Here is a 230,686-nt window from a genome sequence, read left to right as displayed (position 1 = left end):
TAGAAGTCTGCCTGATCGTACTCGTCGTCGGCGTTTTCATAGGTTGGATAAACGGGCTGCTAATCACCAAGCTGAACGTCGCACCTTTCATTGCGACGCTTGGCACCCTTTATGTGGCGCGTGGCGCAGCACTCCTGTTCTCTGACGGCCGCACCTTTCCCAATCTCTCTGGCAATCCGGAATACGGCTCCGACACGTTCCGAGTGATCGGTTCGGGCACCTTGCTCGGCCTTCCGGTATCCGTATGGATCATGGTCGTCGTGGCGCTGATTGCGGCCTATCTTGCGACACGGACACCGCTTGGACGGCACATTTATGCAGTCGGCGGCAACGAACGCGGCGCAGCTCTGTCCGGTGTGCGCGTCGACCGCATCAAGCTTTTCGTCTATATGTTCTCCGGCGTCTGCGCGGCGCTCGTCGGCCTCATCATTTCCTCCCAGCTTCAGGCCAGCCACCCAGCAACCGGTGAAACCTTCGAACTGAACGCGATCGCCGCGGCAGTACTGGGTGGAACATCAATGTCTGGTGGGCGCGGACGCATTGCCGGAACGATCGTAGGTGCCTTCGTGATCGGTATCCTGGCTGACGGCCTCATCATGATGGGCGTCTCCTCCTTCTGGCAAACCGTCATCAAAGGGCTCGTCATCATTGCCGCTGTCGTCGTGGATCAGGTTCAGCAGAAGCTGCAGGCCCGCGTGGTCTTGCAGCAGAATGCCAATTGAGCATTTGATGCGGGAAACCGATACTGTAAGGGTTGGAGGAGAATCGATTAGCTTCGATTGATAGCGAATTGCGACTTCAGGCAGGACGATATGGAAGCGAAAAACGAGCAAGATACGTCGGAATCGATGATCGGACTTTTGTCCGAGCCCAGGCGACGGCGCATCCTCGAATGGCTCCAAGAAGAAGGATCGGCGCGTGTGCGGGAACTGGCGAGCGCCTTCCATGTCTCGGAAGCCACCATTCGCCAGGATCTTGAAAGGCTTGAAAACGAAGGTTTCATAACCCGTGAACACGGCGGAGCCTATCTGAACACTTCGGCGCCGCAGACCGGGACCATGACGCTCCACCACCAGGAGAACATGGACAAGAAACGCCGTATCGGCACGCTGGCAGCAAGCCTCGTCAGAGATGGCGAGACCCTGATCCTCGACGCGGGAACAACGACGACCGAAATTGCGACCCGCCTGACGAGCCGCCGCGACCTGACATTGATCACCAATGCTCTAAATATCGCGATCATTCTGGGCTCGGTTCCGAGTTTCGCGGTTCATATGCCCGGCGGCCAATTCAAATCTCCCACCCTCTCGCTTTCCGGCGACAAGTCGGTAGAATATTTCCGCAACATCTTCGCTGGAAAGCTGTTCCTGGCCACTGCCGGAGTGGCCCTCGACGCGGGGCTTACCTATCCAAGCTTTGCCGATCTGCAGCTGAAAGAAGCGATGATAAAGGCAGCTGCGCACGTGTATCTTGTGGCGGATTCCACGAAGATCAATCGCTCGTCATTTACACGGCTTGGATCACTGGATGTCATCAACTCGTTCATCACCGATGACGGAATCTCCGATCGCGACGCCAAGGAATTCGAAAAACGAGGCATCGAGCTGCTGATAGCAAAATAGATCATGTTGCTGCCTGTGGGCGCAATACTTTCGTAAAATCGGGCAAATTGCGGCACGATTAGCCGTTGCAATTCGAGCAATTGTTGAAATACATTCCATTTGTTCTCAGGGCGGGGTGAAACTCCCCACCGGCGGTATCGGGATTTTCCCGGAGCCCGCGAGCGCTTCCCCAAAAGGAAGGTCAGCAGATCCGGTGAGATGCCGGAGCCGACGGTTAAAGTCCGGATGGAAGAGACCAAACACGCGGCGGCCTTTGACCAGGCTGCTCGTGGTGCTTGTTCGCCCAAGGGAAAGTTTATCGGTGCGAACCGATGCAACAGCCTTAACTGGCTTAACCCTTGAAAGACTTGTAAATGACGATTTCCACAATTGAAGATGCCATCGATGCCATCTCCCGCGGGGACATGGTGGTAGTGGTTGATGACCAGAATCGCGAAAACGAAGGCGACCTGGTCTTTGCGTCCGAGGATGCGACGGCGGATAAAATTGCATTCATGATGAACAAGGCGCGTGGACTGATCTGCGTGTCGATGGCGCAGGAGCGTCTTGATGAACTCGATATCCCGTTGATGGTGCCCAACAACACGGAGTCTATGAAGACAGCCTTTACGGTCTCCGTCGATTACATCCCCGGAACGTCGACCGGCATCTCCGCAGCAGACCGCGCTGCTACAGTCAAGGCGCTTGTTGATCCGGCCGTGAAGCCCGATGATTTTGCTCGTCCGGGCCATATATTTCCCCTTCGAGCTCATCCCAATGGCGTTCTCGGTCGCGCTGGGCACACGGAAGCAGCGGTCGACCTTTGCCGCTTGGCCGGAAAATTTCCGTCCGGCGTAATTTGCGAGGTTGCCAAAGATGACGGCACGATGGCCCGGCTAGCCGACCTAGAAGATTTCGCCGAGGTGCACGGCTTACTAATCGTAACGATTGAAGACTTGATCAGTTATATGGGCGAGCCAACGCGTTGGGCAACAGAAGCCGCCTAGGCGCGTCGCGTTCGCATCGACAAATGGCGTACAGGTGTTCATGGCTAAGCAGCGGCGAGGGACTTTGCCGCTGTTTGGCCGGAACGGCGCGATTGTACAAGCTGCGCCCCCAGACCGTGAACCGCCCTTGAAATTTTGCATCACAGCGAAAAGGCCATAGAGCTGCTTCGTCTACGAGCGGTTTTGCCATTATGAAAGCCCGGACAATCGGGCGGACGCTGTCACGCGTATCGAGCCACTGAAAAAGCTTCTATCAATATGATGACATCAAGGTGGAAGTTACACCCACGAGATCATCTCTCCCTGGAAATGAAGCTGTTCGAAGTCGTGCATCAGCTATTGCGCTGCAAATCCGCAGCGCTTTTTCCAGCTTGAAAAGATTTCTTGCATCGGAGCCGCTTTACGCGCCTCCGATAGCGCACGCCGGGTTTCACTCCGGCGTGTTCAATTTACATCACTCTTCGACGCCCTTTAAAACAGGGTTGGCGGAGCGAATTCCGCGGAGGCTGTCGCTTAGTAGTGGACCGAAAGGAATCGATTGGCGTCGTCTTTGGTGGCGCGAACTTCGTCAGGTTGATGCCTTCGACAGCCACACGATACTCCTCAATGCTCGGCGTACGACCGAGGATCGCGGATAGGACTACGAGCGGAGTGGAAGCCAGCAGCGATTCACCCTTCTTTTCGGCAGTGTCTTCGACAACGCGGCCCTGGAACAGACGGGTGGAGGTCGCAAGAACCGTGTCACCCTTTTCTGCCTTTTCCTGGTTGCCCATGCAGAGGTTGCAGCCCGGGCGCTCGAGATAAAGGATGTTTTCGTACTCGGTGCGGTTGGCAGTCTTCGGCTTCAGGTCGTCGAACTCGAAGCCTGAATATTTCTGCAGGATTTCCCAGTCACCTTCGGCCTTCAGCTCATCGATGATGTTGTAGGTCGGAGCGGCAACGACGAGCGGCGCCTTGAACTCGACCTTGCCTTCCGCCTTCTCGATATTCTTCAGCATCTGGGCAACGATCTTCATGTCGCCCTTGTGCACCATGCACGAGCCGACAAAGCCGAGATCTACCTTCTTGGTGCCGCCATAATAGGACACAGGGCGGATCGTGTCGTGAGTGTAACGGCGGGAAACATCAGCATTGTTGACGTCAGGATCGGCAATCATCGGCTCATTGATGATGTCGAGGTCGACGACAACTTCCGCAAAATACTTGGCGTTATCATCCGGCTTGAGCGCCGGCTTTTCGCCTGAGCGGATTTCAGCAATGCGGCGATCTGCCTTGTCGATCAGGCCCTGCAGGGTCTTGGCGGCATTGTCCATGCCCTTATCGATCATGATCTGCATGCGCGACTTAGCGATTTCCAGCGACTCGATCAGCGTCTCGTCTTCAGAAATGCAGATCGAAGCCTTGGCCTTCATCTCGGCCGTCCAGTCGGTGAAGGTGAAGGCCTGGTCGGCGAGCAGCGTGCCGATATGGACTTCGATGATGCGGCCCTGGAAGACGTTGTCGCCATGCTGCTTGAGCATCTGCGCCTGCGTGGCATGCACGATGTCGCGGAAGTCCATATAGGGCTGCATCGTGCCTTTGAAGGTGACCTTGACCGACTGCGGGATCGGCATGGTCGCTTCGCCGGTGGCAAGCGCCAGCGCCACGGTGCCGCTGTCCGCGCCGAAGGCAACGCCCTTCGACATGCGGGTATGGCTATCGCCGCCGATGATGATGTCCCAGTCGTCAACGGTGATATCGTTCAAGACCTTATGAATAACGTCCGTCATCGAATGATAGACGCCCTTCGGGTCACGGGCGGTTATAACGCCGAAATTGTTCATGAAGGACATCAGCTTCGGAATATTGGCCTGGGCTTTTTTGTCCCAGACGGATGCCGTGTGGCAGCCCGACTGATAGGCACCGTCGACCAGCGGCGAGATAACTGTGGCCGCCATTGCTTCCAGTTCCTGCGCGGTCATCAGACCGGTCGTATCCTGGGAACCGACAATGTTGACCTTCACCCGAACGTCGGATCCTGCATGCAGGACCTTGCCCGGAGTGACACCAACAGCATTGCGGTTGAAGATCTTTTCGACAGCGGTCAGGCCCTGGCCTTTGGTTGAAAGCTCCTTGTTTGGAGCGAAGACTGGAAGAGCCTCGACACCCAGCGTCTGGGCGGCAAAAGTCTGTAGCTTCTTACCGAAGACGATTGCGTAGGACGAACCTGCCTTCATGAACTCCATCTTCTGCGGAGTGAAGGCTGCAGCTACGTCGACCAGTTCCTCGCCGTTCTCGTCGCGCAGCTTCTTGTTCTTCGCGTCGATCTTCAGGACGGTGCCGGTCTCAACGGAATATTTCTGCTCTAGGATCGGATTGCCATCATTGTTGAGGATCGGCTTGCCGTTCTCGTCGAGCTTTTTGACCCAGTTCTTCAAGTTGATGCCAATGCCGCCGGTGACGTCGACGGTGGTCGCGAAAATCGGCGAAATGCCATTGGTGCCGGCGACGACCGGGGCGAAGTTAACGAAGGGCACATAGGGGCTCGCCTGCTTGCCGGTCCACAGCGCCACGTTGTTGACGCCAGACATGCGCGATGAGCCTACGCCCATCGTGCCCTTCTCAGCGATCATCATCACCCGCTTGTCCGGATGCTGCTTCTGCAGCGCGATGATTTCCGCCTGTGCTTCAGGCGTGATCATACACTGGCCGTGCAATTGGCGGTCGGAGCGCGAATGCGCCTGGTTGCCTGGGGACAACAGGTCGGTGGATATATCGCCTTCGGCGGCGATGAAGGTGACGACCTTGATTTCGTCTTCCACGTCCGGCAGTTTGGTAAAGAATTCGGCCTTGGCGTAGCTTTCCAGCACGTCCTTTGCGACCGCGTTGCCGTCCTTGTAGGCATCGCGCAGCCGGAACATGTCGGCGTCATAGAGGAAGACCTGCGTCTTCAGCACGTCACCTGCTAGCTTTGCGATCGCCAAATCGTCGCTGAGCGCTATGTCCAGCAGCACTTCGACCGACGGCCCGCCCTTCATATGCGACAGCAGTTCAAGAGCGAATTCGGGAGTGATCTCCGGGACTATCGTTTCGCCAAGAATGATCTTCTTCAAAAGGAGGCTTTGACACCCGCTGCGCTGGTTGTCCCCGGCAACGTATTGTAGATGAAGAACTTCAGGGCATCGGCTCGGTACTCACTACCAGCGTCTGCGATCAGACCGATGATTTCGCCGATAAGCGCGCCGTCATCAATAGGCTTGGGAGCGAGCTGCTGAGTTTCTCTGCTTTTGATCTCGGCCAGGTAATCCAAGTAAAGGTTCATCTCAGTCCCATGTCATCCGGTTTATGGCGCTCGGAAGCAGCACCATTTCACGCTTTCGTTAATCGGCCCAAAGGCGCTGGCGTACGGAGTACGTCAACCAGCGCCGTGTGACAAGATACCGCATTTCACTAAAAAAATGGTTTTCAGCAATGCTGCGATAACGGCTTGATCTTCGCGGCTTGGTTCGTGATGGCTATCCCAATCCATTCTCGAAAAGATTGAATCGGATGTGCATCGAGATATGAACCTTGGCTATTGGGGTCACACTCAGCCGGCTTTTATGTATGAGAGAAGCGATGCGGGCCGCTCACGACCATATCCAGGATCGTCCGGGAGGACAGCGATTGTGGGTGCGGCATGCGATAACTGGTTGAGACAAGGCCCAGCTTCGGCCGCCTGAGGCGGATGCATATCTTCATCCCCCATGCCTTGGATTTCCTCCTGCCTTAAGAGGAAAGAACGCAATTGGCTCCAGACTTCCCAGCTGACGATGATTGCGATCCCCAAGGCGAAGCCTGCGGCGGCGGCGACGCCGAGAAGCGCTTTCTTCTTTGGCCAGGACGGGTTCTCTGGCGGTTGCGCAGGACTTATGATGCGCGCTATGGGCATCGTCACCTGATCGAGATTTGCCAGCTCCTTGGCACGCCCGAGAACGTTTTCGTAGACGGCCCGGGTTGAGCGTGCTTCGGCCTCCAGCTCGCGCAACTCGATCAATTCCTCTTCGCCGCTGTCGGAGGATAGCCGAACGGTTTCCATCTGGCGCTCCAGATTCTGAACCCTTTGCCGCGCAACCTCTAACTCGACTTTATTATTGTCACTGACGGCGCGCAGCTCATCGCGGATCAGCGAGGATAGGCGTTGGAGTTCCGACTGAAGGCGGCGTATAGAGGGATGTTGCGGCAGCATGGAGGAACCAAGCGAGGCCTCCTGTTTGGACGTCCGCGCAAATTCGTCAAGGAGTTGAAGCATTCGCGGCGAATTGACCACATTGCTGAGTGACGTTGGCTCAATCTCTCGGCGCAAATAGCGCTGAATCTCCTCGTTCGCAGCCGTGGCTGTAGCAAAAGCACTGCGGGCTTCTACGAGCTGAGCGTTCAGCCCCGATAATTCCTGTCCGGCAAGCAAGGTCCCGTCGGCGGAACCCTGCAACCGCTTGGCGGCACGATATTGCTGTACTTTCTCTTCGGCTGTTCGCAATCGGTTGCGAAGGTCGACAAGCCGCCCGTCGATCTGCTCGGCAAGTTGTTCGGAGTGATGGAGCTGAGATTGCTGCTGTTCGTGGACGTAGGAATCGGCGATCGCGCTTGACAGCCTCGCGGATTTAGCAGCGTTCTGAGACTTCACGCCGATGGAGATGACGTAAGTTGCGCCCTCGCGCGCCACGGTGAGCGCCTTCGCAAGGTTTTCAATTGCTTTCGCCCTAGTTCCTTCTGAAGGTCCCGCAGCGGAAGCTTTGTTGAATTCCGGATCTTCAGCTAGCGCTTGGTCCGTAACGACCGGGCCAAGCACTGCAGCCGAGGATATTATCAATAGCTGGGTATCGACAGCGAGCGCTTCATTGCCAAGCAGCGACGGCGCATTCAGATCATCGAACGGTTTGCGAACACTCGGATCGATGACAATTCGCGTCCAGGCGGTGTAGACGGGAGGCACCGTAAACACATAGGCGGCTGTTAGCACAACGACGGTAGATGCGATGAGACCGATCAACAACGCTCGCTCACGAAGCTTGCGCACTATTGCCAGAGGATCTACTATACCCCTGCCGCCTCTCGTCATATTCGAGGTATTCGCCATCGATCTTGCAAACCTCGCCAGTTGGGCCGCGTCCACATATACCGCGATCTGGTCTTACTTCGGTCTAGTCGATCAGTATTAAGAGTTCCTCAAAACGAACCGTTATTCTCGCTCTTGATCGGCGCCTTCAACGCTATTGTGGGACAAGGCCTGAGCCCAGGCGCCAATCAAAAGAAAGACCATCCAGACAACCGAGTAGCCGCGAAACCAGCTGCTCTCCAGCATGTTGTGACTGAGGCCTATAAGAGCGCAAGTCATAAAGAGCCAAGCGAGGGCAAGATTACCGCCCTCACCGCTGGCAACCCGTCCAACGTTAAGAATGACGCATGTCAGAAATACCAAAAGGACGCTGAAGCCGCAGAAACCAAGCTCGACAGTGACGTCGACGAAGCCATTATGTCCCTGCAGCAAATAAGCAACAAAGCCAGGCGCCTCCCGTTCAACGATGGAGCCTTGGCCTATATCCCAGAAGGAACCGTAGCCTTGACCTAGCACCGGCTCACGGCCGATGACCTCCTCAAGGAACTTCCAGATAACTGTGCGGCCTGTGAAGGTCGTATCGTCGAAGAGCAGGATTGACAGGTCGGCTAATGTTATGTCGGCGAGCAGGGCAACAAACAGGCTTGCCGATATACCGGCAAACAAAAAAACAACGTCGGGTAGAGCGCGTTGATGCGAATGAGGCGACTTGTCGCGACCACGAAAAATGCAATCAGCGGCATGACGACAGCAAGCCCGAGCGAGGTCTTCGACTGGCTGAGAACGAGCTCAAACATCGCCGCAACGGCACATGCCATCGCCAGCAGGCGAAGAATACCTTCATACCTGACAATGCCATAAAGGCAGAAGACGAATCCGTAGGCGGCCACAAGCCCAAGCTCATTCTTGTGGCTGTAAATACCCTCATGGCCGAGCCGTCCGGCCGGCAGAACAAGTACAGCAACCAGATTTATACCGATCGTCAAAAGGAAGACCATTACCAAGCGGTTGAGTTGCGCTAAGTGGTCATCTGCGAGGAAGACCGGGATCACCACCGTTGCCAGCACGATCGCCTGCAAAATCGCCCGTCGGAAGGCCACGGATGGAGCCGGTGACCAGATTATGCTGGCGAAAGCAAGTACCATATAAACAGCGATGATCAAGAAGAGTGGCTTTTTCACCACGTCCAGCAGTCGAAACAGTCGATTACGACTCGCATAGCCGGTCAAAAAAGGATTAAAATCCAGAAGATCTGGTTGGCGAGATTGGATCCTTGCGTCTGCGCAGCGGTGGACGGATCGCCTACGGCAGAAGCTGTTTGCTGCAGAAAAAGCGGTGTAAGGATGGTTGCGTAGCCGAGGACGATGGCCGGCATCCAACCAAGCAAACCATCTCGCGCTACGGCTGCCGGCCTGATATCCTCAATCGTCGATATGCGATTTGTAGCTTCGCTCACGTTTGTTCCTGTGCCAAACCGCGCCGCATGAACCACAGCTTAAGACTGCTGGTTCTTCTCAGGGATCATCGGCTGCCAACGCTATCCCGATCAAGGCCCAACGCATCTACCATACCCATATCGATTTTGCGTGATTCATTGTCAAAAACCAATCCGAAACCAGGATATCCGTCGCCCGCATTGTAGTCCCATAACGCCCACCCAAAACCATTGGTTTCGGCGGCAACGCGCACGTCTCTCAGCCATAGCAGACGCCCTGGGATGTCAGGCATAGTGCTGGGCGCACGGGCAGTACCGAATTCGCCAATGATGATCCGCTCAGGTGCTACATTTTGTTCTTCAGCCCAGCGACGGATAGCGGCGAAATGGGAGGGCACATAGGCTTCGTCAACAAACGGTGGATTGTCGTAATAATCGTCGACGCTCTTCTGCACCAGGCGCAAGGCATCGCTGGGTACATCCGCCCCCTCAACCTCTCGCGCCTTGATCAATTGCATAGACCGAAACATCGTGAGGTTTTTGTCTGCGCCGACACCGGGATAAGCCAGTCCAGACAAGTAGCGTGTCGGCACATTCGCAAACGGCAAACCCTGATGGGTAAAAGCATGCGGACGATAATAGTGGAGGTCAATCAACGTGTTTGTGTCATAGGGCCGCATACTAAGATACGGCAGCGCATCAGGTGAGGACCAGCAGCCAGTCGTGAGAACAATGGCAAGATCAGGCGCTTTTTCACGCACAGAAGCGTAGAGCTGGCGCTGAATTTGGGTCCAGTCGCCAGGGGCTTCCACCGAGCATTCTTCCTGAGGCTCGTTCATCAGGCCAAGAGCGGTTTTAGCGACGGGTCGGTTGCGCAAAAAAGCGCAATTTCGCCAAGCCAGATCGAATAGGTATCGAAAGCCTGGCGATCGGTTTTGGCGAGAATGCGTTGTGCAGACCAGTTTATGTCAGAATGATCTGGATGGGCGTCGACAAGCACGCCGAATCCGGCATCCTGCAACCGCCGCACGGTGGCAAAAAGCTCATTCATCAGAATGCGACGACGGCGTTCAGGCTGGACGAAAAACGGGGCCGGAGCGACAGGAAGACGTATAAAGTCAAATCCCAGAGCTCGTAGGCGTGTCAACTCCGCATCGTCAATCGTAGCGAGTGCGCCGTCAAATGGCGGCCATGCGAATGCGCCAGGCGTCGATTGATCCGCGATAGGAAGGTTATGAATCCGGGCAAGATTAATGCCGCGGCGGAATATTGGGGTGTCGGCGAATGCTGACGACGCAGCGACTGTCATCGCAACGGTAAAATTGAGGACAAGCCTGGATAAAGACCGCATGTCAGAGCAGCTTCAGCTGCGTCATCATTGATGAAGAAGGCGACACAATTCCTTCGAACACGAGGTGGGAGGCAGGTTGTTTACGACCAAAGCTGTGCGACAGCCAGCCGAGCTTTCTGTCCTCGACGGCTCGGCAAATCCTTGCGCTTAGACCTTGAGGACCGGTAAGCCGCATGAGCACTGCTCCATCAGCGACGAAGTTGAAACTTCCGGAACAATCGGCTTCCACAATCTCTATACCGTCGCCAGCAACAAACCCGATCATGACGGGCAATTCGGAGCGACAAGGTCCATCCAACCGATCTTCGATTGTAAAGGTGTCAGAAGAAATTCGCTTCAGGATGCGGCCGTGTTTGACACCGAACCGCGCCAAGTAACCATCATGAGTTGCCTGGCATCGGAAACTATCCAGGTGGCAATCGACATCAACATCGTGGACGTCAGCCTTCGCCTTCCAGTTGAAAGCTCCGGAGACTAGGCTGGAGCTTTGGCCACCTATCGACAATGTGTTGTGCAGTTGCGTTCCACGAAACGCATCTCGCCAGGCACCGCCTGAATGATAGAGATACGTTCCGGCGTCGCCGAGAAGAGATTTTCCACCGTAGGATAGCCAGACGGAAAGCGTATCCGCATGGCCGTGGGCGGCGATCGAAAGATAACCCAGTGGCGCGTGATCCATGATGAGAACGACACGCTTTTCGTTAATGCGTTCGCGCAGGACCGTGTAGCCCCCGTCGGGAAAATTGCGGGCGCCAGTTCCTCTTGCCTGCCTGGATATCTTCGCTTCGCTGCGGCGAAAGACGAGATCACGCAAATGCGCAGGCGCTACAGGCGGAGCAAGGTAGGCCCTCTTGCAGATGGCAGCTGTCGCCTGCAGGATCGATGCGACATAGAGCCGATCGGCTTGCAGGTCACTGACGATCACCCTTCCCTCATCGTCATCGCCGATGCGTGGAACCTGGCCGTTTTCGTCCATGAACCAGGAGAGCGCATCCCCAACCACTGCAAGTCTGTTGATGACAGCACTCGGGAGTGGGTTACCACGTCTCTCCGCAACACTCGCTGCCGTCAGATAGAGTTCCAAGGTAAAAGCAGTATAGGTCGGTGACTGTTCGGCGCCGATCCCGTCTGCATGAAACTGACGCTCGACCTCATCTATGAGGATCTCGACGACCCCGCTCATACCACTTTCTGGCGTCCGGCAGATCGGGACAAGCCGTAGCAATGACGAAGAGCCCCACTGCCTCGGCAATCAGGTGATTGTTGGCAGACGAGAAGCGTGATGGGTAGCGACTGATCCACATTCCGGTCGCAGCCAGGAATGCGCGAATAGCCGCCCGTTGCTTGTCTGAGAATGCCCCCTCACCCAATATTCGGGTGGCGATCAGTACGCTGATCGCCCTTAAGGCGAGCTCAATGCCTGATGACCAGTTGACGCCAAGAAAAGGCGGGTTCTCCGCGATCCAGCTGTCAATTTCGCTGGTAACGAACGCCGTGATCTTTTCATTATTGGTGACACGCGCCAAGGAAGCAAGCGGCTGCAAATGCTGTAGTCGATTGACCTCCCAGACATATTTGATATCGCCAAAAGTTTTGCTGTGGCGATAATTGATTTCGAAACAGTAATTGTCTTGTGGCCATTGCCGCTTCGAGACAGGGTCGAAGTGCCAAATCGATTTGCCGGCGGATGGCGGCCAGTCGATACCGAGTAGGTGGAACCGACGGCTCATCGCCTTGTCTGCAAGATCTTGCCAACGCGCAATGAGCGCGTGATCGGCACCGTCTAGATTGATCTCCACCGGAAAGAGGGGAGAATTCCGATCCCAACATCAAACCGCGACGAGCCTGAGGTCGCAAGGCGCGCTGACTGCTTTTGTGCGAACTCGCCAAACCTATGTACAATTTCGGCGGTCGACATAGATGACAAGCGCCGCCCATACCATAGTAGGCGAGTAGAAAGAGTAGCGGCGCTCATCCTCATGCCCTCACGCGAATTTTGTCATCGGCGACATAGGTGGGTTCGTCTTTAATAGTTTCAGTCTGGACAGGCTCGATCGTGCGGAAAATCCGTTCATAGGCTGCGAGCAAGACTGGTGCTGAGTGTTCCCATGAAAAAGACGATAGGATGCGCTGGCGTCCCACCTCGCCCATAACATGCCTCTTTAGGGGATCATCCAGCAGAGAAACGATCTTTTCACCAAAGTCGCGAGCGTCATTTTGGGTCGCATAAAGCGAGGCGGCGCCGGCCGAGACCTTACCCTCCCGCGTCTCGAATTGTACGATTGGCTTCTTCAGTGTCATGTATTCCAGGATCTTGTTCATCGTCGACAGATCGTTCATCGGCGTGACACGATCCGGATTTATGCAGACCTCGGCCGTATTGAGCATATCAAGCATCACATCGTCAGATGCTCGCCCGGTAAACGTAAAGAACTGTGAAAGACCACGTGCCTCGACGTTGCGGATGATCGTCGGAAGTTCTGGGCCACCGCCGACAATACCGAAATGAATATCGGTGCGTTTCAAGTTGTTGACTATATGGTCGACGGCATCGACCAAAAGATCCATTCCCTCTTGCTGGCCGATTACGCCGACATAGCCGACCAGATGAGCAAAACCTTTCTTGAGCGCAGGCTTCGGCGGCCTGATCTCAAGCTTCTCAATCTTTGGCCCGGAGCGAACGATAAAGACGTCATCGAGATCCATCCCTCCACGACCAACGGCGATATCGCGGTAGGAGGCATTGGTGGCGATTGAAATGGCGGCCGATCTGAAGGTTAGTTTTTCAAAGAATCGCGTCATTCTGTAGAGAAAACCACGCTTTCCGAATTTTGCCTCAAACAGCTCCGGGCAGATGTCGTGGTGATCGAAGAGGAACTTGACACCGAATGGCTTGAAGACCCATGCGATCAGAAAGATCAGATCGGGCGGATTGCAGCCGTGAATCACATGAAATCCATGCGTTCGACGGATTTTCATGGCCAGACGTAGTTCATGGTAGAGGGCGGCAGAGTATTCTCGCAGATAACCAAGCAGGCCACGCGCATCGAGCGGAAGCGGATGGCGGTAAATGTGAATTCCGTCAACTTCCTCGTAGAGAGCTTCAAACCCTTTTCCCGTCGGGCAGATCACCGAGACAGTGTAACCTGCCGCCCGTAACGTTGTTGCCTCCGACCAGACACGCCGGTCGAAGGGGACAGGCAAGTTCTCGACAATGATTAGGACACGCCGGTCGAACGATCGGTCAATAGCGGCATCGAAGTCCTTACCAGTTAACACCTGCATAGCGCCCTCCCAACTCTTCAACATTGTTCAGGCGGACGAGATCATAGAGCTGTTGATCGTCCCTCAAGGTCGCAGGCAACGTGTGAAATTGCGGATCTGAATTGCCGACAACCAGAATGTCGCCATGGGCGGAGACCCGGTCGAAATCGTCGACGAGAATGCTCGATATATGCGGAATAACGTTCAGAATGTGCTCACGGTTGGCGCCGTGGAGCCTCGCGAAGTTGACGAAGCGATCGTAGATCAGGATATCCATGCCCTTGCCCAGCAGTCGCTCGACTAAGGTTACCTGCGGGCTTTCGCGCAAATCGTCGGTTCCGGATTTGAAACTGATACCAAAGAACGCGATTTTGCGCTTGCCATAAGCCATGATGTCGTCAAACGCTCGCGAGATCTGCTCCTCGTTTGAGCGCAAGACACTGTTGAGAAGTGGCAGAGCCAGATCGAGTTCACGCGCCTTATAAGAAAGCGCTCGCACATCCTTTGGTAGGCAGGATCCACCGAAGGCAAAGCCCGGCATCAGATAACGTGATGAGATATTGAGCTTCTCGTCCTTGCAGAAGATGCTCATCACCTCGTGGCTGTCTATGCCGACTGCCTTGCCGATGTTGCCGATCTCATTACCGAAGGCGACCTTGACCGCATGCCAGGCGTTGTCTGCATACTTGACGAGCTCGGCAACCTCGACCGAAGTCAGGAAGCATGGAGCATCTATCCCGCCGTAGATTGATGCGATCTGACGCGCCACATTCTTGCTTTCTGCGCCAACGACAATTTTCGGCGGGTTGTCATAGTCATAAACGGCGCTCGCTTCACGCAGGAATTCCGGATTGTTGGCGACATGAATTTCAGCATGCTCGCCCGCGGCTTTGCGTAGAGTGGGAATCACGAGAGACCGCATCGTTCCCGGCAGGATTGTGGAGCGGATAACGACAGTGTGCGGGCTCTTTTTCTCAGCAACCGCCGCTCCGATCTCTTGGCAGACGCGCTCGAGGATATCGGTATCAAGCGAGCCATTTTTGCGGCTTGGCGTGCCAACGCAAACGAACGAGATATCGGTCGCTTCTATTGCATCTTGAACACTTGTTGTCGCCCGTAACCGACCGCTTTCGATAGAGCATTTGATTAGCTCGGCGACCCCTTCTTCAACAACAGGCGACTTGCCGCCGTTGATGATATCGACCTTTATCTGCTGATTGTCGACCCCGACGACGTAATGGCCGTCACGAGACAAACAGGCAGCAGTTACCGCGCCGACATAGCCCAATCCAAAGAGTGAGATTTTCATTTGACCCCCATAGATGACCGCACCGCGCCCCGGTCAACGACACGTGTGGATGCTCCCAAGTCTGACGTGCCGATGTGTGGGGCACGCATGACGAGTGGCAGTTTTCCGCTTTTTTCCCGTTCAATCGCTTCGCAGAAGCGGACCTCGATTGTCATTGTTTGCGGCAGGCGTGCACGCACTTGTGTGGTAATTGCCGTCTTCAGCGTGTGATTTGGCAGGCCGTCCGGAACCGCCAGTACAACGACGCGGTCTGTCTCGATCTGTCTTAGTTGCATCTGCAACAAGCCCGGGATCGAGCGCGGTATGTGGTTCATGCCAATGAGGCGGCTGCCGTCCGGGGCAACAAGATAATCGCTCTCACGCCCATCGACGCGTAGGAAAGGCATGCACCCAAACGCGACTTCAGTTTCGCCGGATGTATCCAGGCTGTTTCGCATGACGATAACATCACCAGTGTCATAGCGAATAAGCGGTTGAGCGCCGTTTCTGAGATTGGTTGCGATCAGGCGGTAACGAAATGCATCATCGCTATCGATCGCATGTAGTTCGACACGACCATATGCCGGCATGAAGCGCCAGGCGCCGGCCTCTAATGCATAAGCGAAGCAGACCCGCTCAGCCTGGCCGTAATAGTCAACCACACAGGCGCCGAATAGACTCTCGGCCCTCGCTCGGACGTTGTCGGCAAGCACTTCGGATGAGGACAAAACAACGGGCACATGCATGCGCCGGCCATCCCGTTCGAAACAAGCAATAAGCATCTCCAAGGCAGACGGATAGACCCAGAGAACCTTCGGCGAAAAGGCTTGCAGAGCATCAATGAAGGCGCTTGCTGTTTTTGCGTTGAGATGGGCGACCGAAAATTGAAGCGTCCGGCCATTTCCGTCGATACGCCAAAAAGGAGGGCTCATGTCCGAGGGATCCTTGATCGCGCCACCGCGCAAGACAGCGATCCGATCGCGGCTGAAGTCGGCGCCGGCTAGCTCGACCACATGATCGAGCGCGGCTTGCTCGAATACAACAGATGAAAAGCTGCGCCTGAGCGACAGAGGGACACCGGACGAGCCGCTGGTGGCGGCCGCTACAGTCAGGAACTTGGATCCCGCCAGATGGTCATCCGGCTTCGAGCGGAGTTGTTCTTTGGCTAGGATTGGAAAGGCCCCAATTTCCTGGCCTATCAAGCTCGCGTATGCGGGGCTGCGTGTGGCATCCGAAAGCGCATGTCTCAAAAGGCCCTGCTGCAGAGCCTGCCTTGATGCCAGATCACTCTCTTCGAATAGCCGCAACTGCTTGCGAAAGCCGCGATAAAGAGGCGGAAAGCGGCGAACCAGCGCATCACCGAGCGATGCCGTTTTCAGAGGCGCAATAACTCCGTTCATCGACGTCTCCCGACGGATGCGACAACTTGGTTAATGAAGCTGTCATAGGCCTCCACCATGTAATCCATCCGCAACGTCTCGCGGCGATCCGCCGCGTTCTCCGCGAGCCGCTTCTGCTCGATGGGAGAGGCGAGAAAGGCTTTCAGTCCGTCATGAAAGGCAGCTTCATCGCCGGCGATGATAAGACCGTCCCGACCATCGGTCAGATATTCGATTTCCGGGCTGTGGAAGTCGTGGGCTCTGGTGATGACAGGCCTTCCATGAGAAAAGGCGTGATTGACAGCCAGCCCAAGATAACCGGGGATGACAACTGCGCGGCAAAGCTTCATTGCTCTCGCCAGGCGGATATCGGTTGGATCGATAGCCCCAAGAAAGCGGATATTAACGGCGCCATCAGCAAATGCTTCGAGCCGTTCACGCTCCTCGCCATCGCCGATGATCAAAATGTCGACCGGTGGCCCCGATATGGTTTGGTTTATTTTCGCAAAGCGGATCAGGCTGTCGATGTCCTTGCGTGGCACAAGGCGTCCGACATAAAGCAGCACTTCAGCATCGGAGCGCAGGCCGAATTCGCTGCGGATCGCCTCATCGTCTTCGTTGGCAACCCGAAGTGACAGCGCGATCTGTTCCTCGACATCGATCGTGTTACGCACAACCCCGATGCGTTCGGCCGGCACACCGATCGACAGTAGGTGAGCTCGTCCCGTCTCCGTATAAGCGATATAGCCGTCACCCAGGAGGGCAAGCCTGTCGGCTGCCCAAAGCGCCAACCGATCCCACAATCCCGATTTGCTGCCGCGATCCCACGAGCCATAGGCTTTCCTATAGCCAAATCCCCACAGGAAAACCGGTCGACGCAGGAGCTTGGAAGCTAAGAGGATGACGAGACTAGACAGGAACTTGAATTCATGGCCGATGACAACGCTATCGAAACGGCCCGATAGATATCGGAACACCGACGTCTGCCAGACGAGGAGCGATTTTTTCACCCTGAACTCTATCGTCTCGACTTCGATATTGTCGAAGGAGAACGGTGGTTCGGCAGCCTGCAACGACGTGTTCGACGGCGGTTTTCCGTGAAAGACCACGTACGTGTTCTCAGAAACTCGAGCGAGCCGATCAAAGAAGCTGCGGCGATATACTGGCACGCACCCCTGATGTAGAATGGCGACCTTATAGTTCTGCGATGGAGCCTGTCCGATGGGAGAATGGCTGGCAGGAATGAGAGACGTCATGTACGCTCTCCGCCCTGACCGTAGTAACCCACACGCAGGAAAAAGGTTAGCTTGCCAAGCGCCGACATGACTTGCATCGCGCAGCGCGCATAAAGTTGCCGGTTGATCAAATAGCTAACAGCGGCCAGTGGCGAGAAAAGCAAAAGCTGAATAAGCGCTTTCGCCGACATTACCATAGCGGCCCGAAGTGGGCGCTCTTTGCGACTTATCCTGACTAAGGTTGTGTTGCGTGCTGTGACAAGCTTTCGGCGCAGAAACGCAGGCAAAGTGGCCTTTTCGTTCGGCCAGAATTCGTGAATGACTGCGTTCGCCACCCAGATAATCTTAAGGCCTCTTAAAAAAGGCCATGGGTGAAGTCTGTATCTTCTCCGCCTGAACGACCAAACCGCGGATTGAAAGGCTGCGTTCCATCAAAGCAGCTTGCTACGCGCAGGATTATATTGCCGGTTCGGGCGGATTCCAGCTGTCCACCTGTCGGCATAGCTTCTCTTTTGCCGTAGAAGAACGGCAATGGATCCCATCCCAGCGAGCTTTTGTTCTCGAAAATGGGATGAACCGGTCCGGTACCCACATCAGCCTGGTGCTCGATTATCGCGCGGTAGAGGTTTCCAAGCCATTCGGGCTCAGCGATTTCATCGTCATCGATGAACGCGAGGAAATCCCCCGTGCGGTCGCGACACCTGCGTTTCGGGCGTGGGAAATGCCGGGTGATGGTGCGTGTATGTAGCGCGGAGCGGGTTCAAGGTCGCAAAGTGACGCTACCCATTCGCGAGCATCGCCAGCGCCAGTATTGTCGACGACAATTACTTCGAAATCGACGTCGACGGGTAGGATTTGAGCATAGACGGAAGCTATGGTCCGTCTGGCCATTGCCTCTCTGTCGAAAGTGCACATGACTATGGAAATCAGTGGCACAGCGCCTGCCCTCCTCTTGGCTCACGCTGACGCTCCCGCGATTCTACGCAGTCAGAATGCCAATCTGAAACAAGTTTAATTGCGTCAATGTAATGTGGAATTGATGGCGTAACGCGTCTAACAGAAAGTAAATTTCTGTATTTTGTTGAGAACCTTGTGTTCTGGGAATAAATATCAGGTTAATGAAATGATCATATGCCAAATACAATTAAATATTAGAGACTCTTGCTATACAGATCAGCAAAATGCCAAATCTCCATTTGATTTTTAAAAATAAATCAACATGAAGATACTACCACTGAGAATAGCGCAACCGCCGAGCCACATCATAGAATGCGCCTCTCAGCTTCTCGTCCGAATTAGCCAGAGAGGCGAGCTCCATATTTGGATCGAAGCTGCTGGTTAGCGAACGGCGGGGACAGAGAAAGCCTCTATCGCAGGTTAAACCCGTCGAACTCGTAAATACCCGCGCATAGCCTAGCGCTTTCAAACGGCGTAACAACTGCCTGTCGAAGCGCCCAAAGGGCACTGAAGCAGTAGTAACTGCGGAACCGAGCACATCCTCGATCTTCTTACGTGCGAAAACGAGTTCGCGCTCAACACCTGCCTGGTCAAGATACCGCCAGTCGACGTGATCATGACCGTGCGTGCCTATTTGCATATGTGCCGCTGCGATCTCGCGGATTTGTGCTGCGGAGAGATAGCCCTCTCGGCCGATGCGATCGGCCAAAACAAAGAACGTGCCACGGCGGCCGTGTTCAAGCAGCGCGGGCAGTCCCACTGTATAGTCGGAGAGATTGCCGTCATCAAAGGTGACATGGGCACTGATCGCGGTCTGCTTTTCGAGAAATTCGAGCATCTCGATTGTGCGGCGGTAGACATTAGCCGAAACAAAGTACTTAAGCTCACCCTGTGCCGGCTCGACCACAGGCGCACCAATTCCATGAAAGGTCAGGTAGAGTGTATTGGCAAGCATTGCTGCACCGATCGGATAAATCTGCTTTATTCTTTAAAAATAAAATATCAAGAAACGGTTTAGCTTATAAATCGTTCAGAGTTGCGGGGTTCTCGCGGATTGAAATAGGATGTTTCACTGCGAAACACGAGATAACGCAATTTATCTGAAGCTGACGTCGATATTTAGATTGATTGGTATCCGAGGGCATTATGCAAGCGATCGTTAAATTTGCGCGCAGACTGCGCGGCTCTCTGCTTGCCAGGAATACGGTCGTCTATACTTTCAACTTCGGCATTCAGTTGGTCATCCAGTTTGGCTACTTCATGTTGATCTCGCGCTATCTCGGTGCATCTGACTATGGTGTGTTCGTCACGCTTTCGAGTATCAACGGCATCGGTGTGCTTTTGGTCGGCCTAGGCAGTGACCATGTCATGATCCAGCGCTCGGCAGTTGATCCGGCGAATTTCAGCCGCTATCTCGGACATAGCGTTGCGATGTCCGGCCTGACGATGCCGGTTGCCGGTGCAGCTGCAACGATCATTGGTTACGCTCTTATAGGCGAGCACCTCGCCATATCGTCACTGGTTGCTTTTGTCGGTGCGCATCTCATCTTCGGACGCGTCGTTGCCGTTTGCGCCAGCACGTTCATGGCCCGCGACAGGGCGGACCTGCAGTTTCTTGTCAATGTAGGGCTCGCAATCCTGCGATTACTCTTCCTTACGATGGCGATCGTGATGGAGCCAGATCTGACACTCGACAATTGGGCTTGGTGGTATCTCTGTGCGTCAGCGTTGGGCGCCACCGTTGCGGTCGCTCTCGTCCGTTTCACCTGCGGGCTGCCTACTCCGGCCGTCATCCGGAGGGACATCGCGCTTGGCCTTCAATACTGTTTGGAATTCGTCGCCGTCGGCAGCGTTGCTGACATCGACAAGCCGGCTGTCGCGCATGCGTTAGGTCCTGCCGTCGCAGGTCAGTATGCAGCAGGGTTTAAGATCGTCGATGCAGCCTCCGCACCCGTGCGGGCGCTACTTTACGCGACCTATACCCGCCATTTTCGCAACGCCTCGGCAAGCTCAAGCGAAAGCGTGCGCTTTGGGCTGCGTTTAGTGCCACTCTCGCTCTTACTCTCGGTACCGATCGCTGTCTTTCTCTATTTCATCGCCGATTATCTGCCTTTCTTAATCGGTCACGAATATGACGGGACACCAGACATAATCCAGCTGCTCGCGCTCCTACCGCTTCTCATGGGGCTTTCGGGCATCGGAGCCGATCTTTTGCGCGCAGTCGGGAAACAGAATATCCGCATTGCTCTTCTCACGATTGCCGCCCTTATCATGGTGCCTGCCGTCTGGGCCGGCGCATTGCTCGGCGGCCTGATGGGTGCTGGCCTAGCCCGGCTTCTGGTTCAGGCCACCCTGGTAGCTGCGACTTGGCTCGTCTTGATGAAGGTCGAGCCGGTTGAGGGAAAGCCGGAGGAAACGGTCGCAGCCTAGGAGAGCTTCCTGTCAAGGTAGATCAGGGCTGCTGACGGTCTATTCTATCAAGATATGGTTGTCGTCATCTTGTTTTGGCCGTGGTGCAGGTCGCGTCATCGCCCATAAGGAAAGGGAATATTGTGGGGATTGCTCACAGCACCATCACCCTTGACCGGGCAGACGGAATTGCATCTCAGGCACCCGCTGCAGCTTGCCCTGTCAGCTTTTCAGGCAATCCTGGACTGTTCAAACCGGTTACCACTGGTTGCGCAGGTCGCGACATAAGCGTGCTGTTTCTAAGTCCATGGGGCATTGACGAGCTTGGCACGCGCCGCTTTTTCCGGATCATTGCCGAAGATCTTGCGAACGTCGGTATCGCCAGTTTGCGTTTTGATTATCCGGGCACGGGCAACGCGCTGGATCGAGCGGATACCTCGATTGACATTGATTGCTGGACAAGGGCTGCATGCCAAGGCGCAGACGCCTTGCTCAGCCTGTCCGGCGCAAGGACCGTGGTTCTCGTCGGCTTCGGGCTCGGTGCAGCTATTGCGGTAAAGGCAGCACAAACGGTGGAGAATCTGGCCGGTTTGGCTTTTTTGCTCCGGTCGTCGTTGGCAAGCGCTACCTGCGAGAACTGTCTGTTTGGTCGACGATGATTGACGAAGGCGTTGGCGTCCCAGCACATAGGCGCGACCCGATGCCGGGATCAATTGCAGGCCTGACGCTGCCGGCGGGAATCGTGGCTACCCTTCAGGAGTTAAATGCGGAGCTGTTTGAGGCGGCGGCAAACGTGCCGATATTCCTCGCAGCGCGTCCCGAGAGCGCGTCCGATCGCCAGTTGCGTGAGCGGCTTTCGACACTTGGCGCAACGCTTCAAGACTGCGCTTTTCCGGATTATGATAGGCTGGTCGAAAATCCGCACGGCCAGCGTTTTCCGAAGACTTTGATGAAGGATTTCATCGAGTGGATAAAAGCCGTTCCTGAAGCAACCAATCTGATCGACGAGGTACCCGCACCTCCAGCGGCCAGTGCCGTTGTCACCGATGGCACAGTGCGTGAGACTGCGGTCAGAATAGGAGAAGGAGATAAGCAGTTAATCGGCACCATGTGCGAGCCCGAGAATAATGGGACGATCGTGACGGTAGTGCTTTTGAGTACTGCTTACGACCACCAGGCAGGATGGAGCCGGTCGGGCGTGGAGCTTGCCCGTCGTCTTGCAGGGAAAGGCATCGCGTCACTTCGTTTCGATAGCGCCGGCGTAGGCGACAGTCCGCCATTTTTCGGTCGGCGCGATCAGGTCGTCTACGACGATCAGCAGATCGCCGACCTGGAAATTGTTCGCTCCTTCCTCGATACGGTCGGCCGAACCGGACCGGCCCTGCTTTACGGCCGCTGCAGCGGCGCATATGTCGCGTTCCGAGCGGCGGCCCAGGACATGAGATGGGCAGGCTGCATAGCCGTCAATCCCTACATCTTTCGATGGCTTGGCACTCCCACTGAAGAAGTTGCACGAAGTGCGCCGCGGCCGCTTTCCGACTATTCACAGAGGGCCTTACGGATTGATACGTTCTACCGACTAATCCGAGGAGATATTAATGTCGGCGCAGCAGTCCGCCATATTCGTACCCGTCTTGCCCAGCGCCTTTCCAATCTCCTAGCGCCTTTGCTTGGCCCGTGGATGCCAACCGAACGACTTAACAAAGCAGTGCATGCTGATTTCCGGAGCCTGTCACGGCGGCAGGCGGGCACCCGCCTTGTCTATAGCGCCGGCGATGTGGGCCTCGACAATCTCTACGCCCATTTCGGGAAGGGTGCAGTGAAACTAACGGCCTTCCCCAACACAGAACTGCATATCATAGAGGACACCGATCACAACATCACCCCCAAAGCCAGCCGCGATGTGCTCTACGGAATTGTCGAACGCGCCGCACTCGACGTGGCATATGGGAGCCCTTGAGTAACGTCGTTATAAATACTTTTATCAGGCTCATTATTCATTTCATTTACCGTATTCACGCGAGAATTTCGCTAGGATCATTCCATTTAAACTTTCTGAAGAGGTGACAGATAGAGATTTCGGAGATGAGGGGCTCAGACGAAATCCATGCTTAAGTTGCAAGCGATAGCTCATGACGGACTGGACTCGGCAGCCGAGCTTCTGTGCCAAGGATTTCCATCGCGTTCACCTGGCTTCTGGCAGCGAGGCCTAAAACGGCTGTCCGACTATCAGGAAACCGCGCGGGAAGGACCGATTGGCAGCCTGCTGATGGCGGGCGAAGTGCCGGTTGGCGTGCTCTTGACGATTCCGCGACGCGATGCCGATACGGATCGCAGAATCGTCAATTTGTCGGGTTGGTATATACGCGAGGAGCATCGCTGGTTTGCACCGCGAATGCTGCTTGCGGCGTTATCCGATACGAACGCTGTCTATACCGACCTAACTCCATCGGCTGCAGCCGCAGCACTAAATGATCGCCTCGGCTTTAAGACAATAAGCTACGACGTTCATCTCCTGCCGCTGCCCGCACTCGCAGTTGTCGGTCGTGCCCAAGGGCGCCTCTTATCGCTTGAAGAGCTGCCGTCGGGAGTAATCTCGAACGGCCAACAGAGAGACCTTGAAACGCACCGCGACCTTGGCTGCATAGTCATCCTCTTGGAGATCAACGGTAGGTGCCATCCCTTGGTGTTTGATACATTCAAGCGTAAGGGCATCTCGATCGCTAGGGTTATTTACGCCGAGAGCAACGAGCTCATCATCGACAATCTTCGGTTACTGGCGCGCCATCTCATCGGCCGCGGCGTGCCGCTTCTCAGCCTCAGAATGCCAGAACATTTGAAGCCTCCCCTATCCTGGATCTGGAGACGTGGGCTGCGTTACCAGGTCAAGGGAGATTGGGACGAACATAAAATCGATGAGCTCTATTCCGAGCGCGTATTGCTTAAAGTCTAGAACCGACCGAATTTGAGGAGAACATGCCATGCCGCATGATGCGATTTCTTCTGCCAGCTTTATAGAAGCCGAGGTGTACGGGTACCTCAATACGCGGTTTCCCGCGCTCGCACCTCTCTTGCCCGACACCGCATTGCTCGAAGGGGCGATCGATTCCTCGGCTTTCTTGAATTGATTATGTTTCTCAGCGACCGCTTCAAGATTTCGATAGAGGACGACAATTTCGATTTTCAGGATCTTGCAACACCTGCAAGCCTCATCGATTTCGTATCGCGTTCAGCATCATGACTGACGCACCAGTTTTGCTACATCATCTGATCGTTGCTCATGCACAAAGCACGCGGCTGGCGCTGATCGATGGCGAGCGCCAGCTTGACTATAGAGCAATGTATGCTGGCGTCCGCCGCTTTGCCTCGGCACTTGTCAGCACAGAGCTTGAGCGTGGAGATCGGGTCGCGATCTTCCTGCCGCACGGCATCGAGCAATGCCTGACGATCTTTGCCGTCAGCCAAGCAATGGGGGTGTTCGTACCTATCAACGCTCTGTTGCGAGGTAAGCAGATCAGCCATATCGTAGCCGATTGCGGCGCACGGATCGTTGTCACCAATCGTAAGCTAGCACCCATTGTCGCCGAATGTCTGGCCGACGCGCAAGTTGCCATTGTGATGCTGACAGTCGAGGATATGTATGAGGCAGAGCCTCACGCGGTGCCCACTGATACAAATATCGGCGAGGACCTCGCGGCCATCCTATATACCTCGGGTTCCACAGGACGGCCGAAAGGGGTGATGCTATCGCATCGAAACCTATTGGCTGGAACGCGCATCGTTCGAACCTATCTTTCGATCTCCCCACTGATCGCATTCTCTCGGTTCTGCCTTTCAGTTTCGATTACGGCCTCAACCAGCTTCTGACTGCGTTGGAGCAGGGCGCCTCGCTTGTCATGTTGAGCTTCCGTTTCGGTGACGAAATCGTCCGTGCGCTGCGCGATCACCGCATTACTGGGCTCGCTGGCGTCCCGACAATCTGGGCTATCCTGACCAAGGCATCACCACTGCTTTCCAAGACCGAACTGCCGGATCTGCGCTATATCACCAACTCCGGTGGCGCAGTGCCCTCATCGACAGTGGGAGACCTGCGCAAGGCATTTCCCCACACCAAAATATTCCTTATGTACGGCCTGACAGAAGCATTTCGCTCCACCTTTCTGCCACCCGAAGAGCTTGATCGGCGCCCAACATCGATCGGCAAGGCCATTCCCGAGAGCGAAATCTTCATTGTCGGACAGGACGGCAATCGCGCCAAACCAGGCGAGGCCGGGATTCTCGTTCATCGAGGTCCGACCGTTTCGCTGGGATATTGGAATCGGCCGGAGGAGACGGCGAAAGTACTTCGTCAAAACCCACTGCGCACGCGAGACAATGGTGGCGAGATCGTTTGTTTTTCCGGCGATCTTGCCGTCGAAGACGAGGATGGTTTTTAGCTTTATCGGCCGCAATGACGCGATGATCAAATCGTCAGGGTACCGCATCAGTCCGTCTGAAGTCGAAGAGGCAGTGATGGCGACCGGCCGTTTTCGTCAAGTTGCGGTTATCGGTCTGCCCGATGAGTTTGCGGGGCAGAAGGTTCATGCCGTTGCCATCCCTCTTGATTCCGGCGTGGACAGGGCAGTGATCCTGCAAGCAATATCGGCATCACTTGCGCCTTTTATGGTGCCGCGTGACCTTGAACTGGTCCTAAGCCTGCCGGTGACTCCGAACGGTAAGGTTGATTATCGCGAACTAGTCAGGGAGCGGATAGAACGTGGCTGATCTTATCCATGCGGCCGATCACGGCCAGGTGCTCGCTGCCAACCTTTTTGAAGTCCATGGTGATGACCTTGTCGCCGGCGGGCTTCATGTGCGCCAGATCGTCGAGCAGACGGGCTCACCTGTCTATATCTATGATGGTCGCATCATGCGCAACGCCTATCGCAATCTCTCCGTTGCGCTCGATGGTTTTGCGTCCATCTACTACTCGGCAAAGGCCAATCCGGCCAAAGCGGTTATCGGCCTGTTTGTGGCGGAAGGAGCAGGCGTTGAGATTGCGTCGCTCGGCGAATACCGGTCCGCCATTTCAGCCGGTGCCTCACCAGATAAGATCATCTTTGCTGGTCCGGGTAAACGGCGCCAGGAATTAGAGACCGTCATTGCAGAAGGCATCGGCGAGATCCATGTCGAAGGTTTCGACGAGATCGAGCGACTTCGCTCAATCAAAAAGCCTGTGCGGGTGTCTATCCGTATCAATCCGGTGCCAGCTGTCCAGGCTGGTGCGATGCGAATGGGAGGAAAGCCGACCGCATTCGGTTTTGACGAGGAAGATCTTGATGCCGTAATTGCAGCGATTACGCAGGTGCCGAATGTTGAGTTGGTAGGCATTCACGTCTACGGCGGGACGCAGATCCTCGATGCATTGGCGTTGATTGGTCAGTGGCGACATTCAATCGATTTGGCGAGCCGCGTTGCACGCATGCTGGGACGCCCCCTCGCGACGATCGATCTCGGCGGGGGACTTGGAATTCCGTATTACGCCATCGACACACATCTTGATCTAGACGCCATCGCCGCAGCCATACCTGATCTGAGAAGTTTGATGGCCGCCGACCCGCTTTTAAGCCAGGCACATGTCATCGTCGAACCCGGCCGATTTCTGGTCGGAGAGGCTGGTCTTTATGTGAGCGAAGTGAATGCGGTGAAGGTCTCGCGAGGGACGCGCTTCGTCGTCATGGAAGGGGGAATGAACCATCACCTTGCCGCCTCCGGCAATCTAGGACAAGTGATAAAGCGCAATTATCCGGTCGTGGCTCCTGCACGCATGAGGGATGCTGTGCACGCACCCACCACCCTTGTCGGCCCGCTATGTACACCGCTTGATACGCTCGCTCGTGATGCCCTCATGCCCGACCTAAAGGTTGGAGACCTCGTAGCCGTCCTGCAGTCGGGTGCCTATGGCGCAACCGCCAGCCCCTCCAACTTCCTGTCTCATCCGCCTGCTTATGAGGTTTTGGTGGAAGATGGACAAATTACGCCTATCAAGCGGAAACGTTGTTAGACGGCCGGTTAAAAAGGAGCGGAGGTCGCTATGATGAGGAATTTCCGCCGTTTCAAGCGGATGCTGAGAACGGATTTCGTTCTCTATCTGAGAACGCCTGGCAAAAAGTCTCTTATTCGACAGTTTCGTGAGATCTATAGTCTCTATCGCCTTTATGACTATCTTCCGTATCAGTATCTAAAGCACGGTCTTTATCTGCGCAAATTCGGACCCGAGATCGATAATTATCTCCCGACCGAGCTTTTGCACATGACGCGGGATGCGGCCAATGGCCGAGCTGACCTACGGAATGTCGAGGACAAACTGATCTTTGAAAAGACGATTCTGCGCGGCCGACCTTTTGTCGACAAAAACTCTGTTTCGTGTAGAGCGCGGCCATATCGCCGACATGGCGGGAAATCCCCTTACCTACACCGAATTTGTCACCGCTCTTGATCTAGAGCGATTGCCGGACGGCGTCATCATCAAACCGATGACGGGAGGCTCCGGCAGCGCGGTCTTCAAGTTGCATGTTGTCGAGGGTAAGCTCACGCACAAGGGAGAGCATCTTGATCAGTTCGGGTTTGAGCATTTGATCTTTTCGACCAATAACGGAGGCTACTGGACGGAATTCGCCGTTCAGGAGACGATCAGCCAGCATCCCGATATTGCCAATTTTAACCCAACCTCCGTCAACACGGTTCGCATCGATACATTCATCGATGCCGAAGGCGTGGTTCAATGCAATGCGGCGGCGCTCAAGGTCGGCACCAGGGGCAGCATCGTGGATAACTCCAGCGCTGGCGGCTTCATGATCTCGATTGATCTGGAGACTGGTCGATTGATGAGCGGCGCCAAGCAAGAGGCGCAATTCGGTGGCCAGTATCATGACATTCACGATGCTTTCCGGATCGAGCCTGAAACTTTTATCATTCCCTTCTGGCCGCAAACGCGCGAAGCGGTGACGAAAGCGGCCGAAGCCCTCGCTCCGTTACGCTCACTCGGCTGGGATGTGGCCATTACCCCGATCGGGCCGCTCATCATCGAAGCCAATGCGGATTATGGGATCGATGTCCTGCAGGAACTCGCCGGCGGCTATCTCGGCAAGCCTCTCGGACAGGCATATCTGCGCCAAACGAGATGACTGATGTCCCAACGCCACGATGCTAGCTACCTTCCGGGAGGCACATCTCGCGGCATGCGACCACTCCGGCTCCTCAGGAAAGCGTCAAAGCGGCCGCACAAGTACGACACCGGCGTCCGGCTTGTCGTAAGCCTCAGCGGGAAATGAACCAGTCTTCGATATGTCGCAGCAGAAGCTCGATATCGCTTTCGCCGCGGATCACCATCTTGATCAATTGCTCCGCCGCCTCGGTCGCGGTGTCGTCGAGCAGCGGAAGGTCGTGATATTCGCAGAAGGCATTGAGCGCCGTTCGTACTAGTCTGAATGCTGCTCCGTCGAGAGCCATTTTTCTTCTCTTCTCGGTATTCCAAGCACCCGATTGCTTCTGCCAATCGGGCGCGGTTTTGCCGTTTGCTATCGTGAAAAGGGCTGCGGCGGCTTAGATGCCTTTCTCTCCCTCGATGACGCTGACGCTTGCGGTGCGACCGGCGACCAGGACGGTGCCTGCCGGAACGTCGTCGAGTGCGATGCGTACCGGAATGCGTTGTGCCAGCCTTACCCAGCTGAATGTCGGATTGACGTTCGCGAGTGAGCCGCTGCTGTCGGACCGCTCGCGGTCGGCAATCCCCGCGGCTATGCCGACGACATGCCCCTTGAGGATGCCGGACGTGCCCATCAGGCCGACATGAACCTGATCGCCGAGCTTGATCCGGTCGAGCTTGTTTTCCTCGAAATAGCCGTCGACGTAGTAGGAATCGCTGTCGACCAGCGCCGAAACGGCCGAACCTGCCGAGATATAGTCGCCGGGCTGCAGCGAGAAGTTGGTGATCACACCATTAACCGGCGCCCTCACCGTCGAGCGCTCAAGATTTAGCCTAGCGGTATCGAGAGCAACCAGCGCCATCTGATAGGCGGCCTCTGCCTGATCGGCCGATGTCTGCGCCTGATCTATCTTCTGGCGTGTGACTGACCCATCCCCCAGGCGCTGATAGAGCGCGAGATCGGCGCGGGCCTGACGCAGCGTCGCGGCGTCGCTTCCCAACGCGGCTTCGGCCTGGCGCTCGGCGAGCGTGAAACGCGCGTTGTCGATCTTGAAAATGACGTCACCGGCCTTGACCGTCTGGTTGTCATGGACGCGAACGTCGCTGACGATGCCCGAGACGTCGGTCGTCAGGCCGACGACATCCGCCCGGACCTTCCCGTCCCGGGTCCAGGGCAGGTTCATGTAATAGTCCCAGATATGCATGCCCAGAACGCCGGCAATGCCGACGACGACACATGTGAGCAGGATGCGGCCTGATGCAGCAGCGAGAGTTTTCATAGGATCACCTTGTCAGCCGTCTCGACGAGGCCGGCCAGAATGCAAACGAGAATCGCCATGTCGAACAGTGGCCGATGCCAGACGAGCGTGTAGAAGCCGACCCGATCGAGAAGCCTGCGCACGAGGACGCTGATGACGTAGGCGACAAGGCCGAGCATCGCGACCGTCGGAACGAACACGCCGTAGATGTCGAGTTCGGGGTTCATGCTGCCTGCTCCAGGGATTGGCGCCGCGGGGTCGGGTCAAAATCCTCGGCGGCGGGAAAGAGGGTGTAGCGCAATGCGGCGCATGCCCGCGACGCGTCGGCCGCAGCACCCGATCGCGCGTCGACAAGCAGGTCGAGGCATCGATCCAGTGCCTGAAGCAGGCGCATGTCGGGGAGTATCGGAGCGGCACTGCGCACCTTTCGGTCGTAGTAGCCGGCCATCTCTTCGACAACCCGTCCGACCAGCGCCCGTTGCTCCGTGGTGAGCGAGGCGATAGCCCGCTGCAGCTCGATGAGATTGAAGCCCGCCCTGAGATCCCTGAGGATGTCCTCACCGTGAATATGTGAGCTTTTCGGCAGCGCGTTGATCCGTGGCGAGAGCAACGCTAGCCGGTCGAGCATCTTGTGCAGCAGCCGGGTGAAGTCGCTTTTTGCATCGGCACGCGCGACTTCACGAATGTCGCTCCAGCCGGCGCGCAGCAGCCGCTTCGCGCTCCACTCTGTGCCGACCGTCTTGACCAGTACCGTGACAACCAGCGCCAGCAGCATTCCGGCAATCATTGATATGTTCGAGTTGATGAAACTGGCGGCATCGAATGTCGGCCGTGCGGGCAGGCCCAGCATGTTGGGCAGGCTGGTGCCGATCGACATGCCGATGAGGAAGGTCTGCGGCTTTGCCGCGAGCAGGCCGACCGGAATGCAGACGATGGCAAGCACGGCCATCATGGCGCTAAAACTGGTGATCATCGGTGTGACGGCGAACTGGATGACGAAAGCGATGATGGCCGTAAGCGTGCTGGTCGCGATGAAGGTCGCAATCACCGGTCTGGCATTGTCCATCGCCGCGAAGAAGCTCATCATGATGGCGCCCATCAACACCATGCCCGCGCCTGATGACCAGCCCGTCACGATCCAGATGAAACAGCCAAGGCTGGTTGTCAGCGCCGCCGTGACGCCCGAGAAAAGCGCCATCGTCGTGTCGGTGTGCATCGGTTGTTCACGGCCGGTAAAGCCGAGGCGGGCAAGTAGGCGAGTTCGGGTTCGCTGCGGTTCTATGCCATTTTTCAGGTCAATGCAGTCGCTCCAGGTCTGCACGAGGTCCTGCAGGCGGAAGGCCAGGTTGCGCGACAAGATACCCGACCACGTGCCTTCTGCCGCACCCGTTCGGGCGACGCTGTCCAGACGGGCCCAGAGCGCTTCGCGGGCTTCTTCCGAAAGCGCGGTCTCCGTCTTCATCCAGGTCGCGACATCCTCCATCGCGCCGCAGACCTCGGCAGGAATTCCGGGGCGTGCTTTGCGGAAGGCGGCGAGGACGTCGCCGATGCCGGAAATTACCGGCAGAAGCGCCACCATCATACGCTGCAGTTCCCGCGACAGATAGGCTGCCCTGCGGGAGTTTCCCGTGTCGAAAGCCGCATGCGTCGTAAACAGCCTGATATCCGTTGCTTCGGCCGCGAGTTTTCGCGACAGGGATGTCACGACATCCGGCGCTTCGTTGTGGTTTAGGACCTGGCCGGCAAGCTTGCCGACATCGGCAAGCCAGCCATCGACGCGTCGCGACAGAACGCCATTGGCGGATTTCGGGAAGAAGGCCGTGTTGAAGAACAGTGTGCAGATGATTGCGACGCCGATCTCGACAATACGCGCCGTCGCATAAGTGAAGGCTGTGTCCGGCGCATCGACCACCGGGAAACTCGTCAAAGCCACGGTATAGCCGGCAAGCATGAAGGCGTAGCCGCGCGGCGACCGGTCAAACAGGCTGACGAAAAGACAGGTGCCGATCCAGAGAGAAACGACGATCGTCAGGATTTCGGGGGAATTGACGAGGTTGGGGACGAATACGACCGTCGCGGCACCTCCGACAGCCGTGCCGACAAGCCGGTAGAGCGCCTTGGACCCGCTGGCGCCTGCGAGCGGATTGGCGATGATATAGACACTCGTGAATGCCCATTGCGGCCCCTGCAGGTCGAACGTGTAGCAGATCAGCAGCGCAAGAACGCCGGCCGCAAACGTCTTCAGTGAGAAGACGACGTCTTCACTTGCAGGATTCAGCAATTGCGATTGCCAAGCCATCTTACTTGCTCGTTACTGTTTTTGCCAAAGACCTTGCCGGGCATTGGCCGCGGGCCAAACGCAAATCGGGTCGCAGGGATGATATCCGCGACGGGTTCGCATCGGTCTGGGCGTGAACGGCAGAGGCGACAGAGGTCACATGGCCTCCGCATGGTCGCGGATGCCTGCGTTTTGTCAGTTAAATAGTTCACATGTGTACTATCATCAAGTCACTAATTTGCGTAAACCGATGATAGAGATAACGGTATGAATGCGACGGATCGCCGCAATGCGACCAGGAACGGCAAGATGGACGATCAGAAAGCGGTCAAACGTGGCGCCACCTCAGCCCTGCTCCAGGGGGCGATCCTCTGGCGAAGACTGGCGGAACGGGCGCTGGTGGCGGAAGGAATTTCGGCTGCGCGCGCGGATGTGCTGATATGGGTGGGAAGGCTCGGAGGCGGCTTGCGGCAGGTGCAGCTTGCCGATGCGATCGGGTCTTCGAGCAACGCCCTCGTGCGGCTTCTGGACGAGTTGAGCGCAGCAAACCTGATTGAACGGCGGGTCGATGGAAGCGATCGTCGGGCCAATCTCATCTGGCTGACATCGGAAGGTCAGGCGATGGCGGCAAGAGCGGAGAGCGTGCTGGATAACCTGCGCGAGGACATTCTGAGCGACGCTCCCGCTGATGATCTGAAAGCTCTCGTTCGAGTTCACGAGATCATGACCGCGGCTCACGTGAAGCGTTCGGGCGATTGATCCTCGCCGCATTTGGAATGGCGCTTCCGGCCGGAATAGAGTTCCAGCGTCCGTTAGGGCCACCGTTTATCAAGGCAGCACATCAAATTTTCGTGGCAGCTTGACCATTGGAGGCCAGTAGGAGCACGATGGATGGGGCATGACTCTGGCGGCGTTAGATTGGGCGTCGGGCATGCATATTCTTCGCAGTCGCAGCAGTGATCAAGCGTCCCCTGCCCGCGGAATGACTTGGCGACGACCGTGACGGATCGAGCGTGAAAATCATATCTGGTTATCCAAGGTTGTGCTCGTGCGAGCAAACCCGGCGATTGATGAAGCTGGTTCATAACTTCTATCGGGCACGACCGACTAAACAAATCGTCCAAAAGACAGGATGATTAAGTTTGGTGCGCCATATGCGTTTGAATGGGGCCCGAGTTGGTTCGGTGCGAACGAACTCGTCCAGCCGGCAATTTTCGAGGAGAGCTTCCTATGCAACTTCGTATCAACAACACGATACACGAGGTCGATGCCGATCCGGATACGCCACTTCTGTGGGTAATCCGAGACGATCTCGGCATGACGGGCACCAAATATGGATGCGGGTTGGCGCAATGTGGCGCCTGTTCCGTGCTCATCGATGGCGAAATCGTCCGTTCCTGCGTGACGCCCATCCAGAGCCTCGCCGACCGTTCCGTCACCACGATCGAAGCGATCGAGGCCGATCCGGTCGGTGAAAAGGTCGTTGCAGCCTGGGTGAAGCATCAGGTTCCGCAATGCGGATACTGTCAGTCCGGCCAGGTGATGGCCGCAACCGCCCTCCTCAAGCAGACACCAAACCCGACCGCGGACGATATTGCCGCTGCGATGGTTAATCTCTGTCGATGCGGCACCTACAACTTCATCAAGACCGCGGTCAATGAAGTTGCAGGTATCGAGGAGGCCTCGCTATGAACGAGATCTTCCGCAAGGACACGTCTTTGAACGTGTTTCCGGACGGCGAACCGGTCAACCTCTCCCGTCGAGGCTTTCTGCTCGCATCGGCCGGAACGGCTGCAGGCGCGCTGGTCATCGGCTTTGGAATGCCGGTGCGCCCCGCGCGCGCAGCAGGCAGAGGCAGCGATTGTACCCGGCACCCGCGTGCCGGCGTTCCTTGAAATCCGTCCGGACAATACGGCCCGGCTGATGAGCCCATTCATCGAGGGTGGTCAGGGCGTCATGACGGCGATGGCGCAAATCGTCGGCGAGGAAATGGACATGGATCCAGCTTCCTTCACCGTCGATCATGCCCCGACCGGACCGGACTATCTCGTCGTCTTCGGCAAGATGCGTATCACCGGCGGCAGCATGTCGGTCCGCACCAGCTACGACACGATGCGCCACCTCGGGGCCTCGGCTCGCCAGATGTTGCTCCAGGCGTCGGCGACACGGTTTGGCCTTCCCATCGAAGAACTGACCACCGAGCCGGGCAAAGTCATTCATGCGGCTTCCGGGCGCTCGCTTTCCTATGGCGAAGTCGCAGCCGAAGCGCTCGACCTGCCCATCCCGGCTGCAGGCAGCGTCAAGCTTCGTGATCCGAGCAAGTTCCGCTGGATCGGCAAGCCCGTGCAACGGCTCGACGTCCTCGATAAGTCGACCGGGCGCGCGCAATATGCAATCGACGCCAAGGTGGATGGCATGTTGCATGCCGCCGTCCAGCATGCGCCGCGTCTCGGCATGACGGTGGGACTGATCCGCAACGAAGACGCGATACGGGCAATGAAGGGCGTTCATTCGCTGCATCGCCTGCCCGGCGCGGTAGCGATCGTCGCCGAGCGTTGGTGGAACGCCAAGCGTGCCGCCGAGGCGCTGCAGGTCGACTGGCAGGAAGCTGACGGCAAGCCCATCGTGGCAGGATCAAGGATCATGCCTGCGGACTTTTCAACCGAAGCCTTTGCCCAACGTCTCGCGACCGAGCCCGGCACGGGCAAGGATGCCGAAGTCGAGGGCGATGCAGCCGGCGTGCTTGCATCGGCGGAGAATACGGTGTCTGCCACCTATCACAGCCAATATCTCCACCACGCTCAGCTTGAGCCGCCATCCACGCTTGCACGGTTCAACGACGATGGAAGCCTCGATCTCTGGATGCCCAATCAGGCGCCCGAGATGTTCCAGGCCGATATCGCCAAGACATTCGGCATGGATACCTCGAAGGTCAACATTCGCAGCCCGCTGCTCGGTGGCTTTTTCGGTCGCCATTTCCTTTATGCCGCCGCCAATCCCTTCCCCCAGGCAATTCAGCTTGCCAAGGAGACGGGCCGCCCCATCAAGCTGATCTGGAGCCGCGAGGAAGAGTTTCTGCGCGACCCGATGCGGCCGATGGCGGCCGTGCGTTTCAGAGGTGCGCTTGATGGCAACGGCATGCCGGTGGCGATCGAGGCGATCAGCATCTGCGAAGGTCCCGCCGAAAGCATTTCCGGCCACAACCCGGACAAGATCGACGAGACGGCGGTCGAAGGGCTGACGGGCAAAGCCTATGCGATCCCGAACAAGCGGATTGCCCAGATCTATGTCGAAAACCCGACCATGCTTGCCTACTGGCGTTCGGTCGGCAATTCGATGAACGACTTCCTCTACGAGTCCTTCCTCGACGAACTGGCGGACAAGGGCGGCAAGGACCCTTATGAGCTGCGCCTGCAGCTTCTGAAGGACAATGCCCGCTTGACCACTCTCCTGAAGTCGGCCGGAGAACTCTCCGGCGGCTGGAAAAGAGGGCCGTTCACGGCGGAAGACGGCACGAGGCGAGCCCGCGGCGTGGCCATGGCATCGCCGTTCGGCAGCCATACCGCAGCGATCGCGGAAGTTTCGATCCAGGCCGGCGAAGTGGTCGTCCACGATGTGTGGCAGGCGATTGATCCCGGCAGCATCGTCAACCCGGCAATCATCGACGCACAGATCCATTCCGCAGCCGCGCTGGCCGTCTCCCAGGTTTTGCTGGAAGAGGCGGTCTATGAAAAAGGACAGCCTGTCGCCCGCAATTACGATCTCTACCCCATCCTCCCGCCAAGCCGAATGCCGCGTGTCCACACGCGGATCGTCGAAAGCGGCGAGAAAATGGGCGGGATCGGCGAGCCCGGTCTTCCGGCGGTGCCGCCGGCTGTTGCCAACGCGGTCTCGACCCTAACGGGTCAGCGCGTCCGCAGCATGCCCCTCTCCCACTATACGTTCGAAAGCTAGGACGGTCCCTGACCGAACTGTCTTGCCAGCCTGGCCGGAAACAATGCGTTTCCGGCCAGGCTTCCAGCAAGGCACGCACCCGTAATCCCACCATCTACAGAGGATGGACTGTCCTTGAAAAAGCTCCTTCTTTCGCTTCTCGTCATCATTGTCGTCGTTGCGGGCGGACTGACGTGGTTCGTCCGCCACGCTCCCTCGTCACCTTTCGACGACAACAGCACGGCTACAAGCGCTGCGCCCGACCTGATCGTCCGGGGTGAAATGGTTGCCCGCCAGGCCGATTGTGTCGCCTGTCATAGCCTGCCCGACGGCAAGCCCTTTGCCGGCGGGCTCGAGATGGGCACGCCGCTCGGCTCGATCTTTGCCACCAACATCACCCCTGATAAAGAGACCGGAATCGGCAACTACTCGCTTGCCGATTTCGACCGTGCGGTCCGCCATGGCGTGACACCGGATGGCAGGCGCCTCTACCCGGCCATGCCCTACCCGTCCTACGTCAAGATATCCGATGATGATATCGAGGCGCTCTACGCCTTCTTCACGAATGGCGTGCAGTCGGTCAACGAGGCCAACAGGCAAAGCGGTATCGAATGGCCGCTGAACATGCGCTGGCCGCTGGCATTCTGGAATGCCGTCTTCGTGCCCTCGGGCACCTATCAGCAGAAGCCGGGACAGGACGAGCAGTGGAACCGTGGCGCCTATCTGGTTCAGGCGGCCGGTCACTGTGGCGCCTGCCACACGCCACGCAGCATCACGATGGCCGAAAAGGGACTGGACGAAACAAGTTCCCGCTTCCTGTCGGGCGCGCTTCTCGACGGCTGGTACGCACCGAGCCTGCGGCAGGACCACAATACCGGCCTTGGCCGATGGAGCGAGGACGACATCTTCGCCTTCCTAAAGAACGGCCGCAACCAGCATGCCGTTGTTTTCGGTTCGATGACGGAGGCCTATAACAACTCGCTGCAATTCATGACAGATGAGGACCTCCGCGCGATCGGTCACTATCTGAAATCGCTGCCAGGCGATGCTTCCCGGGACGGCACGCCATGGACCTATGCCGCGGCCCCTGCCGGTGCGGCACGCAGCGCACCCGGCGCCCAGACCTATGCCACGCGGTGCGGCTTCTGCCACGGACCGGATGGCCGCGGCCAGAACCAGTGGATTTCTCCGCTGGCCGGTGCCGCTTCCTCGCTCATCGAGCATACGGATTCGCAGATCAACGTGACCCTGAACGGATCAGGCCGCGTGGTCACGGATGGTGTCCCGGATGCCTATCGCATGCCGCCTTTCCGCCAGCAGCTGTCGGACAAGGAGATCGCCGACGTGCTCACCTATGTACGCTCCGCCTGGGGCAATCATGGCGGGCCGGTTAAGCCGGAAGACGTCAGCGCGATGCGCGAGCATACCGATCCGGCCAGCAGCAACCCGATCGTGCTGCAGATGCGCTGAGGTCGCAGAACAGACTTTGAGATGCCCGGACGATATTCGTCCGGGCATCTCAGTTATGTTGAAGGCTTCTCAAGCCTTTACGTGAAAAACCGGTTCGACGGACGCGGCAAGCCGAGGTGGTCGCGAAGCGTCGTTCCCTCGTAATCACGTCGAAAGAGCCCGCGCCGCTGCAGCTCCGGAATGAGCCGTTGCGCAACGTCGTCCAACCCCTGGGGAAGGTAGGGGAAGACGACGGTGAAGCCATCCGACGCCCCTTGCGAGAGCCAGGCCTCCATCTCGTCCGCGATAGTTGCCGGCGTGCCGACGAAAGCAAGACCGGCGTAACCTCCGTAGCGCTGCGCAAGCTGGCGGACCGTCAGGTTCTCCTCGGCAGCCAGCCGCAATGCCTGCGCTCGCCCCGTCTTGCTGGCGTTGGTATCCGGAATGTCCGGAAGCGGGGCATCGGGATCGAGGGTCGATACATCGTGTCCGAGCGCGATGGAGAGCGACGCGATCGCGCTGTCATAATGGACGAAGCTGTCGAGCCTCGAGCGTTTCGCTCTGGCCTCCTCGACCGTGTCGCCGATGACGACAAGGGCGGCAGGCAGAATCTTCATGTGCTCAGGCGCACGGCCGAATGCCGGCATTCGCCCCTTGATGTCGGCATAAAGCGCCTTGGCGGCATCGAGATCACGCGGCGAACAGAAGACGAGTTCGGCTGTTTCTGCAGCAAGCTGGCGGCCGGGTTCCGATTGCCCTGCCTGCACGATGACCGGCCAGCCTTGAAACGGGCGGGCGATATTGAGCGGGCCGCGTACGTCGAGCTCGTCACCCTTGTGGTCCAGCACATGCATCTTCGCCGGATCGAAAAAGATTCCGCTTTCCTGATCTCGGATGAATGCATCGTCGGCGAAGCTGTCCCAGAGGCCTGTGACGACCTCATAGAATTCCCTTGCCCGCTTGTATCGTTCCCCGTGCTCGACGTGGTCATCCAGGCCGAAATTGCGCGCCGAGTCCGGGTTGGAGGTGGTGACGATATTCCATGCGGCACGGCCGTTGCTGATATGGTCCAGCGATGCGAAGCGCCGGGCGACATGATAGGGCTCGTCGAATGTGGTCGATGCGGTGGCCGCAAGACCGATCTTTTCCGTGACTGCGGCAAGTGCCGAAAGAAGCGTGAAAGGTTCGAACGAAGTAACCGTATGGCTGCGTTTCAGCGCCTCCACCGGCATGTTGAGAACCGCCAGATGATCGGCCATGAAGAATGCGTCGAATTTCGCCGCTTCGAGCTTCTGTATGAACGACTTGATATGGCCGAAATTGAAGTTGGCGTCGGGATAGGAACCGGGATAGCGCCACGCGCCCGTATGCAGGCTGACAGGACGCATGAACGCGGTGAGATGCATGGATTTGGCCATTTGCTGCGCCTCATGGATGTCGATAGGCAATGGTAGGCGTTTAGAAATAAAGGTGGCGGGAGGTCGTCACCCCTTGGATGCGAGGCTGAAAACCTCCGGAGGGAGCAGGCAACCGATTTGCGAATGGCATATCTGCGTGCCGGCTGATTTCGAGATAGTCATTCTCTCTCGGCATGTGAAGAAATGCCCTTGCCGTTTTTTCAGCACGAAAGAAACGCCTTTGCGTTGGGCGGCGCGAGTGACCGGTCGGCTGCTTAGCTTCTAGCCTCTGAAGGGCCGTCCCGCGGTCCTTCCAAACGGTGCGAACTGCGCCACATTCATTGGAGTGCCCTGCCCTACCGCCGCCCTTCTCGCCGAGCCAGGAGACCGTCATGACCTCGCCCCATCCGTCCAGGACCAGCATCGGCAATCACCCACTGCATCCCGAAACGCAAATGCTCAATTACGGCTATGACCCGGAACTTTCCGAGGGGGCGGTGAAGCCGCCGGTGTTTCTGACATCGACCTTCGTGTTCAAGTCGGCCGAGGATGGCCGCGATTTCTTTGATTACGTATCGGGCCGCAAGACGCCGCCGGAAGGACGGGGCGCGGGCCTCGTCTATTCGCGCTTCAATCACCCGAACAGCGAGATCTTCGAGGACCGCCTCGCCGTCTACGAAAAGGCGGAGAGCGGCGCGGTCTTCTCGTCAGGCATGGCAGCGATCTCGACGACCCTGCTTGCCTTCGTTCGCCCGGGCGACGCGATCCTTCATTCCCAGCCGCTCTACGGGGGACGGAAACGCTGCTTTCAAAGACTTTCGCCAATCTCGGCGTCTCTGCAGTCGGATTTGCCGACGGGGTCGACGAGAATTCAGTGCTGGAGGCGGCGGAAGAGGCGATGGAGAAAGGTCGCGTCTCCGTCATTCTCATCGAAACCCCGGCCAATCCGACCAACAGCCTTGTCGATGTCGCATTGATCAGGCGGATCGCGGACATGATCGGCGATCGACAGGGGCACCGGCCGATCATCGCCTGCGACAACACCCTCCTCGGGCCGGTCTTTCAACGGCCGCTGGAGCATGGCGCGGACATATCGCTCTATTCGCTGACCAAATATGTCGGGGGGCATTCGGACCTGATTGCCGGGGCGGCCCTCGGTAACAAAGCGCTCATTACGCAGATACGCTCGCTGAGGGGATCGATCGGAACGCAGCTCGATCCGCATTCCTGCTGGATGCTGGGACGCTCGCTGGAAACCTTGCAGATCCGCATGGAACGCGCCAACAGCAATGCGGCCTCGATTGCGGATTTCCTGCAGGCCCATGCCAAGGTCGAGAAGATCCACTATCTCACCTATGCCGACCCGGCTTCCGCCGTCGGCCGCGTTTTTCCACCCAGTGCAGCGGTGCCGGATCGACGTTCTCGTTCGACATAAAGGGTGGGCAACCTGCCGCCTTCCGCTTTCTGAACGCGCTGCAGATCATCAAGCTCGCGGTCAGTCTGGGCGGCACGGAATCGCTTGCCTCCCACCCCGCAACCATGACCCATTCCGGCGTGCCGGTCGAAGTCCGCCAACGTATCGGCGTGCTGGACACGACGATCAGACTGTCGGTCGGCATCGAACATCCCGACGACCTGATCGCCGATCTGGCACAGGCGTTGGAGAGTGTTTGATGCGCCTAGGATTCAGAGGCTAACGCGGTAACAAATCCGCGGCGGTCTAGCCTTACATTCGCCTACGGCTGCGGAAGCCGCGTGACATCACCATCAGCGATGGTTTCGATAGCCAGCCTGTTGTAACGTTGAAGGAGAACTTGTGAGGACGCATGGAACGCCGCCTCGCCACCATATTGATTGCGGATGTCGTCGGTTACAGCCGCCTCAGCGAAATCGACGAAGAGCAGACCCGTGCACGCTTTCGCTCCGATATGGACACTATCTTCACCCCTGCAATTGAAGCCAATAGCGGTCGCATCGTAAAGGCTCTGGGAGATGGGCTTCTCGTCGAATTTCACAGCGTCGTCGATGCCCTGCGGTGTGCGATCGATGTTCAGCGGCAGAAGAAGGAACAGGGCAAGGCGATTGCCGGCACTGTGGAGCTGAAATTCCGCATCGGTATCAATCTCGGAGACGTGCTTGTCGAAGGTGATGATATCCACGGCGAGGGCGTGAGCATTGCAGACCGTATCGAGGCGCTGGCAGAGCCCGGTGGCATTGCGATATCGGGCTCCACCTACGATCAGGTCAAATCCAAAATCAATGCGGGATACAAGTCGCTGGGCAGCCGCAAGGTCAAGGGTTTCACCGAGCCGGTCAGGGTCTATCGCGTCACGCTGGAGCATCTGCCCGCCGGCAGATCTGTCATTCCCCGCCGGTTCCCGATCAGGCGACTTGCCATCATTGCGGCAATTGTCGGCGGACTGCCCGCGGCGGCGGCTTTATCGTGGTGGTATGCATGGCCGATATTCTCTTCAGCACAAACGACCAACCAATATGCTCATCCGCTGCCCGACAAGCCATCGGTCGCGGTCCTGCCCTTTATCAACGTCAGCGGCGATACAAGCCACGATCATCTGGCCGAAGGTTTGACGGATGACCTCATAACCGAGTTGTCCAAGATCTCGGGCCTCTTCGTGATCGCTCGCCATTCAGTCTTCGCCGTTCGCGACAAGCCTGCAACTATTCAGGAGATCGCATCCGAGCTGGGCGTTCAGTATGTGCTTGAGGGAACGGTTCAGCGCGCCGGGTCGCGCTTGAGAATCAACGCAAAATTGATCGAGGCCATGGGCGGTCTATCGATATGGGCGGAAGGTTATGACCGACAATATGCTGATCTTTTTGCTGTCCAAGACGACGTGATCGGGCGGATCATCTCGGCCCTTGAAGTGAAACTGAGCAAAGGCGAGAAAAGCCAGCTGGCGCGTCTGCCCACCGACAGCCTGGAGGCTTACGACTATTACATGCGAGCCGAGCATGAAGGGTTTATCTACGGCGACGTCGATACCTACCGGCGGACATTGTCGTACTATCAGAAGGCAATCGATCTGGACCCGCGCTTCGCCAATGCTTATGCCGGGATCGCCAGGGTCGCGGTCGACGTATGGCGGAACGACTATAACAATCTATGGTCGGCCGCGGTCGCTCGAAAAATTGCCTATGATGCGGCGGGACATGCTTTGAAGCTGGATCCCGGCAACTCGCGAGCGCACACCGTTCTAGCACTGCTGCAATGGGTGGATGGAAGAAGTGACGAAGCTCTCGCATCCGCAAACAACGCCATAGAAGCCCAGCCCAATGATGCCGAGGCGTTCGGCAATCTCGCGCTAATCCTGGCGCATACCGGCTCTCATGATCAGGCGACTTCAGCAATCGAAATGGCCCTGCGGCTTGATCCGTCCCCCGCGCCCGGTTTCAACATGCTCGCCGGGATCGTATTTTATTCCGCGAGAGCGGACAGTCGAGCGATACCGCTGATCGAGGCTGCTCTCCTGAACCTGCCGAAAACGGAACCGGCGCGCGAGTATCTCGCGGCGGCCTATGCCAACATAGGCAATCATCCCCGAGCGCAAGAGGAAGTGGCGAAATTGCTCGCACTCTTCCCCGAAAGCAATCTGGCCTATTATCGGTATCTCTACGACTACTGGTCCGGCAGCGACCTCGATCATCACCTAAACGCCTTGAAGTCTGCAGGTATTCCCGAATGGCCATTCGGCTTCCAGGGGAATGATGCGGATCGCGTCACGGGAAGGGATCTAGAGGCGCTGATCAACAATCAGACTTGGGCGGGCAAGCATAAAAACGGCACCGACTTCATGCAATATTTCGGTCCGGGCGGCCAGACAGCCTATCGTAGCGCCAATACCAGCATCACCGGTATTGCCGAAATCCAAGGGGATCGACTTTGCGAGAAGTTCGAGGGGTACTTTCTCGACCGCCTAGTGTGCGGGACTGTCTATCGGAACACCGATCCAGTCACAGGCGACTTCGCCTATGTTCACGTTACGCCACGTTCTCTGCAGTATTTTTCCCCTACCGGCGAGGCGCGTTGATCGACCTATTCATTGCCACTGCGTCCGAGCTTTCTCGGAGATGAGTGTTTGCTGGACGTCGGCCCAGTGCTTCTGCGATTCTGGCACCTTGGACGCGTTCTTTTCCATGCCCTCGGCAGCGCCCGGATCGTAGCTGATATAAAGCTTGCCGTCGATGATACGCCAGGCGCGCGGATCGACATTGGTGGTTACCGTGCCAAACGATACGCCATCGGCACAATAGCCGCCATACTGCGGCGCATAGCGAGACGGGTCCTTGATGAAGAGATCCCGATGCTCCGCGCTGGCGAAATGCCATGTCGCGCCAAGCCAGCGATGCGAATACTGATTGCTGCCTTCGATTGCCTTGCCCTCGACAAAATAAGCGACAGGGTCATATCCCTTGATTGCAACGTCGCCGAAATATCCCGTGTTGACGAAGTCATCGCCGGCAGCCTGATGCGACAATGACAAGAATACTGCCATCGCAGCAGTCGCAACGGCAAATTTGCTTCTGTTCGTGGACATGCTTTCCTCCCGTCCATGTCGCAACGAATGATCAGAGCGATTTTCGCTTCATGCACTCGTTGTAAAGCGGCTCACCGACAAGTTCGGATTTCTGGCAAACTGCGCCGGCCTTCAGAAGAATATTGCCGACGTCCCAGTATCCGCGCCATCCGGCTTGAGTAAGGGGCGTGTAGCCATTCCTCTCTGCCGCCTCGATATCTGCCTTGTTCGCCACAAGGAATGCAGCCACGTCAGCGTGACCTTCCTCTGCTGCCGCATGCAAAGGCGACATCTTGTAGAAATTCCTGGTATCGTTGACCAGCGCACCCTTCGCGACAAGAAGCCTCACCACGTCGAGTTCACCTGCATAGGCAGCCGCATGAAGTGCCGTCAGCCCGCCTTTGTTTCTCACCTCGATATCTGCGCCCTTCTCCAGGATCAGCTCCACTGCATCGGCATGGCCTGCCAGGGATGCCAATATGAGAGCCGGATCACCGGCCTCGTCCGCCTCCGACAAGTTGGTTGTCTCGGCAAGTGCCTGCCTGAGCAGCACCAAGTCTCCGCTTTTCGCGGCCTCCTGGAGTGGTCCGGCGACCGAGAAACTGGCCGCCAGACAAAAAATCGCGAATGTCGATTTGGCAAGAAGCACGGCACCCCCTACCCCGGGAGATTTTCAAATGGCCCCGGACCGCACGCCGCTTTCACTAATTCACCAAGAGAAAATATAGCACCTATCATCTTTTGAGGCAACCTAAGCGGGAGAGGCTAGGCTTTATCCGGTTTGGGACAGGCTGCGATCAACGTGTGGTGTAGGAGATCCGGGCATTGGCGAGCTCAGCCGTAGTCCGGCTCAGCCGCGTAGCGAGCGTGCGCATGATCTCGGTGGCAACTTGCGGGAACTCGCTTGTCAAAGCCAGGAAATGATCCTTGCTGATACGCAGGACCTCCAATTTCGACACAGCGCGTACAGTGGCAGTGCGAGGAATATTGCAGAGAACCGCCATCTCTCCGACGACGGCGTTCGCGCCGATGACTGCCACCTTCACCTCGCCCGCGGCGGATGACACGATCACGTCTGCCACGCCGGACAGAAGCACGTAGGCAGCATCGCCCTGGTCACCCTGGCGACATATATCCTGGCCCTCACGGTAGGTCATGCGATCGCAAGCGAAGGCCAGAAGCTTCAGCTTCGCCGGCTCAATGCTGGCAAAGATCGGCACTTCCCGCAAAGTCTCCACCTCATCGCTGAGCATGTTTCCCACTCTCCCGAAGGCCCTACTTGGCGCACATGAGGTCTATTTTACCAAGCGAAGCAACTCCCTGAAAACCGCATTTGACCGCGACAGTTCCAGATAGTCACCGCAACCTATCAAGGATCCACGCTGGAAAAGCAGGACCCTGTCAAAAATCCCTGCGACATGCGGATCGGAAACGACCCATACAAGTGAGTTTGATTGCCCCGCTTCATTCCGCTGCCGGATGATGGACCGCATGATCTCCTCCTCGACACGCTGGTCGAGCGCCGAAAGTGGTCGGTTGAGTATAGTCAGGTCCGAATGCTTCAGCAATGCGCGGGCAAGGTTGAGCTTTTGTCTCTGCCCCATCGTTAGGCGCTTTCCACTGGCGCCGACGTCGAACTGAAGACCGATCGCCATGGCGCCCTCATAGAGACCCGCCTCACAGAAGAGATCCTTCATTATGATCCGGATGTGATCCGCAGCGTCAGCCACCTGATAAGCGACGCGGCCGAAGAGCACGTTATCCAACAGACTGGCGGAATTCGTAAAGTGTTCCGGGTCATGACGATCTATCAGCCCTCCCATGTCGTCGGGAAGGTCCGCGTAGAAAAGCTTGCGTGCCTTTACAAGTCTGTCCATGAGATTTTCGCTCAAGAGACCGAAACGGTGACTGGGCTCTATATACGAGAGACTGAGCGCGGTGATCGAGGCGCGTTCCTCAGTCTGAACCTGGTCAAGACGCAGGCCGCGGCATCGCGATAGCATTGCTTGGTAGACGGGAATGTCATCGGCGGACATGAATGTCAGCCGGCCGAAGAACGAGTGCTGGGGGGCAAGATCGTGGAAGAGTTCGACTGACGTCTCAGCTATCGCCAGGCCCATCTGGTACAGCTCATGATCCAGCCCGGTGTCCTCCAGGAACTCTTGGAAATATGGAGAGACGATCAGGTCCCGATCGCTGAGACCTGGTTGCGTCCTCGTGCCAAACAACAGATTTTCTCCGACGCTAGCCTGGATGTTGTAAAGATCGAAGTCGAACGGCACGAGCACGTCGTCACGATGCTCGGCCGCCAGCCGATGACGCAGCGAGCGGCGCAATTCGACTATTCGTTCGCAGATGGTTCGATGTGCCTGCACATCTACGCTGGAGCGCAACGTGAGATCGAAAATATCCTCCGATATCTGCACCGCGTCGAGTATCGGCTGGATTGCTTTGAGCAGATCGCTCGGTCCGTTCGCTCCGGCGGCTTGGTAGTCCACCCAGTCGCCATGCAGGTCGAATTCGACATTGCCGGCTCTACGCGCTTCCGCCGCGTAGCGCTCGAATTCCGCGAGATGCTCTTCGTCCATCGTTGCGTTCGCCTGAGGCGCGTGCTTCAGCCCATAGAGCAGATTGTCCATCAGCGTGCCGTGCAGGAAGAATGGCTCCCCGGATACGTAGGAGATGCGCCGTCCGGTGATGGATTCCGGCATATCGAGCAGGTTCTGGCCATCGATTGTAATGCTGCCGGCCTCTGGCCAGATGAGACGGCCGAGGGCTTCTGCAAACGCCTCGGCTCCGCTTCCGGTGGTGCCTACCAGTGCAATGGTCTCGCCTGCCCCGACCTCGGCTGAGACATCATCCAGCAGTCGCGCGCCGCTGTCGTCGAGCAGCGTCAGATTTCGAACGATAACCGATGCCTGAAGCGGCGGGACAGGGCCATTAGCAAGCTCGTGAACCGATGGCGCGATGAGCGGCTCGATGCTGAACTGGTCGCATACAGTCGCATATTTGACCTGCACATCCTGCCGCGCCTGATCCCAGTCGATGAGATCCTTCAGGGGCTCGGAAGATCCTTGTAAGCGGCGATGACGGCAACGAGCTGACCAAGATCGAGCTTTCCCAGGAGAACAAAGTAGCCACCGAAAGCATAGAAGATGAACGGAGTGACCTGAGCGAGAAGGTTATTGATGAATTTTACCAGAAATTTCCATCGGTAAAGATCATAGCGGATCGAGAAGATCTGTCCGAGCCGCCAAGCGATATCGGCACGCTCGAGATTGGAGGTGTCATTGCTGTGGACGGCGCTGATGCCGTCGACAATCTCGCTGACCCTTCCCGAGAATTCGCGTGCCGTCAGTTGGCGCAGGCGTCCAAGCTCTAGCAATCTTCGGCGCATCCGCGGGATGATGCTGAGCTGGACGGCAACTATGCTGGCGGTAATCATGCCGAGCCAGACATTCTGAACGATGATGAAGCCCAGCGTCGTGAGAGCCTGACCGCCGAGAAGCGCGGGCAGAATGAATGCGTCGCCCGTAAAGCCGCCCAGCGGCTCCACCTCGTCTTTTACCATGGTGGCTATTTCGGCCGACTTCAGCTGCTTGAAGTGTTTAGGCGGGAAGCGAAGAATGCGGTCGACGAGTTCGAAGCGGATCCGGCGCAGCATTCGTTCGCCAAGTTGCCCCTTGCAGGTGTTGATGTAGAATTTGAACAACCCGTTGATCAGGACCAACGCCAGGAACACTGTGCTGAACGCCATCAGCGTCTGCTGCCGATCAAGGTCGATCCCGCTGAAAAGCTCGACATGGCCGACTACCGGGAGATCGTAGGCCAGTCGAAAGAATGGCTGGCGTGCATTGGCTGCTTCAAAGCCATTGCCCTGGATGGGCCCGTTGACGATCTGCTTCGGGAGATCGAACGAGAGGAAGTACGGAACCATGGACACTGCCACGAGGAGCAATATCCACAATTGCTGCCTTCGGGTATGACGCCAGATGTAGCGCAGAAGGTTCTTTTCCATCGCGTCGACCTGTTCGAGGCTGATGGTCACAACAGGAAGGTGATTTTAACACGCATTGGTCACCGCGAAACAGAGCATTTGGCTTAGTAAAAGACGCCAAGCTGCGAACGACTGCACAGATCTGCGATTATTCTCAGCGAAGAAATATGTGTTAGCGGGCCCACACCACTGGCTGCAATCGTGCCTTCGCTTCTAATGTTCAGCGGAAGAACAACCGTCGCGCACTACAATTGTCGCAACCGTCTATTTTTCGTATCAAAGAACTCGGAGCGAGGGCGAGATAAGCAGCAGTTTTTTGGGAGAGTTCGGTGGATAAGCGATCAGATAGCCTCGCGGAAGCTGTCGCCAGTATTGGAGACGGTGCCGTTGTTATGATTGGTGGCTTTGGAGGATCGGGGGCGCCGATTGAACTCATCCACGCGTTGGTCGACAGACGCCCAAGATATCTCACGGTCATCAACAACAATGCCGGCAATGGGCGGATTGGAATTGCCGCAATGATAGATGCGGGCATGGTCGCCAAGATGATCTGCTCATTTCCGAAATCATCCGATCCGCGGGCATTCACCGACAGATACCTTGCGGGTGAGATCGAACTTGAGTTGGTGCCACAAGGTACACTTGCTGAACGTATCAGAGCGGGGGCGCTGGTATTCCTGCCTTTTACACGCCAACCGCCTACGGGACTGAACTTGCTATCGGCAAGCCGACAGCCGAGTTTGATGGCAAGCATTATGTGCAAGAGCGCTGGCTGAAAGCGGATTTTGCGTTAATCAAGGCCCATACCAGCGATACGCATGGCAACCTGACCTACAACAAAGCAGCACGAAACTTCAATCCAATCATGTGCATGGCTGCCGCGAGGACAATCGTCCAAGCTTCCAAAATCGTTGATGCCGGTGCGATTGATCCCGAACATGTCGTGACGCCCGGGATCTTTGTCGATCGTGTGGTCGAAGTGCCAGAACCGCAACAGGAAGAAGCGATGATCCGGGCTGGCTTGCACTATGAAAGAGGTATCTAAGCATGAGCAACGAGGCGCTGAGTACTCACATGTTCGGCGAGATCAAGCTCTCCAACGCCCAGATCGCCTGGCGGGCAGCGCAGGACATCGCGGACGGCGCCTATGTGAACCTCGGCATCGGCTTTCCCGAAATGGTCGCCCGCTATCAGCCGCAGGGCCGGCAGATAGTCTTCCATACAGAAAATGGTATTCTCGATTTCGGAGAGGCGCCGAGATCCGGTGAAGAGGACTGGGACCTCATCAACGCGGGCAAGAAGGCTGTGACGTTGAAGCCTGGCGCGTCTATCTTCCATCATGCCGACAGCTTCGCAATGGTGCGCGGTGGCCATCTTGATGTGGCCATCCTTGGAGCGCTACAAGTGGCGGAAAGCGGTGATCTCGCGAACTGGCGCGTTGGTTCCAGGGGCGTACCAGCCGTTGGCGGTGCGATGGATCTGGTACACGGCGCACGCCAAGTATTCGTCATCACCGAACATCTCACAAAAAATGGTGATCCGAAGCTAGTGGAAAGATGCACCTTCCCGCTTACCGGCATCGCATGCGTCACCCGCGTCTATACCAGTCATTCGGTAGTTTGCATCAAGGACGGCCATTTCGTGCTCCTTGAAAAGCTGCCGGAGATCAGCTTTGACGATTTGCAGGCGATTACCGGCGCCAAGCTATATGTTGAAGGTGAAATTGCCGAACTCGTGGTGCCTAAGCTTTGAGAGAGTAGGATTGGTGCAACTCTATCGTTCGGGCCCTCGGCGGACCTAAACGCTCAGGTGGCCTTGGGGAAAAGAGAACCTCCAGCCCAACGGGACGTTTGCCTTCGAAGACGAAATGCTCGACTACGCTTCTGTCAGCACCGTCAAGCTGGCCGTGGCATAAGCGGTCGGACATAAAACGCAAATACGAATCCGCGCTTGTCATCCCGGACGCGCAGTTCGGCGATAGACGCGCTCCCGACGCTCTTCATCATCTCACCGTTGGAATGTCGTAAGCGGGGATGTTCGATCGGCCCGCCCGCCCCCAAATGATCAGGATAAATCTCACTTCCAGACACGCTGCCGGCTTTACGAAGCTTCGACTCTGCGTCACAAATCGCCAGTCGTAACTATCTGATAAGATTATGAACGCTAGGCGAAATGAAACCCAGTCAACGAATAAGTTTCTCTACAGACTGTTAACCATATTTTTTATATTAAGGACCGTATGGTCGTGACAGCGTCTCCGGCGAGACGGGTCTGCAGTCGACTCATTTGAGCGTCGTACGAGCGAATTATTCACTTCCGAGTTGACGGCTGTCAACCGCCTTCGCTTATCTTTACAGCCGGTCACGCGGCTTCCACACTGCATTTTTCTCCTGCCTGCCTCTAAGCGTAGCCACCTGATCTACCGATAAACCGCTACCCTAAAGAAATTCGGATCTTGCGACGTAAAGAATAAATTTGGGTCAGATGGTTTGGTGATGCCGAGAGTTCTCGCAGCTCGAGTTAGCATCGTTGAGTTTTGAGAACGCCGTTTGGGCCATGACCCGCCGCGACTAGACGCATGGGAATGATAGACGAGTTTCTTTCGCCCCGACCACTCGCCTGCTCTCAAGTTTTGATAGGCCACGGTTCTACACACTAGTCCACGCCCGCACACTATCGGGAGAAGTTTGGTGGCGAGACCCACAGCACCAGGTCTACCGAGTTGGCGACGGCTACGCAGCCATGGCACCAATGAGTGTCGGCATACCGGAACGGTGCGGCCTTCATAAAACGATAGGCGCCCTTTGTATTGGACGATAGCGGTGCTGCTGGCGTTAACGCGCGGGATTACGAACCGCGGACATCCGCGATAAAGCATACCGTTGATGATGGTATTTATCTCGTCGACCAAATCCTGATTGGCTGGCGCCCTTCCCCGTGCTTGACAATGATGCCTCATAGGTCCGCCACGCTCGATTGCATAACACTAAGGTTGCGCGCCCCGCTGTCATCGCAGACCATTCTCCAGTAATGCGCGCGAGCACGATAAGTCTCTTCTTGCTAAGGTCTCATCTCGATCACCGGAGATAAGACTGCTGGAGATCGTCTGTGTTGCCGAGGGAGGCGCCGCAGCTCTTTCCGCTAGTTCTGAACAGCCTTACATCCCGAACGGACGCCCCTTCCCGCTGCGCACTAGCAATCATCGTGCCCGGGGCTGTAAGCCTGGATCAGGTCAAACTGTCTCAACCAATACCATGACCTCCAGAGATCATGACCACCGTATCATTATGCGTGCGCCACATGGGACGACTGCCAGCTTTCCTACCGCCGAGCAACAGGGTGCGCGGGGCTGGAAGGAGGGCGACAATTGCGATCAAAGGATTGGCTGAAAAGCGGTGGAAGATTTGCGGTTTGCGCGTGATGGTCTAAGTCGTCCTGGTTACCCGACATCCATCCGAGAGTCGGTTGACAGCTGTCAACAGGGAGGCGAGCCACAGAAAGATGCTTCGGCGAATAAGCATCGCGCCACATTGAGCGGTCAAAAACCTCGATCTCGCCGCAAGTCCGCGATCGGGATAAAGCTATTTGAATGCTATCCGATCCGGCATCCAATACAGGGAGGCCCAGCGCTCTGCGCGCCGATAGGATAGGGATGCGAATAAACAAACGTTGTCCTGCTCACCTTAAACGCCGCAAGTCACCAAGCGTGGCTGGGGGATCAAACCCCTGTTCGAATACCTGTGTCGAAGGTGGCGCCAGTCTTATCGACACTTCACAATGCAGGGACCGCAGCCGTAGATGAGAGATAACCCAGCATACATGGAAGATATGTTCGGTCGTGATCGCAGCTAACGTGGGTCACAGCGAGGTCTTGCCTCCAGCCTGTAAACCAACGGCTAGAATATTTCGTGTCTCCGGAGAACTGCCATCCTCACGCCTGACTATGCGTCCGCTAGCCCCCATATCCAAATAGGGCACTGTAGCGGCGGCATGTCCCCTGTCGGAATTTGGCTTTCTTGTTTCCTAAGCGAGGCCCGCAGAGCCGTGTGCACCCGGCTGCGGACCTCTAACCGACATCATGGCGGCTAAGACAAACGGTAGGAACCGCCCTGCGCCATCGTCAAATGAATAATTTGTAACTCACAATCAGATAAGGTTGCGATGCAGCAATGTCACATCTTCCAGTGGATAAGCACTCACAGTGGGTATTTCGCTACCGCAACGCTCGAGATCGCTTGATTGCATGTTTCCCACCTAGGGTATCCGACGAATCAAGCACCTTTACCATCTCGCCCCACAGACTCTACGACGTCCATGGGGCGGCGGTCTGAAGCCGATTCGGTTACATCCGATTTGCGCGCATCGCTTCAATAAACTGCTGCGCTTTCAAAGATACGGTCGAGACGTCTGATTTCGGCTTGTAGATTGATCCGCCGATGCCGAAGCCGGCAGCGCCAGCCTCCGTAAAAGCTCTCATGTTTTCTGGAGTAACGCCGCCAACTGCAAGCACCGGGATCTCTCTGGGTAGCACAGCCTTCCATGCCTTGATCACGACCGGCGGAATAGCCTCAGCCGGGAATGCTTTCACACCAGTGGCGCCAGCACCGATCGCGGCGAAAGCCTCGGTGGGTGTGGCAACGCCCGGAAGACTGACCATCCCTCTGGCAACACTCGCCTCAATGACCGAAAGATCCGCGTTGGGCGAAATGATAACATTGGCACCGGTTGCCGCGACATCGGCGACTTGGGCCGGTGTCAGGACAGTACCAGCACCGATAAGCGCCTTGTCGCCAAAACGTTTCTGTAGCGCTTCGATACTTCTCAAAGGGTCAGGCGAGTTGAGCGGTACCTCGATGATACGCCAACCTGCCTCAATCAGTGATTCAGCAACAGGCTCTGCTTCCTCCGGCGTGATACCGCGAAGAATGGCGATCAGATTACATTCCTTGAGGGCCTCATGAAAGTTCATGGGAAAAGTCCTTATGTTATCAATTGCAATTGGTTGGCAATGAACTGTACGCCGCGTTTAGCGGCATCAACGGGGCTCGGCTCGACAGCAACGTTGAAGAGCGGCGCTATACGACTGTATCGGCTATTCAGGATATTGTTGCCGACAATGGCGATCGCCTCGCCCGGCACCAGCCAGCCAGCAGCGCGAGCTTGGCGGAATTCCGATCCGATAATCAGACCGGAGACATAGTCGCCGATGTCTTCTGGTTTCAAGATTCCGGCAAGCACGCCGGTTCGCGCGCTGAAGATCGCGGACAAAAGTGCATCGGCTGCACTAGCATCACTGGCGGCGAATTCGCCACCGCGATCGAAAGCAGGCCAGATAGGCTCGGTCCCAGGCGCCGTCTCCACAGCTCTCGCTATGAAGGAATGTTTGGTAAGCAATGCAAAGATTTCACCCGTCGCGAAGGTTTGGAAGCCGCAGATGCGGCCGTCCTTGACGCGCGCCCATTTGCTGTGTGTGCCGGGCAGGACAACCGTTCGGTCTCGATCCAGCCCGCAGCCCACAATCTGAGTTTCCTCACCACGCATAACATCCGGGAAAGGCTTTGCGGCTGGATCACGCATTCCGGGAAGGAAAGTAACTGTTGCGCCGTTCACGAGCGTGAACTGTCTAGTGCCGGCGGCAAGCTCGACGACACCCGCCGGGGCGTCGACATAAGGGACTTCCACCCAACCGTTGCGACTGGTGATCATGCCGCTCGCGAATACGGGGAGGGGGCCATAAGCGGAAAACCACTCACCGACTGTATCACTCAAGGCAGCTTCGAAGACTCCATTTTGGACGAATTGGATGCCGCCGTTCATAGTGTCACGCGTGTCAAGCGTTTCGCCCGCTCCCGACACGAGCGCTGCGCGCAGTGAACTCGTGCCCCAATCAAGGATGACCGACACAGGCTTTGACATTCCAGATTTCCTCCCGAGATCATTGCGCTCTTCGATAACGCGCGCGCAGCCATCCTGTCGAGAGCGACACACCAAAAGTCATACTTTTTAGATCAAATGCGACAAATGGGGCGAAAAGCGATAGCATCTTCCCGGGAATTTCTTCAATCAGGCGCCGAACTGTTTGGCTCACAGGCCGGATAGAGGTTACGGGATGCAAAATACGCTCTTGTAACACGAGCCTCACCCGTCGCCTCTAAAGCATGTCGCGCAAAAGTGTGCGTCGGTTTTGGACAACGACATGCGAACGATCGCGACACGCTTGGGAAAAGGCATGCTCGGGATGGCGAGGGGGAGGCGATTCATTCAACCGCAAGAATACATCGCAGTCAGATAAGATCACGAATAAGCGCGGGAGGAAAATTCGGAATCCGTAAAATTATATAGGGCGTTTCTTTTTACATCCACGCCATTAATGGCAACCAATATCTCAGTGGTGCGTGAGCCTCTCAGATGCCTTAGATTCAGTTCAACTGCGCGCCTGTTTATTGTCGCCCAATCAACGATCATCAGAGTTCTGTCAACCAGTGTTGACAGCTTGGTGGCCTCCGGCGCGTGAGACGCGGGGGCGCTGGTGAAGACGGCAATCTGCCCCCGTGCACGCGCCACGGCGATAATTTCTGCTAGACCCGTGATGGTTGGGCGCAGGCTGGGGCTGACCTTGCCTGAAGGAATAAAGTCCAGGCCATTTTGAAGGTCATGGTGAACAATCTCGCTAATCGCAGCCTGTCCATTCAGGAAATCATTCAGTCCTCGCTTCAGCCCCGACTTAAAGAATGCGTCAAGGTTTCCGCGACCTAGGTTACCATCAACGAGAAGAACCGAGCAGCCAGTGGAGACCAGTTCCATCGCCAGCGATCTGGCAACAAGCGAGCCGCTATCTCCGCTACGAGTCGGTGTCACGACGATGCTGGCGGGCATCGAGCCGCCATTCGATTGCTTTAAAAAATTTGCCAAGTCGTGGATCGCGCCATCAAACCCGTCGTTATTCCTAGCAAGCGGATTTCTGAGACCTCTCCTCTTCTTGCGAGGAATGTAGCCCGCGGGTATTATTCGCGTTATGCCAGTCAGCTGGTCGAAGCTCCTAATTTTCTTGTCAATCAGTTCGGCCAGAAAGGCGGCGGTTATAGCAAGCGAGGTAGATGCTATTAAAGCACTCACCAGATAGAAAAGCCGCCCGCGGCCCTGCGGCCCAATCGGGACTGCGGCAGGTGACAGTACTTCCACTTCGGTCCCCGGCAACATGGCTTCTCCTGCAAGGCTCCGCCTCTGACCCTCCAGCTTGTCAAGCGCTGTCTGCTCCCTATCAAATGCCCGCTCAAAGCGAACGAGCTCTGCCTGCGCAATCACAGAGCGCGAGCGCTTCTCGTCTGCAGTCGCTAGGTCAGAGTGTACTGCGGCATATTCCTGGTCAAGCGCGATAAGCCTCGCGCGAAGAGACTGTAGATATCGCTCAACCGCAAGCCCTAGGGCGGCGCGTGATTTAGCGATCGACACACGCCGGTCAATCACAACTTGAGCACCGTCGTCGTATGTATCGAGAAGCCGGTCCAGATCTCGCTGCTGCACGCGAAACTCCTCGGCCACCTCACGGACATTTTCGGGAAGCGATAAGGTGTTTAAAGCAACCGGCGCATCATCTGCCTTTTCAAGGACGGTAATCGCGGCTGCTACATCTGCGCGGTTTTGCGCGATTGTGACTTGCCGCTCGTTAAGCTCCGCCAAAGACTTAAGCTGTTCTCCCGGGGCCTCTAGGCTCAATAATGCGCCCATCTCTTCTCGATAAGCATCACTCGCGAGGCGAGCTGCGTCGGTGATTTTTTGCTGCTCTTCGATGCGCTGCCTTATCCACACTTCTGCGGCGTCAAGACGATGGCGAATGCTCTCGTTGCGCTCTTCAAGATAGACACTGATGAGCTTGTTCGGCGCAGCAGCAGCGAGTTGGGGATCGGTTGCCTCGAATCCGATATGAATGACATCGCCAAGCCCATCGCGCCAGACACGAAGAGCCGCGTAGTATTCCGGAATTATGAGCTCAAGGCTGTTCTGTTCCGTTGTTTCTCGCTTATGGCGATCCACTAGACCGCGTAAAATCTTACGAACCTCACCGATAACCGAGGTTCCGCGTAAAGCCGGGTTGAATTCGATCAACTCATCTAGGCGCAGGTCATGGATTATACGTTCCGCGATGCTTCGAGATAGAAGGCGCTCCGTTTCCGACTTCAGATCTAGTGGTTCATTGCGACCGGCCTCTTCTGCGCTGAGCGTCGTCGCCAGCGGCTTGTGGATGATAAGTCGGGATTCAGCACGGTAAATCGGCTTCATATCCCATATTGCTATAAGGGCAGCGGAAGTGAGGAATGCAACTATCACCACCACCATGGTAATCCGGCGTCGTAGAATGCGCCAGAATGAGTCGAGATCGAACTCATCCGACTTGGCTTCTACTTCAAAGCGTGGTTCGTGATGCATTGACGAAAGCGACAGATGCCGGTCTGGCGGGAACGTAGAGATGGTCATGACCGACCACCGGCGTCTTGAGGTAGCGTGAGGATGGCCTCGTAGAGCTCATTCAAGGCGCGCATATACGCTTTCATGCTGAAATAATTAAGATAATGAGCGCGCCCTCTGGCAGAAATATGTACCATGGTGGCTGGATTCGCCAGCAATCCTGCCAAAGCGGCTGCCAAAGCATCCACATTACCAACCGGTACGAAGACCCCGGTTTCCCCGTCCGTGATGACCTCTTCATGAGCCCCGACGCGGGTAGTGACTACCGCCAACCCATGAGCTAGCCCCTCGACCACCGCCATAGCCATGCCTTCCGCATGTGAAGGAAGGACGAGAATACTTGCGCTAGCACAGAGCGCGCGCGTCTCGCTTTCAGCCAACCAACCGGGCATTTCAACCCGATCCGCTAGGCCCAACGCAATGATCTTATTGCGATAGTGGTCCACAGGGCCGTCCCCTGCAATTACGGCCTTCCATGCTATATTCTTCATCGTCGGATGACTAAGAGCGAGGAGGAGTTCGGGAACCCCTTGCGCTCGCTTAATCGGCCGAGGAAGACTATCAGAGGTATAGTATCACGCTGACCACAGCTTACTCCGGGGTCTGGTACGCAATTGCGAGCGACAACGATGCGGCTCTCGTCAACGCCCAGCAAGGTTGAGAGCGTCACACGATCACGCTGCCCTAGTACGATAACGCGATTGGCGCGTTGGAACATGCGACGGATAAGCCGCTGTAGGCGCGGTGAACGCATTGAAAAATCAGCAGCATAATCATAGTCGTGCAAGTGTAGTATATAAACGCAACCAAACAATCTTGCAGCATTCGCCAAGACGAGCTTTCGCGACGTACTGCCTCGACCTGCAACATGAATGTGGTGAATGCGCATCGGAGCGAGAAGGCGATCCCCGGCCATGGTCAAGATCGACCCGAGCAGTCGGGCAGGCGATTTGGCAGGAGACCACCGAGCTCCCCTTGTGTCGGTGACGATATGCTCTTCACCCGACACCTTGGCGGTATCGGCGATGTAACCAACCAGTCGACCAATACCTCCACCATTCTCGCGCCCCCGGGCACATAATGCCGAACTGCGGCCATGCCTGCTGCTGCGATCCGACTGTCCTCGTCCGGCGTCTTCATCAGCATGTTCCGACTACCTCTCTATAAACTGCAGCAGCCTGCGCTCCGACGGTTTCAGGTGAGTTTGGCCCGGTTGCCCATTCGAGAGCTCTGTTGCCGAAATCGCGTCCGAGATCACGGTTCTCAGCCAATAGGCGAATGGCTTGAGCCAGTTGTTCGGCGTCCCCGGGTGGAACAACCAATCCCAGACCGTTGGGCTGGACAGTCGCGCGCAATTCGCCGACATCTGTCACGATTACCGGCTTTCCGAAGGCTGCAGCGAGATTGAGAACACCACTCTGGGATGCTTCAGTGTAAGGAAGTACGACTATGTCTGCATCCAGGAATAGCTGCGCCACCTCGGCATCTTCGATAAAGCGATTGCGGATGTCATAATGGCCAGCGTCACCCATTAGGGGCTTGAATATCCATGGATCATCGCCTCTTCCTGCTACGATCACCTTGAGGTTGGGAAGCGCCCCTCTCAGCATCGCTTCGGCACGAACAAGTTGCTCCAGCCCCTTGTAGGCGAACACTCGTCCGAAGAGCAGAACGCGCAGGCTGCCATCCTCCGGACGCCTGACCATTTTATGTCGCCGGGCGAGATCGGCATAGCGATGAATAGCCGGATGAGAAAGCACGTGAACGCGGTCGGGTGATTTAGAGTACTTGTCGAGAACTCTGCGCTTTAGCCCTTCACCGTGCACAACTAGATGTTCCGACTGCCTGACCATCAGCTCCGGCGCCCAGCTGGGCAAGGTCCGGGTGTCGGCGTCACCGGGATGCGTCTCCACGTCATGAACGGTTGTCACCAGCGGAATCGGACGCCAGAATGGAACAGCTAGGTTTAGCCAGAGCGTGGAATTACTTAGAAGGTGAATTATCTGGGGGCGCTCCTGCCGGATGAACCGGGTGAGGTTATGCAAAAACCATGGATTGGCGAGTGAGCGATGCCGCGGCCAGTCCAGGAGATGCAAATCGATCGTCGGATCAAAGAAGGACGCGAGGTGTGCGTAACGGCGACTCGGTACGCCGAGCACGACGTCCAAGTGTCGTGCAACTCCGCCGGCGAACGAAATCGTATAGTCTTCTAATTCGGAAACAAGCAACAAGGCCTTCATTGCTCGCTCTCCGCAAGGCCCGTTCCTACGCCAGAGCGAGGAAGCGTGAGTGCCGTGCGCAACGCGTCACGCACTCGCCTCAGGAAGTTAGGTTCTCCGGGGAAACTAAACCCGTTCATGCCGAGTTTGAGGCGAGTGAGCATATCCGCTCCACCAAGCATAGCCGATGCCACTTGATAGGGATGGTGGTCGACGAGCCGCAGCCCATTCGCGAGGTTATGCATAACCAGGAATCGGTTTGTTGCGTCCAGCGTAGCGCGCCAGTGAGCCATTCGCTTTTTCAACATGGCCGTATCATCAGTCGACCGATACCAATTATTGTTATGGATACGGTAGAACCCGAGAGGATCTGGCAGAGCTGCGACTTTTCCAAGAAACGGATAGATACCCACCAGCCAAGCATCCGCGGAGATACGAAAATCCTCCGGAATATCGCCAGCGGTAGCCCATGCGCTACGTCTGACGGCGAGGGAGGATGTCATGGGGAAGGGCCACCATCCCGCGGACTTGGTAAGCCTTGGTGTAATATTTCCCGAGCACAAGCTACGAGGAATTGGTTTCATCACTGGCGAGCCGTCAGACAGCACAGGTTGCAGTCGATGATATGCTAGCGAGACCCCAGCATCCGCCTGAAACTTCGCTATTATCGCCGAAAGTTTCGATGGTGCCCACCAGTCATCCGCATCCAGAAAACAAAGTATGTCTCCCGTGCTCGAATGGACGGCGGCATTTATCGCAGCAGCTTGCCCCTTGTTCTTTTGGAACAGAACGTTCACCCGATCGCCGTAGCTCTTCAGGACAGCAGGTGAATGGTCGCTAGACCCATCGTCAACCACTATAATCTCGACGTCCTTGGCATCCTGGCTCAGGGCGCTATCAATCGCACGACCGACAAAATGGCCGTAGTTGTAGTTATTTATCAGGACACTGATGGCCGCCCGATCCATAAAACCTCACAAGCAATGCGGAACAGCCTGCACTAGGTTCGACGCTTGACGTCAACTGAGCGACGGAGCTTGCGCACGATGTCCGATGTGGCGTGAATTCACTGCAAGCTAGCGGTGAACGGATACGCAAAACATCTGGCCTTATGGCGGGTGAGCATTAGCCTGAAGTGCGACTTTCGACGGCTAGGCTCCGTCGACGGGAGATGAGGATTATCGCACTTGCGGGATACACCCGCGCAAAAGCGTGATCCTCATCATCATTTTCGTCGATTGACCAGCGAGGCCGCCAAATGATTGTTTGCCGGGCAAGCACAGCTGTGTGAGGAGCAATGCGTCCTGAATTCCATGAACCGATTACAGATCTATTACCCGTTTAAGCAGGTGAGATCGACATGAAGGCTAACAGTCTTGGGAGGACGATTTCTCCGGCCATCAACTGGCGAGCCTTGGAATGCTGGAGCGCTGGGTTGGCAGTTTTTCTGCAAACTGGAGCCCTTTTCCCACTCTTGCTGACGGATTCAAACGGAGACCTCGGCGACGCGGCGAGGGCGAAACTGCGACTTCTGTCGCTCCCCGTATATGCTTTCACCGCATTGAGCATAGGGCGGAACATCCCACATTTTCTCGCCGCGCTAAGGCGAGATCTCATTTTTCCTCTTATTCTGGCTCTGCCATTCCTATCAATTTTCTGGTCCGTCAGTCCGTCAATTAGCCTGAGGCGTGCTGTCGGCCTGCTCTTCACCGTGCTTCTAGCCTATGCCCTGGCCATACGCTTCACCCCGCGGCAACTGCTCCTGATCGTCTTCATGACTGTTGGCATATGCATTTCTCTCAGCATCGCCGCCATGATCGCCTCGCCAAGTCTTGCCCGAATGCCATTGGATGGCTCCATAAGGGGCATCTTCATCCACAAAAACAGCCTCGGCTGGTACGCCAGCATAATGATCATGACTGCGATGGCCGTGCTGATCGATAGAGCTCTAGGTTGGCGCCGAACCGCTTTCATACTTCTTGCAGCAGGCACGCTTTGTCTTGTGGCCTCAGGGTCCATGACAGCGATGATTGCAACAGGTTCCGCATTCTGCCTTATCGGCTTCTATTCTATCCTTCAACGAACGCACGGCATTGCCCGCGCCTTCATCATCTTGCTTTTTATCCAAATACTGGTCGGGCTTCTGGTTTTACTGCATGAATTCCTGGTCCCGGTGCTGGAGGCACTTGGGAAGGATGCCACCTTGACTGGCCGGGTGCCGTTATGGGAGTTGGTCGACCGTCAGATTGCGAACCACGTCATTTTCGGCTTCGGGTATCAAGCTTTTTGGACTGAAGCGAACCCGGATGCTTGGACGATATGGGGAGAGATCCAATGGATTGCACCCCACGCACACAACGGTTTTCGCGATACGATGTTAAGTTTTGGAGTAAGTGGAACGGCACTCTTCACCCTAGTGCTCCTGCGCGCATTGCGCCAAGGTGCAGCCCTTCATTGCCGTGACCCACATTATGGCTGGCTCTGGCTGAACGTATTCTTTGTGATGATCCTGGTTATGAATCTAACCGAAAGCATGTTTCTGATCCAGAACGACACCATCTTCGTGCTCTTTGCCACGAGCATCGTCATGTTTTCGCTTTATGCACCCGTGGCGTCGACATACCCAACTCCGCAAAAGCCGATACTTATGCCCAGCGCGATCAAAATCCCGTCGACATCATGAAGGCGCATCTTGCTCCATTTTTATGCATGCTCCTCACGACATCGGCTGCCCTGTCAGCTCAGTCGGCGAGCGACCAACCGGATGCGGAAGAAATTCAGCACGTTCAGAAAGCGATAAGGGAAGCGACCTGCGCCGAAGCTCCCACGGTGCCTTCGCCTATTCAGCTGGGTGGATACACATCGAGCGAATTGTTTAAGTCCCTAGTTGCACGGCATATATACTACGTCTCGCCGGATGGCGACGACGCTTGGAGCGGACGTCTTCCGGATCCGAACACCGCGCACACTGACGGGCCTTTCGCAACCATCGAGCGGGCTCGCGACACGGCACGCACGAATGGCTTGAGCATTATTGCCCTGGCCGGCGGTGACTACTATCTCGATCGATCAATAGTTTTCGATGCGCGGGACACTGGCTTAATCGTGACAGCCAGATGCAATGAGGCTCCGATATTGCATGGTGGACCACTGGTATCGGGTTGGGCGATGGAAAACGGTACACGCTGGACTGCACCGCTGAAGTTACGCTCCGATCAGCGGGTGGGAGATCTTTTTGTAAACGGCATTCCGCAAATCTTGGCACGCCTCCCAAATGCGCCTCTCGACCGAGATCCCCGAAAGGGTTGGCTTTTCGCGGCAAGATGCCAGCCAGAGATCGACAGTTGGGAGGGAAATACGCGCTTCTGCTTCCACGCCGGTGATATTCCTGCTTCGACAGACATAAATGGCCTCGTGGCCCACATTGTGGGAGGTTTCTACCCCGGTACACAATGGGGTAGCGACACACTTCCCGTGACGTCAGTCGACGAGGGAGGTCGAATTGTCGACACCAGAGGCACGGCCTACTTCTTCACGGCAGAAGGTAGCCGATATTTTCTCGCTGGGTCCTCCTCTTTCCTAGATGCCCCTGGCGAATGGTGGCATGACGCCAAATCCGGTCGACTCAACTACATCGCTACCGATAACCAATTCTCGGGCTCCAAGGTGGTTGCCGGGGTGCTTTCAACCTTCTTCCTGTTGGAAGGGGCTGACGATATGGTTATCTCTGGGCTCAAATTTACCGACGGCGCACCGCAAGGCAGTGGTAAGGTGTGGACAGACACCAGAGGTTTCGGCGCCGTTCGCTTGGAGCAAGCAGATCGGGTTCACCTCCTCGGCAACATCGTGGAAGATGTCGGTGTCGGCATTCATGCGTCTGAAAGCAAAGACGTGCTGATCGCTGGCAATCTCATCGGAAACATCGCCGGCAACGGCATCTATATTGGGACGGAGTACGGTAAATTCGGGAAATCCGATGGCGCCAAGATACTGGCGAACCACATCCACGATATCGGAAGGGTCTATTTTGAAACCGCCGGAATCTGGTTTCAGGCGGCCGACAGCGTCAGAATTGCTGGAAACCTGATCGAGAATGCTGCGCAGTTCGGCATTGCTGGCGGTTCTTTGTGGGGACCGCAGGACGCCGTGTATGATGCGATCATCGAACATAATTTGGTCCGCAACACGAACCAGCAGACCGCTGACGGCGGCGCCATCAAAATGATGGGTGAGCAACAGGCCCCTCTCAACAGCACAATTCGCTACAATATCATAACGGGGACCGGCCATCTAATGAATCGGCAGGATGGAACGTTCTGGCCGAGTGGATACGAAAATGTCGATGAGTGGCCGTCACCTATTAGCTGGGCAATCTACACCGATGGGAAAGCAAGCGGCGTCCTGATTGAAGGGAACATTCTATCCGGCAATGTATCCGGCATCGGTATCAACGGCGGATGGGGCAACGTAGTGATAAGGAATATCATTGCGCATGGATCCGGGGCCGCGTTCCGTGTGGACGATGCAACAGGTGGAGAATGGCATCCGTCGTGGGCGAACCCAAATCGGATAGAGGAAAACAGCGTATCAATAGACCGCGAGGATGGAATTGCTGCCTTTGTCTATGCTCCAAACCACGGATCTGGATATGTTCACTTCGCGCGCAATCGCTATCTGGGCAATCTAAATAGCCAAAGCTTTCGGGTACATCCCGAGATCATGCCTTCTGGTAAATTCGGCAGCTTGGCGGATCTTCAGAAAGGCGGAATGGACGAAGATAGCACCGTGGGTGCTCGATAAGCCAACGGCACGAAGATCTGCAGCTCCAACACGCTTAGGAGTGTTCGCTACCTAGGCTAGATTTACCCGCCAAAGCCTATTTGTTTTTGCGGCGGGAGCCAACAGAACTACCTCGAAGTCGAATTCGATGGTGGCTATCGCGACGGGCCGTTCCGTGCCGCTTCGATATGAGTGAGATCGAAGACGCTGACCTCATCCTAGACTAGAAGGCGCAAAGGACAGATCGCTGACAGTCCTGGTCCTCATACTATTGGCGCAGCGCCCTAACCAAATAGCGCGGTGACAAACCTGACCATCTAACCGGCCTGCCTATCATCAAGTCAGCTTAGCGGTAGGAATGCTGAATTCCCATGCGGCGGACACGCGGGCCGCGTTCTCTGGCGACAGGAATAGATAATCGCTTAGTGTCCTATCCTCTGTACAAACTCGAATAGGCGCTGTGGATTTTAGCGTTGCTTGTGTTGAGGTTGCGCCGGCGTATAGCCCATAACCTTAGCGATTCAATTGCTTCAAGAGTTGATACGGATCGCCACAAGGCAGCAATTTTAAAGAAACCATCATCAAAAAGATGAACCGGGCGGATAGAATCCGCATGTTTTTACCTCCAATACTGTAGGATATTTCTTTCCGAATACATAAATGCTGAGCCCTCCCTACGTCTATTAGCTGGAACGCAAGATATGGAGGCCGTCGGCGCGTCCGCGTATCCTCATCGCGAATTCAACTCGCGAGAGCGTAGGTAATGACACAGTCGGCGGCGGGCGATAGGCAGAACTCCATTAATGATCCGAATGGCCCGTTGGCATGGACCAACGTCCTCGGAGTACGTGTTTCGGCAGTCAATCTCGAAAGCGCGACTGGTCTTATCCACCAGGCAATCGAGAATGGCAGAAGGGGATATGTCTGTGTACGGGACGCGCACGGCGTGGTTCGGTGTCAGAGTGATCCGAAGCTCCGATCCATCCACAATCGCGCGTTCTTGGTCACGCCCGACGGAATGCCTTTGGTATGGGCGTTGAAGCATGCGGGCCACTTGGAAAGTGACAGGGTTTACGGCCCCGACCTGATGTTATCCGTCTTCGATACTGGGCGGAAAAAGGGGTTCGTCACTTCTTCTATGGCGCGACATCGGCGACCCTCGCACAGTTGCAAAAGAGGCTACTGGCGAAATTTCCGGATGCGCAAATAGTCGGCTCATACTCGCCCCCTTTCCGCGACCTGACACCTCAGGAGGAGGCTGAGGCTGCGGATCTGATTAACAAGTCAGATGCGGATATCGTATGGGTCGGACTTAGCAGTCCCAAGCAGGAGCTCTGGATGGCTCGCATGCGCGATCGTCTGGAACCATCCATGTTGATTGGCGTCGGAGCGGCGGTCGACTTTCATGCCGGTCTCAAGCGGCAGGCCCCGAGAATCATTCAAAGAAGCGGTTTTGAGTGGGCGTTTCGCCTCCTGTGCGAGCCGCGAAGACTGTGGCGACGTTATGCCGTCGTCGTCCCGACCTTCATATCACTGACCGTACTGCAGAGGCTGGGGCTTCGGAAGTTTCCGATCGAGGACGAGGTTTATGCATCGGTCGCGTCATGAAAATTCCGCAGGGGGATTACCATCATGTCATCATTAGCGTCACCAGCCATGACGCCTGGCCCGGCAAAGGCAACCAACACGAATGAGACGGCCATTCGATCTGCTTTGACGAGTCCCGCGGCACTAGCAACCAGTTCCGCAAACAATAACGATTACGTCCAGAAGTCCGCGTTCCAAAAAACCTTGCTACAGGGTGGATCTCGTCACGGCTCGCAACGTCTTCACTTTTGATTGCCGGTGACGTTGCAAGCTATTTTGCCGCGTATTTTATTTTCTTGCCGTTTCTTCCGGACAGCCAAGCCGGCACACTCTCGGAACGAGTCTTTGCGCTGGCGGCGCTGGCGGCGATCATCCTTTACGCGTCGGCCTCGCTCTATCCGGGTTATCGGCTTCATGGCCATGAACATCTTCGTCGGCGCTCGACGGCTTCGGTAAAAATTGCCGCTCTCGTCGCGGTCGGGGCAGTCGCGCTGCCGGGGGAGGCCCAGCTGTTGCTTGCAGTCTTAGGCTTTCTTGGCTTGGCATTGGTTTTGCAACCTGCCGTGCATTGGACGATCAGGGAACTATGCCGAAGGCTTGGTATATGGGGAGATAGAGCCGCGATTGTCGCAGGAAGCAACCGCATCCAGGCGCTTATCGCACATTTCACCGACAATTGGCAGTACGGCATTCGCCCCGAGGCCTTTTCGTCCGAGATGCCGGAAACGCCCTCCGTGCGGAGGCCGTCGATCGCGTTGATTGCAGGAGATACGGCGTCACCGGTCGCCGAGCTGGCGACGCTTCGGCGGAAGTTTTCCGAAGTCATTCTCCTTTCGGATACGCCCAACCTCAAGGTCACCGGCATGCGGCCTGCAGATGTTGGCGGCGAGATCGGTATCCGCCTGGCCATGGGCGAGAGGTCGGCAGATTTCAGCCTGCTGCGTCGGGCTCTCGATCTCGCAATTGCGGTGCCCGCCATGCTGATGGTCACGCCCTTCATGCTGGTTGCCGCGGCTGCGATCTATGCCATCGATCCGGGACCGATCTTCTTCAGGCAGGCGCGGGAGGGGTTGTCCGGCAAGACGCTGTACGTGCTGAAGCTGAGGACGATGTATACCGACGCTGAGCAACGTCTCGAAGAATTGTTCAGAGAAAACCCGGCCATGCAAGCCGAATGGTCAACGCATTTCAAGCTGAAGCGGGATCCTCGCATCCTGCCGTTTATTGGCAATGCCCTCCGCTCGACGAGCTTCGACGAGCTTCCACAACTGATCAACATCATTCTGGGCGAGATGGCTATCGTCGGTCCGCGACCCTTTCCCGAATATCATCTGAGGGCGATGGATGGGGAGTTTCGCGACAAACGGTGCTCGGTGACACCGGGTCTCACAGGCCTTTGGCAGATATCCGGACGCAGCAATACCGACCTCGAACTGCAGCAGCAGCTCGACGAGTTTTACATCGACAACAAGTCCCTCTGGTTCGACTGGCACATCCTGCTGAGCACGATCCCGGCAGTCTTCAAACGCAGCGGCGCCTACTGAGCTGTTTCTCCTCTTCGTGCCGCAGAACACCAACAATGGAGCATATCGATGCATGGATATAAGCGAGTCATGGTCACGGGTGGCGCCGGATTCCTGGGGTCATTCCTCTGCGAGAAGCTGCTGGCCGAGGGTAACGACGTCCTCTGCGTCGACAATTATTACACAGGTTCGCGCAGCAATGTTTTGCATCTTCTTGATGACCCTCATTTCGAGATCATCCGGCACGACGTAACCTTCCCACTCTATGTCGAGGTCGACGAGATCTACAACCTGGCTTGCCCAGCATCTCCTGTCCATTACCAGATCGATCCGGTGCAGACCGTAAAGACCAATGTGCACGGCGCGATCAACATGCTCGGCCTGGCGAAGCGCACCGGCGCGAAGATCCTGCAGACGTCGACAAGCGAGGTTTATGGCGATCCGACAGTCCATCCCCAGCCGGAAGAGTATCGCGGAAGCGTCAATCCAATTGGTCCGCGGGCATGCTATGACGAAGGCAAGCGTTGCGCTGAGACGCTGTTCTTCGATTATCATCGCCAGTATGGCGTGGAAATCAGGGTGGCTCGGATCTTTAATACATACGGCCCGCGCATGCACCCCAATGACGGCCGCGTCGTCTCGAACTTCATCGTCCAGGCGCTCGGCAACCAACCGATAACGATCTTCGGAAATGGCAGCCAGACCCGATCATTCTGCTATGTCGATGATCTGATCGACGGTCTGATGCGCCTGATGGGCGCATCGAATGGTGTGACTGGACCGATCAATCTCGGCAATCCCGGTGAATTCCAGATCCGTGAGCTGGCCGAAATGGTTGTAGAAATGACCGGGTCTCGATCGGAGATAGTCTTCCATCCACTCCCTGTAGATGACCCGACGCAGCGCAAGCCGGATATCAGCAAGGCAAAGCAGGATTTGGGGTGGCAGCCGACGATAAGCCTGCGGGAGGGGCTGGAGAAGACCATAGCCTATTTCGAATGGGCGCTTTCCAGTGCAGGCGAAAAATCAAAAATGTCCTTTGCGCAAGCTGCCTACGCGCATCGCGCATCTTTGAACACCGGCATCACGCCAGAGGCCGTGCGATAGGCCATGGATCGCGAGACAGAATATCGCAAGCCGAGGCTGGTGTTCTTTCAATGGGATCATCAGCCCAACGCGAGCGCTGCGGGCTACCTGCTGCTCCATATGCAGCAGCAGGCAAAGTGCCTCGCTACGCATTTCGAGGTTGTGGTGGTGAATCGCGACTGTGACTACGCAGAAATATGCGACAGGTATGAACCAGATCTCACACTTTTTGAGAGCGGCTATCGATCACACGGCTCCCGTCGCATAAAGATCGACAATACCAATGCGCATCCGGGAGTGCCGAAACTCGGCCTTCATAACGCCGATCCATGGTGCGACCGGCGCGCCGGCTTTCTGTCCGACATGCAGCAATGGGGAATTGAAACCTATTTCGCGATCGGGACGATGACGCCGGAATACATGCCCGAAGTGAAAGATAACCTCTTCGTCTGGGCAAATTTCATCGATCCCGACATCTATCGTGATTACGGCCAGCAAAAGATCATTCCCGTCACACTCACAGGTCAGGTCTACGGCTTATATCCTTGGCGTCAAAAGGTCCTGCCGTTGATCCAGGATCGCTATCCCTGCCTGGTCTCGCCGCAACACAGCTACCAAAGCAAGCTGGCTGCACAGTTGCTGTCGGGCGAAGCGTATGCCCGCGTACTCAATGCAAGCTTTGTCGTCCCCACCTGCGGAACCCAAGCCGGCGAGGTCGTAAGGAAGCACTTCGAGATTCCCGGAGCGAATGCCTGCCTGGTCACCGAGCGCACGGCAGCGGTAGAGACTGCAGGCTTTGTCGACATGGAAAACTGCGTCTTTGCGGATGACCGCGATGTGATCGACCGACTGGAATATCTCTTCTCTCGCCCGGACGAAATGCAACGCATCACTGCGGCAGGCCACGAACTGGTGCATTCACGCCATACCCTCAAGCACAGGCCGCAGATATATCAGTGGTTCACGCTCAGAAATGGTCTGAAATCCGGCGAACGCATTATTCAGCCGCAACCTTTCGGTGATCTCATGAAGGTTGAGAGCGTGTCCCGGCGCACCAGCGGTCACATCGTTGGAAAAGCAAGTGACCGCGAACTGCTGAGACAGGGCGACATGCTCCTGTGGCAGGGCAGAGCCGAGGAGGCCAAGCAAAGCTATGCCCACTGCCTGGATTACGTATCTTACCTTCCGGAAGCCAACTTCCGACTAGCCATTTGCGCCTTGCAGGAAGGAAACGCGGACCGAGCTTACGCTCTTCTGGTCAAGCTGGTCGATACAACGATAAATGGCTACGGGGCAACGGCCCCGGATCCCGTCGAATGGGCATATTTCCTTCTTGCCATGGCATGCAAAGGCGACTTCGAGCAGGCAAGAAAACTGCAGGCCTTCTATCCATCGCTAGGTCACGACGAGCTGAGGCGCGTGCGCAGCATTCTCAAACGAACCGGGCATAATGAGCCGCCGCTGCTCCCCTTGTACCGGAAAAGCATTCACACAATGCCAGTTCGCAGCGATACGGATTGGCTTGAGTGGTGCGCCGGTCTTTTCGAGCGCTGCCGGCAGCCGGAACTCGCGCTCGCCGTGCGCGCGGGTGTTCCGGCTGACAGTAGCCGATCCAAATCTGCTGCGGGTTTTGGACTGAATATCGATTGGCGCCGCCGGTTCTACTCTGTTTTAGACGGCATCATGACCAAGCTGCGTCTCGACAAGCTCAGGCCAAACGTGCCTCCGCTGCCGGAGTTCCAGTATCTGCGACAGCTTGCGCGATGCATGATTCCGCAGTCACACAGAGCTGCATTGCACAGATTGAGATCAACGCTTTTTGGATCTCCCTCGTGAGAGGCAGAGCGAGGCATCAAAACGGAGATCGGTTTGCTCTGTGGCCTGCAGCGCTGTCAGGAAAGAGGTCGTTTATCTTGAACACGACCTCTGTCCTATTGGTTGCTTTGACTTTCTTCATGATGTTTCGGACGTGAACCTTGACTGTGCTTTCGCGCAAATTCAGTTCATGGGCGATGATCTTGTTCGCCTTACCACGACGAAGGGCTTCTACCACCTCCGCCTGACGATCCGTGAATACGCCGATCAACGGGCGGGCGCCTTGGTTGTTCGATTTCATCAGATGGCGCATCGCAAGGAGTACACTGGCCGGAACGAAGATCCCTCCGGCGACGGAGAGCGAGATGACCTCCATGCATACACCGATATCGACGGATGTCGGTATGTAGCCTTTGGCTCCCAGGTCAAGCGCGGTCACGATTTGAGCAAAATCCTCGCTGTCTGCGAGAACAATGACGGGCGTTGTCCCAAACTTTGCTGCGAGAGTTCTGATTTGCTCCGAAACTGCGGGCTCTTCTACTCTCTTGCCGCCTATATTGAGGAGGATTGCGGAAAGCGGAGGATACTCGTCACGCCGTTTTTCCCACTCGGCCGCCGAGCCGAACGGGAGGATGAGTAGATCCGATTTGTAGGCGGCCATACATTGCGCAAGGCATTGGCGATCGAGCGCGCGGTCATCAAGAATAACAAGCGAATGCTTCGGCATCTGAGGCGGTGCATTCGCAGCAGCGACATTTTCCATTTTCATCGCCAGAGCAATATTTTCCGGCTTCTGGCTCGAATTCTGCAAAAGTATTGATTCCACTGGCTCATCCCCCACCGAATTTTTCGAGTTTAAATCAAGTGCGAAAAACCTGCTCATGGTGAAAAATAAATTCCATTAAGCATCACCTTCGGCAAATACCATGTAGCTCAAAACGTTACATCAGCAATTTAGGCTAACTCATCCATATGGCGTTGGTCAGGACGTACGGTCGGCGAATTTCTTGAAGTATTCCTCGACAACAATAAGCCGTTTGCATAATCACGATCATCACCGATCTTTACTCCCTTCGCTATTGTAAGCATAAGAAATAGATGATCTTTATTTTAATATTAGAATTTTATTATATTCGTAGCGCTCCACGCTCCGCCATCTATTTTAGGTATTAGGGACGTAATATGGTATTAGGTGTATTTCCTATCTAAGCCTTTGGCGGCTTAGACGTTTTGCTTCTTTACTCGGTTGGTCAAAACAATTCTCATGGCGGGAGAAAGAATTCTCCGTGCCGAAATGAAGTCGCGGATCCCGATCCGGTCGACACAGGCGCTCATCGGCACTCTCAAAGCATTGAAGTCGAGTGAAAAGCAGGGGCTTGGACGGGATGATTTCGTCGAGTGTTAGGATGGGTGAGGGGACTGTCATCCATCATCCGGATCTGGTGAATCTCTATGGCTGCACGATAGGGGCGGGGACACGCGTCGGCACCTTTGTCGAGATCCAGAAGAACGTTCATGTTGGAAAGAACTGCAAAGTCTCCAGCCATTCGTTTCTATGCGAAGGGGTTACGCTGGAAGACGGCGTATTCATCGGCCACGGGGTGATGTTCACCAATGACCGATATCCACGTGCCGCCAATCCGGATGGAAGTCTCCAGACGGAAGCCGATTGGATCGTCATTCCCACCTTGGTCAAACGCCATGCGTCGATTGGCAGTAATGCGACCATCCTACCCGGCGTGACCATAGGTGTAGCAGCGCAGGTGGGAGCCGGGGCAGTCGTCACCAAAGACGTCCCCGATCGGGCCATCGTCGCCGGTGTTCCCGCCGTAATCGTCGGTCGCGTCAATGATGTGCCGGTGGAAATCAGGTCATTGGAGGAGACGCGATGATAGGCATAGCTGTCGTCGGATATGGGTATTGGGGGCCGAACCTTGTTCGCAACATCTCCGAGACGGGAAGGGCACAGCTCGTCTGCGTCTGCGATCTCAACAAGGACCGGCTGTCTGCGGTTCAGGGACGGTATCCAGCGGTTAAGGTCACGGACAATTTCGAAGACGTCCTGCGCGATCCAAGCGTCGATGCCATTGCTATCGCTACGCCTGTGTCTAGCCATTTTAGGCTCGCGATGCAGGCGTTGATGGCCGGAAAGCATGTGCTTGTCGAAAAGCCGATGGCAGCGACGACCGAGGAAGCCATGCGTATGGTGGAGGAGGCGGCACGCCGCCGTCTTGTGCTCGCCGTGGACCACACGTTCGTCCACACGGGGGCCGTTCGCAAGATGCACGAGCTCGTCGAGAGTGGCCTTGGCGATATGTACTACTACGACTCGGTCCGCGTTAACCTCGGGCTCTTCCAGCACGATGTCAGCGTCATCTGGGACCTGGCCGTGCATGACCTTGCCATTCTCGACTATGTCCTGCCGGAAAAACCGGTTGCCGTCTCCGCAACCGGAATGAGCCATGTGCTCGGCGAGCCTGAGAACATCGCCTATCTGACGCTGTTCTTCGAGAGCAAGATGATCGCTCACATCCACGTAAACTGGCTGGCGCCGGTGAAGGTGCGCCGGACGCTGATCGGCGGCAGCAACAAGATGATCGTCTATGACGATCTGGAGCCCAGCGAAAAGATCAAGGTCTATGACAAGGGCATCACGATGAACCCGAGTTCCGCCGCTTATGGCGAGAAGGTTCATCAGATGCTGGTCGGTTATCGCAGCGGCGACATGCATGCGCCGAAACTCGATATGACCGAGGCACTGAGCCGGGAACTCAACCAGTTCATCGACTGCGTCGATCAGAATACACGACCGGTTTGCGACGGATATGCCGGCCTCCGTGTCGTTCGCACCCTCGAAGCAGCAAGCCGATCTCTGGCACAGCAGGGCCGTGTCATCGAACTCGAAGAAGCAAGGCGCATTGCATGATCCCGTTTCTAGATCTGAAGGCCCAATATGCGTCCATCAAGGACGAGGTCGATGCCGCAGTGCTCGGCGTCCTCGCATCGGCGCAATATGTGCTCGGCGACGAAGTCGCACAACTCGAACAGGAGTTCGCGGACTATTGCGGCGTCCGGCATGCAATTGCAGTCAATACGGGCACGAGCGCGTTGCATCTTGCTCTTCTGGCAGCGGGCGTCGGCCCGGGCGATGAGGTCATCACCGTTCCCTTCACCTTCGTCGCAACCGTCTCAGCGATCTGCTACACGGGAGCGCAACCCGTTTTCGTGGACGTGGAGCCGTCGACGCTGACGATGGATGCGCGCCAGCTGGAAGCGAAGATCACCTCTCGTACCAAGGCCATCGTGCCCGTCCATCTCTATGGCCAGATGGCCGATATGGACGAGATCAAGGCGATTGCGGGCAGCTACGGCATCCCTGTGATCGAGGATGCCTGCCAGTCCCATGGTGCGGAATACAAGGGCGCCCGCGCCGGCAGTATCGGGTTGTCCGGTTGCTTCAGCTTCTATCCCGGCAAGAACCTCGGCGCATGCGGCGAGGGGGAATGGCGGTCACGAATAGCGATGAGCAGGCCCGTACGATGCGCATGCTGCGCGATTGGGGGCAGGAGCAGCGCTATCACCATACTCTCAAAGGCTTTAATTACCGCATGGATGGCATCCAGGGCGCCATATTGCGGGTCAAGCTCAGGCATCTCGAAGACTGGACCGAGGCCCGACGGGCAATTGGCCAGCGTTACTCGGCTCTGCTTGGCGGATCGGCAGTCTTGAAGACACCGGTGGAACTGCCGGGGCGGCGCCACGTCTATCACGTCTATGCCGTTAGAAGCCCGGATCGTGACGGGCTTCGACGAGTCCTCGATGCCGAAGGCATCCAGTCGGGGCTGCATTATCCCATCCCGGTCCATCTGCAGAAGGCGCATGCCGATCTCGGCCATCAGGCCGGTGATTTCCCGGTCTCGGAAGCCGCGGCACAGGAAGTCATATCGCTGCCGATCTATCCGGAAATGACGATGCGGCAGGTGGAGATGGTCGCAGAAGCGCTGGAGCACGCCTATGTCGACTAGTCTCGCAGGGGAACCCCGGCTCGTCCGGGCGATTCATGGTCGTAGCGAAAAACCGGCGGATCCGCCGTATCAGTCCGGTTTGGCGGATCAACTCAGAGAGAGCTACGGCCGCTCCGGCCTTTTGGACCTCTATGGCCGCTTCGCCACGGGTGACGGCTTCGTTGACGCAATGATGCGCAAGGCCATCTGGCAGGCCATCAGCCGAAGCTGCGGAACGGAACTGCAGGTCGCGAGCGGCGTGGGCTTCAAGCATCCCGAGACGTTCGAAATCGGTGATCGTGTGTTCATCGGCGCCCAGGCCTACATCCAGGGACGTTATGACGGCCGTTGCGTGATCGGTGACAATGTCTGGATCGGCCCCATGGCCTATATGGACGCCCGCGACCTCGTGATCGAGGAATTCGTCGGCTGGGGGCCGGGCGCCAAGATCCTCGGTTCGACCCATACCGCCATCCCGGTCAATGAGCCGATCATTCGTACCGATCTCGAAATCAAGCCCGTACATATCGAGGCATGGGCCGATATTGGTACGAATGCGACGATTTTGCCCGGTGTGCGCATCGGCAAGGGGGCGATTGTGGGAGCTGGCGCCGTGGTGGTTTCGGATGTCGAGCCGTTCTCCGTGGTAGCTGGCGTGCCCGCCAAGTTCATCCGATGGCGTATGGACGCAGATCCGATGCTCGACGTTGCGAATGGGGGAGATCATGAAAGACAAGCGCGTTCTCATTACGGGTGGAGCCGGGCTGATCGGCTCGCATATCGCCGACCTTGTCGCGCTGGAAAAGCCGCGCGAGATCATCATCCTCGACAATTTCGTGCGTGGCACTCGGGATAATCTCACCACGGTGCTAAGCACCGGCCCGGTCACCATCATCAACGGTGACATCCGCGATCGAGCACTGCTGGCCGATGCGTTCGACGGTGTCGATATCGTATTTCACCAGGCCGCGATCCGGATCACGCAATGCGCCGAGGAGCCGCGACTTGCCTTCGACGTACTGGCGGAGGGCACGTTCAACGTTCTCGAGGCGGCGGCAAAAGCGGGTGTCTCTAAGGTCGTGGCAGCTTCATCCGCATCCGTGCTCGGGCTCGCCGAAAGCTTCCCCACGACCGAGGACCATCATTCTTACAACAATCGGACGATCTACGGTGCGGCGAAGACGTTCAACGAGGGCCTGCTACGCAGTTTCGCCGAGATGTATGGCTTGCGTTACGTCGCGCTCCGCTATTTCAACGTCTACGGTCCGCGAATGGATGTCTACGGCGCCTACACGGAAGTCTTGATCCGCTGGATGGAACGCCTTGCGGCGGGAGCCCCGCCGCTCATTTACGGCGACGGCAGCCAGACGATGGACTTCGTGCATGTCCATGATATCGCCCGCGCGAACGTGCTGGCTGCGAAGTCCGACGTGACCGATGAGGTGTTCAACGTCGCCAGCGGCACCGAAACGAGCCTTCTTGAGCTTGCTCAGGCGCTGAGCGGGATCATGGGCTCTTCAATTCCGCCGCAGCATCAGGCTGCGCGCACCGTCAACGGCGTAACCCGTCGTCTTGCCGATACGTCCAAGGCTGAGCGGTTGCTGGGATTCAAGGCCGAGGTCTCGATCGAGGAAGGACTTCGTGGCCTCGTGGACTGGTGGCGGCAGAAGACCGCAGCCGGAGGTCAGGCCGCATGAGCACGCTACAGACCTCAATTCCCGTCGCCAAACCTGTTCTCGGAGAAGAGGAGGCCGAGGCCACGCGTCGCGTCATCCTGTCGGGATGGGTAACGCAAGGGCCGGAAGTCGCTGCCTTCGAGAACGAATTCGCTGCCTATGTCGGTGCCGAGCATGCCTGTGCCGTCTCCAACTGTACAACCGCGCTTCATCTCGCCTTGAAGGCCGTCGGCGTAACTGCCGGTGACGAAGTCATTACGGTCAGCCACTCATTCATCGCGACCGCAAACGCCGTTCGATACTGCGATGCTGTGCCGGTTTTCGTCGATATCGAAGCGGATGGGTACAATATCGATCCGGCCTTGATCGAAGCGGCGATAACGCCCCGCACCAAGGCGATCCTGTGCGTTCACCAGCTTGGCATGCCCTGTGACCTTCGCGCGATCGTGGAGATCGGCAAGCGTCACGTCATCCCGATCATCGAGGACGCGGCTTGCGCGACGGGGAGCGAGATCCTGCGGGATGGCCATTGGGAGAAGATCGGCAGGCCGCATGGCGACATTGCCTGCTTTTCCTTTCATCCACGAAAGGTGGTGACGACCGGTGACGGAGGCATGCTGACCACCGCCAATGCCGAATACGACCGGAAATTCCGGCTGTGGCGTCAGCACGGCATGAGCGTCACCGATGCAGTCCGCCACGGATCTAAACAGGTGATCTTCGAGGACTACGACGAGCTGGGATACAATTATCGCATGACAGACCTTCAGGCCGCCGTAGGACGCGTTCAACTGCGGCGTCTGCCCGAGTTGATCGCCCATCGGCGGCGGCTTGCCGAACAATATCGCAGGGAGTTGGCAACGATCCCGGATATCACGGCGCCGATCGAACCCGCCTGGGCCCGCAGCAATTGGCAGAGCTTTTGTGTCAGGCTGCCAGACTGGATCGATCAGCGGGCCATGATGCAGGCGCTGCTCGATCAGGACATTTCCACGCGGCGCGGCGTAATGAACATCCATCTGGAAGCGGCCTATGTCGGTCGCAATTCCCATCGCAGCGCAACGAGCCTTGGGCGAAGCGTCTTGGCGCAGCACCAGACGATCATCCTGCCGCTCTTCGCGCAGATGACAGAGAATGACGTGACAAGGGTCGTCGATGCGCTCCGGGATGCTGTCGCCGCAGCGGAGACGGATGGTGCCGGCGCAATCGCGCACGCGGTATAGCAGCGATCAAAGATATACCAGGGCCCGCGGCATGCAGATGCCGCGGGCTTTTTTACACTACTTTCCGTCAGGCGAGCTTGGTTATCCAGCCCCTGATGACTGCCATGGCGGCCGGGGGCAGAATGCCGAGCAGCATCCGCAGGGAGTAGATGCCGCACAGAGCTGTCGCGATACATCCGATCGCAACGGCTGGCCAAAGGGGCAGAACGAGAAACGCCGCGAAGACCAGTCCGGATGCGGGCAGAAAAAGTAGGGCATGTCTGCGATTGGCGGCCGAGAAGCGGAATCCGGTGAGACGCTGGACGAGAAAGTAAATCAGCACGCCGTGCCAGACATAGAGGCCGAAGAAGGCCATGCCCGCTCCTTTCGTGCCGTAAGTCGATACGAAGAGCCAGGCGAGGCCCACATGCACGATGGTCGCTGCGACCTCCGTCCAGAAGAAGATGGCTCTCGCATTCTTTGCCAGCACGATGAAGCCCATCGGCCAGGCGACGATCTCTCAGCATCATGCCGAGGCAGATCCAGCGCAGAAGATCGACGGCACCACCGAATTCGGAAGAATAAAACAGGCTCATCATCAGCGGTGCCAAAGTCAGTGTGGCAAGAAGGCCGGGACCGGCCAGCAGCATGCTGATTTCGGCCTGCTCGTTGACCAGTCGGTTGCACTCGGCATGATCGTTTGCGGCTGCCGTGAGGCGCGGATAGAAATCCGTACCCATCGCCTGCAGGATGAAGCCGGCATAGAGGCCGCCGATCGCCCAGGCCGCCTGATATAATCCTGCCGCAACGACGCCTTCCTCCTTCAGCACGATGAGGCGGATGGCGTAGGCTGCGCCGAAGGTCAGGAGCCCGCTTGCCATGAAGACGACACCGAGCCTGAGCAGGGTCACTGCCTCCTCGCCGAACTGGCGTGTGGACATCGACCGAGGGTTGGCCTGTATCTGCCTGCTGTAGTGCCAGCTGGCGAGCGTCGCAACCGCAGCAATCGCCACCACGGACGGTACGATTGCTTGTTCACCAAACAAATAGATGAGCGGGATGCTGACGATCGTCCCCAGCAGCGCGGCCAGAACATTGATCCGGGCGAGGTTTCCGATGCCGCGCAATCCCTGGATAAGCGCCAGTTGCCCGGCCGATATGACCCGGAAGAACACCGCCAGAGAAAGCAGTATGATGCCGCCTGCATGCTGATGATCGCCGAAGGTGAAGCTGGAAATCGGCAGCGCCAGTGCCGCGAGGCAGAGCGCTCCGACCAGGCCGAGGATCATCGACAGACGTCTCAGCGCTGTCGCCGATTGTGCGATCCTTACCTCGTCACCACTGCCCGCTGCCTCGGCGATCTGGCGCACGCCGCTGCCGCTCGCTCCAAGGCCGGCCACAGCCTGTGCCATGTCGACGATCGATCCGTAGAGCCCCATCAGGCCTACGCCTTCCGGGCCGAGCAGGACCGCCATGGCCTTGTTGCGGATGATGCCGAGCGCGACGTTCACGAGCGAGGATCCGCCCATCAGCACCGTCGATCTGAGGATCTGGGTATAGGTCTGGCCAGCAACGGGCCTCATATGCAGGGTCATCAAACGCCTCGAGGTTTACTGGCTTTGTTGGGTGACGTCGATATTCGCCACCGCCCCTGTTTCCGAGGCAGGCGCATTATCGGACGAGCGGAGCTGTATGACCCTGACCACATCGCCCGGTACCAATGCCGTTGTTTCGGACGCCTGGAATTCGTTGACCTTTCCCTTGTCTCGTCGGCTGACGCTGAAGGTCAAAGGGAGCGGATCACTGCCGACTGCACGCCCACCACCACTCGACAATTCCTCGACAAGCAGCTTTTGCGTCATCTCCCGCTTAAGCTTAAGCTGATCGACAGCGGCCTTCTCTGATTGTATTTCCGTGGCAATTTCACTGCGCTGCGTGTCGTGAAGCCCTTCCAGGTTCCGCGTCGTCTCGCTGATCGCCTGACGCCCCCGCATGATGGCGGTGACAAGATCGAGCCGATCGGAACGATAGGTCGTGAGCAACCTCTCCAGGTCCAGTTGTCGCGAGGCGACCGCAGCACCTTTCTCGACCAGCGTCCTGACAATCGCGAGCTGCTCCTCGGCCGACTTAATATTTTCGTCCGAGCCCTTCAGCTTCTCCTCAAGGGTGCTGATCTCTGCCGTCAGAAGATCACGTAACTCGGTTAGAGCATTGGATTGCCTTTTAAGAGCATTTTCCCGCGCTTGGGCGATGACCTTTTCCTCTTCATAGATGCCCCTGGCATATTGTTGATCGACGCCGATGGGAGGCTCGAAGGCAATTTCCTCTGCCCCGGTCATCTCTGCCTGAAGCCGGGAAAGCTTTGCTGCACTGCGCAGGAGCGAGTTGTCGATATCCTTCAATTCCGCTCCAAGTCTGATCACCTGCGAACCCTGTTGGCCTGTGGCACGAGACGGCCCACCGCCCATCGCGAGGGACTGCAGCACGGTCAATCCAGGGCGAAACTTGTATTCGCCGGGTCTTGTCACATCCCCCACGACATAGATTGGTGGGTAGTCGAGTATCTCGATGGTTACCGCAGGCATTCGGACAAGGCCGATTTTTTCCTGAAGATGCTTAGCGATCTCACTGGTGAGGCCAGCACTGTCGAGATTTCCGACAGACAGAGAGCCGAGAAATGGCAAGATGAGTTCACCATCATCCGAAACCGTAAACTCGCCACCAAGCGCGTCCCACCGTTCGTACTCGCCTTTCGCAGGCAGCCACTGAACGATGGTCATGCGGATTTTCGTTTGTGGTGTAAAAGGTGGGCCATCCGCCCGTACAGCCGAGGCTATGCCGCCGATCAGGGCGAGCGCAATGAAGGCGAAACCCTTACGGCAGGTCGCGCGAAAGAAGGCGTGGAGCGCGGGCCCCGAAAGCTTCATGTGCATGCTCCGCCTGTGGCGCATCCGCGGTGGATGCAGGTTCAGTGACCCTATCGAAATTCTGACTATCGTGTTCCGATCGGAAGCCGCCTCGCCAGTGTGCAATGGGGGAGTACCCAGGGAAAGGTGGCGTCAGTCTACTGCCCCTCATTAATATTGATTAGGAGGAGCGTGACTTTCACCTGATGAGGTACCCCCGGTTTCCAAGTCGGACGGGCATTGGCAGCCGGTTCCAGCATGGCCTATGGCTCCCTGAGTGCGCTGTCGAGGCCCTTCATTATCGGATACAGAATGTATGAGATAATCGTGCGGCGGCCGACATTGATCTCAGATGTCACCGTCATGCCGGGTAGCAGCTGCACAATATCAGTCGGCGCGTTGAGGCGTATATCGGTCAGGGCCACGCGGGCCCTGAAAAAGGAATCGGTGACTGTCCCGCCGCTATCTCTTCTTGCGTCGGGCTGAAAGTATCTCTGCTGATGACCCTCACCTTACCAGTGGCCGTGCCGAATTTCTGGAATGGATAGGCGTCGAGCTTGACGCGAGCAGCCATATCGATGACGACACGTGCGATGTCGAGCGCACTCACCGACACCTCAGCCTCCAATGGTACGTTGAGCGGCACGAGTGTCACGATCGGTTCGGCATCACGTACGACTGATCCGACTGACCGCTGGGCGAGATCGAGAACCACCGCGTCCGCCGGTGCCGTGAGAGTGACCATGGTTCGCCGCAGCGTCATTTTCTTGAGCTCTTCGGCTGCTGTGTCGCGCTGGTCGCGCAGTTGAACCAACTGCTCCATGACGTTGCGATGAAAATCCTCGATGAAGGCCTGCTTTTCTGCCCTTAGCTTCCTGGCAGCATGCTCTGCCTCAGCTCTCTTGCCGCGGATGGCCGAGAGGTCCGCATCGACATCCAGACGTGCGTCCTTCGCACCGAGATACAGGACCAGCGACCCGGCGTCTTTTTGATAAAGACCTTCCCGAGCAGTTTCGATCCGAGCGAGTGTGTCGAGGCGATCGGCTAACACTCCGGCTTGCTCGGCGCCGGCAGCGATTATCGCCGACTGCACGGCAATCTGCTCGTCGAAATTCTGCATCTGCGCATCGAGATAGGCCTTGCGCTGGCGCAGGAGGGAGACTTGGAGCTGCTCGTCTCGCGACGGGCCAGCTATCGCCAGGTAGTCCTGACCGGCGATCTCCGCCTCAATCCGCTTTACCTGCGCATCGAAAGCCTTGAATTTGGCAAGTTGCTGGTCTGCATCGGCCTGGCTGAATGTCGGGTCGAGCGTGGCAAGCCTTTGCCCCTCATGGACGATCTCCCCGACGCTTACATCGAGTGAGCGGATGATCGACGTCTCCAGTGGCTGAACAACCATCGTCGGCTGGCTCGTAATCAGCTTGCCTGTAGCGATAACGACTTCATCGACCTCCGACACCGAGGCCCACAGGATCACGCCACATATCAATGCCGAAAATGCATAGAGCGTTACATTGGCTATCCGCGGTGGAGGACGCTCCTCCAACTCGACTGCATCAGACTGGAATTCGCTAATGACCGCGGAGAACCGGTTTTTGCTGACGATCGTAATGTCCTTGGTGACGCCGGTCGGAGAAGTATCTGATCGCGGAACTGGCAGCTGCGTCATGCCACCTGCCTCATCTGTTGTGACCACAGATGCCGGTAGGTCATGCACCGTGAGACCAACTGATCATGGGGGCCGACATCGGCAATCTTACCCCGCTCCATTACGAGGATTGCATCAGCATCCATCAGTGTAGAAAGGCGGTGAGAGACGATGATGACGGTGCGCCCCGCTGCAATTCTGGTCAGGTTCTGTCTGACGATCGCTTCGCTGTCTGGATCAAGCGCACTCGTCGCCTCGTCAAAAATCAGCAATTTTGGATCGGTGATCAGCGCGCGGGCAATGGCGAGACGCTGCTTTTGTCCGCCGGAAAGATTGCCTGCATTCTCTTCCAGCAGCGTGTCGAAACCACGCGGCAGGCGCTCGATGAACTCCTCCGCTCCGGCCATCTTGGCAGCTTCAATGACCTCCTCGATCGTGGCATCCGGCTTGGTCGCTGCGATATTGTCCCGCACCGTGCCGCGAAACATGAAGTTGTCCTGCAACACGACGCCTATATTGGTGCGCAGATGGACAAGATCGATCTCACGACTATCGTGACCGTCCACCCGAATAATTCCCTGCTGGTTCTGATAAAGGCCCTGGATTAGCCGGGTCACGGTCGTTTTTCCCGATCCGCTCTTGCCCACGATGCCGAATACAGATCCAGGCTTGATGGTGAAGGAGATGTCATCGAGTGCAGGCGCTCCATCCGGCCCGTAGCGGAACGACACCTTGTCGAATTCAATCCGGCCGGTGAGCGTCGGGCTGATCCCCTGCCACGGCCGGATTGCTCCGGGCGCTGGTTCATGATCTCGCCAAGCATGCGCACGGACAGCGCCACCTCCTGGTATTCGTGCACCATGGTTACGATCTGCATGAGAGGGCTCGACACCCTCCCGGCCAGCATGTTGAACGCGACGAGCGTCCCAATCGTCATCGTATTGTCGAATACCGCAAGCGCCCCCAGCCCGATGATTGCGACGCCCATAAGCTTTTCCAAAAGGCCCGTCAGAGCTTGTGCGGCAGTCGAAATCTTGTCGACGCGGAAACGAAGCGAGATGGAGAGCGCGGACTGGTTGTCCCAGACCTTCCGCTGGCGTGGCTCCAGCGCCAGCGATTTCACCGTTCGCATGCCGTGTACGGTTTCGACAAGCAGAGCCTGCCTTTCTCCCTCGGCCTGATAGAGCGCCTGGAGGCGCCGCTGGAACGGCCCGACCAACAGAACCACGACCAACGAGACGAGGGCTGTGAACCCGAGAACCACAAGCGTCAGCTTCACGCTATAAAAGATCAGGATCGGCACGAAGACGAGCAGGGAGAGACTGTCGAGAAGTGTCAGGAATAGTCGGCCGGTCAGGAATTCTCTTATCCGGCCGGTCTGCTGCATGTGTTTCACCAGCACGCCTGCCGACGCCTGCTCGAACAGTGCTATCGGCAGGAAGAGCAGATGCCCGAATGTCTTGGTGGCGACACGGATGTCTATCCTGTTGGTCGCATAAAGCAGGATGTATCGGCGTAGAAAGGTGAACACGGCATCGAAGACCAACGCGATCGCGATCCCGACTGTCAGGACCGCCAAGGTCGCGTAGCTCTGGTGGATCAGAACCTTGTCGATAACGAGCTGGAAGAAGATAGGCGTCGCAAGCCCCAGCCCGTAAAGGATGATAGCAGCTATACCAACGTCGCGGAAAAGGCTGCGCTGGCGGATGATGTCCGGCACGAACCATCGCAGGCCAAATGGCTGGTTATCGTCTAGAAGGCTGTAGTTGCGCTTCACCAGGATCACGTGCCCGGCCCAGCTTTTCGAGAATTGCTCCTCGTTCAAGGTAATGAATTCGGGACGCTGCGCCAGAGGATCGAGAATGCTGATGCTCTCGTTCCCTTCGTGCACGGATGTGCCGGCGATCACGATCCAGTTGCCGTTCCGCAGTTCTGCAAGAACAGGAAACGCCTGTCCAAGCTTGATCAATGCCTGCCAGTTGAGGTTCAGGCTGCGTGCACGCAATCCAGCATCCCTAGCCATGCGCAGTAGCTGACGGGTCGTGACACTGGCCTGCCCAACATCATAGTCGTGGAGAAGCCGATCGGGCGAAAGGTCTACCCCATGATGGCGACTGACCAGGGCAAGACACTGCAGACCTGTATGTGCAACACCGCCCATGGCATCAGCCGCAATACTTGCCATCTCCGGTCAATTGAAATTGGGCGAGCTATTGGTCGGTGCCGGCTCAAGGATCTCGCCATTGACTGTCGGGATCTTGGTGACCGGCGCCCCTCCTCGTCTGACCGCACCCGCTTCCACGAGACCGCCCAGAGCCTTCTGCATCAAGTCGACAGCATTGGCGAATGCGTCTACGGGCATGATAATCCGCTGGCGGAAAGCCGGCTGGGGATTACCGTTTACGTCACGCTTGGTAGGTGAAAGAGACATCATGTCGAGCCGGACGATCGTGCCTGTCACGGTGATCTCGCCGATGCCGTCGCAATAAAGTTCGTCTGTCATACCAGCCTCCGTAATGTGAGAAATCCAAGTTATGAGATGGCGTGAGTGTGGCCGTGATGATGACCATGCTGCCAAGGTGGAAATGGATCGCGCAGCTCTACCCAACGGTCCGGTTCGAAGCGGCGTTCGTCACCGACCAGACAAGTGTCGAGCATGTAGCGAATATCATGTTCGGGGAGATCTACGCCGATGAAGACGATTTCCTGCCGGCGATCACCCCAGATGCTGCTCCAATGGTTGTCAAGCAAACGACGGAATTGTGCATGAGGCGGCCATAACGCCTTCGGCACGGTAGCCCACCAAAAGCCCTTTGCCTCGGTGCGCCGCTGTACCCCGGCAATGGAGAGAAGGCCTATGCAGTCGGGACGGGTTGCCAGCCAGAAATGCCCTTTTGCGCGAAGAAGCCCAGGCCATTCTTTCCGCAGGAACTGCTCCAGCCTGGAGGGATCAAATGGCCGCCGCGCCCTATAGACGAAGCTGTTTATGCCGTATTCCTGCGTTTCTGGAACATGGTCCTGCCACCCGTATAGCTCCTTGTGCCAAAGGGGATGGCGGGCAGCTTTCGCTTCACTGAAAAGGCCAGTATTCAGAATGGCGTCGAGCGGGATGCGGCCAAAGTCCGACTCCAGGATGCGGGCATCTGGGTTAAGTGCCGCAATGACGCACCGCACGGCGCGGCGCGTATCTGCATCAACCTCGGAAACCTTGTTGATGACAACAACATCGCAGAATTCGATCTGCTCGACGAGCAGGTCTATAAGCGAACGCTCGTCATCGCGGTCGCGCGTCTCGCCCCTGTCGCTCAACAGTTCGTCGCTTGAGTAAAGGTTGAGCAGATTTTCCGCGTCGACGACGGTGACCATCGTGTCGAGACTGGCAATATCGCATAGTGCAGCACCTGAAACGTCCCTAAAGGAAAAGGTCGCGGCAATCGGCAAAGGTTCCGCAATGCCGGTTGCTTCGATCAACAGATAATCAAAGCGGTTCTCATCCGCGAGGCGGCGCACTTCACCGAGAAGGTCGTCGCGTAGCGTGCAGCATATGCAGCCATTCGACAACTCAACCAGCGTTTCCTCTGTCATAGACAGATTGCCGCCACCCTCCCGCACGAGATCGGCATCAATATTGACGGAACTCATGTCGTTGACGATGACCGCGACGCGCAAGCCTTCCCGATTGCACAGGACATGGTTGAGTATCGTCGTCTTGCCGGAGCCGAGAAAGCCGGTGAGCACGGTCACGGGCAGCTTTTCTTGTGTCATCGTCGCCCTTCCCGCTAGGCAGCCAGTTGCGGCCGGAATGTGACGTCCACGTAGTAGTTCGTGCTGTTATAGGTGGCCTGCGGAAACAGACCACTCGAACCATAGGCGTAGACACCGTTGCCGCCACTGAGCGCCGACGACAAAGCATGCAGATTTCCGCTATCCAGCGAATTGCTGAAGAAGTTCTGCGTCGCCGAGTAGTAGCCGTTAGTGCTGTAGGAAACGACGTAGGTCGTGTCGGCGGCAATCGCCACGTCCGATGCCAGATCGACGGTCTGCCAGCCGCTGGCTGTCTCGTTTGTGAAGGTCGCGCTGGAGAGCAAGACACCATCGTCGGTCCATAGATATCCGGTATGCGGCCCTGTATTCGTGCTGCTTTTGTAGAAGCGGATGCTCTCGATCCAGCCCGCCGTATCGGCCTGGAATTTCATGCCGAGATTGACGGTATTGTAGTCGTCGACGGCGATCACCGAGGGAATATCTGCCGCGGTGAAGAGAGACTGCGTATTGCTGGGCGGATTTACGGTCAGCGATACCTGCGCCGACGATGTGCCGCCTTGTCCGTCCGAGATCGAGTAGGAGAAACTGGCCGCACCGGAATATCCGGCATCGGCAGTGAAGGTCACCGACTGGGTCGTGCTGTTGTAGGAGACGGTACCATTCACCGCATTGCCGACGCCCGTTATGACGAGCGGATCGGCGTCAGGATCATTGTCGTTGGCAAGCAACGTGGCTCCCGCAATCGTAAGCGCAGTGCCGGTGGTGGTGGAGAAGCCGCTGTCGGCAACAGCAACCGGCAAACCGTTCGCGGTGGAGGGCTCATAGAGAACATCGACCCAGTAGTTCGTCGAATTGTAGCTTTGTGTCGGGAAAAGGCTCGACGTTCCGTAGGCAAAGAGACCGTTCCCACCGGCGCTCGATGCGGATGGGGCGGAGATATTGCCGTTGGTCCGTGTCGTGTCGAAGTAGTTCGCCGTCGCCACATAGTTGCCATTGGAATGATAACTGACGACATAAGTCGTGCCCGCCGAAATCGTGACCGGCTGCGAGAAGGTCGCCTGCTGCCAGCCGCTGACGGTTTCCCCAGTGAAGGTGACGGTGGCGAGAAGTGCCCCCGTGCTCGACCAGAGCGAGCCTGTATGAACACCTATGTCCTGGGCGCTCTTGTAGAAACGTATCCCAGTCACCTGACCTCGCGTGGATGCGACAAACTTCATCCCTAGCTCGACAGAGCCCGGATCGTCTTCGCCGGAGGTAGGTGGCGTGTCAGCGGTGGTGAATAGACCCACTGCGGTCGGCGGAGGCCGAACGTTCAATTGCACGGTTGCGGATGACGTTCCGCCATTGCCATCCGTGATCGTATAGGAAAAGCTCGCCACGCCATGAAAGCCGTTGGTCGGCTTGAAATTGAATGTCTGGGTCTGCGCATTGTACGAGACCGTACCATTCGTGGCGCTGCCGGCGGAGAGCACCGAGAGCGGATCCCCATCCGGGTCATTGTCATTGGCAAGGACATATGAAGCGGCAATGCCTGCCGATATGTTCTGGTCGATCGAGATGCCACTATCGTTATTGGCAACTGGTGCTGTGTTGACGGTCGAGGATTGGAAGACCACGTCGACCCAGTAGTTGGTATCGTTGAAGCTGGTATTGGGAAAGACGTTGTTTCCGCTCCCATATGCGTAAACACCCGCTCCCTCGGAGACGCGGATCGGGCCACTGCTATGGCTCGTGCTGAAATAGCCGTCGGTCGAGGAATAAAACCCGTCGCTATGATAGGAGGCGACGTAGGTCACGCCAGCAGCGATCTGGACGGGACTTGAGAATGTTACCGTTTGCCAGCCGCTAAGCGATTCTCCGGTCGATATTCCCGTGGCGAGGCGTGTGCCATCCGCGGTCCACAGGCTGACCTGATGGTCGCCGATATTATAAAACCCCTTGTAGAAGCGGATGCCCATCACCGCGCCGGCAGAGGTCGTGTGAAAACGCATTCCGAGCTCGACGCTATCGCGATCCATCGTGGTCTCGACGAGAGGCGTAACCGCCTGTGTCCAGAGACTGGAGGTCGTCGGCAGGGAAACGCTGACCTGCTTGCCTGCGGAGGGCGCTTCCAGATTGACGCTGTCATCTACAGCACGCGACATGATCGTATAGGTGCCGCTGGCCTGTACGACCCAATTGAAGCTCCAGTTTTCGCGACCTGTGGCCTTGAACCAATGCAGGCCGCCATCCGTGGAAACCTCCACCCCTGCGACGATCCCGCCACCGAGATCCTGTGCTGTTCCTGTGATCTGCACATGCTGACCTTCTACGAAACTCGCGCCGATTATAGGCGACGTGATCGTCGATGTGGGTTTCAGATTGTCCATCGACTGGGTTGCGAGCACGAGGCTTGCGTCAATCGTCGTGGGCTGGATCCCCATGTCCGCAAACATGTTGATCATCGCTTGTTGGACATTGGGATCCGTCGGTGTCTCTGCTCCCTCGTGGTTGGTACTCAACCCCCAAGACCAGAAGACTGTGCCGGCACCGAAGACGAGGGCGCCGCTTTCCGCCCGATACATGGTCAGGCTATGAGCCGCCACGGCGCTTCCGACGCTCGTGCCATAGTCGCGCAGATAGGTGTCGACGGATATGCTGGAAAGCGACAGATTGACCAGGCCGGCGGGCCGGAAGCCATTCTCGACATCGGAATCCCACTCATATCCGAGAAGATTTTCCGTCAGCGTAAAGGTCTCACCCGGCAGAAGGTCCGCTATGTCCGTATTGCGCCAGAAGCGCAGATTGGAAAAATCGTAGGGGATCGAAATCGCGTCCTGACGATAGCTGTCCACGGTGAACATCGTGCCGGTCAGGGAGTTCTCCGGCTCCTGACCGGGATCGGCATAGCGAGGGTCGCGCCAGGTACCTGTCCCGATATCGCTAGGGTCGGTGCTTGTGCCCCAAGTCTCCTTGTAACAGACCATGGTCCTGTAGGGCGTGCCATTGCCGTCAATGCTGTTTTCCCAGCGGATCTTCCAATAGCATTCGTTGCCGCTCCAGAACGCGAGGTTGACGCCAGAATCGCGCGCGGCCTCGACATTCTCGCGCTGCTCGGCAGACCAGTATTCATCGTGCCCGACCGAAAGAAAGGCCTGGTGATTGAGCAGTTGGGCACCGTCACGCGTGGCGTCCACGCCTGAAATGTAAGAGACGTCATAACCGTTCTGCTCGAGCCACGAGATCGCAGCACTCTCGGCGCCGAAGATGAAATCGTGGGTGCCGCCGACAGGGCTCGTATTGGTGATGATCGGCCGGTTATAGCTGACCGCGGACGCCCTACCGATCGCTGTCAGGCCGCAACTACAGTTCGGCGGCATGTAGCCGACCATGTCCGCGGGATCGACGGGCACCTCGCCGTAGTAAAGGCTTGCCCCACCCCAGGCGTTATAGGCCTGCCAGGTCGTGTCGGAAGTCTGGAATACGATATCGCTGGTGGATCCGTCGTCGCGCACAATGAACGGAATTATGCTCTCACCACTTGTCCCATCTTCTCGGACCAGCTTGGCGAAATAGACGCCGGAAACCGCATCCTCCGGTATCTCCCAGCTTGCCGACACATCCCAGTTCCCGCAGTCGATAAGGCCGAGAGACATGTCGACGATGGGATGATCCTGTATCTGCGCCGTTTCAAGCGACTTCTCGATCGTTGCCACCTTGCGGGCGCCGTCGCCGCCATAGTAACCCATCCGGTAGATATCCAGCCGGTACTGGGTGGAGTCGGTGGCGATCTTGAAATCGACAGTCCCGCCGATATTGGTACTGATCTCGGTGGCGAAGCCCTGGATGTTGCCGTCACCGTCACCTTCGATACCCCACTCGCTCTTGGGATTGCCCTGCTTGAGGTTTTCAAGCGCGATCTTGTTGAGTGGCTCCGCTGCTGCCTCATTCACCTGAACAGACGACGAAATGGTCACGGCGTTGAACCCTCGGTTGTTGGAGTTCGTTGGGAAGGGGAGCCAGCCCGTCCGATGCTCCGAACCGCGCGCATAGCGTCAGCTGAAACCACCGGCCAAAAACCAGTACTTCAGCTACGTGCTAATTCGTCGTTCGGGATTTGGAACAAAGACTTACTGCCCAGATGCAGATATCTTGCCCGAGAACTCACGCAAGGGGGCGTTGGCAGTTCGGATGAGCAGGTGCTTTGCACATCCTCCAATGTGATAAGGCGTCTTTGTCTTAAAGCTATAGCTCCACCCGGTCCTACGGCAACTGATCACAACCAGCCCGGATGGGATCATCAATGCGCATCTCAGGCGTGCTTCCAGCAGACGATATGGATATGTCATCGGCATGGGTTGGCGATGATGGAGATAACCGACGTCAGAACCCCTGGAACAGGAAATCCGTCGCTGCGGTGATCTCGTCCTGGCGAGGGCTGAGGTCAACGATGGTCTCGCCTAGGAACCGTTTCGGTATCGATGCCATGGAAGGTATGAGGATCAGGTAGAATTGCCCATCGATTTCGACGCGCGGGCTGAGCCTGACGAAAATCGGTCCGATGTCGCTGGCCGGCATGACTGGTGCCACCACTCTCGTCTCGAGTGAATCCAATAGATCGGCCTGGAGATCCAGCACTAGGCCGTCTCTGCCCTTGAGTTTATGAACGTGAAATCGCGCCATCAGAAGCTGCGATACTCGTCGAGCGGGAGCCCATTCTTTTCGATGTAATCGTTATAGGCCCTGATCGCCTCAGAGTTTTCTTCCAGCCAGCGACGTTCGCGTTCAGCCTTCACGGCCTTCGCGATGCCGTCTTCGGCGGCGCGGGACAGGTTGATGTCCAGGTCACGGGCCTGAGACAGAAGCTCGCTGTCGAGCGAGAGATTGGCGGCTTTTCGGGACGCTGAGGGCATATTTAAAGGCCTCCATTCATGCGCAGATGATATGCGCATGAATGGAAAAGGCAAGAGCCTTGATGGCCAGCTTCAGTGGGTCTCAGCCGAAGGGCTTGTCGATCGAGTGGGCCGGTTCGGTGAAGAAGACCGGGCCGGTTTCGCTCATGTAGATGATGTCTTCGAGACGCACGCCGCATTCGCCGTAGATGGCGAGCATCGGCTCATCGGAGAAGACCATGCCGACTTCGAGCGGCGTCTTGTTGCCCCGAACCATGTAGGGGTCCTCGTGCATGTCCATGCCGAGACCGTGGCCGGTGCGGTGGGGAAGGCCTGGCACCTTGTAGTCCGGGCCGTAACCAGCATCGGTCAGCACCTTGCGGGCGGCGAAATCGACTTCTTCGCAGGGCGTGCCGAGCTTGGCTGCATCGAAAGCCGCACGATGGGCTTTCTGCTCCAGTATCCAGACCTCGCGCTGGCGGTCGGTCGGCTGGCCGAAGACATAGGTGCGGGTGATATCCGAGCAGTAACGATGGATATGGGCGCCGAGATCGATCAGCACCATGTCGCCGGTCTTCAAGGTCTGCGCATAGGGCACGCCATGGGGATAGGCGGTCGCTTCGCCGAACTGGGCAGCCGCGAAGATATGGCGCATGCCGAGCTTCTGATGGGCGGCGGCGATGAAGTCGGTTACTTCGGTCGTCGAGACACCTTCATAGAGCCCCTGCCAGACGGCCTTGTGGACGCCGAGGCTGGCGGTCATTGCCGCTTGAATGATTGCGATCTCGGTCTTGGACTTGATCTGTCGGCACTGGGCGATCATGTACTTGGCGCCCTTGACCTTCAGGCGGCTGCCGATATGGGCGGTGATCGGGCTCGAGAAGACGAAGGGCGTCGCCGGATCGAGGGCCAGCGTGTCGCCTTCGGCGACCAAGCCGCAGATCCGGTCGGCGACGAGCAGGGCCGGGTCCTCATGTTCTTCCCAGACGGCGATTTCGCCCGGAATGGTGATCAGTGTCTCGGTCTTCGGTTCCTCGAAAGCCGGGCTGATATAGATCGGCGCGCCGGAGGACGGGATGATCGCGCCATGCAGGCGTTCGCTGGCGCCGAGCGTGATGGCGGTAAAATAAGTGAGGCTGGTCGAGGTGTCGAGATAGACCGCCTTGACGCCTTCATCCTTCATCAGGCCCTGCAGCTTGGCGATGCGCGCGTTCAGTTCATCGACCGAAATCGGCGGAATGGCGGCGGCGATGTTTTCGAATTCGCCGAGCGACTGTTCGAAGGACTTGTAGACGGGGGCACTCATGCTGAAGCATCCTGTTGTAATCCTGCGGCGCCATCAAGCCACGCAGCGGTAGAATCGATGACCACTTATTCCGAATAATTGTAGTGTTTGGCAATGAAGATGCTGTGGCAATCCCAGCATCGCGGAAACCGCCTTGCAGATGGGCAGTAGGCGGCTTGAACGCCGGATCATGGCCAGAGGTACCCAAGGAAGGTCTTGAATGGGCGGTGGCTGCCTGGGAAGAAGAAGAGGCGAGAAGCTCCTTCTACGCGAGGTTCCCTTGTCACCTTCAATTTTCCCGCGCAGAATGCCTCATGTCTCCAGCCGCCGCAAATGAGCGGAAGCGCATAAAGCGGACTGACGCTCCTGGTGTCAGAAGCGCCGGTCCGCAGAAGGTTTTGGGACGATCACAGATCAGGGACGATCAAAGGAACCGTGACGAACGCGGGTATTGCCGAGCGGTCCGCGGGTGACGGAAGCGCCGCCGCATTTTTCGGGACCGCAACCACCGACTGCCGCGCGGCCACCGCCATTCGGGCCGCGGGTCACGGCTGCACCGCCGCAATTTCCGTCATGGCAACCACCTGCTGCGGCACGGGCGCCGCCATGCGGACCACGGGTGACGGCGGCGGCACCGCAGCCATTCGGACCGCAGCCCGCAACGGCCTTGCGCGAGCCGCCGTGGTAGTAACGGTCCCAATGACCGTACCAGGGCTGCGAATGATAGTGGAATCCCAGTATGCGACGCTGAAGGCGACGGTGGCGATGCCGATCACCGGCACGATCGATGACGTCAGAACGGTCTGCTGGCCGTTGTAGTTGACATAGATATAGCTTGCCGAGACCCAGCCGCGGGCGCCGGCCCAGCTGACGTCGCACCAGGTCCGGTCGCCGCTGCAGCCATAGATGACGAGCGAGGCGCTCTGCGGCATGACGCGGACGACCGGATATTGGGTGCTCGGACCGGCGCGAAGATTGACGCTGGTCACCGCGACGCCATTGGTGGCGGCGGACGCCTTCGACATGCCGCCGAGGGAAAAGATGAGGGTGAGTGCAAGCATCAGGGCGGTTACGGCCTTGCTTGCGTTGAAATAGTGCTTGGCGGTGCGGATTGGATTGCCTGACAGCATATCCGCTCGACTGCCTCCCATGGAATGCTGGATGAACATGAAAATATCGGCTCCTTGCGTTGAAGATGGAGCCAGTGTCGCGGGTCAAGTTTGATCCGCTGTTTCAGGTTTGATGCAGAAGATTACAGCGTTGCTTGTGATCATCCCGGATGCCTGGAAAGGGGCTGTAACAAACTGCAACATTTCTGCAATCGCCGGGAAAATCCCTTGCCCACCTTATGCAAACCCGCCGCGCTGCGCGCGGCAGGCGGTTCATGGAACCGGGAAGATGATCTTCGGCGAGGGCATATCGATGGCAATGCAGACAAGGGTCGCGAAGAGGACAGGTTTCGTCTCTCCGAGTATTGGCTATCTCGGGATCGCGATGCTCGTCACATCCTGCACGACAACGCCGGCGCATTATCAGGAGCTTGCCTCGACAGCCCAGCTCCATGCCAATACGAGCAACACGGACAAGCGGGTGGCCTTCAATACGTCGCTTGATCCCAAGGCGCTCAAGGCCTATTCGGCCGTAGCGCTCGAGCCCGTTCGTATCTATCGCGGCGCGGACCACCAGTTCGGCAACCTGTCGGAAAACGGAAAAGCGGATCTCGCCAGGCATGCGGACCGGAAGTTTGCCGAAGAACTGCGCCGACACGGGCTTGTGACCGGGACCGCCGGTGCGCCTTCATTGCGCATGCGGGTCACGATCACCGGAGCGCAGACCAGCGTGCCGGTTCTCAGCACCGCCACGAAGGTGACGCCGGTCGGCTTCGCGCTCAACGGCCTCAAGATGGCCGGTGACAAGGAAGCACGCTTTTCCGGTGCGGTGATCTATGCCGTCGAACTGTTCGATGCGCGCAATGGCGGGCTGATCTATGCCTTCGTCACGCGGCAATATCCGAACGCCTTGAACATTCCTGCGAGCGTGCTGCCGCTCGATGCCGCCAAGGCGGGGATCGATCGCGGCGCGTCGACGACAGCCACGTCGCTGAAGGGATTGTTGGCACCGCGCACGGCAAGGAGCGGCCCATGACCGCGCCGACCGCATTTTTGTCATCGCGGTGGCTCTCGCTCCGCTTCGCTCGCGAAATCGCCGAGAAGCAGCGAGAAGCCGATAAGGCTGACGCCATAGAGGCCGAGATCCAGCGCCATGAGCAGTCCGGCCAGTTCGAGATCTCCATGCGGCCATTGGAGCGCGAGGAACCCACCGATGCCGATCGCGGGGGCGCCTCCGGCGATCAGCCAGTGGCAACCGCGCATGTCCCGGAAGATGTAGCCGCAATAGCAGCGCATAGCGCCGGTGGCGATGACACCCGCAAAGAAGAAAAGCGCCAGGATGGCAAGCTGCGGGGAGGGCTGGTGAGGGCGAACAGGCCGAAGAACAGATAGAACGTGGCGACCATCCCCCAGGCGGGAAGCTGCATGCGTTCCCGGACCTGCCAGGCGATGACGAGCTGGAGCAGGCCGGTGACGCAGAGGATCAGCCCGATGACCGGCCATGAGACGACGTTGAGGGCAACGACGTTGCAGCTGAACATGAAGCCGGCTGCGGCGGTCAATATGCCCATAACGAGGATGGTTGCCTGTCGCCTTTTCAGCGTGACGAGCGTACGGGCGGCGGGAAGATTGCGGACCGGGAAAGACATGGATGACCTCGACGACATGAGTTTCGCCGACCATGCCTCCTGCGTTTTGCTGCTTGATGCCGTCGGTGTGACGGAATGTTACTGTCAGGCAGTCCAGATGGATGAAGAGAGTCGGAAGATATGGAAGAGACAGTGAAAATCCTGGTGGTCGAAGACGATCCGGAAATCCGCGATCTGCTCGACGAGTTCCTGACGGCCGAGGGCTATCTGGTCCACACCGCCGACAGCCCGCCTTCGGCCGACCGGCTGGTGGAGCGCAAATGGCCCGACCTCATCATTCTGGACCTGATGATGCCGCGCGAAGACGGCCTGTCCTTCTGCCGCCGTATCCGCGCCAAGTCGCAGGTGCCGATCATCATGCTGACGGCAAAGACCGAGGAGATCGACCGCATCGTCGGCCTGGAATTCGGTGCCGACGATTATCTCGGCAAGCCGTTCAATCCGCGTGAACTGCTGGCCCGCATCAAGGCGGTGCTGCGGCGGACGAATCCGCATTCGGGACATACGGAGGGAGGATCGGGCATCAAGCGGTTTGCCGGCCTCGTCGTCGATCCGGAGGCGCGCAGCATCACGACCGAGGAGGGCACCGTCGTGCCGCTGACGACAACCGAGTTCGACCTGCTTGCCTGCTTTCTGGAACGGCCGCGGCGCGTGCTGTCGAGAGACCAGCTGCTCGATTATACACGCGGCTCGACGGCGGAAACCTATGACCGGACGATCGATGTCGCCATCTCGCGGCTGCGGACCAAGCTTGCCGCCTGCCTGCCGCCCGACGTGCAGGTGATCACCACCGTGCGCAATGCCGGCTATCTCTTCAACCCGACAGTGACAAACGGTTAGGCTGAATGAGAAAAATCGGCATCGTCGCCAGAATTGCACTGATCGTCACGGCTGCGCTGTTCGTCAGCCAGCTCGTGGTGGTGATTTCCTATCTGCGTCAGGGCGAAAAGTCACCGACACCGCCCTATGCGATCGCCGAGCGCATCTCCGATGTGGTCCGTCTGCTGGACGAGACCAGCGCCGCCACACGGGAGGATGTGCTTTCGGTGGCAAGCGTCTCCGGCTTCCAGGTCTCAGTCTACCCGCGGATCCCGCCAACCTTCGAGGATGATTTCAGCTTTTCGCGCATGCGCGTCACGGCCCAGAAAATGGTCAACGACTATGATCCGACCAGGATGGTCAGGGCCGGTGTGATTGCCACGGGGGAGGAAGGCGGAGCAACTTCACTCTCGCCCTCGCCGTCGGGCTGAAAAGCGGCGAAGTGGCTGTCTTCACGGTTTCCGACGAGACGACGCTCAGGGTATGGAATGTGCCGATCGGCTTCCTCGCCGGCTTCTTCGGCATTGTCGTCGCGATCATCGCGGTGCTGGCCGTCGCGCGCGAAACGAGGCCGCTGGCAAAGCTGGCGCAGAGTATCGACGAGCTCGGTAACCGGATCGAGCCGGTGCAGGTGAAGGAGCGCGGCGCGCGCGAGCTGAGAACCCTGATCCGCGCGATCAACAACATGCAGGAGCGCATTCTCGGACTGATCAACAACCGCACTATCTTTCTCGGGGCCGTGTCCCACGACCTGAAGACCTATCTGACGCGCTTTCGCCTGCGGCTGGAAATGATGCCGGCGGGTGCCCATCGTGACAAGGCGATCACCGATGTCGAGGCGATGGAGCAGCTGCTGAGCGATGTGCTTCTGTTTGCCAGCGATGCCTCGGCGAAATCCGCGGCGGAGACGGTCGATCTCAACGAGGCGGTCAGGCGCTGTGCCGCAGAGGCCGACCCTGCAGGTGGGCGTATCGAGGTTGAGCCCTCACGCGAGCGGCTGGACGTCCGGGTGCCTCAATCGGCGCTGGCCCGCGTGATCGACAATCTCCTGTCCAACGCGCTGCGCTATGGCGAGCAAGCCAGGGTGTTGACGCAACAGCGTGAGGACATGGCCTGTGTGATCGTCGAGGATGACGGGCCGGGGGTCCGGGAGGAGGATCTGGCACTCGTTTTCGAACCGTTCTTCCGCGCCGAACCATCGCGCAATCGAGCACACGGAGGCACGGGGCTCGGGCTTGCGATCGTCAAGCAGATCCTCGACGCGCATGGCGGGACGATTGCGCTATCCAACAGGAAAGCGGGGTCGGGGCTCGTGGCGACAGTCTGCCTGCCGCTCGCCAATGTTTCAGACCACACGCAGAAGGCATTGAATTGAAATAGTTCTGCAGACGCCGGCAAATATCAACAGGCTACGCAAATGCTCCAACCGAGATCAAGGAGTTGAAGACGTGGCCGAAGAAACGACGATGTCCAGACTGGATATGCTCAAGGATCCGCTGATCCGCCAGGTGATGAAAGCCGATGGCGTGCGGGTATCGGAACTCTCCGCGCTGATGACCAGGGTCGCGGCGCAGCTCGATGGCGGCGATGCCGAGCGCCGGCAGCCGGAAGTCTATTCCATGGAGGAGATCGAATGCCGGTCCGATCCGCGCTTCGAGCCGTCAAGCCGGCTATTGCGGATGGAATGCTCCTGGACCATGCATTGAAGTGAGGGCCGGACGTGGAAACGCTCCTTCCCTCCGTCATGCTAACAGCGTCAGATCGACCTCATCTCCTGGCGGCTGGGCGTGAAGGACTGGCCGTCCCGCTCCTCGCTGGATGTGGCGAGGCAATCGAGCAGCTGTTCGCGCAGGTCGAAGAGCGCACCGGCAAGGACGCCACCATCCTCCTTGAAGACATAGGCAAGATCGGCGACCTCGGTGAAGGCCGTAGCCTCGGCCACGCAATCGAGGCCGAGCGTGTCGTCCTCCGGGATGTTCTGGGGGCTCGCCTGGGGGATTGCGCGCGGGATGGAAAGACGGTCGCTTTGAGCGAGATCGGCTGCGCTGGTCATGGCATGGGAGATGGCGAGAAGGCTTGCCATGGCAGCCATGCCGAGAACGGCCTTGCGGATGGGAAAGCGCATTTCGACGTCCTTTCGTTGATCGATACCGTTCGCAGCCGCCGGCGATGCCGGCCGCATTGCATGGTCTACGGTTTCAAGGAATAGGGGCCGTTCGGGCCCTGGATGACGGTTTCTTTGACGGGAGCCGGGGCACCACCTGCGGGAGGGCGGACCTTTATCCCGGCAGGTGGTGCCCGACATGACGGTGGGGTCCGCAGCGCTCCGCGCCAGCCACGACACGCTATGGACGCTGCGGACCCCGGAAATCCGTCAGTTCTTACGCTTCGCCATCAGTTCGGCGATAGTGGTCGAGCACTGCTCGGAAAGCTGCGCCTTCTTTTCCTGCACGCAGGCGAGCACTTCTCCACCACCCGGCTTCGCATTCGGGCACAGGGTCTGGATGTCTTGCTTGCAGTTGTCGCGCAGCGCCATCTTGTCGGACATCGACATCTGCTGCGCGGAGGCCGTACCGGCGGTCATCAGGAAAATTGCGGTCAGATATTTATGCACGTGATTATCCTCGTGGTTCGTCAGGTTTTAGAGGATCGCGGCCCGATGTGCCTGCAGGGACAAGCGCACCGTGTCGCGATGGAGACGTTTTTCGCCTCCATTTGTCGCGTGCGGATTTCCTGTTTGTTACGGTAGTTTGCGTGGGACCGCGGCTCAGATCTCGGAATCGAGAATGCAGCACTGTTCCGGCATGGGAACGAGAACGGCCTTGTCGCCGGGCTCGAACGGTTCGGACAGTGCACCATTGGCGGTGATTTCGCCGGCCGCCGTCCCGCATTTGTACTGATAGGCGCGGCCGAGATAGGTGCGGGTGCCGAGCGTGGCGGGCACGCCTTCGCCATCGCGGCGCACGACGAGGCCGTCGGGACGGGTCGCGAGGACGAAATCGTCCTTGATCGGGCCGAAGACGTCCTGCAACAGATGCAGCTGCGCGCCGCCTGCGGCCTCTGCCGTGACGATCGCGCCGTCGCGGGAAACGACCTTCATCGGGATCAGGTTCTCGAAGCCGACGAAACGGGCGACGAATGCGTTGGCGGGCTTCTGATAGAGCACTTCCGGCGTGTCGAGCTGCATGATGCGGCCGGCATTCATGATCGCGACGCGGTCGGAGATCGAGAATGCCTCTTCCTGGTCATGGGTGACATAGAGCGAGGTCGTGCCGTTCGCCTTCTGCAGCTGGCGGATCTCGACGCGCATGTCGACGCGCAGTTTCGCATCGAGGTTGGAGAGCGGCTCGTCGAACATCAGGAGCGGCGGTTCGATGACGAGGGCGCGGGCAAGCGCCACACGCTGCTTCTGGCCGCCCGAAAGCGCGGCGGGCAGGCGGTCGGCAAGGTTGGAAAGGCCGACGCGTTCCAGCATGGCTGTCGCGCGCTTGGCACGGTCGGCAGCGGAGACGCCGCGTTGTTTCAGGCCGAAGGCGACATTGTCCTGTACCGTCAGATGCGGGAAGAGCGCGTAGTTCTGGAAGACGAGGCCGATATCGCGCGCATGAGCTGGCAGCGTGGTGAGGTCACGATCGCCAAGGCGGACATGGCCGGAGGTCGGTTGCAGGAAGCCGGCAACGATCCTGAGCGTCGTCGTCTTGCCGCAGCCGGAGGACCCGAGCAACGACACAAGTTCACCGGCGGCAACCGAGATCGACAGGTCTTTGAGCACCTGGGTCTGGCCGTAATGAGCGGAAAGGTTTTCGATGGTCAGCGATACGGTCAAGGCTGGTCTTCTTATCTTATTTGGTCAGGAAGGTGAGGCCGAGGGTCGCCTCGACGATGGCCATGACGCCGACGGTGACGAGCATCAGGAGCACGGAAACGGAAGCGATGGTCGGGTCGAAGAACTGTTCCATATGGGCCAAGATTTGGATCGGCAGGGTGGAAATGCCGGGGCCTGTCAGGAAGACCGAGATCGACACGTCGTTGATCGAGGTGATGAAGGCCAGGATGAAGGCGGCGATGACGCCAGCGCGGATATTCGGCAGGACGACCGTCATGAAGGTCTTCAGCGGCGGGCAACCGAGGCTGATGGCGGCTTCCTCTACGGAAAAATCGAATGAGGCGAGCGAGGCACCGACGACGCGTACCGAATAGGGCAGGACCAGCAGCGCATGGCCGATGATCAGGCTCGGGTAGATCGGCAGGCCGAGCCCGATCGTAATCGACTTAAGCAGCGAGAAGCCGAAGACGATCTCCGGCACCAGGATGGGGAGGACGAAGAGCGTGCCGAGCCATTTCGGCAAGCCGACCCGGTAGCGGTTGAGCGCATAGGCCGCCGGGATGCCAATCAGGAGTGAGAGCGCGGTGCCTAATATCGCCACCTGGAAACTGGTGATCGCGGTGTTGCGGAAGGCCGAAATCTCGAAAATGTTGGCGAACCAGCGCAACGTCAGGCCCTGCGGTGGGAAGGTCAGGTAGGTCGTGTCGCTGAGCGACGCACCGACGATAATAACAAGGGGCGCGAGCAGGAACAGGAAGACGAGGATGGCGAAGGCGCCGAGGAGCGGGTGGATACGGGCTACCATGACTTACACCGCCCCCATTACACGGCCATTGGGTTGAGACGCCGCGCCATGCGGCTCATGATCGAAACGACCACGATGGTGATGACCACCATGATCGCCGCGATGGTGGAGGCGCCGACCCAGTCGAAGGTGACCATGGCGCGCTGGTAGAGAAGCGTGCCCATCATCATCATCTGCTCGCCGCCGAGAAGCTGTGGCGTCGCGTAGGAGGTGAAGCTGCCGGTGAAGACCAGCACCGCGCCGACGATGAGGCCGGGCACCGCCAGCGGCAGGAGGACCTGAAGGAAGGTGGCGATCGGCTTTGCGCCAAGCGAGGCGGAGGCTTCCACGACATCGCGCGGAATGCCTTCGAGAACGCCGGTCAAAGTCAGGATCATCAGCGGCACGAAGAGATAGACCATCGCGACGATGACCGAGCCTTCGGTATAGAGCATCGACAGCGGCTCGGAGATGATGCCGAGCGACATCAGAGTATCATTGATGATCCCGTTCTTGCCGAGAATGATCAGCCAGGCGAAGGAGCGCACCACGACGCCGGTGAGCAGCGGGAAGACGGCGGCGATGATGGCGATGGATTTCAGCCGGCCGGGCATCTGGGCGATCACATAGGCGGTGAGGAAGCCGATGACGAGCGAGATCGCCGTGGTGATCAGCGCGATGCGGAGCGTACGGTAGAGGATATTGGTACGGAAGCCGCTGTTGAAGAAGGCGGTATAGGTCGAGAAGCCGCCCTTCGGCTCGCCGAATGTCGTGGCGATGGTGGCGAGGACCGGGACGACAAGCAGTGCCACGACGAGGATCGTCGCGGGCATTGTCAGGCCCCATTTGGCAAATTTGTTCATGGGATAGTTATCTCATTCAGTGCGTTTCCCCCTCATCCGCCCTTTGGGCACCTTCTCCCCGAGAGGGAGAAGGAATGTGCCGCCCCGCTGGCCTGCTTCCTCTCCCCAGCGGGGAGAGGGTGGCCGAGCGAAGCGGAGGCCGGGTGAGGGGGCGCTGTCTTTTAAAGCTCACGCCGACGGTTCGCTCACTGCGCGAACAGCTCGTTCCACTGGTCGATCCAGTCGGTCTTGGCCTCGTTCAGCTTGGCATAGTCGATGAGCGTCAGGGCACCGACCTGTTCGGCGCCGTAGGTCCAGGTCTTGGCCTGTTCCGGTGTCAGCTCGACCTTGGTGTTGATCGGTGCGTCGACGCCCTGCTCGGCTTCCTTCTGCTGGACTTCTTTCGACAGCACGAAGTTGATGAACTGGTAGGCGAGCTCGACGTTTTCCGACCCCTTGGGGATATTGACCGTGTTGAGCGTTGCGATATCGCCGTCGGTAAGCTTCGCCCAGGTCATGGTCGGCACGGCGGCCTGCATGGAGGCGAGCGTGAAATCCTGGGCGATGGCGACGCGGACTTCGCCGGTGGAGATGAGGTTCACCAGCTCGGAGCCGGTATTGTAGTTCTTCACCACATTCGGCTTCAGTTCCTCGATCGCCGAGAAGGCGCCTTCGCTATCCTCGAATGCGTCCGACTGCGCGTGCTTGCCGGCCTGCATCACGACCATCGGGCCGGCCGTGGTGGTGATGCCCGGCAGGGAGATCGACTTTTCGAGATCGGCGCGCCACAGATCGTTCCAGGAGGTGATGGCCGGATCGACCTTGGCTGCGTCATAGACGATGCCGACGCGGCCGATCGTGTAGGCCGGGCCGTACTTACCCTGCGGCTGGCGGCCGAGCTCATAGATTTCCGACAGGTTCGGGATCTTGGCTGGGTCGATTTCCATGAACTGCCCCTGCTCGATGCCGAGCTGGGAGAAGCTGTCGGAGAGATAGATGACGTCGACGCCCTTGCCGTCACGCAGGCGCAGCTTGTTCAGGCGGTCGGCATTGTTGCCGGTTTCGAAGACGATGTCGCATCCGCAAATCTTCTTGAACGGCTCGATGATGTTGGCGTTCATCTTCTCGCCGTTATAGCCCCACCACGAAATGGTGAGGGTCTTCGACTGAGCGCTTGCGGAGACTGTGCCGGCGAGCGAGGCGATGACGGCGAGTGCCGAGACGCGGAGAAGACGGGAAACGTTCACGAGACGAAGACCTTTCGGGAAACCGGTTGACCGGGATCACCCCGGACTTTTGGGGGCAATTCTATTTTTTGTGCCGCTTGCCTGCAAGCCTGTTTACTGAGCAGTCCACGGTTTTGGCGGCAGCGGGCAAGGGCAGCGCGGTTTACACCGTCAGTCGGCGAGACTAGGTTCCGGCCGAAATCAAGAGGCCCTTCATGACCCATGCTGCACCCACACTTCCCGACGATCTGCTGATCAACGCCGCCGACGAAGTGGTAATCCGGCAGGACCTAGTGCTGACCGCGCTCGGCAAACGGCCTGCGGACACTCTGCTGAGAGTAGGCAAGCTGCTCGACGTGCACAGCCGCACATGGCTCGACGACCAGGAAATCGTCATCAAGGGGCGGCGCATCGCCTATGTCGGTCCGGCAGGCTCCTATACGGGCGAGGTCGCCGAGCGCATGCATGAACCCGATCTCTGGGCAGTGCCGGGCTTCGGCGAGGCGCACAAGCATATCGAGAGCTCGCATCTGACGCCGGAATACGAAGCGGCGCTCGTCATGCCCCATGGCGTGACCTGGGTTTGCGAGGCAAGCCATGAGTTCTCCAACGTCAACGGCGCGAAAAACCTCGAGTTCTGGCTGACGGCGCGGCGTGCCGGTTCGCCTATGAAGATCTTTCCGCTGCCGGGCTCGGCCGTGCCGCCGACCGCTTATGAATGGGGCGGCGGGCATTTTGGCTATGACGACCAGAAGCGGTTCCTGAATGAAAGCCTGATGGTGGCGGGGCTGGACGAGGTCATGGACTGGCCTTCCATCACCGACCCTTCCAACCCGTCCTATGATCGGCTGTGGGGCATGATCGGCGCGACGTTCGAGAGCCGCGGCGTTGTGGAAGGCCATGGCGCGGGCCTGCGCGATCTCGCCTCGATCAATGCCTTTGCCGCAGCCGGTCTCGCCTCCGATCACGAGGGGTGGTTCCTGGAGGAAGTATGGGACAAGCTGCGACACGGCCTATTCATCGAACTCCGGCCTCATTCGCTGCCAGAAGTCATCGGCGGGCTGATCGATAAGGGGCTTTCCGACTGGTCGCAGATCGCCTTCGTCACCGACGACCGCAGCGCTTCCGACACGCTGAAGATGGGCGCCACTGATTACAATGTGCGGCTTGCGATCGAGAATGGGCTTTCGCCGGAAATCGCTATCCAGTGCGTCACCATCAATCCGGCACGGCATATGCGCCTGACGCCCTGGGTCGGTTCGATCGCGCCCGGCCGGTTCGCCGACATCGTTCTTCTCGACGACGTGCAGAAACTGTCGATCGCCAAGGTGTGGGCGGACGGGAAACCTGCTTCGGAAGGGAAGGCATTCATCGGGTCTCTGCCGAAGATCGACTGGCCGGACTGGGCGACCAGGACGGTGACGATAGAGCGCGAAGTCACGGCGGAGGATTTCCGCATTGCTGCGCCGGAGGGCCGTGAAACTGTCCAGGCGGCGCTGCTGCGCCCTTCCACTGGTCGGATGACTTTATCACCATGGAATTGCCCGTGGTTGATGGCGTGGCCCAGCGCGATCATGACCGTAACGTCACCAAATTCTCGATCGTCGACCGGTTTTCCGGTGAGGCGAAGGTGTCGAAAATGTTCTGGCTCGGCACCGGACCGCGCACGCCGGACACGGCGCTCGGCTCAACGCTCGGTCACGACAAGCACAATATCTGGGTTGTCGGGTCCTCCGACGAAGCCATGGCGATGGTGGCCAACGAATTGAAGGCGCAGCAGGGCGGCTGGGTCCTGGTTTCCGGTGGCAAGGTGATTGCCCGCGTCCATTATGAAGTGGGCGGGCTGATGACGGCAAGGAGCGCCGAGGCGCTCGATGCCGAGATGCTGGCGCTCTACAAGGCGGGTGAGACCATCGACTGGATGTACGAGCCGACGTTTTCGCCGCGCTGGTGGCCGGGTTTTCCGGAGCGGCTTTCATTCGCGACCCTGACCTGCTCGCCCTGGCGCTGGGTTCTCGTCGCACCGTCCGAGCGCGCGCCGGAAGGTTTCGTCAACGTCCTGACCGGCGCAACCCACCCCGTGGTCTGGTAGCGGCCAATCTTTTTACGAAAGGCGCTTGCACCTCTAGTGACTAGAGGTCCTAGAAGGGTCACTCGATGCAATAGGCGGAGAGTGACATGGCAGACGGAACCACCCATCAGGCGCGCTACAAGGTCGGCGGCATGGATTGCGCCAGCTGCGCGACCAAGATCGACACGGCCGTACGGCGCATGCCCGGCGTGGCGGACGTTTCCGTCTCGGTCGCCGCCGGTACGATGACGGTCAGCCATGACGACCGCGTTGATCTTGCCGCGATGGAGAAGAAAGTCTCCGGCCTCGGCTATCCGCTGCGGGCACTCGGTAAGAAAGGGCGGGGCGCGGCCGTCCTATCCCCTTCGGCTCAGCTGGACACCTCCCTTGAAGCAGGGGAGATCGGCAAGCCGCACGAACACGGTCCAGACTGCAATCACTCCCACGGCGGCGGGCATGACCATGCTCATCACAGTGGTGGGCATGATTATTCCACACCCGCGGAAAACGAGATCGAAGGCCTGCACGGGCATGATCACGGCCCGATGGATGGCCCATGGTGGGCATCGAAGAAGGGGCGGTTGACCATCTTGGTCGGGCTGGCGCTGGCCGTAGCTTACGGCCTCGGGCATCTCATCCCAGCCTATGAGACCTACATCTTCACCGCGGCGATGCTGATCGGCCTCGTGCCGATCGCGCGCCGGGCGATCATTGCCGCATTCGCCGGCACGCCTTTCTCGATCGAGATGCTGATGACGATTGCGGCTGTCGGAGCTGTGATCATCAACGCGTCCGAGGAAGCGGCAGCGGTGGTCTTCCTGTTCCTCGTCGGTGAACTTCTGGAAGGGGTTGCCGCCGGCAAGGCGCGCTCCAGCATCCGGAGCCTGACGGCACTCGTGCCGAAGACGGCGCTTGTCGAGGAAAACGGCAAGACGCGCGAAGTGTCGGCCGAAAGCCTTGCCGTCGGGTCAGTAATTCTGGTGCGGCCGGGTGACAGGATTTCCGCCGATGGGACCATCACCGCCGGTGAGAGCGCGATCGACGAAGCGCCGGTAACAGGCGAGAGCACGCCGGTTTCCAAGGGCGAAGGCGAGGAGGTCTTTGCCGGCACGATCAACGGCGACGCCGCCCTTCGCGTGCGAGTCACGGCTGCGGCCGAGGACAATACGATCGCCCGCGTCGTGCGGTTGGTGGAGGAGGCGCAGGAGAAAAAGGCGCCGACCGAACGCTTCATCGACCGTTTCTCCCGCTATTATACGCCGGGCGTGGTCTTGGTTGCCGCGCTGGTTGCGATCCTGCCGCCGCTGCTGGCGGGAGCGGAATGGGGCGAATGGGTCTACAAGGGCCTCGCCATTCTCTTGATCGGCTGCCCCTGCGCGCTGGTCATCTCGACACCGGCGGCAATCGCTGCATCCCTGTCCTCCGGGGCGCGTCGCGGTCTGCTGCTCAAGGGTGGTGCCGTCCTGGAAAATCTCGGCCGGCTGACGGCGGTGGCGCTCGACAAGACAGGCACGCTGACGTCAGGCAAGCCGCAGGTGACCGACGTGATCGCCTTCGGCCGCAACGCCGACGACGTGCTGCGGATTGCCGCCGCACTGGAGACGGGGTCGAGCCATCCGCTGGCGCACGCGATCCTGGCCAAGGCAGCCGAATACGAATTGGATATCCCGGCTTCGAGCGACGCGAAGGCCTTGGGTGGCAAGGGCGTGACAGCGATCGTCGAGGGAGAGGAGGTCTTTCTCGGCTCGTCGAAGGCCGCGGCCGAGCGTGTGTCGCTGCCAATGGCCCATGTGCGCCGTATCACCGGTCTGAACGATGAGGGCAAGACCGTCTCGGTGCTGGTCGTCGGCAAGGTTCTGGCCGGTGCGATCGCCATGCGCGACGAACCGCGCGCCGACGCCAAGGCAGGGCTCAAGGCGCTTGCCGATGCCGGGGTGAAGACGGTGATGCTGACGGGCGACAATGCCCGCACGGCCGCAGCGATCGGCAGGGATCTCGGCATCGAGGTGCGTGCAGAGTTGATGCCTGAGGACAAGCAGAGGATCGTCGGCGAGCTGCAGCGCGAGGGGTTCGTCGTCGGCAAGGTGGGTGACGGTATCAACGATGCCCCGGCGCTGGCCGCCGCCGATATCGGCATCGCCATGGGTGGCGGCACCGATGTTGCGCTGGAGACGGCGGATGCGGCCGTGCTGCACGGGCGTGTATCGGATATCGCCGCCATGATTGATCTGTCGAAGCGGACGATGCGCAATATCTGGCAGAACATCACCATCGCTCTGGGGCTGAAGGCGGTGTTCCTGGTGACGACGATCATCGGCGTCACGGGCCTCTGGCCCGCCATCCTCGCCGATACCGGCGCCACCGTGCTGGTGACGATCAATGCGCTGAGGTTGCTGCGAAGATAGATCGAGGCTTCAAGCGCTGGCGGCGATGACCGGCTTCGGCCGGGGCCTGACCGCTACAGGAGGATTGCGCATCCCGTCCGCGACGACGACGCTGCCGTGGCCGAAGGATTTGGCGTGATAGAGAGCGGCGTCAGCCGCAACGATGGCTGCGTCGCAGCTGGTTTCCCTGCCGCTGACAAACTTGACGCCGAAGGAGGCGGCAATTGTCACTTCGCATCTCGACAGTGCTATTGCCTGCGAGAGGGATTTCGAAAGATCGCGGCAAGCCTTGTCCGCCTGTTCGGTTGTCATGCCGGGCATAAGGATGGCGAATTCGTCGCCGCCGAGGCGGAAGAGGCGGTCGATGTCGCGCGTGCCGATCTGGAGCCGCGAGGCGATCACTTTCAGCAGTTCGTCGCCTATGGCATGACCATGGGTATCGTTGACCGCCTTGAAGCCGTCGAGATCGAGACAGACGACGGCAAGCGATCCCGTTTTGGCAAGCCGCGTGAAGGTTGGTTGCAGAAGCGAGCGATTGGCGAGGCCGGTGAGGAAATCATGGGTCGCCGCATGGCGCATCTGTCTCTCGCGGGAAACCAACACGCGCGCGGCGCGACGGGATACGCTAAGGGTCCAGAGGCCGGCTGCCAGCAGCACTGCGCCTACGGTAACGATGAGGGGCAGCGACTGGCGCAGAATGTCGGCTGCCGGTGTCGGCGGCAACCAGGACAGGACCTTGATGTCGCCGGCGGCATCGATCGCGATCTTGACCCGCGCCCGTTCCGGCGCCACCTGCGACAGGGGGCTGAGACGGGCGTCGTCGAGCAGAAAACGGGTGCCGAAGAAGTCTTGCAGGCTGCCGCTGATCGGCATGGCGGTGATCAGGATCGGCGCGCGTTCGCCCTTGGTCTTGACGGTGCCGAAGTCCGGCTGGAACAGGGATGCGGTCATCAGCACCGCATCGTCGCCGAAAACCTCTATCCGGCTGACTGTCAGCGGCTTGGGAATGCCATTGACGACGCGCCCCAATTCCCGCGAGCGTATATCTGCCACCAGCCCCGAGGCGTCGGCGATGATGGAATCTGCGCCCCTCTCGAAAAATGCCCGGCCTCTGACGCTGTCGTCGGTGCGCTGGTAGACAAGCTTATCGGCCTTGTCGACTACAGCGACGAAGCGGGTGCGAGAGGTGCCGATCAGCGAGGCGCCGATATTGCGATCTGTCCAGTCGAAGTCGAAGACATTATCGATCTTGGCGATCGACTCGTCCCATATGGTCCACGCGGTGAGCGAGAACTCGATATCGGTGATCCACAGCGCGATATTGCGCTGGACGAGCGTCTCCTGCCTGTCGCGCAAGGCAATGTCCATTCGCGCGACCGCATAATAGGGGATGGTCGCCATGCCGGCGATGAGGAACGCCAGGGCAATGACGGCAGGGCCGACAAGTCTGAAATGAATGAAGCGCATCGCCGACCGGCTGACCTTGAAACAGGAACTCATTAATTGCGCGCACTATTCGCCCGAGTTCTTACGATGAGGTTATCACCGACGTCTTATGTAAGGCATTAGGTAAATGCAGAATGACCATCCAGGTCTGATCGTCACGCCGAATCCTTGGGATCGACCTTGATCCGGGATGGCACGGTGGAAAAGCCGGGAGCCTATTTTCGGAACTCTCGACGGGTCCATGGGTTGGAATAGTGGGAAACCCAAAACAAGGAGGACCCCGATGAGTAGCAGACTTCCCCAACACCTTCCGAAAACCTCAGCCACAAAGGCTCGGGTGAGCATGATCATGCCGATGCCCGGCGGCCAGCGATGCATGCCGCCAACGATCCCGGCAAGCAGGGCCAACAGGGCAATAGCAGGATCAATACCACCCATCAGGGCCACCAGCAGGATCGATAAGGAGGTTTGTCATGTCGACTTCGACCAAGACCCCCGCAAGTATCCGCCAGGGCGGACCGGGTTCATCGCATGAAAAAGCGCCCAATGCGAAAACGGGCGTCCCGCTGGAAGTGAAGAAACCGGAAGCCGATAGTGATGTGCGCACAAAGAGCCGCGTATCCGGCGGAGGCGGTGAGCGGGACCGTCATCACACACATGACGCAAGGACGAAGGGTGGTGGCAGCCATACGGCCCACTGACGCCCCATACCAAAGACGCCGACCATGCGCCCCCGGACTGCCGAACCGGGGGCGTTTTGCCGCCCTGACGTCCATTTCGGACCATAAACGACTCGTAAAGATTGCATTTAGGATTTTCCGGTAACGTCCCGTTAGTGAAATCCCGCGATGGGTCCAAAAATCAAGTTGGGCCAGCGGACGGTGTATTGCGTACGGGTTCTCATGCGTCTTTCTGCTGCCACGTCGGCCATTGTCATCGCCTGCATTGCCCTGTCCGGCTGTACCTCCGGTAGCGCCGAGACCGCGTTGACCGTCCCGCCCGCTTCCGTGAAGACGGCACGCCTTGCCCAGTCGCAACCGACCATGCCCTCTGCAATGCCGACTGCCAGCATCCCGAATGTCGATCCGACCCCGGTGGCCGCGATCACCCCGCCAGCAGCTGTCAACGATCCGCATGAACTCGCCTGGAACGGTCAGTCGACGGAAACCCACGCATTCGATGGTATGGCGACCAGTGTCGGCATGCCTATGCCCGCCGAACGGCCGGTTGCAGCGCTTCGGCCTGCACTAAACCCGTCCACGGGCTCGGGCGGCTATCAGCGACTGAAGGTCTACGGCCAGCGCTTCCGCGATGTGAAGCCGATGAATTTCGGCAAGGTCGCCCCCGGCATTTCGGCGTGCACGGCGTAGATGTCTCGCGCTGGCAGGCCAATATCGACTGGTCAACTCTGCGCAGCCATGGCGCCAATTTCGCCTATATCAAAGCGACCGACGGCGGCGATCATCTGGATCCGATGTTCAAGACGAACTGGCGCGGCGCCAAGCAGGCGGGGATCCGACGCGGTGCCTACCATTTCTTCTACTGGTGCCGTACCGCCGGAGAGCAGGCCGACTGGTTCATCCGTAACGTGCCGCGCGACCCTGACGCCCTGCCGCCGGTGATCGATGTCGAATACAACCATCAATCCGATTGCAAGATGCGTCTTTCGACCGCCCGCGTGCTGGAAAAGATGCAGGTCTTCATGGACAAGCTTGAGCGCCATTACGGCCAGCGTCCGGTGATCTATACCGCACCGGACTTCTACAAGGATCACCTGCGCGGTCAGTTCCGTGACTATCCCTTCTGGCTACGTTCGGTCGCCGCCCACCCTTCGAAGATCTATCCGGATCGCAAATGGCTGTTCTGGCAGTATTCGGGTTCCGGCCTTTCCCAGGGCGTCAACGGCAAGATCGATCTCAACGTCTTCAACGGCAGCGAGAGCGGCTGGCATGACTGGGTCGCACGCACGACCAGTTCCGGGAGCGCGATCGCTTCTCGATAAGGCTCTTCCTGAAATGAGGACGCCCCGCACGGGCCGGGGCCTGTGCGGGGCGTATTCCATCCGGATGTGGTTCGTCAGACGATTTGATGGCTGTCAATTCGCCTGCGCTAGGGCTGCGTCATCCTGTTGCTGCGCGAGGTCGACGCGGGCAACGACAGACATCCCCGGGACGAGATTGTCTGCCAGTGGCTGATTTGGCTCTATAGCGATCCGGACCGGAATTCGCTGAGCGATCTTGGTGAAATTGCCGGTGGCATTGTCGGACTTGATGACCGAGAATTCCGAGCCGGTAGCGGGCGCGAAGCGTTCGATGCGGCCGTTGAAGGACTGGTGGCCAAGCGCGTCGACGGTGAAGGTCACGACCTGGCCGGGCTTCATCCCTTCAAGCTGGGTTTCCTTGTAGTTTGCGACCACCCAGACATGGTTCGGAACCAGAGAGGCTATCTGCGTGCCGATCGAGAGATATTGGCCGAGGCGTCCCGTGACTTCGCCGAGCCGGCCGTCCTGCGGGGCGGTAATGCGGGTGTTCTGCAGATCAATCTGTGCAAGCTCGACCGACGCCTTGGCACCCTCGACGGTCGCCTCCAGCGAGCGGCGGTTGACCACGATCGTGTTCAGATCCTGCTCGGCGACAAGCTCGGAAGCCTGGGCCTGATGGACAGAAGCCTGAGCCTGGTCATAGGTCGCCTGCGCCTTTTCGAAGTCGCTCTGGGTCGAGACATTGCTCTTCAAAAGCGACTGCGTCCGTTCATAGGCGGTCTTTGCCGCATTGAAGGCGGCGTTGGCGCTTTCGACGGCGGCCTTGGCGGAGACGATTTTCGCTTCCGCCGACTTGCGGCTCTGTTCGGAATTGGCGAGCGCGGCCTCGGCGGATTCGAGGCTCGCCTTGGCTTGCTCGACCTTCTGGGCATAGATGCGGTCGTCGATCTTGGCGATCAGGTCGCCCTTCTTGACGAGCTGGTAATCCTGAACCGGCACCTCGACGAGATAGCCGGCAAGCTGCGGGCTGAGCAGCGTCACTTGGCCTCGCACGTAGGCGTCGGTGGTCATTTCCACCGATCCCTTGAAGGGCGGCAGGTTCCAGGCATAAAGCACGACAAGCACACCGGCGATGCCGATGGCGGCCGCGATATAGGTTGCGATAGATCGAAATACGGAGGTCATGATCTTGGCTTTTTCTTCTTGATGCCGTTGGTCCGCGTCTCACGCAGGCTGAACTGGTGCTGCGGCAGGCAGGACCCGATGGCGATGGTTCCAGAGGACATTGAGTAGAAGCAAGGCGATGGCACCCACCGCCAGCAGGAAGGTGGCGAAGAAGGCGTCGTTATAGGCCAGAACATAGGCCTGCTGCCGCACCTGCGTGGCGAACAGGTTGGTGCCCTGAATGGTGTGCTGCAGGCCGTCCGGGCTCGACTTGGTATAGGCCGCGACATACTGGTTGATGCGGTTGACCACCAGCGGATCGGTCGGCAGCAGCCGGGCAGTCAGGATCGCCGAATGATACTGCTCCCGCCACGTCACGAAGGTGCCGAACAGCGCACTGCCGATGAAGGCGCCGACCTTCTGGGTGAAGAGAAACACAGCGATGAAGCTGATGATGTAGGTGAGGCCCTTCTTCAGCGCCGCGGCAAAACCGACGGCCATGGCGGGCGGCAGGAAGAGCCCGCTGCCGAAGGCGATCAGCGACTGGCTGGCATACATCTGCTCGGGCCGGGTGAGCACCGTCGAATAGCTGTCCATCAGCGTGCCGGCGGCGATCAATATCAGGGCCAGAAGATGGATGCCTCGCCTCGCGGCCGGGCTTCATGATCATGGCGCAGAACAGGCCCGACACGATGCTGGCGATCAGGATCGCCCAGTAGATGCCGGTCATCTGTTCGTTGAACATGCCGAGCTGGCGGAAGAAATTGATCGCACCGGTCTGCTGTTCGGTCAGCAGCATTCGGAAGACCAAGAGCACGCCGGCGAAATGAACGATTTCCCACGAGCTGATCCAGCGGATGTCGATTAGGTGATTCCTGCGGTTGAGTTCCAGCATGGCGAGAATGCTGCCGGTGGCGATGCCGCCCGCGAGTACCCAGCCCAGCCAGTCGGCTTCCAGCCACCAGTAGAGGCGGCCCATGGTGAAGAAGACGGCAAGGCAGCCCATCGAGACCGCGAGCAGGCCGTAGCTGACATAATCCATCGACGAGATGACCTTGGCCCGGGGAGGAGAGGTCAGCGGCAGAATGTAGATCAGGCCGAAGACGACAAGCGCCAGGCCGAGTTCGAGCATGTAAAGGCCCTGGAGGTCGTTGGCATCGAGAAGCGAAGGCGAGACGAGGCCGGCGATCGGTGCCGACAGCGACAGGCCGATCAATGCAAGACAAAGACCGACATTGAGCTTCTTCTCTGGCGGAAAGATCTCCAGCATGTAGAGAAAGGCCATCGACGAGATCGGCGCCGCCGCAGCGCCGGCAAAGAAGCGCAGCGCGATGCTGAGGGTCAAATCGTTGACCCACAGATGCGCAAGGCTGACGATCACGAAGGGGATAATGGCCAGTTCGCAGAAATTGCGGATACCGTACTGGGTACGGACCTTGAAGAGGAAAAGGCCCAGGCTGACATTGGGGAAAAGATAGGCCGCAACGAGCCATGAGGCTTCGTTCTGGGTTGCTTCCAGCGGACCGGCAATCTGCGCAAGATTGGCGGAGATCAAGGAGGTGCCGAGGCCCTGCATGATCGCTGCCGTCACCGAAGTGAGAGCGTAGAGGAGCCTGATCGGCACGGGTTTTGGCACGAAGGCGGGCGGAGCGCTTGGAGGAGGGGTAGCGGGCGCTGCCTGCTCTTCAGTGCTGGCCGCAATCTCGGCCTTGTCCGTATCGTCGGCCTCGATCCTGACGGCTGCGTCACGCGAGGACATCGGCATCCTCCACATTCGACACGTTGGCCGAGATCTTTTCCAGGAGGGCGATGCCCTGCTTCAACTCTTCCGGCTCCACGCCTTCGAAGAACTGATGGCGGATTTCGTCGGCGAGCTTTCTGACGAAGGCGGCTTGCTCCTGCCCGTAAGCGGTGAGTACAATAAGCTTGACGCGACGGTCGCCCGGATCGGGACGCCGTTCGAGCAGCCCATTCTCTTCCATGCGATCGAGAAGGCGAACCATCGTCGCCTGTTCCAGTTCGAGTTCGCAGGCGAGTTCCGTCTGCGTCATGTTCTGCTTGCGGGCGAGCCGGAAGAGAGCGCGGGCGCGGGGATAGGTCAGGCCGTGGGCGGTGACCTTCTGATTGAATACGGTCCGGATCTTGCGGCTGACCTTGGTCAGCGCTTCCAGATATTCGGAGGCGGTTTGATCGCTGTACGGCATTGGTTAGCACACTAAGTTTATCTACAGCATTAGTTAGCACACCAAGTATCTGCTTTCAATCCGGGTGGGTACGCAGGCCAGCCATCGAGAATTTGCATGGGTCGACATGGGCTCGAGCGGCCGACTCAGAGCGTTGAACGCACACGAGCCGCCGTCGTTGCCGACGGCGGCTAGTGTGTTGCGGGCAGTGCGGGTGGGGTACCGGCTCACGCAATTCTTTGCAGCGCGTAGGCGAGTTAACGGCAGACGCGAGTTTCCTTGATGATCACCTTGCCGTGACGGTAGGTCTTCACCTTCTTGACGTAACAATCAGCATGACGGTGATGGCGGCGTTCCTGGACATAGCGCGGCGTCGGGCGGCTATCCGTGGTGGTGATGGTGACGCTGGCGGCCTGGACCGGAACGGAGGCCGAGAACAAGGATGCCGCGGCGAGAGCCGAAGCGACGATGAGGGTCTTCATAGGGAATTATCTCCTGATTGGCGCCCGATAACGCGCGGAATCGTTGCCGGTTCCAACCCGGAAATCGGAATGATCGTCAGCGCAGCAGGCTCTGTCCGCCGTCGATATAGACGGGCGCACCGGTGACGTGGCGCGACTGGTCGGAGGCGAGAAAAAGGATGACCGAAGCGACATCATTGCTTTCGCCCGACCTGCCGCCGGTGATCGGGATATCGCCTGCCGGATAGTCGACCGGCACTGCAGTCTCTTCCTCCCCGCGGACCTTGGTATTGTCGTTGATGCTGGTCTCTATCGCGCCGGGGCAGACGGCGTTGACGCGGATCCCGTGGCGCCCGAGTTCGAGCGCCAGCTGCTGGACGATCGCAACCTGCGCCGCCTTCGTCGCGGCATAGGCGGTGGCGCCCGGGGTGCTGAAGGTACGGTTGCCGTTGATGGAGGAGACGACAACCACCGATCCGCCCTGCTTCTTCAGATGGGGCACACTGGCATTCAGGGTCAGGTAGGTGCCGCGCAGGTTGACGCGGATCGTCTGGTCCCATTCGTCGGGCTTCAGGTCGTCGATCGGCGCCCAGACGCCGTTGATCCCGGCATTGGCGACGACGATATCGAGCCTGCCGGATGTTTCGACCAGGGTGGAGATGGAGTTGCGCATCGAAACCTCGTCCGCAACATCGGCCTCCAGAACGACAGCCGCACCGCCGATCGCCTCGATCTCGGCTGCCGTCCTTTCGAGTTCACTGCGCGTGTGGCCGAGCACACCGACGACGGCACCGGCCTCCGCCAGCTTTAACGCGGATGCGCGCCCGATGCCTGAGCCCGCACCCGTTACCAGAGCCACTTTCGATCGAAGTTCCATCGGCTATCTCCTCGCGATTTGCTGATGTTTCCATCGTTCGCAACGGAGGACTTAGCTCAATGTTCCTGACTAGCCGGGATACTCGTCGTTCAGAATGCGCAGGCCTTCGGCGAATTTGCTGCCGTCGCCGCCCATCTGATGCGTCTGTGCAAGATTGTCGGTGAGGTCGGCGCGTTTGACCGGGCGGGCCAGCGGATTGGCGATCGAGCGGCGCACGAAGTCGAAATAATCCTCGCCGTCGCGCTTGCTCATCGCATCAACCGCATCGATGACGATCTCGGAAAAGCCTTCTTCGCGAAGGCGCTGAAATGTCCAGCCCGGGCCCTTTTCGACGACGTCATGCAGCCATGCAACCAGTGTTTCATCCTCGCCCGTGACCCGTTCGGAAACCCGGCGGACGTGGTCGATGAAGGGGCCGCCCGTCTTGCTGGATTGGCCATGATGGGCCTCGGCGGCGATATCGATCGCCTTCTTCAATTGCGTGTCGTAGTTCATGGAATAACTCCCGTGTTGCGACAGGGCATAGCGATGCCCGGCGACAAAACGACATCAATCAGTGACTAGATACGATCCTCTTCGAATTGCTCGGCGCCTTCAAGCGGGGAGAGCCAGTTCTCCCGCCGCTTGACCCACAGTTCGTAGGTCGGCTCGACATCCGTCGGCGCCATGTCGAGCGAACCGACCCGGATTTCGACCTCGGGATCGTCAAGCTGGTTGAACACCCGGCCGCCGCAGGAGGTGCAGAACCCGCGGCCCTCGTAATAGCGGACATCGCCGGACATTTCGAACGCATGACGCGGCCAGATGCCGAATGTCGCGAATACCGAGCCGCTTTCCTTGCGGCAGTCCATGCAGTGGCAAAGGCCGATGCGGATCGGATCCGCCTTCACGCTGTAGCGAACCTGCCCGCACAGACAGCTTCCGGAACGAATGATCATGACGGGGCCTCCCTATCTCCGCAAACCGACATAGGGCAGGGAAACGGCGCGGCCAGCCTTCAAATCTACCGGATGTTCAGCGCCTCGCGGATGTCGGCTTCGCTTTCCAGCTTCTGGACGACGACACCATACCAGCCGAGGCCGTCGTAATCCTCGTAGCCCAGGGTCTTGGCATAGGCGACGATCGAGCCGTTGTTGTCATAGTAGCTGCCGGCCGCATGCCCATGCGGATTGGCGAGCGCAAAATGGGTGAAGAGCAGGGCCGGATTAGTGGTGGCGATGACGCGGCTGTTGCCGTCGAGCAGCATAACGGTGGTCTTGTCGGCGACGTGCGGCGGCAGGTTCGCCTCCTTCTCGACGATTGCCTGGCCCTGGTTCTGCCAGTCGAAATAGACGCCGAGCGTGCCGACCAGTGCACCGTCCAGCTTGCCGCCCTCGCGGATGCCGGTGGCGTAGACGAGGGCCGTCTGGTCATTGTGGAGAGGCGAGCGCTTCACCTCGTCGACGATGTAGTCGTCGCCGGATTTGCAGCGCGAGGCGGCGACGAACCATGGCTCGCCGGAGACGGAGAGACCTGTGATCTTGCGTTGGAATTTCGGATTTGCCGAGGCGATGATATTGCCCTTGAGGTCTGTCATGACGAGATCGAGATAGACCGTGTAGAAGCGGTTGATGACGCCGAGCCTTTCGGCGGCAAAGGCGCGGCGCTCCGCATCGGGCTCCTGGAGCGCTTCCCAGAGCGCGGTGTCGGTTGCCCACCAACGCACGTCGGCGGTGCGTTCAAAGAGATTGCGGACGATCAGCTGCACCAGGGTCTGGGCGAGATCGGTCAGCCGCACGCCTTCCATCTCGTTGACCAGTGAGTCCGCCATGGAACGGGTCATGCCGATGCGGCCCAGCACATTGCTCTCGAATTTCGAGGCGATGTCGGTGGCGATCTGAGCGAGCCGTTGCACCTCGTTGGCGACGACGGCAAATCCCTTGCCCATTTCCCCGCGCGAGCCGCCTCGATCAGCGCGTTGATCGCCAGAAGCTTGATCTGCTTGACGACATGGGTGTTGTCGGCGCTGAAGCGCTCAAGATCCTTGCCGATACCTTCCGTGATGACCTGCATCGAGCGGGGCGTGGCTGCGTGATGATGCTGTTCTGCTTCGGCGGGGATCATGCGCAGGTCCTAAAATTGAAAAGAGAAATATGACAATGTGTTTCAATTTGGCATGAACATGGTTTTTACTTGGTTAATGCCGACTAAAGCCCGAGGTGCGACAGAGAAATTTCTTGGTTTAATCTTGTTCGTTTAAAGCAACGACTGGAGACAGGAACTTATGTTCCAATAAAGTGTTTGAGCATCGGGTAATCCATGGAGGTTCCGATGCGTGGTCTGGTTCTTACGACAATGCTCGCGACGCTCGGCCTTGCGACGATGAGCCAGGCGGCCGAAGGCGATTTTCTGAAATCGATGAATGGGAACTGGAGCGGCAAGGGAACGGTGACGACACGCATCGGTGCCAAGCCGGTCAACGTGACCTGCAACCTGGATTTCAGTTCCCGCGCTTCAGCTCTCGCCATGGACGGCAATTGCCGAGGTCTCGTCGTCGTCAATCGATCCATTTCGGCAAATATCAAGGCGTCGGGCACGCGTTACAGCGGCACCTATACCGGTCCGTCCGGGCAGCCTTCTTCGCTCTCCGGTAGCCGTCGCGGCAATGCCATCAATCTCGCGGTCCGCTGGGCGAGGAAACCAATGGCGACCGATCCGCGACGATGACCATCGCAAAGCTCTCCGATAACAGGTTGCGGTTGCAGACGATCGACAAGGATCTGAAGAGCGGCAAGTCGGTTGTGACGAGCAGTATCGATCTCAGCCGCTGAACGATGAAACCATTTTCAAGCTAGCGCGTTCTGTCGCCCGACTTTCAAAAAGCTCGGGTAAGGGTCTTTGTCCTTGCCCGCTGCAATCAACACTGGAGACTTTCTTGGATATCATCCGCATTCTGCTCGCCTTCCTGCTGCCGCCGCTCGGCGTGTTCCTCCAGGTGGGCCTTGGCCTGCATTTCTGGCTGAACATCCTGCTTACCCTATGCGGCTGGCTTCCGGGCATCGTTCATGCGCTCTGGGTGATCCTCAAGAAGTAGTCTTCAGCTTCAGGCGCCCGCGCGTATCGCGCGGGCTTTCGCCGTAGCTTGCTCTGTAGCTGCGTGAAAAGGCTGAGGCCGAATTGAAGCCTGTCTCGGCGGCGATATCCGCAAAACTCCCCTTCGTCTCGATGACCTTGCGCCGGGCGGCGTTCAGCCTCAGCGCCAGATAATGAGCGTGGGGTGCTACGCCCATCGTCTCCCGAAACAGATCCTGCAGATGCCGGGAGCTGACGCCGGAGCGTCTGGCGAGCCTGCTGAGCGACAGCGGCGCCTCGACCGTCTCCTCCATCAATTTCACCGCCTTCTGTACCCGCGCATCGACGATCCGCATATTGCCGATTGCCGGCATTTGCATCAGATCGCCGCGGGTGCGGTCCTGCTCGTAGATGAACAACCGCGAGACTTCGAGCGCCAGCGAATAGCCGTGGGCGCGGCGGATCAGTTCCAGCATCAGGTCGAGCGTCGGCAGCGAGCCGCCGGTGGTGATCCGCTTGCCGTCAATGACGAAGCGCTCGCGTACCATTGTCACCTGCGGATAGGCGCGGGCGAAATCATCGAAATCCTCCCAGTGGGTGGTGGCGGAAAAGCCGTTCAGCAGACTGGTCTCGGCCAGGATGAAGGAGCCCGCCTCGATGCCGGCCATCAGCGATCGATGACGGGCGGTGCGGGAAAGCAGGAATTTCATCTCGCGGGTGGCGCCGTTCCGCCAGTTGTAGCTGGAGAGCACAAAAAGCGGATCGGTCTCCCGCGTCGGCCGGAATGCGCCGGAAACGGGGATGGTAATGCCGGATTTCGTCTCGATCGGCCGGCCGTCTGGCGAATGGAGCGTCCAGCGGTAGAGATCGCGTCCGGCGATGCGGTTTGCGGCGCGTAGCGGCTCGATCACGGATGCAGTCAGGATGAGGTTGGTCTCGGGCAATACGAGGATGTCGATATGCTGTCCAGCATTCCCAAAGTCCATCTATAAAGCCTCATTCCGTTTCCGATAATGTATAGAAGAGCGCCAAAAGTGGAAAGCATCGCGATCGCTTCCGGTTCGTAATGGGCAAAACGAACGAGAGGAGGGATCATGCCGCTCGAGATGAACCGCGAGGTCTTCATTACCGCCGCCATCACCGGTGCCGGTGATACGACGGGCAAGTCCAAGCATGTGCCGATCACGCCGAAGGAAATCGCGGAGTCTGCAATCGATGCGGCCAAGGCGGGTGCTGCGGTCGTGCACTGTCACGTCCGCAACCCGGAGACGGGGGCTGCTGCCCGTGGTCGCGAGCTCTACAAGGAAGTCACCGACCGCATCCGTTCGGCCGATATCGATGTGGTGCTGAACCTGACCGCTGGCATGGGCGGAGATCTCGTATTCGGCAATGTCGAGGCGCCGTTCCCGTATAATCCGGATGGCACCGACATGGCCGGTGCGACGGAGCGCGTGGCGCATGTGGCCGAATGCCTGCCGGAAATCTGCACGCTCGACTGCGGCACGATGAACTTTTCCCTCGGCGACTACGTGATGACCAATACGCCGTCGATGCTGCGCGAAATGGCGCGGCAGATGACGGCGCTCGGCGTGCGGCCGGAGATCGAGGCTTTCGACACCGGCCATCTGTGGTTTGCCAAGCAGCTGGTGGAGGAGGGGCTGATCGAGGACCCGGTTCTGATCCAGCTCTGCATGGGTATCCCGTGGGGCGCGCCGGACGATCTCAACACCTTCATGGCGATGGTCAACAACGTGCCGAAAGGCTGGACTTTCTCGGCCTTCTCGATCGGCCGCAACGCGCTTGCCTATCCGGCAGCCGCGGTGCTTGCCGGCGGCAATGTCCGCGTCGGGTTGGAGGACAACCTCTATGTCGGCAAGGGCCAGCTCGCGACGAATGCACAGCTTGTCGAAAAGGCGGTCGGCGTGATCGAGGGCATGGGCGCCAAGCTCATCGGACCGGAGCAGGTGCGCGAGAGGCTGAAGTTGAAGAAGCGGTAAGCCAAGGCTTACCCCTCACCAACTTCGGCCAAGGGTTCGCTTTGCTCACCCGGTCTTCGTATCCTCTCCCGCAAGGGGAGAGGCAGGGTGCCACAAGCGCCGCCTTCGCTTCAGGCAGGAAGGGTGCTGCGAGTTTACCTCTCCCTTGCGGGAGAGGATAGCAAGTCCGCGAGAGGCATAGCCGATCGCTGGACGCGCTTGGTGAGGGTAAATCACTGCGCAATGCGGCTGAGATTTAAAGGGGATGAATTCATGACCACCATCCAGAAAGCCGCCTGTATCGGTGGCGGCGTCATCGGCGGGGCATGGGCCGCCCGCTTCCTGCTCGGCGGCATCGATGTGTCGATGTATGATCCGCATCCGGAGGCGAAGCGCATCGTCGGCGAAGTGATCGCCAATGCCGAGCGCGCCTATGCCATGCTGACCATGGCGCCGCTGCCGCCGAAGGGAAAACTGACCTTCTGCAAGACAGTCGAGGAGGCGGTCGCAGGCGCCGACTGGATCCAGGAAAGCGTGCCGGAGCGCGTCGACCTGAAGCGCAACGTGATCACCCAGATCGATGCCGCCGCCGATCCGAAGGCACTGATCGGTTCGTCGACCTCCGGCATCATGCCGACAGATCTGCAGCGCGACATGAAGCACCCCGAGCGGATGTTCGTCGCCCATCCCTATAACCCGGTCTATCTCCTGCCGCTCGCCGAACTGGTCGGTGGTCAGAAGACCTCGGCCGAGACGCTGGAACTCGCCAAGGCGCGGCTCGCGCCGATCGGCATGAAGGGCGTGATCCTGAAAAAGGAAATCGAGGCCTTTGTCGGCGACCGCCTGCTGGAAGCGGTGTGGCGCGAGGGCCTGTGGCTGATCCACGACGACATTTGCGACACGGAGACGCTGGACGATGTGATCCGCTATTCCTTCGGCATGCGCTGGGCGCAGATGGGCATGTTCGAGACCTATCGCATTGCAGGCGGCGAGGCGGGCATGCGCCATTTTCTGGCGCAGTTCGGTCCCTGTCTCTCCTGGCCCTGGACGAAGCTGACGGATGTCGTCGATCTCGACGACGCGCTGGTCGACAAGATTGCCAGCCAGTCGGACGCGCAATCCGGCGCCCGCGGCATCCGTGATCTGGAACGCATCCGCGACGAAAACCTCGTGGGCATCATGCAGGCGCTGAAAGGCGCCGACGGCGGCAAGGGCTGGGGCTCGGGGAAGATTCTCGCCGAATTTGAGAAGCATCTCTGGGCACAAGGCGGAGGCAAGACGGAGGCGCTGGATTTCTCGGTGCCGTTGCGCCTTGTCGATACCAAGGTCAGCGCCGCCTGGGTGGACTACAATGGCCACATGACCGAGCATCGCTACCTGCAGGTATTCGGCGATACATCCGACGCGCTGCTGCGGCTGATCGGCGTCGACTTCGCCTATGTCGAGACGGGCCACAGCTACTACACGGTCGAGACCCATATCCGTCATCTCGGCGAAGCCAAGCTCGGGCAGGCGCTCTATACGACGCTGCAGGTGCTGGCGACTGACGAGAAACGCATCCGCTATTTCACCATCATCCATGACGCCGCGACCGGCGAAGCGCTTGCCACCGCCGAACAGCTGATGCTGCATGTCGACAGCAAGGCCGGCAAGGCAGCCTCAGCGCCGGCCGAAGTGCTGGCCAAGCTCGCGCCGATCGCCGAGGCGCATGCGAAGCTGCCGGAGCCGGAAGGTGTCGGGCGGGCAGTGGGGCAGAAGAGGTAGGCACGCTAGCGTCCTGTGACGGCATGGGTTGCTGGAACGGCGCCGCAATCTTAACCCTCCCCTTGTGGGGAGGGTGGCCGGCAGGCGGGAGGGGTTTCCATGCGACGGGAAGCCCCTCCCGACCCTCCCCACAAGGGGGAGGGGGCAGGTCGAGCCAGACGCGGCGCAGACAACAGATCGGGAGGTGAGACCATGAATTTCGGGTTGACCGACGAGCAGGACATGATCGTCAACACCGTCCGCGACTTCGTCGAGACGGAGATCTATCCTCATGAAAACGAGGTGGAGCGTACCGGTAACGTGCCGCCGGAACTCGGGCAGGAGATCGCCCGCAAATGCCGGGAGATCGGTTTCTTCGCCTGCAATTTTCCCGAGGAGGTCGGTGGTGCCGGGCTCGACCATACGTCGTTCACGCTGGTCGAGCGGGAGCTCGGGCGCGGGTCGATGGGGCTCACCGTGTTCTTCGGCCGCCCCTCCGGCATCCTGATGGCCTGCGAGGGCGAGCAGAGGGAAAAGTATCTTCTGCCGGCAGTGAAGGGCGAAAAGTTCGATGCCTTGGCGATGACCGAGCCGGATGCGGGATCGGATGTGCGCGGGATGAAGTGTTTTGCCAGGAAGGACGGCGACGACTGGGTTGTCACCGGCACCAAGCATTTCATCAGCCATGCTAATATCGCCGATTTCGTCATCGTCTTCATCGCGACGGGAGAAGAGGACACGCCGCGCGGTAAGAAGAAGCTGATCACCTGTTTCCTCGTCGATCGCGGCACGCCGGGTTTCGAAATCCGCGAAGGCTACAGTTCCGTTTCCCATCGCGGCTACAAGAACTGCATCCTGACCTTCGACGAATGCCGCCTGCCATCGGCCCAGATCCTCGGAGAACTGCACAAGGGTTTCGATATCGCCAATGACTGGCTCTATGCGACCCGCATCACGGTGGCTGCGACATCGGTCGGTCGGGCGCGGCGGGTGTTCGACTATGCGCTCTCCTATGCGGCCGAGCGCAAACAGTTCGGCAAGCCGATCGGCGCCAACCAGGGCGTCTCCTTCAAGATCGCCGACATGATCACCGAGATCGATGCGGCGGATCTTCTCACGCTGTCGGCCGCTTGGCGGCTGGACCAGAAGCTGCCGGCGAACCGCGAGATCGCGTCAGCCAAGGTTTTTGCGACGGAGATGCTGGCGCGGGTCACCGACGAGGCAATCCAGATCTATGGCGGAATGGGCCTTATGGACGACCTGCCGCTTGCAAGATTCTGGCGAGACGCCCGTGTGGAGCGGATTTGGGACGGGACGTCCGAGATCCAACGCCACATTATAAGCCGCGACCTGTTGCGGCCGTTGGGGGCTTGAGGCGATGGCCCGATCCTCGACCGCCTCACCCGCCCGAAAACCATTGCCGTGTTCGGCGGCAAGGAGGCGGGGCGTGTCGTCGAGCAATGCCGCAAGATGGGCTATGAGGGCGAGATCTGGCCGGTTCATCCGACCCGGGATGAGGTACACGGCTATCCGTGTTTTCGTTCGGTGGCTGATCTGCCCGGATCGCCGGACGCCTCCTTCGTCGGTGTCAATCGGCAGCTGACGATCGAGATCATTCGCGATCTTGCCGCGCGCGGGGCAGGCGGAGCGGTGTGCTATGCCTCGGGTTTCCGCGAGGCGGTGAGCGAGTTGGCAGATGGCGACGAATTGCAGTCGGCGCTTGTGGCGGCGGCCGGCGACATGCCGATCCTCGGGCCGAACTGCTACGGCTTCATCAACATGCTGGACGGCGCGCTGATGTGGCCAGACCAGCACGGCATGCTGCGCACCGAGACCGGCGTCGCCGTGCTGACCCAAAGCTCCAACATCGCCTGCAACATTTCCATGCAGCAGCGCGGTCTGCCGCTGGCCTATCTGATGACGGCGGGAAACCAGGCGCAGACGGGCCTGGCTGATCTCGCCTGCACCGTCATCCAGGATATGCGGGTCACCGCCGTCGGCCTGCATGTCGAGGGGATCGACAGTCTTGCATCCCTGGAGCGGCTGGCCCGGCTTTCCCGGCAGTACCGGAAACCGGTAGTGATGCTGAAGGTCGGCAAGTCGGAAGCCGCGCAGAAAGCGACGATCTCCCATACCGCCTCGCTGGCCGGCAATGACGCGGTATCCTCGGCCATCCTCGCCCGGCTCGGCATTGCCCGTGTCGATACGCTGCCGGAGCTTCTGGAGACGCTGAAGCTCTTGCATCTCTACGGGCCGCTTTCGAGCAACGAGATATCCTCGATGAGCTGTTCCGGCGGCGAGGCTTCGCTGATGGCGGATGCCGGGGTGGAGCGGAAGATTTCCTACCGGGCGCTGCGCGACGGGCAGTTGAAGCCGCTGCGCGAGACGCTGGGGCCGATGGTGACGCTTTCCAATCCGCTCGACTACCATACCTTCGTCTGGGGCAATGGCGAGAAGCAGACGGCAGCCTTTTCCGCCATGATGCAGGGCGGCTATGGGCTCAATCTCGTCGTTCTGGATTTCCCCGCCTCGACCGATGCGACGCCTCCGACTGGATGACGACGGTGGATGCCGTCGTGGCCGCCCATAAGGCGACCGGCGCCAATGCCGGTATCGTCACCAGCATGGCCGAGAACCTGCCGGAGACGGTGGCGATCGGCCTGATGCAGCAGGGCGTCGTGCCGTTTTTCGGCATAGAGGAGGCACTTGCAGCCGCGGAGGCCGTGGCCCTTATCGGTTCTGCCTGGGCAAAGCCCGAGCCGGAGACGCTGCTTGCCGTCGGTGCAAGCGCGGGGGAGGCGGTGACGCTGAACGAGGATGAGGCCAAGCGCGAGCTTTCCGCCTTCGGTCTTCCGGTGCCCGAAGGTCTTGTGGTGATGGAGCCGAGGGATGCTGGGCCGGCGGCCGAAAAACTGGGCTTTCCGGTGGCGCTGAAGGGCAGAGGGGTTGCCCACAAGACCGAGGCCGGTGCGGTTAAGCTCAATCTGAAGAGCGCCGAAGAAGTGGTGGCTGCAGCCGAGGCGATGGCCGGTGTCGCGCACGGCTATCTCGTCGAAAAGATGGCGGCAAAACCGGTGGCGGAAATCATCATCGGTGCAATGCGCGACCCCGTGGCCGGGCTGGTGATGACGGTCGGTGCCGGCGGGATTCTGGTGGAATTGCTGGAGGACGCCGCGCTTGTGACCCTGCCGGCTTCGGCGGAGGCAATCTCGGCCGCGATCGGAGGGTTGAAGGTCAAGAAATTGCTCGATGGCTATCGCGGTAGGCCAAAGGGCGATGTCGCCGCGCTGGAAGTGGCGATTGCCTCGGTCGCGGCCTATCTCGTCGCGAATGCCGCTGATATCGAGGAACTGGACATCAATCCGGTCATGGTTCTGCCGGAAGGCGAAGGTGCCCTGGCCGTGGACGCGCTGGTAAGACGGAGGATCGCATGAGCGACGAACGGATCAGGACCCGACGAGAGGGCGGCATTCTAGAGGTCACGATCGACCGGCCGAAAGCCAATGCGATCGATCTCGTCACCTCGCGGATCATGGGCGAGATCTTTGCCGATTTTCGCGACGACGAGACGCTGAGGGTGGCGATCATCACGGGGGCCGGCGAGAAATTCTTCTGCCCCGGCTGGGACCTGAAGGCGGCCGCGACCGGCGATGCGGTGGATGGCGACTATGGCGTCGGCGGTTTCGGCGGCATGCAGGAACTGCGCGACCTGAACAAGCCGATCATCGCCGCCGTCAACGGTATCTGCTGCGGCGGCGGGCTGGAAATCGCGCTGTCGACCGATCTCATCCTGGCGGCGGAGCACGCGACCTTCGCGCTGCCCGAGATCCGCTCGGGCACGGTTGCGGACGCCGCTTCGATCAAGCTGCCGAAGCGCATTCCCTATCACATCGCCATGGACATGCTGCTGACCGGCCGGTGGCTCGACGTGCAGGAAGCGCATCGCTGGGGCTTCGTCAACGAGATGCTAGCAGCCGATAAATTGATGGGCCGGGCCTGGGAACTGGCGCGCCTGCTCGAAAGCGGCCCCCGCTCGTCTATGCGGCAATCAAGGAAGTGGTGCGCGCGGCCGAAGGCGAAACCTTTCAGACGACGATGAATAAGATCACCCGACGGCAGCTCAAGACGGTCGACATTCTCTATTCCAGCGAGGACCAGCTGGAAGGTGCGCGTGCCTTTGCCGAAAAGCGCGATCCGGTTTGGAAAGGCAAATAAGCCGTCGCGTCAGGCCGCGATATCGGCGATTTCGCCGGATTGCCAGATAACTTTGGGGTCGGACATGTCGCCGCTTTCCATATCCACCTGAACGGAATAGGCAGCGACGCCGACGAAACGGTCTGCCATGGCGCGGGAGATCTTCTCCGCCGACGCAGCGCTGGATGCGGCGCGCATTTCGCCCGGCGCGATATTGCCGCGGACCTTCTTGAACGGGAGAACGATGAATTTTTCGGCTCGGGACATGGTGTCTCCTTCTGTTGGTGCACTTTGTCCGCAGCTTCATCGAAGTCAATGGAAGACACACCGGAATTCCTGAAATAACTGGATTTTCAACTATCTCGCGCCACTATTTCTATAAGGATCATGAACTTGGATATCCGGCTTTTCGAACCCGAAGACGCCGAGGAGCTCGCCCCTCTGCTCGAAGAGATGCAGGCCTATTACAGCGTCTTCTGCCCGCCACGCGACGCCATCATAGCTACGCTGCGAAGCTTGCCTCAGGGGCTGAGATCCTGGTCGCCCGGCTGGATGATCGCATCGTCGGCTTCGCGGGTTTCGGCGCGAACTACGCCGGGCCCGGGTTGAAGCCGGGTTTCTTCCTGAAGGATCTTTACGTCACGAAATCCCAGCGCGGCAAAAGCATCGGCAAGGCGCTGATGTCGCGGATTGCGGCCATTGCAGTGGAGCGGGGCTTCACCCGTATCGACTGGACTGCATCCCGCAGCGACGAAAAACTGATCCGCTTCTACGGTGCGCTCGGCGCGTCCTTGAAGGAGGATCGGGTATTTTTCCGGCTCGACGGCGAGGGGCTGAATGAACTGGCGCGCGCGAAATAATCGCTACTTTTGCCCCTCATATTGTGGCAGGCCATCGGTGATGTCGTGCCACGGTGCCTTAGAGCCCACAAATATGTGGTGGGTGGGACGGATCATGGGCGGATCGACCAGGGTTCCCATCGCAACGTGAACCCAAGCCGCTTCGCGCACCAGAGAATAGAGGAGTGAGCCGCAGGCACGGCAATGGGCGTTGTGATTGTCCGCGCTGCCATAGACCATAAGATCACCAGCATCCTTCGTCACCGTCAGCTTCTCCCGCGGGATGCCGGCGAACGGCTTGAATGCCGAGCCGGTGGCGCGGCGGCAACCAGAACAGTGGCAATTGGCGGCATAGACGAAGGCATCGTCGACGGAATATTCCACCGCTCCGCAAAAACACTTGCCCAACAGCCTCATCGCATCACGCCCTGCTGATTTCTTCAAGATACCAGCCGACGTAGCGCAGCTCGTTCTGTTCCATAGGGGCGATCGGGCCGGGGACGAAGAAGCGGGAAACGACGCCACGGGCCGTGTGCTCGATAATCGCCTTATCCTCGTCGGTTGTCACCTTCCAGAGCCAGGTGAGTTGTTCGAGGTCGTAGTCGCGGCCTTCCTCGGCCTTCTCGTCGACCAGCCAGATCAGCTCCATCTCGCAGGTATCGATCGTCTTCGGGATGAAGCGGTAGATCATGCCGTGGTCGGCATAACAGACGAGGAAGCTGGTGCCGCCGAGATGGATGGAGGTGACGCCGCCGTCGAAATCGGAAAAGCGGCCCATCAACGGGGCCAGCGGCTGGCCGTCCCTGCTGCCCGTCTTCACCCCGTCATAGAGCGCATAACGGAAGGCATGGATCGCCTCGCGGTTCTCCGCCGAATTCTGCCAGTGATTGCCGGATCCGACCTCGATGCCAAGGGCGCAGGTGCGCTCCTCCATCGCCGCGTTCAGCTCCTCGATCAGATGCAGGGGCTGTTCCAGCGCGTGGGTTTCGGAATATTCCGGATGCGCCGGGCCGCAATGGTAGCATTCGACATAGTTTTCGACCGCGAGCTTCCAGTTGGCGTTCAGCGGATAGGCCTGGCGATATGCGACCTTGGCCGAGCCCCAGCCGTATTGGCCGCAGGTGGCACGCAACAGGTTCTCGACCTCGGAGAAATCCAGCGGCTCATCGGCGAAGGATATGAAGACGAGGCCCTCGACGACACGGACATGCAGCTTCTTCAATCCATGGTCTTCGCGCTTGAAATCCTTGGGCATCAGGCGCGCGGCCTTCAGGCGGCCGTCATTGGCGAAGGTCCAGGCGTGATAGGGGCAGACGAAAGCTTTGGCGTTGCCCTTGTCCTTCGTGCAGACCTCGGCGCCGCGATGGCGGCAGACATTGAGCATGGCATGGATGGAGCCGTCGCCGGCGCGGGTGAGGATGATCTGCTCGGGGCCGAGTTTGAACAGCTCGAAGTCATTGAGGTTGGGGATGACGCTTTCATGGGCCAGGCAGTGCCAGTGGCGGAAGAAGACGCGTTGCATATCTCGTTCGAAGATTTCGGCATCGAGATAGAAGGGGCGGGTGAGGCCGTGGCCGGGTCGATGCTCGGCGATCAGCCGGTCGATGCGGTCGAGCGAGGGAGGTTCCTCGATGGTATCGGATGCGAGCATGGTGTTGTCTCCTTTTGGCCGAAGTTGGCTTCGGCAAGTGTGGTTTGGCGTAGGCGTGGCCGCCGGCTCCCGCTTTCTTCTCCCTTTGGGGAGAAGATGCCCGAAGGGCAGATGAGGGGCTGGGCGCGCCGCAAACTCATGTCCGCCTGCTATTCGGCTTCGCCGCCCCTCATCCGGCACCGCCACCTTCTCCCCACCAGGGAGAAGGAAATTGCCGCACCGTCCTTTTTACATCCGCACCCGCTCTGCCTTCGGGTCGTAGATCGGCGCGAGCGATGCCTCTGCCTTCACCCGCCGGCCGGCGATTTCGATTTCGTAACTCGATGCCAGAACCTCGGCCGCGCTCTCGCCCTTGCATGGCACATAGCCGAGGCCGATCGCGCCCCCGAGGAAATGGCCGTAATTGCCGGACGTGATCGTGCCGACGATGTTTCCGTCGCGCACCACCGCCTCGTTGTGGAAGAGCAGCGGTTCCGGCTCGGTCAGGCGGAACTGGACGAGCCGGCGCGCGAGTCCCGCCTCCTTCTTGCGCAATACCGCGTCGCGGCCGATGAAGTCGCCCTTGCTGGTCTTGACGGCAAAACCGAGACCGGCTTCCAGAACATGATCCTCGTCGGTGATGTCATGGCCGAAATGGCGAAAGGCCTTTTCGATGCGGCATGAATCCAGTGTGTGGAGGCCGCAGAGTTTCAGGCCGCTATCCGCGCCGGCTTCTTCTATCGCTTCAAAGACGTGGGCGGTCTGGTCCGAGGATACATAAAGCTCCCAGCCGAGTTCGCCGACATAGGTGACGCGATGGGCGCGGGCCAGCCCCATGCCGATCTCGATCTCCTGCATCGTGCCGAACGGATTGACGTCATTGGAAAAATCGTTGGGGCTGATCTTCCCGATCAGTTCGCGCGATTTCGGGCCCATAAGGCAGAGCACGCTTTCGGCCGCCGTGACATCGGTGACGACGACGAATTCGTCGCGCAAATTCTTACGCAGCCAGGCGAGGTCGCGCTGCAGCGTTGCTCCGGGCACGACGAGGAAGTAGGCAGTTTCGGAGAGACGGGTGACCGTGAGGTCGCATTCGATGCCGCCCTTGCGGTTCAGCATCTGGGTATAAACGATGCGGCCTGCGGGCACGTCGATCTCATTGGCGCAGACGCGGTTGAGGAAGGCCATCGCATCGCGGCCTTCGACGCGGATCTTGCCGAAGGAAGTCATGTCGAACAGGCCGACGCCTGTGCGAACCGCCATGTGTTCTTCGCGCTGGTTTTCGAACCAGTTCTGCCGCTGCCAGCTATAGCGGTATTCGCGTTCCTGACCGGGTTTAGCGAACCAGTTGGCACGCTCCCAGCCGGCCACTTCGCCGAACACGGCGCCGCGGGCCTTCAGGTGTTCGTGGATGGGTGACCGACGGACACCGCGCGCGGTTGCCATCTGGCGATAGGGAAAGTGGTCGGCATAGAGCAGGCCGAGCGTTTCGCCGACCCGCTCGCGCAGATAGGTACGGTTTTTCTGGAACGGCTGGGCGCGGCGGATATCGACTTCCCAGAGATCGAAGGGCGGCTCGCCGTCATTCATCCATTGCGCCAGCGCCATGCCGGCACCACCGGACGAGACGATGCCGATCGAGTTGTAGCCGGCGGCCACCCAATAGCCTCTGATCTCCGGCGTCTCGCCCAGATAGTAACGGTCGTCGGGGGTGAAGCTCTCCGGGCCGTTGAAGAAGGTATGAATACCGGCTGTTTCCAGCATCGGCATGCGGTTGATCGCCATTTCCAGGATCGGTTGGAAATGGTCGAAATCTTCCGGCAGCTGGTCGAAACAGAAATCCTCGCGGATTTTTTCGCCCTTCGGCGGCCAAGGTTTTGCCTTGAGCTCAAAGGCGCCGACCAGCATCTTGCCGGCATCCTCCTTGTAATAGGTGCATTCGTCGGGCACGCGCAGGACGGGCAATTGCTTGAGGTCAGCGATCGGCTCGGTGACGATGTAAAAGTGTTCGCAGGCATGCAGCGGTACCGTGACGCCCGACTTGGCGGCGAGATCGCGGCCCCACATGCCGGCGCAGTTGACGACGTTTTCAGTTTCGATCGTATAAGGCTCGCCATTCTGTTCGCAGACGACGCCGGTGACGCGGCCGTTTTTTGTCAGCACCTCGATGACCTTGACGCCTTCGATGATCGTGGCGCCGTTCTGGCGCGCGCCTTTCGCCAGCGCCATGGCGATGTTGGCCGGATCGCACTGGCCGTCGAGCGGGAGATGCACGGCCGCCTTGACGTCCCCGATGTTCAAGTGCGGATACATGGCCTTCGCCTCTTCCGGCGAGATTTCGCGCACATCGACGTTGAAGGCGCGGGCGAGGGATGCCTGACGGTAGATTTCTTCCTTGCGTTCGTCCGTGAGAGCGACGGTCATCGAGCCGTTCTGTTTCATGCCGGTGCCGATACCGGTCTCGGCCTCCAGCTTGACGTAGAGATCGGCGGAATATTTGGCGAGCCGCGTCATGTTCTGGCTGGCGCGCAACTGGCCGATCAGGCCTGCGGCATGCCATGTCGTGCCAGAAGTCAGCTGCTTGCGTTCCAAGAGCACGACATCGGTCCAGCCGAGTTTGGCCAGATGGTAGGCGACGGAACAGCCGGACACGCCGCCGCCGATGATGACCGCGCGGGCTTTCTGAGGGATCGGCTTCGGAGCATTGAGGGTATTCATGCGCGGATCCTCTCATTGGTCGGATCCCAGAGCGGGCCGTCGGGCTGCACCACGGCCTTGAAGCGGTCGCCGAAGATCTCGACCTCCAGCTGCGTGCCCGGCTCGGTCAGGTCGGCGCGCAGCATGCCGAGCGCCAGCGACTTGCCGACGCGATAACCCCGGTTGCCGGAGGTCGTTTCGCCGACCACCTGGCCACCGTGCCAGAGCGTCGACATGTAGGGCGCGTCGCAATCGCCGGCTTCGACGGTCAGCGTGACGAAACGCTTCGAAACACCCTGCTGCTTTTCCGCAGCAAGCGCCGCCTTGCCCTTGAAGTCCGGCTTGGTCCAGTCAATGAAGCGTTCGAGCCCACCCTGCAGGACCGTGTAGTCGGTCGAAAGATCACCCTTCCAGGCGCGATAACCCTTTTCGATGCGCAGGCAGTCGAGCGCTTCCATGCCGAAGGGTTTTAGGCCGTGGCTTTGACCAGTGGCCCAGACGGCGTCGAAAATGGGGGCGGTGTCGTCGATCTTCGTATGGATCTCCCAGCCGAGTTCCCCGGCGAAGGACACGCGTACAAGCTGGCACCAGCGGCCGGCGATCTGGCAGGTTTGGTGGGTGAGCCAGCCTTTGGACAGGTCGGCGTCGCAGACTTTCGCCAGAATGTCGCGACTCTTCGGGCCGGTGAGAATCTGGCAGGAAAAATTGTCGGTGACGTCGTCCATAGTGAAGGCTGCGTCGGCAGGCATGTATTTCTTCAGCCAGTCGAGATCGTGCCATTGGGCCGTGGCGGCGGTGATCAGGAAAAGAAATCCTCCGCGAGCATCATCACCGACATTTCCGTGACGATACGGCCCTTGTCGTCGGCGAAATAGGCAAGCCCGATGCGGCCGGGCTTCGGTACCTTGCCGGTAATCAGCGAGGCGAGCCATTCCGTGGCGCCCGGCCCCTTCACCCGGTAGCGGGAAAAGCCCGGCAGGTCCAAAATGCCGGCGGCATCGCGGACGGCAAGACATTCTTCTTCGATGCGCGGCGACCAGGGGCCCTGTCGGCTCCAGGTCTGGGTTGCAGCTTCCGACGTGTCGTCGCCGGGCTTGGCGTACCACATGGCCCGTTCCCAGCCATTATAGGGCTTGAACTGGGCACCAAGCGCTGCGATGCGGTCGTGGATCGGCGACTGTTTCATGCCGCGTCCGGCCGGCCAGTAATGTTTTGGAAAATGCATGGCGTATTCGTGGCCATAAATCTCCATGCCCTTGTCGACGCAATACTTCTCATTCGAGGCAAAGCTCGTGTAGCGGCGCGGGTCGCAGCTCCACATATCCCATTCGGTCTCGCCCTCGGTCACCCATTCGGCGAGGACCTTGCCTGCGCCGCCCGCCTGGCAGATGCCGAAGGTGAAGACGCAGGCTTCGAACGCGTTCGGTACGCCGGGCATGGGGCCGATCAGCGGATTGCCGTCCGGCGCATAGGGAATGGGGCCGTTGATCATCTTCGACAGGCCGGCCGTGCCGAGGATCGGCACTCGCTCGATCGCATCGTTCAAGTACCATTCCAGCCGGTCGAGGTCGTCGGGAAAGAGCTGGAAGGAAAAGTCCTCCGGCATCGGGTCGTCCGGCGTCGCCCAATGGGCGCGGCAGTTCTTCTCGTAGGGGCCGAGATTCATGCCGTATTTTTCCTGACGGAGATAATAGGATGAGTCGACATCGCGCAGCAGCGGCAGCTTGTGGCCCGCCTCCTTCGACCATGCCGCCAGTTCGGGGATCTCGTCGAAGAGAATGTATTGATGGCTCATCACCATCATCGGCACGTCTCGGCCGAACAGCTTTCCGACTTCGCGGGCGTAATAGCCGGCGGCGTTGACAACATATTCGCAGGCAATCTCGCCCTTCGGGGTGGTCAGTATCCACTCGTCCTTTTCACGGCGCGCGGCCGTGACGGGACAGAAGCGCACGACTTTCGCGCCCATATCACGGGCGCCTTTCGCCAGAGCCTGGGTAAGCTGTGCCGGGTCGATGTCGCCGTCATAGGGATCGTAGAGCGCGCCGGTCAGATCATGGGTTTCGAGGAAGGGATATTTCGACCGCATCTCGTCGGGCGAGAGTATGTCGAGATCCATACCCTGATAGCGGCCCATACCGACGACGCGTTTGAACTCGCGCAGGCGCTCATTGGAATGGCCGAGCCGGATCGAGCCGGTGACATGGTAGTTCATCGGGTAATCGACCAAGGCACCGAGCTCGCGATAGAGCGAGGCGGAATAGCGCTGCATGTTCATGATCGACCAGGAAGACGAGAAGGTCGGCACGTTGCCGGCGGCGTGCCAGGTCGAGCCGGCGGTCAGCTCGTTCTTCTCCAGGAGCACGCAATCGGTCCAGCCGGCCCTGGCAAGATGGTAGAGCGACGAGGCCCCCACCGCTCCCCCGCCGATGATCACGACGCGCGCCCGTCCCGGCAATTCCGCCATGCTTCTGATCCCCTTGTTTTGCGCGAGATTTGCAGGGGATTTGACGTTCATCAAGCGCGCAGAAACGGCTTTATTGATCGAAGAATTCGATTAGATTTGAGCGGCATCCGGCGGGAGGGTTCTGGCGTGCAGATCGAACTGATCGAAACCTTTCTGGACCTGATGGAAACGCGCAGCTTCAACCGCACCGCCGAGCGGATGAACCTGACGCAATCGAGCATTTCCCACCGGGTCAACGCGCTGGAGGCTGATCTCAATCGAAAACTCTTCGTGCGCGGCAAGGGCGGCACGGTGCCGACGGCTGCGGCACTGCGCTTCTTCGACCACGCCAAGGCGCTGCAGCAAAACTGGCACGAGGCGCTGCGGGCGGTGGAATCTGCGGGAACCTACGAGCGCTCGATGCGCATCGGCATGCAGCATGACGTGGCGGAGATGATCGCGGGACCGTTCCTGAAGGCCGTGCGGGCGGAAATGCCGGGTATGTCGATCTACCTGGAAGCCGACTACTCGATCCAGATGAACCGTGATCTCGGGGCCGGCGATCTCGATCTTGCCGTGCTATACACGCCGCATCATCTGCCGGACTTGCACTACGAGCGTCTCGGCGAGATCGTCTATACGTTGGTCAGTACACGGGCAGGCGATGTTTCGGATGTAAAGCCCGCCGACTACATATACTCCAACTATTCCCCGGCCTTCGATCGGGCCCATCGTGTCGTCATGCCCGATTGTGTTGCGGCGCCTCTTATGACCGGTCGCAACCAGGTGGTCTGCGATCTGCTGGCTACGCTGGGCGGATCCGCCTATGTCCTGACGGCCAGTGCAAAGGCTTTGGCAGACGCGAAAACTGCTTCTCCCGTAGCCGGATCAACGGATATCCAGCAGACGGTTTACGCGGCAACCAATGTTCGCGCAAAGCACAGTCACCAGCATCGCCGGCTTGTGCAAATTCTCCTCAGTCTTATCCAGCAATTATAAACCCGGGACGCGGATTCAATCAGGAGTATACTTGTCTATTGTTGTAGGTAAGAATTTATAGAGATTGATTTTATTGATCATTTTTATTTTCGATGATCGTCCTTGTCGCATAAAACATGATTCACCTAGGCATTAAGCTGTATTAGCATGAATTTGCGAGATGATTCGTAAATAACGCTAATGATTAGCGAGGCTATAAATTGAACGCGCAGCAATATGCACTCAATGATGGCAGCTCCGTCGAACACTGGGCAATGAATCGTGCTCATCAGATCGTGGTTCATCAGGGCATGCGTCTTGTCGAGGCCGCTCAAAGCCTGGATCGCAAACAGACCAGCGCCAACACCTACGCTCTTCGCAAGGCCATAATGGACTGCCTGATCGAGGCAATGCAGGACGGCCCAGTCGCGACTGCCGCTGAATAAGCCATTTCACAGAAAGTTGAACATCCGGCTTTGGGCAGGACTCGTCGCCGTCTATTCCTGTGTTACAGTTTTGCGATCGACACTGCAGTGAGTGAATTCCCAATGCTTACAGCACTCGCATTGCTTCTTAGCTTATCTGCATCCGGTACGGTGATGGCACAAAACGGACAGGAGGTGGATGTCGAGCTTGTGCTGGCGGTCGATACGTCCCGCTCCATGGATTATGAGGAAGCACGCATCCAGCGCGAGGGCTACGTTGCGGCGCTGAAGCACAAGGAATTCATCGATGCGGTAAAGACGGGTCTTATCGGCCGTATCGCCATCAGTTATTTCGAATGGGCAGGTGACGTCGTGCCTGGATCGGTAATCGACTGGCAGGTCATCGAGAATGAGCAGGATGCGATCGCCTTTGCCAGCCGGCTTGAAGCCCGCCCCGTTGAGATGCAGCGGCGCACCTCAATTTCCGCGGCAATCGTGCAGGGCGCGACGATGATTGTTTCCAACAGCTATCATGGCATGCGTCAGGTGATCGATGTCTCCGGCGATGGCCCTAACAATTCCGGCAATCCCGTGACGCCCGCGCGCGACAAGGCTGTCGAGGCTGGCATCGTCATCAATGGTCTCGCGATCATGCTGCGGCCTTCCGGGACGCCCGGCGGGCTTGACCAATATTACGGCGACTGTGTCGTCGGCGGTCCAGGATCCTTCGTCCTTCCGGTCCATGACATAGAGGATTTCGGCGTTGCCGTGCGCCGCAAGCTGGTGATGGAGGTGAGCGGCCTACAGCCTGAACCGAGCATCCGCCGCATTGCCAACAAGCCGGCGCAGACGGATTGTATGGTTGGCGAGAAGCAGTGGCAGGACATGTTCGACCGCTAGGTGGCGGTATCTATAGAGACCCTGCCCAAGCGCGGACCCTGGCCGCCATGCTGCGCAGATGATCAGCGGCCGTGAAGCCGGATACCGACTTTCGCGGTTTCAGATCGTGATCTCCATCTTCCAGCCAGAAAAGTTCAATCGACGGTGACAGGTCATAGGACGGGACTTCATCACGCGTGCCGAAAGGATCGCGCGTCCCCTGAACGATCAGGGTTGGTGTCTTGATATGTTCCAGATGCGCCGTTCGCAATTGCTGCGGCTTTTCCGGCGGATGGAACGGATAGCCGAGGCAGAGCAGGCCCGATAGCTTTCCGGCCTCGTGCAGGCGGTCGGCGGCCATGCTGGCGACCCGGCCCCCATGGACTTGCCGCCGATGATTACCTTGCCCGGTGCTGCGAGAGATAAGACCGCTTGTTCATAGTGCGGGATCAGCAACTCCGCCTTCGGTGGCGGCTTGCGCGAGCCGGAGCGGCGGGCTGCCATATAGTCGAACTCGAAGCGAACGACGCGTAGGCCCTCGGCGGCGAGAGCTTCTGCTGCGGCTGTCATCGCAGCGGAATCCATCGGTGCGCCGGCACCATGTGCGAGAAGGATCGTCACGTCGGCGCCGTCCGGCCCAGTGGTCAGGAAATGCATATTTCTCAACCTCCTTATTTGCCTGCAGTTGCGGCTTGGTACGCTTGGCTATTCTGGCCGTTCTTCCGTCAGGCACTATGTGATTGATGCGCCCCAATAACAGGAGCGCAGGAGCGCAAAGCGGTGGCCAGAGCAGTACAGGCAGACGCCGGGAAGTCCAACAGTAATCCACCAGCCAGGGAATTACGCAGGTTCATCACTGGGCTTGGACGAGGGGCAGCCGGCGCGCTTCTCTTTGCCGTGCCCATGTTGATGACGATGGAGCTTTGGGAACTCGGCGACCATATCGAACGCAGCCGATTGCTGGTCATGCTGCTTCTCAACGTTCCGCTTCTCGTCATCCTCGCACATCGGATCGGTTTCGAGCGCACTTTCACTTGGGGACAAGCGCTTCGGGACGCAACGATCGCCTTTGGTTTAGGGATCGTGATAAGTGCAGTGATGCTCACCATAATGGGCATCCTGAAACCCGACACGACGCTGAACAGTGTCGTCGGTAGGATCGCGATCCAGTCCGTACCCGCAAGTATCGGCGCACTTCTCGGGCGGTCTCAGCTGGGCGGCGGTACGGGGCAGAAGGACATGGATGAAGGTGCCGTGCCGGATCATCCGTCGCCGAGCTATTCTCGCGAGCTCTTTCTCATGGGCGTCGGCGCGTTATTTCTCAACCTCAACGTCGCGCCGACGGAAGAGGTTATCCTTATCTCCTACAAGATGACGCCCTGGCACGCGCTGGCGGCGATCTTCATCTCAATCGCCATCATGCACGCCTTCGTTTATGCCGTGTCCTTTCGCGGTACGCATGAAATTCCGGAAGGCGAGCCGCGATGGCACGCCTTTTTCGATACACCTTGCCGGGCTATGTCGTCGCGATGCTGATCAGCCTCTATGTCCTGTGGATCTTCGGGCGGCTCGACAGCACGGCTGAAACGCAGATCCTGATGTCGGCGATCGTTCTTTCATTCCCAGGCGCGATCGGCGCGGCTTCGGCCCGCCTGATCCTTTAAAGGCGGAAATCCATGGCACGTCCGCAGAGAACTCGCTCTCAAAAGGCTCAGCCGCAGAAGGTCCGTGCCGATGCCTCTGCCCGCTTGGTCGAATGGGCAACGGGGCTCGTCTCGGCCGTCATCGTGATTTTAATAATCGGTTGGGTGGCATGGGTGGCCTTTACAGAGGTAGACACGTCACCGGCGTTCGAAACGACCATCACGCATCAGCAGGCGGTCGATGGCGGCTACCGTGTGAGCTTCGATATCGCCAATACATCGCCGCAGACGGCGTCAACCGTCGTTGTGCGTGGAGAGATCGTCGATGGCGAGACGATTATCGAATATGCGGACATTACCTTCGATTACGTTCCAGGCCGGTCCAGCGCCTCCGGCTCCTTCTTCTTCTCCCACGATCCCGCCGCGCACGCGATACGTCTGCGCGCAATTGGTTTTACCGAGCCCTGAGACGATGGTTCGAACATGAGAGCGGAAACGCATTTCGCCTGTAGTCGTTTTGACTGCGGTTGAAATCCACCAGAGGCCATTCGTCACCACCCTCCCGTCGTTGTCAAATATCCCGGAGGGTAACCATGAAGTACATTTTAAACATGAGCGTGGCGCTTGGCGTTTCTTTGATGGCTGTATCGGCAGCGCATGCCGATCTCAAGATCGGCGTTGCCGGACCGCTAACCGGCTCCAATGCTGCGGTCGGTGAACAGTTTCGCCAGGGCGCAGAGCGGGCCGCCGCGCACATAAATGCGACAGGCGGCATCGATGGCGAAAACGTCTCACTGGTTTACGGCGATGACGCATCGGACCCGAAGCAAGGTGTCTCCGTTGCCAATCGTTTCGCGGCGGACGGCGTCCAGTTCGTGATCGGACATTACAATTCGGGCGTCTCCATCCCAGCCTCGGATGTCTACGCCGAAAACGGCATCCTGCAGATCACACCGGGCTCCACCAACCCGACCTTTACCGAACGCAGCTTGTGGAACACCTTCCGTGTCTGTGGTCGAGATGACCAACAGGGAGCTGTGGCGGCGAAGTATCTGGCTCAACATTTTAAGGGCAAGCGGATCGCGGTTCTCGACGACAAGACGGCCTATGGTGTCGGCATTTCCGCCGAGGTGAAAAAGGGACTGGCACAGGCAGGCCTGAAAGTCACGGTCAGCGACAGCGTTTCGGTCGGCGACAAGGATTATTCCGCGCTGATCGCCAAGCTCAAGGAGGCCAAGGTCGACGTGATCTATTTCGGTGGTCTCTACACGGAAGCGGCCCTCATCATCCGGCAGGCGGCCGACCAGAGCCTAAAAGCCGTGCTGATGGCCGGAGACGGCATCACGTCAGCCGAATACGGCCAGATCGCCGGCGATGCCGCGCAGGGTACGCTCATGACCTTTGCACCCGATCCGCGGGTTGCGCCGGGTGCCGCGGACGTCGTGAAGGAGTTCCGCAAGAACGGTTTCGAGCCCGAGACCTACACACTCTACGCCTATGCGGCCCTGCAGATCATCAAGGCGGGCGTGGACGAGGCTGGATCCAGCGATCCGGAAGCCGTCGCAGAAGCCCTTCATTCCGGCCAGCCGATCAAGACCGTGTTGGGCGACATCGCCTTCAATGAGAAGGGCGATCGGCGGGACGAGGACTATACGATGTATGTCTGGAAGAAGAGCAAGGACGGCAAGCTCGACTATACGATGGTGAAGGACTGACCTGACGAGACAGGCTCACGAAGGAAGGACCGCAACGATCGTCGCTGCGGCCCTTTCAATGAATATGCTGGAGGAGACGTTCAGTCTCAAAAAGGCAGGCCGACATAGTTTTCGGCAAAGGTCGTCGAAGCGGCCTTCGAGGAGACGAGATAGTCGAGTTCGGCATCCTGGATCTTTGCGGTAAACGCCCCTCATCGGGAAAGCGGTGCATCATCATCGTCATCGACCAGGAAAACCTGACCGCGCGCCAGACGCGCTGCAGGGCTTTTTGCGAATAGGCGTCGAGGCCATCATCCTTTCCTTCGCGATAATGAAGCCTCAGTCCTTCGAAAAGATAGTGTACGTCGCTGGCCGCGAGGTTCAGCCCCTTGGCGCCGGTGGGGGCACGATATGCGCCGCATCGCCCACGAGAAACAGACGCCCGAAGCGCATCGGTTCGGCCACGAAAGACCGTAACGGTGCGACGGACTTTTCAAAGGATGGTCCAATCGTCAGGCAATCGGCATGTTCTTCCGGTAACCGGCGACGTAGCTCGTCATAGAAGCGATCATCCGACCAGTCCTCTATTCGCTCATCGGAACGGCATTGAATGTAATATCGGCTGCGCGTCGCCGACCGCATGGAGCAGAGCGCAAAGCCCCGTTGATGCCGGGCGTAAATCAGCTCTTCATTGACCGGCGGCACTTCGGACAGAACACCCAGCCATCCAAAGGGATAGACCCGCTCGAATGTCTGGATCGCTTCTGCCGGCACGCTCTTGCGGCTCGCGCCATGATATCCGTCGCAGCCAGCTATGAAGTCTGCATCGACGCGATGGTCGAGCCCGTCTTTTCGATAGGTCAGGTAGGGAGCAGCGCGATCTGTGTCGTGGACGGCGACATCATCGACACCGTGTACGGTCGTCAGGCCTGCCGCCTCGCGTGCGTCCATCAGATCATTCGTCACCTCCGTCTGGCCGTAGACGGTAACTGGCTTGCCTGTAAGGGCATGCAGATCGATGCGATGGCTGCGACCATCGAAGGCGAGCACCACTCCGTCGTGGCTCAGGCCTTCGCGATGCAATCTCGCACCGACACCGGCCTCGTCGAGTAACTGGACCGTTCCCTGTTCGAGGACGCCGGCGCGCACGCGGGCAAGGACATGCTCCTTGCTGGCGCGCTCGATGATGATTGTCTCGATGCCAGCCTTTGCCAGCAACTGACCAAGCAAGAGGCCGGATGGGCCCGACCCGATAATGGCGACCTGTGTGCGCATCGTCTCCTCCCAATGCGGACCCATCGTAGCCCTACCGGGGTTAAGGTGCGCAAGTGGGAGGAATGAACATTTTCCGTTTGAGATGTTTTTCAGACAGTCGAAGGCGACAAGACGACTTCATATGAGTTCGTGAAGATGCTCCACGTGGAGAATAGTGAAACCGCGTTGGGTGACATGTGAATGTCACACTCTCACGCAGACGGTGACAATTCGTGTTCCGACAGACATGGATCATTCTTCCGCCACATGCGTTAGCCATCGCTGAGTTCCCAAGCCGTGTCCCTCACGGACTGGTAATAAGACTACAAGGAGTACAGGGATGAAAAAGACAATCGCCGCGGCTCTCGCCGCTTTTCCGGTCGCATTCGTTGCAACGGCAGCATCTTCCGCAGACGTCATCGGCCCGCGCGACCACGTGCCGACCTATCAGGAGTCCGACCAGCGCGGCGGTGTCCGGATCGGTTATCTCGATTGCACCATCGGCGGTGGCGTAGGCTACGTCATCGGCTCCGCGAAGGAAGCCGACTGCGTATTCAAGTCCACCATGGGCAGCGAACCGCTCGATCATTACACCGGCGTCGTGCGCAAGATGGGTGTCGACCTCGGCTTCACCACGCGCAGCCGCCTGATCTGGGCCGTCTTCGCTCCGACCGCAGGTTATCACCACGGTTCGCTCGGCGGTCTTTATCAGGGCGCCACGGCGGAAGCGACAGTCGGCGTCGGCGTCGGCACCAACATCCTGGTTGGCGGCACGTCCGGCTCGATCCATCTGCAGACCGTCAGCGTGACCGGCCAGCTCGGCCTCAATCTGGCAGCGACCGGCACATCCGTGACGCTGACCCCGGCCGACGGCACGATGTAAAACGACTTTTCAACCCGCCTCTCCCAATCGAAGGGGCGGGTTGAAATCCTCTGGGTGGCACGACCAAACGCGGCGTTCACCGCCGCCATGCGCCCTTGCAGATATGGCCTGCGATCCATACCTTATGGTCAATCTTCGACCATTCCAGGAAATCCTACCTGGTCCGTATTCAGGATTTGCACCATGGATCTCGAAAAAATCATGCGGTCCGTCGTGGCCGTTCGCGCCTCTGTTCCGGAAAAGGCCTTTACCGCCGGCACCCTCGGCATGCGCCGTGAAGGCAGTGGCGTGGTCATCCGCGAAAACGGGCTGGTGCTGACGATCGGCTACCTGATCACAGAGGCCGATGAAGTGTGGCTGACGCGTCATGATGGCCGCGTCGTCCCCGCCCATGCGCTCGCCTATGATCAGGAAAGCGGCTTCGGTCTCGTGCAGGCGCTTGCACCTCTCGAGCTGCCGGCGCTGCCAATCGGCGATTCCGACAAGGCTTCGGTGGAAGACGACATCATCTTTGCCGATGGTGAAGGTCAGTATGTGCGTGGCAGCATCGTCGCCAAGCAGGAATTTGCCGGTTATTGGGAATACCTTCTCGACGAAGCTATCTTCATCGCGCCGGCCCATCCTTCCTGGGGTGGCGCTGCTCTGATCGACAAGGACGGAAAGCTGGTCGGGCTGGGTTCGTTGCGTCTGCAGATGAGCAAGGGCGGCGAGATCGCCGACATCAATATGGCCGTGCCGATCAACCTGCTGCGGCCGATCCTTGACGACGTGCTGAATCAGGGCGCGATCAGCAAGCCAGCGCGACCGTGGCTCGGTGCATTTTCCGCGGAAACGAACGGCGAGGTCGTGGTGATGAGCGTGACGGAAGACGGCCCGGCGGCCAAGGCCGGTCTGCGCCGCGGTGACGTGATCTCCGAAATCCGCGACGGCGAGGTCGACGGGCTGGCCGATTTCTACCGCAAGGTATGGGAAAGCGGCTCACCCGGCGCCGAGATTCCGATGCGCGTCCTGCGCGACGGGCGCGAGGCCTGGCTTCGGGTCAAGTCCGCGGATCGCAACGATTTTCTGATCAAGCCCCAGCTGCAGTAGAGGGCTATCGGATCAGGATCGCGCGGAAGTCGTTGACGTTGGTTCCGGTCGGTCCCGTCTCGAAAAGGTCACCGATGGCGGCAAAGCCCGAATAACTGTCGTTCCGCTCCAGCAATGCCTTGCCCTCGAGACCGGCGCCGATCAGGCGTTGCGCCGTCGTTCCGTTGACGAAAGCACCGGCATTGTCTTCCGAGCCGTCAATGCCGTCCGTATCGGCGGCAAGCGCGATGATCGGCGAACCGCCGATCGCCAGAGCCAGCGAGAGGGCAAATTCGCCGTTGCGACCGCCCCTTCCACCCTTCGAGCGCAAAGTTACAGTGGTCTCGCCGCCGGACAGAAGAACTGCTGGCTTCCTGAACGGCCGGTCCTTCGTGGCAACTTCCCGCGCCAGCGCGGCATGGACGAGCGCCACGTCGCGCGCTTCGCCTTCAACGGAATCGGAGAGGATATGCGCCTCGACGCCCTGTGAGCGCGCCAATTCGGCCGCCGCCTCCAGCGAAACGCCGGCGGAAGCGATGATGTGATGCTCGTTGCGAGAAAAGCGGGCATCGTTCGGCTGCGGCGCGTCGGCGGCCGGGGTTTTCAAGTGGGCGATGATCGCCCGCGGCAACGTCATCCGGTATTGCTCGATGATAGCGACCGCTTCCTGTCGCGTGCTGGCGTCCGGTACAGTCGGGCCTGAGGCAACAAAGGCAGGGTTGTCGCCGGGGATGTCCGAGACGATCAGGCTGACGACCCGAGCCTTGGTTGCCGCCGCCAGCCGACCGCCCTTGATAGTCGAAACATGCTTGCGCACCACATTCATGGCGGAGATCGGAGCACCCGAGGCGAGCAGCGCTTCGTTGAGCGCGATCTCGTCCTGGAGTGTTAGCCCGTCAGGCGGAGAGGGCAAAAGTGCCGAGCCGCCGCCGCAGATCAGGGCGATGACCAGGTCGTTCTCCGAAAGATCCGAGACGGCTTCCATCAGCCGGCGGCTGGCCGCGAGGCCTGCCTCGTCGGGCACCGGATGGGCGGCCTCGATGATTTCGATCGTCTTCGTCTCGCAACCATAGCCGTAACGCGTGACGACCACGCCGCTCAATGTCGGACCGGTCCAGACCGTCTCCAACGCGGCAGCCATCTGCGCGGCACCTTTGCCGGCGCCTATGACCACGGTGCGCCCATTTGTCGGAGGTTGCGGAAGGTGCTTGCGGATGCCCGTCAGGGGATCGGCCGCCTTGACCGCAACGTCGAACAGCATCGTCAGCAATTGGCGGTCATTCACGAGCCCACTCCTGGTTGGTTCCTGTTCTGATCACGCGCGTGGCCACGCGTCAATGAACCTTCGTCACGATCGGCAGGGGAACTATCCTGTATGCCTGGATGCCCAGCGGATTGCCTGGACAAGAACAAGCATGTGAGGCGGCGGGGCGATGTCGGCAACCATCGTTAGGCCGACAGGTCCTTGCGTTTCGCCGGTGTCGATCGGAAGTTTTGCGAGCTGCTTTTCCGCGAGGTCTGCATGGACCACACCTTCCGATATGATCCAGACGGCGTCGGTGCGTTTGACGAAGGCGCGACCGAACGAATCCGAGACCGTATCGATCCGTCCTTTTATCGCATCGAGCCCTCGTGCGATCAGGAACTGCTCGACGGGTTGGCGGATGACGGATCGACGCGTCGGCATTAGTACCGGATATCCGAGCAAGGCATTCGGCTTGAAAGCTTTCATCGTGAGAAGCGGATGGCCGGGACGCACGACGAAGGCGATCTTTTCCGAATAGAGATGTTCAAACGTCAGGCCTGTCATCTTGTCAGGCGCAGCCAGCCGGCCGACGACAAGATCGAGTTCGCCGAGCCGCAACTGTTCGAGAAGCCGGTCATTGTCACCGGTCGATATTTCGATCCGGCTACCACGCGCATCTTCCAGGAAGCGCTCCATTGCCGGCGGCATGATGCGTGATGAGACAGTCGGCAAGGCGCCGATGCGGATCGGGGGAATAGCTTCCAGCCGCTCGCCCGAGACCGAGTTGATGCCATGCCGCAGCGCCGCCAGAGCGGTCGCCGCGTGCTGGAGAAAGACTTCTCCGTCATGGGTGATGCGGATGCCGCGCCCTTCGCGTGCGACCAGCGCAATGCCGAGCGTCTGTTCGAGTTCCCGTATGGTCTTGGTGATGGCAGGCTGGCTGACATGGAGCAACTCCGCCGCTCTCGCCACACTTTTGAGCCGGGCGACTTCCGCGAATGTATTGAGGTGACGAAGCTTGATGGCGGAAGGCAGCATTCCATAACCTGCCAGTTATTGATCTTGCCGGATTTATCATTTTACCGGGCGGGGAACCAGTGTCATGGTTGCATCGGGAGGATCGCATGCACTTTGCCACCGTCAATGGCATTGCCATTCAATATGACGTCCGGCTGGCCGAAGCCGGCGGCGATAGCGATGCGCCAGCAATCGTGTTCATCAATTCGCTGGGTACGGATTTCCGCATATGGGATCAGGTGCGCGAGAAGCTGTCAGACGATTTCACGACACTCGTCTATGACAAACGCGGTCATGGCCTGAGCGGGCTCGGGCATCCGCCCTATTCGATCTGCGACCATGTCGAGGATCTGGCCGGGCTGCTGGATCTTCTGGATCTGCGTGATGTCGTGCTGTGCGGCCTGTCCGTTGGCGGGCTGATCGCGCAGGGCCTCTGTGCGGTGCAGCCGGAGCGCGTCCGCGGGCTAGTCTTGTCCAACACGGCAGCGAAAATCGGCAATGCCGATATGTGGGCGGCGCGGATGGCAATGGTCGCGGAAAAAGGCATCGGCGCGATCCTTGAAGATGTCATGGCGCGCTGGTTCACGCCGACCTTTCGTCGGTCGGACAATGCTGCTTATCATGGCTATTGTGCAATGCTGCTGCGCCAGCCAGCCGAAGGGTATGCTGGAACATGCGCGGCGATCCGTGATGCGGACTTTACCACAGCTGCGGGAAAGATCGCGGTACCCACGCTCTGTATCGCCGGAAGCCAGGACGGATCGACACCGCCGGCTGTCGTCAAAGGTACGGCGGATCTCATCGCCGGCGCACGTTATGAGCTGATCGATGATGCCGCGCATCTTCCCTGCATCGAAACCCCGGCAGTTCATGCAGCAATTATCCGGGATTTCGTGCAAGGTCTGAGGGAAAACCAAGGATGAGCGACACCCGCAACGATCGTTATGTCCAGGGGCTTGTCACACGCCGATCGGTACTGGGGGATGCCCATGTCGACCGGGCGCAATCGAGCCGGACGGATTTCGACGAGCCTTTCCAGGAGCTGATCACCGAAGCCGCCTGGGGCAATGTCTGGTCGAGGCCGCACTGGACGAAGCGCGAGCGTTCGATGGTGACGATCGCGCTGCTCGCCGCACTCGGCCAGGACGAGGAAGTGGCGATGCATATCCGCGCCACTGCCAACACGGGCGCGACGGAGTACGATGTGCGCGAGGCGCTTCTTCACGTAGCGATCTACGCAGGTGTGCCGGCCGCCAACCATGCCTTCAAGATCGCCAAGGCCATCTACACGCAGATGCGGGAGGAGGAAGGGACATGAAGAACGCTCTGCCCGAGACGACGCCCTTCTTCGCCCGCGACAGGGCATGGCATCCGCCCGCCTTCACGCCCAGCTACAAGACGTCGGTGCTGCGTTCCCCGCAGCGGGCATTGATTTCACTGGAAGGTACGAAGAGCGAGATCACCGGCCCGGTCTTCGGCCACAATATCCTCGGCGAGTTCGATAACGACCTGATCGTCAACTATGCCAGGCCCGGTGAGATGCCGATCGGCGAGCGCATTCTCGTGCATGGCCGCGTGCTCGACGAGCGGGGTCGAGGGGTCGAGGGCGCACTGATCGAATTCTGGCAGGCCAATGCCGGCGGTCGCTACCGGCACAAGAAGGAAACCTATCTCGCGCCGCTCGATCCGAATTTTGGCGGCTTCGGCCGCACGATCACCGATGCCGACGGGAATTACTGGTTCAGGACGATCAAGCCCGGGCCGTATCCCTGGCCGAATGGTGTCAATGACTGGCGCCCCGCCCATATCCATTTCTCGATCTTCGGGCACGGCTTTGCCCAGCGGCTGATCACCCAGATGTATTTCGAGGGGGATCCGCTGATCCCGCTCTGCCCGATCGTGAGGACGATCCCCGACGAAGAGGCGATCCGTCAGCTGATCGCGCCGCTCGATATGAACGCAACCATTCCGTTTGACATGCGCGCCTACAAATTTGACATCGTCCTGCGCGGGCGGCGCTCCACCCTGTTCGAGAACCGGTTGGAGGAAACTGACGTGGCGCAGCCATTGCCCTACCTGAAGGAATCGCCGTCGCAGACAGCCGGTCCTTATGTGCATATCGGCTGCACGCCGAATTTCGCCGGTATCGAGGGCGTCTACGAAACCGATCTCGGCTCCGAGTCTATGGTGAACGACAAGACGCGTGGCGAGCGGATGACCATTCGCGGATTTGTTTATGACGGTGCCGGCGTTGCCCTGAAGGATGCACTGGTTGAGATCTGGCAGGCGGATGCCGATGGATTTTACAGCAGCCCCTCGGAAACGGGCGGTAGGGCCGATCCGAATTTCCTCGGCTGGGGGCGCTGTCCGGGCGATATGACGACCGGCGAATTCGTCTTCGAGACGATCAAGCCGGGCCGCGTGCCGTTTCGCGACGGGCGGATGATGGCACCGCATGTGACCTTCTGGATCGTCGCGCGGGGTATCAATGTCGGGCTCCACACGCGGATGTATTTCTCCGACGAGGAGGCGGCGAATGCCGAGGATCCGGTTCTGGCGCGGATCGAGCACAAGGCCCGCATCCCGACCTTGATCGGAATGCGGGAAGGCGACACGGTGAGGTTCGACATATACCTGCAGGGAGAGCGGGAAACCGTCTTCTTTGATATCTGACACGAGAAGGGAGTTGTATGGGCATCGCCGCTTTCGACCATCCGTTTCTGTCCGGCCTCGTCGGTGACGACGAGACGGCGGCACTGTTTGGCGCGGAAGCGGATATCGAAGCGATGCTGTCCTTCGAGGCGGCTTTGGCCAAGGTTTGTGCCGCGCACGGGTTGATGCCGCAAGATGCCGCCCGGCAGATCGCTGAAGCGTGTCGGACGATGAAGCATGATATGTTCCAGCTTCGACAGTCCACCGCGCGGGATGGCGTCGTCGTGCCGGAACTCGTCAGGCAGTTGCGCGATGCGGTGGGCAGCGAAGCAGCACGGCATGTCCATTTGGGGGCCACCAGCCAGGACGTTATCGACACGTCGCTGATGATGCGGCTGAGACAGGCATGCGTATTGTTCGAGGGCCGGCTCGGGGCCGTGATCGATAGTCTCGATTCTGCTTTCGGCACGGTTCGGCAGTGGGGAGCTGATGGGCCATACGCGGATGCAGCCGGCGCTGCCAATCACCGCCGAGGATCGCATCCGGACATGGCGCGATCCGCTCGTTCGCCATGGTAAGCGGCTGCAATCTCTTCTGGAAACACATTTCGTTATCCAGTTCGGTGGTGCGGTGGGAACGCTGGAGAAATTCGGTGACAAGGCGGGAAGCGTGCGGCGCGATGTGGCCGCAGCGTTGCAGCTTGCAGATGCCCCGCAATTCCACAGCCAGCGCGATCGGATCGTCGAGATCGCCGGTGTGTTGGCGATGACCACCGGTTCGCTCGGCAAGTTCGGGCAGGACGTTGCGCTGATGGCGCAGGCGGGAAACGAGATTTCACTGTCGGGCGGCGGCGGTTCCTCGGCCATGGCGCATAAGCAGAACCCGGTGGCAGCGGAGGTTCTCGTGGCCCTTGCTCGTTTCAATGCAGTCCAGGCGGGCGGCATGCAGCAGGCGATGATCCATGAGCAGGAGCGATCGGGAGCGGCATGGACGCTGGAATGGCTGATCCTGCCGCAGATGGCGGTGACGACGGGCGCGGCCCTCAGGCTTGCCCGAGAACTCATCGAAAATATCCGTCGTGTGGGGAAAAGCGTGGAGGACGCTTGACTTATGCGCAATGCGGCAGGCGATAAAAGCCTGCTTGAGAAACGGACGGATGCTCGGCAGGCGATGACGGATGTGTCATGCTGCCGGGAATGAACAAGGCAGGACGATCGGCTTCAGGGAGGACATAATGAAGAGACTGTTGTTGACCACTCTCGCATGCGCCATGCTCGGCACGGCGGCATTTGCGGATACGATCAAGGTGGGCGTGATCGGACCGTTTTCCGGCCCGTTCGCCCTGCAGGGCAAGAATTTCAAGGCCGGGATCGACGCCTGGCTTGCGGTGAACGGCAACAAGGTGGGCGACGACGAGATAGAGATCGTCTACCGCGACATACCGACCGCCGATCCGGCCAAATCCAAGGCGCTGGCGCAGGAACTCGTGGTGCGCGAGAAGGTGCAGTATCTCGCCGGCTTCTACTTCACACCCGACGCGATGGCCGCGACGCCGCTGCTGCAACAGGGTAATGTGCCGATGGTGGTGATGAATGCAGCGACATCCGCCATCGTCACGACCAGCCCCTATGTGGTGCGCACCTCCTTCACCACCTGGCAGACGACGACGCCGATGGCGACGGTTGCCAAGGAGGCGGGTGTCAGCAAGGTGATTACGCTCGTTAGTGATTACGGCCCCGGCATCGATGCCGAGAGCGCCTTCAAGACGGCTTTCGAGAAAGAGGGCGGGAGGGTGGTCGAAGCAATCCGCATGCCGCTTTCGACCAACGACTTCTCGCCGCTGATGCAGCGTGTGAAGGAGTCCGGTGCGGAGGCGCTGTTCGCCTTCCTGCCGTCCGGTCCGCCGACGCTCGCCTTCGTCAAGGCCTATAACGATACGGGTCTGAAGGCTGCCGGCATCAAGTTTCTTGCAACAGGCGACCTGACGCAGGAATCCGACCTTCCAGCTCTCGGTGAACAGGCGGCCGGATTGATGACGACCTTCCATTATGCCGTTTCCCACGATTCACCAGAGAACAAGGCGTTTGTCGAGGCCGCGACCAAGGCAATCGGCAATCCTGCGGAACTCTCCTTCCCGGCGGTCGGCGCCTATGACGGCATGTATGTGATCTCCAAGATGATCGAGGCGACAGGCGGCGAGCAGAATGCCGATCAGGCCGTCGAGGCGGTCAAGGGCCTGACCTGGACGAGCCCGCGCGGCCCGATCACCATCGACCCGGACAGCCGCCACATCACCCAGACGATCTACCTGCGCGAAGTGGCGAAGGACGGCGACCACTATATCAACAAGGAAATGAAGAGCTTTGAAAAGCAGGAGATCCCGGTCTCGCGCATGTGAAGAAGTGACGCCGAGCAGGAGTTGCAATGGGCGTGCGGCCAAAAGGTGGCACGCCATGACGGAAAGGCCGTTGAATTCATGCAGACCGTCTTGAGCGTGGGCATCGATGCCCTGGCCTATGGCATGGTGCTGTTCGTCATTTCGATCGGCCTGTCCATCACCATGGGTCTTATGCGGGTAGTGAACCTCGCGCATGGTGCCTTTGCCATGATCGGAGGTTATCTCGCGTCCTACGCAGCACGCGATCTCGGCCTCGGTTATGCGGCGGCGCTTCTGATCGCCGTCATCGGCACGATTATCATCGCCATTCCACTGGAACGCCTTCTGTATCGCCGGATCTACGGCGCCCCGGAGCTGACGCAGGTGCTGATGACGATCGGCATCACCTTCTGCATCATCGGCATCGCCAATTTCGTCTTCGGGCCAACGCTGAAAACCATCCCGCTGCCGGAAGCGCTGCGCGGTGCGACCGATGTAGGCTTCCGCAGCATCGCGACGCACCGCATCTTCGCGATCGCCTTCGGTGGCGCCATCGCCATGCTGCTGTGGTTTCTGGTAGAAAAGACAGCCTATGGCATTCGGTTGAGGGCTTCGGTCGACAACGCGGCGATGGCCGCCGCGCTCGGTGTGCGAACACAGGTCGTCTACGCGGCAAGCTTCGCGATCGCAGTGGGGCTCGCGGCACTTGGCGGAGCGGTGGGCGCCGAACTGCTGCCGGTCGAGCCCTATTATGCGCTGCGCTATATGGTCACCTTCCTTGTCGTCGTCTCCATTGGCGGCAGCGGCTCGATCGGCGGGGCGCTTCTGGCATCACTGCTTCTTGGCGCAATCGATACGACCGGGCGTTACCTGGCACCCGAATACGGCGAGTTCTTCTTCTACCTGGCCGTGATCGTCATCGTCGCCGTATTCCCACGCGGTCTTGCAGGGCGGAGAGCGTGATGGCGGATATTCTAGATCGGGATCGACAGGCCGGATTTCTGATGAGATTGAGGGGTAGCAGCCTTCCAGGTGCCGTTGCCATCCTGATTGTCGGCATTGCCGGCTTCTTCTTTCTGCCGGACAATCTCGCGCTTCTGACCAGGATCATCGCGATTGCGCTTCTCGTCCTGTCGCTCGATCTCGTCACCGGTTATTGCGGTGTGGCGACGCTCGGCCATGCGGCCCTGTTTGGCGCCGGCGCCTATGGTGCTGGTATCGCCGCGGTGCATTTCGGAGTGACGGATCCGCTTGCCATGACATTGGTCGGCGCTATGAGCGGCGCCGTGGCTGGTCTCGTCTGCGGCGGCGTTATTCTGCGCGCCCACGGCCTGCCGCAGCTCGTTCTGTCGATCGCCGTCATCCATCTCTTCCATGAAGCGGCCAACAAGTTGTCGGGCTGGACGGGCGGCAGCGATGGGCTGTCGGGCATCATGCCAGATCCGCTGTTCGGCCTGTTCGAATTCGATCTCTGGGGCAAGACAGCTTATCTTTACGGGATCGCTTTGCTTCTCATCGTCTTCGTCATGCTGCGGATCGTCGTCCGCTCGCCTTTCGGACTAGTGGCGCGTGGAGTGAGGGAGGATCATGTGCGGGTCGCTGCTATGGGCGTCTCAGTCCATTCCGTGCTGCTCAGGATGTACGTATTATCAGGCGCTGTCGCCGGTATCGGAGGCGCCCTGTCCGCTGTCGCCACACAGGTGGTCGGGCTCGACAGCCTGTCTTTCACGCTCTCCGCTCAAGCGCTCGTCATGCTGGTCGTCGGCGGAACTGGCTCGCTCTATGGCGCGCTGATCGGAACGGTGCTGTTCCTGTTCTTCGAGGATGTGGTCTCTGCCGCCAATCCCTTTCACTGGCTGGCGATCGTCGGCGCGCTGCTGATCGCCGTTGTGCTATTTGCCCCGCGCGGCCTCTATGGCGCTGCCGTGTCTCTAATCCGGGATCGCAGGAAAAAGGCGGCCTCCGCATGACGCCGCTTCTGGAAATCCGCAACCTGACCAAAACCTTTGGCGGGTTGAATGTGACCAACGATCTGTCGCTCGAGCTTCATACCGGCGATCGGGTCGCCCTTATCGGACCAAACGGTGCCGGAAAGACGACTTTCGTCAACCTTGTCACCGGCGCCTTGAAGCCGGACAGCGGCCGGGTTTCTCTCGATGGCAAGGATATCACTCCCGCCAGACCGACAGAGCGCGTGAAGCAAGGGCTCGTGCGTTCTTTTCAGGTGACACGGCTGTTTAAGGAGATGACACCCGAGGAGCATATCGCATCTGCGGTGCTTCAGCGAACGGGCAGAGCAGGTCGTATGTTCGGGCGCCACGACCGGATGCCGGACGTGATGGCCGAGGTGCGGGACATTCTCAGCCTTCTACACCTGAGCGAGTTCGCAGATATCAGGGTTCGCCAGATCGCTTACGGGCAACAACGCCTGCTGGAGCTCGCAATAGCATTGGCGTTGCGCCCGCGAATCCTGCTTCTCGATGAACCGGCTGCGGGAATTCCGCATGCCCAGACCGGTCTCATCGAAAGAGCGCTGGAACGACTACCGGTCGAACTCGCCGTATTGATGATCGACCATGATATGGATCTCGTCTTCCGCTTTGCCAAAAGGGTTATCGTGCTTGCGGCCGGCAGCATCATCTTCGACGGACCGCCGCAGGCGGTGGCGCAGGACGCTCGCGTGAGGGAAGCCTATCTGGGGAACTACGCCCATGCCGGCTGAGACGCTCGAGGTCCGAAACCTCTCTGCCGGTTACGGGCCGACGCATATCATCGAGGGTCTGTCCTTCTCGCTCGAGGCAGGCAGAAAACTTGCCATTCTCGGCCGCAACGGCATGGGCAAGACGACGCTGCTCGCGACGCTAGCCGGGCAGACGCGACGCTATTGCGGCACGATCCGCATAGGAAAACAGGACATTACCGAAAGGTCCAGCGCTGCCCGCGCCAATACCGGGCTTGGTTATGTGCCGCAAACGCGCGACGTCTTTCCGAGCCTCAGCGTCGAGGAGAACCTGCTCGTCGGGCTGAAGGACCGGCCAAGGGAGGCAATTTCGGAAGCCTACGACATGTTTCCGCGATTGAAGGAACGGCGGAAGAACCTCGGCAGCCAGCTTTCCGGCGGCGAACAGCAGATGCTCTCCACTGCCCGCAGCATATTGGGCCAGCCGAGTGTGCTTTTGCTCGACGAGCCGCTGGAAGGGCTCGCGCCGGTGATCTGCGAGGAGTTGATGGCGGCGCTTTCGCGTTTGGCGGACGGTCGCCTCATGACCATCGTTCTCGTGGAGCAGCGTATCCAAAGCGCGCTCGACTTCGCCGATCAGGTAATCATATTGGAGCGAGGACGGCTTGCATGGCAGGGAGCACCCGCGGCTCTCGCCCATGAGCAGGACACGATCAATCGATTGCTCGGCATCGGCTATCTCTAAAAGATCGAAGAGGACTGGCTATAGTCGTCCCGATCGACGCATCGGCTTTCACCTTCGGCTGAGAAAAGCGGACTCCTCTAGAAAACACATGTAGATACCACCGACCCCAACCGGATAAACGGCAGGAGGCTTAAAACCACGTCTTCGACATCGGTAAGTGAGATTTGGGCGATCTCTTAGCACGGTCACAAGTGTAACGCTCTTTGCCATGCCAGAAACATAGGAACTAAAGCCAAGCTTTAGGTTCGCCACAGTCAGCGAGGAAAGGAGCCTACTGTGGTTATAACAACTGATCCCAAACTCACCGGTCCAAAAAGGGTTGATAGTCGTCCGGACACGGGTGCGAGAAAGCCTGAAGACACGTCGCCGGGCGATCGTAACCCAACGGTCGTCGGCCGAGATTTGCAGGCCCTCCGCGACCTTCTCCACCTGCATCTCGCGGATCCTCGACGAAACGAGGGGAAAATTACCTCGCCGGCGATATCGACGCGTCCCGCCGCCCAGACGGTAAGGCAAGCGGCCGTTAAAGCTGCGAGCGGACGCTCGCTGCAGCTATACATCTGCACACCGCTGGACGAGGATGTCGACCGTCCTGCTTCGCAATCCGAGGCAGGCTCGGCTGACAGGCGTTCATATCATTTCTTCGGCATCCGCAAGGCATGGCGATATTTCAAACGCCAGCGGGATCTCCGGCGGCAGCGTGATCAACTGATGTTGATGAATGATCACATGCTCCGCGACATCGGCATCGAAAATCGCATGGAGATTGCAGAATTGATGCACGACCATCGCTATGCCGGTTAGAACGGTGCCTAAGGAGTGGTCCATCACGATGGCAATCGGCGCAATGTTAAGTGCCCAATTGCGAGTGATCGTAGCCACATTGCTTTACTGCGCCATCCCACATCTCCAGATCAATTCGATCGATGAATGGATAGTGGCTAAGCGAACCTAGCAGTAACAAGCAAAACCATGAACCTCACTCGCCGCTGCCATCGATGCGCAAGCGGCGCCAATCGTTCGAATACACGATCAAATGCCAACAACAATCTCGGAAGCTTCCGGTCGTATCACTTTTCGACCAAGCACTATCGAAGATACATCGTCTGAAGAATCATCGACAACAGCGCCATATGGTGAAGGAGAAGGCACCTGGGATTGGGCCAGCAATGCCGCCTGGGTGCGATTGGCCGCGCCTAACTTGCGCATAATCTGGCGGACATGAACCTTGACCGTCGCCTCCTGCATATTGAGTTCTCGGGCAATGTGCTTGTTTGAGCGTCCGAAGCGAAGCCGCTCGAGGACTTCGGTCTGCCGTTGCGTCAGATTGGGCGATCCATCCGTCGTCCGATGACGGCCAGGTATACGGGCGTGCATCGACAGCGTAGCCAGCAGTGCCTCACGCGGGAAATATGTTCCGCCATTCATGATAAAGACCAGCGCCTGCTTGACGATGTCCAGTGGTAGTATCGCAGGCAGGAAGGCCTGGAAGCCCATCTCGGCGGCAGAAACGGCGTCATCTGGGTCCGTTCTGTCCGAAATTATTGCGCAAGGCCCTGCAAAAGCCGCCTTGGCAGCGAGAAGAAGTTCGTGCTGCTCGGTTTCGGCCAAAGATGCGCCACCTGTATTGATCAGGACGAGGCGGACATCATCCTCACCCCTTAGGTCCATGACATCTTTTGGCTCATATGACGCCAAGTTAAGATCTAAACCGTCCGCCCATGGCTCAAGGGCGGAAAGCATGCATGCTCGGCGCATAGCAAGTCCGTCGATCAATACGACTAAACCACTTTTGTTCAGAAGTTTCGCATCCATTTTTTCCATCTCCTGCAAGCATTAATTTCAAATCTCGCGAATAGAACCTTGGGATTACTTATCCCAATTAACGTATCCGGCTGCTGATTTTCAATTTTCCTAAGGGCTAATAAGCCTTAAGGTTGCACGTTTGTGCACTTGCCGGATCGACCTCGCCCCGTGAAAGAAAATATGTCTCCCTATTCTCAAGGGTGACATTCGACACAGAGGGAGCAAATACTATGCAGCAACAATAACACGGAGACATTGCATCGTCCACATAGAAGCCAAATCTAAAATTCCAAACGACCCCAAAAATTGATAATAAATCAAGATCAATCTCAAGAAGAAATACTTGTATTATTGTCTTTATTACAAAGATCAGAAAGTCTGCATGGAAATACTTATTGGATCAAGCCCTCCTTTCCGAGCCCTGAAGCGACTTGACGCGATGAGGTTCTCCTCGCAGCCATCGAGTCACCGACTGTCCTCCAAACAGATCGCTGCCAATGCACTGACACACGTGGGACGGAAGAAATTGCACTTGCAATTACCGCTTCGAAAATCTCCGCGATCTCCGACATTACGGCATGTATAAAGAAATAGGGTGCGACTACTGGCGGGCGGACACACGTTTGCCGCCTCTCCATTGAGAAGCGGACATAGCCGACGTCCGCGAACTTGATCAGCTTCCCGTCCATTCGAGCGCCCCCTTTGCGCCCTTCCACCCTATTTATGAGGATAGGCTTATCTTACACCCTAGTCCAGCAGTAGAAATGCAAATAAGAATACACCTTAAGATTTACTTCTACTTTGACTACACATAAAGAGCGAGCCGAAGGACATTTTCGACTTTAGGCGCATCTTTCGTCAAAGCTGTCTTAGCCGCCTCTTGAGAGCTTAAGCTGTGGCTTGAGGCTGCTATCCTAATATGCACGCCGCCTTTCGCGGCAACGGCATCGCTACGAGGTGTGGCGTGGCTGCGGTGCATAGCCAGGAGCCGAAAATTGCTAGCAGATGACCGAACAGTATTGATCTTTGACGAAAGGCCGTTGCGACGGGCAGCCTATATCTGCTTGCTGACCCAGTGGGCTGATGCGCAAAACCTGACGATTGTTGGATATGGCATGTTTGACAGCTCCTCTATCGACCACAATGCTGCCCTGACGATAATTTGCGCCGGAAGGCGCCCGGTGAGTGAGCTGCGCCTTAAGCCCGATCTCTCCCCCGAGAAGCTAGCCTCTCCTCCCCTGGTGGTTATTTCCGACCTTGACGATCCGGCGGAAGTGGCCGCTGCGTTGCAGCTTGGCGCACAGGGCTTCATACCAACGTCTGCAGCACCTGAGCTTGCCGTCAATACAATGACTTTCGTGATGTCAGGCGGTGAGTTCTTTCCCGTTTCAGTGCTCCAATCGCCCCTGGAATAGCTGTCCTGAACAATTCGCCTTGCGTGAGAAGAGCCTGCTCGGGCGCCCAAGACTCCGCCTCTCATACCCTCTGGATCCCGTCGGAAACGACGTTGCCAGTTCTGGCAGGCCAATGCGTTAAATCCGCGCCGTCACGCTCATTTGACAAACGTTCGATGACTGCGTTTGGGTCTCTCATCGCACCGTCTGTCGGTCATCGGCTTGTAAGGCACCAACGTCGCCGGGCGTAACAACGCTCTGGACAAGGCTTGGGCCCGAAGGCGCGAGGTTTCCGGAAGCTTTCGCAACACCGCCTGTCGGCACCGTCCAGCGCTGCGGGGTCTCAATGCTCACTTCGATCAGATCTCGCGGCTCGACCGGCGTGTCCGCCGTTGCCGTGATTCGAGTCACGCCACCATCGACCTCACTGCGCGTTACGTAGAAGATTATCTTTCGCTGGTTTCCAGCATTCTCATCGAGCAAAAGCTCTTGAATGCGCGTTTCGGTTTCACCAAGCAGCAATTCCGCCGTACGGGCCTTGAGATTAGCCGCTGAAATCTGACGAACGATCTCGTTCAGTTCCGTCTGGATCTCTGAGTTTTTTGTGTTGACGATCTCCTCGCCCTCGCGGTTGTTTTCCTCCAATGACTGGCGGGCGCGCAAGAGCTGGAACTGGAAGTCGAGTACCCGGCTTTGCCCTCGGTTTCCTCGCGCTCAAGCGCCAGCCGGCGTGAGCTCTGAACCAGCCCTCGGTCCAGAAGAGAGCTCACGGTCTTCAGCTCGTTCTGCACCACAGTCGTCTGACGTTCCTGGGTCGTGATCTTGCTCTGCAGCGTGCCGATTTCGCCAGCGTAAAGAAGGCCAAGGCCCTTCGCGGAATCGAGCTTGCTTCCTGTCTCGACCTTGCGCAGTTTCATTAATTCCAGTTCTTCAGACTGGAGAGCGAGAGCCCCGCTGAAATTCGCCAGCGACGTTGGAATGTCGAAAGTCTCGTGTCCGTTTTTCTCTGCTCTCAGCCGCGCTTCGCGCATGAGCAATCCGTAGTACTCGAGCCTCGCCGCACCGTAGAGTCCGGCAGCTTGAATACGGTCGCGCTCCAGGCGTCCGCGTGTATTCTCCGCCTCCCGCTGCAGCCCGCCAGCCAGGCTTATGGCCTTCATGATGGTAAGATCCGGGCTGAATGCATACTGCCCCGGCGCTGCGACCGCGCCAACGACGTAGATCGGACCGTACTGAGCGACCTCCACGGCAGCGAACAGGCCCGCTTCACCAACGACGGTATGCAGACGCGCCGTGATCGCCTCGCCCAGCTCCCGGGTCGTCAATCCCTTGGCATTCATACTGCCGATCATGGGCGGCGTTACGGAACCGTCTGCACCGATCAGATAGGTGCCGTTCAGCACGGTCCAGTCCCTGAATTCGCCTTCTCCCGATCGCCACTCCACGACCCTTAGCGCAATTCGGTCCTGCGCCACGAGCCGATAGGGCTCGGCTGCAAGGGCCGCGGCGCCACCACCGAGCAGTGCCAGCCAGGGCACCAACCATTGCAACAGTTTGTGAAACATGACTGAATATACCGCATTGCCAATCGCAGGCGTTGCACGAGTTATCGCGGACGGTTGGTTTGTCATTTCATCACTCCGCAGGGTTGATACTGCCTTGTTGTGTTCGCGCAGGCCCGATCGCGACGAGAAGATGATGCACCAGCCGACGAGGCGGTCGGGGCAGCTTTCGATTGAGTGCATGCAGCCTTTCGGCATCGCTTGCCGTAAGAGCTGAAAAGACACGAAGACCAGTAAGATACAGCATAACGAAGAGGCCCATGGCGACAGCCACTCCTATCAGTCCGCCCATGAATTCCATCGCAATATATGCAAGACAGCCGGCGGGCATCGTCGCGAGAAATATGCGCGCAAGTTCTGCAAAAGGGTATGAAAAGCGCAGCCTTGCGCTCACGAACCAGATCCCGGCGCAGATCATCAGGAGTTGCGTGATTGATCGGGATATCGCCGCACCGGCAACACCGAATGTCGGAATGATCGATACGCCAAGGACGATCGATAGCAACGCGCCCAACAGCGATGTGTAGAAGATGAAGTCGCTGCGCGCGAGTGCGTTCACCGCGTGCGTGCCGATCACGGCAGTGACGGATATTGCCGCGGCCGCACAGACTATCATCGCGGCGGGGACCGAGGCCGAAAACTGCGGACCGTAAAGCAGTTCCACGATGCCGGGGAGGATGGCAACCATGCCAATACAGGCGGGAAAGGCAGCCATGGCGAGCAACCTCGTGCCGCCTGAAAAAGCACGCTGCAGACCGGCAATGTCGCCTTTTCCGTGACGCTCTGACAGAAGCGGCAGGAAAGCCCCGGTCAATAGCAACGGCCCCTGCGCGGCAAGAGCGGACAGTGCCAGCGCTACGCTGAAAAGCCCGACCTCGCGGGCACCCCAGAAATATTGCAGCAGAAATATCTCGATACGTGACCAGACGAAGACATTGCAGACATTGGCCGCCCAGACGAACCGTTGGTAGCGGCGGACTTCGGCTTTGATGGATCGGTCCAGACCACCGCGCTGAAACAATAGGGAAAGGGTGACGATCGCCAGCGGAATTTGGCCCAAACCATAGCCGACAATCGCTCCCGACACCCCGATCGTTAAAGCCGAGCAGAAAACGAAGGCGAGCTGCCCGACCATGGAAACGAAGCTCAGACCAGCAAGAATACGGAAACGGCGACGCCCGCGAAGATAGGCAACGGCGAACATCGCCAAGGTCTGGACAGCGACGGACAGGCACAGAAGAAGGAGAAAAGATAAGCGAGCCGAGCCACCCAGGGATCCCGAGAGCGCTGACAGATCCATGAACGGCAGGGCTTGGCCAGAGCTTGCCAATACCAGAAACAACGACATGCCGAGAGCGACATAGGCGAGGAGATGACGCGCCAAACGGCCCGCCAGCGCACTTGCAGCCCGAGCATCATTACGTCCGTGAAGAGTAGCCTGGAAGCGCACGACGCTTGCCGCAGCCCCTCCGTCAAATATCGTTGCAGCCAGCAAACACAAAGCAATAACGAAATAAAACTCCCCGGTATCGGTCACACCCAGGAAATTTGCGACAATAACACCGCTGACAAAATTACCAGACAGAAGGAATACTCCTGAAAAGGCAGAATAAAAAGAATCAGAAAACATATTATTTTTCATACAAACCTCCGACTTTTCGGAGAAATATTGAATTTATTTCTATCCGTGATAGCTTCCGTATTTGCGAATTGCCGGAGGGATCCTTCATGTCTGCCGTCCGCCTGAATCAGCGCAATGCTCCCGGTCTCCTGATGCTGGTTTTGCTGTCCTGCTTGGGCAGCGCAACGCCGGCCGCGCACGGCGCCGACATCGAGCCCGATGGATGGGAGCAAACCTTCGCCGAGGAATTCGATACACTTGACGTCTCCGCCAGAGGACCGGGTACCCGATGGACTGCCCACACGCCTTGGAATGGCGATTTCGGCGATGCCCGTTTCATGGATCCAGGAGACGCATTTCCATTCACCATACAGGACGGCATTTTGAGAATAGAGGCGCGGAAATCCGCAAACGGCGCTTGGCAGTCGGGCCTTCTTTCCTCTTCCGACTCGACCGGGAGCGGCTTCAAGCAGAAGTTCGGATACTTCGAGGTTCGAGCGCGACTGCCGCGTGGAGAGGGCGTGTGGCCGGCATTCTGGCTCAGCAGCCGCGGCGAGACTGGCGGGGTTGAAGTCGACATCCTCGAGCATTACGGGCATGCGCCGCAGCGATACACCGCTGCATTCCACATCTGGAACCGAACCGATCCCTCGAAGTCCACGCATAAACATCAATGGGTCAACGTACCACCGGGCAGCTTGTCGACGGGCTTCCATACGTTTGGCGCCTCGGTCGACCCCAACTCCATTCGCTACTTCTTCGACAGGCGCGAAGTCTGGTCCGTGCCGACGCCCGCGGAACTGCAGCTGCCGTTCACGATCCTTGTCAATCTGGCGCTCGGCGCAGGCTGGCCGATCACGAACACCCCGAACCCTTCTACTATGGAGGTCGACTATATCAGGGTGTGGGCACTTCCGCAGAGATAGGGAGGGCGGCGTGTGGCCGCGCAAGGAGGTGGCGCGGGTCATCTTGCGACCCGATCAAGGATCGAGAGCAATTCGGAAATCTGGAGTTCGACTTCCAGATCTGGACGCGCCGAGTAGATAAGCGCCGCTTTACGCGTGCTCTCGTACAGATCATGATCGGTCCAAAGGCTCCGCAATTCCCGAGCCCAGACAGTCGGAGAAGCCTCCCTGTCGAAGAGGACGCCCCCGGCCCAACAGATTCGGGCAACGCCCCCACCTTCGTGGCAAGGACCGGGATACCGCTTATCTGCGCCTCGCTGACAACCCGTCCCCACGTCTCCTCCCACTGGCTTGGGACGAGCAGGATACGGGTCTTGGCATAAATCTCCGACATGTTGGAGCTTCTCTGGAGAAGAGTAACATTCGGCAATGCCTTCAGGTTCTGCTTGAGTTCGGCTTCCTCCCGCCCGGAGAGCGGCCAGTTGCGGGCAAACAGAAATGGTATGTCGGGGCATAGCCTTGCCAGCTCAAGCGCTAGGGCCAGTCCTTTCGCCAAAATCGGATTGATGAAGGTGACATGCGTACCCCGCCCTTGCGTGCGGTAGATATCGGAGATGAAAACCGGTGGTATGATTGCCGGCTTTATGCCGAAGCGTTTTTCAAACCGGGCAGCGGTGAAATTGGAATTCGCGATATAGGCAGAAAAGGGAGATCCTGCCTGCTTCCCTTCCAGGCGCGAGGGCCGGTATCGAACTCCAATCCGTGGAGATATGCGACGCTCGGTACGCCCTTGCTGCGGAAAGTGCGCCCGATCTCGACCATGTTTCCATTCTGCACGACCACGATGTCCGGATTGTCCAGATCTTTCACGTCACGCCATGGCTTGAGCGACCGATACACGGGATAGCCGAGTTTTCGATCAGTCGAGATGTCACGTCGTCGAATCTTGTTCGCGACAAATCGGGACGCACCAAAGAGATCACGCAGAGAGAGTTTGGAAAGCACGGCCACCGGCAGACCGCGCTTGCTCATCTCCAGTGCAAGGTGATGCGTATTGACCTCCAATCCACCGACTAGCTGAGGCAAGTGTGGCGTCCCGCTGGCGAAAAGGAAGGTCACGATCGTGTCTCCTCAGTCAGCCTTGCGAGCGACCGGAACAAGATGAAGCCACTCCTGAACCGACGTTCGTCGTTCATTCATCAGCTCGACCGCCGTTCGAGGCATCCACTTTGCCACCTTGGGGATCTGTCGCGACGGAAAGTCCGCCAGCCGGCGCGGCTGCGCGAGGATGGATGTAATCGTGTGGGTCTGGGCGAAGCGGCGGCAGATTGCTGCGCTACAACCCGGCGCCATATCGTCATGGGTCTCGACCAGGATCTCGGCGTGTTCGAGAGCCGGAATGGCGAGATTGTCGAGCAATGACATTTCGCCACCCTCGATGTCACAAAAGACGAGCGGCCTCGATCCCGCTGTTCTCAAAACCTCCTCCAGATCGGCCGGAGTGCAAAAGCCATGCAGCGAGATTCTATTGGCGACATTGTTTGCTTCGGCCGTCTTCCAAAGGGGCGCATGATGCTGAGGGAGCGCCTCGAAGGCGATCACGCGCGCCGAGGGCATGGCATGAGCGAAACCGACAGCATAGTAGCCGTCGGCGGCGCCGATATTGATGACGCTTTCGTGGCCGTTGGAAATGATCGCCTCAATCGTCGCGTGCAACTCCAGTTCTTGCGTACCGAGGAGGTAGGAGAGATGGTCGCGATCGGATCCGGCGCTGAGATGAAGGGCCATATTTTTGAACGGCCCAGTCATGACGCGACCACCGGCTGCGCGCTTGACCATCACGGAGGCCATCTCCCAAGCTGGGAAAGCAGCCCAACGCATCGGGATGCGTAGGGATACCGGCAATCGCCGATAGGCGCGCCAGAGCCCCATCGCGACTGAATTACCTTGGATCATCGTCCATGTAGCATCACGCATGACTTTCTTTCCTTCTGATATGGAAATTCACGCCTGTCAGTATTCCGGTCTTGTCCGCTGCCTTGGTGTCGTCCCTAGAATTCCAACGCCCGGATGGGGGTGAGGCGACGTCTGAAGAGATCGGCGAGGGCACATGCATTTCCATAGAGCCGGCCGGAGCGGTCGGGCACTCGCTCACCGCGCGCCGCACCGTAAAGGTTAGCGGCCACATTGCGCGCGATGTGGTTGAGCCCCTTTTTCCATGAGCACGTGCCCTTTCCCATCAGGTAGATGGGATTGGCGACCTGCGAGTAACCGAGCTTTTGCCCGCTCTGGCGACCACCCGAAACTCCCAGATGGACCCCATGCGCCCATTCGGCTCTGGCAATTCGCCCGAGTTCTGCAATACGCCTGCTGAAGTCGACATCTTCCAGCCATGCATAGAGCGGAAGCGTCTCGTCGAAGGTCAGCCCACAATCCCGGATCGGCTCCAGGCGCACCGCCATGTTGCAACCGTATCCGTTATAGACCTCGCTCAGCCGCCTGGAGGGCTTGTCCACTGGGCTCGCGAGCAACTCGCTCGCCTGGTCGAAGGACACGGCTATTCCCTTGGCGCCATCCGCAAGCACCTTGCCTGTTGTCATGACGACATCCGGATGCCCCAGGAAGATGGCCTCGGTTTCTTCGAGGTAATTACGCGCCGGGACAAAATCGTCATCGAGGAAGACAAGGATATCGAGATCGTTCGCGGCTTCCATCAGATAATTGCGCTGGTGCGGAAGTCCATTCGGCCCGATGAGGCACCGCAAGGCGGGGTCGCGCGATACGAGCCCCTCCATATCCTCCGGCGCCGGCGCACAAACGAGGACGGCATCCGCAACCCGGGTCTGCTCGGCAAGCAGAGAAACCAGACGTGCGACGACAGCTGCTCGGCCTTTCGTTGCAACCGCCACACCGAGACGAAGCCTTCTCGCCTCTGGGGCGACCGGCATTTGCAATATCATCGGCAAGGCGCGCATCGTCACGTCTCCTTCGCCCGTCGGGCATAGGCCCAGACCATGACCGGAAAGTTCGGCTCGTTGACGAGTGAGTTCAGAGGCCCCGCCTTGCGCCAGCGCCTGAAATTCGCCTTGACGCATTGGCGGTTACCCCATGAACGGGTGGCAATGTTCTTCTCGTCGAAGCCTGCCTCCTGCAGGAGGCAGGAAAGCCCCGTCTCGGTCCAACGGTTGCAATCGATTGGCGAGGCATGCACGCGAAGGAGAAATGGTGTTGCGATGATGAAGGTGCCGCCGGGGCGCAGCATCGCATGGACATTGCGTGCTGCGCGCAAGGGCCACTTCAAGTGCTCGAAAACCTGGTCGGCAATGATGAGGTCGAACTGCCGATCCATCGCTTCGCTGCAGATATCGAAACCGGGATACTGCGTCGACAAATAGGAGCGGAAGGCAAATTCGCGCTGCCATTGAACTCCGCCCGAAATTTCCATGACGTCGAGTTTTTCAGGACCCAGTTCGCGAATATGGGCGAAAGCATCGCGATAGAGCATGACCCTGACCCAGTCATCGGTCGGATAACCGATCGCACGCAGAGACTTGCGCAGCTGATCTTTCAGGGCGGGATATGTGCGCAGTTGCGCTATCTTCATCATGAAGATCTCCACTTCGATTTTTTCTGTAGAGGCGATGCGTTCAAGACGATCCCGAGCAGTTCGGCTCCGGCGGTACGCAATTGCCGGGTGACGTCGGATAATGTCAGGAAGGAGGTTACTCCGTGGCGGGCGACGACGATCAGACCATCGAGATGGGGAGCGATCGACTTCGCGTCTGTCGACGTCTGAAGCGAAGGCAGATCGAACAGTATAAGGTCGAACCGTTCCCTCAGATCGGCAAGGTTGAGCATGGTCTGCTCGGAGCCGATGCGTTCGCCGGGTGTGACGCGGCCGAACCGCCCGATCGGAAGAATGGTCAGATCGCCACCGATTTGTCGGATGAATTCCGGATAGGCATCCGGGTTGTTGAGCAGATCCATCAGGCTTGGCCCATGCTGCCCGGCTAGGTTGCTCAATGTCGGGTTCGCCGCAGACGCGTCTACGATCAGCGTTTGCGTTCCAGCTGCCGCCGCCGCCTGACCGACATGATAGACAAGGCTGGTTGCGCCCGTCTGCGGCTCGACACCGATCAGGCCTATGAGCTTCGCCTTGTGGGCGCGCCGGAGCCCGGTAACAGCCGCCTTGAGATCCTTGATATCGCGTTCAAACGGCGGAGCGTGCAGCGCCGCAATTCTGCCTGCCACAGTCCCATCGCCCGTCTTGGCAGCCTTTGCATGCGGCACCTTTGAGATCGAACCGAGGCATGGCATTTTCAGCATTGCGGCGATCTGGTCCGCAGAGCTTACCGAGCGCCGCGTGAAGTGCCTGATTGTCGCGAACACGATCCCTGTTCCCAGCCCCAGAAAGAGGAAGAAACCGAGAAGGAGAGCGGATTTCGGCTGGCTTTTGGTGACCGGGACGGAAGCGCGGGAGATGAAGCGAGCTTCCCTACCGGGTTGGAGATCTGCTGGGCTGTTTCAAACCATCGCTGCAGATAGCTCTCATAAACCTTGCGATAGCTGTCCGCCTCGCTTTGCAGCTGGGCAAGACGGAAGCGGCTTTCCGGGCTACCGGAAGCCTGGAACTCCCTTACCGCACGCTCGGCGGCAAACACATCTTCCTTGATCAGCTTCACTCTTTCCGACAGCCACTGACTGGCGTGACGCGCTTTCTCGGCACGACGATCGAGGCTGGTTGCCATATAGGCTTCCGCAATCGCGTTGGCGATCATCGCCGCCTTTACCGGAGAAGTGGAGGAGGCAGAGATATCGATGACAGACGATTGGCCTACACGGCGCACCCACAAGCGGCCACGCAATATGGCGATGGTGAGGTTTTCCCGCGCTTCGTCCACCCCGTCATTATCGGCGCTATCGGCGCTAGCGAAGTTATTCTTGAAGGCCATGGCGCGCAGCACATCGCCGGGCGACAGTCGGGTCGACACGAATTCGGGATCACTCCCAAGCGCTTGCGACCTGACGACAGAGCGCAACACGTCCGTTGAGCGCATGATCTCTATCTGGCCTTCGACGAAAGCTTCCTCGGTGCGGAGCTGCTGTATATCCGCAGACGATCCGGAGATCGGTGAATCCAGGATCAGTTGGGCACCCGACGTGAAGGTTGCCGGTACAATCATCAGATAGATGACGGCTGCGAGAAGGAATGAGGCGGTCACGGCACCGATCAACAGCGCATTGGACTTCAGGAACTGAAGCAGCTGGCGCAGCTCTATAGGCCGTTCTTCCGTCATCCCATTAGGAAATTGGGAATACGCTACCGATACTGGAGGGACCAGGTTGAACATCAGGCTGCACTCCGGCCATGGGCTGAGGCGGCTACGCCCGAGGGATCTGCGGTGCGCGGCCAGGAGGCGACGTCCGGCATCCAGCGCAAGCCGTAGGCCGCCGATGTTCGACTCTCTGGCCGATAGGGACCGAGCGCATAGGCGGCTGCAAGGCCGGTTGTCAGCGTGAATAGCGGTCCGAGATCCACTGAACCTGCCGAGATCGATGCGGCAAACAGTTGCGAGATGCTGGAGACAAGCGCCGCAAGACCGACCGCCTTCTCCATTGGCGATGCACCACGCCGCCTCAGGTGATATTTGATGAGGCTCGCCATGAAGACGACGAACAGCAGGGCGCCGACAATGCCTATATTGGCCAGAAGAGCGATGACGAAACTTGATGCGCGGATGCTTCCAAGCCCGGCCCCAAGCCCGCTTGTGTCGAGAAACGAGATCAAGGCCTGAGCATTCCAGCGCATCCGCTCCTCGCCGGACTGTGTCTCCAGCTTATTGGCGAGAACGACGCTCAGAAGATCGCCAATACTCTGGGCAATTTGCGGCGTGAGCAGGACCATCATGACCGCAAGTGGGATTAAGCCTATGCAAATGCTCACAAATCCCAGGTGTCGAAAACTGGCCGTTCGGCGAACGACACGCATCAGGCAAAGAACGAGCAGCAAGAGGAAGGTCGCGGCACTTGCGACGTAAGCTGTGGTTGACGTGCACAGGAGCAGCGCGACGAGCAGGGCAGCGGCGAGGAGAGGCAGCGTCCGTTGAGGATAGCCTTCAAGTACCAAGACTACGACGAACGAGAAAAGAGCGAGGGTCACGTAACCGAACACGCCGGCCTCGGAAAAAGAGCCGACTATTCTCTTGAAGCCTGCGATATCGCCGTCATCCAGCATGCGGTAGTTCGCATTGCGTATCACCGAGAGAAGATCGGCAGTTCCAGTCTTGTAGGTAACGAAATCCGCGACAGCAAAGGCAAGACACCCGATGGCAGTCACGATCAATGCCTTGGCAAACAGAACCATGCCGCCAAGGCGGGCGATGGCGCTGACGATTGCAAAGCACGTCAGATTGCCGAGCATGTAGATCGATTGAGTAAAATTGCTCGATGTCGGAGCAAGCGCGGAACTGACGATACGATGCAGTTCGCTACCGCGCGCGATTGAATAGACAACCGTAGCGCTTTCGAACAGGCGCGGCAGGAAGACGGCCGTCAGTGTGCCGTAAGCGGTGAAAAGCAGAAGCCAGAAGCCTGGCCCGGGATATTGAAGGGAGGAAAGGCTCACGGTGAGCAATGTCGGCCGCAACGAGACGATCGCAACGATGAACACGAGCATGAAATGGAATGGCTGAATGCTTGCGCCGCCGACTGACTCAAGCTTGAGGGCCGCGGCTGCGCCGAAAAGGGTCGAGAAGCAAAGGATGTAGATGGCCAACCGCGTGTTGTTGAACATGGCGTAGGCGCCGGCAGCCGCAAATAGAAATCCAATCAACTCGATCTTCATGCAGTATCCCCGCCTGGCCTTGACATTGCTGACTTGATTGCTGACCCCCAAGCCTTAGTAAGACCCCTTTCGCATCAGCAAAATCGGCAATGTTTTCAGCATGATCATGACATCCTTCGAGAAGGACCACTGACTGCAATAACGGCAATCGAGCTGGACCCGCTCAGGATAGGAAATGTCGTTTCGACCACTGATCTGCCACGCGCCGGTTAATCCCGGCCGTGTCGAGAAATAAGCCTGCGCGTCACCGCCGTAGTATTGAATTTCCTCGGCGACGACCGGTCTTGGTCCAACCATGCTCATGTGCCCTAGCAGCACATTGAAAAGCTGGGGAGTTCATCGATGCTCGTGCGGCGCAACGCGCCACCAATCAAAGTGATGCGTGGATCCCGCTTTAGCTTTCTTGAACTCTGCCATTCCGCCGCCGCCCCGTCATGCGCCAGCAGATATTGTCGCAATTTTTCTTCCGCCCCCATCTCCATAGTTCGGAACTTCAGGCACGGAAAACTTCGCTCTGCAAAGCCGATCCGTTGTTGAACGAAGAAGACCGGCCCGCCGTCCAGTAATTTGATCGCAACCGACGTTATAATCATCACTGGTGCTGCAACGCACAGTGCGACCAACGCTACCAAAACGTCAAAGGCTCTTTTGGCACCGCCGCCCAAAGGCGTAATGCGCTGCACTTTGGGAATTTGGTTTCCTGGATATGTAAACTTCCGGGTTATCACATCATTTGAAATTACAACTTTCTGGTAATTCGAATTTATATCCATTTTATCCCTCCAAATTTAAGACTAACAAGCAAGGATAACTTTACCTTGATCTATTTTTCATGGATTTGTCTGTAACCGAGGTCATATCCGGCCAATTGATACTAGAAATATTTATACGTTAGGCGGAGTGGGGGTTCATTGGGGGCCGATGCGTTTCGCTGCAGCGCGCAATTCAAGGACCAATCAGTCCCACATCGCTTGAAAGTTGCTTGCCGTTCCATGGGGGTTCGAGATGTCGAACAGGCTGAAGGAAGCTGCTTGTGAAGGGTGGCATGCGGGCGGGAGCTATCTTTGCCTGCTCGGCGATGCGCTGCGTGACAGGCTTATCAAGGGAAGAACTGTCAAGTTCTTCAAAAAAAGGATATTGTCCTGCGGCGTGCAACGCGCGGAAACCAGTTTCTTCTCGTTCGATCCGGCCAGTTGAAAGTCGCCGCTTGCCTCGTCGACGGGCGGGAATTCGTGGTCGATACGCTTTCAGCCGGCAGCGTATTTGGTGAACTCGACGTATTGCGGCGCACACCTTCACCTTTCGAGGCGCACGCACTGAGCGCCTGCGAAATATGGCTACTGGACGGTACGATCGTTCGCGATGCTGCAGCGCGGGACGCAGTGCTCAGCAACAATCTGCTTCAATATGTCTCGACCCAGGCGGAGAAACTGGAAACACGGTTGCTGACGCTGGCATCGGCAAGCATTTCCTTCCGCCTGGCCAATGCCCTGTTGCGCCTCGGGCAACTCGATTCCCCGTCTCCGCAGGCGCAAATCTACATTTCGCAACAGGAGCTGGCCTCGATGCTCCCGGCCTCTCGGGAAAAGGTCAACCGATGCCTGCGTTACTGGGAGAGAAGCCGGATCGTGCATCTCGCTCCGGGCTCCATCACCATCACCAATCCGCGAGCGCTCCATGATTATGCAACAGCATGACCGGGCGGTTGTTCAGATGCCGGATATCGTCTCAAGCGCCAGGCGCGACCGGACATTTCTCAACGCATTACAAAAGAAAAAGAGCAGCCCTGCCGCATCGGGCAAGTCATCGCGCGCAGGCAGATATCGTTCAGCAAGGCGAGAGACGGGCAGGATGATACGAAATCTCTCTGGAATCACGCAGCCGAGCCTTGATGCACGCGCCGATGTTTGCGTCATTGGCGCCGGGATGGCGGGTCTATACGTGACCCGCCAACTTGCCTGCTATGGTGTACGGACCATCCTCGTGGAAAGCGGAAGTGCCAGAACTGGGCACTCCGCAAACGACCTCAACGAAATTTCCGACGAACACGGCCATTACCAATGGCCTGTGACGGGCCGTGCGCGTGGGCTGGGGGCAGTTCCTCCGTCTGGGGCGGCAAGATGATGCCGATTTCCGCGAGCGACATGGCAGAGCGCCCGCATATCGACGCGCCTGCGTGGCCATTGAGCCACGATGCACTGCTCGAAGGGCTTAGCGAAATCGAAGCGCTGTTCAAGCTCGACGACGGCGCGTACGAAGAGGGCGCACCGCCTCATTTTCGGACCGGCGTGGAACTGCCGCAAGGTGATCCTGATTTCGCGGTTCGCTGGGCCAAGTGGACGCGGTTTCGGCGGGGAAACATATGGCGGATCCTGAAGGATCAGCTGGCCAATCACCCGTTCGCAGAAATATGGACGGATGCCACCGTCAGTGATTTCTCGATCGACCACTGGTCACGGCGTCTGGCCTCGGTCCGGTGCCGCGACGATGCGGGCCGGATACTCGACGTACGGGCAGACCACTTCGTACTGGCGGCCGGCACGATCGAAAGCACGCGTCTGCTTCTCATGCTGGACAGATGCGGCGACGACCGCGTCTTCGCCTCTTGCGACGCTCTCGGCCGCTATTTTCAGGATCATCTGGACGCGCATGTCGGCCGGCTGACAGTCCGCGACCCGGACCGTTTTGATCGCTTGCTTGCACCTCGCTACAGACGATTGCAAAGGCGCAGCCCGCATATCGAACTGACAGAGACGGCGCAGGTCCGCGATGGAGTGGCATCCGCTTTCGTTCACATGACTGCCGATCTGTCGCAAAATGCGACGCTCGGCGCCGTCAAGCGGCTCACCAAGCGTATCGAGGCGAATGACTACCAGGGCCTGCTGGGAGAGTTTCAGCGATCCCGGCTCGCTCCAGGATCGCTCGGACGGCTCCTCGCGCGACGGCTGTATCATCATACCCTGTTCATGCCGGGGGATGTCGGCTTCAACCTGCGTGTCTGCATTGAGCAGGCGCCGAGGGGTGAAAGTCGTATCCTGCTGGCCGACACCAAAGATCGCCTCGGCATGCCGAAAGTTGGTCTCAAGTGGCAACCGGGTGATATCGACGAGCGGACATTCCGCAGCGCGGTCGCCCGTCTGTCCGCCTATTGGCATCGGCACGGTCTCGATCGGATCTGCACGATAGAATGGCTCGCCTGCACGTTGCCGGGGGCATCCATCACCGAGGCCGCGCAGGATTACGCCCATCCTTCGGGAACGGCCCGGATGGGAACGGACGCGCGCCATTCCGTGGTGGATGCCGACCTGAATTGCCATCACGTCGCCAATCTCAGCATCGTCAGTGCTGCCTGTTTTCCAAGCTCAGGCAGCGCCAATCCGAGCCTGACCATCATGCTTCTGGCCTGGCGCGCAGCCCGCGCCGTCAGCCGGCTGATGGGCCGTCGGGCAGGCGGGGCGCAGGCCGATCCCAGCCTGAAACTCAGGGAGGCGGCCAATGCTTGACGCGGCGCCTGAACGTGCAGAGATCGTTACCCTGCACCGGGAACGGCTAACGCCTCCCGCGCTGGCCGCCTCTGCGAATGACGGATACATCCCGAAAACCGGCCTTCGCCCTTCCGAGTTACGAGCAATCGACAGGGTCGTTGTGATCAACGACTTTTCCATAGCCAGGGAGGGGAACCGCGCTGGCACTTCTCTCAGTCAGGCTGTTGAGAGCGGCCGGCATCCGTGTGACCTATATCTGCGGCGATAGCGGGCAGAACCCCGAATTTTCGGCCCTCGACGTCGAGGTGGTTGCCCTGGGTGGCGACCCTATCCTCTCCGCCAAACGGCACCGCGCCATGATCGAGGGGATCCATAATACCGGCGCCAAGGAAATGCTCGAACGCTGGATTGCTGCCAACGATAGCGTCGGTACGGTCTACCATGTCCACGGCTGGTCGAAGATCATGTCGCCTGCCGTGTTTGCAGCACTGGCGCCGGTTTCGCACCGCACGGTGCTGCATGCCCACGACTACTTTCTCGCTTGCCCGAACGGCTCCTTCTACGACTATCGCCGCCAAGTGCCATGCGGATGCAAGCCACTCGCGACGGGATGTCTGACGCGCAATTGCGACAAGCGCAACTATGCCCAGAAGCTGTGGCGCGTCGCGCGATCCACCCGTGTGCGATCCCAGCTGCTTCGATCTGGCCGGCATTACGGGCGTGTCCTGCTCATCCACGAAGGCATGGCCGGCGATTTCAAGCAAGCTGGCTATTCCGACGAGACGCTGCACGCCCTTCGCAACCCGACGATGCCGTTCCAGCCGGATCGTGTTCGTGCGGAAGACAATCGCGACTTCTTCTTCATCGGCCGGTTGGAGCCGGAAAAAGGCATCCTCGAGGCCGTGGCAGCCGCGTCGACTGCCGGCGTTAGATTGACGGTCATCGGTGATGGTCCACTGCGTACCCGCGTCGCCGGGATGGGCGAGACGGTAAAGGTGCTTGGCTGGCTGTCCCACGAGGAGATCGGCCTCATGGTGCGTCAGGCGCGTGCCTTGATCATGCCGAGCCGCTATCCGGAGCCCTTTGGTCTCGTTGCGGTCGAGGCATCGACAAGCGGCATTCCGGTCATACTCCCACACACGGCCTGCCTTGCTAGGGACATGACGGCAGCGGGCATCGGCCTTGCCTGCGACATGGGTGACGCCGCTCAACTTGCGCGGGCAGTCGCGACAATCCGCGACATGAGCCATGACGACATCCGCCGGATGAGCATTCGCGCCCATGCGGGCCTGTCCCGGCTCTCGACCACACCGGACGAATGGCGGGACGGGCTGCTCGCCCAATACCTCTCACTGGTTCACGCTACCTCGGAGGATAGCCAATGCTGAGCGATATGAGAGTGGTGGTCACGGGCGCATCCGGCTTCATTGGTTCGAACATTGCCAATGCGCTTGCCGCCGAGGGCGCTGATGTCATCGCCTGCGACTGGTTCGGCAGCGACGAGCGCTGGCGCAACCTTCAGGAAGTCCGGCTTGAGGAAATCGTGGCGCCGGAAGAATTGCTGTCCTGGCTCGCCAGGCCTGAAAACCACGTGGACGCCATCATCCATATGGGGGCGATCTCCGCGACCACCGAACTGGATGTGGACAAGATCGTCCAGAATAACGTCCGCCTCAGTCTCGCGCTTTGGGATTATTGCAGAGAACGTGATGTCAGTTTCGTTTATGCCTCGTCGGCGGCAACATATGGCGATGGATCGCGCGGTTTCTCGGGCGAGGACGGAGAGGATGCGCTCGCCCGGCTGAACCCGCTCAACGCATATGGCTGGAGCAAGCATGTGGTCGATCGCCGCATTGCAGCCGACGTCGCTCGCGGCAGGCGCGTGCCCAGACGCTGGGCCGGCCTCAAATTCTACAACGTCTATGGCCCGCGCGAGCGCCACAAGCGGGAGATGCGCTCCGTCGTGCACCAGATCTGGCAGCGCGAAGCATCGGGCGATCAGGTGAGGCTCTTCAAGTCCGATAATCCGGACTATCCCGATGGCGGCCAGCTGCGTGATTTCATCCATGTCGACGACTGCGTGCATGTGGTCCGGCGCGCGCTGGAATCCTCGGAGATCGGCGGGATCTTCGATGTCGGCACCGGCAAGGCGCGGACATTCCACGACCTTGCGCTTGCCGTCTTCAAGGCGCTCGGCAAGGCGCCGTCGATCGAGTTCATCGAAATGCCCGAGCAGCTGCGCGGGCGCTACCAGTATTTCACTCAGGCCAATACCGCGAGACTCGTCGCAAACGGTCTCGCCCCGAATTTTCGATCTTTGGAAGAGGGAGTGGCAAATTATGTCGACTGGTTATCAGCGCATCCTGGTCGATAGGGGCTCAAGCCCTTCGGCCGCCGCAATCGCCGGGAAAACGACGAGGGGATCGCCGCTGCGGATGGCGTATCGACAACTGCTCCCGGGATCGCCCCAGCCTACCCGCCGAACATTCTCGCGCCGGGGCTACGCATAAGGCTCTTCAACGTGAAATACAGCCCGAACCTCGGCGACGGGCTTCTCTCCGAATGCATGGAACACGCGCTCGTCGAGCTCGGCGCCAACCGCGACAGCTGGTCGATCGATCTTGCTGCCCGCAAGGCCTATGGCGACGGTATTCCGGGCCGATCGCAGATACTCTCCGCGCTCGACGCCATGCCTGGCACGATCCGCCCGTATGTCATCCGTATCCCGCTCGCCATGCAGGCCCGGCGCAAATGGCGTCCCCACTACGCCGAGCGCCTGGCGGGGCGAATGCCGCCGTGATCGGCGGCGGCAACCTGATTTCCGATATCGACCTGAATTTTCCGACCAAGCTCGGGCTTGCGGTCCAGGAAATCGAGAAAATGGGCATTCCCTTCGTGGTCTACGGCTCAGGCGTCACCGGCCATTGGACCAAGCGCGGTGCCGAAATGCTGCGTAAGACGTTTTCCAGCCGCCTGTTGCGTGGCGTCTACGTTCGCGATCTCGCCTCGAAACATCTCTGGGATGAGCGGCTGGGTCAATCGAGCGGCCATGAGGCGATGGTCGTGCCGGATCCGGGGCTGCTTGCCTCCCGCTACATACCATCCGCGCGCCGGCACGAGGGTGGTCCGAAGGTCGCTGGCGTCGGCATCATGAGCCATATCGCCATTCGCTACCATTGCGACATCGCACCTGACCAGAAGGCGCTGGAGGATTGGTATGTCGGACTGGTCGCGACCCTTGCGGCCAAGGGCATGCATGTCGTCGTGTTCACCAATGGAAGCCCGGAGGACGTCTCCTATCTCGCAAAAATCCGGCCTCGGCTGGATGCGATCGGCGGCAGCATCTCTTTCCCCGTCGCGCAACAGCCGACGCAGCTCTGCCAGATCATTTCCAGCCTGAATGTGCTTGTCGCCTATCGCATGCATGCGGTGATCGCTTCCTATTCCTATCGGGTGCCATCGGTCGCTCTCGCCTGGGATCCGAAACTCAGGTCCTTCATGAGTTCGGTCAGTCGCGAAAACTATCTTTGCGATGTGCGGACGAGCAATCCGGCCAAGACCGCGGAACTTGTGGTCAAGGCGATGGCAGAGGGGATAGATGAGCGCGCCCATGCGGCCATCCTGGACAATGCATGGCTTGGCATTTCGAGCCTGCTTCAACGCCTGGAGCGCGAGCCATGACTGAGGTTCTGGAACGACAAACCGAGCTTGAGCACCTTTGTCACGCTCTGCAAGACTGGATGTTCCTGAAGGCCCTGCCTTTCTGGGCGACGACGGGGCGCGACGGCGAGTACGGCTTCGTCGAATCCCTTGATCTCGCCGGCCGGCCGCGCTCGGTCGGGTTCAAGCGGACGCGGGTGCATGCGCGCCAGATCTATGTATTCAGCCATGCCCATACGCTCGGCTACGGGCGAGGGCTGGAGGCTGCGCGTGGCGGTCTGGATTTTCTGCTGACGCACGGCTGGAGCCCCCAGGGTGGCTGGGTGATCTCGATGGGAGAAACTGGCGGGATCGTCAACGAGGAGATCGATCTCTACGACCAGGCCTTCGTCCTGCTCGCCTTCGCCTGGTGGATGAAGGCGAGCGGCAGCCGCGACGTCCTGCCATGGATCGATCGTACGCTCGAGGCCATGGATGCGCGGCTTCTTCGTATAAATGGGGACGGCATCGCGGAGGGATGGAACAGCCGGGGGCCGCATGACGAGATCCTGCTGCAGAACCCGCATATGCATCTTCTCGAAGCCTTGCTGGCGCTCTACGCCATCGTGCCGGGGATCGGCATAAGACAGCGTATCGCCAAGATCATCCGCCTGTTTGAGGCGCGCTTTTTCGATCCCATTTCCGGCTCGCTCGGCGAATATTATGACGGCAACTGGAACCGCATCGATGCAGGGGGCGGCCATCTGGTGGAGCCGGGCCATCATTTCGAATGGTACTGGCTGCTTCGCCGAACCGAGCCGATCATCGGCCGCTATCTGCGAGGCCATGCGGAGCGTCTCTACGGTTTCGCTCAACAATATGGAGTGGAAGTAAGGACGGGTCATATCCACGACGAACTGACGAGTAGCGGGAGCATCCATAACGATCGCCACCGCTCCTGGCCGCAGACGGAATATATCAAAGCCATTCTCGCCCGGGCCGATGCCACAGGCAGACTGGAGCAGGATGCGCTGGAAACGGCGCTTCGCGTCCTGTTGGACGACTATCTCGCCCCGGCGCCAGAGGGCTGCTGGATCGATCATCTCGATGCCACGGGTCAGTCCTGTGTGTCGGCCATCCCGGCCAGCACGCTTTATCACCTGTTTCTCGCCACAGCAGAACTCATGCGTCTTCAACATGTCTGGCGCATGCCGGACCTTAGAGGGAAGCCTATCATGAACATTGATCGCTTTGGGGCATGCCGGGTACTCGTCGTGGGGGACGTGATGCTCGACCACTATGTGCGCGGAACAGTCAGTCGTATCTCGCCGGAGGCGCCGGTCCTCGTCCTGCATGTCCAGGACCAGAACTCCGCGATCGGCGGCGCCGGCAATGTCGCCGCGAATATCGCCTCTCTGGGCGGGACGGCGGTTCTTGTGGGGATGGTCGGCGAGGATCCGGCGGGCCTGACCCTGCAAGCCATGGCAACGACAGGTATCGGCACGATCGAAAAGCGGCTCTATTGCCAGCCGGGATTCAGGACGATCGAGAAAACCCGTTTCCTTGCCCATGAAACCCATCTTCTGCGGGCAGATTGCGAAGGCTCGCCGGTCGAGGTTGAGGCAGAAACCCATATCATCAGCCATATCGAGGAATGCGCCGAAGGCTGCTCTGCGATCATCGTCTCTGATTACGCCAAGGGCATGATCACCACAACGATGATGCGGGCGCTGGTGGATATAGCTCGTCGCAAGGAGATACCGATCGTGGCCGATCCGAAGCGACCGGATTTCTCCTTCTATCGCGGTTGCGCAGTCCTGACGCCGAACCGGCGCGAGTTGGCCGCCGCGAGCGGCATAGAAGCTGATAGCGACGAAGGCATTGCGGCCGGCATGGCGGTTGCTATGGACCAATTCAGGGGCACGATCGTGCTGACCCGCTCGGAACAGGGTATCTCACTCTTCCGGCGGGGATTGCCGGCGGTCCATGAACCGGCGCGAACCAAGCTGGCGCTCGATGTCTCCGGCGCAGGTGATACGGTGATCGCAGCTTTGACCCTGGCGCTTTCATCCGGCGAGGACATGGTAACGGCGATGACTGTCGCCAATGCTGCGGCCGCGGTCGCCGTGTCGAAAACCGGTACGGCAACGGTCACGCCTGCCGAACTTGCCGGCGAAATGCTGCTGGACAGCCTTCCCACGCTGCAGATGGACAAGCTCTCCACCCTCTCGGTCGCCTGCGCCCAGCGCGAAGCCTGGCGGCGCCAGAAGCTCGTCGTCGGCTTCACCAACGGTTGCTTCGACCTTCTGCACCCCGGCCACGTCAAGCTGCTGAAGGAGGCGAAGTCGAAATGCGACCGGCTGATTGTCGCGCTCAACACAGATTCTTCGGTCCGGCGGCTCAAGGGGCCGGAGCGCCCGCTGCAGGTGGAAGGCGCGCGGGCGATCGTCATTTCGGCGCTGGATGCGGTGGATTCCATCCTGCTCTTCGATGAGGATACGCCGATGGAGCTGATCGCCTCGCTGCGTCCCGACGTCATCTTCAAGGGCGGCGACTATACGGTCGATACCGTGGTCGGCGGTTCGCTGGTGCAGGGTTATGGCGGGCGCGTGGTGCTGATCGATTTCGAGGCGAACCAGTCTACGACCGGACTGATCGAGCGCGCTCGCGAACGCCAGATCACCATCGGATACAGCGAGGTGGTGCACTGACATGGCTCGCTCCAACGAAGCAATGCGAATTCTCGACCAGACCCTCTTGGCTTATGCCGTGAGGGGGCTGGCGCTCTTCAATCAACGTAGAAATCTGCCCGAGGCGCCAAAGAGAATCGGAATCATCCAGCCGAGCGCGATCGGCGACATGCTTCTTAGTTCCGGCGTTATTTCGGCCATTTGCAGCCGTTATCCTGATGCTCGGGTGCTGCTGTTCCACGGAACCAACAACGCTCCCGCAGCGCGCATGCTGGAAGCATCCGTCGAGCCCATCCTGTGCAATTTCTCAAGGCCCGACAAAGCGTGGCGGCAATTGCGCGCAGCACATATAGACCTCGTCGTCGATCTTACGCCGTGGCCGAACCTGACTGCCACGCTGGCGCGCATCAGTGCGCTTTGTGCGGTCGGTTTTGCCCCGAACTCCGCGAGAGGCCGTGTCTTCGATATAGCGGTCGAACATAGCGGCCTCCGACACGAGCTGGATAATCTGGCCGAGATGGCACGTGTATTTGGCGCGCAAGGCGAATACACTATGCGTCTTCGCTCCGATCACTGCTCACTTGCGGATACGCTACTGCTTGATCGGCTCGTGATCTGCCATATTTCGGCCGGCGGTCGACGTGCCGGGGAAAAGGCGTGGCCGAAGGACTACTGGGTCAACCTCTGCCGCAAACTGGTCAGGCTGGGCTATATGCCCGCCTTCACCGGCTCGGCCGCAGATGGACCTTTGGTCGAACAATTGCGAACGGAGCTTGGCGACGATGCCAACACCACACTCTCGCTTTGCGGCAAGGTTCCGCTGGCCGAGATGGGTGATCTTTTGCGCCGGGCTCAACTCGTCGTCAGTATCGACACGTCGGTGCTGCATCTTGCTTCCGCCGTCGGGGCGCGTGTCATCGGCCTTCATGGGCCGACACGATCTTTCCGGTGGGGGCCGGTCGGTTCGCAGGCCATCGGGCTGGATTCGCCGCATCCGGCAGCAGGCTATATCGTTTACGGCACAGAGACCCATCCGGAAGCGCTTGACGTCATGCGTGCGTTGAAACCGGAAACGGTTCTCGATGCGGTCCTGAATGCGATGCCGGGCACCGAGCCCGTTTCTGCGGCGGCGATTACGCAATATGCTTGAGGTCAATGCTCTAGCGAGGCTCGTTCCGGCCTATGATGCGGCGGCGCGGCGAAGGCCCGCGCTGCTGCTGGACCGGGACGGCGTGCTGAACGTCGATTCCGGTTATGTCGGCAGCTATACAGACTTCCAGTGGATACCCGGCGCGCTGGAGTCTCTCGCCGCCTTTGCACGGGCCAACTGGCATATCTGCGTCGTCACCAACCAGTCTGGGATAGCGCGCGGCTATTTCAGCGCCGAGGATGTGGAGCGGCTGCATCGTGAGATTGCGGCAGACGCTCGCAAGGCCGGCGGGCGCATCGACGCATTCTTCTATTGCCCGTTTCATCCGGATAGCCGGATTGCAAATTATCGCGCGGTCGATCACATCGACCGGAAGCCCAATCCCGGCATGCTGTTCAAGGCGTTGCATCACTGTGGCGCCGACGCGCATTTTTCGATCATGATCGGCGACAAGCCGAGCGATATCGAAGCCGGGCATCGCGCGGGTGTCGACAGCTACCGGTTTCCGGGCGGACGGCTGGACGATTTCCTGGCAGGCGTCATGCGGGCGAGGATCGCGAAAATCACTGCACTTCGTTGATATAGCGATGGTTTGCCGTGGTTGCCCGGTGCGAGGCGATCAGTACCGGCACAGCCATCTGGTCATATGCAACCTCGTCGATGGTCAGCACCGCGGCCGGAAGTCTCAGTCCGAGCCAGCGCGCGTCCTCATCATTGGCAAGGTCCGCACCGATCTGTTCGCGAACAGCGGAGATCCGGATGCTGTGATGTTCGAGCAGATGCAGGTAGAAGAGCGAGGGGATGTCTTCCGCCCGCTCCGGGAAGTCCGTAACCCGCTCGCGCGAAAGCGTCAGCGTCTCATGCATGATCGGCTTGTCATCGACGGTTCGCACGCGATGAAACGAGATGACCGGCGCGCCCTCCTCGATCTGCAGCTTTTGCGCATCTCTTGCAGACGCAGGACCAGTGGTTAGAGCGGTGACTTTCGTCACCGACTTGCTGAGCGACCCATCGAGGCCATGTAGCCGGAAATACTGAAAGAAGAGGCGCAGGCTGTGCTGCGGCTTGCGACCGGTCACGACAGTGCCGGTCTTGCGGCGGCGGCTGAGCAATCCGTCATTGGTCAGATCCATCAGCGCGCGTCGGATCGTGCCGACCGCAACCCCGTAGGTCTGCGACAGCGCAACCTCACTCGGCAGGACGGAACCGGGCTCCAGCTTGCCGAGCATGATGGCTTCAGTGATCTGCCTTTTGACGATCTCGTAGAGAGGTAGAGAAAGTTCGCCCGGCCTCTGCTCATCTGCTGAAATATTGGGCAATTCTGGCAATTATTTGCCTCTTCTTTAGAGTTGACTCATCGAGCCGATCTACGCAGTATTACTATATAGTTTATATTAAAGCGCAAGCCGGTCAGGAATGCGCTGAGGTGCCGAGGATACCGCAAATGACCGACCAGCAATTTGCTGCGCATCATGACACGCTCTCGTCTGCCATGGCAGTGATCGAGCGCGATGTCGAGAGCGCGATTGCTGATCTGTCGCGAATGATTGCTGTCGATACTTCCTTCCCTCCGGGTGAGGGCTACGGCCCTTTCGCCGACCTGATGTCAGAATTGCTGGCGCCACTCGGTTTTGCTTCTGAACGGGTGACAGTGCCGCGGGACCTCTGGTACGTCGACGGCGGCCCTGCCTCCGGGGAACGCGTCAACCTCGTTTCCACCCGGGAGAGCGGAAAGCCGGTCTGCGGCCTCTACTATCACGTCGATACGGTACCCGTCGCGCCCGGCTGGACGCGCAATCCCCTGGAACTGACGGTCGAGGGCGATAATCTCTACGGCCTCGGCGCAGCCGACATGAAGGGCACGATCGCCGCGACCCTCTTGGCATTGCGCGCTGCAAAGGAATGTGGCGTCGCGCTTGCCTATGATCCGATGCTGCTCCTCTGCACCGACGAAGAGGGCGGGCTCTATCCGGGCATCCGTTATCTGGCGGAGCAGGGCAAGCTGAAGGGCCATATCCTCAACTTCAACGGCTCGGCCGCGCCACGCATTTGGGCCGGTTGCTTTGGTATCTTCAACCTGCAGGTCACCATCTCCGGCCATGCCGTTCATGCGGGCGAGGGCAACCGCACCGGCGCCGGCGTCAACGCGATCGAAGGTGCGCTTCCGGTATTGAACGCGATTGCGGCGCTGAAGCCGGAAATTGCCAAGCGCGCATCGAAGCTCGCTCCGCCGCCGCATGCCACGGGGCCATTGCGGCCATCGTTGACGATTTCCGCGATCAATGGCGGTACGGCGGGAGGCCAAGTGCCGGCCGAAATCAAGATCCTCGTCTCCCGCCGCTACGCGCCGGAAGAAAGCTATGACGAAGCACGCGCCGAGATCGAGACCGCGGTCCGCGATTGTATCGCTGGCACAGATCTCGGCCTCAAGATCGATCTCGTCGGCCATCTGATCCCGACCGATGATCCGGAGGGGCCGCATTGGCCGCGCTGGCAGAAGGCATTGTCCGTGGGCTTCGGCTACAAGCCGGAAGACTTCCATAAATGGGGCGCGGCAAGCTGCTCGGACTTCGGCTACGTGCAGAAGGCCGGCTTCGGTCCGGAAGTGCTGCTCGGCGGCCTCGGCCGTCCGGAGAGCTGCATCCACAGCCCTGAAGAACACACGACCCGCCAGGACATCATCGCCCTGGCCAAGAGCATCCTTTCCTATCTCGCGGCCGACTTCGCCGCTTATGCCATTCCTGAAAATCGCAGCTGACGTATCAAAAAGGGAACATACACATGCTGGAAATGAAACGCCGCTTCTTCCTCGCCGGGACCGCAGCCATCCTGGCTGCGCCGTCCATGAGCTTTGCCCAGGCGGCACCTACCAAGGGTGGCACGCTGAAGATCTCCGTCGACCAGGCCGCGAGCGTCATTCATCCGCTGCTGACCCGCGTCAACCCGGAATACATGATCACCGAACTGCTCTACAGCAACCTGACGCGCCTCAAGGTCGATATGTCGATCGAGCCGGACCTCGCCGAAAGCTGGACGGCGAATGACGACCTGACCGAATGGACCTTCAAGCTGCGCACCGGCGTCACCTTCCATGACGGCTCAGCATTCTCTGCAAACGACGTCGTCGCCACCTTCAAGGCGATCCTCGATCCGGCAACGGCATCGCCCGGCCGTAACAACGTCGGCCCGATCACCGATATCGTCGCCGTCGACGACGCCACCGTGCTGTTCAAGCTCTCCGGCCCCTATGCCGACCTCCCGGTATCGGTTGCCTACACCAATGCCCGCATCATCCCGGCCGCCATCGCCACCGGCGATCTCAAGAGCCTGTCGACCAAGGCTGTCGGCACCGGCCCGTTCAAGCTCGTTTCCTACGAGCCGGACCGCCTGGTCGTCGTTGAACGCAACGAGAAGTATTACGACCCGGCCCGTCCGTATCTCGACCGCGTCGAAGTCCAGGTCTTCCCGGATATTTCGGCCGAAGGCTCTGCCATGATCGCCGGCGACGTCGACATCATCTCAACCCTGCAGCCGACTGAATTCCTGCGTCTCGACGGCAATGACGGCGTCGAAGTCCTGCGCACGCCGTCGGGCCAGTTCTGCAACATCAACTTCGGCTGCGACACGGCACCGTTCGACGATGTCCGCGTCCGCAAGGCGATCGCGCTGACCGTCGATCGCGAGGCCATGGTTGGCTTCGTCACCGAAGGCTTCGGCACGACCGGTAACGATACGCCGCTCAACCCGTCCTATCAGTTCTTCAAGCAAGTGAAACAGCGCGAGACTAACATTGAGGAAGCCAAGAAGCTTCTCGCCGAAGCCGGTCATGCCGATGGTCTGGAACTGACGCTGATCGCCTCCGACCGCCCGGCCGTCCGTACCCAGCTCGCCGTCGCGCTCCGCGAAATGGCGAAGGAAGCCGGCATCACCATCAATGTCCAGACCATGCCGCACGCCACCTATCTGGAACAGGTCTGGAAGAAGGGTGCCTTCTACGTCGGGTTCTACAACATGCAGCCGACCCCGGACGGCATCTTCAAGCTGCTCTACACCTCGGATGCAGCCTGGAACGAGACGCGCTGGAACAACAAGGATTTCGACGCACTGGTCGCAGAAGCTCGCGGCACGACCGACGAGGAAAAGCGCACCGAGCTCTATACCAAGGCACAGAAAATCATGAACGAGGACGTTCCCTCGATCATCCCGTCCTTCTTCGACGTTCTGGCCGCCAAGCGCAGCTGGGTGCAGAATTTCGAAGCGCATCCGCGCGCATCCGTCTTCCGCCTCGACTACGTCTCGCTCTCCAGCGACGCACCGAAGCGCGGTTGATCCGTCACCTTGCCGGACGCCTTCGGGCGTCCGGCCATCTCGACCGAGGAACACGCCCCTGTCACCGAATTACATAGCCAAGCGGCTGGTGATGATCGTCTATACGCTCTTCATCGTATCGCTCATCGTCTTCGCCATAACCCAGATCCTGCCCGCCGATGCGGCGGTGATGATGCTGGGCGAGAACGCCACCCAGGAAGCGCTCGATGCGCTGCGCCAGACCATGGGGCTCGACGCGCCCATTTGGCAGCAATATTTCAGCTGGCTCTGGCATGTCCTTCAGGGCGATCTCGGAACCTCGCTGCGCACCGGCCAGCCGGTTGGTCCGGTCATGTTCGAGGCGCTCGGGCGTTCGCTGCTGCTTGCCGTGCTGTCCATCGGTCTCATGCTGGTGCTTGCCATCCCGCTTGGCATCATCGCGGCAGTCCGCCGCGGCAAAATCGCCGACATGGTGGTCAGCCTCGTGTCCTATGCCGGTGTCGCCCTGCCTGAATTCGTGACGGCAACGGTCGCCGTCCTCATCTTCGCCGACTGGATGAAGTGGCTGCCCCCAACCGGTTATGTGCCGCTAACGGAAAACTTCGTCGACGGCATCATGCATCTCATCCTGCCGGTCTGCGTCATCTCGGTCATCCTGATCGCCCACGTCTCGCGCATGGTGCGTTCCGAACTCGTCGATGTGCTGCACACGGATTATATCCGCGCCGCTCGCCTGAAGGGCATTCCGCGCCGCGAGGTCCTGCGTCGCCACGCGCTGCGCAATGCGCTTCTGCCGACCATCACCATCGTCGCGCTTGACGTCGGTTATCTTCTCGGCGGCGTCATCGTCGTGGAAGAAATCTTCGCCATTCCGGGCATCGGTCGCCAGCTGATCGTCGCCATCCAGGCGCGCGACCTGCCCGCCATCCAGGCCGGCGTGCTAATCATGGCCGCCACCTATTCGATCGTCAATTTCATCGCCGACATCCTCTATGCCTGGCTCGACAAGAGGATCCAGTATGACTGAGTTCATGAAACGTCTTTTGAAGACGCCCCAGGGCGCCATCGGCGTTGCCCTTGTCGTCCTGGTCCTGCTGATCGTCGTCTTCGGCCCGCTGATCGCGCCGCATGATCCGGAAAAGCTGTCGCCGCTCGCCCGCTACAAGGGACCGAGCCTGATCTTTGGCTCGGCACCGACCAGTATGGCCGTGACATCTTCAGCCGTCTTCTGATCGGCGCGCGCGCAACCGTCGTTATGGCGGTCGCGGCGACCATCGTTGGCACGTTGATCGGCGCGCTCATCGGCACCGCGTCCGCCTTCCTTGGTGGCCGCGCTGACGAGCTGATCATGCGCACCATCGACGCCGTCATGTCGATCCCGAGCCTGCTTTTCGCGCTTCTCGTGGTCAACCTCCTTGGCTCCAGCACCGTCAATGCGCTCGTCGCTGTAGCGATCGCGTTTGCCCCGGGCATGGCCCGCATCACCCGAAGCGTCGCGCTGTCGGTGCGGAAGCAGGACTATGTCAATGCGGCGATCGCCCGCGGTGAAAGCTCCGGCTACATCATCCGCCGCGAAATGCTGCCGAACGTCATTGCGCCGATCATCGTCGAGATGACGATCCGCGTATCCTTCGCCGTCATGCTGTTTGCGACCTTGAGCTTCCTCGGTCTCGGTGCCCAGCCGCCGGCCGCCGAATGGGGCCTGATGGTCTCGGAAGCGCGCCGCTACATGCACCTTTCCGCCGGCATCCTGATCTGGCCGAGCGTGGCGATCGCCATCGTCGCCGTCGGCTTCAACCTTCTGGGCGACGGTCTCCGCGATGCCCTCAATCCGCGGACCTGAGGTGATACCCATGACCAATACAGAAAACCGCCCGGTCCTCTCCGTCGAAAACTATTCGCTGGACTACGAGACCGCCAACGGCCCGTATCACGCGCTGAAGAACATCAACCTCTCGATCGATCGCGGCGAGATCCTCGGCCTCGTCGGCGAGAGCGGCTCCGGCAAGACCTCGCTCGCCTGGTCGATCATGCGCTACCTGCCGCAGAATGCCCGCGAACCGGGCGGCCGCATCCTGCTCGGTGGCGACAACCTGCTGGAAAAATCCGAAAACGAGATGGAAACGTTTCGTGGCCGGCGCATCAGCATGGTGTTCCAGGACCCGAGCACGTCCCTCAACCCGACCCTTTCGCTCGGCACCCAGCTTACCGAAGTGCTGATCCGCCATCGCGGCCTGACGCGCCAGCAGGCGTGGAAGGAAGGCGAGGCGCTTCTCGACCGCGTCGGCCTGAAGACGCCAGCACAGATGATGAACCGCATGCCGCACGAAGCCTCCGGCGGCGAAAAGCAGCGCGTCGTCATCGCATCCGCCTTCGCCTGCAACCCGGAATGCATCATCTTCGACGAGCCGACCACGGCTCTCGACGTGATCACCTCGCGCCAGATCCTCGACCTCTTCGTCGAACTGCAGGCCGAGACTGGCGTCGCCTCGCTCTACATCTCCCATGACCTCGCGCTCGTTGCCCGCACCGCAGGCCGCGTCGCCGTGATCAAGCGCGGCGATATCGTCGAGCAGGGTAGCGTCCGCGAAATCTTCACCAATCCGCAGCAGGACTATACCAAGGAACTGATCGCAGCCGTGCCCGACCCGTCCCATCGTCTGGTCAAGGACGACGTGGTGGCGGCCGAGAAGCCGCTGGTAAAGGTCGAGAATGTCAGCGTCCATTTCGGGCGCAAGCCGTTCCTCGCGGCGCTGACCGGCAAGAAGACCGAACGTGTCACCGGTAACAACGCGATCAGCCTCAGCGTCAATCCTGGCGAAATCCTCGGCATCGTCGGCGAGATCCGGTTCCGGCAAGTCGACGCTCGCCAAGGCGATGACCGGCCTCAATCGTTTCGAGGGTAAGATCTGGTTCGATGGTCGCGAGATCAAGAGCCTTGGCGACATGGACAATGCCTATCGCAAGGATGTCCAGATCATCTTCCAGCATCCGGACGCCTCGCTCAATCCGCGCCAGAAGATCTCCGAAATCCTGTCGCGCCCGCTGAAACTGTTCGGCGATGCGAGCGATCTCGAGAAAAAGGTCGGCGACATGCTGGAGCAGGTGCGCCTGCCGCGCACCCATGCCAACCGATATCCGCACCAGCTGTCGGGCGGTGAGAAGCAGCGCGTCGCCATCGCCCGCGCCTTTGCCTCCAAGCCGAAGCTCGTCATCTGCGACGAGATCACCTCGGCGCTCGACGTCTCGGTTCAGGCATCGGTCGTGGAACTGCTGCTCGAGCTGCAGAAGGCGAGCGGTACGGCCTATCTCTTCATCACCCACGATCTCAACCTGATCCGCCAGATCGCACACCGGATCGCCGTCATGTATCGCGGCGATCTGATCGAGGTGGTGAAGGCGGAGGAGATCGATAGTCCTGACCGGGCGGATTACACGCGCCGCCTGATCGAGGCGGTGCCCCGCGCCGCTGCCCAGTACCAGTAACTGCCTACCAGTGACCCCAATGCCAGTGAGAATGCATCAAGGAGCATGACAATGGACCCGAAGTCCCTTCTGGACCGGATCGACGAAAAGGCCTGCCTCGATTTCCTGTCGAAGATGGTCCAGCACAAGAGCCATTCGGAGACCGAAGGCGAGAAGGATCTCGCCCGCTGGATGGCCAAGGAGCTTGAAAAGATCGGCGTCGATGCCGAGCTGCAGCCCTTCGACGAAGGCCGCCGCTTCAACACGATCGGCCGCCTGAAGGGCGAAGGCGGCGGTAAGAGCCTGCTGTTCAACGGCCATCTCGACACCAACCCGGTCACCGAAGGCTGGACGGTCGATCCCTATGCCGGTCTGGTGGACGACAAGTTCATCTACGGTATCGGCGTCTCCAACATGAAGGCCGGCGATGCGGCCTATTTCTGCGCGGTGAAGACGCTGCTCGATGCAGGCGTGAAGCTGAAGGGCGATGTCGTCCTGACCTTCGTCGTCGGCGAATTGCAGGGCGGTGTCGGCACCCTGGCGGCGATCCATGGCGGCGTGAAGGCAGACTATTTCATCAACAGCGAGCCGAGCGACCTCGTCGCCGTCACCATGCATGCGGCGGCACTGAGCTACGTCATCGAACTGACGGGCGATACGCGCCACCTGTCGAAGCGCGAAGAGTCGGTCGATGCCATCGCGGCCGCCTGCGACATCATTCCGCGCATCAACGCGATGACCTTCAGCGGCGCCAAGAGCGATACCCACAAGTCGATCAACCGCGGCCATGTCGGCGTCGTCCACGGCGCGCTCGGCCGTGATTTTGCCGAATGGCGTCCGCCGCAGGTTGCTGACTTCGTTCGCCTGCGCGGCTCGCTGCGTTATGCGCCGGGTCAGACCCAGGAAAGCGTGCTCGCGGACGTCGATGCGGAACTGCGCCTTCTCGAAGGCCGCTTCCCGGGCCTCAAGGCCAAGCTGGTTCCCGACATGATCGAGGGCCGTCCGCTGATGCCGCCCTTCGAAGTCTCGCCGGATAGCCGCATCGTCAAGTCGATCAACGCCGCATATGAAACCGTGCGCGGCGAAAAGCAGCCGACCGGCGCGATCACGCCGACCCGCTTCTACGGCACCGATGCCGGCCACCTCTACAAGGAGCTCGGCATGGAAGGCATCGTCTGCGGTCCGGGCGGCCGCTACAACACGATGCCGGACGAGCGCGTCGACATCATCGACTATCTCGACATGATCCGCGTCTACATGCTGACCATCCTCGACATCTGCGAGGTGGCGTAAGGTGTTTTCCCGGGCGGAATTTGATCGTCGTATCGCTCTCGCCCGGGACGCCATGGCGTCTTCAGGCGCCGATCTGCTGCTTGTCGACAGCGGCGAGCTTCTGGCCTGGCTGACGGGCTATACCGTGTCTGAAACCATGTATCGCGCGGCCTTCCTGCCGCGCGAGGGCAACGCCTGGTTCACGCTGCGCGCACTCGACGAAGCGCCCTGCCGCGAAAAGAGCTGGATCACCGATGTCGTCGGTTTTGTCGACACGGAGGAAGCGCAGGCAGCCGTCGCAGCCAGCATCCGAGACCACGGCTTCGGCAAGGCCCGGATCGGGCTCGACACCAATTCCTACAGCATGAGCGCTGCCACTTTCACGCGCCTCACCCAGCTTGTGCCGGAAGCGACCTTCGTTCCGATGCCGGGCCTGAGTGACAGCCTGCGCTGGGTGAAGTCGCAGGAAGAGATCGACGTTCTGCAGCAGGCCTCCGAGGTCGCCAACAAGGCGATGGCGGCGATCGCCGAGCAGTCGAAGCCCGGCATGACCACGCGTGATGCGGCCGCCATCGCATCCGGGGTTTTCCTGCGCGAAGGTGCCGATACCGGCGAGGTCGGCCCCGTGGTCAAGGCCTCCGGCAGCCACGAATTCCTGCATGGGGTGTTCAAGACCGAAGCGATCGCGGAGGGCGATGTCCTGCATGTCGAACTCATCCCGCGCGTCGGGAATTACGGTGCCCGCATGATGCGGCCGATCGTGGTCGGCGCTCCGTCAGCCGAACTCACTGCCGCTGCGGAAAAACTAATTGAACTGCAGGATCGCCAGATCGCGGCGATGAAACCGGGCGCGATCGCCAGCGATGTCGATGCGATCATGCGTCAGGGCGCGCTTGATGCCGGCCTGCGTCCGGTCTACGAGAACGTCACCGCCTATACGCTCGGCCTCTATACCCGTACACCGCGCACCAGCGACTTTTCCGGTGTCTTCCTGCCGACCTCCGACTGGCCGCTGAAAGAGGGCATGGTCTTCCATCTGTACGCGACCGCACAGGGCCTCGGGTTTAGCGAGACGGTGGTTGTCGGCAAGGATGGCGGCATTCGCCTGACGAAGACGCCGCGCGGTATCCTGACCGCGTAACTCTCAGCGTCCGCGATAGACGAAGGGCGGCGGTTCGGCGAGGCTGTCGGCCTCCGCCTGCTCGGTCAGCATCTGGCGCAGCGGCGAGCGGATGCAGACCGGATCGGTTGCAGATGCATCGCCTGCCAGCGCCATGGCCTGGCAGCGGCAGCCGCCGAAATCGATCGCCTTGCGATCGCAGCTGCGGCACAGTTCCGGCATCCAGCTGTCGCCGCGATAGGCGTTGAAGGCCTGACCGTCGTACCAGATTTCGGCGAGCGGCTTGTCTTTCACATTGTCGAACTGAAGCGACGGAATGGTTTCGGCCGCATGACAGGGCAGGACCTTGCCGGATGGCGTGACGTTGAGACCGGTGCGTGCCCAGCCGCCCATGCAGGCCTTCGGATAGCTTGCATGATGATCGGCGCCGACATAGTCGATGACGATTACGCCTTCGAGACGCTTGCGCTGCTCCTCAACGAAGGCGTTAGCGCGCAAAAACTGTTCCTTCGTCGGCATCAGCGCCTTGCGGTTCCTGTCGGCCCAGCCGTGGAACTGCACCGTGGCAATCTCGATGCGCCGGGCGCCGAGCTTGACCGCCAGATCCAGCATGTCGCCCATCTGGTCCATGTTCTGCTTGTGGCAGACGGCATTGACGGTGAGCGGAATTCCCGCCGCATGGGTCCATTCGGCAACCGCGATCTTGCGGTCGTAGCCGCCCTTGTAGCCGCCGACAAAGTCGGCCAGTTCCGGCGTTGCGCCCTGGATGGAAAGCTGCAGGTGGTCGAGACCTGCATCCGAAAGCTCCGCGATCCGCTTTTCCGTCAGGCCGACGCCCGAGGTGATGAGATTGGTGTAGAGACCGGCCTTGGCTGCTGCGGCGGTAAGTTCCACCAGGTCGCGCCGCGCGGCCGGTTCGCCGCCGGAAAGATGCAGATGTAAAACGCCGAGAGAAGCCGCCTGCTTGAAGGTGTCGATCCATTCCTCGGTGGAAAGCTCCGACTTGATCGATTCCAGTTCGAGCGGGTTGGAGCAGTAGGGGCAGGCGAGCGGGCAGCGATGGGTCAGCTCCGCGAGCATGGCGATCGGTGCCGGAATGCGGATACGTCCGCCGGCCCATTCGCTTGTTCGTGGAATGCTGACATGCTCGTTCACGGTTTCAACTCCAGCATCCGTCGCTTGGAAAACTCGTCGACGAAGGCAATGACATCGCCGAGGATCTGTTCCTTCGGCGCTTCGAACTTGACCGAGAATTCCTCGGCAATGGCATCGAGACTACGCTCGCCGTCGAGCGCATTGACGATCATGACCGCGATCTCATCCAGCGCCAGCGCCCGCTCAGGCGCGAGCAGCACGGTCTGGCCGCGCACCGGGTCTTCGCGCAGCCTCACACCGCGGGCGAGCTTGGCGACCGTATTGGCGGTCACCGAAACGGCGGCCTGTTCGCTCATTCCGCTGCTCCCTTGAGAGCCGGCTGATCGAGTTCGCCGATCACACCCTCCTTGCCGTTCCAGCCGCCGGGCGGCAGGAGGGCAGGGGAGACATAGGCGTGATGCAGCGCATCGAGCTGCGCCCAGAGCACATCCGTCTTGAAGGTCAGTGCAGCAGCGGCCGCATCCTGCTTCTCAAGCGTATCCGCATGGTCCAGCACGTAGTTGAGGCCGAAGGCCACATCCACCGGCGCCTCGTCGAGGCGCTTGCGGAAATAGGACAGAGCCTGTTCGTTGGCGAAGGCATAGTGTTCGATCAGGCCGGCAATGCGGTTCTTGTGAATAGCCGGCGCGAAGAGCTCGGTCAGCGAGGCGGCCACGGCATCAAGAAGCGGCATGTCGCGCACGAAGCGAACATAGGCGTCGCAGGCAAAACGTGTCCCCGGCAGCACGCCACGGTTGGATGCCACATAATCCGGGTCGAGACCGACGGCCTCGGCGAGCTTCAGCCAGCGGCGGATGCCGCCACCTTCCTCGACGCCACCGTCATGATCTTCAATCCGCTTTCTCCAGGCCCGGCGGATGGAGATATCTTCGCAGCGGGACATGAAGGCGGCATCCTTGAGCGGGATGCGGCTCTGGTAATAGAAGCGGTTGATGACCCAGGCGCGAACCTGCGTGATGTTGCAATGGCCGCCATGCAGCATGCCGTGGAACGGATGCTTGTCATGATAGCGGGCGTCGCCGATGGCGCGCAGCCGCGCTTCGAAATCGGCTCTGTTCTGGGCGTCACTCAAGATCGACCTCCATGCCGTCATAGGCGACCCTGAAACCAGCTGCCTCGACTGCGTCCCGTTCCGGCCCCTGACGCCAGATCGGGTTCGTATTGTTGATATGGACGTAGACCATGCGGCCTATGTCGAGCCTCGATAGAATGTCCAGGCTGCCTTCAGGCCCGGAAATCTGCATATGCCCCATCCGTTGCCCGGTCTTGACGCCCGTCCCCACCCGCATCATCTCGTCATCGGTGAAAACAGTGCCGTCAAAGAATACCAGATCAGCACCGCGGATGCGATCTGCCAGCCAGTCAGGAAGCGTCGCGCATCCCGGAATATAGTAGGCACGACGACCGTTTGCCACGAATTCGATACCGATCGTCTGCTCGCCTTCCAGCCCGAGTTCCGGTTCTCCCTCTTCCAGATATAGAGCTACCTTGCCGGGTACGGCGAAGATGCGCGCTTCCACACCTTCCAGCGGCTGAAAGCCTTCATCGAGCCTGATCGTGCACCGGGTGACGAAGTCGGGATCCAGAACCTTGAAGACCGGATTGCCGTCGAGCACACCTCCGATGGAGGATGTGGCGAAAAGATCGAAAGCCTGTTTTTCACGGATCGTCAGAAGTCCGCCGATATGATCGACGTCGGCATTGGTAATTACCACGCTGCGGATCGGGCTATGGCGAAGGGTCTTGGGATGCAGCGCCGGCGTCTGCTGTATCTGCTGGCGGATATCGGGGGATGCATTGAAGATCGCCCAATTCTCTCCGTCGATGCTGACGGCCAGCGATGACTGCGTCTGCGGCGAAAGGCCGGAAGACGGGTCGCGGGCAGCGGCGCAGTTGGGGCAATTACAATTCCATTGCGGCAACCCGCCGCCAGCCGCCGAGCCGAGCACGAGAAAACGAAGACTGGTCATGGATTCTCGTGCCTAGCAGTCTCAGAACAGGACGGGTTCATCACCATCCGGCTGGGCGTAGCGGTTGATTTCCATGCCGCAGCTGACTTCAACGAACTTAGGTGCAGTCCACTTCATGATAGTCTCCTTTCTGAGGGCCTTTGTTTGGCCCTGTTTTGTCATATGCGCTCCGCCTCCGTTTGTACAAGAGGGATTGTGCATACGCCGTTTGACTTGCTTGCGATAAGCAAACATCAGGAGGGCGAAAGATGTTGCTGCAGCGGTATATTCAATTGGACCGATACAGCTTGAAAACCTGTCACTTTCCATCAACTTTTCGGGAGCAAGGCACGATCGCGGTTTTCCCACCCACCAATCCCCGTGCCAGCCTTTGGTGGGCAATCTGAAATCTTGCGTGTTACGATCCCATTACCTGCGTATAGCGCCCGAAAGAAGTACTATTCAGCTTCTCCCAACACCTCGTGCCGATGACCGGTGACGCGTGGAGCCGCCCGCCTGCCTACATAGCCCCGGGTACCATCCATCAATTGTCGAGTGTAAGGATTGCGCACCGTGTCCGTCAGAAGCTGGTCGCGCGTCGCTATCTCGACAAAGCCGCCGTCCTGCATGATGGCTACGCGATTGCAGAGATGGGCAACAACCGCCAGGTCATGGCTGACGAGAATATAAGTCAGTTTTTCGCGCTCTCTCAAGTCCTTGAGGAGATTCAGGATTTCCGCTTGTATCGACACGTCGAGTGCGGATGTCGGCTCGTCGAGCAGGAGGATCTGCGGCTCCAGGATCAACGCGCGGGCGATTGCCACGCGCTGGCGTTGGCCGCCGGAAAGCTGATGCGGATATCGGTATCGGAAATTCTGTGGCAGGCCGACATCCTTCAGCACCTTTTCGATCCGCGCCTGGCGATTGTCCTTGCCGTGAATCTCAAGCGGCTCCAGCAATGTGCGGCCAATCGTGTGACGTGGATGGATGGAGCCAAAAGGGTCCTGGAATACGAGCTGCTGCTTGGCAAGCTGCCCTCGCGTGCGCTTCTGGCTGATCGCCTCCCCATCGATCTCGATTGTGCCAGTCCATTGCCGGTTACGGCCGGCAAGGGCGCCCAATATCGTTGACTTGCCGCAGCCACTTTCGCCGACAAGGCCGAAGGTCTCGCCCTTTGCGACGTCGAAGGACACATCCTTCACCACCTTGGTCAGCCTGTCGCCTGAGCCATAGGACACGGCGAGATGGTCCACCTTGATCATCGTCATCTCAGTTCTCCAGCCATGCGGGGTCGCGCTGCAGCACATCCAGCCGCTCACGCGGATGATCGAGGCTCGGCAGCGCGTTGAGAAGGCCTTGGGTATAGGGGTGTTTCGCCTGGTCGAGATCGGCCGCCGCGATAGTTTCCACCACGCGGCCGGCATACATGATGATCACCCGATCGCAGAAACTGCGCACGAGGTTCAGGTCATGGCTGATGAACAGCAGGCCGATATTGCGCTCGACGACGAGTTCATCGAGGATCGACAGAACCTGCTGGCGCACCGTCACGTCAAGCGCTGAGGTCGGTTCATCCGCGATGATGAGGAAGGGGAGGCGATCAGCATCATCGAGATCATGATGCGCTGGCCCATGCCGCCGGAGACCTCGTGCGGATAAAGGTCGAAGACCCGCTCGGGGTCGCGGATGTTGACGCGTTCAAGCATGGCGAGCGTACGCTCGCGGGCTTCCTCGGGCTGGCGCGCTCGTGCAGGATCACCGTCTCGGAAATCTGCTCGCCGACCGTCATGACCGGGTTCAGCGAATATTTCGGATCCTGCAGGATCATGGCAATCCGCCGGCCGCGAATAGCGAGCATCTCGTTCTCGCTGGCCGTCAGCAGGTCGACATCTTCGAATTGCAACCGGTCAGCCTTGACGATCGCCTTGGGTGGCTGCAGCCGCATGATGGCGCGGCCGGTCGTGCTTTTGCCGGAACCGGATTCGCCGATAATGCCAACCTTTTCGCGACCGACGTTGAAAGAGACGTTGCGCACGGCACGAGTAATGCCCGAAAGCGTCGGAAACTCGACGGACATGTTCTCGACCGTCAGGATTGTGTCGGGTGCTTTAACCATTGCGGGGATCCATGATGTCGCGCAGCCCGTCGCCGAGCAGGTTGAAGGCAAGGCTGACCGTCAGGATCGCAAGTCCTGGAACCGTCGTCAGCCACCAGGCATCGAGCAGGTACTGGCGACCGGACGCCGCCATCGCGCCCCATTCCGCCATCGGCGGCTGGGCTCCGAGCCCGAGGAAACCAAGCCCGGCGGCCGTCAGGATGATGCTTGACATGTTGAGTGTCAGGCGCACGATGATGGAGGGCGCGCAAAGCGGCACGATATGCCGCAGCAGGATGCGACCGATACCGGCTCCCTGCAGTTCTGCCGCGACGACGAAATCGGCATTGCGGAACGTCAGCGTTTCGGCACGAGCGAGGCGGGCGATCGGTGGCCAGACGGTCAGCGCAATGGCGATGACCGCATTTTCGATGCCCGGGCCAAGCGCTGCGGAAAAGGCCAGAGCGAGAACGAGGCTCGGAAAGGACAGGAAGATGTCGGTGATGCGCATCAGCACGACATCCACCCAGCCGCCGAGATAACCGGCCGTGGCGCCGATGACGAAACCGATCGGTGCGACGATGACGGTGACGAGGATGGTGATATAGAGCGTCGTGCGGGCGCCGTAGATCAGGCGGGAGAAAACATCGCGTCCGAACTCATCGGTACCGAACCAGTGCGCCGGTGAGGGCGCCTGCAGTGCCATCGCGAAATCCTGCGTGAAGGGATCGTGGATCGCGATGACAGGCGCCAATGCTGCTATGACGACAAGCAAAAGCACAACCGCAAAGCCCGCAAAAGCCAGAGGGTTTGCAAGGAGGCTCAGCCAGGCGAGATAGATGTTGTGCAATCTGGCCTGACGCGAGGAGGTGAACTCCTCGCTGATCAGCCAGTCATGCAGATTTGAGAAAGTGCCGGACTTTGCCATTTAGCGGGTCCTCGGATCGATGAAGCGGTAGACGATGTCGGAAAGCAGGTTGATGGCGATCGAAATGATGCCGATCAGAAGCACGCTGCCGAGCACGGCATTCATGTCGGCGAAGAAGAGTGCCGAGGTGAGATAGGAGCCGAGACCGGGCCAGGCAAAAACAGTTTCGATCAGCACCGTGCCGTCCAGCAAACCGCAATAGGCAAGCGCGATAACGGTCAGAAGCTGAACACGGATGTTTCGGAATGCATGTCGCCACACGATCGGACGCTGACCAAGCCCTTTCGCGCGCGCGGTCAGAATGTATTCCTGCCGAAGCTGCTCAAGCATGAAGCTGCGCGTCATGCGGCTGAGATAGGCCATTGATGCATAGCCGAGGATGACTGCCGGTGCGATGATGTGGTGCAAGGCACTGCGAAACACATCCCAATGACCACCAAGGGCGGAATCGATCAGAATGAAGTTCGTGCGCGCCTGCACGATGCCTTCGTCATAGAGGTAGATGCGGCCGCCGGGGGAATGGCACCGAGATAGGCGTAAAAAACCAGAATGACGATCGTGCCGAGCCAGAAGATCGGTGTCGAGTAACCCAAAAGGCCAACGACACGCGCGACATGGTCAACCCATGTTCCCCTTCGCACAGCGGCAATGACACCAAGCGGGATGCCCAGCCCCGCACCGATGATCGTTGCCAGAGTCGCCAGTTCGATCGTGGCCGGAAAGACGCGGGCGAGGTCTTTCGAAACGGGCTGCTTGGTGATGATCGACTGGCCGAAATCCAGATGGACGACATCGCTGAGATAACCGGCGAACTGGACATAGATCGGCTGGTCCAGCCCCATTTCCTTGTAAACACGATCATAGGTCGCCTGATCCGCCTGATCGCCGATCACCGCGATGACGGGGTCGGCAGGGACCATGCGGCCAACGGTAAAGGTGATCATCATCAGGCCCAGCAGGGTCGTCAGGATCACCACGAACGAGGCCGCGACCTTGCCCGCAGCTTTTGGAAGCGCGGATTTTCTGGGCGCAGAGGTATCTGAGGTCTGGATAATGCTCATACCGCTATCCTTGAAATTTTATAAGGTCACTCGGACTTGGTCACGGTATCCCAGCGGGTCAGCCATGTCGGATGGCCGACATATCCCTTCACTTCCTTGCGTACCGCTTTCGGATCGGTGCGCTGGAAAGAGGTGACGAGTGCGGGGGAGGCGCGCAGATAAGCCTCGTTGATCCGTGCATAAAGCGCGTCGCGTTTTTCCGCGTCCGTCTCATGGGCGGCCGCAATGACCATGTTCTGGATATCTTTCGGAACGTCCCAGGCGGATCGCCAGGCCACCAGGCCGGACAGCTTTGCATCGTCGGCATTGTTGGCATTGGTGGCATAGGATTGCAGGACCGCGTGCGGGTCGGGCAGCCGCTCGCCGGTGCGCGACGAGAACAGTTCGAACTGGCGGGCACGGAATTTTCCGATCTGGTCGCCGATCTGCAGGTCGAGCTTGATGCCGGCCTTGGCGGCGTTGTTCTGCAGCGAAATGCCGACTTCGGATTCCGGTGTGCCGGGCTGGGCGAAATAGACTTTCGAGAAACCGTCCGGATAACCCGCTTCGGCCAGCAATTGCTTGGCCTTGTCTATATCGAGTTTGTAAGGCATCGCATCCGATGCGCCGGGCAGGCCGGCGGGGATGATGGTCTGCTGTTTGGTGCCGTAATATTTCATCACGGAATTGGCTAGGCCATCATAATCGATGAGATAGCGGAAAGCCTCGCGGACTTTGGGATTGGAAAGGATCTCGTCCTTTTGGTTGAGAGCCAGATAATAAAATCCGAAGCCCGGCACCTTCTGCACGGTCACCTTGCCGTCTCTCTCAAGACCGGAAAGGTCCGTCGATGACAGACGGGTGGCAACGTCGACGTCACCGGCGTCGATCTGCAAGCGCTGCGCCGATGATTCCGGCACATGCCCCATGTACACGCGCCGCATTGCCGGCATGCCCTTCCAGTAATCCTTGAAGGCATCGGCGATCAGCAGCTGATTGGAACGCCAGGTGACGAGCGAGTAGGGGCCGGAGCCCGCGTCCGCCGTCTGCAGGTAGTTGCGTGCCCAGTCGCCGTCCTTTTCCTTGTCGGCGAGAAACGCGCTGTCGACGATGGAGGTCGAATAGCTGGCAAGGGAATAGAGGATGAGATTGGGATTCCAGACTTCCGGCGTCTGAAGCACAAGCGTGTGGTCGTCTTCCGCCCGGATCAACTGATCCACGTTCTTGGCCGAAAAGCCCCATTGGCGGAGGTCCGTTGACGGGGCCAGCCCCAGCTTGACCAGCCGATGCAGCGACCATTCGACATCGCGTGCCGTCACCGGATTGCCCGAATGGAAGGTCACGCCCTGCCGGATCTTGAAGGTGAAGGTCTTGCCATCATCGGAGATCGTCCAGCTTTCCGCAAGGGATGGCTGAGGATCAGTGATGTTATCAGGCGGCAGGGAGATCAGGCGGTCGTAGAGGTTTGCAACCACCTCGGCGGCTTCCAGCTGGTTGATCTCGTGGGGATCAAGGCCGCGCATCGTCGTCATCATGATCGCGATGACCAGCTCGTCCTTTGGCGTCGCGGCAATAACCGGGCCGAGTGCCGTGACAGTGATGGCGCACGCAAGAAGCGCACGTTTCAACGCCTTCATATTTGCCTCCCAAGGCTCCTCAACCTCGCCATGTCGAATTTCAGTATCGACATGGATTTCAAATCTGATATATCAAATTTCATACAAATTGATCCTCGTCAACGGATTTCCGGAAAATGACTGCTGCCACCTCATCCTCTTCAAACCAGGCCGGATTCGAGAAAATCGATGGCAGCTTCCAGATGACGGTGCGCGACCATGTTCATCGCGCCATGCGCAGTGCCATCATTTCCGGGCGTTTCGAGCCGGGCCAGAAGATCAACGAACGTAACCTTGCCGAGCAGTTCGGAGTCAGCACGACGCCGATCAAGGAAGCCTTGCGCCAGCTGGAGACGGAAGGGCTGGTGGAGGCGCTGCCGCGGCGCGGCGTGGTCATTCGCTTCAGCATGTCCTGGGCGGAGGAGATGATTCTTGCCCGCGCCGCGCTGGAATCCATGATCGCGCATCTGGCGGCAAAGCGTATCGATGAAAAAGGCAAGGCCGCGCTCTCGGTAATCGCCAATCGCATGAAGGACGCAACTGCATCCGGCGATGCCGATAGTCTGATTGCGCTCAACGAAACGTTTCACGATCACGTCCACAAAAGTTCGCAATGCGGTTATCTCGCCAAGCTCATCGAGCGGCAGCAGTTTTATGACGCAAGCATTCGCCGGATCATCCATCTCGATCCGACCGAGCGGCAGAAGGCACTGGACGAGCATGTCGCCATTGCCGAGGCGATTGCCGCAGGCGACGCCGACAAGGCCGAGCGGACCATGCGCGACCATGTCGTGCGATCCGGCGACACGTATCTGAGCATCGTTTTCAAGAAAAAGGGAGAGGTCTGACGTGAGTGATAAAATGAAAACCGTCAGGAAGGCGCTGACCGGAATTTCCGGCGTACCGGTGACACCTTACAAGAGCGATGGCTCGATCGATGTCGCCAAGCTGAAGACGCTGATCAAGGGAATGGCGCAGGCGCGGGTGCATAACCTTATGGCCGCCGGCAATACGGGCGAATTTTTTACGCTGACGATGGATGAAGTGCGGGAGGTGCATGCCGCAACTATCGAGGCTGCGGATGGCAAGGCGCTGGTGAGCGCCGCTGTTGGTCGCTCGCTTGCGGAGGCGAAGGCGCTTGCGAAGGATGCGATCGCAGCGGGAGCAGACGCGATCATGGGCCATCATCCAATGGACCCATTTGCCGGCCCGTCCTATCAGGCCGGCTACTTCCTCGAACTCGCCGATTTTTCGACGGTTCCTGTCATCGCCTACGTCCGCAGCGACAGTTTTTCGGTTGCCGATTTTCGAAAGCTCGCTCTTCATCCCAACATCGCCGGCATCAAGTTCGCCTCTCCCAACCTGATGCTCCTGTCGGAAGTCATTCGCTCCACGCAGGATGCGCCGGCCATCTGGGTCTGCGGCCTTGCCGAAGGTTGGGCACCGGCTTTCTACGCCATGGGTGCGCGCGGCTTCACCTCGGGCCTGGTCAACGTCTTCCCGGAGCGCTCGCATGCCATCCACCAGGCGCTGGAGGCTGGTGATTACGCCGGCGCCCGCGCTCTGATCGACGGCATTGCCGGCTTCGAGGCGCTGCGCACCAAATACAATAACGGCGCGAATGTCACGGTCGTCAAGGAAGCTCTCGGCATGCTCGGCACTGATGTCGGGCCGGTGCGCGTGCCGGGCGTGGTCGCGCTCAACGACGAGGAGCGAAACATTCTTCGCGGTATCGTTGATCGTGTCAAAGCCGAAGCGCTGGCTGCCTGAGCGGAGAAACGACGTGCATATTACCGGTATCAAAACCTACATGCAGCGCGTGGACGAGCGTCCGCGCCTTCTTTTGAAGATCGAGACGAGCGAAGGCATTTCCGGCTGGGGCGAATGCTATAATCACGGCCCCGACTGGGCGCTGCCGCCGCTTCTCGACTACCTCTTCCACCAAATCGAGGGCGAAGACCCGCGCCGGGTCGAGTTTCTCGTGCTGAAGCTCAACCAGCAATGCCGCTTTCCTCCCGGAGCCCTCGGCCTTGCCGCGATTTCCGCAATCGACCATGCGTTGTGGGATATTGCTGGCAAGGCCGCGGGTCTGCCGGTCTACATGCTGCTCGGCGGCAGCGTGCGCGATCGCGTCCGCGTCTATTGCGGCGTCTACACCGCACCGGATGCCGAACACGCGCTCGACCAGACGCTGAAGCTCAACGAGGATTACGGTTACACCGCCTTCAAACTCAGCCCCTATCGCCGCGATCTGCATTCTGGCCGCTGGGGCGAACTGGTGAAGGAGACGGGCGACTGGTTTGGCCGCATCCGCGAGATCACACCGTCGTATTTCGAATTTGCCTTCGATGCGCATGCAAAAATCTTCGAGCCCTACAAGGCCGTCCAGCTTGCAGCGGCCATCGCACCGAACGATCCATTCTTCTATGAGGAGCCGATCCGCCCCGAACATATCCCGGCCTGGAAGGAGCTGAAGTCGAAGGTCAACGTGCCGCTCGCCACCGGCGAGTCGCTGTATAACCGCTTCGAATTCCTCAATCTGTTGACCCAGCAGGGCGCCGATATCATCCAGCCGGACATCTGCGTCGTCGGTGGCGTTTCGGAGATGCGGCGCATCGCAACGATCGCCGAAGCCCATTACGTCACCGTGGCACCACATAACCCGATGGGACCGCTGGCAACCGCCGTCAACGTGCATTTCTGCGCGGCACAGCCGAATTTCCAGGTGCTGGAATTCAAGCCGCATGGCCATGCGCCCTGGGCACTCGACCCCTATATGCCGGTTGACGGGCACATGGAACTGCGTCCCGATCGGCCGGGCTGGGGCATCGAGATCGACGAGAAAGTGCTCGAGAAGGACGACTATGTCCACTGGGAGCGCAAGGTCACCCGTAAGCCGGACGGCTCGACGGCATATCCTTGATGAAAGGTGATGCCATCGTGCGGCTTCTTATCAAGAGCACGATGGCATCACCCTGAAAAAGGGCGGCTCTGTTGGTCAGATTATTCTTCGCGGAGCCGATGGTACGACGTGGTTCTGGAGATGGCTCGAACGCAACCCTGCTTCGCTGGGAGCATTCGTCTTTCCGGCTCGTTAGAACCCGCTTCCGGCGAGTGAAGTGGACAGCAATCCATTGGCCCAAACGCCTGCAGAGAATATGGACGCAAACAGGGCAAGCGCTGGAACCAAGTCCATCAAGCCAACGGTGAGCGCAGCCTTTGCCCCTGCAAGCAATCTTGCCATTCCTGAAACCATCGCCGGAAGATCCAAATAGTAGTGGTCGTTCAGGCCATTTAATTCTCTGAGCGGTGATCGGTTCCATAGCAGTTCACACAATATCGGTGATCTGAAGATCGGACCGGAGCGATGGCTGACGATATAGTCGGTTTGACGCTACCGGACACGATCCTCGCCATTGACCCGATCGCAACGAGACCACGATCAGACAACGTCATTTTTCCGCTTTTCGCCAAAGGTTGAAGTCTTGATGTGCGAGGCGCGTCAATCGTCCAATACTGCGCGGGCGCCTGGAACAAGGGTTGGAAATAGAAACACAGGGCCTAGTTCAACGATAAGCAATCCTCGCCGTTCGCGATAGATCAGGAGTTTCCGATGAAATCGAAGGCCGCCGACGTCATGACGGAAGTGCTGCACGCTGCAGGTGTCAAGAGAATCTATGGCATCGTCGGAGACAGCCTGAATGGCCTGACCGAATCCCTTCGCAAACGCGGTGATATAGAATGGGTCCACACGAGGCATGAAGAGGCAGCCGCCTTCGCGGCCGGCGCGGAAGCGCATCTCACAGGCCAGCTGGCGGTCTGCGCAGGAAGCTGCGGCCCGGGCAACCTGCATTTGATCAATGGTCTGTTCGACTGCCACCGATCGGGTGTCCCGGTTCTCGCCATTGCAGCGCAAATCCCTTCAGACGAGATCGGACGCGGCTATTTCCAGGAGACCCATCCGGATCAGCTTTTTCGTGAATGCAGTCACTATTGCGAACTGGTGAGCCAACCGGAGCAACTTCCAGGCGTTCTTGAGGCTGCGATCCGTGCGGCTGTGGGCAAACGGGGCGTCGCTGTAATTGTCATACCTGGCGACGTGGCACTTGCCGACTTGACGGCAAAAATCTCTGCACCTGCTGCGCTCAAACTTGAAAAGCCCAGCGTGGTCCCGCCAGAAAGTCAGATCGATAGCCTGCTGGCACTGCTTGAAGACAGTTCGAAAGTAACGCTTCTGTGCGGTCGGGGCTGCGAGGGCGCCCATGACGAACTGGTATCATTCGCCGCCCGGCTGAAGGCGCCCGTCGTACACGCTCTCGGCGGGAAAGAGCATGTCGAATGGGAAAACCCGTATGATGTCGGCATGACGGGCCTGATCGGCTTTTCGTCGGGCTACAAGGCGATGCTCGACTGCGATACCTTGATTATGTTGGGCACGGATTTCCCTTATCGGCAATTCTATCCAACGGATGCGAAGGTGATACAGGTCGATATTCGGCCTGAAAATCTTGGCCGCAGAACCCCTCTCGACCTCGCTATCGTGGGGGACGTGAAGTCCACCCTTGAGGCCGTTCTGCCGAGGCTTGAAGAGCGCAAGGATGTGAAGCATCTGGATCGCTGCCTTGCAGCCTACCGAAAGGCGAGAGAAGGACTGGATGAACTCGCGACGGGACGAAAGGGAGGAGCGATCCATCCGCAACACGTCGCACGGCTACTCAGCGAACAGGCCGCCGATGACGCGGTCTTCACGTTCGACGTCGGTACCCCAACAGTGTGGGCCGCACGCTACTTGAAAATGAATGGAAAGCGCCGCCTGATCGGTTCGTTGGTCCATGGATCGATGGCGAATGCGCTGCCCCAGGCAATCGGAGCGCAATCAGCCTGCAGGGACCGGCAGATCATCAGCATGTCCGGAGATGGCGGGTTTACGATGCTGATGGGAGATTTTCTTACGCTCGTGCAACAAGAGCTACCGGTAAAGGTGATCGTCTTCAACAATTCATCGCTTGGTTTCGTGGCCATGGAGATGAAGGCGGCCGGTTATCTGGAAACAGGCACCGACCTGAAGAACCCCGATTTTGCCGCGCTTGCGCGGGCGGCCGGCGTCCACGCGGTGCGCGTCGAAGATCCGGCGGAACTCGACCGTGGGATCGAGGCGGTCTTGCGCCATCCGGGACCGGCACTGCTCGACGTCGTCACCAATCCGCAAGAGCTCTCCATCCCACCGAAAATCAAGGCCGCACAAGTCATGGGCATGAGCTTATGGGCGGCGAAGGCTGTGATGAATGGTCGCGGTGACGAACTTCTCGACGTGACGAGGTCAAACTTCTTTTCGCGGTGAGGACGCGGCATTGCTGGGCAATGCACCGACCCGTAGCGTCAGGGCGGCTTCAAGTCCCATTTTCAGCAATGCCGTAGATCGTTAAGACCACGATGTGCGGAAATGGCATCTCGGATCGCGGGAATGGTGTCATTGCCTTCGCGAAACAGGTTTATCATGATTGCCGCGGCCAACTCAGCTTCCGGGCTGTCTTTATCGATATTGGCCAGCCCAATCCATTCGGCGAAAGCGGTATCGACTATGGCAAGCTCGGTCGGTCCGAATGTGGTCTCGAAGAATTTCTTCATGGGGTCCTTTACCTCGGTGCCGCCGCATGTGGGAAGAAGCCGCCCATCCGTCAACCCAGGCTGTTTTTCACGTTGTCGGCATCCGGTACGAAGGCCACAAGGCGCATCGGGATTGGAGGCGCCTAGCGCAAGGTTCCATTCATCTTCAAGTGAAGACCGGTACCTCGGCGCCCGATGCTAAAGAGCGGCGCTATTCCTCGCTCTCCTCATCCCAATCGTCGTGCGCGGAAGGCGGTGTCGGCCCGAGATCCGGGTTCTCTGCAAGCCACGCATCGCTGGCTTGCTGCCAATGTTCGTGATCCCTTCCCTCCGGACGACCGTCCTGTTCCCAAAGTCTATAGGCTCTGGCCGCGATCCATTCATGTTTATCCGACATTCCGTGTCCTCCCTGCTATCCACCGGAAGAACCTGGAGATGCAGAAGCAACAATCAATGTCCGATACCGTACGGAAGCCGGTAACAGAATTGCGAGACGCTACGGCAGGGCAGGGAGGTCATCCCGTGCCACGACCAACTTGATCCCCCATATTGCGCCTCGCCGACACAACTTTAGACTTTAGAAAGCTGGCTCCTGTGCCAGCGACTTCCAAAATGCCCGCGCCACGGGAAAATATCATTCTGGAACCAATGGGACGAGGATGCGTTGCGCAGGGACGGACGGATGCAAATTGCGGCATCCATGCGGGCAGGGGACATGAAATTGATGACGGGTAACGTGCCGACCGACGTAAGACGGCCAAGGAGCGCCGACCCTTGGGTTATAAAGCACTGTCCTCTGACGATCCCTCTGCTTGCTTTTGTCCTCAGCTCATGTTCCGGGCCTCAATCAACGCTTGATCCGGCCGGATCGGAAGCATCACATGTGGCGCAGCTCTTCTTTGTCATGATCTTTGGCGGCGGCATCATCTGGTGTGCCGTCGTGGCAAGCCTGATCTACGCCTCGCGCAAGAAGCACGTGCATTCGGAGGAAAGTGCAGGTCGCGTTATTCTTTGGGGCGGTGCTATCCTGCCGACAATCATACTTTGCGCTCTTCTTTCCTACGGGATGTGGCTCATGCCGGCTATCCGTCCCTGGGTGCCGGCTGACCAGCCGATATCGCGTATCGAAGTGACCGGGGAACAGTTTTGGTGGCGCGTCCGATATCTGGATGAGGCGGGCGCAACACTGTTTGAGACGGCCAACGAGGTCCGCATTCCGGTCGGCGAGCCTGCCCATTTTTCCCTGAAGGCGACTGACGTCCTCCATTCATTCTGGGTCCCATCGCTCGGGGGCAAAATGGACATGATCCCCGGTCGCACGAACGGCCTGACGCTGACTGCGGAGAGGGAAGGAATTTATAATGGCGTATGCGCCGAGTTTTGTGGGGAATCCCACGCGCTTATGGCGTTTCGGGTAAAGGCTGTCGCTCCGGATGCCTTCGAAGCCTGGCTTTCCGCGCGCAGCGTCAAGACACGATCCATCGAGCCTGACCAAGCGAAAGGCCTCGCCGTCTTCCTCAAGAACGGCTGCGGTGCCTGCCACACGATTTCGGGCACGGCCGCCAACGGCCGCATCGGGCCGGACCTGACAGCCTTCGGCGAGCGCGCAACTCTGGCTGCGGGCACACTGCCCCATACAGCCAAGGATATTGCTCGCTTCGTCGCCGACCCTGGCAAGATCAAGCCGGGTGTGAAGATGCCGCATTTCCGCATGTTGCCCGAGGACGAAATCAAAAAGATCGCTGAATTTCTGAAGGAGCTCAGGTGATGGTGGAGCTCGGTAATTTTTCGCCCGAGGAGCGGCAAGCGCAGGAGGAGCGGCTGCGCAAGGTTTGGAAGACGCCGGGCGGCTGGCGCTACTGGACCTCGGTCAACAACAGCGAGATCGGCCTCTGGTACGGTGTGACCGCCTTTGCCTTCATGCTGTTCGCCGGCCTCCTGGGTCTGCTCATGCGCGCACAGCTCGTGGTGCCGAACAATGATCTCATCTCTGCCGATCTGTTCAATCAGGCCTTCACCCTGCATGGCACGGTGATGATGTTCCTGTTCGCGGTGCCGATCTTCGAGGCGATCGCGATCTTCCTTCTGCCCTCCATGCTCGGCGCCCGCGAACTGCCGTTTCCGCGTCTTTCCGCCTTCGGCTACTGGAGCTTTCTGCTCGGCGGCATTTTTGTCTGCGGCTCGATCTTCTTCAATGCGGCACCCAACGCCGGCTGGTTCATGTATCCGCCGCTCGCAACCGACAAGGAATATGCCGGCATCGGCGCGGATATATGGCTCCTCGGCCTCTCCTTCATCGAGGTTGCCTCGATCGCCGCCGCCGTCGAGATCATCGTCGGCATCATGAAGTGCCGCGCGCCGGGCATGCGCATCAACATGATGCCGATGTTCGCCTGGTATCTTTTGATCGTCGCCGGGATGATCCTATTCGCCTTCCCGCCGTTGATCGCCGGGGACATCCTGTTTGAGATGGAGCGGATGTTCGACTGGCCGTTCTTCGATGTCTCGCGCGGTGGCGATCCGCTCTTATGGCAGCACCTGTTCTGGATCTTCGGCCACCCGGAGGTCTATATCATCTTCCTGCCGGCCATCGCGCTGATGGCGATGATCGTGCCGACCTTCTCGCAGCGGCCGATCGTCGGCTACTCCTGGATCGTTCTCGCCGCCGTTGGAACGGGTTTCCTCAGTTTCGGCCTGTGGGTGCATCACATGTTCACCACAGGCCTGCCGCAGATCTCGCTCGCCTTCTTTTCCGCAGCGTCCGAAGCTGTGGCCATCCCAACCGGGGTGCAGATCTTCGTGTTCATCGCCACCATGCTGGCCGGCCGGGTAATCTTCTCCGTGCCGATGCTGTTTGGGGCAGGGGGACTGGCGACCTTCACCATCGGCGGGTTGACCGGGGTGATGGTGGCGCTCGCGCCCTTTGACTGGCAGGCGCATGACACCTATTTCATCGTCGCCCACCTGCATTACGTCCTGATCGGCGGCATGTTCTTCCCGATCGTTGCCGGCATTTACTATTATTTCCCCTTCGTCACCGGGAAGAAGCTTTCGGATGCCTGGGGCAAGGTTGCCTTCTGGCTGATGTTCGTCGGCTTCAATGTCGGCTTCTTCCCGATGCATTTCTCCGGTCTGCGCGGCATGCCAAGACGCGTCTTCACCTATCCGGAAGAGGTCGGCTGGGACGTGTTCAATATGATTTCGACGATCGGCGCCTTCATTTTCGCCGCCGGTGTCGCCACCTTCGTCATCGATATCTTCCGCCCGAAACGGGACCCGAAGGTGCGCAATCTCAATCCCTGGAATGCCGGGACGCTGGAATGGACCAACGATCCGTCCGAGGACTGGGGCATGCGCTCGGTGCCGATCATCACCAGCCGCTATCCGCTCTGGGAGCAGGAGAACCTGCAGGCCGATATCGAGGCCGGGCGCTACTACCTTCCTGACGCGAAGTCCGGCAAGCGTGAAACGCTTGTCACTTCCGTGCTCGACGCCGAGCCGATCCAGTGCTTACGCGTTGGCGGCTCCTCCTATGTCACAATCATTGCGGCTCTCGCGCTCGGCGGTGTGTTCATTGCACTGACATTCCACTGGTGGATCCCGACGATCATATGTGCCGTCATCACCTTCGTCGCCATTCTCTGGTGGCTGTGGAACGGCACCGCACAAATTCCGGAGGCGGAAGAGGTTGATGTTGGCCTCGGGCAAAAACTCCCCGTCTATGTGTCCGGCCCGGCCTCGGTCGGCTGGTGGGCGATGTTCATCACCATGGTCGGCGACGGAACCGCCTTTGCCAGCCTGATCTTCGGCTATTTCTTCTATTGGACCGTACATGAAGATTTTACTGCCGGCGCTGCAGGTCCCGGCGCGCTGTGGCCGATGGTGGCGCTCGTCCTCTTCGTCGTCGCCTGGCTTCTCACTATTGCGGCAAGGGAGCTGAACGAAAAGGGGCCGGCGGGCTGTCGCATTGCGCTCGTCGCCGGCGCTTTCGTCACTATAGCTGCCTGCCTTGCAGGTCTCGCCGGCCCCTATTTCCACGGTATGGATCCCACCTCCAACGTTTATCCCGCAACCGTCTGGATCATCGCCATCTGGACCGTTACCCATGGCGCGGTCGGGGTCATCATGCAGGCCTATTGCCTTGTCGGCAGCCTTACCGGACGAGTTACGGCGGCCTATGATCAAGATATCCGCAACGTGACGCTCTACTGGCATTTCATGGCCTTTACCGCCGTCGTCACCTTCGCGGTCCTGGGCCTCTTTCCGATGGTGAGCGCATGAAGAGCGTCATCCCGCGCGAGGTGGAAAGCCTCTGGACCCTGTTTACCGCACCGACCGTGTGGGCAGTGCATTTCGTCGGCTGTTATGCGACAGTCGCCGTCTACTGCGCCAAGGCTGCATCCCTGGACTTCGGCTTCGGCACGGTGCGGCTTCTTCTCGCAGGCTTCACCGTCGTCGCATTGGCAGTCATCGTTCTTTCCGCCTGGCTGGCGTGGCGGCAATGGGGCTTCGGCGTACAAGACCCGCCCCACGACGAGCCAACGAGTAAAGCCCGAACCCTGTTTCAGGGTTATGCAACGCTGCTTCTCTCGGGCCTCAGTTTCATCGCCGTCGTCTATGCCGCCATTCCGCTGATCTTCATCGCGGAGTGCCAGCGATGAAGCATACGTCGCTCTATGTCGGTGTGATCCTGCTCATGGCGCTCTGGGCGGTTCTGCTGCCCTTAGCCGACCGGGCCTCCTTCACCATCCACATGATCGCTCACATGGGCGTTGTGGCCGGCGCGGCGCCGCTCATCGCCATCGGTCTTTCGGGTACGCGCTTCGATCTCCCGGCACGCTGGCCGTGGTTCTCGCCGATCGTCGCATCACTCTTGGAACTCGTCGCCGTCTGGATCTGGCACATCCCGACCTTTCGGGCGCTGTCGGAAAGTTCTCCATCAATCGCCGCGGTGGAGCAGGTCACCTTTCTCGTGGCAGGTCTGGCGCTGTGGCTCTCCTGTCTCGGTGGACTGGAAGCGGGCAGGGGCGGGCGACGCATGGCCGGGGCCGTCGGCCTGCTGTTTACCTCCATGCACATGACGCTGCTCGGCGCATTGCTGGCGCTTTCGCCGCGAGCACTCTACGGCGACGGCGAGGTGAGTTGCTTCGGCATTGCGCTCAGCCCGGTCGTCGATCAACAGGCGGGTGGTGTCATCATGCTTCTGGTGGGAGCGGCGGTCTATCTTGCCGGCGGCGTGTCGCTTCTGGCCACGACGCTCAATTCCGGGATTCCACAAGCACCGCGCAGGAGAGGCTGATGACCATCCGCTGGAAACACTTGATCGTGCTTGCCGTCCTTGCGCCGCTTCTCGGCCTTGCCGTGGGCTGGTCCGGCTTGATGAGCGTGCGAGCGTCGACCGGCCATTGGGCAATCACCGACTGGTTTCTGCATTGGGTCATGCGCAATTCAGTCTCTGTCCGTGCGGTGGCGACTGGCGACGTGCCACCGCTTGGCGATCCGGCGCTCGTGCCAGGTGCTGCGGGCCATTTCGAGACCGGCTGTGCCGTCTGTCACGGTTCACCGGCCCAGCCGAGACCGGATTCCGTACTGGCCATGCTGCCCCCGCCACCCGATCTCAAAACGGTTGTGCCCGAATGGTCGGATGCCGAACTTTTCGAGATCGTCAAGCACGGCGTGCGCTTCACCGGCATGCCTGCATGGCCCGTCCAGTCGCGCGATGACGAGGTCTGGTCGATGGTGGCGTTTCTCCGCAAATTGCCGGACATGGATGCGCAGGCCTACATCAAGGCATCCGGCCTGCACGGTATCGGTCACGCCGGCGAAGTCTCGCCTTTGCCAATCACCTGCGAAAGCTGTCACGCCGAGGCCAAGCTGAGCGACGATAGCTACATTCCGAGGCTTGCCGGACAGTCGGAGGCGTATCTCCTTAATGCGTTGAAGGCCTATGCGGACAAGCAACGCCCGAGCGGCATCATGCAGGTGGCTGTCGGCACCTTGCCGAGCGAAGGCCTGCCCGAACTGGCGGCCTATTACGCCAACCAGAACCTTGGGGACCGGGCAGATACGGCCCATGATCCGGCTCTGGTAGAGAAAGGACGCCTGCTGGCGGAGCAAGGCCGCGCGGCTGACAAGGTCCCGGCTTGCCTGAGTTGCCACGACAAGCAGGACGGGAACCCCGCCTATCCCAAACTGACGGGCCAGAACTCGGCTTATCTGCGTCAGCAATTGGCGCTGTTCCACGCGGGCACCCGCGGAGGCTCTTCCTTTGCGCATCTGATGACGAATGCTGCCAAGGAACTGAAGCCTGAAGATATCGATGCACTTGCAGCCTACTTCAGCCAACGATGACAGGGAGATATGACGAGACTGAGAGTTCCATAATTCAGCTTATGCGATCTTCGTATGTAAGGGCTATTTAGTAATGCGACAGTTGGGCCAGTTAGAGATGCGACAGTCTCGCCTCTCGACGCACTGGTCAAAGCCAACGTTGGGAGCAAGGATGACGATCTTCAGCCTGGTCGAGACCATGAGCGGTCGGAGTCGTCATGTCCTTTATGATCACCATGTCGCAGAAAGAGTTGCATCGCCTCGAACTCATCCAGAAGATTCGTGACGAACGCCTGAGCGTCGTCCAGGCGGCCGAACGGCTCGACCTCAGTCGAAGTCAGGTCCATCGGCTTCTGCAGGCCTATGACCGGGATGGTCCGGCCGGTCTTGTTTCAAAAAAGCGATCACGGCCGAGCAATCGGCGCCATAGCGAAGAGTTCCGCAATGCGGCGCTGGATCTGATCCGCGAACGTTATCTGGATTTCGGCCCGACGCTGGCGCGCGAGAAGCTGATCGAGCTGCACCGGATTTCTGTCGCCAAGGAGACGCTGCGGCAATGGATGACCGAGGCTGGTATCTGGGTCTCACGCCGGGAACGCAAGAAACGGGTTTTCCAGCCACGCGGCCGACGTGACTGCTTTGGCGAACTGGTGCAGATCGATGGCTCACATCACTGGTGGTTCGAGAACCGTGGCCCCAAATGCGCCCTGCTCGTCTATATCGATGACGCGACTGGCAAGCTGCTGCATCTACGGTTTGCTGGCTCGGAGAATACATTCGACTATCTGCATGCGACGAAGGCCTATCTACAGCAATGGGGCAAGCCGCTGGCGTTTTACAGCGACAAACACGGCGTTTTCCGCTCGCTCCATCCGTCGAAGAAAGACCGGACGAGCGGCCTGACGCAGTTCGGCCGGGCGCTTTATGAGCTGAACATTAACATCATCTGTGCCAACACCCCGCAGGCCAAGGGGCGTGTGGAACGTGCCAACCAGACATTGCAGGATCGGCTGGTGAAGGAGATGCGGCTTCGCGGCATCGACACGATCGAGGAAGCCAACGCCTATGCGCCTGACTTCATTGCAGATTTCAACGTGCGTTTCGGCAAACAGCCGCGCAATCCGAAGGACATGCACCGGCCGTTGGCCGATCACGAGAACCTTGATGGCGCCATGTGCCGCAAGGAAGTTCGCACGCTGTCACAGGCTTTGACGCTGCGCTACGACAAGGTGCTGTTCATCCTTGATCCGACCGAGATTTCCACGCCTTTGGCGGGTAAGAAGGTGATCGTCTGCGACTATCCAGACGGACGGCTCGAGATCATGCATGAGAGCTTTGCCCTGCCCTATAGAACCTTTGACACGTTACGCTCGGTGCATCGTGCCGAGGTCGTCAACAACAAGCGGCTGGACGACATGCTGTCGATCGTCGCCGAGATGCAGGCTGGACGGGAACAGCAACGGAGCAAGAGCGGTCCCCGGCGCACCGGGCAGAAAGATCATATGTTCGGTATTCGGGACGGCAGCAAGGCCAACGGCTATCAGAAGCGTGGCCGTAAGCCGAGGACAGATTACATGAACGATCCGGCGGTGATTGCACGGCGAGAGAAAGCGTTATTGAGGCAGCCAGCGGCGGAATAGAGATCGTCAGTGTACGCCGATGTCGCTTTGCATATCTGATTCCAGCTGCAAGCAGGCGGACCAAAGCGGCGTCTTGTGGAAGGCTCCGTCTTGAAGAAGCGTGAGCCCTTCTCGTGTCTCATAAAGCAGGCCCAGCCAGCACAGACGCCGCAGGACACCATATTGGAGATCGGATTTCAGCTCCCAGGCTTCCAGGGTCATTTCGGTGTCTGACAGAGGTTCCATGTCTGGATAAAGGATCTTAACAATGTCTAATGGCGTGCAGCCCTCTCTCGCCTTGATGTTGAGAAGATTGAGGAGCATGCGCCACCAACGAAACCGAGCTTGGACCTCTTGCTTGCGCTCGGTGGCGTGGACATAGGAATAGAGATAATCGGTGGCGATCAGATCGAAGAAGGCTTGCGGGTTCACCAGAAACTCGCGACCTCGTTTGGTTGGCACTAGCACATCCTTTTTCCGGCGAAGAAGCTGCATGTGGCGGGTCATGTCCCGCACGACCCAGAGCGGCGGCATGTCGCTTTCGTTCAGAACTTTGTTCATGCTGTAGAGGTCTACGGCCGTGAAGTTGGGCCAGAGGAAGTTCACAGCGGCCCAATGCACGAATTTGCGGTTCATGGCGCCGGTCGCGGTCAATCCTATGCCGCCCTCACCGTCGGCATAGGCAACGGACAGCAGCATGCCGCGAAGAAGAGGTGACAGCGCGGCGACATCGACGTTACCCTGCAGCTTGATTTCCGGAAGCATCGCGCGGCTTTGATCCCTACCCGCCCAATGCGGTGTAAACGAGTATCAGTCGACAACGACACAATTGCCACTGAGAAAGCTAAAGCCCAAAGGGAGCGTCATCACCCGCCCCCGCTCCTCCCTTGCAACCCGGCCCAGCCGGTCGGATCGGGGGCTGATCGTCGGAGCCAGTGTCGCATCTCTAACTGGCCGACAGCGTCGCAGCCCTATCCAGCTTTGACATCGTATGTAGCGGCTATTTAGTAATGCGACAGTTGGGCCAGTTAGAGATGCGACAATCTCGCCTCTCGACGCACTGGTCAAAGCCAACGTTGGGAGCAAGGATGACGATCTTCAGCCTGGTCGAGACCATGAGCGATCGGAATCGTCATGTCCTTTATGATCACCATGTCGCAGAAAGAATTGCGTCGCCTCGAGCTTATCCAGAAGATCCGTGACGAACGCCTGAGCGTTGTCCAGGCTGCCGAACGGCTCGACCTCAGTCGAAGTCAGGTCCATCGGCTGCTGCAAGCCTATGACCGGGATGGTCCGGCCGGGCTCGTTTCCAGGAAGCGATCTCGTCCGAGCAACCGGCGCCACAGCGAGGAGTTTCGCAATGCGGCGCTGGATCTGATCCGCGAACGCTATCTGGATTTCGGTCCGACGCTGGCGCGTGAGAAGCTGATCGAGCTGCACCATATCTCTGTCGCCAAGGAGACGCTGCGACAATGGATGACCGAGGCCGGTATCTGGGTCTCACGCAGAGAACGCAAGAAACGGGTTTTCCAGCCACGCGGCCGGCGTGATTGCTTTGGTGAGCTGGTGCAAATCGATGGCTCACATCACTGGTGGTTCGAACCGTGGGCCCAAATGCGCCCTGCTCGTCTATATCGATGACGCGACCGGCAAGCTGCTGCATCTACGGTTTGCTGGCTCGGAGAATACATTCGACTATCTGCATGCGACGAAGGCCTATCTACAGCAATGGGGCAAGCCGCTGGCGTTTTACAGCGACAAACACGGCGTTTTCCGCTCGCTCCATCCGTCGAAGAAAGACCGGACGAGCGGCCTGACGCAGTTCGGCCGGGCGCTTTATGAGCTGAACATTAACATCATCTGTGCCAACACCCCGCAGGCCAAGGGGCGTGTGGAACGTGCCAACCAGACATTGCAGGATCGGCTGGTGAAGGAGATGCGGCTTCGCGGCATCGACACGATCGAGGAAGCCAACGCCTATGCGCCTGACTTCATTGCAGATTTCAACGTGCGTTTCGGCAAACAGCCGCGCAATCCGAAGGACATGCACCGGCCGTTGGCCGATCACGAGAACCTTGATGGCGCCATGTGCCGCAAGGAAGTTCGCACGCTGTCACAGGCTTTGACGCTGCGCTACGACAAGGTGCTGTTCATCCTTGATCCGACCGAGATTTCCACGCCTTTGGCGGGTAAGAAGGTGATCGTCTGCGACTATCCAGACGGACGGCTCGAGATCATGCATGAGAGCTTTGCCCTGCCCTATAGAACCTTTGACACGTTACGCTCGGTGCATCGTGCCGAGGTCGTCAACAACAAGCGGCTGGACGACATGCTGTCGATCGTCGCCGAGATGCAGGCTGGACGGGAACAGCAACGGAGCAAGAGCGGTCCCCGGCGCACCGGGCAGAAAGATCATATGTTCGGTATTCGGGACGGCAGCAAGGCCAACGGCTATCAGAAGCGTGGCCGTAAGCCGAGGACAGATTACATGAACGATCCGGCGGTGATTGCACGGCGAGAGAAAGCGTTATTGAGGCAGCCAGCGGCGGAATAGAGATCGTCAGTGTACGCCGATGTCGCTTTGCATATCTGATTCCAGCTGCAAGCAGGCGGACCAAAGCGGCGTCTTGTGGAAGGCTCCGTCTTGAAGAAGCGTGAGCCCTTCTCGTGTCTCATAAAGCAGGCCCAGCCAGCACAGACGCCGCAGGACACCATATTGGAGATCGGATTTCAGCTCCCAGGCTTCCAGGGTCATTTCGGTGTCTGACAGAGGTTCCATGTCTGGATAAAGGATCTTAACAATGTCTAATGGCGTGCAGCCCTCTCTCGCCTTGATGTTGAGAAGATTGAGGAGCATGCGCCACCAACGAAACCGAGCTTGGACCTCTTGCTTGCGCTCGGTGGCGTGGACATAGGAATAGAGATAATCGGTGGCGATCAGATCGAAGAAGGCTTGCGGGTTCACCAGAAACTCGCGACCTCGTTTGGTTGGCACTAGCACATCCTTTTTCCGGCGAAGAAGCTGCATGTGGCGGGTCATGTCCCGCACGACCCAGAGCGGCGGCATGTCGCTTTCGTTCAGAACTTTGTTCATGCTGTAGAGGTCTACGGCCGTGAAGTTGGGCCAGAGGAAGTTCACAGCGGCCCAATGCACGAATTTGCGGTTCATGGCGCCGGTCGCGGTCAATCCTATGCCGCCCTCACCGTCGGCATAGGCAACGGACAGCAGCATGCCGCGAAGAAGAGGTGACAGCGCGGCGACATCGACGTTACCCTGCAGCTTGATTTCCGGAAGCATCGCGCGGCTTTGATCCCTACCCGCCCAATGCGGTGTAAACGAGTATCAGTCGACAACGACACAATTGCCACTGAGAAAGCTAAAGCCCAAAGGGAGCGTCATCACCCGCCCCCGCTCCTCCCTTGCAACCCGGCCCAGCCGGTCGGATCGGGGGCTGATCGTCGGAGCCAGTGTCGCATCTCTAACTGGCCGACAGCGTCGCAGCCCTATCCAGCTTTGACATCGTACGTGGCCGCGAAGTTGGGATGCCCCTTCTCTGCAAAGTTGGAATCGCAAATTGCTCTAACATCCATCGAAGACGGCAAGCAGCCGGAAACAGGGAACAAAACCGTCACGCAGGGGTTTAATTTCCTCGTCTCGGCGTTCCTCCTCCATGGAGCATCCTCATGGCTGTGTTCTCCTCCCCCAACCGCGATTCGGCGGCCTATCCGTTTCAGTCAATCTTTGTCCCGTTTCCCTTTGTCTGTTTCAGCCTCGCTCTCTTGACCGACATCGCCTACGTGATGAGCAGCGACATCATGTGGCAGAATTTCTCATCGTGGTTGCTGTTGGCTGGCCTTGTTTTGGGCGGCATAGGGCTTCTTGCAGGCATTCTCGATTATCTCCGCCCACGCACACGTCCATTAAGGCCGGCATTTGCGACGGTGCTTCTCTACATCCTGATCCTGGCTATTGCCGTCCTCAACAGCTTCGTCCACGCCCGCGACGGCTGGACGGCGGTCATGCCTTATGGGTTGGCGCTGTCGGCAGTCACCTTCGTGCTCCTGCTTCTGGCAGCGGCAGTGTCGTCGCGCAAATATGCCAGACTGGCATGGAGAGTATGATGCAAAAGTCCCGAATTCTGATTGCCTCGGCCCTTGCTCTTTCGGCAAGCGTAACTGTCGGCGCCTATGCACAGGATGGCGGTTTCGACGTCTCCCAGCAGATCGGCCCCGACCCCGTTCTCCCTGAACCCCAGGCCGATCTGATGCCCGACCTCAAGGTCGCAAGCGTGGTCGGATGGAAGGATGGCGAAACGCCCGCCGTACCGGAAGGCTTGAAGGCGACCGTCTATGCGAAGGATCTCGCCAACCCGCGTACGGTCCACACCCTGCCCAATGGCGATGTGCTCGTGATCCAGTCCAAGGAGCCTGCTAAGTCTGCCCCCACCCGCCCCAAGGACATCATTCGCGGCTGGATCATGTCGATCTCCCACGGCAGCGGGAGTGCGGAGCAAAAGGAAACTAATCTCATCACCCTGCTGCGCGATACCAACCGCGACGGCCAGGTGGATGAGCGGCATGATCTCCTGACCAAGCTCGACTCTCCCTTCGGCGTCGCCTGGATCGACAACACGCTGTATGTCGCCTCTGCGAGCGCCATCCTGGCTTATCCCTACGAGCTCGGGCAGAACGAGATCACCGCCGCGCCGAGAGTTTTGACGCCGTTGCCCGGTGGGCCGATCAACCACCACTGGACGAAGGATCTGGCGCTCAGCCCGGACGGCAAGATGCTGTACGTATCCGTCGGCTCCAACTCCAATGCCGCTGAAAACGGCATAGAAGCAGAAAAAGGACGGGCCGCGATCTGGCAGGTCGATCGCCAGACGGGGGCTGCCCGCGTCTTCGGTTCAGGGCTCCGTAATCCTAACGGTCTGACCTTCAATCCGCAGACGGGCGAATTGTGGACAGTCGTCAACGAGCGCGACGAGCTTGGCCCCAACCTCGTTCCCGACTACATGACATCAGTCAAGGATGGCGCATTCTACGGCTGGCCCTGGAGCTATTACGGCAACCACGTCGATGTCCGTGTGCGCCCGCCACGGCCCGATATGGTCGAGAAAGCCATCCCGCCTGACTACGCGCTTTCAAGCCATGTGGCGGCACTTGGAATGACGTTCACGATGGATTCCGCGCTTCCGGCAGCTTACGCCAACGGTGCGTTCGTCGGCGAGCACGGCAGCTGGAACCGCGACAGTTTCAACGGTTACAAGGTTGTTTATGTGCCGTTCGAGAACGGCAAACCTTCCGGCAAGGCGCAGGACGTGGTGACAGGCTTTCTTGACGGCGAAAACGCTCGCGGCCGACCTGTCGGGCTGGGTATCGACGGCACCGGAGCGCTGCTCGTCGCCGACGATGCCGGGAACACTGTTTGGCGGGTGGCGTCCTCGGATGGAAATGTCATACCCCAGCCGATCGGCACCGATCGCGTTTCGGCAAATCCTCAGGCTTCAGCTGACGCGACGACGGCCCCCGGCAGCACCAATGAAGTCCCCGGCGCGGCCGACCAACCGTCACCAAGAACCGACAGACCATCACAGCCGGCACAGATGCAAACCGCACCTGCAGGTGATCCAATGCCGACCGCTGCTCCGGCTCAGTGATTATAGCACGCGCCCCTCAAGAGGGGCGCGTTCTCCATCAATCCGGCCAGCGTAGCGCGCCGTCAAAGCGGTGACGACTGAGGTCCTCGATGGGCGTCGCGATGATCTCGTTCGACGCCCTCGCCTTGTCGAGTTCCTCCGCAAGCCGGCTCGCGACGATCGCCTCCTGCCCAGGATGAAGATTGCACGGGTCGAGATAGAAATAATGGTGTTCCACCTCATGATCACGGACGATGATCGGCGGGCTGCCCGAGCGTAGAGCCGCAGCCAGATCCCACGCGGTGATATGCGCCTCCTGGGCAGAAATGATCACCCGCATGCGGTCGAGCGGATTGTTGGTCGGGTCGGGTTCGATGAGTGCCGTCACACCCGGACGGCCGTCCAGCGTTTGCTTCCAGAGGTTCAGATAGCCCGTTTCCCGCTCGCGGATCCCGGCGTGATCCCGAGTCTCCCAGGCCTCCAGCGCCGCCATGACGCCAAAGATGCTTTCCTTGCCGACCTTCATGCCGCGGCCGATGCCCATGTTCTGCAGGAAGGCGTTGCGCACGAGTTCCTTCTTTCCGGCGACGATGCCTGAGGTCGGGCCGCCGAGGAACTTGTGGCCGGAATAGAGTGCGACATCCGCCCCCTGCTCCAGGAACAGCTTGAGATCATATTCCGAGGCGGCATCGACGATGACCGGTACGCCCTTCGCATGGGCGATCTCGACGAATTCCTTGAGGTTCAGCAGGCCATAATCGACCACATGGTGCGAGACGACGTAAACCGCCGCAGCGGTGCGGTCGGTGATGGCATTTTCCATGTGATAGCGATGGGTCGAGGTCGCCTGCCCGACCATCACCACCTTGCCGCCGGCAAGCCGGATCGCCTGGTCCACCGGCGCGCCGTAGCTGACGACATGGCCCATCTGCACAAGCACCTCGTTCTTCGGCGTCGAGGTTTCCGGCAGCTTTTCGATGGCGAGCAGATCCGGGCCGGTGATCGTACCCGCAACCGCCAGGCTGATGCCGGAAGAGCAGGATGCGGTCACGAAGCCCGCTTCCTCCCGTCAGCCGTGCGATGACGGCGCTCGCCTTGCGCTGCAGGTCATTGATCTCGACGAATTGCGGCAGGATCTTCGTCATCGCCTCGATGGCTTCGGGCACGACGATCGAGGCCCCAAGGCCGGTCATGGTGCCGGAAACATTGATGACGGGCCGAAGGCCGATCTTGCTGCGGATATCGTCGGACATTTGCTTTCTCCAGTCAGGCGTAGCCGATTTCATCATCGACACTTATGCCATAGTAATGTAATAGCTCATGCGAGTAATGCAGGGATCGGTCGCGTGGACGCCAGGACATCATCAACAGTTTCCGATGACATCGAGCCGAGCGACGACGGCGCGAACGGTAGCAAACGCTCGCGCGTCAGCGGCATCGACCGGGCGCTGCAGATCATCGACCATCTCTACGAAACCGGCGGCCCGGCGGGTGCCTATGCGATCGCCAAGGCGGTCAAGGCGCCGCTCTCGACCGTCTACGTGATCGTCGACGACCTCGTTGAAAAGAACATGCTGGCGCGCAATGCCGACGGTACGATCTGGCTCGGCCCCCGCCTTTATCACTACGGCCTCGCCTATGCGCGCTCGCTGGACTTCATGGCCGTCGCCACCCACGAGATGCATGACCTCTGCCGCCAGGCCGGCGAGACCGTGCAGGTCTGCGGCCGCGAGGGCGACCATATGCTGGTCCTGGCTATGGCCGACGGCCCGAGCCATTTCCAGGTCTCGTCGCGCGTCGGCACCCGCGTGCCGCTCAATTGGACGGCATCCGGCCGCCTTCTCGTCGGCCATCTCTCCGAACAGGAACGCGTCGAGCTTTTCAGCCGCTGTGCCCGCCATTCGCCCACGGGCCGCGCCGATACGGATGCACACACCCTGTCGGACTCGGCGGCCAGGGCCTATCAGGATCGTCTCTCGGTGCAGGTGGCGGAATCCGATTATTCGGTCGCCTGCATCGCCTCCCCGTCTGCGATCGTTCCGGCGCATGCGTCGCCACGATCTCCATCGTGCTGCCCGAGCAGAAAGTCCTGGGCGACCGGGAACTCTATGCCGGCCAGGTCCGGGCTTCCGCCGAGCGGATCGAGACGCTGATGGGATGGCGCAACCACTAGCCGGTTCCTATTCGTGCAGGGCGACAATTGCTTCGATCTCGACCGTGATATTGCCCGGCAGCGAGCCGAACCCCACAGCCGAACGCGCATGATGTCCGGCCTCGCCGAAAACTTCGGCAAAAAGATCGGAGCAGCCGTTGATCACCTGCGGATGGTCGCGGAAATCCGGCACGGCATTGACCATGCCGAGCAGCTTGACGACGCGCTTCACCCGCGAGAGGTCGCCCAGCGCATGATGCATCACGGCGATCAGGTTGATGCCCGTCACCCTGGCATGCCGGTAGGCGTCCTCGGTCGGAACATCGCCGCCGACCTTACCGACATGCATGTGCCCACTTGCTTCCAGCGGCCCCTGGCCGGAGAGGAAGAGAAGGCTCCCTCCTGTACATGGGTGAGGAAATTTGCGATCGGCTTCGGCGGCGGCGGCAGTTCGATGCCGAGCGCTGCGAGGCGGTCATAGGGCGTGGAAGCGGCCGTGCCGGCCTTGGCTGGGGACGTGCTCACGTCAACTCCTGTCATGCTGATGCTGTCTCAACGAAGGCTCACCGCCACGAATAACCGTGGCTGTGACGCACGAGTTTGCGGGCCCGCGGGATGTAGCGGCTGGACGTGATCGCCTCGGAACCGATCACCGCATAGCGCGGCTCGAACAGCTGCTTGAGCTGCGAGACATCACCATTGGAATCGGTCGCTTCGAGATCGGAATCGATCAGGTCGAAAATGGTGAAATCCGCCCGCTGGCCGACCGAAAGACGATTTTCCATATCGAGCTTGATGACTTCCGCCGGCGCATGGGTAACCGCATTGACCACCTTGTCGAACGGCATGCCGACCGAGAGAAGCTTCGACATGGTTGTCGCCAGATCCCAAACCGGGAAATTCATCGAATGGCCGTGCAGGTCGGTCGAAATCGAATGCGGCAAGAGCCCGCGCGCGATCGCCGCTTCCGCTACCTTGAAGGAGAAGGAGGCACCGCCATGGCCGATATCGAGGCGCACGCCTTCGGAAGCGCAGCGTTCGGCGAGGTTGAACAGGTCGTCGTCCTCCATGATCGAGGATCCGGCCTTGCCGTTGAAGCAATGGGTGACGACGTCGCCGGGACCGAGGATTTCGAGCACTTCGTCATAAAGCGCCGGCGGCTCGCCGACATGCACCATCATCGGGATCTTCAGGATCTTGGCGATCTTCTTGCCAAGCTTGACCGGCGTAACACCCCAGGAGCCGGTGATCACATGGCTGGCGCGCACCTTGAGGCCGACGATATGCTCGCTGTTTTCCGCATAGCATTCGAGAATGCGGTCGAGGTCGATATCGCGGATATCCCGCAGCTCCGCGACGCGATTGCAGGCCACGAGGCCGATCGAACCAAGGTTGAGAAAGGCCTTGATGCGTTCCTTGGACGGCTCGATGATATATTCGCGAAAACCGTGGAAATTCGCTTCGCCGGCAGAGCCCGCATCGACCAGCGTCGTCACGCCACGCTCCGCGCCGCATTCGGATGGGCGGATCGAAATGTCGGTTCCGCCATGCCAGATATGCACATGCAGATCGACCCAGCCCGGCGAGATCCAGGCGCCGGCGGCATCGATGCGGCGGGCATCGGCGGGTGCAGCAAGTGAGGGGCCGATTGCGACGATCTTGCCGTCAGAACCGACAAGAATGTCGGTGCTACCCTCATGCGCATTGGAACCGAATGCCATCGGCTTCACATTGGCGAGGAGAAGCGGTTGCGCCTTTTCTCCGGATCTCATGATTACATTTCCCTTCCAATTTTGGGATCAAGCAGGTCTCGAAGGCCGTCGCCGACCATTTGCAGCGACAGGACGGATAGAACGATGGCGATGCCGGGGAAGTAGGTCATCCAGTCCGCCTGCCCGACATATTGTCGGCCGGCTGCGATCATGGTTCCCCAGGTCGGAATGTCCGGGCTCACACCGAGCCCGAGAAAGGAGAGGCTCGCCTCGGCCAGCATGGCGCTGGCAAACAGGAACGTGCCCTGCACCAGGATCGGCGAGACGAGGTTGCGAAGCACATGCCGGGTCATGATGTGGAAGGTCGAGATGCCGAGCGCCTGCGCCGCCTCCACATAGGGCAGTTCACGGATGACGATGGTCGAGGCGCGGACGATACGGGCAAGCCGCGGCGCGTAGACAATTGAGAGCGCGATGATGACGGTCAGCAATGACGGGCCGAGCGCCGCCACTAGCGCAATCGCTAGCAGGATATCCGGAAAGGCCATCATCGCATCGATCAGCCGTGCGATCGGCGTGTCGAGGCGGCGGAAAAAGCCCGCCAGCAGCCCGAGCGTGACGCCGATCAGGGCCGAAAGCGTCACCACAGCGGCACCGATCAGCAGCGACAGCCGACCGGAATAGATCGTGCGCGAAAACACGTCGCGGCCGAACTCGTCGGTCCCGAACCAGAACATTTCGCCGGGCGGCTTCAGCCGGTTGACGATCGAAAGTTTTGACGGCGAATAAGGTGCGATCCACGGCGCCAGAACCGCCAGGATCACGAAGATCGCAAGGACGATGATGCCGACCGCAACCGTGCGGCGCCGGAACAGGCGGCGAAGGAATTGCGACAGCGCGCCGGGCGAGCGGTCGACTGTGGAGCGATTGGTCGAGCTTATATCCGTCATCAGTAGCGCACCCTCGGATCGACCAGCAGGTAGAGCATGTCGATGATGAAGTTGATGAGCACGTAGAGCCCGGCGATAATCAGCAGCGCTCCTGGATGACCGGATAGTCGCGGCGAAGCACGGCGGACACGACAAGGTTTCCAACACCCGGCAGGCCGAAGACGGTTTCGGTCACGACCGCGCCGGAAATCAGCACGGCGGCCGTCAGGCCGATCACGGTCAGGATCGGGATCAGCGCATTCTTCAGCGCGTGGCGCAGGATCACCGTCCGCTCCGTCACGCCCTTAGCCCGGGCGGTGCGGATGTAATCATCGCCAAGCACGTCCAGCATCGAGGCGCGGGTGAAACGCAGGATCAGCGCCGACGACACGATCCCGAGCGCAAAGGCCGGAAGCGTCAGGTGATACATCCGCTCCAGAAAGCTGCTGCCCGGCCCGCCATAGCCCGACACCGGAAACAGGCCGAGGCGCACGGAAAAGAACTGCATCAGCACGAGACCGAGCCAGAAGCTCGGAATGCTCGCCGCCAGCATGGCGATCGTGGTCGCTGCCTGGTCGACGAAGGAGCCACGCTTGTATGCTGCATAAATGCCGATCGGCAGCGCGATGATGCTGGCGATCGCCAGCGAGAAGAGCGTCAGGAAGAAGGTCGGTTCGGCCCGGTCAAGAAGAGCTGACGTCACCGGCATGTTGAGGAAGATCGACTGGCCGAGATCGCCCTTCAGCAGCTGGCCGAGATAGAAGACATATTGCACCAGCAGGTTCCGATCGAGCCCCAGACGAGAACGCAGCGCCTCGATATCCTGCGGGTTCGCATCCGGGCCGAGCATCACGGCGGCTGGATCGCCCGGCGTGACGCGCAGAATCACGAAGACGATGGTGACAACGAGAAACATCACCACGACCATGCCTGCAAGGCGCTGGAGAATATACCGTACCATTCACTTACCTGTTCACGTGTCCCCTTCCCTCCGCCCGTTCTCAGGCAGAGGGACGCCGAGACGGGCGCCGGACGGTTCCGGCACCCGCTTCCTCGTGCTTACTTCGTCAGGGATGCGTTCCAGAAATAGGGCCATGGAGCGGCCTCGACCCCTTCGAGCTTCGTCGACTTGGCCGACACGCCGTTGAAGTCGCCGATTTTCATGAAGGGAATGTCCTCATACATCGCCTTCTGGACGTCGGCCCACAGCGCCACGCGCTTGGCAGGGTCGACTTCCGAGGTAAAGGCATCGACGGCCGTCTTGCGGGCCGGCGTATCCCACCATCCCGGTGAGCTGGTCGAGAGCGAGCCGATCAGCGCCGGTTCCGGCAGGAACGGGCTGTGGGTGATGTAGATGTCCCAGAGGCCCTTGTCGGCGCGGCGCTGGGTCAGCGTCGCCCAGTCGACCACCTGCATGTCGACGGTGAAGCCGGCAAGCTTCAGATATTCCGCCGCGACCTGCGCCATCTTGTAGTGGAATTCGTACTGACGGCTGGTCAGGATGCGGATCGGCTCGCCGTTATATCCGGCCTCCTTGGCAGCCTCTGCGGCACCTTCCGGATCGGCAACGTTATAGTTGCCCTCGACGCCGGCGTCCGTGCTCCAGGAAAAATTGCTCGGATAGATATTGCCGTCGAGCGCGTAGAATTCCGTGCTACCGAAGGCGGCCGCCAGCATGTCCTCCATGCTGAGCGCCTGGCGGATCGCCTTGCGGATCGCGACGTTCTTCGCCGAACCTTCGGCCGTGTTGAAAACGAAGACCGGGTAGCCGAACGGCTTCAGCACCACCGGCTGGGTGGCCGAGGAGCCTTTCAGGCGATCGAAGGATTCAACCGGCAGGGAATCGATATAGTCATACTGTCCGGAAATCGCCGCTTCGACGCGGGTATTGGCGTCGGGCACCGGCACGAAGCGGATCTCATCGAGATACTGGTGACGCGCGCCGCCATAACCCGTCGCCTCTTCGCTGCGCGACTTGTAGCCGTCGAAGCGGACGAGCTGGATATACTGGTCGGCCTTGCGCTCCTTGAGCATATAGGGACCGGTCCCGACGAATTCCTTCATCGGCTCGTCCTGCTTTTCGGCCGGAAGCACGATCGCGGCGGAATTGTTGAAGGCAAGCAGCGAGGTCAGCGGCGCATAGGGCTGCTTCAGCGTGATCGTCACCGTCGAAGGGTCGGTTGCAGCGATCGTGTCGACGAAACCGGCAACCTGCTTGCCGCGCGAGGCAAGCTTGATCCAGCGGTTGAGCGACGCCACCACATCGTCGGATGCCATGTCCGAACCGTCGTGGAACTTGATGCCGGACCTGAGCTTGATCGTATAGGTCTTGCCGTCGGCGGAGATCTCCGGAAGGCTCTCGGCCAGAAGCGGCGTCACGTTCCAGCCCTTGTCGAACGTGTAGAGCGTCTCGAACATGTGCTGGGTGACGATGCCGACCAGATCGGCCGTCGAGGCCATCGGATCGAGTGTCGGCGGCTCGCCGATCGTGGCGACGTTCAGCACGCCGCCCTTTTCCTGTGCCCAGAGAGATTGAGGTGTTACGATGGCCGCAGCGGCCACAAGCAGTGCGATCTTCAAGTTCATTGTCGTTCCCGCTATTACATTATTATGAAACATAGAACCTAATTACAGAATATCGCGATCGCACCCCGTGTCAATGCGCTTCCTGGCGATCCGGCAAACATGCGCGAAATACGAAAAAGCCGCGGACGGGAATGCCCGTCCGCGGCTCATGAAAGTTCGGATCTTTGGTTGGCGCCTAAATGCTCAGCTCAGCGCGAGATCGAAGACGTGGTGATGAATGTGCCCGTCGAACATTTCCATGAGGCCCTTGGTCATTTCCCGGCTTTCGTAGCGCACCGGAGATTCCAGCGCGGCGGCCAGTGCCTCGCGGCTGTCATAGGCGGTCCACAGCGCCATCGGATAGGACGGAGCCCCTCATCCCGCTCGACATTGTAGAGCACCTTCACCTCGCGGATGCCCGGGAATTTGAGCCACATGGGCATCAGTTTCTCGGCCACATAGGCCTTGAACGCGTCTTCCTTGCCGGCATGGATTGCGCCTTCGAAGAAGGCCTCACGAATGATCATGACTTGATGCTTTCAGTTGATGGTGGTCGGCGGCTTTTCGCCGGCGAAGTGGGCGGCGAGGTTCTTCAGCACGAGATCGCCCATCGCCATGCGGGTTTCGAGCGTCGCGCTACCGACATGGGGCATCAGAACCGTGTTCGGTGCGGTGAGAAACTCCTCGCGAATGTTCGGCTCGTTGACGAAGACGTCGAGGCCCGCCCCGGCGATCTCGCCATTGTTGAGGGCGGCCAGCAGCGCCTCCTCGTCGACGACCGTGCCGCGGGCGATGTTGATCAGATACCCCTTCGGCCCGAGCGCCTTCAGCATCTCGGCATCGACGATATTGCGCGTTTCGGCGGTCGCCGCGATCACGACGCAGAGCACATCGCTGTCTTCCGCCAGTTCGATCGGCGAGGCGCAGGCCTTCCAGTCGCTGTCGGCAACCGGCGAGCGGTTCCAGTAGCGCACCGACATGCCGAAGGCTTCCGCCTTGCGGCCGAAAGCCTTGCCGATCTGGCCGAGGCCGAGAATGCCGAGCCGCTTGCCCTTGGGGCTGGTCCCGAGCGGAAACCCGCCCTTCGGCCACTGGCCATTGCGGACATACGCATCACCGGCCGCGACAAGCCGCAGCAGCGCCAGCATCAGCGCGATCCCGGTATCGGCAACATCATCGGTCAGCACGCCGAGCGTGGTCGCAACGTCGATATTGCGGGAACGGGCAAGCTTGAGATCGATCCGGTCGGTCCCCACGCCGTTGACGGCGATCACGCCGAGCTTGGGCAGCTTCTCGATCCAATCACTGGAAAGCCCAGTCCCACCCCGGTTGCCACGGCGCGGATCGTTGGCAGCGCCGACTCGATCGTCGACTTTTCGGCCTCGTTATAGAGGCGGTGGACGGTGTAGAGCGTGTCGAGCTCAACCTCGATCGCCTGCATCATCGGTTCGACCAGAAGAATATCCGGTTTCATCACTTATATCCTGCTTGTCTGTATCCCGACCGGGCTGAGGTCAGGAGATCTGCCCGAGAAAGTTCTTCAGCCGCTCGTTCTGCGGGTTGCCGAAGAACGTGTCGGGCGGGCCCATTTCAAGGATTTCGCCGCGATCCATGAAGATCACCCGGTCGGCAACCTGGCGCGCAAAGCCCATTTCGTGGGTCACGCAAAGCATGGTCATGCCTTCCTTGGCGAGGTCGATCATCGTGTCGAGCACTTCCTTGACCATTTCCGGGTCGAGCGCCGAGGTCGGCTCATCGAACAGCATGATCTTCGGGTTCATGCAGAGCGCCCGGGCAATCGCCACACGCTGCTGCTGCCCGCCGGAAAGCTGGGCGGGATATTTTTCGGCCTGCTCCGGGATACGCACGCGCTCCAGAAAACGCCGCGCGGTCTTCTCGGCTTCAGCCTTGGAAATCCCGCGCACCTTCATCGGCGCGAGCGTGCAGTTTTCCAAAACGGTCATATGAGGAAAGAGGTTGAAGCTCTGGAATACCATGCCGGTTTCCTGGCGCACCAGGTCGACAGTCTTAGCCCCGGCGCTCAGGTCGTGACCATCGACGACGATCTTGCCCCGCTGGATCACTTCCAACTGGTTGATGCAGCGGATCAGCGTCGACTTGCCGGAGCCCGAAGGCCCGCAAATGACGATCCGCTCGCCGCGATTGACCGCCAGATTGACGTCCTTCAGGGCGTGGTAGGCGCCATACCACTTGTTGACGCCTTCCATACGCACCGCCAGATCGGAGCTCCCCGGCACGGCCGCCGCAGCTGCGTTTGCTTTTGCCTCGGTCATGCGAGGAACTCCTTTAGTTCTGACTTACTTCTTGGCTTCCGTGACGAAATCCGGAAGCGGCGAACCGAGCCACTTTTCGTGGATCTTGTTCAGATCGCCATCCGCCTTGGCCTTTTCGACAAAAGCGTTGACAGCCGTCAACAATTCGGCCGAGCCCTTGCGCACCGCGATTCCTGAACCTGCTGGCTGAGCTGAAGCTTCTGGTCGAAACGGCCGGGTGCCGCCTGTTCGATCTGGGTCGCGACGACGTTGGAGACGCCGATCAGCTCGACCTGGCCCGAGAGAAGTGCCTGCACGGCGCTCGCATCATCGTCGAAACGCTGGATCTTGGCATCCTGCGGCGCGATCTTGGTCACGGCCGTGTCCTGGGTCGAGGCGCGGGCGACGCCGATCGTCTTGCCGGACAGGTCTTCCGGCTTGGAGACCGCGGTGTCGGCGGCGCCGAAGACGCCGATCGAAATGCCGGCATAGGGCTGCGAGAAGTCGACATTCTTGGCGCGCTCCTCGGTGATGCCGAGCGAGGCGACGAGCAGGTCGACCTGGTTGCTCTGCAGGTAGGGAATACGGTTCGGGCCGGTCACCGGAACGATCTGCACCTTGACGCCCCATGCCTCGCCGAGAAGCTTGGCAACGTCGGCGTCATAGCCGTCCGGCTCGTTCGACGTGTTCATGATGCCGAAGGGCGGGAAGTCGACCATCATGCCGACCTTGACCGTGCCGGCCTGCTTGATGCTGTCGACCGTCTGCGCGGAAGCGAACGAAGCCGTTGCTCCGAGCACCATTGCCGCGCCGATGCCTGCCATTGCGATGCGTCGTGTAATATTCATTTGCTCCTACCCTTCTGATTTACCGGCATCCTCCCGCCGGGTCGGGCCGGTCAACGTGCTGTCGACCGGGAAAATTTCACTTCCATGCGCCGCGCCAGCAGAGACAGCGGCCAGCACAAGATGAAGTAGACCGCCGCTACCGTGCCGAACACCATGAACGGGCTGAATGTCGCATTGTTGATGATCTGGCCCTGCCGCGTCAGCTCGGTGAAGCCGATGATCGCGGCAAGCGACGTGCCCTTGATCAGCTGTACGAGGAAGCCGACGGTCGGCGCCACTGCGATCTCGCGCCGCCTGGGGCAGGATCACGTAGCGCATGCGGTCATAATAGCGCAGGCCGAGTGCGGTTGCGGCTTCCCGCTGGCCGGGCGCCACCGCCTCGACGCAGCCGCGCCAGATTTCACCAAGGAAGGCGCTGGCATGCAGCGTCAAGGCGACGGCCGCCGCAAGCCATGGATTGATGGCAAAGCCCATGATGTTCATGCCGAAGAACACCAGGAAGAGCTGCATCAGCAGCGGCGTTCCCTGGAAGACCCGGATGAAGCCGGTCGCGATCAGCCGCGGCCATTTGGCGTCCGACACGCGCACCAGCGCTATGAACAGGCCGCCTATGCCACCGCCGGCAAAGGCGATCGCCGACAGCGCGATCGTCCACTGCGCCGCCATGACGATGATCATGAATTCATTCCAGCCGAAAGGTCTGATCAGCATGGTCCAGTCCTCCTCAGCGGCTCAACGGATAGCGGAAAGCGGCCTTCTCGATCAGCGAAAAGACGGCGGAAAAACCGATCGACATGACCAGATACATGGCGGTGATGACGATATAGACCTCGAAGCTCGCGAAAGTCGCCGACTGCAAGTCGTTGCCGGCTGCGGCAAGATCATCGGCGGAGATTGCCGAGACGACGCTCGATGTCAGCATCAGGTAGATGAACTGGCTGGTCAGCGCCGGATAGACGGTCCTCAGCGCCGGCTTCATGATGATGTAGCGGAAGATCTGCAGCTTGGAGAGGCCCAGCGCCGTGCCCGCTTCCACCTGCCCCTTCTGGATCGACTCGATACCGGCGCGGATGATTTCCGTGCCGTAGGCGCCGAAATTGACGACGAGCGCCAGCAGTGCGGCGCTATTCGGCGACAGGCGCAGGCCGAGGGCCGGCAGGCCGAAGAAGATGAAGAAGATCTGCACCAGGAAGGGCGTGTTGCGGATGATCTCGATATAGGCATCGATCACCCAGCGTAGCGGCGCGACGCGGGAGGTCTTGCCCGCCGCACAGAGGATCGAGACGATCAGGCCGAGGATCATTGCGCCGCAGGAGAGCTGAACAGTCACCCACGCGCCAAGCAAGAGCTTGTCGAAACCTGCCAATACCGGTGCAAAGTTGAAATCGTACAACGAGGCTCCTCCACCGTCGCTTGTCGCGCCGCACTCCCCGCAACGCTTTAGATCGATCTAATTGGGTTGTCAGACAACGTCAACCCCGGGCTTTGCGTAAATCATGCCCGCCACCACTGCAAGGCGCGCTCGACTGGCGGATCCGCAGTTTCGTCGCCTTCACAAGTCTGCGAGGCCCGATCTCTGGCTGCGCCAGCCGGTCGAGCAGAAGGTTGGCGGCGTTCTCGCCGACCGCCTCGGGAAAGGTCGAGACGGAGGTCAGCTTTGGCCGCATGGCATCCGCATCAGCCACGTCGTCGAAGCCGATCAGCGAGAAATCCCGGCCGACCTGGATGCCGAGATCGTAGAGCCCTGCGGAAAGGCCGAGCGCCACAACGTCGTTGAAGCAGATCACGGCGGTGGATGCCGTGGCCCCTCGGAGAAGAGATGCGCGGCATCGGCGATCGCTGAGATCTGGTGCGGCACGCGCACGACCCTTTCGGCGCACAGGCCCTTCGCCTGCATCGCCTGCTGAAACCCTTCGACCCGCTCCTCATACGCCGAGTGAACCGGCCCATGCACGGCGAAGGCAATGTCGGTATGACCGAGCTCCGACAGATGATCCACGGCCTGGCGCATGCCCTGCGCATAGTCGACGCCGGCATAGTCGACCTGATCGGAGACCCGGCGCAGGACCTGTACGAGTGGCAGATGCCATTCGCCGAGGCGGTCGAGCACTTCCTCGCCCGTACCGGCGGCCGGGCAGAGAATGATGCCGTCGACGCCGTGTTCGCGCATACGGGTCATCAGAATGTCCTGCCGATCCACCTGGTCGCCGCTGTTGACGAGGATCACCACCATGCCGGCGGCGTCGATCACGGTCTCGATGCCTGCCAGCAATTCGGCAAAGAAAGGATTGGTGAGGTTCGGGATGACGACCCCGATCGTCAGGCTGCGATCGGCCCTCAACCGTGCGGCCCCCATATTGTAGACATAGCCCAGCGCCTCCATCGAGGCTTCCACGCGGGCGCGGGTGTCGGCGCCGACAAGCGGGCTCTTGCGGATGACGAGAGATGCGGTCGCCCGCGATACGCCGGCATGGCGGGCGACATCGAGCAGGGTGACGCGGTTCTTCTTTCGCTGGTCGGGTGTCATGGCAGGAATCACTTCGCATGGCGGGCCAGTTCGCGGCACATATAAGTGTGCCGAATGAGCCGCCGTCAATCTGTGCTTGTGGACGGATTCCGATGCGAGGTACTCATCCTCATGAATTCACTCGAAATTATCGTTCCAGTGCGACCGTCTTGATGACTGCGAAGACGGGCCTGCCGATCGCCAGCACCAGCCGCTCGACCGACAAAAGCGTGATGCGGGCGAGCAGCACGTCACTGCCAGACCGGATCCGGATCCGCGCCATCCCCTCCCCGTCCGGCTCGATGGCCGCGACGACGCCCTCGATGATGTTGAGCGCGCTCAAGCCCTCCGGCCGGATGGTCGCGACCATCACGTCCCGCTCGGGAATATGGACGCGCACCTGCTGCCCCTCCAGCACCCGGGCATTCGGCACGGTCAGGGATGCACTCGAAAGCGTGATCGTCGCCAGCCGATGGGCGGCATCGACACGCTCGACGACACCCGCAAGGACGGCACCGGCCTCGCGCCGGTCGGTGGAGGAAGCGACAGGATCTCGGACGGTGTGCCCACGGCCTCAACGCGCCCGTCCTTCATCATCACAACCTTGTCGGCGAGTTGCGCAACCTCCGCCACCGAATGGCTGACATAGACGATCGGCGTCGTCGTCTCGTCGCGAAGGCGCTGAAGATAGGGCAGGATTTCGGCCTTGCGAGCCTCATCCAGCGCGGCAAGCGGCTCGTCCATCAGCAACAGCCGCGGCGCAGAAAGAAGCGCCCGCCCGATCGCCACACGCTGTTTTTCGCCGCCGGAAAGCGCCCCCGGCCGGCGCTCGAGCAGTGCCTCAATACCGAGCATGTCGACGATGCGATCGAAATCGGCGGCAGCGGCAGTCTTCGGCGCAAACCAGCGCCCATAGATCAGGTTCTGGCGCACCGAGAGATGCGGAAACAGCCTTCCCTCCTGGAAGACATAGCCAAAACGGCGGCGGTGCTTCGGCACAAAGATGCGCTTCTGCGTATCGACCAGAACCTCGTCATCGATCACCAGTCTGCCCTGATCGGGCTTTGCCAGACCGGCAATGATCCGCACCAGCGATGTCTTGCCGGAACCCGAGCGTCCGAACAGCGCGGTGACGCCGCCTTCGGAGGTGAAACCCGCATCCAGCGAAAATGCGCCAAGCCTTTGCCTGGCTTCCACGATCAGCGTCATTCCGGGCTCACCCTTCTGCCGACGACATGGGCAAGCAGTTCGGACGCCAGCAGCGCCGCAAACGATATGACGATCGCGACCAACGTCAACCGCATGGCGCCGAGATCGCCGCCCGGAACCTGGGTGAAGGTATAGATGGCGGCAGACAGCGTCTGCGTCTCGCCGGGGATGTTGGAGACAAAGGTGATCGTCGCGCCGAACTCGCCCATCGCCTTGGCGAAGGCGAGGATCATGCCAGCGATCACGCCGGGCAGGATCAGCGGCAGGGTAACGGTCATGAACACCCAGGCGGGGCTCGCGCCGAGCGTGCCGGCCGCCTCTTCGAGCTTACGATCGACGGATCTCGATCGAAAGCCGGATCGAGCGGACCATCAGTGGAAAGCCCATCACGCCGCAGGCAAGTGCCGCCCCCGTCCAGCGGAAGGAAAAGACGATACCGAGATAGTCATAGAGGAAACCACCGATCACGCCGCGACGGCCGAACATCACGAGCAGAAGGAAACCGGTCACCACCGGCGGCAGGATCAGCGGCAGGTGGACGATGCCGTTCAGGATCGACTTGCCCCAGAACTTCCCCCGCGCCAGCAGATAGGCGACGACGATGCCGAAGGGCAGGCTGACGACCATGGCGACGCCCGACACCCACAGGCTGAGCCTGATCGCCCCCATTCCTCATCGCTTAATGTCAGCCAGTCCAACCCGCTCACCCCGCATGAAAACGGCTTCCGTCGAAAGCGGAAGCCGAAGCATTATGCCAGATCTGTTTACTTCAGAACCGTAAAGCCCTCTTTTTCAAAGAAAGGCGCAGCCTTGGCCGACTTCAGGTAGTCGACATAGGCGCTTGCATCTGCCGACTTCGATTCCGACAGGATCGCGATTGGATAGATGATCGGCGGATGCGTATCTTCCGGGAAGGTCCCGACGACGGCGACGCCCGGATCGGCAGCGGCGTCGGTGGCGTAGACGATGCCATAGGGCGCTTCGCCGCGGGAAACGAGAGCGAGTGCCGCGCGCACGCTTTCCGCGCCGACAACGCTCTTTTCGACGGACGCCCAGGTGCCGAGCTTTTCGAGCGCTGCCTTGCCGTACTTGCCGGCCGGAACGCTGTCCGGTGCGCCCATGGCGAGCTTGCCGCCGTTCAGGAGGCCGGCAAGATCGAAGCCAGCCTTGATATCGACCGGCTTGGCATTGTCCTTCGGCGCCACCAGCACGATCTCGGTTGCCGAGCCAGTTCGACTTGGTGTCTTCCTTCACCAACTTCTTGTCGGAGACGTATTTCATCCAGTCGAGGTCGGCGGAGATGAACACATCGGCCGGAGCGCCTGCCTCGATCTGCTTGGCGAGCGCCGAGCTTGCCGCGTAGGAAGCGGTCACTTCCTTGGACGTCTCGCCGCTCCAGGCCTTGTTCGCTGCATCGAGCGCATTCTTCATGCTGGCGGCGGCAAATACCGTCACCTTTTCTTGCGCCGCCACGGGGCCGATTGCCCCGGCCACAATGACGAATGCCGCAGCGACCAGCATTGCCGTTTTCTTGAGTGAACAGACGATCTTCATTGGAAAACTCCTCAAGCATACGAAATATCGACCGGAATATATCGAGAGCCATCGGTTTGGCCAGCGATATATTTCACGGGATATAAAGGCTCGCGCATTATTGAAGCCTTGGGCGGTCCTGCCATCCAAAAACGACCGTCCGATGTTCGGTCGTCAGTCGACCGAAGCGTAACCAGGCTTCTTGTAGAGCGTCTCTTTCCGGCCCTTGATCTCGGGCTCGAAGACATCCGGCTGCCAGCGGTCGGCGGGCACGTCCTCGATCGCGACCGACACGGATTCCTCGCGGCTGCCAAGCACGGCCATCAGGGTCTTGGAAAGCTCCTCGGTCAGCATCCGCTTCTGCTCCTCGGTGCGCCCCTCGATCATCTTCACCACGATATGCGGCATCGGTTCATCCTTCATGAGTCTGTGCGGCTGTCCCAAGCGATACATCCCCTCCGCGCGGATGACCATAATCATATGACCATCTTCAAAAATGCCGTGCCCGTGCCGCAGGCCGATAGGAGGTGATTTGTCCAGGATCACAGTTTGCTGTCCCGTGGAAGCCTGGACGCTTAAGAAAAATATCTCCACGCAACGTCAGTCGCTTAACCGGCCACCGTCGGCTCGATCGTCCCCGCCCTATCGACCGTTGCAACAATGCCATCGTCATCGGACGGGAAACCGGGTTCGCGAACCGGCCTCCTCCTCCTCGGGTTCCAAAGGCTCGGTTCCGGTGATGGTCGTGACAAGGTCGAACGGGAACTGACACGTCTCGAAAGACCGATCGAAACGGCCGGGGCAGGCAGATAATTCATCAGCATACCATCGCATACCGACTGCCTGCCCCTCCCTGTTTGACGGGCTATCGAGAGGCCACACCATGACGGAAAGTTCCGTCGTGGCATTTCC

The 230,686-nt window shown here is 59.2% G+C and carries 172 protein-coding genes, 47 pseudogenes and 1 riboswitch (1 of these 220 running past the window's edge); of the genes and pseudogenes, 103 read left to right on the top strand and 116 right to left on the bottom strand.

The window, feature by feature from the left end; translation table 11 throughout:
* The 3 genes from N7E02_RS02170 to ribB all read left to right on the top strand — a co-directional run.
* Window positions 1–722 carry the 3' portion of an ABC transporter permease gene (locus N7E02_RS02170; RefSeq protein WP_286578405.1) on the top strand. 274 nt of this gene lie to the left of the window's left edge, so 722 of the gene's 996 nt are visible here — the last part of the coding sequence; its start codon lies beyond the left edge, outside the window; the stop codon is at window positions 720–722.
* Between the two features lie 90 nt (window positions 723–812).
* Window positions 813–1,622, top strand: a complete 810-nt coding sequence (locus N7E02_RS02165; protein WP_286577882.1) for a DeoR/GlpR family DNA-binding transcription regulator — start codon at window positions 813–815, stop codon at window positions 1,620–1,622.
* A gap of 97 nt (window positions 1,623–1,719) precedes the next feature.
* Window positions 1,720–1,863, top strand: a riboswitch (FMN riboswitch).
* A gap of 112 nt (window positions 1,864–1,975) precedes the next feature.
* A complete protein-coding gene (ribB, locus tag N7E02_RS02160; protein ID WP_286577881.1) occupies window positions 1,976–2,608 on the top strand; it encodes a 3,4-dihydroxy-2-butanone-4-phosphate synthase in 633 nt (210 codons plus the stop codon).
* Between the two features lie 449 nt (window positions 2,609–3,057).
* Here ribB and N7E02_RS02155 read toward each other — a convergent pair.
* From N7E02_RS02155 to N7E02_RS02080, 16 genes and pseudogenes are all read right to left on the bottom strand, one after another.
* Window positions 3,058–5,909: pseudogene (locus tag N7E02_RS02155) on the bottom strand (bifunctional aconitate hydratase 2/2-methylisocitrate dehydratase).
* Window positions 5,910–6,176: 267 nt separating this feature from the next.
* A complete protein-coding gene (locus N7E02_RS02150; RefSeq protein ID WP_286577880.1) occupies window positions 6,177–7,619 on the bottom strand; it encodes a GumC family protein in 1,443 nt (480 codons plus the stop codon).
* 189 nt (window positions 7,620–7,808) lie between these two features.
* Window positions 7,809–8,351, bottom strand: a complete 543-nt coding sequence (locus tag N7E02_RS02145) for an O-antigen ligase family protein (RefSeq protein ID WP_286577879.1) — start codon at window positions 8,349–8,351, stop codon at window positions 7,809–7,811.
* Entirely contained in the window at window positions 8,300–8,914 is a 615-nt protein-coding gene (locus N7E02_RS02140; RefSeq protein ID WP_286577878.1) for a hypothetical protein, read from the bottom strand. The genes N7E02_RS02145 and N7E02_RS02140 overlap by 52 nt, the downstream gene beginning before the upstream one ends.
* The gene (locus N7E02_RS02135) at window positions 8,911–9,141 is read right to left on the bottom strand and encodes a hypothetical protein (RefSeq protein ID WP_286577877.1); all 231 of its coding nucleotides are present in this window, start codon (window positions 9,139–9,141) and stop codon (window positions 8,911–8,913) included. The genes N7E02_RS02140 and N7E02_RS02135 overlap by 4 nt, the downstream gene beginning before the upstream one ends.
* Window positions 9,142–9,206: 65 nt before the next feature.
* The gene (locus tag N7E02_RS02130; RefSeq protein ID WP_286577876.1) at window positions 9,207–9,959 is read right to left on the bottom strand and encodes a glycoside hydrolase family 5 protein; all 753 of its coding nucleotides are present in this window, start codon (window positions 9,957–9,959) and stop codon (window positions 9,207–9,209) included.
* On the bottom strand, window positions 9,959–10,471 hold the full coding sequence (locus N7E02_RS02125) for a glycoside hydrolase family 5 protein (protein ID WP_286577875.1): 513 nt from the start codon (window positions 10,469–10,471) through the stop codon (window positions 9,959–9,961). Before N7E02_RS02125 ends, N7E02_RS02130 begins: the two co-directional genes overlap by 1 nt.
* Before the next feature lies 1 nt (window position 10,472).
* A complete protein-coding gene (locus tag N7E02_RS02120; RefSeq protein WP_286577874.1) occupies window positions 10,473–11,654 on the bottom strand; it encodes an alginate lyase family protein in 1,182 nt (393 codons plus the stop codon).
* A complete protein-coding gene (locus N7E02_RS02115; RefSeq protein ID WP_286577873.1) occupies window positions 11,623–12,270 on the bottom strand; it encodes a heparinase II/III family protein in 648 nt (215 codons plus the stop codon). Before N7E02_RS02115 ends, N7E02_RS02120 begins: the two co-directional genes overlap by 32 nt.
* A 178-nt stretch (window positions 12,271–12,448) precedes the next feature.
* A complete protein-coding gene (locus N7E02_RS02110) occupies window positions 12,449–13,756 on the bottom strand; it encodes a glycosyltransferase family 4 protein (RefSeq protein ID WP_286577872.1) in 1,308 nt (435 codons plus the stop codon).
* Window positions 13,737–15,044, bottom strand: coding sequence for a nucleotide sugar dehydrogenase (locus N7E02_RS02105; RefSeq protein WP_286577871.1), 1,308 nt, complete (start codon window positions 15,042–15,044; stop codon window positions 13,737–13,739). The genes N7E02_RS02110 and N7E02_RS02105 overlap by 20 nt, the downstream gene beginning before the upstream one ends.
* Complete coding sequence (locus N7E02_RS02100) at window positions 15,041–16,423, bottom strand: phenylacetate--CoA ligase family protein (RefSeq protein WP_286577870.1); 1,383 nt, start codon at window positions 16,421–16,423, stop codon at window positions 15,041–15,043. Before N7E02_RS02100 ends, N7E02_RS02105 begins: the two co-directional genes overlap by 4 nt.
* Window positions 16,420–17,511, bottom strand: coding sequence for a glycosyltransferase family 4 protein (locus N7E02_RS02095; RefSeq protein ID WP_286577869.1), 1,092 nt, complete (start codon window positions 17,509–17,511; stop codon window positions 16,420–16,422). Before N7E02_RS02095 ends, N7E02_RS02100 begins: the two co-directional genes overlap by 4 nt.
* A 143-nt stretch (window positions 17,512–17,654) precedes the next feature.
* Complete coding sequence (locus N7E02_RS02090; RefSeq protein ID WP_286577868.1) at window positions 17,655–17,972, bottom strand: hypothetical protein; 318 nt, start codon at window positions 17,970–17,972, stop codon at window positions 17,655–17,657.
* A 20-nt stretch (window positions 17,973–17,992) separates the two neighbouring features.
* Window positions 17,993–18,528 (bottom strand): annotated as a pseudogene (locus tag N7E02_RS29360) (glycosyltransferase family 2 protein).
* Window positions 18,529–18,865: 337 nt separating this feature from the next.
* Window positions 18,866–19,549 (bottom strand): polysaccharide deacetylase family protein, encoded by a 684-nt coding sequence (locus N7E02_RS02080; protein ID WP_286577866.1) that lies wholly within the window; start codon window positions 19,547–19,549, stop codon window positions 18,866–18,868.
* A gap of 173 nt (window positions 19,550–19,722) precedes the next feature.
* Between N7E02_RS02080 and N7E02_RS02075 the strand changes: the two genes are divergently transcribed.
* The 8 genes and pseudogenes from N7E02_RS02075 (at window position 19,723) to N7E02_RS02040 (ending at window position 28,169) form a co-directional block, all read left to right on the top strand.
* The gene (locus N7E02_RS02075) at window positions 19,723–21,024 is read left to right on the top strand and encodes a lipopolysaccharide biosynthesis protein (RefSeq protein WP_286577865.1); all 1,302 of its coding nucleotides are present in this window, start codon (window positions 19,723–19,725) and stop codon (window positions 21,022–21,024) included.
* 80 nt (window positions 21,025–21,104) lie between these two features.
* Window positions 21,105–21,662, top strand: a complete 558-nt coding sequence (locus N7E02_RS02070; RefSeq protein ID WP_286577864.1) for an alpha/beta fold hydrolase — start codon at window positions 21,105–21,107, stop codon at window positions 21,660–21,662.
* Window positions 21,663–21,703: 41 nt separating this feature from the next.
* Window positions 21,704–22,963, top strand: coding sequence for an alpha/beta fold hydrolase (locus N7E02_RS02065; RefSeq protein WP_286577863.1), 1,260 nt, complete (start codon window positions 21,704–21,706; stop codon window positions 22,961–22,963).
* A gap of 147 nt (window positions 22,964–23,110) precedes the next feature.
* Complete coding sequence (locus N7E02_RS02060; protein WP_286577862.1) at window positions 23,111–23,956, top strand: hypothetical protein; 846 nt, start codon at window positions 23,111–23,113, stop codon at window positions 23,954–23,956.
* A gap of 28 nt (window positions 23,957–23,984) precedes the next feature.
* Window positions 23,985–24,131 (top strand): hypothetical protein, encoded by a 147-nt coding sequence (locus N7E02_RS02055; protein ID WP_286577861.1) that lies wholly within the window; start codon window positions 23,985–23,987, stop codon window positions 24,129–24,131.
* A 109-nt stretch (window positions 24,132–24,240) separates the two neighbouring features.
* Window positions 24,241–25,767: pseudogene (locus N7E02_RS02050) on the top strand (AMP-binding protein).
* Window positions 25,760–27,046 (top strand): type III PLP-dependent enzyme, encoded by a 1,287-nt coding sequence (locus tag N7E02_RS02045; RefSeq protein ID WP_286577860.1) that lies wholly within the window; start codon window positions 25,760–25,762, stop codon window positions 27,044–27,046. Before N7E02_RS02050 ends, N7E02_RS02045 begins: the two are co-directional and overlap by 8 nt.
* Before the next feature lie 310 nt (window positions 27,047–27,356).
* Window positions 27,357–28,169, top strand: coding sequence for a sugar-transfer associated ATP-grasp domain-containing protein (locus tag N7E02_RS02040; protein ID WP_286577859.1), 813 nt, complete (start codon window positions 27,357–27,359; stop codon window positions 28,167–28,169).
* 133 nt (window positions 28,170–28,302) lie between these two features.
* Here the strand turns inward: N7E02_RS02040 and N7E02_RS02035 are convergent, their stop codons facing one another.
* The 4 genes from N7E02_RS02035 to N7E02_RS02020 form a co-directional block, all read right to left on the bottom strand.
* On the bottom strand, window positions 28,303–28,494 hold the full coding sequence (locus N7E02_RS02035; RefSeq protein ID WP_286577858.1) for a hypothetical protein: 192 nt from the start codon (window positions 28,492–28,494) through the stop codon (window positions 28,303–28,305).
* A gap of 93 nt (window positions 28,495–28,587) precedes the next feature.
* Window positions 28,588–29,469, bottom strand: coding sequence for an efflux RND transporter periplasmic adaptor subunit (locus tag N7E02_RS02030; RefSeq protein WP_286577857.1), 882 nt, complete (start codon window positions 29,467–29,469; stop codon window positions 28,588–28,590).
* Window positions 29,466–29,675 (bottom strand): DUF1656 domain-containing protein, encoded by a 210-nt coding sequence (locus tag N7E02_RS02025; RefSeq protein WP_286577856.1) that lies wholly within the window; start codon window positions 29,673–29,675, stop codon window positions 29,466–29,468. The genes N7E02_RS02030 and N7E02_RS02025 overlap by 4 nt, the downstream gene beginning before the upstream one ends.
* Window positions 29,672–31,729 (bottom strand): FUSC family protein, encoded by a 2,058-nt coding sequence (locus N7E02_RS02020; RefSeq protein ID WP_286577855.1) that lies wholly within the window; start codon window positions 31,727–31,729, stop codon window positions 29,672–29,674. The genes N7E02_RS02025 and N7E02_RS02020 overlap by 4 nt, the downstream gene beginning before the upstream one ends.
* A gap of 306 nt (window positions 31,730–32,035) precedes the next feature.
* Here N7E02_RS02020 and N7E02_RS02015 point away from each other — a divergent pair, with 306 nt between their 5' ends.
* The 4 genes and pseudogenes from N7E02_RS02015 to N7E02_RS02000 all read left to right on the top strand — a co-directional run bounded on the left by N7E02_RS02015 (window position 32,036) and on the right by N7E02_RS02000 (window position 37,129).
* The gene (locus N7E02_RS02015) at window positions 32,036–32,485 is read left to right on the top strand and encodes a MarR family winged helix-turn-helix transcriptional regulator (RefSeq protein ID WP_286577854.1); all 450 of its coding nucleotides are present in this window, start codon (window positions 32,036–32,038) and stop codon (window positions 32,483–32,485) included.
* Between the two features lie 471 nt (window positions 32,486–32,956).
* Window positions 32,957–33,418 (top strand): (2Fe-2S)-binding protein, encoded by a 462-nt coding sequence (locus N7E02_RS02010; RefSeq protein ID WP_286577853.1) that lies wholly within the window; start codon window positions 32,957–32,959, stop codon window positions 33,416–33,418.
* Window positions 33,415–35,680, top strand: a pseudogene (locus tag N7E02_RS02005) (xanthine dehydrogenase family protein molybdopterin-binding subunit). The gene N7E02_RS02010 and the pseudogene N7E02_RS02005 overlap by 4 nt, the downstream one beginning before the upstream one ends.
* 114 nt (window positions 35,681–35,794) lie before the next feature.
* Window positions 35,795–37,129 carry a c-type cytochrome gene (locus N7E02_RS02000; protein ID WP_286577852.1) on the top strand — a complete coding sequence of 445 codons (1,335 nt, stop codon included), beginning with the start codon at window positions 35,795–35,797 and terminating at the stop codon, window positions 37,127–37,129.
* Window positions 37,130–37,206: 77 nt separating this feature from the next.
* On the opposite strand, the gene N7E02_RS01995 is transcribed toward N7E02_RS02000, so the two are convergent.
* Window positions 37,207–38,526, bottom strand: coding sequence for an LLM class flavin-dependent oxidoreductase (locus N7E02_RS01995; protein ID WP_286577851.1), 1,320 nt, complete (start codon window positions 38,524–38,526; stop codon window positions 37,207–37,209).
* 371 nt (window positions 38,527–38,897) lie between these two features.
* Between N7E02_RS01995 and N7E02_RS01990 the strand changes: the two are divergent.
* From N7E02_RS01990 to N7E02_RS01985, 3 genes and pseudogenes are all read left to right on the top strand, one after another.
* Window positions 38,898–39,940, top strand: a pseudogene (locus N7E02_RS01990) (cystathionine gamma-synthase family protein).
* On the top strand, window positions 39,937–40,179 hold the full coding sequence (locus N7E02_RS29355; RefSeq protein WP_353622777.1) for a PLP-dependent transferase: 243 nt from the start codon (window positions 39,937–39,939) through the stop codon (window positions 40,177–40,179). Before N7E02_RS01990 ends, N7E02_RS29355 begins: the two are co-directional and overlap by 4 nt.
* A gap of 152 nt (window positions 40,180–40,331) precedes the next feature.
* A complete protein-coding gene (locus N7E02_RS01985) occupies window positions 40,332–42,554 on the top strand; it encodes an adenylate/guanylate cyclase domain-containing protein (protein WP_286577850.1) in 2,223 nt (740 codons plus the stop codon).
* Between the two features lie 9 nt (window positions 42,555–42,563).
* Here the strand turns inward: N7E02_RS01985 and N7E02_RS01980 are convergent, their stop codons facing one another.
* The 4 genes and pseudogenes from N7E02_RS01980 to N7E02_RS01965 all read right to left on the bottom strand — a co-directional run bounded on the left by N7E02_RS01980 (window position 42,564) and on the right by N7E02_RS01965 (window position 47,058).
* Entirely contained in the window at window positions 42,564–43,019 is a 456-nt protein-coding gene (locus N7E02_RS01980) for a YHS domain-containing (seleno)protein (protein WP_286578404.1), read from the bottom strand.
* Window positions 43,020–43,092: 73 nt separating this feature from the next.
* Window positions 43,093–43,689: an ankyrin repeat domain-containing protein gene (locus tag N7E02_RS01975; protein ID WP_286577849.1), complete on the bottom strand. Its 597-nt coding sequence runs from the start codon at window positions 43,687–43,689 to the stop codon at window positions 43,093–43,095.
* 148 nt (window positions 43,690–43,837) lie between these two features.
* A complete protein-coding gene (locus tag N7E02_RS01970; RefSeq protein ID WP_286577848.1) occupies window positions 43,838–44,293 on the bottom strand; it encodes a cyclic nucleotide-binding domain-containing protein in 456 nt (151 codons plus the stop codon).
* Window positions 44,294–44,335: 42 nt separating this feature from the next.
* A pseudogene (locus N7E02_RS01965) lies at window positions 44,336–47,058 on the bottom strand (ABC transporter transmembrane domain-containing protein).
* A 308-nt stretch (window positions 47,059–47,366) separates the two neighbouring features.
* Between N7E02_RS01965 and N7E02_RS01960 the strand changes: the two are divergent.
* Together N7E02_RS01960 and N7E02_RS01955 are read left to right on the top strand one after the other, a co-directional pair.
* Window positions 47,367–48,082: pseudogene (locus N7E02_RS01960) on the top strand (3-oxoacid CoA-transferase subunit A).
* Window positions 48,083–48,111: 29 nt separating this feature from the next.
* Window positions 48,112–48,789: a 3-oxoacid CoA-transferase subunit B gene (locus tag N7E02_RS01955; protein WP_286578403.1), complete on the top strand. Its 678-nt coding sequence runs from the start codon at window positions 48,112–48,114 to the stop codon at window positions 48,787–48,789.
* 2,590 nt (window positions 48,790–51,379) lie between these two features.
* On the opposite strand, the gene N7E02_RS01950 is transcribed toward N7E02_RS01955, so the two are convergent.
* The 6 genes and pseudogenes from N7E02_RS01950 to N7E02_RS01925 all read right to left on the bottom strand — a co-directional run bounded on the left by N7E02_RS01950 (window position 51,380) and on the right by N7E02_RS01925 (window position 58,690).
* Window positions 51,380–52,006: a 2-dehydro-3-deoxy-6-phosphogalactonate aldolase gene (locus tag N7E02_RS01950; RefSeq protein ID WP_286577847.1), complete on the bottom strand. Its 627-nt coding sequence runs from the start codon at window positions 52,004–52,006 to the stop codon at window positions 51,380–51,382.
* A gap of 11 nt (window positions 52,007–52,017) precedes the next feature.
* Window positions 52,018–52,953, bottom strand: coding sequence for a 2-dehydro-3-deoxygalactonokinase (locus N7E02_RS01945; RefSeq protein ID WP_286577846.1), 936 nt, complete (start codon window positions 52,951–52,953; stop codon window positions 52,018–52,020).
* 378 nt (window positions 52,954–53,331) lie between these two features.
* Entirely contained in the window at window positions 53,332–55,512 is a 2,181-nt protein-coding gene (locus N7E02_RS01940; protein ID WP_286577845.1) for a GumC family protein, read from the bottom strand.
* Window positions 55,509–56,649, bottom strand: a pseudogene (locus N7E02_RS01935) (glycosyltransferase family 4 protein). The gene N7E02_RS01940 and the pseudogene N7E02_RS01935 overlap by 4 nt, the downstream one beginning before the upstream one ends.
* Window positions 56,643–57,743 carry a glycosyltransferase family 4 protein gene (locus N7E02_RS01930; RefSeq protein ID WP_286577844.1) on the bottom strand — a complete coding sequence of 367 codons (1,101 nt, stop codon included), beginning with the start codon at window positions 57,741–57,743 and terminating at the stop codon, window positions 56,643–56,645. The pseudogene N7E02_RS01935 and the gene N7E02_RS01930 overlap by 7 nt, the downstream one beginning before the upstream one ends.
* Window positions 57,740–58,690: a glycosyltransferase family 2 protein gene (locus N7E02_RS01925; RefSeq protein ID WP_286577843.1), complete on the bottom strand. Its 951-nt coding sequence runs from the start codon at window positions 58,688–58,690 to the stop codon at window positions 57,740–57,742. The genes N7E02_RS01930 and N7E02_RS01925 overlap by 4 nt, the downstream gene beginning before the upstream one ends.
* A 392-nt stretch (window positions 58,691–59,082) precedes the next feature.
* Between N7E02_RS01925 and N7E02_RS01920 the strand changes: the two genes are divergently transcribed.
* From N7E02_RS01920 to N7E02_RS01895, 6 genes and pseudogenes are all read left to right on the top strand, one after another.
* Window positions 59,083–60,405, top strand: a complete 1,323-nt coding sequence (locus tag N7E02_RS01920; RefSeq protein ID WP_286577842.1) for an O-antigen ligase family protein — start codon at window positions 59,083–59,085, stop codon at window positions 60,403–60,405.
* Complete coding sequence (locus N7E02_RS01915) at window positions 60,402–62,522, top strand: right-handed parallel beta-helix repeat-containing protein (RefSeq protein ID WP_286577841.1); 2,121 nt, start codon at window positions 60,402–60,404, stop codon at window positions 62,520–62,522. Before N7E02_RS01920 ends, N7E02_RS01915 begins: the two co-directional genes overlap by 4 nt.
* Before the next feature lie 742 nt (window positions 62,523–63,264).
* Window positions 63,265–64,109 (top strand): annotated as a pseudogene (locus N7E02_RS01910) (WecB/TagA/CpsF family glycosyltransferase).
* A 24-nt stretch (window positions 64,110–64,133) separates the two neighbouring features.
* Window positions 64,134–65,632, top strand: a pseudogene (locus N7E02_RS01905) (sugar transferase).
* Between the two features lie 48 nt (window positions 65,633–65,680).
* Window positions 65,681–66,718 (top strand): UDP-glucuronic acid decarboxylase family protein, encoded by a 1,038-nt coding sequence (locus N7E02_RS01900; RefSeq protein ID WP_286577839.1) that lies wholly within the window; start codon window positions 65,681–65,683, stop codon window positions 66,716–66,718.
* A gap of 3 nt (window positions 66,719–66,721) precedes the next feature.
* Window positions 66,722–68,533, top strand: coding sequence for a glycosyltransferase family protein (locus N7E02_RS01895; RefSeq protein WP_286577837.1), 1,812 nt, complete (start codon window positions 66,722–66,724; stop codon window positions 68,531–68,533).
* Window positions 68,534–68,549: 16 nt separating this feature from the next.
* Here N7E02_RS01895 and N7E02_RS01890 read toward each other — a convergent pair whose 3' ends face one another.
* Window positions 68,550–69,281, bottom strand: a complete 732-nt coding sequence (locus N7E02_RS01890) for a response regulator transcription factor (protein WP_286578401.1) — start codon at window positions 69,279–69,281, stop codon at window positions 68,550–68,552.
* Window positions 69,282–69,897: 616 nt separating this feature from the next.
* On the opposite strand from N7E02_RS01890, the gene N7E02_RS01885 reads away from it, so the two are divergent.
* The 6 genes and pseudogenes from N7E02_RS01885 to N7E02_RS01860 all read left to right on the top strand — a co-directional run bounded on the left by N7E02_RS01885 (window position 69,898) and on the right by N7E02_RS01860 (window position 75,415).
* Window positions 69,898–70,404 (top strand): acyltransferase, encoded by a 507-nt coding sequence (locus N7E02_RS01885; RefSeq protein WP_286578400.1) that lies wholly within the window; start codon window positions 69,898–69,900, stop codon window positions 70,402–70,404.
* Entirely contained in the window at window positions 70,401–71,438 is a 1,038-nt protein-coding gene (locus N7E02_RS01880) for a Gfo/Idh/MocA family protein (RefSeq protein WP_286577836.1), read from the top strand. The genes N7E02_RS01885 and N7E02_RS01880 overlap by 4 nt, the downstream gene beginning before the upstream one ends.
* Window positions 71,435–72,537: pseudogene (locus N7E02_RS01875) on the top strand (DegT/DnrJ/EryC1/StrS family aminotransferase). The gene N7E02_RS01880 and the pseudogene N7E02_RS01875 overlap by 4 nt, the downstream one beginning before the upstream one ends.
* Window positions 72,527–73,237, top strand: a pseudogene (locus N7E02_RS01870) (acyltransferase); the annotation flags it as partial. The pseudogenes N7E02_RS01875 and N7E02_RS01870, both read left to right, overlap by 11 nt.
* A gap of 4 nt (window positions 73,238–73,241) precedes the next feature.
* On the top strand, window positions 73,242–74,213 hold the full coding sequence (locus N7E02_RS01865; RefSeq protein ID WP_286578382.1) for an NAD-dependent epimerase/dehydratase family protein: 972 nt from the start codon (window positions 73,242–73,244) through the stop codon (window positions 74,211–74,213).
* The gene (locus N7E02_RS01860; RefSeq protein ID WP_286578381.1) at window positions 74,210–75,415 is read left to right on the top strand and encodes a DegT/DnrJ/EryC1/StrS family aminotransferase; all 1,206 of its coding nucleotides are present in this window, start codon (window positions 74,210–74,212) and stop codon (window positions 75,413–75,415) included. The genes N7E02_RS01865 and N7E02_RS01860 overlap by 4 nt, the downstream gene beginning before the upstream one ends.
* Window positions 75,416–75,482: 67 nt before the next feature.
* On the opposite strand, the pseudogene N7E02_RS01855 reads toward N7E02_RS01860, so the two are convergent.
* The 12 genes and pseudogenes from N7E02_RS01855 to N7E02_RS01800 form a co-directional block, all read right to left on the bottom strand.
* Window positions 75,483–76,989: pseudogene (locus N7E02_RS01855) on the bottom strand (O-antigen translocase).
* Between the two features lie 15 nt (window positions 76,990–77,004).
* Window positions 77,005–78,321, bottom strand: coding sequence for an SLBB domain-containing protein (locus N7E02_RS01850; protein ID WP_286578380.1), 1,317 nt, complete (start codon window positions 78,319–78,321; stop codon window positions 77,005–77,007).
* A gap of 242 nt (window positions 78,322–78,563) precedes the next feature.
* Window positions 78,564–79,969: pseudogene (locus N7E02_RS01845) on the bottom strand (HlyD family type I secretion periplasmic adaptor subunit).
* Window positions 79,966–82,109: pseudogene (locus tag N7E02_RS01840) on the bottom strand (peptidase domain-containing ABC transporter). The pseudogenes N7E02_RS01845 and N7E02_RS01840 overlap by 4 nt, the downstream one beginning before the upstream one ends.
* A gap of 30 nt (window positions 82,110–82,139) precedes the next feature.
* Entirely contained in the window at window positions 82,140–82,451 is a 312-nt protein-coding gene (locus N7E02_RS01835) for a hypothetical protein (RefSeq protein WP_286578379.1), read from the bottom strand.
* Window positions 82,452–82,480: 29 nt separating this feature from the next.
* Window positions 82,481–83,713, bottom strand: a complete 1,233-nt coding sequence (locus N7E02_RS01830) for a GTP-binding protein (RefSeq protein WP_286578378.1) — start codon at window positions 83,711–83,713, stop codon at window positions 82,481–82,483.
* 14 nt (window positions 83,714–83,727) lie between these two features.
* Entirely contained in the window at window positions 83,728–87,669 is a 3,942-nt protein-coding gene (locus tag N7E02_RS01825; RefSeq protein ID WP_286578377.1) for a DUF4082 domain-containing protein, read from the bottom strand.
* 406 nt (window positions 87,670–88,075) lie between these two features.
* Entirely contained in the window at window positions 88,076–88,375 is a 300-nt protein-coding gene (locus N7E02_RS01820; protein WP_286578376.1) for a CcdB family protein, read from the bottom strand.
* Complete coding sequence (locus tag N7E02_RS01815; RefSeq protein WP_286578375.1) at window positions 88,375–88,605, bottom strand: type II toxin-antitoxin system CcdA family antitoxin; 231 nt, start codon at window positions 88,603–88,605, stop codon at window positions 88,375–88,377. The genes N7E02_RS01820 and N7E02_RS01815 overlap by 1 nt, the downstream gene beginning before the upstream one ends.
* Before the next feature lie 82 nt (window positions 88,606–88,687).
* A complete protein-coding gene (locus N7E02_RS01810; RefSeq protein WP_286578374.1) occupies window positions 88,688–89,890 on the bottom strand; it encodes a M24 family metallopeptidase in 1,203 nt (400 codons plus the stop codon).
* A 393-nt stretch (window positions 89,891–90,283) separates the two neighbouring features.
* Window positions 90,284–90,418: a hypothetical protein gene (locus N7E02_RS01805; RefSeq protein WP_286578373.1), complete on the bottom strand. Its 135-nt coding sequence runs from the start codon at window positions 90,416–90,418 to the stop codon at window positions 90,284–90,286.
* The gene (locus tag N7E02_RS01800) at window positions 90,415–91,038 is read right to left on the bottom strand and encodes an SH3 domain-containing protein (RefSeq protein WP_286578372.1); all 624 of its coding nucleotides are present in this window, start codon (window positions 91,036–91,038) and stop codon (window positions 90,415–90,417) included. Before N7E02_RS01800 ends, N7E02_RS01805 begins: the two co-directional genes overlap by 4 nt.
* A 229-nt stretch (window positions 91,039–91,267) precedes the next feature.
* Between N7E02_RS01800 and N7E02_RS01795 the strand changes: the two genes are divergently transcribed.
* The gene (locus tag N7E02_RS01795) at window positions 91,268–92,014 is read left to right on the top strand and encodes a DUF3313 domain-containing protein (RefSeq protein ID WP_286578371.1); all 747 of its coding nucleotides are present in this window, start codon (window positions 91,268–91,270) and stop codon (window positions 92,012–92,014) included.
* A 20-nt stretch (window positions 92,015–92,034) separates the two neighbouring features.
* On the opposite strand, the gene N7E02_RS01790 is transcribed toward N7E02_RS01795, so the two are convergent.
* Together N7E02_RS01790 and N7E02_RS01785 are read right to left on the bottom strand one after the other, a co-directional pair.
* Complete coding sequence (locus N7E02_RS01790; protein ID WP_286578370.1) at window positions 92,035–92,241, bottom strand: hypothetical protein; 207 nt, start codon at window positions 92,239–92,241, stop codon at window positions 92,035–92,037.
* Window positions 92,220–92,627 (bottom strand): DUF308 domain-containing protein, encoded by a 408-nt coding sequence (locus tag N7E02_RS01785; protein WP_286578369.1) that lies wholly within the window; start codon window positions 92,625–92,627, stop codon window positions 92,220–92,222. Before N7E02_RS01785 ends, N7E02_RS01790 begins: the two co-directional genes overlap by 22 nt.
* A gap of 120 nt (window positions 92,628–92,747) precedes the next feature.
* Here N7E02_RS01785 and N7E02_RS01780 point away from each other — a divergent pair, with 120 nt between their 5' ends.
* The 4 genes from N7E02_RS01780 to N7E02_RS01765 all read left to right on the top strand — a co-directional run bounded on the left by N7E02_RS01780 (window position 92,748) and on the right by N7E02_RS01765 (window position 95,152).
* On the top strand, window positions 92,748–93,467 hold the full coding sequence (locus N7E02_RS01780) for a response regulator (RefSeq protein ID WP_286578368.1): 720 nt from the start codon (window positions 92,748–92,750) through the stop codon (window positions 93,465–93,467).
* Between the two features lie 5 nt (window positions 93,468–93,472).
* Window positions 93,473–93,877, top strand: a complete 405-nt coding sequence (locus tag N7E02_RS01775) for a hypothetical protein (protein ID WP_286578367.1) — start codon at window positions 93,473–93,475, stop codon at window positions 93,875–93,877.
* Window positions 93,878–93,888: 11 nt separating this feature from the next.
* The gene (locus N7E02_RS01770; RefSeq protein ID WP_286578366.1) at window positions 93,889–94,821 is read left to right on the top strand and encodes an ATP-binding protein; all 933 of its coding nucleotides are present in this window, start codon (window positions 93,889–93,891) and stop codon (window positions 94,819–94,821) included.
* A gap of 73 nt (window positions 94,822–94,894) precedes the next feature.
* A complete protein-coding gene (locus N7E02_RS01765) occupies window positions 94,895–95,152 on the top strand; it encodes a hypothetical protein (RefSeq protein WP_286578365.1) in 258 nt (85 codons plus the stop codon).
* Between the two features lie 50 nt (window positions 95,153–95,202).
* Here N7E02_RS01765 and N7E02_RS01760 read toward each other — a convergent pair whose 3' ends face one another.
* The 6 genes from N7E02_RS01760 to N7E02_RS01735 form a co-directional block, all read right to left on the bottom strand.
* On the bottom strand, window positions 95,203–95,571 hold the full coding sequence (locus N7E02_RS01760) for a hypothetical protein (RefSeq protein ID WP_286578364.1): 369 nt from the start codon (window positions 95,569–95,571) through the stop codon (window positions 95,203–95,205).
* Between the two features lie 249 nt (window positions 95,572–95,820).
* Complete coding sequence (locus tag N7E02_RS01755; protein ID WP_286578363.1) at window positions 95,821–96,060, bottom strand: cysteine rich repeat-containing protein; 240 nt, start codon at window positions 96,058–96,060, stop codon at window positions 95,821–95,823.
* A 153-nt stretch (window positions 96,061–96,213) separates the two neighbouring features.
* Window positions 96,214–97,272 carry an ABC transporter ATP-binding protein gene (locus N7E02_RS01750; protein WP_286578362.1) on the bottom strand — a complete coding sequence of 353 codons (1,059 nt, stop codon included), beginning with the start codon at window positions 97,270–97,272 and terminating at the stop codon, window positions 96,214–96,216.
* A gap of 16 nt (window positions 97,273–97,288) precedes the next feature.
* Window positions 97,289–98,077 (bottom strand): ABC transporter permease, encoded by a 789-nt coding sequence (locus N7E02_RS01745; RefSeq protein WP_286578361.1) that lies wholly within the window; start codon window positions 98,075–98,077, stop codon window positions 97,289–97,291.
* A gap of 17 nt (window positions 98,078–98,094) precedes the next feature.
* Window positions 98,095–98,919, bottom strand: coding sequence for an ABC transporter permease (locus N7E02_RS01740; protein ID WP_286578360.1), 825 nt, complete (start codon window positions 98,917–98,919; stop codon window positions 98,095–98,097).
* Between the two features lie 185 nt (window positions 98,920–99,104).
* The gene (locus tag N7E02_RS01735) at window positions 99,105–100,103 is read right to left on the bottom strand and encodes a polyamine ABC transporter substrate-binding protein (protein WP_374730618.1); all 999 of its coding nucleotides are present in this window, start codon (window positions 100,101–100,103) and stop codon (window positions 99,105–99,107) included.
* Window positions 100,104–100,339: 236 nt separating this feature from the next.
* Between N7E02_RS01735 and N7E02_RS01730 the strand changes: the two are divergent.
* Window positions 100,340–102,216 (top strand): annotated as a pseudogene (locus N7E02_RS01730) (adenine deaminase).
* Window positions 102,217–102,302: 86 nt separating this feature from the next.
* Window positions 102,303–104,600: a heavy metal translocating P-type ATPase gene (locus tag N7E02_RS01725; RefSeq protein WP_286578358.1), complete on the top strand. Its 2,298-nt coding sequence runs from the start codon at window positions 102,303–102,305 to the stop codon at window positions 104,598–104,600.
* Between the two features lie 9 nt (window positions 104,601–104,609).
* Here the strand turns inward: N7E02_RS01725 and N7E02_RS01720 are convergent, their stop codons facing one another.
* Window positions 104,610–106,046, bottom strand: a complete 1,437-nt coding sequence (locus tag N7E02_RS01720; protein ID WP_286578357.1) for a sensor domain-containing diguanylate cyclase — start codon at window positions 106,044–106,046, stop codon at window positions 104,610–104,612.
* Window positions 106,047–106,498: 452 nt separating this feature from the next.
* On the opposite strand from N7E02_RS01720, the gene N7E02_RS01715 reads away from it, so the two are divergent.
* Both N7E02_RS01715 and N7E02_RS01710 read left to right on the top strand, forming a co-directional pair.
* The gene (locus N7E02_RS01715) at window positions 106,499–106,726 is read left to right on the top strand and encodes a hypothetical protein (protein WP_286578356.1); all 228 of its coding nucleotides are present in this window, start codon (window positions 106,499–106,501) and stop codon (window positions 106,724–106,726) included.
* Between the two features lie 201 nt (window positions 106,727–106,927).
* Window positions 106,928–108,027 (top strand): annotated as a pseudogene (locus tag N7E02_RS01710) (glycoside hydrolase family 25 protein).
* 93 nt (window positions 108,028–108,120) lie between these two features.
* On the opposite strand, the gene N7E02_RS01705 reads toward N7E02_RS01710, so the two are convergent.
* From N7E02_RS01705 to N7E02_RS01665, 8 genes and pseudogenes are all read right to left on the bottom strand, one after another.
* Window positions 108,121–109,191, bottom strand: coding sequence for an HlyD family secretion protein (locus tag N7E02_RS01705; RefSeq protein ID WP_286578355.1), 1,071 nt, complete (start codon window positions 109,189–109,191; stop codon window positions 108,121–108,123).
* Window positions 109,192–109,230: 39 nt separating this feature from the next.
* Window positions 109,231–110,929 (bottom strand): annotated as a pseudogene (locus tag N7E02_RS01695) (MFS transporter).
* Window positions 110,916–111,374, bottom strand: a complete 459-nt coding sequence (locus tag N7E02_RS01690) for a MarR family winged helix-turn-helix transcriptional regulator (RefSeq protein ID WP_286578352.1) — start codon at window positions 111,372–111,374, stop codon at window positions 110,916–110,918. The pseudogene N7E02_RS01695 and the gene N7E02_RS01690 overlap by 14 nt, the downstream one beginning before the upstream one ends.
* Before the next feature lie 236 nt (window positions 111,375–111,610).
* A complete protein-coding gene (locus N7E02_RS01685; RefSeq protein ID WP_286578351.1) occupies window positions 111,611–111,835 on the bottom strand; it encodes a hypothetical protein in 225 nt (74 codons plus the stop codon).
* 76 nt (window positions 111,836–111,911) lie between these two features.
* The gene (locus N7E02_RS01680; protein ID WP_286578350.1) at window positions 111,912–112,691 is read right to left on the bottom strand and encodes an SDR family oxidoreductase; all 780 of its coding nucleotides are present in this window, start codon (window positions 112,689–112,691) and stop codon (window positions 111,912–111,914) included.
* A 69-nt stretch (window positions 112,692–112,760) separates the two neighbouring features.
* Window positions 112,761–113,186, bottom strand: coding sequence for a metal-dependent phosphohydrolase (locus N7E02_RS01675; protein ID WP_286578349.1), 426 nt, complete (start codon window positions 113,184–113,186; stop codon window positions 112,761–112,763).
* 65 nt (window positions 113,187–113,251) lie between these two features.
* Window positions 113,252–113,629, bottom strand: coding sequence for a GFA family protein (locus N7E02_RS01670; protein WP_286578348.1), 378 nt, complete (start codon window positions 113,627–113,629; stop codon window positions 113,252–113,254).
* Window positions 113,630–113,694: 65 nt separating this feature from the next.
* A pseudogene (locus N7E02_RS01665) lies at window positions 113,695–114,794 on the bottom strand (methyl-accepting chemotaxis protein).
* Window positions 114,795–115,001: 207 nt separating this feature from the next.
* On the opposite strand from N7E02_RS01665, the pseudogene N7E02_RS01660 reads away from it, so the two are divergent.
* Window positions 115,002–115,501, top strand: a pseudogene (locus N7E02_RS01660) (hypothetical protein).
* 104 nt (window positions 115,502–115,605) lie between these two features.
* Window positions 115,606–115,764 carry a YqaE/Pmp3 family membrane protein gene (locus N7E02_RS01655; RefSeq protein WP_286578347.1) on the top strand — a complete coding sequence of 53 codons (159 nt, stop codon included), beginning with the start codon at window positions 115,606–115,608 and terminating at the stop codon, window positions 115,762–115,764.
* Here the strand turns inward: N7E02_RS01655 and N7E02_RS01650 are convergent.
* Window positions 115,754–116,728, bottom strand: coding sequence for a GlxA family transcriptional regulator (locus N7E02_RS01650; protein ID WP_286578346.1), 975 nt, complete (start codon window positions 116,726–116,728; stop codon window positions 115,754–115,756). The genes N7E02_RS01655 and N7E02_RS01650 overlap by 11 nt on opposite strands.
* Before the next feature lie 108 nt (window positions 116,729–116,836).
* Between N7E02_RS01650 and bcoG the strand changes: the two genes are divergently transcribed.
* The 5 genes and pseudogenes from bcoG to N7E02_RS01625 all read left to right on the top strand — a co-directional run bounded on the left by bcoG (window position 116,837) and on the right by N7E02_RS01625 (window position 123,676).
* Window positions 116,837–117,739 (top strand): 3-dehydrocarnitine:acetyl-CoA trimethylamine transferase BcoG, encoded by a 903-nt coding sequence (gene bcoG / locus N7E02_RS01645; protein WP_286578345.1) that lies wholly within the window; start codon window positions 116,837–116,839, stop codon window positions 117,737–117,739.
* Window positions 117,740–117,991: 252 nt separating this feature from the next.
* Window positions 117,992–119,482 (top strand): carnitine 3-dehydrogenase, encoded by a 1,491-nt coding sequence (locus tag N7E02_RS01640; protein WP_286578344.1) that lies wholly within the window; start codon window positions 117,992–117,994, stop codon window positions 119,480–119,482.
* 192 nt (window positions 119,483–119,674) lie between these two features.
* A complete protein-coding gene (locus N7E02_RS01635) occupies window positions 119,675–120,835 on the top strand; it encodes an acyl-CoA dehydrogenase family protein (RefSeq protein ID WP_286578343.1) in 1,161 nt (386 codons plus the stop codon).
* Window positions 120,836–120,847: 12 nt separating this feature from the next.
* Window positions 120,848–122,895, top strand: a pseudogene (locus tag N7E02_RS01630) (acetate--CoA ligase family protein).
* Window positions 122,892–123,676: pseudogene (locus N7E02_RS01625) on the top strand (carnitinyl-CoA dehydratase). The pseudogenes N7E02_RS01630 and N7E02_RS01625 overlap by 4 nt, the downstream one beginning before the upstream one ends.
* Window positions 123,677–123,685: 9 nt before the next feature.
* Here N7E02_RS01625 and N7E02_RS01620 read toward each other — a convergent pair.
* A complete protein-coding gene (locus tag N7E02_RS01620) occupies window positions 123,686–123,922 on the bottom strand; it encodes a hypothetical protein (RefSeq protein WP_286578342.1) in 237 nt (78 codons plus the stop codon).
* 17 nt (window positions 123,923–123,939) lie between these two features.
* Between N7E02_RS01620 and N7E02_RS01615 the strand changes: the two genes are divergently transcribed.
* Complete coding sequence (locus tag N7E02_RS01615; RefSeq protein ID WP_286578399.1) at window positions 123,940–124,515, top strand: GNAT family N-acetyltransferase; 576 nt, start codon at window positions 123,940–123,942, stop codon at window positions 124,513–124,515.
* A 3-nt stretch (window positions 124,516–124,518) separates the two neighbouring features.
* On the opposite strand, the gene N7E02_RS01610 is transcribed toward N7E02_RS01615, so the two are convergent.
* From N7E02_RS01610 to N7E02_RS01595, 4 genes and pseudogenes are all read right to left on the bottom strand, one after another.
* Entirely contained in the window at window positions 124,519–124,938 is a 420-nt protein-coding gene (locus N7E02_RS01610) for a GFA family protein (protein WP_374730616.1), read from the bottom strand.
* Complete coding sequence (locus N7E02_RS01605; protein ID WP_286578341.1) at window positions 124,916–126,145, bottom strand: aromatic ring-hydroxylating oxygenase subunit alpha; 1,230 nt, start codon at window positions 126,143–126,145, stop codon at window positions 124,916–124,918. Before N7E02_RS01605 ends, N7E02_RS01610 begins: the two co-directional genes overlap by 23 nt.
* Window positions 126,146–126,373: 228 nt before the next feature.
* Window positions 126,374–128,842, bottom strand: a complete 2,469-nt coding sequence (locus N7E02_RS01600) for a GcvT family protein (protein ID WP_286578340.1) — start codon at window positions 128,840–128,842, stop codon at window positions 126,374–126,376.
* Window positions 128,839–131,288 (bottom strand): annotated as a pseudogene (locus N7E02_RS01595) (GcvT family protein). The gene N7E02_RS01600 and the pseudogene N7E02_RS01595 overlap by 4 nt, the downstream one beginning before the upstream one ends.
* A 126-nt stretch (window positions 131,289–131,414) precedes the next feature.
* On the opposite strand from N7E02_RS01595, the gene N7E02_RS01590 reads away from it, so the two are divergent.
* The 3 genes from N7E02_RS01590 (at window position 131,415) to N7E02_RS01580 (ending at window position 133,570) form a co-directional block, all read left to right on the top strand.
* Window positions 131,415–132,266, top strand: a complete 852-nt coding sequence (locus N7E02_RS01590; protein WP_286578339.1) for a LysR family transcriptional regulator — start codon at window positions 131,415–131,417, stop codon at window positions 132,264–132,266.
* A gap of 200 nt (window positions 132,267–132,466) precedes the next feature.
* Window positions 132,467–132,691: a hypothetical protein gene (locus N7E02_RS01585; RefSeq protein ID WP_286578338.1), complete on the top strand. Its 225-nt coding sequence runs from the start codon at window positions 132,467–132,469 to the stop codon at window positions 132,689–132,691.
* Window positions 132,692–132,793: 102 nt separating this feature from the next.
* On the top strand, window positions 132,794–133,570 hold the full coding sequence (locus N7E02_RS01580) for a DUF1194 domain-containing protein (protein ID WP_286578337.1): 777 nt from the start codon (window positions 132,794–132,796) through the stop codon (window positions 133,568–133,570).
* A gap of 10 nt (window positions 133,571–133,580) precedes the next feature.
* Here N7E02_RS01580 and N7E02_RS01575 read toward each other — a convergent pair.
* Window positions 133,581–134,206 (bottom strand): annotated as a pseudogene (locus tag N7E02_RS01575) (alpha/beta hydrolase family protein).
* A 195-nt stretch (window positions 134,207–134,401) separates the two neighbouring features.
* Here N7E02_RS01575 and N7E02_RS01570 point away from each other — a divergent pair.
* The 3 genes and pseudogenes from N7E02_RS01570 (at window position 134,402) to N7E02_RS01560 (ending at window position 136,907) form a co-directional block, all read left to right on the top strand.
* Window positions 134,402–135,213: pseudogene (locus tag N7E02_RS01570) on the top strand (TIGR02587 family membrane protein).
* 12 nt (window positions 135,214–135,225) lie between these two features.
* Window positions 135,226–135,660, top strand: coding sequence for a hypothetical protein (locus tag N7E02_RS01565; RefSeq protein ID WP_286578336.1), 435 nt, complete (start codon window positions 135,226–135,228; stop codon window positions 135,658–135,660).
* A 125-nt stretch (window positions 135,661–135,785) separates the two neighbouring features.
* A complete protein-coding gene (locus N7E02_RS01560; RefSeq protein WP_286578334.1) occupies window positions 135,786–136,907 on the top strand; it encodes a branched-chain amino acid ABC transporter substrate-binding protein in 1,122 nt (373 codons plus the stop codon).
* Between the two features lie 86 nt (window positions 136,908–136,993).
* Here the strand turns inward: N7E02_RS01560 and pobA are convergent.
* Window positions 136,994–138,161, bottom strand: a pseudogene (gene pobA / locus N7E02_RS01555) (4-hydroxybenzoate 3-monooxygenase).
* Between the two features lie 319 nt (window positions 138,162–138,480).
* Here pobA and N7E02_RS01550 point away from each other — a divergent pair.
* Together N7E02_RS01550 and N7E02_RS01545 are read left to right on the top strand one after the other, a co-directional pair.
* A complete protein-coding gene (locus N7E02_RS01550; RefSeq protein ID WP_286578333.1) occupies window positions 138,481–139,023 on the top strand; it encodes a DUF992 domain-containing protein in 543 nt (180 codons plus the stop codon).
* A 183-nt stretch (window positions 139,024–139,206) separates the two neighbouring features.
* Window positions 139,207–140,112 carry a S1C family serine protease gene (locus N7E02_RS01545; protein WP_286578331.1) on the top strand — a complete coding sequence of 302 codons (906 nt, stop codon included), beginning with the start codon at window positions 139,207–139,209 and terminating at the stop codon, window positions 140,110–140,112.
* 4 nt (window positions 140,113–140,116) lie between these two features.
* Here the strand turns inward: N7E02_RS01545 and N7E02_RS01540 are convergent, their stop codons facing one another.
* On the bottom strand, window positions 140,117–141,352 hold the full coding sequence (locus N7E02_RS01540; protein WP_286578397.1) for a glycerate kinase type-2 family protein: 1,236 nt from the start codon (window positions 141,350–141,352) through the stop codon (window positions 140,117–140,119).
* 105 nt (window positions 141,353–141,457) lie between these two features.
* Window positions 141,458–142,375 (bottom strand): pca operon transcription factor PcaQ, encoded by a 918-nt coding sequence (gene pcaQ / locus N7E02_RS01535; RefSeq protein WP_286578330.1) that lies wholly within the window; start codon window positions 142,373–142,375, stop codon window positions 141,458–141,460.
* An 86-nt stretch (window positions 142,376–142,461) separates the two neighbouring features.
* Between pcaQ and pcaD the strand changes: the two genes are divergently transcribed.
* The 11 genes and pseudogenes from pcaD to N7E02_RS01485 all read left to right on the top strand — a co-directional run bounded on the left by pcaD (window position 142,462) and on the right by N7E02_RS01485 (window position 151,612).
* On the top strand, window positions 142,462–143,277 hold the full coding sequence (gene pcaD, locus N7E02_RS01530) for a 3-oxoadipate enol-lactonase (protein WP_286578329.1): 816 nt from the start codon (window positions 142,462–142,464) through the stop codon (window positions 143,275–143,277).
* Entirely contained in the window at window positions 143,274–143,672 is a 399-nt protein-coding gene (gene pcaC / locus N7E02_RS01525; protein ID WP_286578328.1) for a 4-carboxymuconolactone decarboxylase, read from the top strand. The genes pcaD and pcaC overlap by 4 nt, the downstream gene beginning before the upstream one ends.
* Window positions 143,669–144,400, top strand: a pseudogene (gene pcaH, locus N7E02_RS29350) (protocatechuate 3,4-dioxygenase subunit beta); the annotation flags it as partial. The gene pcaC and the pseudogene pcaH, both read left to right, overlap by 4 nt.
* A gap of 9 nt (window positions 144,401–144,409) precedes the next feature.
* Complete coding sequence (gene pcaG / locus N7E02_RS29345) at window positions 144,410–145,027, top strand: protocatechuate 3,4-dioxygenase subunit alpha (protein WP_353622776.1); 618 nt, start codon at window positions 144,410–144,412, stop codon at window positions 145,025–145,027.
* A 17-nt stretch (window positions 145,028–145,044) separates the two neighbouring features.
* Window positions 145,045–146,113: pseudogene (locus N7E02_RS01515) on the top strand (3-carboxy-cis,cis-muconate cycloisomerase).
* Between the two features lie 127 nt (window positions 146,114–146,240).
* A pseudogene (locus tag N7E02_RS01510) lies at window positions 146,241–147,412 on the top strand (ABC transporter substrate-binding protein).
* Between the two features lie 70 nt (window positions 147,413–147,482).
* Window positions 147,483–148,346 (top strand): branched-chain amino acid ABC transporter permease, encoded by an 864-nt coding sequence (locus tag N7E02_RS01505; protein WP_286578326.1) that lies wholly within the window; start codon window positions 147,483–147,485, stop codon window positions 148,344–148,346.
* Window positions 148,346–149,353, top strand: coding sequence for a branched-chain amino acid ABC transporter permease (locus N7E02_RS01500; RefSeq protein ID WP_374730615.1), 1,008 nt, complete (start codon window positions 148,346–148,348; stop codon window positions 149,351–149,353). The genes N7E02_RS01505 and N7E02_RS01500 overlap by 1 nt, the downstream gene beginning before the upstream one ends.
* Complete coding sequence (locus tag N7E02_RS01495) at window positions 149,350–150,105, top strand: ABC transporter ATP-binding protein (RefSeq protein ID WP_286578325.1); 756 nt, start codon at window positions 149,350–149,352, stop codon at window positions 150,103–150,105. Before N7E02_RS01500 ends, N7E02_RS01495 begins: the two co-directional genes overlap by 4 nt.
* Window positions 150,095–150,808: an ABC transporter ATP-binding protein gene (locus N7E02_RS01490; protein ID WP_286578324.1), complete on the top strand. Its 714-nt coding sequence runs from the start codon at window positions 150,095–150,097 to the stop codon at window positions 150,806–150,808. The genes N7E02_RS01495 and N7E02_RS01490 overlap by 11 nt, the downstream gene beginning before the upstream one ends.
* A gap of 276 nt (window positions 150,809–151,084) precedes the next feature.
* Window positions 151,085–151,612: a YjiS-like domain-containing protein gene (locus N7E02_RS01485; RefSeq protein WP_286578323.1), complete on the top strand. Its 528-nt coding sequence runs from the start codon at window positions 151,085–151,087 to the stop codon at window positions 151,610–151,612.
* A 228-nt stretch (window positions 151,613–151,840) separates the two neighbouring features.
* On the opposite strand, the gene N7E02_RS01480 is transcribed toward N7E02_RS01485, so the two are convergent.
* A complete protein-coding gene (locus N7E02_RS01480; protein ID WP_286578322.1) occupies window positions 151,841–152,623 on the bottom strand; it encodes a helix-turn-helix transcriptional regulator in 783 nt (260 codons plus the stop codon).
* A gap of 986 nt (window positions 152,624–153,609) precedes the next feature.
* Between N7E02_RS01480 and N7E02_RS01475 the strand changes: the two genes are divergently transcribed.
* Window positions 153,610–154,029 (top strand): hypothetical protein, encoded by a 420-nt coding sequence (locus N7E02_RS01475; RefSeq protein ID WP_286578321.1) that lies wholly within the window; start codon window positions 153,610–153,612, stop codon window positions 154,027–154,029.
* A 174-nt stretch (window positions 154,030–154,203) separates the two neighbouring features.
* Here the strand turns inward: N7E02_RS01475 and N7E02_RS01470 are convergent, their stop codons facing one another.
* From N7E02_RS01470 to N7E02_RS01460, 3 genes are read right to left on the bottom strand one after another with little or no spacing between them, the layout of a single operon-like run.
* Entirely contained in the window at window positions 154,204–154,653 is a 450-nt protein-coding gene (locus tag N7E02_RS01470) for a hypothetical protein (protein WP_286578319.1), read from the bottom strand.
* The gene (locus tag N7E02_RS01465; protein WP_286578318.1) at window positions 154,584–155,639 is read right to left on the bottom strand and encodes a polysaccharide biosynthesis/export family protein; all 1,056 of its coding nucleotides are present in this window, start codon (window positions 155,637–155,639) and stop codon (window positions 154,584–154,586) included. Before N7E02_RS01465 ends, N7E02_RS01470 begins: the two co-directional genes overlap by 70 nt.
* Window positions 155,640–155,643: 4 nt before the next feature.
* Complete coding sequence (locus tag N7E02_RS01460; RefSeq protein WP_286578317.1) at window positions 155,644–157,212, bottom strand: oligosaccharide flippase family protein; 1,569 nt, start codon at window positions 157,210–157,212, stop codon at window positions 155,644–155,646.
* An 86-nt stretch (window positions 157,213–157,298) separates the two neighbouring features.
* Here N7E02_RS01460 and N7E02_RS01455 point away from each other — a divergent pair, with 86 nt between their 5' ends.
* Window positions 157,299–158,117, top strand: coding sequence for a glycoside hydrolase family 16 protein (locus N7E02_RS01455; RefSeq protein ID WP_286578316.1), 819 nt, complete (start codon window positions 157,299–157,301; stop codon window positions 158,115–158,117).
* Here the strand turns inward: N7E02_RS01455 and N7E02_RS29340 are convergent.
* The 9 genes and pseudogenes from N7E02_RS29340 to N7E02_RS01415 form a co-directional block, all read right to left on the bottom strand.
* A complete protein-coding gene (locus tag N7E02_RS29340) occupies window positions 158,089–158,652 on the bottom strand; it encodes a glycosyltransferase (protein ID WP_353622770.1) in 564 nt (187 codons plus the stop codon). The genes N7E02_RS01455 and N7E02_RS29340 overlap by 29 nt on opposite strands.
* 86 nt (window positions 158,653–158,738) lie before the next feature.
* On the bottom strand, window positions 158,739–159,215 hold the full coding sequence (locus tag N7E02_RS01450; protein ID WP_286578315.1) for a glycosyltransferase: 477 nt from the start codon (window positions 159,213–159,215) through the stop codon (window positions 158,739–158,741).
* Between the two features lie 12 nt (window positions 159,216–159,227).
* Window positions 159,228–160,073 carry a class I SAM-dependent methyltransferase gene (locus N7E02_RS01445; protein WP_286578314.1) on the bottom strand — a complete coding sequence of 282 codons (846 nt, stop codon included), beginning with the start codon at window positions 160,071–160,073 and terminating at the stop codon, window positions 159,228–159,230.
* A gap of 74 nt (window positions 160,074–160,147) precedes the next feature.
* Window positions 160,148–161,071, bottom strand: a complete 924-nt coding sequence (locus N7E02_RS01440; protein ID WP_286578313.1) for a glycosyltransferase family 2 protein — start codon at window positions 161,069–161,071, stop codon at window positions 160,148–160,150.
* A 2-nt stretch (window positions 161,072–161,073) separates the two neighbouring features.
* Window positions 161,074–161,703 carry a class I SAM-dependent methyltransferase gene (locus N7E02_RS01435; RefSeq protein WP_353622769.1) on the bottom strand — a complete coding sequence of 210 codons (630 nt, stop codon included), beginning with the start codon at window positions 161,701–161,703 and terminating at the stop codon, window positions 161,074–161,076.
* A complete protein-coding gene (locus N7E02_RS01430; protein WP_286578312.1) occupies window positions 161,700–162,485 on the bottom strand; it encodes a cellulose synthase operon protein YhjQ/BcsQ in 786 nt (261 codons plus the stop codon). Before N7E02_RS01430 ends, N7E02_RS01435 begins: the two co-directional genes overlap by 4 nt.
* Window positions 162,446–163,447 (bottom strand): GumC family protein, encoded by a 1,002-nt coding sequence (locus N7E02_RS01425; RefSeq protein WP_286578311.1) that lies wholly within the window; start codon window positions 163,445–163,447, stop codon window positions 162,446–162,448. The genes N7E02_RS01430 and N7E02_RS01425 overlap by 40 nt, the downstream gene beginning before the upstream one ends.
* Window positions 163,447–164,940 carry a hypothetical protein gene (locus N7E02_RS01420; RefSeq protein WP_286578310.1) on the bottom strand — a complete coding sequence of 498 codons (1,494 nt, stop codon included), beginning with the start codon at window positions 164,938–164,940 and terminating at the stop codon, window positions 163,447–163,449. Before N7E02_RS01420 ends, N7E02_RS01425 begins: the two co-directional genes overlap by 1 nt.
* 54 nt (window positions 164,941–164,994) lie before the next feature.
* Window positions 164,995–165,533: pseudogene (locus N7E02_RS01415) on the bottom strand (sugar transferase).
* 412 nt (window positions 165,534–165,945) lie between these two features.
* Here N7E02_RS01415 and N7E02_RS01410 point away from each other — a divergent pair.
* From N7E02_RS01410 to N7E02_RS01365, 11 genes are all read left to right on the top strand, one after another.
* Window positions 165,946–166,137 carry a hypothetical protein gene (locus N7E02_RS01410; protein ID WP_286578309.1) on the top strand — a complete coding sequence of 64 codons (192 nt, stop codon included), beginning with the start codon at window positions 165,946–165,948 and terminating at the stop codon, window positions 166,135–166,137.
* Window positions 166,077–166,637, top strand: coding sequence for a Crp/Fnr family transcriptional regulator (locus N7E02_RS01405; protein WP_353622775.1), 561 nt, complete (start codon window positions 166,077–166,079; stop codon window positions 166,635–166,637). The genes N7E02_RS01410 and N7E02_RS01405 overlap by 61 nt, the downstream gene beginning before the upstream one ends.
* Window positions 166,618–167,064 (top strand): FAD-dependent monooxygenase, encoded by a 447-nt coding sequence (locus N7E02_RS29335; protein ID WP_353622768.1) that lies wholly within the window; start codon window positions 166,618–166,620, stop codon window positions 167,062–167,064. The genes N7E02_RS01405 and N7E02_RS29335 overlap by 20 nt, the downstream gene beginning before the upstream one ends.
* Entirely contained in the window at window positions 167,061–168,443 is a 1,383-nt protein-coding gene (locus N7E02_RS01400) for a GMC oxidoreductase (RefSeq protein WP_286578308.1), read from the top strand. The genes N7E02_RS29335 and N7E02_RS01400 overlap by 4 nt, the downstream gene beginning before the upstream one ends.
* 227 nt (window positions 168,444–168,670) lie before the next feature.
* Window positions 168,671–169,813: a glycosyltransferase family 4 protein gene (locus N7E02_RS01395; protein WP_286578307.1), complete on the top strand. Its 1,143-nt coding sequence runs from the start codon at window positions 168,671–168,673 to the stop codon at window positions 169,811–169,813.
* Window positions 169,807–170,799: an ADP-glyceromanno-heptose 6-epimerase gene (gene rfaD, locus N7E02_RS01390; protein ID WP_286578306.1), complete on the top strand. Its 993-nt coding sequence runs from the start codon at window positions 169,807–169,809 to the stop codon at window positions 170,797–170,799. Before N7E02_RS01395 ends, rfaD begins: the two co-directional genes overlap by 7 nt.
* A 147-nt stretch (window positions 170,800–170,946) precedes the next feature.
* The gene (locus N7E02_RS01385) at window positions 170,947–171,225 is read left to right on the top strand and encodes a hypothetical protein (protein WP_286578305.1); all 279 of its coding nucleotides are present in this window, start codon (window positions 170,947–170,949) and stop codon (window positions 171,223–171,225) included.
* A complete protein-coding gene (locus N7E02_RS01380) occupies window positions 171,222–172,106 on the top strand; it encodes a polysaccharide pyruvyl transferase family protein (RefSeq protein WP_286578304.1) in 885 nt (294 codons plus the stop codon). The genes N7E02_RS01385 and N7E02_RS01380 overlap by 4 nt, the downstream gene beginning before the upstream one ends.
* Window positions 172,103–174,775 carry a D-glycero-beta-D-manno-heptose 1-phosphate adenylyltransferase gene (rfaE2, locus tag N7E02_RS01375; RefSeq protein WP_286578303.1) on the top strand — a complete coding sequence of 891 codons (2,673 nt, stop codon included), beginning with the start codon at window positions 172,103–172,105 and terminating at the stop codon, window positions 174,773–174,775. The genes N7E02_RS01380 and rfaE2 overlap by 4 nt, the downstream gene beginning before the upstream one ends.
* A gap of 22 nt (window positions 174,776–174,797) precedes the next feature.
* Window positions 174,798–175,904 (top strand): glycosyltransferase family 9 protein, encoded by a 1,107-nt coding sequence (locus N7E02_RS01370; RefSeq protein ID WP_286578302.1) that lies wholly within the window; start codon window positions 174,798–174,800, stop codon window positions 175,902–175,904.
* On the top strand, window positions 175,897–176,484 hold the full coding sequence (locus tag N7E02_RS01365) for a D-glycero-alpha-D-manno-heptose-1,7-bisphosphate 7-phosphatase (protein WP_286578301.1): 588 nt from the start codon (window positions 175,897–175,899) through the stop codon (window positions 176,482–176,484). The genes N7E02_RS01370 and N7E02_RS01365 overlap by 8 nt, the downstream gene beginning before the upstream one ends.
* On the opposite strand, the gene N7E02_RS01360 is transcribed toward N7E02_RS01365, so the two are convergent.
* Entirely contained in the window at window positions 176,468–177,232 is a 765-nt protein-coding gene (locus N7E02_RS01360) for a GntR family transcriptional regulator (RefSeq protein ID WP_286578299.1), read from the bottom strand. The genes N7E02_RS01365 and N7E02_RS01360 overlap by 17 nt on opposite strands.
* Window positions 177,233–177,348: 116 nt before the next feature.
* On the opposite strand from N7E02_RS01360, the gene N7E02_RS01355 reads away from it, so the two are divergent.
* From N7E02_RS01355 to N7E02_RS01325, 7 genes and pseudogenes are all read left to right on the top strand, one after another.
* A complete protein-coding gene (locus N7E02_RS01355) occupies window positions 177,349–178,662 on the top strand; it encodes a M20 family metallopeptidase (RefSeq protein WP_286578298.1) in 1,314 nt (437 codons plus the stop codon).
* A gap of 23 nt (window positions 178,663–178,685) precedes the next feature.
* Window positions 178,686–180,233 carry an ABC transporter substrate-binding protein gene (locus N7E02_RS01350; RefSeq protein WP_286578297.1) on the top strand — a complete coding sequence of 516 codons (1,548 nt, stop codon included), beginning with the start codon at window positions 178,686–178,688 and terminating at the stop codon, window positions 180,231–180,233.
* A 91-nt stretch (window positions 180,234–180,324) separates the two neighbouring features.
* Window positions 180,325–181,239 (top strand): ABC transporter permease, encoded by a 915-nt coding sequence (locus N7E02_RS01345; RefSeq protein WP_374730614.1) that lies wholly within the window; start codon window positions 180,325–180,327, stop codon window positions 181,237–181,239.
* A pseudogene (locus tag N7E02_RS01340) lies at window positions 181,232–182,055 on the top strand (ABC transporter permease). Before N7E02_RS01345 ends, N7E02_RS01340 begins: the two are co-directional and overlap by 8 nt.
* A 10-nt stretch (window positions 182,056–182,065) precedes the next feature.
* Window positions 182,066–183,698: pseudogene (locus N7E02_RS01335) on the top strand (dipeptide ABC transporter ATP-binding protein).
* Window positions 183,699–183,749: 51 nt separating this feature from the next.
* The gene (locus N7E02_RS01330; RefSeq protein ID WP_286578296.1) at window positions 183,750–184,970 is read left to right on the top strand and encodes a M20 family metallopeptidase; all 1,221 of its coding nucleotides are present in this window, start codon (window positions 183,750–183,752) and stop codon (window positions 184,968–184,970) included.
* Between the two features lies 1 nt (window position 184,971).
* The gene (locus N7E02_RS01325) at window positions 184,972–186,090 is read left to right on the top strand and encodes a M24 family metallopeptidase (protein WP_286578295.1); all 1,119 of its coding nucleotides are present in this window, start codon (window positions 184,972–184,974) and stop codon (window positions 186,088–186,090) included.
* 3 nt (window positions 186,091–186,093) lie between these two features.
* Here N7E02_RS01325 and pqqE read toward each other — a convergent pair whose 3' ends face one another.
* The 10 genes and pseudogenes from pqqE to N7E02_RS01275 all read right to left on the bottom strand — a co-directional run bounded on the left by pqqE (window position 186,094) and on the right by N7E02_RS01275 (window position 194,873).
* Window positions 186,094–187,149, bottom strand: coding sequence for a pyrroloquinoline quinone biosynthesis protein PqqE (gene pqqE, locus N7E02_RS01320; RefSeq protein WP_286578392.1), 1,056 nt, complete (start codon window positions 187,147–187,149; stop codon window positions 186,094–186,096).
* A 71-nt stretch (window positions 187,150–187,220) separates the two neighbouring features.
* Window positions 187,221–187,520, bottom strand: a complete 300-nt coding sequence (gene pqqD, locus N7E02_RS01315; RefSeq protein WP_286578294.1) for a pyrroloquinoline quinone biosynthesis peptide chaperone PqqD — start codon at window positions 187,518–187,520, stop codon at window positions 187,221–187,223.
* Window positions 187,517–188,317: a pyrroloquinoline-quinone synthase PqqC gene (gene pqqC / locus N7E02_RS01310; RefSeq protein WP_286578293.1), complete on the bottom strand. Its 801-nt coding sequence runs from the start codon at window positions 188,315–188,317 to the stop codon at window positions 187,517–187,519. The genes pqqD and pqqC overlap by 4 nt, the downstream gene beginning before the upstream one ends.
* Window positions 188,289–189,194: a pyrroloquinoline quinone biosynthesis protein PqqB gene (gene pqqB / locus N7E02_RS01305; RefSeq protein WP_286578292.1), complete on the bottom strand. Its 906-nt coding sequence runs from the start codon at window positions 189,192–189,194 to the stop codon at window positions 188,289–188,291. The genes pqqC and pqqB overlap by 29 nt, the downstream gene beginning before the upstream one ends.
* Window positions 189,195–189,215: 21 nt before the next feature.
* Complete coding sequence (pqqA, locus tag N7E02_RS01300; protein ID WP_092994078.1) at window positions 189,216–189,311, bottom strand: pyrroloquinoline quinone precursor peptide PqqA; 96 nt, start codon at window positions 189,309–189,311, stop codon at window positions 189,216–189,218.
* Between the two features lie 320 nt (window positions 189,312–189,631).
* Entirely contained in the window at window positions 189,632–190,441 is an 810-nt protein-coding gene (locus N7E02_RS01295; RefSeq protein ID WP_286578291.1) for an ABC transporter ATP-binding protein, read from the bottom strand.
* A 1-nt stretch (window position 190,442) separates the two neighbouring features.
* Window positions 190,443–191,289 (bottom strand): annotated as a pseudogene (locus N7E02_RS01290) (ABC transporter ATP-binding protein).
* Window positions 191,282–192,196: an ABC transporter permease gene (locus tag N7E02_RS01285; protein WP_286578290.1), complete on the bottom strand. Its 915-nt coding sequence runs from the start codon at window positions 192,194–192,196 to the stop codon at window positions 191,282–191,284. Before N7E02_RS01285 ends, N7E02_RS01290 begins: the two are co-directional and overlap by 8 nt.
* A pseudogene (locus N7E02_RS01280) lies at window positions 192,197–193,257 on the bottom strand (ABC transporter permease).
* 26 nt (window positions 193,258–193,283) lie between these two features.
* Entirely contained in the window at window positions 193,284–194,873 is a 1,590-nt protein-coding gene (locus tag N7E02_RS01275; RefSeq protein ID WP_286578289.1) for an ABC transporter substrate-binding protein, read from the bottom strand.
* A gap of 116 nt (window positions 194,874–194,989) precedes the next feature.
* On the opposite strand from N7E02_RS01275, the gene N7E02_RS01270 reads away from it, so the two are divergent.
* From N7E02_RS01270 to poxB, 4 genes are all read left to right on the top strand, one after another.
* Window positions 194,990–195,700 (top strand): GntR family transcriptional regulator, encoded by a 711-nt coding sequence (locus N7E02_RS01270; protein ID WP_286578288.1) that lies wholly within the window; start codon window positions 194,990–194,992, stop codon window positions 195,698–195,700.
* Between the two features lie 13 nt (window positions 195,701–195,713).
* A complete protein-coding gene (locus N7E02_RS01265) occupies window positions 195,714–196,622 on the top strand; it encodes a dihydrodipicolinate synthase family protein (RefSeq protein ID WP_286578391.1) in 909 nt (302 codons plus the stop codon).
* A 13-nt stretch (window positions 196,623–196,635) separates the two neighbouring features.
* On the top strand, window positions 196,636–197,775 hold the full coding sequence (locus N7E02_RS01260; protein WP_286578287.1) for a mandelate racemase/muconate lactonizing enzyme family protein: 1,140 nt from the start codon (window positions 196,636–196,638) through the stop codon (window positions 197,773–197,775).
* 690 nt (window positions 197,776–198,465) lie between these two features.
* Window positions 198,466–200,193, top strand: a complete 1,728-nt coding sequence (poxB, locus tag N7E02_RS01255; RefSeq protein ID WP_286578286.1) for a ubiquinone-dependent pyruvate dehydrogenase — start codon at window positions 198,466–198,468, stop codon at window positions 200,191–200,193.
* A gap of 62 nt (window positions 200,194–200,255) precedes the next feature.
* Here poxB and N7E02_RS01250 read toward each other — a convergent pair whose 3' ends face one another.
* Complete coding sequence (locus N7E02_RS01250) at window positions 200,256–200,480, bottom strand: hypothetical protein (protein WP_286578285.1); 225 nt, start codon at window positions 200,478–200,480, stop codon at window positions 200,256–200,258.
* 190 nt (window positions 200,481–200,670) lie between these two features.
* Window positions 200,671–200,856, bottom strand: coding sequence for a DUF2934 domain-containing protein (locus N7E02_RS29985; protein ID WP_374730613.1), 186 nt, complete (start codon window positions 200,854–200,856; stop codon window positions 200,671–200,673).
* A gap of 486 nt (window positions 200,857–201,342) precedes the next feature.
* On the opposite strand from N7E02_RS29985, the gene coxB reads away from it, so the two are divergent.
* The 6 genes from coxB to N7E02_RS01215 all read left to right on the top strand — a co-directional run bounded on the left by coxB (window position 201,343) and on the right by N7E02_RS01215 (window position 208,429).
* Window positions 201,343–202,227, top strand: coding sequence for a cytochrome c oxidase subunit II (coxB, locus tag N7E02_RS01240; RefSeq protein ID WP_286578284.1), 885 nt, complete (start codon window positions 201,343–201,345; stop codon window positions 202,225–202,227).
* Window positions 202,227–204,740, top strand: coding sequence for a cytochrome c oxidase subunit I (ctaD, locus tag N7E02_RS01235; RefSeq protein ID WP_286578283.1), 2,514 nt, complete (start codon window positions 202,227–202,229; stop codon window positions 204,738–204,740). The genes coxB and ctaD overlap by 1 nt, the downstream gene beginning before the upstream one ends.
* Window positions 204,737–205,120, top strand: coding sequence for a hypothetical protein (locus N7E02_RS01230; RefSeq protein WP_286578282.1), 384 nt, complete (start codon window positions 204,737–204,739; stop codon window positions 205,118–205,120). The genes ctaD and N7E02_RS01230 overlap by 4 nt, the downstream gene beginning before the upstream one ends.
* Window positions 205,117–205,758 carry a cytochrome c oxidase assembly protein gene (locus N7E02_RS01225; protein ID WP_286578281.1) on the top strand — a complete coding sequence of 214 codons (642 nt, stop codon included), beginning with the start codon at window positions 205,117–205,119 and terminating at the stop codon, window positions 205,756–205,758. The genes N7E02_RS01230 and N7E02_RS01225 overlap by 4 nt, the downstream gene beginning before the upstream one ends.
* On the top strand, window positions 205,758–206,810 hold the full coding sequence (locus tag N7E02_RS01220; RefSeq protein WP_286578280.1) for a c-type cytochrome: 1,053 nt from the start codon (window positions 205,758–205,760) through the stop codon (window positions 206,808–206,810). Before N7E02_RS01225 ends, N7E02_RS01220 begins: the two co-directional genes overlap by 1 nt.
* Before the next feature lie 197 nt (window positions 206,811–207,007).
* Window positions 207,008–208,429, top strand: a complete 1,422-nt coding sequence (locus N7E02_RS01215) for an ISNCY family transposase (protein WP_286578279.1) — start codon at window positions 207,008–207,010, stop codon at window positions 208,427–208,429.
* Between the two features lie 6 nt (window positions 208,430–208,435).
* Here N7E02_RS01215 and N7E02_RS01210 read toward each other — a convergent pair whose 3' ends face one another.
* A complete protein-coding gene (locus N7E02_RS01210) occupies window positions 208,436–209,173 on the bottom strand; it encodes a hypothetical protein (RefSeq protein ID WP_286578278.1) in 738 nt (245 codons plus the stop codon).
* A 369-nt stretch (window positions 209,174–209,542) separates the two neighbouring features.
* Between N7E02_RS01210 and N7E02_RS01205 the strand changes: the two are divergent.
* A pseudogene (locus N7E02_RS01205) lies at window positions 209,543–210,962 on the top strand (ISNCY family transposase).
* A 6-nt stretch (window positions 210,963–210,968) separates the two neighbouring features.
* Here the strand turns inward: N7E02_RS01205 and N7E02_RS01200 are convergent.
* Complete coding sequence (locus N7E02_RS01200) at window positions 210,969–211,706, bottom strand: hypothetical protein (protein WP_286578278.1); 738 nt, start codon at window positions 211,704–211,706, stop codon at window positions 210,969–210,971.
* A 386-nt stretch (window positions 211,707–212,092) separates the two neighbouring features.
* Here N7E02_RS01200 and N7E02_RS01195 point away from each other — a divergent pair, with 386 nt between their 5' ends.
* Together N7E02_RS01195 and N7E02_RS01190 are read left to right on the top strand one after the other, a co-directional pair.
* Window positions 212,093–212,530: a DUF2231 domain-containing protein gene (locus tag N7E02_RS01195; RefSeq protein ID WP_286578277.1), complete on the top strand. Its 438-nt coding sequence runs from the start codon at window positions 212,093–212,095 to the stop codon at window positions 212,528–212,530.
* A complete protein-coding gene (locus N7E02_RS01190; protein WP_286578276.1) occupies window positions 212,530–214,068 on the top strand; it encodes a PQQ-dependent sugar dehydrogenase in 1,539 nt (512 codons plus the stop codon). The genes N7E02_RS01195 and N7E02_RS01190 overlap by 1 nt, the downstream gene beginning before the upstream one ends.
* A gap of 37 nt (window positions 214,069–214,105) precedes the next feature.
* Here the strand turns inward: N7E02_RS01190 and N7E02_RS01185 are convergent.
* Window positions 214,106–215,300, bottom strand: a pseudogene (locus tag N7E02_RS01185) (aminotransferase class V-fold PLP-dependent enzyme).
* A 93-nt stretch (window positions 215,301–215,393) separates the two neighbouring features.
* Between N7E02_RS01185 and N7E02_RS01180 the strand changes: the two are divergent.
* Window positions 215,394–216,220, top strand: a pseudogene (locus tag N7E02_RS01180) (IclR family transcriptional regulator).
* Window positions 216,221–216,227: 7 nt separating this feature from the next.
* Here the strand turns inward: N7E02_RS01180 and N7E02_RS01175 are convergent.
* The 15 genes and pseudogenes from N7E02_RS01175 to modA form a co-directional block, all read right to left on the bottom strand.
* Window positions 216,228–216,739: pseudogene (locus N7E02_RS01175) on the bottom strand (RidA family protein).
* Window positions 216,740–216,762: 23 nt separating this feature from the next.
* The gene (locus tag N7E02_RS01170) at window positions 216,763–217,971 is read right to left on the bottom strand and encodes an amidohydrolase/deacetylase family metallohydrolase (RefSeq protein WP_286578275.1); all 1,209 of its coding nucleotides are present in this window, start codon (window positions 217,969–217,971) and stop codon (window positions 216,763–216,765) included.
* Window positions 217,972–217,973: 2 nt separating this feature from the next.
* Window positions 217,974–218,861 carry an ABC transporter permease gene (locus tag N7E02_RS01165; RefSeq protein WP_286578274.1) on the bottom strand — a complete coding sequence of 296 codons (888 nt, stop codon included), beginning with the start codon at window positions 218,859–218,861 and terminating at the stop codon, window positions 217,974–217,976.
* Window positions 218,861–219,801, bottom strand: a pseudogene (locus N7E02_RS01160) (ABC transporter permease). Before N7E02_RS01160 ends, N7E02_RS01165 begins: the two are co-directional and overlap by 1 nt.
* Window positions 219,802–219,899: 98 nt before the next feature.
* A complete protein-coding gene (locus tag N7E02_RS01155) occupies window positions 219,900–221,426 on the bottom strand; it encodes an ABC transporter substrate-binding protein (protein ID WP_286578273.1) in 1,527 nt (508 codons plus the stop codon).
* A 183-nt stretch (window positions 221,427–221,609) separates the two neighbouring features.
* Window positions 221,610–221,932, bottom strand: a pseudogene (locus N7E02_RS01150) (EthD domain-containing protein).
* A 12-nt stretch (window positions 221,933–221,944) separates the two neighbouring features.
* Window positions 221,945–222,879 (bottom strand): annotated as a pseudogene (locus N7E02_RS01145) (2-hydroxyacid dehydrogenase).
* 40 nt (window positions 222,880–222,919) lie between these two features.
* Window positions 222,920–223,699, bottom strand: coding sequence for an amino acid ABC transporter ATP-binding protein (locus N7E02_RS01140; RefSeq protein ID WP_286578272.1), 780 nt, complete (start codon window positions 223,697–223,699; stop codon window positions 222,920–222,922).
* 24 nt (window positions 223,700–223,723) lie between these two features.
* A pseudogene (locus N7E02_RS01135) lies at window positions 223,724–224,526 on the bottom strand (transporter substrate-binding domain-containing protein).
* A 50-nt stretch (window positions 224,527–224,576) separates the two neighbouring features.
* Window positions 224,577–225,234, bottom strand: a pseudogene (locus N7E02_RS01130) (amino acid ABC transporter permease).
* Between the two features lie 16 nt (window positions 225,235–225,250).
* Entirely contained in the window at window positions 225,251–225,919 is a 669-nt protein-coding gene (locus N7E02_RS01125; protein ID WP_092994316.1) for an amino acid ABC transporter permease, read from the bottom strand.
* 79 nt (window positions 225,920–225,998) lie between these two features.
* Window positions 225,999–227,053 (bottom strand): annotated as a pseudogene (locus N7E02_RS01115) (LacI family DNA-binding transcriptional regulator).
* A gap of 127 nt (window positions 227,054–227,180) precedes the next feature.
* Window positions 227,181–228,241: pseudogene (modC, locus tag N7E02_RS01110) on the bottom strand (molybdenum ABC transporter ATP-binding protein).
* Window positions 228,238–228,939: pseudogene (modB, locus tag N7E02_RS01105) on the bottom strand (molybdate ABC transporter permease subunit). The pseudogenes modC and modB overlap by 4 nt, the downstream one beginning before the upstream one ends.
* Window positions 228,940–229,005: 66 nt before the next feature.
* Window positions 229,006–229,696: pseudogene (modA, locus tag N7E02_RS01100) on the bottom strand (molybdate ABC transporter substrate-binding protein).
* Between modA and N7E02_RS01095 the strand changes: the two are divergent.
* Window positions 229,620–229,967 (top strand): hypothetical protein, encoded by a 348-nt coding sequence (locus N7E02_RS01095; RefSeq protein ID WP_286578433.1) that lies wholly within the window; start codon window positions 229,620–229,622, stop codon window positions 229,965–229,967. The pseudogene modA and the gene N7E02_RS01095 sit on opposite strands and share 77 nt — an antisense overlap.
* Here the strand turns inward: N7E02_RS01095 and N7E02_RS01090 are convergent.
* Window positions 229,949–230,320 (bottom strand): tautomerase family protein, encoded by a 372-nt coding sequence (locus N7E02_RS01090; protein WP_286578269.1) that lies wholly within the window; start codon window positions 230,318–230,320, stop codon window positions 229,949–229,951. The genes N7E02_RS01095 and N7E02_RS01090 overlap by 19 nt on opposite strands.
* Window positions 230,321–230,686: the final 366 nt, after the last annotated feature.

The sequence above is a fragment of the Terrirhizobium terrae genome (assembly GCF_030323265.1).
Classification (GTDB): domain Bacteria; phylum Pseudomonadota; class Alphaproteobacteria; order Rhizobiales; family Rhizobiaceae; genus Neorhizobium.
This window is presented reverse-complemented; position numbering and strand designations above follow the sequence as displayed.

Excerpts from the sequence above, each read along its gene's own strand:
- N7E02_RS01250 (WP_286578285.1), bottom strand. The coding sequence starts at position 200,480 with ATGAAGAAATTCTTCGAGACCACATTCGGACCGACCGAGCTTGCCATA.
- N7E02_RS01650 (WP_286578346.1), bottom strand. The coding sequence starts at position 116,728 with ATGGACTTTGGGAATGCTGGACAGCATATCGACATCCTCGTATTGCCC.
- N7E02_RS01605 (WP_286578341.1), bottom strand. The coding sequence starts at position 126,145 with ATGCTCGCATCCGATACCATCGAGGAACCTCCCTCGCTCGACCGCATC.
- N7E02_RS01505 (WP_286578326.1), top strand. The coding sequence starts at position 147,483 with ATGCAGACCGTCTTGAGCGTGGGCATCGATGCCCTGGCCTATGGCATG.
- N7E02_RS01345 (WP_374730614.1), top strand. The coding sequence starts at position 180,325 with ATGATCGTCTATACGCTCTTCATCGTATCGCTCATCGTCTTCGCCATA.
- N7E02_RS01715 (WP_286578356.1), top strand. The coding sequence starts at position 106,499 with ATGTCGACTTCGACCAAGACCCCCGCAAGTATCCGCCAGGGCGGACCG.
- N7E02_RS02120 (WP_286577874.1), bottom strand. The coding sequence starts at position 11,654 with ATGAGCGGGGTCGTCGAGATCCTCATAGATGAGGTCGAGCGTCAGTTT.
- N7E02_RS01495 (WP_286578325.1), top strand. The coding sequence starts at position 149,350 with ATGACGCCGCTTCTGGAAATCCGCAACCTGACCAAAACCTTTGGCGGG.
- pcaQ (WP_286578330.1), bottom strand. The coding sequence starts at position 142,375 with ATGCTGCCTTCCGCCATCAAGCTTCGTCACCTCAATACATTCGCGGAA.
- N7E02_RS01835 (WP_286578379.1), bottom strand. The coding sequence starts at position 82,451 with ATGACAGACGAACTTTATTGCGACGGCATCGGCGAGATCACCGTGACA.
- N7E02_RS01275 (WP_286578289.1), bottom strand. The coding sequence starts at position 194,873 with ATGAAGGCGTTGAAACGTGCGCTTCTTGCGTGCGCCATCACTGTCACG.
- pqqA (WP_092994078.1), bottom strand. The coding sequence starts at position 189,311 with ATGAAGTGGACTGCACCTAAGTTCGTTGAAGTCAGCTGCGGCATGGAA.
- N7E02_RS01370 (WP_286578302.1), top strand. The coding sequence starts at position 174,798 with ATGCGAATTCTCGACCAGACCCTCTTGGCTTATGCCGTGAGGGGGCTG.
- N7E02_RS01400 (WP_286578308.1), top strand. The coding sequence starts at position 167,061 with ATGATGCCGATTTCCGCGAGCGACATGGCAGAGCGCCCGCATATCGAC.
- ctaD (WP_286578283.1), top strand. The coding sequence starts at position 202,227 with ATGGTGGAGCTCGGTAATTTTTCGCCCGAGGAGCGGCAAGCGCAGGAG.
- N7E02_RS01985 (WP_286577850.1), top strand. The coding sequence starts at position 40,332 with ATGGAACGCCGCCTCGCCACCATATTGATTGCGGATGTCGTCGGTTAC.
- pqqC (WP_286578293.1), bottom strand. The coding sequence starts at position 188,317 with ATGACGGCATGGAGGTCGATCTTGAGTGACGCCCAGAACAGAGCCGAT.
- N7E02_RS01460 (WP_286578317.1), bottom strand. The coding sequence starts at position 157,212 with ATGAAAAATAATATGTTTTCTGATTCTTTTTATTCTGCCTTTTCAGGA.
- N7E02_RS01355 (WP_286578298.1), top strand. The coding sequence starts at position 177,349 with ATGACCGACCAGCAATTTGCTGCGCATCATGACACGCTCTCGTCTGCC.
- N7E02_RS02130 (WP_286577876.1), bottom strand. The coding sequence starts at position 9,959 with ATGAACGAGCCTCAGGAAGAATGCTCGGTGGAAGCCCCTGGCGACTGG.
- N7E02_RS01680 (WP_286578350.1), bottom strand. The coding sequence starts at position 112,691 with ATGGAACTTCGATCGAAAGTGGCTCTGGTAACGGGTGCGGGCTCAGGC.
- N7E02_RS01190 (WP_286578276.1), top strand. The coding sequence starts at position 212,530 with ATGCAAAAGTCCCGAATTCTGATTGCCTCGGCCCTTGCTCTTTCGGCA.
- N7E02_RS01780 (WP_286578368.1), top strand. The coding sequence starts at position 92,748 with ATGGAAGAGACAGTGAAAATCCTGGTGGTCGAAGACGATCCGGAAATC.
- N7E02_RS01725 (WP_286578358.1), top strand. The coding sequence starts at position 102,303 with ATGGCAGACGGAACCACCCATCAGGCGCGCTACAAGGTCGGCGGCATG.
- N7E02_RS01230 (WP_286578282.1), top strand. The coding sequence starts at position 204,737 with ATGAAGAGCGTCATCCCGCGCGAGGTGGAAAGCCTCTGGACCCTGTTT.
- N7E02_RS01895 (WP_286577837.1), top strand. The coding sequence starts at position 66,722 with ATGGATCGCGAGACAGAATATCGCAAGCCGAGGCTGGTGTTCTTTCAA.
- bcoG (WP_286578345.1), top strand. The coding sequence starts at position 116,837 with ATGCCGCTCGAGATGAACCGCGAGGTCTTCATTACCGCCGCCATCACC.
- N7E02_RS01920 (WP_286577842.1), top strand. The coding sequence starts at position 59,083 with ATGAAGGCTAACAGTCTTGGGAGGACGATTTCTCCGGCCATCAACTGG.
- N7E02_RS01550 (WP_286578333.1), top strand. The coding sequence starts at position 138,481 with ATGAAAAAGACAATCGCCGCGGCTCTCGCCGCTTTTCCGGTCGCATTC.
- N7E02_RS02015 (WP_286577854.1), top strand. The coding sequence starts at position 32,036 with ATGGACGATCAGAAAGCGGTCAAACGTGGCGCCACCTCAGCCCTGCTC.
- N7E02_RS01295 (WP_286578291.1), bottom strand. The coding sequence starts at position 190,441 with ATGACGATGATCAAGGTGGACCATCTCGCCGTGTCCTATGGCTCAGGC.
- N7E02_RS02055 (WP_286577861.1), top strand. The coding sequence starts at position 23,985 with ATGCCGCATGATGCGATTTCTTCTGCCAGCTTTATAGAAGCCGAGGTG.
- N7E02_RS01560 (WP_286578334.1), top strand. The coding sequence starts at position 135,786 with ATGAAGTACATTTTAAACATGAGCGTGGCGCTTGGCGTTTCTTTGATG.
- N7E02_RS01745 (WP_286578361.1), bottom strand. The coding sequence starts at position 98,077 with ATGGTAGCCCGTATCCACCCGCTCCTCGGCGCCTTCGCCATCCTCGTC.
- N7E02_RS01885 (WP_286578400.1), top strand. The coding sequence starts at position 69,898 with ATGATTTCGTCGAGTGTTAGGATGGGTGAGGGGACTGTCATCCATCAT.
- N7E02_RS01445 (WP_286578314.1), bottom strand. The coding sequence starts at position 160,073 with ATGCGTGATGCTACATGGACGATGATCCAAGGTAATTCAGTCGCGATG.
- N7E02_RS01790 (WP_286578370.1), bottom strand. The coding sequence starts at position 92,241 with ATGCGCGGTTGCCACTGGCTGATCGCCGGAGGCGCCCCCGCGATCGGC.
- N7E02_RS01815 (WP_286578375.1), bottom strand. The coding sequence starts at position 88,605 with ATGCCCTCAGCGTCCCGAAAAGCCGCCAATCTCTCGCTCGACAGCGAG.
- N7E02_RS02105 (WP_286577871.1), bottom strand. The coding sequence starts at position 15,044 with ATGAAAATCTCACTCTTTGGATTGGGCTATGTCGGCGCGGTAACTGCT.
- N7E02_RS01950 (WP_286577847.1), bottom strand. The coding sequence starts at position 52,006 with ATGAACTTTCATGAGGCCCTCAAGGAATGTAATCTGATCGCCATTCTT.
- N7E02_RS01435 (WP_353622769.1), bottom strand. The coding sequence starts at position 161,703 with ATGATGAAGATAGCGCAACTGCGCACATATCCCGCCCTGAAAGATCAG.
- N7E02_RS01565 (WP_286578336.1), top strand. The coding sequence starts at position 135,226 with ATGGCACGTCCGCAGAGAACTCGCTCTCAAAAGGCTCAGCCGCAGAAG.
- N7E02_RS01995 (WP_286577851.1), bottom strand. The coding sequence starts at position 38,526 with ATGGCCAAATCCATGCATCTCACCGCGTTCATGCGTCCTGTCAGCCTG.
- N7E02_RS01155 (WP_286578273.1), bottom strand. The coding sequence starts at position 221,426 with ATGAACTTGAAGATCGCACTGCTTGTGGCCGCTGCGGCCATCGTAACA.
- N7E02_RS01850 (WP_286578380.1), bottom strand. The coding sequence starts at position 78,321 with ATGAAGCTTTCGGGGCCCGCGCTCCACGCCTTCTTTCGCGCGACCTGC.
- N7E02_RS01930 (WP_286577844.1), bottom strand. The coding sequence starts at position 57,743 with ATGAAGGCCTTGTTGCTTGTTTCCGAATTAGAAGACTATACGATTTCG.
- N7E02_RS01195 (WP_286578277.1), top strand. The coding sequence starts at position 212,093 with ATGGCTGTGTTCTCCTCCCCCAACCGCGATTCGGCGGCCTATCCGTTT.
- N7E02_RS02030 (WP_286577857.1), bottom strand. The coding sequence starts at position 29,469 with ATGAAAACTCTCGCTGCTGCATCAGGCCGCATCCTGCTCACATGTGTC.
- N7E02_RS01270 (WP_286578288.1), top strand. The coding sequence starts at position 194,990 with ATGACTGCTGCCACCTCATCCTCTTCAAACCAGGCCGGATTCGAGAAA.
- N7E02_RS01170 (WP_286578275.1), bottom strand. The coding sequence starts at position 217,971 with ATGAGATCCGGAGAAAAGGCGCAACCGCTTCTCCTCGCCAATGTGAAG.
- pqqD (WP_286578294.1), bottom strand. The coding sequence starts at position 187,520 with ATGAGCGAACAGGCCGCCGTTTCGGTGACCGCCAATACGGTCGCCAAG.
- N7E02_RS01915 (WP_286577841.1), top strand. The coding sequence starts at position 60,402 with ATGAAGGCGCATCTTGCTCCATTTTTATGCATGCTCCTCACGACATCG.
- N7E02_RS02125 (WP_286577875.1), bottom strand. The coding sequence starts at position 10,471 with ATGCGGTCTTTATCCAGGCTTGTCCTCAATTTTACCGTTGCGATGACA.
- N7E02_RS01500 (WP_374730615.1), top strand. The coding sequence starts at position 148,346 with ATGGCGGATATTCTAGATCGGGATCGACAGGCCGGATTTCTGATGAGA.
- N7E02_RS01490 (WP_286578324.1), top strand. The coding sequence starts at position 150,095 with ATGCCGGCTGAGACGCTCGAGGTCCGAAACCTCTCTGCCGGTTACGGG.
- N7E02_RS01980 (WP_286578404.1), bottom strand. The coding sequence starts at position 43,019 with ATGGCAGTATTCTTGTCATTGTCGCATCAGGCTGCCGGCGATGACTTC.
- N7E02_RS01580 (WP_286578337.1), top strand. The coding sequence starts at position 132,794 with ATGCTTACAGCACTCGCATTGCTTCTTAGCTTATCTGCATCCGGTACG.
- N7E02_RS02060 (WP_286577862.1), top strand. The coding sequence starts at position 23,111 with ATGCTTAAGTTGCAAGCGATAGCTCATGACGGACTGGACTCGGCAGCC.
- N7E02_RS01880 (WP_286577836.1), top strand. The coding sequence starts at position 70,401 with ATGATAGGCATAGCTGTCGTCGGATATGGGTATTGGGGGCCGAACCTT.
- N7E02_RS01425 (WP_286578311.1), bottom strand. The coding sequence starts at position 163,447 with ATGTTCAACCTGGTCCCTCCAGTATCGGTAGCGTATTCCCAATTTCCT.
- N7E02_RS01215 (WP_286578279.1), top strand. The coding sequence starts at position 207,008 with ATGTCCTTTATGATCACCATGTCGCAGAAAGAGTTGCATCGCCTCGAA.
- N7E02_RS01860 (WP_286578381.1), top strand. The coding sequence starts at position 74,210 with ATGAGCACGCTACAGACCTCAATTCCCGTCGCCAAACCTGTTCTCGGA.
- N7E02_RS01480 (WP_286578322.1), bottom strand. The coding sequence starts at position 152,623 with ATGGATGCGAAACTTCTGAACAAAAGTGGTTTAGTCGTATTGATCGAC.
- N7E02_RS01200 (WP_286578278.1), bottom strand. The coding sequence starts at position 211,706 with ATGCTTCCGGAAATCAAGCTGCAGGGTAACGTCGATGTCGCCGCGCTG.
- rfaE2 (WP_286578303.1), top strand. The coding sequence starts at position 172,103 with ATGACTGAGGTTCTGGAACGACAAACCGAGCTTGAGCACCTTTGTCAC.
- N7E02_RS29335 (WP_353622768.1), top strand. The coding sequence starts at position 166,618 with ATGATTATGCAACAGCATGACCGGGCGGTTGTTCAGATGCCGGATATC.
- N7E02_RS01785 (WP_286578369.1), bottom strand. The coding sequence starts at position 92,627 with ATGTCTTTCCCGGTCCGCAATCTTCCCGCCGCCCGTACGCTCGTCACG.
- N7E02_RS01210 (WP_286578278.1), bottom strand. The coding sequence starts at position 209,173 with ATGCTTCCGGAAATCAAGCTGCAGGGTAACGTCGATGTCGCCGCGCTG.
- N7E02_RS01220 (WP_286578280.1), top strand. The coding sequence starts at position 205,758 with ATGACCATCCGCTGGAAACACTTGATCGTGCTTGCCGTCCTTGCGCCG.
- N7E02_RS01810 (WP_286578374.1), bottom strand. The coding sequence starts at position 89,890 with ATGAGTGCCCCCGTCTACAAGTCCTTCGAACAGTCGCTCGGCGAATTC.
- N7E02_RS01545 (WP_286578331.1), top strand. The coding sequence starts at position 139,207 with ATGGATCTCGAAAAAATCATGCGGTCCGTCGTGGCCGTTCGCGCCTCT.
- N7E02_RS01640 (WP_286578344.1), top strand. The coding sequence starts at position 117,992 with ATGACCACCATCCAGAAAGCCGCCTGTATCGGTGGCGGCGTCATCGGC.
- N7E02_RS02080 (WP_286577866.1), bottom strand. The coding sequence starts at position 19,549 with ATGCTTGCCAATACACTCTACCTGACCTTTCATGGAATTGGTGCGCCT.
- N7E02_RS01440 (WP_286578313.1), bottom strand. The coding sequence starts at position 161,071 with ATGCGCGCCTTGCCGATGATATTGCAAATGCCGGTCGCCCCAGAGGCG.
- N7E02_RS02165 (WP_286577882.1), top strand. The coding sequence starts at position 813 with ATGGAAGCGAAAAACGAGCAAGATACGTCGGAATCGATGATCGGACTT.
- rfaD (WP_286578306.1), top strand. The coding sequence starts at position 169,807 with ATGCTGAGCGATATGAGAGTGGTGGTCACGGGCGCATCCGGCTTCATT.
- N7E02_RS01620 (WP_286578342.1), bottom strand. The coding sequence starts at position 123,922 with ATGTCCCGAGCCGAAAAATTCATCGTTCTCCCGTTCAAGAAGGTCCGC.
- N7E02_RS01675 (WP_286578349.1), bottom strand. The coding sequence starts at position 113,186 with ATGAACTACGACACGCAATTGAAGAAGGCGATCGATATCGCCGCCGAG.
- N7E02_RS01455 (WP_286578316.1), top strand. The coding sequence starts at position 157,299 with ATGTCTGCCGTCCGCCTGAATCAGCGCAATGCTCCCGGTCTCCTGATG.
- N7E02_RS02035 (WP_286577858.1), bottom strand. The coding sequence starts at position 28,494 with ATGGCTCTCGACGGAGCAGCATTCAGACTAGTACGAACGGCGCTCAAT.
- ribB (WP_286577881.1), top strand. The coding sequence starts at position 1,976 with ATGACGATTTCCACAATTGAAGATGCCATCGATGCCATCTCCCGCGGG.
- N7E02_RS01690 (WP_286578352.1), bottom strand. The coding sequence starts at position 111,374 with ATGCCGTACAGCGATCAAACCGCCTCCGAATATCTGGAAGCGCTGACC.
- pcaD (WP_286578329.1), top strand. The coding sequence starts at position 142,462 with ATGCACTTTGCCACCGTCAATGGCATTGCCATTCAATATGACGTCCGG.
- N7E02_RS01890 (WP_286578401.1), bottom strand. The coding sequence starts at position 69,281 with ATGAAAATGGAAAATGTCGCTGCTGCGAATGCACCGCCTCAGATGCCG.
- N7E02_RS01945 (WP_286577846.1), bottom strand. The coding sequence starts at position 52,953 with ATGTCAAAGCCTGTGTCGGTCATCCTTGATTGGGGCACGAGTTCACTG.
- N7E02_RS01420 (WP_286578310.1), bottom strand. The coding sequence starts at position 164,940 with ATGAAGATCGAGTTGATTGGATTTCTATTTGCGGCTGCCGGCGCCTAC.
- N7E02_RS01225 (WP_286578281.1), top strand. The coding sequence starts at position 205,117 with ATGAAGCATACGTCGCTCTATGTCGGTGTGATCCTGCTCATGGCGCTC.
- N7E02_RS02065 (WP_286577863.1), top strand. The coding sequence starts at position 21,704 with ATGCCGGGATCAATTGCAGGCCTGACGCTGCCGGCGGGAATCGTGGCT.
- N7E02_RS01800 (WP_286578372.1), bottom strand. The coding sequence starts at position 91,038 with ATGTTCATCCAGCATTCCATGGGAGGCAGTCGAGCGGATATGCTGTCA.
- N7E02_RS01540 (WP_286578397.1), bottom strand. The coding sequence starts at position 141,352 with ATGCTGTTCGACGTTGCGGTCAAGGCGGCCGATCCCCTGACGGGCATC.
- N7E02_RS01760 (WP_286578364.1), bottom strand. The coding sequence starts at position 95,571 with ATGCGCTTTCCCATCCGCAAGGCCGTTCTCGGCATGGCTGCCATGGCA.
- N7E02_RS01955 (WP_286578403.1), top strand. The coding sequence starts at position 48,112 with ATGTTCGGCGAGATCAAGCTCTCCAACGCCCAGATCGCCTGGCGGGCA.
- N7E02_RS01365 (WP_286578301.1), top strand. The coding sequence starts at position 175,897 with ATGCTTGAGGTCAATGCTCTAGCGAGGCTCGTTCCGGCCTATGATGCG.
- N7E02_RS01925 (WP_286577843.1), bottom strand. The coding sequence starts at position 58,690 with ATGGATCGGGCGGCCATCAGTGTCCTGATAAATAACTACAACTACGGC.
- N7E02_RS29985 (WP_374730613.1), bottom strand. The coding sequence starts at position 200,856 with ATGTCGGATAAACATGAATGGATCGCGGCCAGAGCCTATAGACTTTGG.
- N7E02_RS01775 (WP_286578367.1), top strand. The coding sequence starts at position 93,473 with ATGAGAAAAATCGGCATCGTCGCCAGAATTGCACTGATCGTCACGGCT.
- N7E02_RS01600 (WP_286578340.1), bottom strand. The coding sequence starts at position 128,842 with ATGAATACCCTCAATGCTCCGAAGCCGATCCCTCAGAAAGCCCGCGCG.
- N7E02_RS02110 (WP_286577872.1), bottom strand. The coding sequence starts at position 13,756 with ATGCAGGTGTTAACTGGTAAGGACTTCGATGCCGCTATTGACCGATCG.
- N7E02_RS01740 (WP_286578360.1), bottom strand. The coding sequence starts at position 98,919 with ATGAACAAATTTGCCAAATGGGGCCTGACAATGCCCGCGACGATCCTC.
- N7E02_RS01795 (WP_286578371.1), top strand. The coding sequence starts at position 91,268 with ATGATCTTCGGCGAGGGCATATCGATGGCAATGCAGACAAGGGTCGCG.
- N7E02_RS01685 (WP_286578351.1), bottom strand. The coding sequence starts at position 111,835 with ATGAAGACCCTCATCGTCGCTTCGGCTCTCGCCGCGGCATCCTTGTTC.
- N7E02_RS01140 (WP_286578272.1), bottom strand. The coding sequence starts at position 223,699 with ATGACCGAGGCAAAAGCAAACGCAGCTGCGGCGGCCGTGCCGGGGAGC.
- N7E02_RS01820 (WP_286578376.1), bottom strand. The coding sequence starts at position 88,375 with ATGGCGCGATTTCACGTTCATAAACTCAAGGGCAGAGACGGCCTAGTG.
- N7E02_RS01330 (WP_286578296.1), top strand. The coding sequence starts at position 183,750 with ATGGACCCGAAGTCCCTTCTGGACCGGATCGACGAAAAGGCCTGCCTC.
- N7E02_RS01670 (WP_286578348.1), bottom strand. The coding sequence starts at position 113,629 with ATGATCATTCGTTCCGGAAGCTGTCTGTGCGGGCAGGTTCGCTACAGC.
- N7E02_RS01265 (WP_286578391.1), top strand. The coding sequence starts at position 195,714 with ATGAAAACCGTCAGGAAGGCGCTGACCGGAATTTCCGGCGTACCGGTG.
- N7E02_RS01900 (WP_286577839.1), top strand. The coding sequence starts at position 65,681 with ATGCATGGATATAAGCGAGTCATGGTCACGGGTGGCGCCGGATTCCTG.
- N7E02_RS01830 (WP_286578378.1), bottom strand. The coding sequence starts at position 83,713 with ATGACACAAGAAAAGCTGCCCGTGACCGTGCTCACCGGCTTTCTCGGC.
- N7E02_RS01635 (WP_286578343.1), top strand. The coding sequence starts at position 119,675 with ATGAATTTCGGGTTGACCGACGAGCAGGACATGATCGTCAACACCGTC.
- pqqB (WP_286578292.1), bottom strand. The coding sequence starts at position 189,194 with ATGACCAGTCTTCGTTTTCTCGTGCTCGGCTCGGCGGCTGGCGGCGGG.
- N7E02_RS01410 (WP_286578309.1), top strand. The coding sequence starts at position 165,946 with ATGTCGAACAGGCTGAAGGAAGCTGCTTGTGAAGGGTGGCATGCGGGC.
- N7E02_RS01705 (WP_286578355.1), bottom strand. The coding sequence starts at position 109,191 with ATGACCTCCGTATTTCGATCTATCGCAACCTATATCGCGGCCGCCATC.
- N7E02_RS02025 (WP_286577856.1), bottom strand. The coding sequence starts at position 29,675 with ATGAACCCCGAACTCGACATCTACGGCGTGTTCGTTCCGACGGTCGCG.
- N7E02_RS01720 (WP_286578357.1), bottom strand. The coding sequence starts at position 106,046 with ATGCGCTTCATTCATTTCAGACTTGTCGGCCCTGCCGTCATTGCCCTG.
- N7E02_RS01285 (WP_286578290.1), bottom strand. The coding sequence starts at position 192,196 with ATGGCAAAGTCCGGCACTTTCTCAAATCTGCATGACTGGCTGATCAGC.
- N7E02_RS01865 (WP_286578382.1), top strand. The coding sequence starts at position 73,242 with ATGAAAGACAAGCGCGTTCTCATTACGGGTGGAGCCGGGCTGATCGGC.
- N7E02_RS02010 (WP_286577853.1), top strand. The coding sequence starts at position 32,957 with ATGCAACTTCGTATCAACAACACGATACACGAGGTCGATGCCGATCCG.
- N7E02_RS01465 (WP_286578318.1), bottom strand. The coding sequence starts at position 155,639 with ATGACAAACCAACCGTCCGCGATAACTCGTGCAACGCCTGCGATTGGC.
- pcaC (WP_286578328.1), top strand. The coding sequence starts at position 143,274 with ATGAGCGACACCCGCAACGATCGTTATGTCCAGGGGCTTGTCACACGC.
- pqqE (WP_286578392.1), bottom strand. The coding sequence starts at position 187,149 with ATGCTCGCGGAGCTGACCCATCGCTGCCCGCTCGCCTGCCCCTACTGC.
- poxB (WP_286578286.1), top strand. The coding sequence starts at position 198,466 with ATGAAATCGAAGGCCGCCGACGTCATGACGGAAGTGCTGCACGCTGCA.
- N7E02_RS01350 (WP_286578297.1), top strand. The coding sequence starts at position 178,686 with ATGCTGGAAATGAAACGCCGCTTCTTCCTCGCCGGGACCGCAGCCATC.
- N7E02_RS02100 (WP_286577870.1), bottom strand. The coding sequence starts at position 16,423 with ATGAACGGAGTTATTGCGCCTCTGAAAACGGCATCGCTCGGTGATGCG.
- N7E02_RS01970 (WP_286577848.1), bottom strand. The coding sequence starts at position 44,293 with ATGCTCAGCGATGAGGTGGAGACTTTGCGGGAAGTGCCGATCTTTGCC.
- N7E02_RS01165 (WP_286578274.1), bottom strand. The coding sequence starts at position 218,861 with ATGACGGATATAAGCTCGACCAATCGCTCCACAGTCGACCGCTCGCCC.
- N7E02_RS01940 (WP_286577845.1), bottom strand. The coding sequence starts at position 55,512 with ATGACCATCTCTACGTTCCCGCCAGACCGGCATCTGTCGCTTTCGTCA.